Raw genomic sequence first — 230,686 nt, 5'->3', positions numbered from 1 at the left:
TTGCCCGGTTTCGAAGTACAGGCAGTTTTCCCCGGCGATACGGTTGAACTCAGCGCCCACTGCGCGCGCTTCATCCAGCATGGCCAGTTCAACGCCAAACTCTTTTAAGCCTTTTTCGCTACCGCAGATACTCTGGAAAATCAGCCCGCCCGGCGCGCCGCGACGAATCGCTTCGATCTGGGTAGTCACGTGTGCCAGTACGCAGCCCTGGGTCGGGATGTTGAATTTGTCGATAACGCCGTACACGGTATCCAGTACGCGGCTTAAGTTTTCCACGTCATCCGTTACCGGGTTAACACCAATCACCGCATCGCCCGCTCCGAAGGACAGCCCTTCGTAGATTTGTGCGGCAATACTCTGCACGTCATCACGGGTGTCGTTCGGCTGCAAACGGCAGCTGAAGGTGCCCGGCAGACCGATGGTGGTATTGGCCTTTTTGATCACCGGCATTTTCTTACCGCCGTAGATCAGGTCCGCGTTAGAGCAGATTTTTGCTACCGCAGCGACCACTTCCGACGTTAACCCTTTGCGCGTAAACGCAATGTCATCAACGGAGGTTTCATCGCTCAGCACGTACTCGCGCAGCTCGCTGATACTCCAGTTTTTGATACGGTTATAGGCCGTCTCGTTGACGTCATCCTGAATCAGACGAGTAACACAGTCCTCTTCATAGGAAATCACCGGGTTATTGCGGATATCCGCCACCGTCATTTCCGACAGTACCTGCTTGGCCGCCACGCGCTCCTGCGAACTGGTTGCGGCCACTCCTGCCAGCACATCCCCCGAACGCAGTTCGTTGGCTTTTGCCAGCACCTCTTTAACATCCTTAAACTGATAAACATTGCCGAACAATGTGGTCTTTAGTTTCATAAGTCGTTCCCTCAGGAAGGAAATGCGAGTGATTTCACCGTCACCGGCACAACCGATCCGCCAAAAAGAGGCGTACCAATGTCGATATAGTCCCCCGCCCGGACAACCACCTCATCGATGACTGCCAGCGGGTGTTGCTGTAACTGTGGGCGTAACAGCATGCCCAGGGCCTTACCAAAATCCTGCTCGGCTACCACCAACAGGGGATGCGGATTCGGATAGCGCGCGACAAAGGCCAGCAGCGCATCAATCACCGTTAACAGCGCGGCATAGCGCACCGGCAGCGAACCGGGCAGCGCCAGCACGTAGGCGTCCGTTTGCGGGTCCAGATCGAGCTGCATTAGCGCCTGTTGCCAGGCGGCCACCAAATCAGCCTCATTAACCGGAATCGCCACCGGCAGATTGCGCAGCGGAAGCGCCACGCCTTCCAGCCAGATGGTGCTGCCCGAAAGCGACAGCGTATGCGCACCGGCGCCAATCACCGTGGCGCGCACGGTTTGCGCCGGGAACTGCACGTTCATCTCACGCAGGCGCGGATGTTCATGCAGTGCCGTTGCTAACAGCGGGCCAATGTCGGAAAAACAGAACGGATCGGCTGGTTGGTTGCGGTAGCACTCGCCCACCCCGCCGGACAACGTAATCACTTCCGGTTTCACGCCCGCCGGTAACAGGCCGGTTTGCATCAGCGCCTGCGCCAGCGGTGATAACGTGCCGTCAATCACCTCCACAATCAGCGCCGCCATCCGTCGGGCTACCTGAACAAGCTGCGCCGCATTGAGGGTTCGGGCGTCGGTGCCCGGACCAAATACGTCATCAACAATCATCTGCCCCGGCTGATGCGCATGTACTACTCGCCCCTGGCCGTCCGTTTCCAGCAGTCGCCCGCCGACGTTGAGGCAAGCCGAACCGCTGACCTTTCCGGCATCAAACAGAACGTAGTTCGACGTGCCGCCACCGATGTCGATATTCAGTACGCGGCACAACTTCTGCTCGGACAGGGTTTGTGCCCCCGCACCGTGACCGGCAATCACCGATTCCAGATGCGGTCCGGCGCTGGCCACCACAAAATCCCCCAGCGACTGAGAGAGCGCCATCACCGCCGGACGCGCATTACGGGTTTTGGCACTTTCTCCGGTGATGATGATCGCGCCGGAATCGACAGTCTCAGGTGCAATACCCGCCGCCTGATACTGGGCGAGGATCAGCGCCTTAAGTTCGGCCTCTTTCAACCCGCCCTGCTTATCAACGGGGGTAAAGAACACCGGGCTTTGCCAGCTAATTTCGCGTTTGATGAATTCGTAGCGCGGCACCTGCGACACTGCCGCACGGTTGACTAACTCAAGGCGCGAGAAAATCACCTGAGTGGTAGTGGTGCCGATATCGATACCGACGCTCAATAGCTGGCGAGTATTCACGATTGCGCCTCCGGGTTGGTTTCTACTTCTGCTGGCACATCTTCATCTTTCGGTACCAACAGCATAGCCACACCAATCGCCGTCACGCCGCCAATCAACTTGCCGACAATCATCGGGAAGATCATCGCGTTCATGTTGGCAGCGGCGAAGCCTAAGTGGTCACCCAGTGCAAAGGCCGCGGAGACCGCAAAGGCGCAGTTGATCACTTTGCCGCGGGTATCCATATTCTTCATCATGCCGAACATTGGGATGTTGTTCGCCAGCGTCGCAACCATACCGGCAGCAGCAATATTATTGATTTTTAACAGGTTGCCGACGCTCATCAGCGGTTTTTCAAACCAGCGGGTCAGCAGCAGTACCATTGGGTACGCACCGAGCAGTACGCAGGAAATAGAACCGATAACTTCGATGGCGCGCATCACTTCACCCGGCTTGTCGCCCGGAGCCATGAAGATAGGATCAAGACCTGGGATTAGCTCCCAGCCGAGCAGGAATTTGACCACTGCTGCTGCCAGGCCGATGGTGATCAGCGCCACCAGGAATTTCGCGAAGATCTGGAAGCCGTTGATCATTTTTTCCGGGATGAATTTCAGTCCCAGCGCCACCAGCACGGCCACGATCAGCACCGGGATCATATTCATCAGGATCAGCGCGAAGGTGAATTCCACCGGCTGTCCGTTGATTTCGACGCCGGAGTACATCGCAATCAAACCGCCCGCAATACAACCAATCGGAATGGTGACAATACCCGCCAGCACGCCCAGCGCCAGATAACGACGGTCAGACGGTTCAATAATCCCCAGCGCAACCGGAATGGAGAAGACCAGCGTCGGCCCCATCATCGCCCCGAGGATCAGGCCAGAGTACAGCCACGCCGCAACGTCGCCGCCCGCCAGTTCTTTCGCAAGGAAGAAGCCGCCCATATCGCACGCCAGCAGCGTTCCGGCAAACATCGACGGGTTCGCGCCCAGCATTTCATACAGCGGAATAATTACTGGCCCGAGCACATGCGCCAGAACCGGTGCCAGCGCGGTCATACCGACCATCGCCAGACCCAGCGCGCCCATCGCCATAAAACCTTCTTCAAACTGGCCGCCCGATCCCTCAATACTCTTACCGAACTTACCGAGGAAGCGTGCCGAACCGCCGAACTGCGACAGGATCCTGTCCACGGCGGCAATCAGCATAAAGAACATCATGATGTACATGATGATTTCGTTAATTCCCATAGCCCCTACTCCCTGTCATTTGTGATTTGTAGGCCGGATAAGACGTTTACGTCGCCTCCGGCATTAACGCCGTGTTATTGCCGGATGGTGGTGCGAGCACCTTATCCGGCCTACAGGCATTACCCGGCAGCCGCGTACAGGTCGATGATCTGTGCCTGCGTGGCGGTGCGTGGGTTACTGCGAATACAAATATCCTCCAGCGCGGCGTGAGCCCATGCGCTGTACTGCTCGGGCTTTGCCCCAACGTCAGAGAGTCGTTTGGTCTGGCCCACTTCGCTAATCAACTCGCTGACCGCGTTGATAGCATCACGATCGTCCGATTTCTTGTTGGTTAACGCGCGTCCGATATGGCTAAAGCGCTCACGACACACCATGCGGTTGAACCCCATTACCGTGGGAAGCAGCATGGCGTTAGCCTGTCCGTGTGGAATGTGCAACGTCGCCCCCGGCTGGTGCGCCATCGCATGGCACAGGCCAAGCCCAGCGCTGGAAAACGCCATCCCGGCCATACAGGAAGCCAGCAGCATGCTTTCGCGCGCCGCCAGATCCTGACCGTAGCCGACGGCCTTCGGCAGCGATTTACCGATCATCGCTATCGCACCAATCGCCAGGCTGTCGGTAAACGGCGTCGCGTTCAGTGCGCTATACGCTTCAACGGCGTGCGTCAGTGCATCAATCCCGGTCATCGCCGTTACGTGCGCAGGCACACCTTCCGTCAATGCGGCGTCAAGGATCGCCACATCCGGCATCAGGGTTGCGTGGGCCAGTACTTTTTTGAGTCCGGTCGCGGCGTCGATAATCACCGTGACGTTCGTGGTTTCTGAGCCCGTTCCGGCGGTAGTCGGTACGGCAATCAGCGGCAGACGCGGGCGTAACACGCTACGCTCGTCCATGTCAGCCAGCGTCTGGGTAGGATTGGTCACCAGCAACGCCACTGCCTTGGCGGCATCCAGCACGGAACCGCCGCCGAAAGCCACGACACCGTCGCACTTTGATTCACGCAGTTGCGCGACTGCCGCGCAGACGTCCGTAATGCACGGTTCACCTACCGGACATGGCCACAGCGTCATTGCCACACCTTTCATCGCCAGGCTGCGCTCCAGTGCGGCGGTCATCCCCGCCTGATGCAGAAAGCTGTCAACCATGACGAACATATGCGTCAGTCCGCGCGTTTGTGCTTCCTGTCCGCAGGTACTAAGCGCTCCCAGTCCACATAACGTAACCGGGGGAACGCTAAACGTTTTTACGCGTTGCAGATTCAGGGTATCGAATGCCTGAAAGAGCGCGGTCTGCAATTCAGCTTGCATAGATTCCTTCCGCTTTTTCTTTTCCGCTGTTTGCAATCGCCAGCGGAGTCATAAACAGGCTGTGCTGGGGTAAATGCACCTGCAGTTCCGGGAAACGCTTACGGAACAGTTCATCAACGCCTGGCTGCATACAGGAGCCACCCGCCAGCCACAAATCAGCGACACCCTGTCCGGCAATATGGTGCGCCACGATTTCCGCCATCTTTTCGTAGACAGGCTTCACCACCGGCCAGATTTCTTTGCCATTGCTGCGCTTGTACTGCTCGGCTTCTTCCAACTGGATACGACGGTTCCCGGCCAGCGTCAGAGAGATATGGTGCCCGCCAGTCGCTTCATCAGCGGAGTAAGTCACTTTGCCCTGTTTAACAATCGCAATCCCGGTAGTGCCACCACCAATATCCACCACGCCGGCGTTATCAAGCTGCAACAGATCCGCCACCGCGGTTGGTTCGTCGAGGACATGGCTCACTTCAAGCCCGGCAGACTCCAGCACGTTAATAGAGATGCGTGGGTCAGTTCCCGGTGGAAACGAGGTTGCCGCATGGGTAAAACGGCAACCCAGTTGTTGTTCGAGCGTATCGAGATGGCGACGAACGATGGTCACCGCACCAAAGAAATCCCAAACGATGCCATCGCGCACGACATCGGCCCAGTCCAGGCAAACCGCGACCGGCTGTCCGTCACTGTCCACAACCATCGACACCACATCACACGTTCCCAAATCAATGCCCAACCACAGCGGTGAATCGCTCTTTGCGGGCGCCTGATTACATAGCGTTGCCGCTTTTAGCAGTCTGGGTGTCAACCAACGTTGTTCGTCGTGCGCCATCTCATTTACTCCTTATACAATTCTGAAGGCGTCTACCAACACACAGCGACGCAGACGCACAAACGTACGCGCACTGGTCACCCCTTCCCCGGTTGGTGTGGTAATAGTCATCGTGGTCCAGCCTTCACCGCCCAGTCCAAGACCGGCAATGCACGGTCCGTTCTTAACGAAGATGCTGGTATCAATGGCGTTTGCCATACGGTTCATATTTTCGATATTGCGTGAGTGCATCGCCGCCGTATGGTGGCAGCCGCCTTCCAGCTTGACCGCCAGTTCAATGGCTTCATCGACGTTGGCAACTCGCACGACCGGCAGCACCGGCATCATCAGTTCGGTAACGGCAAACGGATGCGTCGCGGAGGTTTCGACGAATAACAGACGGGTTTGCTCCGGTACGTTCAGACCAATCGCCGCAGCGATTTTTCCGGCATCGCGCCCGACCCAGTCACGACTGACTGTGCCTTTACCGCGCTCATCGATATTTTTCAGCAGCACCGGCTGCAGCTGTTCGGCCTGAGCCGCGGTCAGTTTCACCGCATGCTGGCTTTCCATCAGACGCATCAGTTCATCAGCGACGCTATCGACCACGATCAGCACTTTTTCGTCGGCGCAGATGATGTTGTTATCAAACGATGCACCTTTGACTATCGACTGCGCCGCACGTGCCAGGTCAGCCGTTTCATCAACCACCACTGGCGGATTACCCGCACCAGCGGCAATCAGACGTTTGTTGGTGTGCTTACGCGCGGCGTCTACTACGGCTTCACCACCGGTCACTACCAGCAGGCCGATACCTGGGTACTTGAACAGACGCTGGGCAGTCTCGATATCCGGGTTGGCAACGGTGACCAACAGGTTTGCCGGACCGCCTGCGGCAACTACCGCCTGATTAAGCAGAGTGATAGCGCGCTGAGAGACTTTTTTCGCCGCCGGATGCGGTGCGAAGACCACGCTGTTACCAGCGGCAATCAGGCTGATGGCGTTGTTAATGACGGTCGCGGCCGGGTTGGTGGATGGAGTTACCGAGGCCACCACGCCCCACGGTGCGTTTTCAATCAGCGTCAGACCGTTATCGCCGGTCAGAACCTGTGGAGACAGGCATTCCACACCCGGCGTGCCGCGCGCCTGCGCCACGTTTTTGGCAAATTTATCTTCGACGCGTCCCATGCCGGTTTCAGTGACGGCAAGTTCCGCTAATTCTCTGGCGTGCTTTTCGCCCGCCTCACGTAGGGCCGTGATAGCCAGTTGGCGCATGGCGACGCTTTTCAACCCCTGTTGGGCCAGTTTTGCTGCCGCCACTGCGTCATCCAGGGAGGCAAAAACGCCCATTTCTTGAACGGCACTGACGGGTTGGCTGCTGTCTTTCATTTTCAGCAGTACCGCTTTCACGACCTGTTCAATATCCTGTTGATTCATGATTTTCTGCCTTATTTATGGAAGATCACCTGACCACCTGTCACCACTTCATCGACAATGCCAATCACGCACAGATCGACAGGCGATGATTCATTCCGGTGCGCCTGACGGGCGGAGCTTCCGCTGACCAGCAGCACCCACTCTCCGGTTCCCGCCCCGATGCTGTCGATAGCAACAGCACATTGCCCGTCGGGATTTCCCTGGGCGTCAATCATTTCCACCATCAGCAACTTGTCGTGCGCGAGCCCCTGATGGCGTACGGTACAAACAATTTGTCCTGTAACGATTGCCAGTTTCATACGCGCCTCCGTGGCATATTTCAGGTAAAACCTCCCCCTACCCTCCGCAGAAGGTAATGTGAAAAGGAGAGAGGGTGACGCCAGCAATGAAGTCTGTGGCGTCACATGGACGACTTACATGTCGTTGCTGTCGCCTTTAAAGCTGATCGGGAACACTTCTTCCAGATCGCCGTGCGGACGTGGGATCACGTGTACTGAAACCAGCTCGCCAATACGCTGTGCAGCCGCAGCACCTGCGTCCGTTGCAGCTTTACATGCCGCTACGTCGCCACGGACCATGGCAGTGACCAGACCGCCACCGATCTGCTTCACGCCAACCAGTTTCACGCGTGCCGCTTTAACCATTGCGTCAGAAGCCTCAATCAGTGCAACCAGGCCCCGGGTTTCAATCATTCCTAATGCTTCCATTATGCTTTCCTCTTAAGTCAAAGGGGGTCCAGAACGGGACCTTATACAACCAGTGTGTGCGAGGCGTTTTCACGACTCATGTCAGTCTGGCGCGGCACTGCTGCCACCAACGCCAGTTCGATAATTTCCTGTACGCTACAGCCACGAGAGAGATCATGAAGCGGTGCGGCAAGCCCTTGAATCAACGGACCTACTGCGCGATACCCTCCCAGACGCTGAGCGATTTTGTAGCCAATATTGCCTGCCTCCAGCGATGGGAAGACCATCACATTGGCATTGCCCTTTAACGGACTGGCGGGCGCTTTTTGCGCTGCGACATCCGGAACAAAGGCGGCATCAAATTGCAGTTCTCCGTCCACGGTAAGCTGCGGGGCACGCTCACGAACGATCTCGGTCGCCTGCTGCACGTTAGCGACGTTAGGATGGCGAGCACTGCCATTGCTTGAAAACGACAGCATGGCGACGCGCGGCTCTTCACCAGTGATCACCTGCCATGTCTGCGCGCTGGCAATTGCAATATCCGCCAACTGTGCGGCGGTGGGCTGCGGCACGACGCTGCAATCGGCAAAACCTAATGACGGACCAAGGTACTGCGGCAGCATCAGGAAAATTGACGACAGCGTTTTACAGCCAGGCTGTAGCCCGATAATGCGTAATCCGGCACGCAGCACGTTCGCTGTTGATGAGAGATTGCCCGCAATACAGACGTCAGCTTTACCCGCGCTGACCATTGCAGCGGCGAACATCAGCGGATCGTTGAGTTTTTCCAGCGCATCCGCAGGCGTTTTATCTCCCGCGCGGGCCAGCCAGCGCAGCGCAAACTCTTCGCGCATTGGCTGATTGCTTTGCGGATCGATAACCTGAATGCCATCCATTGCCACCCGATGGCTGAGGGCAAACTGGCGCAGCGCAAACGGGCTGGCGACGAGAATGGGATGTGCCAGACCGTGCTGATGCAGGTAATTCGCCGCCTTCAGCACCCGGACATCCAGCGCATCCGGGAACACCACCCGTGCCGGTGAGCGTTGGGCGAGTTGACGAGCACGTTCAATGATCATTGCTTCTCCCCCAGTCGCTGTTGAATTTGGTTAACCGTCAGCGGATGCTTCGCAACGCTCAGAATCATCATCACGTAGACCGTACTGGAAAGGCGGTTGAGCGCCTGCATAATGTCCGGTCGCATAACCTCAAAACTGCGAGTGATGAACACCTGGGCCGCCACCGTCTCCGTTTCACGGACTTTGGTACGCAGCAGATTAAGCAGCGCGCAATCACGTCCGTGGCTGGCTTCAGGCACCAGATGGTCGTGGTCCAGATAGCGCAGCGGTTGATGCGAAAGACGGTGTAAATCTTCGTCACTTAAACCCACGACAGCTTGTGCTGCCAGCGGCTCATCCATGGCGTCAGCGCGCATAATATTGCCCAGGCGCGAGCGGATATCCGCCAGCCACGGCTGCCACGGTTCTGCCATCTCAATCTGCAACCACACAGCCAGGGCGATGGTGCTGTCCAGCGCGGCGCGAAATCCCAGCCGAGGGTCACTTTTGGCGACCATCTTGTCCGCCGTCAGATGCGTCAGGGTGTCCGGTTTCTTCGCCACCGGTTGATGGCACAGTTCGCAGCTGGCCTGTGGATGCGTATCGCTGCTGGTTAATCCATGCACCGGCTGCGGCTGCTGTTCTTCGTCATCAATAAACAGGCTGCCCTGCTCGTCGATAAACTTAATACGCAGATGTCGGCTTTCCAGTAATTCCCGGGCAGACGGCGTCAGGCGAGCGTCAGCGGGGAGATGAATTTCAGCCCCTTCGCTGAGCGTATGATTCGCTCTGAGCCATGCTTCGGTAATGAAATCCTTCATACATCCGCCTTAGCAGGACTGCCAGTTCGCAGGCCAGGCCACATACAGAAACTTCACCGTCGATGGCGTACCAAATTCGATGCTGGAACCTTTCGGGATAAACATGACGTCCCCGGCTTTTGCAATCATGGTTTCGCCTTCGTGGCGAACGTGCAGCTCGCCTTCCAGAATCATGTCGATTTCGTCGTAGTTCAGCGTCCATGGGAAAAAAGCGTTATCCCACTGCATGAACCCGGCGGCCATGCTGCTACCGTCCTGGTCGGTCACCAGATCGGTTAAGCCCACGCAGTGCGGCTGCGCGCCGTCAAAACGACCAAACTTCACGCTGCTGCCGTCGATGACTTTGACGCCGCCTTTGCCGGTTACCGAGCTAAAACTCGGCTGCATTCCGCCCTGCTCCAGCGACTGCTTCTCCTTCATAACTTTGTCCATCAGCTGGGCGACCAGGCTTTCGGTAAACAGCCCTTCCGGTAACTGCGCAATGATGGTTTCGCGAATGCGCTGGCTTTCCGTTTTGCCATCATCAACCGCCGCCGGTACAGCAGCAGTTGGCGCGGATTCATCGCATTCACTGATGGTAACGCCCAGCAGCTCCGCAACTTCGCGCGCCTCCGGGGTGATGATGCTGGCGCGCAGAACAACCGACATTTCCTGTTCGCCGCGTGCGTGGGCCGCACGAATATCGTTAGCTGTGATGAGTTTTTTCACCTGCCCTTTCCTCCTTTTGGCTGAGCTCAGTCAGATAATCCACCAGGTGCTGCACGCTGCGCGGGTCATGGCTATTGAGCTCAAAAATCGGCTCCTGAAACCCCATCCCGCGAAGTAGTTGTCGCGTTGCGGCGACGTCGGCATCCGGCATGTCCGTTTTACTGATAACGGCGATTTGTCGTTTACTGGCGCCGATATCCAACAGCCCGGCAGGTAAGCGACTTTCTTTATCATTTGCCGCGTGTATATAAATCAACGTATCGACATCCTGCAGCGTGGTAATTAAGGCGTGATACCAGCGCGGATGGCTAAAATATTCCCCTGGCGTATCGATATCGCCATTTTCATTAAACTCCACGGCCTGTGTTTTTCTGGCGAGGGAATAATTCCCCTGTAGCGCATTAAAGAGCGTTGTTTTCCCCGCCCCCACCGTACCGACAAATGCAATACGTTTCATCGCCGCCTCTGATTAACTTTTTGTCAGGTTGCACAAAGTGAAATTTAATAATCGACCCAGACCACTTACCGTCTGTAATAACGCTTCTTCTACTGCGCCTACCGAACCGTAGATCACCAGTGCGCCGCTGAATCTATCGAGAAAACCGATATGTACATCCGCCGCCTTCATGGCTAAGTCACCGGCAATCATCGCGGTTTCGCCTGGCGTCAGCGTCATGATGCCGATAGCGCCCGCTTCGGGTACGCCGATCTTTTTCGCTAATTCCTCGCCGGGGTGCGCAATGAGATGCGCCAGCGTGACCTGTTTCCCCGGCACAAATTCCTGAATAATGCGTTCTTTTTCCATTGCTCACCGCCTCCGCTAAAACTGCCCTCATCGTGGCAATTTTTTGTCAGAGTAAATAACAAAATTCGGCAACCAGGTTTAAAAGGTGAAGTAGATCACTAAGAAAGGGAAAATAAAAAGGCGCGGGAGAAACCCGCGCCGGAAATAAATTAAAGTGAAATTACAGCGGCTGCGTTTGGGCTTCTACAACCGCCAGCGCCACCATATTAACGATACGACGAACAGAGGCGATCGGCGTTAATACGTGAACCGGTTTCGCAACCCCCATCAGCACCGGGCCAACCGTTACGCCTTCAGAACTGGAAACGCGTAGTAAGTTGTAACTAATACGGGCAGCTTCCATATTCGGCATCACCAGAATATTCGCTGAGCCTTTCAACGGACTGTCCGGCATGCGGTCATTACGGATGCTTTCCACCAGCGCGGCGTCGCCGTGCATTTCGCCGTCAATCATCAACTCTGGCGCGCGCGCCTTAATCAGCTCCAGCGCGTCGCGCATTTTGCTGGCCGACGGACAGTTAGAGGAACCAAAGTTGGAGTGCGACAGCAACGCCACCTTCGGTTCGATACCAAAGCGACGCACGGTCTCTGCCGCCATCACGGCGATTTCCGCCAGTTGCTCAGGCGTAGGATCGTCGTTGACGTAGGTATCGGCGATAAAGGTGTTACCGCTTGGCAGCAGCAAGGCGTTCATCGCCCCGGCAGTATGCACGCCGTCGCGATGACCAAATACCTCTTTCACCACGCTGAAGTGCTCATGGTAGTCGCCAATCGTACCGCAGATCATCGCATCCGCTTCGCCGCGCTGTACCATGATTGCGCCGATCACCGTAGTGTTGGCGATCACCGCACGCTGCGCCTGCTCCTGGGTAATCCCACGACGCTTCATAATCTGGTAGTACTCGCTCCAGTACTCTTTAAAGCGCGGATCGGACTCATTGTTGACGATTTCAAAATCGACGCCCGCTTTGATCTGCAGACCCAGTTTCTGGATGCGCATCTCGATCACGCTCGGACGACCGATCAGGATCGGTTTTGCCAGCCCTAACGTGATCAGCTCCTGGGTAGCGTGCAGTACGCGCGCTTCTTCCCCTTCGGTCAGCACCACGCGCTTCGGCGCTTTGCGTGCCAGGGAGAAAATCGGCTTCATGAACAGGTTGGTTTTGTAGACGAATTCAGTCAGCTTATCGATGTAAGCGTCAAAGTCGGCAATCGGACGCGTTGCCACGCCGGAGTCCATCGCCGCTTTCGCCACAGCAGGGGCGATTTTGACGATCAGACGCGGGTCGAACGGTTTCGGAATGATGTATTCCGGGCCGAAGCTCAGGTCCTGATCGCCATAAGCAGAGGCCACCACTTCACTCTGCTCGGCATGCGCCAGCTCAGCAATGGCGTGCACCGCCGCCAGTTTCATCTCTTCGTTGATGGCCGTCGCACCAACGTCCAGCGCACCGCGGAAGATGAACGGGAAGCACAGGACGTTGTTAACCTGGTTCGGGTAGTCTGAACGACCGGTACAGATGATGGCGTCGGAACGCACCTCTTTTGCCAGCGGCGGCAGGATTTCCGGCTCCGGGTTGGCGAGTGCCAGAATCATTGGCGCACGCGCCATCTTCTTAACCATTTCCTGCGTCAGCACTTTCGGGCCCGAGCAGCCGAGGAAAATATCTGCGCCGTCAATGACATCATCCAGCGTACGCTTACCGTCATCCACCACCGCGTAAGCCGCTTTGGTTTCCGCCATGTTCGGTTCGCGGTCTTTGTAAATCACACCTTTGGAGTCACAGACCACAATATTGTGTTTCTGCATACCCAGCGCTACCAGCAGGTTCATACAGGCAATCGCCGCCGCACCTGCACCAGACACCACCATGCGCACGTCAGAGATATTTTTCTCAACCACCCGCAGACCGTTCAGAATAGCGGCTGTACTGATGATTGCCGTACCGTGCTGATCATCGTGGAAGACCGGAATATTCATGCGCTCGCGCAGTTTTTGCTCAATGTAGAAGCACTCCGGCGCTTTAATATCTTCGAGGTTGATACCGCCAAACGTGGGCTCCAGGGCCGCAACCACATTGATAAACTTATCCGGATCGAGTTCATCGACTTCAATGTCGAACACGTCGATCCCGGCGAATTTCTTAAACAGAACGCCTTTACCTTCCATCACCGGTTTGCCGGCCAACGCGCCAATGTTGCCGAGACCCAGCACCGCTGTGCCGTTGGAAATAACCGCAACCAGGTTGCCGCGCGCGGTGTATTTGTAGGCTGCCAGCGGGTCCTTTTCAATTTCAAGACACGGTGCAGCCACGCCCGGGGAGTAGGCCAGCGCCAGGTCGCGCTGCGTTGCCAGAGGCTTGGTCGGAGAAACCTGGATTTTACCGGGTACCGGAAATTCGTGGAAATCGAGGGCGCTTTGTTTTAACTGGTCATCCATCTTGTTGTTCCTTTCACGTATCTATCAAAAAAGTGGCGCGGGTAACCATTCTACTGAGCCGCACATTATCACCTCAGTCAACGGTACAAACTTTGAAGGTCCCCAAACTCTCACCATTCAAAGAAAGAATTTGTTATCAATTTATAACAACCATGTTACCTGCTTAATCCAGCAATACCATGCCTGTCTGCTATGCTTTTTGCTGACAACGCCCGCAATTTTCCCAAAAGTGTGAATCACAACACGCATCTAACACTTTACTTTTCAAGGAGTATTTCCTATGACCCGTAAAGAGCTTGCCAATGCCATTCGTGCGCTAAGTATGGATGCCGTCCAAAAAGCTAACTCCGGCCACCCTGGAGCACCAATGGGGATGGCCGATATCGCCGAAGTTCTGTGGAACGATTTTCTACGCCATAACCCGACCGATCCCACCTGGTACGATCGTGACCGGTTTATTCTGTCCAACGGCCACGCTTCAATGCTGCTTTACAGCCTGTTGCATCTTTCCGGTTACGACCTGCCAATCGAAGAATTAAAGAACTTCCGTCAGCTCCATTCGAAGACGCCAGGGCACCCGGAAATTGGCTACACGCCGGGCGTGGAAACCACGACAGGACCGCTGGGTCAGGGTTTAGCCAACGCCGTCGGCATGGCCATTGCCGAGCGTACGCTGGCAGCGCAGTTTAACCAGCCGGACCATGAGATTGTTAACCACTTTACCTGGGTCTTTATGGGCGACGGCTGTCTGATGGAGGGTATTTCACACGAGGCTTGTTCGCTGGCGGGCACGCTGGGGCTTGGCAAACTCATTGGCTTCTACGATCACAACGGCATCTCGATTGATGGTGAAACCGACGGCTGGTTTACCGACGATACTGCAAAACGCTTTGAGGCTTATCACTGGCATGTGGTACACGACATTGACGGTCATGACCCAGAGGCGGTGAAAAAAGCCATTCAGGAAGCGCAGGCTGTTACCGATAAACCATCGCTGATTATCTGCCGCACGGTGATTGGTTTTGGCTCACCAAATAAAGCAGGGAAAGAGGAAGCGCACGGCGCTGCGCTGGGCGAAGAAGAGGTGGCACTGACCCGGCAGAAGCTGGGGTGGCATCATCCTGCTTTTGAGATCCCCAAAGAGATTTACCGGGCGTGGGACGCACGCGAGAAAGGCGAAAAAGCGCAACAGGGCTGGAAGGAGAAATTCGCAGCTTACCAACAAGCCTACCCGGAACTGGCGGCAGAGTTTACTCGCCGGATGAGCGGTGGGCTGCCGGAAAAGTGGGAAGAAACAACCCAGAAATATATTACCGAGCTGCAGGCCAATCCGGCCAAAATCGCCACCCGTAAGGCCTCGCAAAATACCCTTAACGCCTACGGGCCTATACTGCCAGAGCTGCTTGGCGGTTCGGCGGATTTGGCCCCCAGCAACCTGACCATCTGGAAAGGCTCTTCCTCTCTTAAAGAGGATCATGCAGGAAACTACATCCACTACGGCGTGCGGGAATTTGGCATGACCGCGATTGCCAACGGTATCGCCCATCACGGGGGCTTCGTACCGTACACCGCTACGTTCCTGATGTTTGTCGAATATGCCCGAAATGCCGCGCGTATGGCGGCGCTGATGAAAGCCCGACAAATCATGGTTTATACCCACGACTCGATTGGCCTGGGGGAAGATGGTCCTACGCACCAGGCCGTTGAACAGCTCGCCAGCCTGCGCCTGACGCCTAATTTCAGTACCTGGCGACCGTGCGATCAGGTTGAGGCGGCGGTAGGCTGGAAGCTGGCAGTCGAACGTCATGACGGGCCAACGGCGCTGATCCTCTCGCGGCAGAATCTGGCACAGGTTGAGCGCACGCCTGAGCAGGTGCAGCAAATTGCCCGCGGCGGCTATGTGCTGAAGGATGGCGGCGGTAAGCCGGATGTTATTTTGATTGCTACCGGTTCAGAAATGGAAATCACGCTGCTGGCAGCGGAAAAACTGACCGGAGAAGGTCGTAACGTGCGAGTGGTTTCTCTGCCCTCAACCGATATCTTCGACGCCCAGGATGAGGCGTACCGGGAATCGGTCCTGCCAGCAAACGTCAGCGCTCGCGTGGCGGTAGAAGCAGGAATTGCTGACTACTGGTACAAATATGTCGGGCTGAAAGGGGCAATTGTTGGGATGACGGGTTATGGAGAGTCGGCTCCAGCGGACAAATTGTTCCCGTTCTTCGGCTTTACGGTAGATAACATCGTCGACAAAGCGCACAAGGTGCTTAACGCGTGATCCACAGTGTGGGCCAGGCATCTGGCCCATGCCAGTTATCGCAGCTTGGCTCCTGGGCATAGCGCACCAGGCGAAAACGTTGACCGTCGTAGCGCCAGCGGGTCTGGATACCGCAATCTGCCAACCCTCGTCCTTTAGCGAGGGTGACCAGCTCCCGCGACTTCTCGTCAAACGTAGCGTTGGTCAGCTCCATATCGCGACTTTCTGCATCCGTTTTAAACGGCAGGCTTAACCGTACCGCGCGTGAAGTCAACGGAGTCGTACGTGAAACCACCCACGCCAGATCGATGGTGTTATACGCCCCGGCCTCACAGCCAATCATCAGCAGCGCTTTATCATCCGTTAGGGCCGTGACGCGCATCTCGCGACGCAGCGGATCGATAGAGCAGCGAATACCGTTGATCCGCCAGTTACCATAGTCCAGCAGTTCACTGCGCTCCTGCTGCGTGAGAGGCGTTGGCGTTGGATTAATGACCGCTACACCTTTCAGCGCGGGGGCCGGAGGTACGCTGAGCGGAGGCTCGTCACCTTTTTCAATCCATGCGGTTTCGCTCCCCACCCGTTTTTGCTGGGCGTCGATAAACAACAATGCGGCTTTTAGCCCGACCAGCGAAAGGTTTTGCGCACCTTTTTGCAGGGTAATCGCCTTCGCGTCCTGTACGGTTTGTAAAAATGCGCTGATGGTGGCGGGATCATCGGTCGTCAGCTGCCAGGGAGTTATGCGCCAGTGCTCGCCGCTCAGCGAGAGTGGCGCACCATCCAACAGCAGACGCGGCGCAATATCGCTCTCTTTGACGCTGGACGATTCCAGCCCGCCCAGCTCAATACGCAACACGGCGTCGGTATGTGCCCCGGCGCTGCGGCTCAAGGTCATGACCAGGCCGTGGTGCTCTCCGGTATTACGCGCCACGCAAAAATTTTGGTTATTACACGTTACCTGCCAGTCAGAAAATGCCTGTTGCGCGGGCGCAGCCCACAGCAATCGGGCGGGTAGCAACCCGAGCAGGAAAAGGAGAATAACGCGATAGCGCATGGACGGTACAACCCCGAAGTCAAAACACACAGCCTAAGCGGTATCTTCCTTGCGCGACTGATGTGGCTCAATAAGAATCGTCGGATTGGCCGTAAATTTGTAAAGAAATATAAATCCCGCGCATTAGTCCATGAGATGCGATGACTGCAAATAGTTCAGCAATAGCACCGTTTTACCGTCACGGATCTCACCCGTTTTGATCATTTCCAGCGCCTGTGTGAACGGCAGTTCCAGAACTTCAATATCTTCATCTTCCACGCCGCCACCCGCGTTTGTCCGCTGACTGTCACGGTATTGCGCGATGAAGAAGTGGATTATTTCCGTCACACCGCCCGGCGACATGTATAGCTCAAACAGTTTACGTACTTCACCCACTTCAAAGCCGGTCTCTTCAATCGCCTCTTTTCGAATACATGCTTCCGGTTCGTCGTTATCCAGCAGCCCGGCGCAGGTTTCAATCAGTTGACCGTCTTCGTTACCGTTGACCCATGTCGCAACGCGAAACTGGCGGATGAGCACCACCGTTTTCTTCTCCGGGTTATACAGCAGAATTGTGGCGCCGTTGCCACGATCGTAAACCTCACGTTTGTGACGGATCACCTCTCCATTCTTACGGGTCAGGTCATAAGTGATATTGCGCAGGACGAAGTAGTTATCGGAAAGGACTTTATCTTTGATGAGGGTAATTTTTTGCGACATACCGGCTCCACAGCAAGAAGTGAAAAATAATACTACGCCGTGAAACCGGGTTTGTCTTGGAACAATGTAGGCCTGATAAGCAAAGCGCCATCAGGCATGCATGCGGCACATTGCCGGATGGCAACGCTAACGCGTTTTATCCGGCCTACTCGCCGATTAATGAGATTTGACTGATTTTACGCCCAGCCAGTCGACGATCCCCTGGGCGGCGTGCCGCCCTTCCGCCATAGCCGTCACCACCAGGTCTGCACCGCGTACCGCGTCACCACCAGCAAAGATTTTTGGGTTACTGGTTTGATAACGGTATGCACTTTCAACATCGGCGGCAATGCGCCCCCAGTTATCGACCTTAACGCCATGCGACTCCAGCCACGGCATGCCGTGTGGGTGAAAACCAAACGCCATAATCACCGCATCTGCGGGCATCACAAACTCACTCCCGGCAATGGGAACCGGGCGGCGACGGCCCTGCGCATCAGGTTCGCCAAGTTGAGTACGTAAGAAACGCACACCGCTGACTCGCCCATCGGCATGCAACACCAGCTCAACCGGCTGAACGTTAAACTCGAAATTTGCCCCCTCTTCCCGGGCGTTCTTCACCTCTTTTTTCGAGCCGGGCATGTTGGCTTCATCACGACGATAGGCGCAGGTCACCTGGCTTGCGCCATGACGCAGGGCGGTTCGCACACAGTCCATTGCCGTATCGCCTCCGCCCAGCACAACCACGTTTAGTCCGGCGGTGTCGATAAACGGTTCTTCAGGCAGTTCCTCCAGCCCCATCACCTGCTTGGTGTTGGCAATCAGGAACGGCAGCGCATCATACACGCCTGGCGCGTCTTCATTTGGCAGGTCCGCCTTCATGGAACGATAGGTTCCTACGCCCACGAACACGGCATCGTAATCCTCCAGCAGCTTTTCAAGCGCGACATCCTTACCCACTTCACAGTTAAGTTCAAAATGAATGCCCATGGCGCTGAAGATTTCACGGCGACGCGCCAGCAGCGATTTGTCCAGCTTGAAGGCCGGAATACCGAACGTCAGCAAACCGCCTATTTCAGGATGGCGATCGTAAACGGTGGCGCTGACGCCGCTGCGCGCCAGCACATCCGCACAGGCCAGACCCGCCGGACCCGCACCGATGATGGCAACACGCTTGTCCACTTTCTGCACATGGCTTAAGTCCGGTCGCCATCCTTTACTCAGCGCCCGATCGGAGATGTAACGCTCAATATTACCGATGGTAACTGCGCCATGCTCGCTACGCACCGTACATGCCCCTTCGCAGAGTCGATCCTGCGGGCATACGCGTCCGGTCACCTCCGGCAGGCAGTTGGTCTGGTGAGAAAGCTCAACCGCCGCGTCGATATTCCCGGCTTTGACCAGTTCAATCCACTGCGGAATGTGGTTATGCAGTGGACAGGTCCATTCGCAAATACTGTGGTCGCCGCATTTCAGGCAGCGAGAGGCTTCGCGCTCCGCCTGCGCCGTACGAAACGGCAGATAGATCTCTTCAAAGCTGGTTTTCCGGGCCTCAATCGCCAGTTTATCCGGCTCCCCGCGCGCAGGCGTCGCCTGCATTTGCTCACGTTTAGTGATGACATGTGGAACAAAATCGGTAGTGCTGGCATGCCATGGCTGGCTTTCCATACTTGCGGTACGCAGCCTGCGCGCTTTTGACAGACCGGTAAGCGAATTTTCCGTCACCAGCTGTAACGCCTGCGCCGGACAGTTCTCTACGCAGGCGGGTCCCTGTTCACGCCCCTGGCACAGATCGCATTTGTGCGCGGTAGCTTTCACCTTCCCTTTGGCGACGGGAGTGAGTACGATCTGCATCGTGCCGAAAGGACAGGCTACAACGCACGATTTACAGCCAATACACTTTTGCGGGTTCACCTGAACGCTGTCGTTATCATGGCTAATTGCCCCGTTTGGGCAACTTCTGGCGCAGGGTGCATCTTCGCAGTGGTGGCAGGTCACCGCGCTGCGCTGCTGCTGATGCTTAATGACGGTAATTCGGGGCTGAAAATGCCGTTGGCTCAGGACATGCTGTTCGCCATTGTGAGCCATGACGCAGGCGACCTCACAGGCATGGCATCCCAGGCACTGCTGGCTATTGACCATAATAAAACGATTCATGGCTTCCTTCTTTTTTGGTTGCAAAAACCTTATTCTTTATAAGAGTGTTATTAACCGACACGGAAGGAAGCGGCAATGTTCATTTGCCCAGGAAGCACAACTATTTATCCAGAACCTGTGGCAGATCAATTTATTTCATCGCATATGAAATTGTGTTTCAGTTACCATCCAGTTTCATGGCGTTTTATTAACATTTATCAAATACACCGCATCGTTCACGCTGTTTTCAGGCGCGATGTGTATTGTGTGAGGATGCACAAGTGACGGTAAAGCGTCCGGTCTCGGCCAGTCTGGCTAAAGCTTTTTTCTACATAGTGATGCTGTCGATTCTCTCAACGGGTATTGCGCTGCTCACGCTGACCAGCAGCTTGCGAGATGCCGAAGCCATCAACGTTGCTGGCTCATTGCGCATGCAAAGCTACCGTCTGGGTTACGATCTACAAAGCCAGAGCCCGCAGCTTAACGCCCACCGCCAGCTTTTCCAGCAGGCGCTAAACTCGCCAGCATTACAGAATCTGAACGCGTGGTATGTGCCACAAGCGGTAAAAAGCCGCTATGGACGTCTGCATGCTAACTGGCTGGAAATGAACGCCCGCCTGATCGACGGCGATTTAAAATGGTACCAGGCCAACATCAACAACTACGTCGATCAAATCGATCTCTTCGTGCTGGCGTTGCAGCATTATGCCGAGCGTAAAGTAATGCTGGTATTTGGCATCTCGCTGGCGGGCGGGATCGGCATATTCACCCTCGTCTTCTTTACCCTGCGGCGCATTCGTCAGCAGGTGGTGCGTCCGCTGAATAAACTGGTGATGGCCAGTCAGCAAATTGAACACGGTCAGTTTGATATCCCAACGCTGGATACCGGTTTGCCCAATGAACTGGGGTTGCTGGGCAAAACGTTTAGCCAAATGTCGAGTGAATTACACAAACTGTACCGCTCGCTGGAAGCGTCTGTGGCCGAGAAAACTCACGATCTCCACGAAGCCAATCGCCGTCTGGAGGTGTTGTATCAGTGCTCCCAGGCATTAAATACCAGCCAGATTGACGTGCACTGCTTCCGCCATATTTTACAGATCGTCCGCGAACATGACGCCGCGTATTTCCTTGAACTCACCGTCGGTGATAACTGGCGGATTAGCGAAGGGACTAAAAGCCTCGAGCTGCCAATGCAAATCCTGCCTGTCACCATGCAGGAAACCGTCTACGGCGAACTGCACTGGCAAAGTCCAAACGTCAATGCTTCTACTCCGCTGCTCAACAGCGTCTCCTCGATGCTGGGACGCGGGTTGTACTTCAACCAGGCGCAAAAACATTTTCAGCAGCTGTTGTTAATGGAGGAGCGAGCGACGATTGCACGCGAGCTGCACGACTCGCTGGCGCAGGTGCTCTCTTATTTACGCATTCAGCTCACGTTGCTTAAACGTTCAATCCCGGAGGATAACGCCCCGGCGCAAAGCATTATGGCGGATTTCTCCCAGGCGCTGAACGATGCCTACCGTCAGCTACGCGAACTGCTCACCACCTTCCGTCTGACCTTACAGCAGGCAGACTTACCCTCCGCCCTGCATGAAATGCTGGAAACGCTGCAAAATCAAACCTCAGCTAAACTCACACTCGACTGTCGGTTACCCACGCTGGCGTTGGATGCGCAAATGCAGGTGCACCTGTTGCAGATCATCCGCGAAGCGGTGCTGAACGCCATTAAGCATGCCAGTGCGAGCGAAATTGCCGTCAGCTGCGTAACGGCTCCGGACGGCAACCACACGGTTTATATCCGCGATAACGGCATCGGCATTGGCGAGCCGCATGAGCCTGCAGGGCACTATGGACTCAATATTATGCGTGAGCGGGCGGAAAGACTGAGCGGCACGTTGACCTTCTCTCAACCTTCCGGAGGGGGAACGTTGGTGAGCATCAGTTTCCGTTCGGCTGAATCAGACAGTGAGCTAACGTAAAGAACCGCAAAGCGCCGTCGGGTCTGGATCCAGGCCTGACGGCGTTGGCACGAAAGGTATGCTGTAAACGGGCATGATAATTTACATTATCTTCTTTTTTTCTCCACGTTTGACCCGTACCTTGCCGCTAAAGTGAAGCAAGCCATACCCATAACGATACGCAGAAACACGAGGTCCTCTTTTAATGGCGAATTTTTTCATCGATCGCCCCATTTTTGCCTGGGTGTTAGCTATCCTGTTGTGCCTGACAGGAGCCCTGGCTATTTTTTCACTGCCCGTTGAGCAATATCCCGATCTGGCACCGCCAAACGTGCGGGTCACCGCCAACTATCCTGGCGCTTCGGCTCAGACTCTGGAAAACACCGTCACCCAGGTTATCGAGCAGAACATGACCGGTCTCGATAACCTGATGTACATGTCATCGCAGAGCAGCGGGACAGGTCAGGCTACGGTTACGTTGAGCTTCGTTGCCGGAACCGATCCTGACGAGGCCGTCCAGCAGGTGCAAAACCAGCTGCAATCGGCAATGCGTAAACTGCCGCAGGCGGTACAGGATCAGGGGGTCACGGTGCGTAAGACCGGGGACACCAATATTCTGACTATCGCCTTTGTCTCCACCGATGGCTCAATGGATAAGCAGGACATCGCCGACTACGTCGCCAGTAACATTCAGGATCCACTCAGCCGTATTAACGGCGTAGGAGATATTGACGCTTACGGCTCACAGTACTCCATGCGTATCTGGCTTGACCCGGCCAAACTGAACAGTTTCCAGATGACCGCTAAAGATGTGACCGACGCTATCGAGTCACAGAATGCGCAGATTGCCGTTGGACAACTTGGCGGTACGCCTTCGGTGGACAAGCAGGCGCTGAACGCGACGATCAACGCCCAGTCGTTACTGCAGACTCCGGATCAATTCCGCGATATTACTCTGCGCGTTAACCAGGATGGTTCGGAAGTTAAACTGGGCGACGTGGCGACGGTCGAAATGGGGGCTGAAAAGTATGATTATCTCAGCCGCTTTAATGGTAATCCCGCCTCCGGTCTGGGCGTGAAGCTGGCCTCCGGCGCCAATGAAATGGCGACAGCAACGCTGGTCATTAACCGTTTGAACGAGCTGTCACAATATTTTCCGCATGGGCTGGAATATAAGGTGGCTTATGAAACCACCTCCTTTGTCAAAGCCTCAATCATCGACGTGGTAAAAACCCTGCTGGAAGCTATTGCACTGGTATTCCTCGTGATGTACCTGTTCCTGCAAAACTTCCGCGCCACGCTGATTCCCACCATCGCCGTTCCCGTCGTCCTGATGGGTACCTTCTCCGTGCTTTACGCCTTTGGCTATAGCGTTAACACCTTGACGATGTTTGCGATGGTGCTGGCGATCGGCCTGCTGGTCGATGACGCCATTGTGGTAGTGGAAAACGTCGAGCGTATTATGAGTGAGGAAGGACTCTCACCGCGGGAAGCCACGCGGAAATCGATGGGACAAATCCAGGGTGCGCTGGTCGGTATCGCCATGGTGCTGTCAGCGGTGTTTATCCCGATGGCCTTCTTCGGCGGCACTACCGGGGCTATTTACCGACAGTTCTCGATTACTATCGTCTCCGCCATGGTACTGTCTGTTCTGGTGGCGATGATCCTGACCCCCGCTCTGTGCGCCACCCTGCTCAAACCGCTGCATAAAGGCGAGCATCACGGACAAACCGGTTTCTTCGGCTGGTTTAACCGGATGTTTAATCGCAACGCCGAGCGCTACGAAAAAGGCGTTGCCAGAATTCTGCACCGCAGCCTGCGCTGGATACTGATCTACGGCCTGCTGCTCGGTGGAATGGTTTTCCTGTTCCTGCGCCTGCCAACCTCCTTCCTGCCGCTGGAAGACCGCGGCATGTTTACCACCTCGGTACAGCTGCCCAGCGGCTCCACACAGCAGCAAACATTGAAAGTGGTTGAGGAAGTGGAGAAGTATTACTTCACCCATGAGAAAGACAACATTATGTCAGTCTTTTCCACGGTCGGTTCTGGCCCTGGCGGGAACGGTCAAAACGTGGCACGTATGTTTGTCCGCTTAAAAGACTGGGATGAGCGCGACACCACTACCGGAACCTCTTTCGCCATCATCGAACGTGCGACCAAAGCCTTTAATAAGATTAAAGAAGCCCGCGTCTTCGCCAGCAGCCCTCCGGCTATCAGCGGCCTCGGAAGCTCTGCCGGTTTCGATATGGAGCTGCAGGATCACGCCGGTGCGGGCCATGATGCGTTAATGGCCGCGCGCGACAAACTCATTGAGCTGGCCGGGAAAGACACATCCCTGACCCGCGTTCGTCATAACGGTCTGGACGACAGCCCACAGTTGCAAATTGATATCGATCAGCGCAAAGCCCAGGCGCTGGGCGTTTCCATCGACGACATCAACGACACATTGCAAACGGCCTGGGGTTCCAGCTACGTCAATGACTTTATGGACCGGGGCCGCGTGAAGAAGGTTTACGTGCAGGCGGCAGCAAAATATCGCATGCTCCCGGACGACATTAACTTGTGGTACGTCCGCAATAACAACGGTGGCATGGTGCCTTTCTCGGCCTTTGCGACTTCACGCTGGGAAACGGGTTCTCCACGTCTGGAACGCTATAACGGCTACTCCGCAGTCGAGATTGTCGGCGAAGCTGCGCCCGGCGTCAGTACCGGTACGGCAATGGACGTGATGGAATCGCTGGTGCGCCAGTTGCCGACAGGGTTTGGCCTCGAATGGACTGCGATGTCTTATCAGGAACGGCTATCGGGCTCTCAGGCCCCTGCCCTGTACGCCATTTCTTTGCTGGTCGTGTTCCTGTGTCTGGCGGCACTGTACGAAAGCTGGTCGGTACCCTTCTCCGTCATGCTGGTCGTGCCGTTGGGGGTTATTGGCGCGCTACTGGCGACCTGGATGCGCGGCCTGGAAAACGATGTTTATTTCCAGGTCGGGTTACTTACCGTTATCGGGCTATCGGCGAAGAACGCAATATTGATTGTTGAATTCGCCAATGAGATGAACGAGAAAGGACACGATCTGCTCGACGCCACGCTCCATGCTTGTCGCCAACGTTTACGCCCAATTCTGATGACGTCACTGGCGTTTATCTTCGGGGTGCTGCCGATGACCATCAGCAGTGGCGCTGGTTCTGGCGGTCAACATGCGGTGGGGACAGGCGTAATGGGCGGGATGATTTCAGCCACTATCCTGGCGATTTACTTCGTTCCCCTGTTCTTTGTGCTGGTGCGCAGACGCTTCCCATTGAAGCCACGCCCAGAATAATCGGACACAAAAAAGGCGACTTACGTTGAGTCGCCTTTTTTTATCCTTTACAGGATATGAATTTCTTCCAGAAAATTATTTACGAAGCATCACTTCGATAAAGTCTTTCCAGTTCCCCAGTTCACGTTCAATCATAACAACCTCTCTTATTATTATGGGCATTCTACGAAATCATCATCATTAAAAGAAGGCAATTTAACCGATGGTTGCGATTGATTCCTCCAGTGTTTGGGGTTTATGTGATCACTATGCGCTATACCCATAAATTTTATGTGACTTACTGCAATATTTTGAAATATTCATACATCATCTACTACTTTTGCAATTCTGATGGAAAAACAGGCTGATGCAAACAGGCAGATTCTGATTTTTAGTTATACGGTATTTTTTGGAGCTTTCAGGAATCATTATTCACTGTTGTTCAACAATGTTATATTTTTCTATAACGATTGAATGACAATATGTATTATTCATTGCCACAGAATATAAGAATAAATATTCAAATTACGTCAATAAGGATTCAAATGATCACCCTTTACGGCATTAAGAATTGCGACACGATAAAAAAAGCCAGACGCTGGTTGGAGGCTCAAGGTATTGACTACCGCTTTCATGATTATCGCGTCGACGGTCTGGACAACACGCTATTACAGTCCTTTATCAGCGAATTAGGTTGGGAGGCGCTGCTCAATACACGTGGAACCACCTGGCGTAAACTCGATGAATCCACGCGCAGTCAAATCACCGATGCGGCTTCCGCCGCCGCGTTGATGATTGAAATGCCAGCAATTATCAAACGCCCATTGCTCTGCGCGCCGGGTAAGCCTATGCTGCTTGGTTTCAGTGAATCCAGTTATACTCTGTTTTTTAATGAGGTGTAGTCTATGTCGTGCCCGGTCATTGAGCTGACACAGCAGCTTATTCGCCGTCCTTCCCTGAGCCCGGATGATGCCGGGTGCCAGGCGTTAATGATTGAACGCCTGCGCGCGGTAGGTTTTACCGTTGAGCGAATGGACTTTGGTGACACACAGAATTTTTGGGCATGGCGCGGTAAAGGTGAGACCCTGGCATTTGCCGGTCACACCGACGTAGTGCCTGCCGGCGATGTCGATCGCTGGATCAATCCACCGTTCGAACCGACCATTCGCGATGGCATGTTGTTCGGGCGTGGCGCTGCCGATATGAAGGGTTCACTGGCGGCGATGGTCGTGGCCGCAGAACGTTTTGTCGCCCAGCATCCAAACCATCAGGGTCGTCTGGCCTTTTTGATAACGTCTGACGAAGAAGCCAGCGCCAAAAACGGCACCGTGAAGGTGGTTGAAGCGCTGATGGCGCGTAATGAACGACTGGATTATTGCCTGGTGGGTGAGCCATCCAGCACGGAAATCGTTGGCGACGTGGTGAAAAATGGACGTCGTGGTTCACTGACCTGCAACCTGACCATTCATGGCGTGCAGGGCCACGTAGCCTATCCGCATCTGGCAGATAACCCGGTACACCGCGCGGCCCCCATGCTCAACGAACTGGTGGCGATCGAGTGGGATCAGGGTAACGAATTCTTCCCGGCGACCAGCATGCAGATTGCCAATATCCAGGCTGGAACCGGCAGCAACAACGTTATCCCTGGAGAACTGTTTATCCAGTTCAACTTCCGTTTCAGCACTGAGCTGACCGATGAGATGATTAAAGCACGGGTTCACGCGCTGCTGGAGAAACATCAGCTGCGTTATACCGTCGACTGGTGGCTTTCCGGTCAGCCGTTCCTGACCGAACGCGGTAAACTGGTGGATGCAGTGGTGAACGCCATTGAGCACTATAATGAGATTAAACCGCAGTTACTGACTACAGGCGGGACGTCCGACGGGCGTTTTATTGCCCGCATGGGGGCGCAGGTAGTAGAACTTGGGCCGGTCAACGCCACTATTCATAAAATTAATGAATGTGTTAATGCCGCCGACCTGCAGCTGCTTGCCCGTATGTATCAACGTATCATGGAGCAACTCGTCGCCTGATGAGTGTTCCTGTAAGAGGAAATGAGCATGGACTGGCTGGCAAAATATTGGTGGATTCTGGTGTTGGTGTTTCTGGTAGGCGTGCTGCTGAACGTGATTAAAGATCTCAAGCGCGTCGATCACAAGAAATTTCTTGCCAACAAGCCGGAGCTTCCCCCGCATCGTGACTTTAACGATAAATGGGATGACGACGACGATTGGCCGAATAAGGACCAACCGAAGAAATAATTAGTAGGCCGATAAGTCCCGTAGGCCCGGTAAGCGTTAGCGCCACCGGGCATTACGTGCCGGATGGCAACGCTTCGCGTTTTATCCGGCCTACGGTGATCAATCAGATCATGGCAATCACATCATCATCGTGAGGCTTACTGCCGCTCAGCGCTTCATCAAAGTAGTGCTTCGGTACGGTAAAACGCAGATGATCGAGCGCAAACTGCATGCTGCGTTCATCAATGGCGTGCCCCAGATTTTCAACGATATCCAGCGTCACATCCCCACCGGCGCGAATTAACGCTTCCTGCGCGGCAACGGCATGAGATAACTCAATTACCCGGTCTTCACCACCGTGAATCAAATGCACCGTCGTCGCGGTGGTTGCAGCCTCTGGCAAGGTGGCATAGCGGCCATTGAAGGCGATAACCCGCGACGCCAGCCCCGGCTCAGCTTTGATGCTCTCAAGTGACATAATTGAACCTTGAGAAAAACCAATCAGCGCGGTTGCCTGCGGCGAAACGCCGCTGTGCTTCTGCCAGTAGCGCACGGTTTCGATAAACACCGGCATTATGGCGTCAACGCGTGCCTGACGATTCTCTTCTGTTACGCCCTGCACCGAAAACCACTGACGTCCGGACGTCGTTCCGTAAGGCTCTGCTCCACCAATGCTAACGATTAGCGCATCCGGAAACAGCGGCGCAAACCAGGAGCCGATTTCGCCCATGGCAACCGGGTTATCGCCGACGCCATGAAACAGCAGCAGTAGCTGTTGAGCGGGTTTATCGGGACTTTGAACAACAAAATGGTCATGTTTCATGGCGATCTCCTTAACTGATGAAAATCATTCTACGCCACTTAACCGCAATGACCATGCCAGGAAATTGAAGAAGTTAGTGAAAAAATTGCCATTGCATAATGCGATTATGTAGCCGCTGTTCACGCTCTGCATCCAGCTGATTTAATGCCTGCGCCGCTTCGGCGCGCTGAATGACCAGCAACGCTTTACGACCAGAAATCTTGAGCTGTTGGCACAATTCGGCGTCGCTACGTTTAGCCTGGATGCGTCCGCGCAAGGCCGGAAGAGGTAACTCACTGTGCTCAAGCAGACGACTCAGACAGCCTAGCGACGTCAATAATGGCCGATGCGCGAAGGCAAACCCGGCCAGCTCAGCCCAGTCATCCTCATTAAGCGTAGTCTCTTTCAGCGGGACCAGCGGAATGCTCTCACCGTTCCATCGAGCAAGGATTTCCGCATCACGGCGCAAATGCTGGTGCTCCCGCTCGGTAAGGCGTTTCCCCGCTTCGCTAATGGGAAGTAACGCCATGGCGGTATAACAGCCGCTGCTGGCTTCCCGATGATTTCCCATTCGCGCCAGCACAAAACCGCAACGTTGCCAGAAACGCCATAGTTCAGCCGTATACCCAAAACTGACCGACAGATAGTCACACGATGTGGAATAGCGGTAGGCCAGCATAATCAGCTGTTGCCCAATACCTTCTCTTTGGCGCGCAGGATGAACCGCAATTCGACTGACCCGTCTCCCGACGAGCGTCGCCGCCAACGGGTCACCACCGTGCGCCGCCAGCGACTGCGCAACCAGATTCCCTCTCGGTCGACGATATCCGGCCCAGACGGCCTGGCTTAATTCCGCGGATAGTCCCCCTTCATCGACCAACCAGACGGCTCCCGCTACGGAGTCAGCGGTTGATGCCTGAAGAAAATGCTGACCAGGCGCGTCCATCATTCGCCGCAGGTCCAATGGCGAGGTGCGATAATGCGCTCCGGAAAGCAGCTGGTATACCGCTAACGGCAGCGCCGGGTTAGCATGCCAGGACTGTTGCTCAAATGCCGAGAAGTGAAGCTCCCCCAATGGGGCATGCGTGAACGTTTCATCATCAAACACCAGCGCATCGCTGACGATTTGCTCCAGCGGACATCCCTGCGCCCAGCGTACCGGTTGCTGCAACTCATAGCGTTGAAGATTGGGGAAGCGAGCACAGAATTTCAGCAAGAAGCCTCTCCCCGTACCCTCGTAGCCTTGTACTGTAGTGGTTAACAGCGTACGAGGAAAACGCGCCACCAGTTGGTGCAGCAGCGGCGCGGGGATCGCGGCGGCTTCATCCACAATTAGCCAGTCTGCGATTGCAGAACTGCTTAACAGCGCATCCGGGGCCATAAAACGGTAACGCTCTCCGGCAAATTGCGCCAGCACATCGGTTGCCGCTTTGGCAGGCGCTGTCACAATCGCAGTGCCGTTAATCCGCGCTATGAGTTGCCCTGCCAGAGCGGACTTGCCCCGACCCCGTGCGGCCGTCACCGCAACCACACCGGGAGGCATAGCCAGCAAATGATTTAATATCATCGCCTGTTCTGGCTGGGGTTCGCCGGTTGCCGCATGCCAGGCTGCGCGAGCAGGAAAATGCGGACAGGCAACCGGCTGATGCTGTTGCCAGTGCAGAGCCTGTCTATCGCGGGAAATCACCCGTTTGACGTGTTCAATAAAGTGCGGTGTAGGGATAGGTTCAGCACAATCGCTCCAGCGTAGTGAATCCGCGTCCGGATGCGTGTGCCAGGAATTCCAGGGTGGGGTCAGCAAAACCAGCCAACTGCCAGCAAGCAGTGTGCCGCTTAAGGCGGCAAACGCCGCAGCGTCAAAACCTTGCCCTGCGTCAAAAATCGCATGACGAAACTCGCGCCCTAATAATGTTTTTAGCGCCTGCGGCGTACAGCACGGCTCGGTAGGGGCTTGCTCCCCTACCCACAGCCAGTCGCCGGGTAACGTGCTACGTAGCGCTAATGCCTGTTCCTGACACCAGTTATCCTCGCCGCTGATAATCAGCAGACGACGGATCCCTTCGTGGGTCATTTGTTCGGTTAACGCGCTCAGCGCCGTGTTATCGGACATCCCTGCCTCAGTATCTTAAATACCTTTACCAAAAGTATTACATTGCCCCGGATCGCCGCTGTCAAAGCCGCGTTTGAACCAGGTAAAACGCTGTTCAGAGGTTCCGTGAGTAAAGCTGTCCGGCACGACGCGTCCTTGTCCCTGCTGTTGCAGACGATCGTCACCAATGGCCTGTGCGGCGTTCAGTGCCTCTTCCAGGTCACCAGACTCCAGTACGCCCTGCTGCTGCATGCTGTGGCCCCAGACACCGGCAAAGCAGTCTGCCTGCAGTTCCATTCGAACGGAAAGACGGTTCACTTCTGCCTGTGAGGCATTCTGCTGCATCTGACGAACTTTAGGTTCAATGCCCAGCAGTTTCTGCACGTGGTGACCCACTTCATGGGCGATAACATAGCCCTGAGCAAAATCACCATCAGCGCCCAGCTTGTTTTTCATGTCGTCATAGAATGAAAGGTCGATGTAAACCGTACCATCTGCCGGGCAATAAAACGGTCCCATCACGGACTGACCCGCGCCGCAGCCGGTACGCGTCGCGCCCCGGTACATCACCAGCTTCGGCTGTTGGTAGGTGCGGCCCATTTTTTCAAACTGCTGTCCCCAGGTGTCTTCTGTTGTAGCCAGAATCACCGAGGTAAATTTTGCCGCTTCATCATCGTTTGGGCTGATGGAGCGTGATGATTGCTGTTGGGAGACCGGCTGGCCAGTCATTAGCCCGGTGAGATCCACGCCATAGTAACCCGCCACCAGCACCACAATCAGCAGGATGATGCCGCCTTTACCACTGGGCAGACGAAAACCAGGCCCACCCATAGAGGGGCCGCCAGAGCTGTTTCGTCTGTCTTCCACGTTGTCACTTTCACGACGCCCTTGCCAGCGCATAATCACCTCAACTTTTTATTCATTATGATGATGATCGTAGGCGGTTCGGAACAGGATTACCATAAGAAATAGTAATCAAATCAGGTGGGGTTAATGAGCCGGAGAGCGATCGCCGGCTCAGGGGAAGATTAGTCTAACTTCACACCCAGGCGATGCGCGACGGCTTCATAGGCTTCGATCAGGCCGCCCAGACTCTGGCGGAAGCGATCTTTGTCCATTTTATCCAGCGTTTCTTTGTCCCACAGGCGGCTACCATCCGGTGAGAATTCATCACCCAGAACCACTTCACCTTTATACAAACCAAACTCAAGTTTGAAGTCGACCAGAATCAGACCAGCATCATCAAACATCTTTTTCAGCACGTCGTTAGCTTTGTAGGTCAGCTCTTTCATACGTGCCAGATTCTCTTTGCTCACCCAACCAAAAGTTTCGCAATAGGAATCGTTAATCATTGGATCGTGCATAGCATCGTTTTTCAGGAACAGATCAAACAGCGGCGGATTCAGTTCAATACCTTCCTCAACGCCTAAACGCTTAACCAGAGAGCCTGCCGCGCGGTTACGTACCACACATTCAACCGGTACCATCTCCAGTTTTTTCACCAGACATTCGGTATCAGAAAGCAGTCGCTCCATCTGGGTAGGAATACCCGCTTCTTGCAGTTTAGTCATAATGAAATGGTTGAATTTGTTGTTCACCATGCCTTTACGGTCAAACTGTTCAATGCGCGCGCCATCCCCTGCTGACGTATCATTGCGGAATTCGAGCACCAACAGGTCCGGGTTTTCCGTGCTGTATACGGTCTTCGCTTTACCACGATACAACTCAGCTTGCTTTTGCATCTTTATTACTCCTGGGTGTGAATTAACGATAAATATTGCGTTTTTCTGCCGACGCACACGTTTGCGTATCATATCAGAAAAAAAGGGCTGGAGTTATCCAGCCCTTTATTTTTACTTACTGAACGCTGCCTGGAAGACGGCGACCAGCGCGTCGTTCTGGCTTTGCGTCAGGGTATGCCCCTTCGGATCGATAAACTGCAAGCTGCTGCGGTTGTCTAAATCACCGACCTGCAGTTTATAGTCGCCGGATACCAGACCCGGATCGCTTGCGCCCAACTCCTGCCAGTTGCTATCGGACAGTGGTTTGTAGGTCACCGCGATGCTGCCCTGAGAACGGGTGCTGTCGGTTACCTTCATCCCCACTTTCTCAAGCGCTGCCGGCAGACGCTGCCACACCACGTTGAACGGTCCACGTACAACCAGCATTGGTAAACCGGTGTCATCGGCGGCGCTCTGAACATCCATGGTGGCTGCAGAGCGGTTCTGCGCGGCATTCGCGGCGTCGGTGGCGTTCTTATCCAGACCAGCAGAGATAACGTTCATCATCTCAGCGCTGTAACGCTGCATTGATGCCGCATCGGCTACGGGTTTACCCGCCTGCTCGAGGTTAACCAGTTTCACCGTTACCGCTTGCTGATAGCCCTGCGGTTTAACCGAGATTTGATAACGTCCACGGTACTGCTCGTCTTCATCCAGACGGTTCCAGTCAACCCAGTCGGTGGTCAACGTCTGGCTGGCATCATCACGTTTGGTGATCGTGTAGTTTTTAGACTGAATGACGCTAACGACCTGCGGCCACAGTGTGTTGCCACGACCGTTTTCCACCAGTAATGTCGACGTATCACCCGCGATCTGTGTGCGAGCACCGGTGACTAATGCTAACGGCTGAGCCGGTGGACGAATATCCAGCGCTTTACCCACGGCACCACTGCCGTTGGTTACCGGGATATTATAGTCGCCCGACATAACCGGCAAAATCATCCCAGCTGGAGCATGAAGCTCAGCAAGCGGTGCGGCCTCCAGATAGGATTCATCACCGCTCACCTGGCGCTTATAGCGCGAGTCAGAGCTACAGGCCGCGAGCAACATAACAAGCGAAACACCCGCAACCTTGGCCAGGCGCGACTTTTGTACTGAGTAAGCCATCAAATCTCCCTAAACTTTACAGCAAACCGGCATGCTTAAGCGCCGCTTTGACGATTTCACGAGCATTGTCCGTGATTGGCGTCATCGGCAGACGTAGCGTATCGGTCGCCACAAGTCCCAACTCCTTACACGCCCATTTCACGGGGATAGGATTGGGTTCGACAAATAGTTTGTTGTGTAACGGCATCAGACGCTGGTTAATCACCCGCGCCTCGGCAAATTGCCCGGCTGCCGCCAGTTTGCACATTTCAGCCATATCACGTGCCGCAACGTTAGACGTTACGGAAATCACGCCATGACCACCGAGCTGCATAAAATCCAGTCCGGTCGCGTCATCACCGCTGAGCAGAATAAAGTCGTCCGAAACCAGCTCTTTGATCTGGTGAACGCGACTTAAGTTCCCCGTGGCCTCTTTAATAGCGATAATATTTTTAACTTTCGCCAGACGACCCACGGTTTCCGGCAGCATATCGCAGCCAGTACGGGACGGCACATTATACAGAATTTGCGGCAGGTCAGTATGCTCTGCGATGGCTTTGAAATGCTGGAACAAACCTTCCTGGGTTGGGCGGTTGTAGTAAGGCGTCACCGTCAGGCAGCCGACAATACCGCTGTCGTTGAAACGCTGCGTCAGACTAATGGCTTCCGCGGTCGCATTGGCGCCGGTTCCGGCAATCACCGGAATACGCCCGTCAGCCAGTTCCAGCGTCATCATCACCACATCGCCATGTTCATCATGACTCAGGGTGGCGGACTCACCGGTGGTGCCAACAGAAACGATCGCCGAGGTGCCGCTGGCGACATGATAATCAATCAGTTTTTTCAGGCTCGACCGGCAGACTTTACCTTTCTCATCCATCGGCGTAACAAGCGCGACAATACTTCCCGTGAACATGGGCCATCCTCTGTGCAAACAAGTGTCTCAATGGTACGTTTGGTACGACAATAAAAGCAAGCGACCAGAGCCGTTCTGATTGTTGTATGCATGTTTTTTTTATGCTTTCCTTATGATTACCTCACCGCTCAAAGGAAGAACAGGTTTGACATCGTCATCGCAACACTATCTGGTCATTACTGCGCTGGGTGCCGATCGCCCAGGAATTGTGAACACCATCACGCGTCATGTCAGCAGTTGCGGCTGTAATATCGAAGACAGCCGACTGGCCATGCTGGGTGATGAGTTCACGTTTATCATGTTGCTGTCGGGCACCTGGAATGCCATCACCCTGATTGAATCAACCCTGCCATTAAAAGGCGCAGAGCTGGATTTACTCATTGTGATGAAGCGCACGACCGCGCGCCCCCGTCCGGCAATGCCTGCTACGGTATGGGTGCAGGTCGATGTCCCTGATTCTCCCCATTTGATTGAACGCTTCACCGCTCTGTTTGACAGCCACCAAATGAATATTGCGGAACTGGTTTCACGCACGCAACCGGCTGAGAATGGAAAGGCGGCGCAGTTGTTTATTCAAATTACCGCACATAGTCCTGCGTCACATGATTCGGCAAATATTGAAGATGCGTTTAAAGCACTCTGTACAGAACTCAATGCGCAAGGCAGTATTAACGTCGTCAATTACTCACAGCATGATGAACAGGATGGAGTTAAGTAATGAACCCACTGAAAGCCGGTGATATCGCACCGAAATTTAGCTTGCCGGATCAAGACGGAGAACAAGTAAATTTAACCGACTTCCAGGGACAGCGTGTTCTGGTTTATTTTTACCCGAAAGCCATGACACCCGGCTGTACCGTACAGGCCTGCGGCCTGCGCGATAACATGGATGAGTTAAAAAAAGCGGGTGTTGAAGTGCTGGGGATCAGCACCGACAAACCAGAGAAGCTTTCCCGATTCGCGGAGAAAGAAGTCCTGAATTTCACGCTCCTGTCCGATGAAGATCATCAGGTTTGCGAGCAGTTCGGTGTCTGGGGTGAGAAGTCATTTATGGGCAAAACCTACGATGGCATCCACCGCATCAGCTTCCTGATTGATGCCGAAGGGAAAATTGAGCATGTGTTTGATGACTTCAAAACCAGCAACCACCACGACGTGGTAATGAATTGGCTGAAAGAGAACGCCTGACCGTGAAATGCCGGATGGCGGCGTGAACGCCTTATCCGGCCTACAAATGCACGCACGTAGGCCGGATAAGACGCGTTAGCGTCGACATCCGGCAGATGACCGCCCGGTTACTCAAACGTCCCTTTCACACACGCTTTCTGCTCCCTGACTACGGCTTTTCCCTTCGCCCACAGGTGATGAACTTCCAGCGCGTCGTTGAGCACCAGAATGTCCGCATCGCATCCCACCGCCAGACGCCCTTTATGCTCCAGTGCCAAAAATTCTGCGACCGTACGCGTCAGCGGACACAGCGCCTGTTCCAGCGGTATGGCATGAACCTTCACCAACTGGCGCACCGTCTCAGCCAGTGATTCAAACCCCGCGACACCGATGCCGGTGAGATTGCCAAGCTCATCAAATTCCGGCTGGCTGCCGTTGCCATCTGAGCTAAGGGTAATGCGCGACAGCGGCACGTTCTGGCGCAGCGCCGTGGCGATAGCCGTGGCCGGGTCGACGGGCTCATCAATGCTGCTGGTAATGTCGATATAACCGCCTTTACGGGCATACTCCAGCGCCGCCTGGAACAACGGTTCCGCACGGTTAACGTGTGTCGGCAACAGTTTAGTAATCGGCACATCGCAGCAGTCGAGGATCTGGTACAACGGTTCCAGCATGCGCGGGCTATCGCCCATATGGAAAACGCTGATCCCTGGTTTGCGCCCCAACAATCCGCCGACACGCGACTGCGCCGCCATATTTGCCAGCGCCGAAGTATCCGGGGCTGAAGAACGATGGTCCGAAACCGCACACTTCACGCCAATCACTTTATCGATCAGCGCCACGTCGCGATCGATGCTGCCGGTGATAGTCGGGGAAGGCAGAGAGTACGCCCCGGTCAGCATCCAGGCGCTGATACCTTCAAACTCCAGCGCGCGGGTTTTTGCCAGCAGCGATTCAGGGTGACGGGTAATGCCATCGGTACCCAGCAAACCCACCACCGACGTGACACCAGCTTCAACCAGCCGTGACAAGCGCACTTCCGGCGTGCGGGTATGCGGCCCCGCTTCCCCACCGCCGCCAATAAGATGGACGTGTTGATCGATAAATCCTGGGCACACAATCGCGCCGTCAAGATTGATACACTCGCAACCGGGAAAGTCTTCAGGAGAAATTGACGGGGCGATGGCAACAATTTTGCTGCCGGAGACCAGTATATCCTGTCGCCCTAAATCTTCCGGCGCATACACGTGTCCCTGCTGGAACAACGTCAAATCAAGAATTGAAAAGTTCATAACCTTCCTTGTCAGGCAATAACCTGCATAACCCAAATAGAGAGCAGCGCATTAATGACGCATACCGCAATAATTAGCGGATAATAACGAGGATGAACCCCCGCGGTCCCCAGACAACGGCCCACATTTTGCACCGGATTGCCCATCAGGTAGATAGCCGGTAACAACACCGTGGCATCATGTCCCGAAAGCGTACCGGCGACAACCAGGCTGGCGCACACGCCGACACCGCCTCCCATACTCATCACCGCTGCCAGCAGCACAGTGGCAGATTCCCCTGGCAGCCCCCACAGCGCCATTACCGGCTCGCATACCCGCCCGACAACCTCGAGCAGCCCTGTCACCTTCAGCGCCTGAATAATCACAAACGCCATCACCACGTTAGGCAACAGACTGGTTGTTGCAATGGTAAACCCGCGCCGTGCGCCATCGATAAACATATCCATGACGTTTTTACGTACCTGTGTTGTCATCTCACGCCTCCTGCTGCATACGGCGATTTTCCAGCTGCGCGATCCATACACGCAACAGGTTCGCGCCCACAAATTTGAAGACAAGGATCACAGCCAGCGGCGTAATCACCGGAACAGTCACCATCGTAAACAGCGCTGCGCCAGAAGAAAAATAGTTGGTAATGCACGCGCTGCCGCTGGTTTGCCAGCAGGCAAAAATAGCGCGTTCCTGCTCTGTGATAATGCCCTCTTCCGCCATTTCTTTGGTCATCCCTGCCGCGGCATCGGTATTTTGCAAATTCGCAATCAACGCCAGCGAACAAATACCCGGAATGCCCAGTAACGGACGCAGGACCGGCGTCATCAGCTGTTGTGCCGCGCGCAACCCACCCAACCCTTCGGTGACGGAAATAATCCCGAGCGAAAGAATGACGGAAGGCGCCAGTTCAAGCGCGAATAAGAAGCCGTCTTTTGCCCCCATCCCCCCAGTGCCACGAAAAGAGACCGCCGTGTCGCCCGCAGCATTAATCTGCCCAAACGCACCGTTGAGGACGGTGAAGTCAAAGACCCGCCACCATTCGGTACTTTTCGCAAACATGCCGGAAAAAAGAATAATCGTAATAAAAAAAGCGAGATAACCGCCCCATCCCACCTTTTGCTGCGTGTGTGTGCTGTGACCCATTTTGTTCTCCTGTTGGCCTTAATCCTTGTGTGACTAAAAGACATCACGATGGTCAAGTTAAATACAAACGCGGAGAAAAACGACAGCAGAAGAGATTATTCAGAAAGTGTGGATAGAGGTCAGACAAGTTCAGATCCGGCGACATGATATCGCCGGATCTTGCAGATTAGGGTTCGTCAACGACCTGACCATCCGGCCAGGCATGCATTACCGCTTTGATTAACGTCGCCAGAGGAATCGCAAAGAATACGCCCCAGAATCCCCACAAACCGCCGAAAATCACCACGGAGAGAATAATCACCAGTGGATGCAGATTGACCGCCTCGGAGAACAGCACGGGAACCAGCAAATTGCCGTCCAGTGCCTGGATTATCAGGTACACGGCAAAACAGCTCCAGAACTCGGTGCCAAGCCCGAACTGGAACAGCGCCACGCCAACCACCGGAATCGTCACCACAAAAGCGCCGATATACGGGATCAGCACCGAGAACCCGACCAACACCGCCAGCAGCAGCGAATAGTTGAGACCAAACAGCAGGAAGCCGAGCCAGGTTGCTACGCCGACCACCACCATTTCCAGCACCTTCCCGCGGATATAGTTGGTGATTTGCTGATTCATCTCTTTCCATACCTGCCCCGCCAGCCCGCGGTTACGCGGTAGCACCCGGCGCACGGCGTTCAGCATCTGGCCTTTATCTTTGATCAGGAAGAACACCATCAACGGGACAAGCACCAGATAAACCGCCAGCGTGAGTAATCCGACCAGGGAGGCTAACGAATATTTCACCACTGAATCCCCCATGGTGAGCATTCGTGAGCGCATATTTTCCGCCATCGCATCAATGATGCCCGCATCCATCAGCGCCGGGTAACGTCGTGGCAAGGTGGCGGCAAAATCAGACAATTTATTGAGCATGCCGGGCATGTCGCGGATCAGGTAAATTCCCTGCTGCCACGCAACAGGCATCACCACAAAGGCCATCAGCAGTAAAATACCGACAAATACCACCAGCACAATCGATGTCGCCCAACGCCGTGAACACCCAATATGTTCCAGCCGCACTGTCGGCCATTCAAGCAGGTACGCCAGCACAATGGCGACCAGCAGCGGCGCCAAAAGACCGCTAAAGAAAAACAGGATGCCAAAACCGGCAACAAGAATAATCAGCAGGGCGATGGCTTCGGGGTCGCTAAAGCGGCGACGATACCATTGCATCAACATTTCGAGCATAAAACCCTTCCATGAACCCAATAGCGGGATTGCGATCCCGAATTGTATCGAAATGTCACAAAAAAGACTTCGCTTTTTATGGCTGATTACGCAAAGTGAAAAGACATTTTTCCTGGGTGTTCATCGTCAGGTTTCGCAGTTACACTCCGTAAGCTTGCGGAGTGTGAACGATACTTCACAGCATCGGTCAAATGGCTATCTCAAAAAAGAATACAGGACAGAGGTTATGTTCAGGCAGTTGAAAAAAAACCTGGTTGCTACCCTCATTGCCGCACTGACTATCGGTCAGGTTGCGCCCGCATTTGCTGATACTGCGGACACCCTGCCTGATATGGGAACGTCGGCAGGCAGTACGCTTTCCATAGGACAGGAAATGCAGATGGGCGATTATTACGTACGCCAACTGCGCGGCAGTGCGCCATTAATTAACGATCCATTGCTCACCCAATACATTAATGCGCTGGGGATGCGTCTGGTCTCGCACGCCGACTCGGTAAAAACGCCCTTCACCTTCTTTTTGATTAACAACGATGAAATCAACGCCTTTGCTTTCTTTGGCGGCAACGTTGTCCTGCACTCCGCACTATTCCGCTATTCCGACAACGAAAGCCAGCTGGCATCGGTTATGGCGCACGAAATTTCCCACGTTACACAGCGTCACCTGGCGCGTGCCATGGAAGATCAGAAACGCAGCGCACCGCTAACGTGGGTTGGCGCATTAGGTTCAATTTTATTAGCAATGGCCAGCCCGCAGGCGGGTATGGCGGCGCTGACCGGTACGCTGGCGGGTACACGTCAGGGAATGATCAGCTTTACGCAGCAAAACGAACAGGAAGCAGACCGCATCGGTATTCAGGTGCTGCAACGCTCGGGATTCGATCCCCAGGCCATGCCAACGTTCCTGGAAAAACTGCTCGACCAGGCTCGTTACTCTTCGCGTCCGCCGGAAATTTTGCTGACTCACCCCCTGCCGGAAAGCCGTCTGTCTGATGCCCGTAACCGCGCCAACCAGATGCGCCCGGTGGTCGTCCAGTCGTCAGAAGATTTTTATCTGGCTAAGGCACGAACCTTAGGCATGTACAACTCTGGTCGTAACCAGTTGACCGATGACCTGCTGAGTAGCTGGTCGAAAGGCAACGTACGTGAGCAACGTGCGGCGCAGTATGGCCGGGCATTGCAGGCGATGGAAGCCAGTAAATACGACGAGGCGCGTAAAGCGCTGCAACCGCTGCTGGCGGCAGATCCTAACAATGCCTGGTATCTCGACCTGGCAACGGATATCGATCTCGGCCAGAAGAAAACCAGTGATGCCATTAACCGCCTGAAAAACGCCCGCGACCTGCGCACTAACCCGGTTCTGCAGCTCAACCTGGCGAATGCCTATTTACAGGGTGGACAAGCCAAAGAGGCGGCGACCATCCTGAATCGCTATACGTTTAACCATAAAGATGACCCTAACGGCTGGGATCTGTTAGCGCAAACGGAAGCCAACCTGAGCAACCGCGATCAGGAGCTGGCGGCGCGCGCGGAGGGGTATGCCCTCGCGGGACGTCTGGATCAGGCTATTTCGATGCTCAGCAGCGCAAGCTCTCAGGTGAAACTGGGTAGCCAGCAGCAGGCCAGATACGATGCCCGTATTGACCAGCTACGCCAGCTGCAAGAACGCTTTAAACCGTACACGAAGATGTAATTATCGAACCTTTGCCGGATGGCGACGCTGTAGCGTCTTATCCGGCCTACGTCAGACGCAATATGTAGGCCGGATAAGGTCTTTTGGCCGCCATCCGGCAGTATTGTTATGCAAGGAGAAGTCATGTCAGACGCGATTAAAATCTACCATAACCCACGCTGCTCCAAGAGCCGTGAAACGCTGGAATTACTGAAGTCCAACGGCGTGGACCCGGAAGTGGTGTTGTATCTGGAAACGCCGGCTGACGCAGCAACCCTGCGCGAACTGCTGCAAATGCTCGGTATGGTCAGCGCGCGTGAACTGATGCGCCAGAAAGAGGATCTCTATAAATCGCTTAACCTGGCGGACAAAAATCTGAGTGAAGATGCGCTGATTCAGGCAATGGTGGAAAACCCGAAACTGATGGAGCGCCCGATTGTGGTTGCCAAAGGTCAGGCTCGAATTGGACGCCCGCCTGAGCAGGTACTGGAAATCGTCGGTTAACCTGCAACCTGCCGCAGTCTTCTCGGCTGCGGCGCTTACAGCTTCAGAATTTCTTTTACGAACGGAATGGTCAGCTTACGCTGGGCGGTGATCGACGCATGATCTAACTGATCCAACGTCATAAACAGCGTTCGCATTTCACGATCCAGACGCTTTAGCAGAAAACGTCCCACATCTTCCGGCAGTTCAAATCCACGAAGTCTGGCGCGTAATTGCAACGCCTGCAGCTTATCTTCATCGGAAAGCGGTTGTAGCTTGTAGATTTGCCCCCAGTCCAGGCGTGAGGCGAGATCCGGCAACCCCAGATTCAGCTGTCTTGGCGGACGATCGCCGGTGATCAGCAAACGCGTTTTCCCCGACTCCAGGATACGGTTGTAGAGATCAAAGATCGCCATTTCCCACAGCGAATCACCGGCCACACATTCGATGTTATCAATGCAAACCAGCGATAAATGCTCCATCCCGTCGAGCACCTCGGGGACGAACCAGGTGCGTTTGTCGAGCGGCACGTAGCCTACCGCATCGCCGCGCGCGGAGAGTTCTGCACAGGCTGCATGCAGCAAATGACTACGGCCAGCGCCTTCACGCGACCAGAGATAAATATACCCGCTATGTTCCTGACGCAGCACGTTTTGCAGTGCAGCCAGTAAAGAGGAGTTATCCCCCGGCCAGAAACTTGCGAAAGTTTCGTCGTCAGGAAGATAAAGTGGCAAAGAGAGCTGTGCCGGTGTGTTCAGAGATACCTCAACCCAGGATTTCATAAAATCGCGTCGAGTTTAACACAGAAATACGTCGCGATAGAACCGGGCAGCGCTGCCGCCCGGTCAGAGATTTACTGTTGCGGACTGTCTGCATCTTTCGCGTCAAGCACGACTTCTTCCGGACGCAGCAGGCTGATAACTTTGAAAATCAGGCTCAGACAGACACCAACGATGGTCGCCAGCGCCATGCCTTTCAGCTCTGCGGCACCGATGTGAACTTTCGCGCCACTTACGCCGATGATCAAAATAACCGAGGTCAGGATCAGGTTCTGCGCCTTGTTATAGTCAACCTTCGACTCGATCAGTACGCGAATACCAGAAGCACCAATCACACCGTACAGCAGCAGTGATACGCCGCCCATAACCGGCAGTGGGATAATTTGGATCGCCGCCGCCAGTTTACCCACGCAGGAGAGCAGAATGGCGAAAATTGCCGCACCGCCGATAACCCAGGTACTGTAAACGCGGGTAATCGCCATTACGCCGATATTTTCGCCGTACGTGGTGTTCGGCGTAGAGCCGAAGAAACCAGAGATTACCGTAGACAGACCGTTGGCAAACATAGAACGATGCAGGCCAGGATCGCGAATCAAATCTTTTTTCACGATATTCGCCGTTACCACCAGGTGCCCGACGTGTTCAGCGATGACCACCAGCGCCGCTGGCAGGATGGTCAGAATGGCAACCCATTCAAAACGCGGCGTGTAGAACGTCGGCAGCGCGAACCAGTGGGCCTGCGCAATCGGCGTAGTGTCCACAACGCCCATCACGAAGGAGAGCGCATAACCGGCCAGCACCCCGATCAGAATCGGGATAATCGCCATAAAACCGCGGAACAATACGGAACCAAAGACCGTTACCGCCAGCGTCACCATAGAAATGATGATGGTTTTTGAATCCGGTAATTGCCCTTCAGCAGGCAGTAACCCCGCCATACCCGCAGCAACGCCAGCCAGCTCCAGACCGATGACGGCAACGATTGCGCCCATCGCCGCAGGCGGGAACATGACATCCAGCCAGCCGGTTCCTGCCTTCTTAACAATGAAAGAAACCAGGCAGAACAGGACGCCACACATAATGAAACCGCCCAGCGCCACTTCATACCCTAACGGCAGCAGCAGCAGTACCGGGGAAATAAATGCAAAGCTTGAACCCAGATATGCGGGAATTTTACCCTTACAAATAAAGAGATACAGCAACGTACCAATGCCGTTAAACAGCAGAACGGTAGCCGGGTTGATGTGGAACAGGACTGGCACCAGTACCGTTGCGCCAAACATGGCGAACAGGTGCTGCAAACTAAGCGGGATTGTCTGTAAAAGCGGCGGTCTTTCACTCACCCCGATAGCACGGCGCGTCATAGTGTTTTCCTCTGAGTGTTGTTTGTTATTAGCCATTGGGTTGTTTTATTCAAAAAAAAGCCGACTCTTAAAGTCGGCTTCTTTTCACTTATTCGTTTACTTAGTACCAAAAATCTTATCGCCGGCATCGCCGAGCCCCGGAATAATGTATCCGTGCTCGTTCAGTCCCTGATCGATGGAGGCGGTGTACAGCTCCACATCCGGGTGCGCTTTTTCCAGTGCCGCGATACCTTCCGGTGCCGCAACCAGGACCAGCACTTTAATGCTAGTGCAGCCTGCATTTTTCAGCAGATCGATAGTGGCGATAACAGAGCCGCCGGTTGCCAGCATTGGGTCAACGATCAGCGCCATACGCTCATCGATGTTAGAAACCAGCTTCTGGAAATACGGAACCGGCTCCAGCGTCTCTTCGTTACGGTACATACCAACAACGCTGATACGCGCGCTCGGAACGTTTTCCAGAACGCCTTCCATCATGCCCAGACCCGCACGCAGGATAGGCACAACGGTGATTTTTTTGCCTTTGATTTGGTCAACTTCAACTGGACCGTTCCAGCCTTCAATGGTCACCTTTTCGGTTTCCAGACCAGCGGTTGCTTCATAAGTCAGCAGACTGCCAACTTCCGAGGCGAGTTCACGAAAGCGTTTAGTGCTGATGTCGTTTTCACGCATCAGTCCCAGCTTGTGTTTGACGAGTGGGTGTTTGACTTCCACGATCTTCATACTCTTCTCCTTTCCTCAGACGAATGGCAACCACAAAAAAAATCGCCGGATTATACCGCTTTTCCTCTCTGGCGCAACACTGCATACGCTTGATATGGATCAACCAAAGTTATTTGCGTCTGAATGATGAGTATAAAACAAGCCCCGCACTGATGGCGGGGCTTGCTGTCAATGCAATGAATTTTAAAGATATTCAGCATTGGTCTGGATGACTTTTTGATACCACGAAAAAGATTTTTTAGGTGAGCGCGTTAATGTCCCGCTACCGTCATTATTTTTATCGACATAGATAAACCCGTAGCGTTTTTTCATCTCCCCTGTCCCGGCAGAGACTAAATCAATGCAGCCCCACGGGGTATATCCCATCAGATCCACGCCATCTTCCACCACCGCTTTTTTCATCTCACGTATGTGGGCGGCAAGGTAGTCGATACGGTACTGGTCGTTAACTGTACCATCGTCCTCGCGCACATCAATGGCGCCAAATCCATTCTCCACAATAAATAGTGGCAGTTGATAATGATCCCAGAACCAGTTCAGTGAATAACGTAGGCCAACCGGATCAATCTGCCAGCCCCAGTCCGATTTCTGCACGTACGGGTTGGAAACCAGGCTTTTCGACTCGTCGTAATCCAGCTGTGGGTTGTCCGCCGTTGCCTGGGTCGCGAAAGACATATAATAGCTAAAGCCGATGTAATCAACGCAGCCCTTGGCCAGCGCCTGACGGTCTTCCTCGGTGATATCCAGTTCAAAGCCACGACGGGCAAAGTAGTTGAGAAGATGCCGCGGGTATTTGCCGCGCACATGGACGTCAGTAAACCAGTAACGCCGGTGCATGGCATTCATCGCCATCATCATATCGTCTGGCGCGCAGGTCAGCGGATAGATAGGACACATGGCAATCATGCACCCTATTTGTAATTCCGGGTTAATCTCACGCGCGACCTTTACCGCCAGCGCGCTTGCCACCAGCTCATAGTGCGCCGCCTGGTACATGACCGGCTCGCGGTCTTCGCCAGGCTGGTATTTCAGACCTGAGTTAGTAAAGGGCGCGAAATCTTCGTGATAATTTGCCTGGTTGTTAATCTCATTAAACGTCATCCAGTACTTCACTTTGTGCTGGTAACGAGTGAATACCACCCTGGCAAAACGGACAAAGAAATCGATAAGCTTGCGGTTGCGCCAGCCGCCGTACTCCGTCACCAGATGGTAAGGCATCTCAAAATGCGACAGCGTAATCACCGGCTCAATGCCGTATTTCAGGCATTCGTCAAACAGGTCATCATAGAACTGTAGGCCAGCCTCATTGGGTTGTTCTTCATCGCCTAAGGGGAAAATACGTGTCCAGGCAATAGAGGTGCGAAAACATTTAAACCCCATTTCGGCAAACAGCTTTATGTCGTCTTTATAGCGATGATAAAAATCGATGGCCTCATGGTTAGGGTAATTTTTACCGGCAATCACACCGTCGGTAATTTCACGCGCCACACCATGCGCTCCCGCGGTCATGACATCGGCAACGCTGACGCCTTTTCCGCCCTCCTGCCAGCCACCTTCCAGTTGATGAGCAGCGACAGCACCACCCCACATGAAATCTGCTTTAAATCCTGACATACCCTTCCCCTATCGTGATGACTCTGCGCAAAACGCTGTTGATGAGGTCCGCAACAGAAAACAGAAACCGGTTTCAGTACGATACTGTGCATTCGGCTAACAGGATTCAAGCACAAGACTGTCCCCGGTTTCATTTTCGTGGCGCAGCTCAAACAAATAGATAAATGATTGTAAAATGCTGAAAAAACCAGCAGATAAAACTTGATGCAGAGCAGGCTCGCAAACGTTTGCTTTCCCTGTTAGAATTGCGCCGAATTTAACTTTTACTGCAAGTAAACATGTGGGGAAGCAGGCAGTGACCGATAAAACCTCTCTTAGCTACAAAGATGCCGGTGTTGATATTGATGCAGGTAATGCTCTGGTTGATCGAATCAAAGGCGTAGTAAAGAAAACTCGTCGTCCGGAAGTTATGGGTGGTCTGGGTGGCTTCGGTGCGCTGTGCGCATTGCCGCAAAAATATCGTGAACCGGTACTGGTTTCCGGCACTGATGGCGTTGGTACAAAACTGCGTCTGGCGATGGATCTGAAACGCCACGACACTATCGGCATTGACCTCGTCGCAATGTGCGTCAACGACCTCGTGGTTCAGGGCGCTGAGCCGCTGTTCTTCCTCGACTACTATGCAACCGGCAAACTGGATGTGGACACCGCAGCCAGCGTCATTAACGGGATTGCCGAAGGCTGCCTGCAGTCCGGCTGTGCGCTGGTCGGTGGGGAAACAGCTGAAATGCCGGGGATGTACCACGGCGAAGATTACGACGTGGCAGGTTTCTGCGTTGGCGTCGTCGAAAAATCAGAGATTATCGACGGTTCAAAAGTGGCTGACGGTGACGTACTGATTGCACTCGGCTCCAGCGGCCCGCACTCCAACGGCTACTCTCTGGTGCGTAAAATTGTAGAAGTCAGCGGTTGTGACCCAGAAACCACCGAGCTTGAAGGCAAGCCGCTGGCCGATCACTTACTGGCCCCTACCCGCATTTACGTGAAATCCATTCTGGAACTGATCGAGAAGGTTGATGTGCACGCCATTGCCCACCTGACCGGCGGCGGCTTCTGGGAAAATATTCCACGCGTTCTGCCAGACAACACGCAGGCAGTGATCGACGAATCTTCATGGCAGTGGCCAGCCGTCTTCAACTGGCTGCAAACGGCGGGTAACGTCAGCCAGCATGAGATGTATCGCACCTTTAACTGCGGTGTAGGTATGGTTATCGCCCTGCCAGCTCCGGAAGTGGACAAAGCCCTTGCTTTGCTCAATGAGAAAGGTGAAAACGCATGGAAAATCGGTATCATCAAAGCTTCTGATTCCGAACAGCGTGTGGTCATTGAATGAAAAACATTGTGGTGCTCATTTCCGGCAACGGAAGTAATTTGCAGGCGATAATCGACGCCTGCGAACAGAAAAAAATCAATGGCACCATACGTGCAGTATTCAGTAACAAGGCCGATGCGTTCGGCCTTGAGCGCGCACGCGAAGCGAATATTCCGGCACACTCGCTGGAAGCCGCCCAGTTTGCCAGTCGCGAAGCATTCGACCGCCAACTGATACAAGAGATTGACGCCTATGCACCCGATGTCGTGGTGCTGGCCGGTTATATGCGTATCCTCAGCCCGGCGTTTGTCGCTCACTATGCTGAACGATTGCTGAATATCCACCCGTCTTTATTGCCGAAGTATCCCGGCCTGCATACGCACCGCCAGGTACTGGAAAACGGCGATGAAGAACATGGTACCTCAGTCCATTTCGTGACGGATGAGTTGGACGGCGGACCGGTCATTCTCCAGGCCAAAGTTCCAGTATTTGAAGGCGACAGCGAAGATGACGTCACGGCACGGGTTCAGGCTCAGGAACATACCATTTACCCGCTGGTGGTAAGCTGGTTTATCGATGGTCGCCTGAAGATGCGTGATAACGCTGCATGGCTGGATGGCGTTCGTTTGCCTCCACAAGGCTACGCCGCCGACGAATAATAAAAAAACCAACCTGTAAGCCGAATGTCACCATCCGGCTTACAGGCATAACTACCTTTTCCGGTTAATACCACCGGTATTCATCTACGCTCCCCCTTTCTCTTTGCTATCAGACGGTTTATTGTCATATTTTTCTGGCACAGTTGGACATCTGAGAGCAATGCTCGCCATAATAAATCGGTAGTGTCCCGTGAATGAAACGGAGTAAAAGTGGTAATGGGTCAGGAAAAGCTATACATCGAGAAAGAACTCAGCTGGTTAGCGTTCAACGAACGTGTACTCCAGGAAGCTGCTGATAAGTCAAACCCGTTGATCGAACGGATGCGTTTCTTAGGTATCTATTCCAATAATCTCGACGAGTTTTATAAGGTTCGTTTTGCCGAACTGAAGCGCCGAATCATTATTAGCGAAGAACAGGGTTCAAACTCTCACTCCCGCCATTTGTTAGGCAAAATCCAGGCCCGCGTATTAAAAGCCGATCAGGAATTTGACGGCCTGTACAACGAGTTGCTGTTGGAAATGGCGCGCAATCAGATTTTCTTAATCAACGAACGCCAGTTGTCGGTCAATCAGCAAAGCTGGTTGCGTCATTACTTTAAGCAATATCTTCGCCAGCACATCACGCCGATCCTGATTAACCGCGAGACGGATTTAGTCCAGTTTTTGAAAGATGACTACACCTATCTGGCGGTAGAAATTATCCGTGGCGATACGATCCGCTACGCGCTGCTGGAAATTCCTTCCGACAAGGTTCCTCGTTTTGTGAATCTGCCGCCGGAAACCCCGCGCCGTCGCAAACCGATGATCCTGCTGGACAACATCTTACGTTACTGCCTTGACGACATTTTCAAAGGGTTCTTTGACTACGACGCACTGAACGCCTATTCGATGAAAATGACCCGTGACGCCGAATACGATTTGGTGCACGAGATGGAATCGAGCCTGATGGAGCTGATGTCATCCAGCCTGAAACAGCGTCTGACCGCAGAACCTGTACGTTTTGTCTATCAGCGTGACATGCCCAATGCACTGGTCGAAGTACTGCGTGAAAAACTGACGATTTCTCGCTACGACTCGATTGTTCCCGGCGGGCGTTACCATAACTTCAAAGACTTTATTAACTTCCCTAACGTTGGCAAAGCTAACCTGGTGAACAAACCGCTGCCGCGTCTGCGCCATATCTGGTTCGACAACGAGAAGTTTCGTAACGGCTTTGACGCCGTTCGCGAACGCGACGTGCTGCTGTATTACCCCTATCACACCTTTGAGCACGTTCTTGAACTGCTGCGCCAGGCCTCTTTCGACCCGAGCGTGCTGGCTATAAAGATCAACATCTACCGTGTGGCAAAAGATTCACGCATCATAGATTCAATGATCCATGCCGCGCACAACGGTAAGAAAGTCACCGTGGTGGTGGAATTGCAGGCCCGCTTCGATGAAGAAGCCAACATCCATTGGGCCAAGCGTCTTACCGAAGCAGGCGTTCACGTCATCTTCTCCGCGCCAGGCCTGAAAATTCACGCCAAACTGTTCCTTATCTCGCGTAAAGAAGGTGATGAAGTCGTGCGCTATGCGCATATCGGGACGGGGAACTTCAACGAAAAAACGGCACGCCTTTATACCGACTACTCGTTGCTAACTGCCGATTCGCGCATTACCAACGAAGTGCGTCGGGTGTTTAACTTCATCGAGAACCCGTATCGCCCGGTGACGTTCGATTATCTGCTGGTTTCCCCGCAGAACTCACGCCGTCTGCTGTACGCGATGATCGACAAAGAAATCGCCAACGCGCAGCAAGGACTGCCTTCCGGCATTACACTAAAACTGAATAACCTGGTCGATAAAGGTCTGGTTGACCGCCTCTATGCGGCCTCAAGCTCTGGTGTGCCGGTCAATTTGTTGATTCGTGGTATGTGTTCTTTGATTCCGAATCTGGAAGGTATCAGCGACAATATTCGCGTTATCAGCATCGTTGATCGCTATCTTGAACATGACCGGGTCTATATCTTCGAGAACGGAGGTGACAAGCAGGTGTATCTCTCCTCCGCTGACTGGATGACAAGAAACATCGACTATCGTATCGAAGTTGCCACACCGCTTCTTGACCCGCGCCTTAAGCAACGCGTGCTGGATATTATCGATATCCTGTTCAGCGACACGGTGAAAGCCCGCTTTATTGATAAAGAACTGAGTAATCGCTACGTACCGCGCGGAAACCGCCGTAAGGTTCAGTCACAATTGGCGATTTACGATTACATCAAATCACTCGAGCAACCTGACTAAAGATATGCCAATACACGACAAGACTCCACGACCGCAGGAATTTGCTGCGGTCGACCTTGGTTCAAACAGTTTCCATATGGTCATTGCCCGCGTGGTTGATGGCGCAATGCAAATTATTGGGCGACTGAAACAACGCGTACATCTGGCGGATGGCCTCGGCGAAGATAACAAGCTGAGCGAAGAGGCCATGGAGCGCGGGCTAAGCTGTTTATCACTGTTCGCCGAACGTTTGCAGGGGTTTCCTCCATCAAGCGTATGTATCGTGGGAACCCATACTTTGCGTCAGGCACTGAATGCGACTGATTTTCTCAAGCGAGCGGAAAAAGTCATCCCCTACCCAATTGAGATTATTTCCGGCAACGAAGAAGCCCGATTGATCTTTATGGGCGTTGAACATACGCAGCCGGAAAAAGGTCGCAAGCTGGTTATCGATATCGGCGGCGGCTCAACAGAACTGGTGATCGGAGAAGATTTCGAGCCTAAACTGGTCGAAAGCCGCCGTATGGGTTGCGTCAGCTTTGCCCAGATGTATTTCCCGCGCGGTGTAATTAACCGCGAAAACTTCCAGCGTGCCCGCATGGCGGCTGCGCAAAAGCTCGAAACCTTAACCTGGCAGTTTCGCATTCAGGGCTGGAACGTTGCGCTGGGCGCATCGGGCACCATTAAAGCAGCCCATGAAGTGCTGCTGGAGATGGGTGAAAAAGACGGTTTTATCACCCCCGAACGTCTGGACAAGCTGACATCTGAAGTGTTGAAGCACGCGTCATTTGATGCGCTCAGCTTGCCGGGGTTGTCAGAAGAAAGAAAAGCAGTGTTTGTACCCGGACTCGCGATTCTGTGCGGCGTTTTTGACGCGTTAGCTATTCGCGAACTTCGCCTTTCTGATGGTGCGTTACGTGAAGGCGTGCTGTACGAGATGGAAGGCCGTTTTCGCCACCAGGACGTTCGCAGCCGTACCGCCAGCAGCCTGGCGAACCAGTACAACATTGACAGCGAACAGGCCCGGCGCGTGCTGGAAACGACGATGCAAATGTACGACCAGTGGCATACGCAGCAGCCAAAGCTGGCCAATCCCCAACTGGAAGCGTTACTGCGTTGGGCAGCAATGCTGCATGAGGTTGGGCTGAACATCAACCACAGCGGTCTGCATCGCCACTCTGCATATATCTTACAAAACAGCGATCTACCTGGTTTCAATCAGGAACAACAGCTGATGATGGCAACATTAGTTCGTTATCATCGCAAAGCGATTAAGCTCGACGACTTGCCCCGCTTTACGCTGTTTAAGAAGAAACAGTTTCTGCCGTTAATTCAGCTGCTGCGCCTGGGCGTGCTGTTGAATAATCAGCGTCAGGCGACCACCACACCGCCGACTTTGACCCTGATTACCGACGACAGCCACTGGACCTTACGCTTCCCGCATGACTGGTTTAGCCAAAATGCGCTGGTGCTGCTCGATCTGGAGAAAGAGCAGCAATACTGGGAAGCCGTAACAGGCTGGCGACTCAAAATTGAAGAAGAGAGCTCACCCGATATCGCCGCATAAGATCTCAGCAGGTGTCAGTTCATCTGGCACCTGCTTTTCCAGAGTTTCACTCAACGGCAGTGGCTCACCAATCAGATACCCCTGCATGTAATCAATCCCCAGCGAAATCACCGCACTGCGTATTTCTTCGCTTTCGACGTACTCCGCAACCACCAGCATTCTTTTCATCCGCGCAAGATGGCAAATAGAGGCCACGATTTGGTAGTCGAGGCTGTTCGAAACAATATTGCGAATAAAGCTACCGTCAATTTTCAGGATATCGGCATTCACATTTTTCAGCCGCGCATAGCTGGCATACCCAGTACCAAAATCATCAATCGCAATCTGACAGCCCAGTGATTGCAGCTGCAGCAACGTTGCCTGTGCCTGTTCCGCATTGGTCAAGGCATTGCTTTCCGTCACTTCAAAGATAAGTTGCCATGCTTCAACCTTGTACTTATTCAGTAACTGATTGATGTCATTAGGAAGTCGCGCGCGACATACTGAGGTAGGTGATAAGTTGATAGCAAACCGGTGGGCGGGCATTTTTTCCCGATTCTGCGCCATAAATTTCAACGTATTTTCAATCACCCACAGATCGATACGGGATGACAAACCAAACTCATGGGCTACCGGCAAGAAGTTATCAGGGGCAATAGTTTCACCGTCATCCCCCTCAAGCCGCAGGAGGATTTCGTGATAAACGTCGCCACGCACGCCAAAAATCGGCTGCGCCTTCAGGAAAAAGCGATTGTTCTCCAGCGCCTGCTGAATACGGTTCATCATCGCAACTTTATCTTTCAGGTCGCGTTGCAGGTGCATCACACCACGCCGCTGCAAATTCTCTGGTGAATTGGTTGCCAGCGATAATTCGGCAATGGTACTTAACTCTCCCAGCAACAAATAGATATGGTTAACAGGAGAACGGACATAGCAAAAGCTGATCCCAACCTGCGGTTGCAAAGGCATTCCGTCCCAGACAAAACGAAACTGCTTGATATGCCTGTCCAGTGCTTCAATGCGTTCCTGGTGTAGCTCAGTGTTAAAACGCAGGATTAAATCATTACCTGACAATTGATAGACATGCTCATCCTGTTCAAGCAACGGTGTTATCCACTGAGCCAGTTTTTGCTTGTACTGGATACGCAGCATAATGCCGTAATTTTTCACCAGCAGCTCCATGCCCGGAACACCCAAAAAGCAAAGCACTGACCATGGCGCGTTTTTCAAATCCCGGTTCAAAGCGCGCAAATTCGGAATATGCACCATAGGGTCAAAGAAGGCCAGGCGATGGTTGCGCCGGGTAACAAAACGTTGACGCGTTGCCAGGACAGCAATGAAATTCACGATGAAGGAAAAAACCAGATAACTTGATGAGGTAATGGCAAGCTGCGTATCATAACCCGAATACCAGGGCATATAGCGCTGATAATAATGAATTGCGGTAATAAGTACGACCGCCCATATCAACGAAATAAATTTATAACCGTAACGCATTGCCCCCCACAGCATGACAGGCAGTAACAGTGACAGTGTATAATTCGTGCTGAATATTGAGCTTTGTTCATTGAGCGGCATACACAACATTGCCATTAGCACAGTCAATATAATCAACCAGACCGCAAACTCTGTTTTAGTCACTTTGGTATCAAACTGCTGCTTTAACTGAGAAAAATAGCCTCTCAGGTGCAAGGGGTTGCGAATTGTTCGAATGATGAAATAACACAGCGGCACACCTACAAGATTCCCCGCGAGTATGGACTGATAGTTGATCAATGTGCCTGTATTGAAGGGCATAACGCACACCATGCCGGATTTGCTTTCATAAACACCCACAAATGCAGCAAACTGGAAGAGTATCAGAAACAGCGTTGCCGGGCAGAAGACCTGCCAGAACATACGCTGAAACAACAGATGAGAGTCGCCGTGGGAAACGTTGTTTCGTCGGGGAGAAAATACTTTATATCCTCCCCAGCTAAGCACGATTGTAACTATAAAGTGCGAAATTATTGAAAGTGTTTCAAATAACCCGACCTGCGGATATTTGTACCAGATAATGGAAATGATAATACCTGGCAATGCCGCCCAGCCAAAAAAAAGCATCAGGCTAATCATCAGCGCTAACGGCAGGTAGAAAAGAATTACGGTCCCCGTACTAATATGGGCATAGGTGGTGGCAGTGCTCAATATAGGCAACAACAAAGAAGGTAAGATGAGAGGTAATGCCCACCATCTATCTCTAATACCAATATAATTTTTATTGAGTTTCATAGATGCTCAGTAGAATCCCACACATCCTGTAGGGGGTATTCAGACAGGCATCCCACCTGACCTTAAAACGATAAAGTAAAATACATCACAATGATTCATCGATTTTAGTTATCAGCAAAGTGTGATGCTTGATACATATCAAAAAACATCCCCCTCATTCATCAATTATTACTCTTTTCATTATTTTTTATCGTTAATACATTATTCATGCAAATAATAATATTAATTTCCATAACATAAGAAGATAAAACAACTGAAGCAATTTTACATAAGGAAGAATTGACCATTCCCTCACAGTGTGCCTTAATGTGAGTATCGCCCTCAGTTGGGTACACTACAAGGAACCTTTTGTGAGCCAGGTTACCAGCCTACGCAAACGACACCGATTTAACAGTCGCATGATCCGGATCGTACTGCTTATCAGCTTTCTCTTCTTCTTCGGACGCTTCGTCTACTCCGCCATTGGTGCGTGGCATCACCACCAGGACAAAAAAGAATCTCAGCAGACCACTCAGCCGCAACAGACAGCTCCTGCACAAACCGACGAACATTGATCGCTCGCGCCTGTGATACCCCCAGCATTAAGATTCCTTACCGGATGGCTAATCGCCTGACATTTAACCATCCGGTAAGGGATTTGAGTGATGAAACTTTACACACATCCCCCCTCTCTCGCTTAATTATCAGATAATCGGCCGTATTTTTCGCACAAATGCACAATCTTTTCATCCCACTTCACCGCACCATTCGCGCTGATTTTTACGTTCCGGTTTAGCGGACATAAAAAGACAAACAGTGCTCAAATAAACGCTAATTAATATCACCAGCAAATATCACTGACGCAAGCATTTATATTTCGCATGAAAATTAAATAGTTATTTGAATTGTTATCATTTTTAAATTCTACAGGGTAATACCATGAGTGGTTCTTTATTATTCCCGAAAATAAGAAGCGGCCTTGAGTGGATCGCCGGGCACAGCGATGCTGTCATTCAATTCGGCTGGAATATCGTTGCCGCCGTGATCTTATTGTTTATCGGTAAATTTATCGCTCGTCTGCTCTCTCGTGGGCTGGAAAAGTTACTGCTTAAACGTAAAGTCGACAGAACGATCATTCAGTTCTTCACCGCGCTGGTACGTTACATTACCCTCGCCTTTTCCGTCGTCGCCGCATTAGGTCGCATCGGTATTGAAACATCCTCCATTATTGCCGTCATCGGTGCCGCCGGACTAGCCATTGGCCTCGCGTTACAAAGCTCGCTTTCCAACTTTGCCGCTGGCGTGCTGTTGGTTTCCCTGCGGCCTTTTCGCGCCGGAGAAGTAGTGCAGATTGGTGCAGTCACCGGAACAGTAGAAAAGGTGCACATTTTCTCCACCACCCTGCTAACCGCAGACAGCAAAGAAGTGGTGATTCCAAACGGTAAGATCATCGCTGACAACATCATTAACTATTCCCGTCACCCTTTTCGTCGTATCGATCTGGTGATTGGTGTGGGTTATCAGAGTCGGATTGCAGAGGTTAAGCAAGTTATTAATCACATTATCGAGCAGGACAGCCGCATCGATAAGCAACGTGGGGTAACCGTTCGTCTGGGCGAACTGGGCGCTTCAGCGTTGAATTTTTACGTGCGCGTATGGGTGCCCAATATCGAATACTGGAATACCTATTACGATCTGCTGGAAAACATTAAAGAGGCGCTGGACGCCAACCACATCGACCTACCCTATCCACAGATGGATGTGCGTATTCAGAATGTCACACCTCAGCAGCAGCCCCAGCTGCAACTGGTCGATTAGCGTACTTTCCTACAGAACATGCGCCTGAAGTATTTGCTGAAGTATTTTCTGAAATGCGTGCAATAAAAAACCCTCTATAAACAGAGGGTTTTTTGCATATTACCGGTTCAAAAAACCGCTAACGGAAAGGGATATCATTCCCACTCAATGGTAGCTGGCGGCTTACCGCTGATGTCGTACACCACGCGGGAAATACCGTTCACTTCGTTGATAATGCGGTTAGAGACGCGGCCTAAGAAGTCATACGGCAGGTGTGCCCAGTGCGCGGTCATAAAGTCGATGGTTTCGACCGCACGCAGGGAAACAACCCAGTCGTACTTGCGGCCATCGCCCATCACACCAACGGAACGAACTGGCAGGAACACGGTGAACGCCTGGCTTACCTTGTTGTACAGGTCAGCTTTGTGCAGCTCTTCAATGAAGATAGCATCCGCGCGGCGCAGCAGGTCGCAGTACTCTTTCTTCACTTCGCCAAGCACACGCACGCCCAGACCCGGTCCCGGGAACGGGTGACGGTACAGCATGTCGTACGGCAGGCCCAGCTCCAGACCAATCTTACGCACTTCGTCTTTGAACAGCTCACGCAGCGGCTCAACCAGACCCATCTTCATCTCTTTCGGCAAACCGCCCACGTTGTGGTGAGATTTGATAACGTGCGCTTTACCGGTGGCAGATGCCGCGGATTCGATCACGTCCGGGTAGATGGTGCCCTGCGCCAGCCACTTCACGTCTTCCAGCTTCAGCGCTTCTTCATCGAATACTTCCACGAATACGCGGCCAATGATTTTACGTTTAGCTTCTGGGTCGTTCTCGCCTTTCAGCGCGTCCAGGAAACGCTGCTCGCCTTCCACGTGAACGATGTTCAGCCCAAAGTGGTCGCCGAACATATCCATCACCTGCTGAGCTTCGTTGAGACGCAGCAGACCATTGTCAACGAACACGCAGGTCAGGTTTTTGCCGATTGCACGGTGCAGCAGCATCGCGGTGACGGAGGAGTCAACGCCGCCGGACAGACCGAGGATAACTTTATCATTGCCAACCTGCTCACGAATGCGGGCAACGGCGTCATCGATAATTTTTGCCGGCGTCCACAGCGCTTCACACTGGCAGATGTCGCGCACAAAACGCTCCAGCATGCGCATGCCCTGACGGGTGTGGGTAACTTCCGGGTGGAACTGCACGCCGTAGAAGCGTTTTTCTTCGTGCGCCATGATAGCGAACGGGCAGCTGTCGGTGCTGGCAACGGTCACGAAACCTTCCGGAATGGCGGTCACTTTGTCGCCGTGGCTCATCCACACGTCCAGCAGCGGTTTGCCGTCTGCGGTCAGGGAGTCTTCAATACCACGGACAAGCGCGCTGTCGGTCTGAACTTCAACCTGCGCATAGCCGAATTCACGTTCGTTAGAACCTTCAACATGACCACCGAGCTGCATTGCCATGGTCTGCATGCCGTAGCACACGCCGAACACCGGCACGCCCGCATTGAAAACGTATTCCGGCGCACGCGGACTGTTTTCTTCGGTGGTACTTTCCGGACCACCGGAAAGAATGATACCGCTTGGGTTGAATTCGCGAATTTGTGCTTCCGTAACATCCCATGCCCACAGTTCACAGTAGACGCCCAGTTCACGTACGCGACGTGCAACCAGCTGAGTGTACTGCGAGCCGAAATCGAGGATGAGAATGCGATGTTTATGAATATTGTCTGTCATTGACGCTAATTCCGAGGCAAGTGAAACAAATTCGCCCGGCATATAGCCGGGCGCGGAAACTTATCAGGAGCCCATGCGGTAGTTAGGGGACTCTTTGGTGATGGTCACATCGTGAACGTGACTTTCCTGAATACCCGCACCGCTGATGCGTACAAACTCTGCTTTCGTTCGCAGCGCGTCGATAGTACCACAGCCGGTCAGACCCATACAGGAGCGCAGGCCGCCCATCTGCTGGTGAATGATCTCTTTCAGGCGACCTTTATAGGCAACGCGACCTTCGATACCTTCCGGGACCAGTTTGTCAGCAGCGTTATCGCTCTGGAAGTAACGGTCAGAAGACCCTTTGGACATCGCGCCCAGAGAACCCATACCGCGGTAAGATTTGTAAGAACGGCCCTGGTACAGTTCGATTTCGCCCGGGGATTCTTCAGTACCCGCCAGCATGGAGCCAACCATCACTGCGGCAGCACCAGCAGCAATCGCTTTAGCGATGTCGCCGGAGAAACGAATACCGCCGTCGGCGATAACCGGAATACCGGTGCCTTCCAGCGCTTCAACGGCATCAGAAACGGCAGTGATCTGCGGAACACCGACGCCGGTCACGATACGGGTAGTACAGATGGAGCCAGGGCCGATACCCACTTTAACTGCGCTGCAGCCAGCTTCAGCAAGCGCGCGAGCACCTGCGCCCGTAGCAACGTTACCGCCGATGATCTGCAGGTCAGGATATTTAGCGCGAGTTTCACGGATACGCTGCAGAACGCCTTCAGAGTGGCCGTGAGAGGAGTCAATCAGCAGAACGTCTACGCCAGCGGCAACCAGCGCGTCTACACGCTCTTCGTTACCTGCGCCAGCACCTACCGCTGCACCAACGCGCAGACGACCATGCTCGTCTTTACAGGCGTTAGGTTTACGTTCTGCTTTCTGGAAATCTTTTACGGTGATCATGCCGAGCAGGTGGAAGCTGTCATCAACAACCAGCGCTTTCTCAACGCGTTTTTCGTGCATTTTGGCAAAAACGACATCGCGCGCTTCGCCTTCACGAACGGTCACCAGACGCTCTTTTGGCGTCATATATACGCTAACCGGCTGGTTCAGGTCAGTCACAAAACGCACGTCACGGCCGGTGATGATGCCGACCAGTTCGTTATCTTCAGTCACTACCGGGTAGCCAGCAAAGCCGTTACGCTCGGTCAGTTCTTTCACTTCGCGCAGAGTAGTGGTTGGTAGTACGGTCTGTGGGTCAGTTACCACGCCAGATTCGTGTTTCTTCACGCGGCGAACTTCTTCAGCCTGGCGCTCGATGGACATGTTTTTGTGGATAAAACCGATGCCGCCTTCCTGGGCCAGGGCAATTGCCAGGCGCGCTTCCGTCACGGTGTCCATTGCTGCGGAGAGCATAGGAATGTTCAGGCGAATGGTTTTCGTCAACTGGGTGCTGAGGTCAGCAGTATTCGGCAGAACGGTAGAATGAGCGGGAACGAGGAGGACGTCGTCAAACGTCAGGGCTTCTTTTGCGATACGTAGCATGGGCAATATCTCACCTGGGAGGTTATTAAATATTGCCGCGGCATTATACAGAGCGTAACCGATTGCATCCACACTTTTTTGCAAAAAAACCTTGCGCTCCTCTGTGAGCATGTTACTTTCGACTGAATAACTTGCTGATTTAGAATTTGATCCCGCTCACATGTTATCCTCTCAGACCACCTCAATTTTTACCGTAAGCCGCCTAAATCAGACGGTTCGTTTGCTGCTTGAGCAGGAAATGGGACAAGTTTGGATCAGCGGTGAAATCTCGAATTTCACTCAGCCGTCCTCCGGTCACTGGTATTTCACGCTCAAAGATGACACAGCCCAGGTACGCTGCGCGATGTTTCGCAACAGCAATCGACGGGTAACGTTCCGCCCACAGCACGGTCAGCAGGTCCTGGTACGCGCTAACATTACGTTGTACGAACCGCGTGGCGACTACCAGATAATTGTTGAGAGCATGCAGCCAGCTGGCGAAGGCTTGTTGCAGCAAAAATATGAGCAACTCAAAGCCAAACTGCATGCTGAAGGGCTATTCGATCAGCAGTTCAAAAAATCACTACCCTCTCCGGCTCACTGCGTTGGGGTCATTACCTCGAAAACCGGGGCTGCGCTGCACGACATTCTCCACGTGCTGGAGCGTCGTGACCCATCCCTGCCCGTTATTATCTACCCGACCGCGGTCCAGGGCGACGATGCGCCAGGACAGATCGTTCGCGCCATTGAGCTGGCGAACGCGCGGGGCGAGTGTGATGTGCTTATCGTCGGGCGCGGCGGCGGTTCTCTGGAAGATTTGTGGAGTTTTAACGACGAACGCGTAGCACGGGCAATCTTTGCCAGCCGCATCCCGGTGGTAAGCGCCGTCGGCCACGAAACAGATGTCACTATTGCCGATTTTATTGCAGATTTACGGGCGCCTACGCCATCGGCAGCGGCGGAAATTGTCAGCCGCAATCAACTGGAACTACTGCGTCAAATTCAGCATGGCCAGCAGCGTCTGGAGATGGCGATGGACTACTACATCGCCAACCGTACTCGTCGCTTTACCCAGCTTCATCACCGTTTGCAACAGCAACATCCGCAACTGCGTCTGGCCCGTCAGCAGACCGTGCTGGAGCGGCTGCGTCAGCGGATGAATTTCGCTCTTGAGAATAAGATTAAGCAGGCCAATCAGCGCCAACAGCGCGTAAGTCAACGCCTGAGCCAGCAAAACCCACAGCCGCGCATTTATCGGGCGCAAACCCGTATTCAGCAACTGGAGTACCGTCTGGCAGAGAATATCCGCGCACGTTTAAGTGCACAGCGAGAACGCTTCGGTAATGTGGTGACGCATCTTGAAGCGGTGAGTCCTCTCTCGACGCTCGCTCGCGGCTATAGCGTCACTACCGCGACCGACGGCAAAGTGCTGAAGCAGACCAAACAGGTAAAAACCGGTGATGTGCTCACTACCCGCCTGTCAGACGGCTGGGTAGAGAGCGAAGTGAAAGGCGTAACGACGGCAAAGAAAACGCGTAAGAAAAAGCCAGATTAAACCGGCACAAACTCCACACGTTTCTTCGAAATCAGACCATGACCATTCTGACAGAAGTAATCCACCGCGCCGCAGGCTTTTAACACCTGGAGTGGCTGATGGCACTCCGGGCAGCGGGCTTCTAACGGAATATCTTTTTTACAGTTTTCACAGTGTGCCACACCGTTTTGTGGTTCCAGTTCTGCATGACAATCCGGGCAGGTCATCGACATGGTGACTCCTTTAAATGGCGTTCAATTCTGCGCTAATTTTACCATGATACGCTTAGTGTGAACCACGCAACTGTTGCTGTAGGATCAGTAATCGTTCTACCTCATCCAGCCTGCGCTGCGTCGTGCGGCTCACCTCCTGCGGGCTGCGTTCAAACAGACTTTGCGTCCCCAGAATATGTTCCGCCAGACAATGGGCATAAATCGTACCAGGCAGACACCAGCGTTGCACAACATCACCGTCAATCAATTCGAGCACATCGTCGGCACCCCGTCGGTCGTAGCTGATGATACGCCCATCACGCAGATAAAGGCGCAGACCTTTTTGTCCGCCAGCAGGCCCCGCGTATTTATTCAGCCAGATATCCAACGGTACACCGCTAATCAGTCCTTGCAGATGCGCCTCTCCTTCAGCCGTGGTCAGGTCACCCTGGATGATGTTACGTCCCAGACGGTCTTTAGCGCTCTTCACCTGCAGGGTCATGCTGTCATTACCGCCCAGGTAACGCACTGTTTCACGCAGCATGGCCAGTACGTGTGTGCCAATGTCCAGAATCACACCGTCCGGGTGGCGAAGCTCACGCGTATCTGGCTCACCAGTGGCAAAGTTGAGCGCGATCGGCTCTCCTGTAGCGTTATATCCGCTCGGCTCCTGCAAAAAACCGTCAATTTTAACAACGTCTGAAAAGTGAGAGACAAGTGCCTGTTGTGGGTTATCGCCCTGCCACTGCGCACCGAGTTTTCCCAATGCCAGCTGCATTGCGCCATTGCGCGCCATCCAGTGGTCGAGCGCCAGCACACGGTCGGCAGCGTCGGGTTGCTCCAGCAGTGTTTTCAGTTTTTTAATTTGGGAAAGCGTGGCAACAATCGGTTTTTCAACCACGATTCGTGCGATGGGAGCGGCCAGCGCCTGTTCAAGCACATCGAGATGATGCAGGGATGCGGTGGTGATAAACAGGGTATCAAGCGGTGTTGCAAGAAGTTCAGCGAGCGATGCACAGCGTGTCACACCAGCGGGCTGTTTTGCGGGTTGCAGGTCAAATCCCACACAGCACAGGGAATCACCGTAAAGTTTACGCAATGCGGGCAAGTATGCCGTTTCAACGACTGCGCCAAGCCCAACAAACCCTAACAGCATGTTCTCACCTCGTAAATGAATTGGCCGGGACATCACGTCTGCCCCGGCACAATCGAGGTGTTATCAGGCGCTAGTAGCCGGTTTAGTTTGCGTATTCTCCAGCATGCGACGGATCGGCACAATGAGGACGATCAGTACCGCGGCGCAGATAAGCAACGCAATCGAGCAGCGAGCGAAGAGATCCGGCAGCATATCCAGTTGGTCGGCCTTAACATGACCACCAATCAGACCTGCGGCCAGGTTACCCAGCGCACTGGCGCAGAACCACAGGCCCATCATCTGCCCGCGCATTCTTTCCGGAGCCAGCAGCGTCATGGTCGCCAGACCGATCGGGCTCAGGCACAACTCACCAAGCGTCAGCATCAGGATACTGCCCACCAGCCAGAATGGGGAGACGCCTGCGCCACCGTTACTGAGAACGTTTTGCGCTGCCAGCATCATCAGACCAAAGCCTGCAGCGGCACAGAGAATACCGATAACGAACTTGGTGATGCTGCTCGGGCGAATGTTCATGCTCGCCAGTTTCGGCCATGCCCAGCTGAATACCGGTGCCAACAGAATGATAAACAGTGCGTTTATCGACTGGAACCAGACCGCCGGGATTTCAAAATCGCCGATCATACGGTTAGTGTAGTCATTAGCGAACAGGTTGAACGAGGTTGGCTTCTGCTCAAACGCAGACCAAAAGAACGCGGCGGAAACCAGCAGGATAAAGCAGACCAGCAGTCTGGCGCGCTCTTTGCGGTTCAGACCAGCAAAGACAAACAGGTAGATAAAATAAAGCGCGACGGAGGCGGCAATCACATACACCAGCATACTGGCAACCGCGACCGGATTTATCACAATCACGCCCTGCGCAATCAGCGTAACGATAACAGCTACGCCGACGGCCAGCGCCAGCAGCCACGCGCCCACACCGTTACGTTTCACTACCGGGCTGTTCCAGGTTGAGTCCAGACCCACTTCGCTGTCATAACGTTTCATCGATGGAACGGCAAACACGCGGAAGATGATCAACGCCACCAGCATCCCGATACCACCGATGCCAAAGCCCCAGTGCCAACCGTGGGATTTAATCAGCCAGCCGGAGATCAGCGGCGCGATAAACGACCCCATATTGATGCCCATATAGAACAGCGAGAAACCGCCGTCGCGACGCGCATCGCCTTTTTTATACAGCGTGCCAACCATCACTGAGATACAGGTTTTAAACAGACCGGAACCGAGCACGATAAACATCAGGCCGATAAAGAACAGGTTGTTCCCCATAATGGCCGAGAGCGCGATCGACAAGTGACCGAGCGCAATCAAAATGGAACCGTACCACACCGCTTTCTGTTGGCCGAGCCAGTTATCCGCCAGCCAGCCACCTGGCAGCGCGGCGAGATACATCGTACCGGCAAAGATACCCACAATCGCCGAGGCATTTTCACGCGCCAGCCCCATGCCGCCGTCATAAACGGTAGCAGCCATAAACAGGATCAGTAACGGGCGAATGCCGTAAAACGAGAAGCGCTCCCACATCTCTGTGAAAAACAGCGAGCCGAGCGGATAAGGATGACCGAAGAAAGTTCGGCTTTCTTTTTGATTAACAGAGGATTGCATAATTCTCCCGAAAGTTATGTCGTCGTGCGTGTAAACACCGCGATGTACGCCAGCCAGTTACGTATCTGACCGATTTTTTACATGCGGCGAAAAGTTATTTAACCATTTGATAACCTAAGGCTAGTTTTGTCTAGTACCAGCCCCCGGACTTTAAGATGAAAACTCGACAAATGTCTACTTTCTTAGATTTAAACTTGGCAAAAAACGAATAGTGATTGACTTTACACAGGGGGAGATCAGCAATGGCAGACGAAAAAAAACCCGCGACAAGCGCGGGTTTTTATCAACATCAGCAACGATTATTTGCTTTTTTTAATGTGCTTAATCAAACGTTTACGTTTACGCATCTGGGTCGGCGTCAGTGTATTACGTTTATTCGCAAACGGGTTTTCCCCTTCTTTGAACTGAATACGGATCGGCGTCCCCATCACGTCCAAAGACTTGCGGAAATAGTTCATCAGATAGCGCTTGTAGGAATCCGGCAGGTCTTTGACCTGGTTGCCGTGAATCACCACGATTGGCGGGTTATAACCACCGGCATGGGCATATTTCAGCTTCACACGACGACCACGCACCAGCGGCGGCTGATGATCTTCTACTGCCATGGTCATGATGCGCGTCAGCATCGCGGTGCTCACGCGACGTGTAGAGCTATCGTATGCTTCACGGACCGATTCAAACAGGTTACCCACGCCGCTACCGTGCAGAGCTGAGATAAAGTGTACGCGCGCAAAATCAATAAAGCCCAGACGGAAGTCCAGCGTCTCTTTGACCTGCTCTTTTACTTCCTGCGTCAGGCCATCCCACTTGTTCACAACGATAACAAGTGAGCGCCCACTATTGAGAATAAAGCCCAGCAGCGACAGGTCCTGATCGGAAATCCCTTCACGCGCGTCAATCACCAGCATCACCACGTTGGCATCTTCAATTGCCTGCAGCGTTTTGATTACTGAGAATTTTTCTACCGCTTCGGTAATTTTGCCGCGCTTACGCACACCCGCGGTATCGATGAGCACATATTCGCGTTCATCGCGCTGCATCGGAATATAAATACTGTCACGCGTGGTTCCCGGCATGTCGTAAACCACCACGCGGTCTTCGCCGAGAATACGGTTAGTAAGCGTGGACTTACCTACGTTCGGACGGCCGACGATTGCCAGTTTAATCGGCAAATCCTGCGGGTTGAAATCGTCTTCAGGCTCTTCTTCGCCGTTTTCTTTGGCTTCAAGCTGCGCCCAGTATTCTGCGTCTTCATCCACTTCTTCCTGAGGAGCAACGTCATCCATCCACGGCAGCAGAACATGCTCCAGCAGGCTGAGAACACCACGACCATGGGACGCCGCAATCGGATAAATTTCACCCAGACCCAATGAGTAGAAATCAACAACCGCCTGGTCAGGATCGAGTCCGTCAGTTTTGTTGGCGACCAGGAACGTCGGTTTCTGGCGCGAACGCAGGTGTTTAGCAATAGCTTCATCCGCTGGCATCAGGCCAGCACGCGCATCCACCATGAACAGCACAACGTCTGCTTCTTCGATAGCCAACAGCGACTGTTCCGCCATACGGGTTTCAACACCGTCTTCGGTGCCATCAATACCGCCGGTATCAATGCAGATAAACTCACGGCCTTCAATTTCCGCACGACCGTACTTACGGTCACGAGTCAGACCCGGGAAATCCGCAACCAGCGCATCTCGGGTGCGAGTTAGACGGTTAAATAACGTGGATTTGCCAACGTTAGGGCGCCCGACAAGCGCGACCACAGGTACCATGTTTAAAGCCTCATTTAAAAAATCATCAGACAACGGGCACATTTTTTGCCCCGTTGTTAAAAACAGTAAAACGGCCCCTGCACCAGGAGCCGTTTTTCAAAGCGAGCGGCCGGGACGATTAACGCGTAATGGAGTACAGCGTACCGTCTTTCGCCTGGATCAGCAGTTTACCATCAGCAGAGACCGGCTCGGTCAGGAAACCTGAGCTGTCGACTTTCTGCTGGGCAACAAAACGACCATCGTCAACGTTAATCCAGTGCAGGTAGCCTTCGCTATCACCGACGACCAGATTGCCATTATACAATACCGGGGACGTCAGCAGACGGTGCAGCAGATCGCTTTGCGTCCACAGCGTCACGCCGCCATCGGTGGTCAGCGCCAGTACGCGGTCATTCTGGTCAACCAGGTAGATACGGTTACCGTCGACGATGAAATCATTCACCGAGCCCAGTTCGCGTTTCCACATAATCTGACCGCTGCGCAGATCCAGCGCCGTCAGGTTACCATTATAAGCCAGCGCGTAAACAACGCCATTGACGATAACCGGCGTGGTATCAACGTCGCTCAGACGATCGATTTCCGTTGGGCCTGTCGCCTGAGAGATACGCTGCTGCCAAATCATCTGGCCTTGCTGCATCAGCACGGCGCTCACGCGACCGTTATCACCGCCGACAATAGCTGCGCCAAAGGCGGTTGCCGGAGCGGATTCACCACGCAGAGACAGGGAAGGCATGTCGAGGTTAACGGTCCATTTGATGGCGCCATCAGCTTCGTTTAATGCCTGCAACTGGCCGTTGCTGGTGTGGATCAAAACTACGCCATCGCTCACAACAGGACGAGACAGCGCTTCACCGGCAACTTTCGTCTGCCACGCGGTGGTACCGTCGCTGGTATTCAACGCATAAACCTGTGCTTTTTCGCTGCCAATGTAAACATGTCCGCCGGACACGGTTACACCGCCAGAAAGCTGTGCAGATGCACGGGAGAACCAGCCGTCTTTCTCACCCAGATTAACAGACCAGACTTCTTTGCCGTCGTCCGCATTCAACGCCTTAACGACACCGGCGCGATCGGCTGCATAGACAACGTTATCCGCCAGCGCAGGGTGAAGATTGGAATAGAAATCACCAATACCGTTACCTACGGAGGTGCTCCATTCCGTAGATGGAGTAAACTGGTTTTCAACCACCGGTAATGGGGACATCTTAACGACATCTTCTTCGCCACTAAACAGTGAACAGCCGCTCAATAGGGTAACGGAAAGCAGCCCTGGCAGAAGTAATTTACGCAATTGCATCGGGTCCCTCTCAGATGGACAAATTATTGATTTTCATCTGCATCATTTCGCTCAGAGCAGGAGAGGCATCGCTTTTCACACCCGCTTCCCATGCGCTACGCGCACCTTGTTTGTCGCCTTTGCTCAGCAACGCTTCACCGCGCAGATCGGCAACAATGGCCGTCCACCCTTCACCTTTAATGGTGTCGAGTGTTTTCAGCGCGGTATCAGCCTGTTTAAGCTGAACCTGAACACGAGCCAGACGCAGGTTAATCACCGCTTTGAGATTTTCATCGCTGGTCGCAGCCAAGCCCTGTTGCAGCTGACTTGCGGCTTTCTCAAGTTCATTTTGGTCAACAAACTGCTGCGCAAGTTCCAGTGAAGCTAGCGCGCCGTAGGTATTTTTATTCTCTGCAGCAAATTTCTCAGCGGCAGGAATGCTGTCCGGTTTACCCGCGCTAACCGCAGTCACCGTATTTTGATATGCCAAAGAAGCAGAGCGTGCGGACTCCGTCTGATGGCTGGTCCAGTAACGCCAACCAACCAGCGCGCCAACCCCTAAAATGATCCCAACAGCCAGCGCCTTGCCGTTTTCAGCAAAGAAGCGTTTTACCGCATCAACCTGGTCGTGTTCGTTCTCGTAAATTTCCACGCTGTCCTTCTCCTTAGCCCAGTAAAGTGCGCAAATGCGCGGCAACGCTATCCTGCGCTACTGCCGTTTGCTCACCAGAGCGCAAATCCTTCACTACAACAGTACCGTCAGCCACTTCGGACTCGCCCAGTACCAGTGCAACGCGGGCGCCCCACTTATCGGCACGGGCAAACTGTTTCTTAAAGTTGCCGCCACCGTGGTTTGTCATCAGTTTCACACCAGGAACTTCATCGCGCAGACGTTCTGCAAGCGTCATTGCCGCCGACTGCGTGTTCGCCCCTGAAGCAACCAGGTATATATCGACAACAGGATCTGCGTTAAATTCCGGATTAACTGCCTGAACTAACAAAACAAGTCGTTCCAGCCCCATAGCAAAGCCCACGGCTGGCGTTGCACGACCGCCAAGTTGCTCTACCAGACCGTCGTAACGACCACCGGCACACACGGTGCCCTGAGAGCCAAGGCTGCTGGTGACCCACTCAAATACGGTGCGGTTGTAGTAATCAAGACCACGAACCAGACGCTGATTGACGGTGTAGGCAATGCCTGCGGATTCCAGCAGTTTGCACAAGCCCGCGAAGTGCTCGCGAGAGTCGTCATCAAGATAGTCGCCCAGTGCAGGCGCGTCGTTGAGCAGCGCCTGTACTTCCGGGTTTTTGGAGTCGAGAACGCGCAGCGGATTGGTGTACATACGACGCTTGCAGTCTTCGTCCAGTTTCTCTTTATGCAGTTCCAGGTAGGCGACCAACGCATCACGGTAGTTAGCGCGGGCTTCAAGCGAACCGATTGAGTTCAGCTCAAGGCTAACATGCTGAGAAATACCCAGCGCGCGCCACCAGCGAGCGGTCAGCATAATCAGCTCCGCATCGATGTCCGGGCCTTGCAGGCCAAATACTTCGACACCCAACTGATGGAATTGACGATAGCGTCCTTTCTGCGGACGTTCGTGGCGGAACATCGGCCCGATATACCACAGACGCTGTTCCTGATTGTACAGGAGACCATGTTCGATGCCGGCGCGTACGCAGCCCGCAGTCCCTTCAGGACGCAATGTCAGGCTGTCGCCATTACGGTCCTCAAAGGTATACATCTCTTTTTCAACCACGTCGGTGACTTCACCGATCGCGCGTTTGAATAACGGGGTCTGCTCTACAATCGGCAAGCGGATTTCACTGTAACCGTAGCTACCGAGCACGTTTTTGAGAGTGCCTTCAATGCGCTGCCAGATGGCGGTTTCGCCAGGCAGATAATCGTTCATGCCGCGAATGGCTTGAATGTTTTTTGCCACGTTTATTCTCTTTATGAATATAAAAATGAACCCTCAGCGCTAACCCGAACAATGCGGGCGCCATGCGGGTTCAATCATACACGGGAAGCACGCCGCTTCCCATCACGTTGTTATTTTTCAAGCTGCTGCACGTCGATACGACGCGCTTCGTCCAGAATACTCGCTTTAGCGCGGATGCGGGCTTCAAGCTGCGTAATCATATCGTCGTTATCGAGTCTGTCCTTACGCACGCCGTCTTCATACAGGCCGCTTTTCTTGTTACCGCCCGTCACGCCCAGCGTAGAAACCAGCGCTTCACCAGGACCGTTTACCACGCAACCGATGATCGAAACGTCCATTGGCGTAATGATATCTTCCAGGCGTTGCTCCAGCGCGTTAACCGTACCAATAACGTCAAACTCCTGACGCGAACAGGTTGGGCAAGCGATGAAGTTGATCCCGCGCGCGCGAATGCGCAGCGATTTCAGGATATCGAAACCCACTTTGATCTCTTCCACCGGATCGGCTGCCAGAGAAACACGCAGCGTATCGCCGATCCCTTCAGATAACAGCAGGCCAAGGCCGATCGCGGACTTCACCGAACCACTACGCAGGCCACCGGCTTCGGTGATCCCCAGATGCAGCGGTTGATCGATCTGTTTCGCCAGCAGGCGATAGGATTCTACGGCGAGGAAAACGTCAGACGCTTTAACACTGACTTTGAATTGATCGAAGTTCAGACGATCGAGGTGATCCACGTGGCGCATAGCGGATTCCAGCAGCGCCTGCGGCGTCGGTTCACCGTATTTTTCCTGCAGATCTTTTTCCAGCGATCCGGCGTTGACGCCGATACGGATAGGAATATTTTTATCACGAGCGCAATCCACCACCATGCGAATACGCTCTTCACTGCCGATATTACCTGGGTTAATACGCAGGCAATCAACACCGTATTCCGCTACCTTCAGCGCGATACGATAGTCGAAGTGAATATCGGCAACCAGCGGGACGTTAACCTGCTGTTTGATAAGCTTGAACGCTTCTGCGGCATCCATTGTCGGTACAGAGACACGAACAATGTCTGCGCCTACGCGTTCCAGCGCTTTAATCTGATTAACCGTCGCTTCCACATCCGTGGTACGCGTATTAGTCATAGACTGTACGGCGATGGGCGCACCATCGCCGATCGGCACGTTCCCAACGTAAATGCGTGTCGATTTTCTACGTTGAATTGGAGCCTGGTTATGCATTAAAAAATCTCCCGCATTGCCGTCTGTTACTGAGCCGGTGATTGTTCGGCATTAACGGTCAGACGCGCAACCTGGTTAGTTCTGATAAAACGACTCAGATCGACAGGTTTACCCTGGAACTGAATCTGCACTGCCGCCGGGGCGCCAATTTTCAGTTTGTACGGCGCTTGACCGGTCAGGTTTAGATTGCCGTCTTTACGCTGCATCCCGCTGAACAGTTTTTTACCGGTCGCATCGGTTACTTCCAGCCAGCAATCGGCGGTAAAGTTCATCACCAGCGCGTTAGGATCGGCTGCAGGTGTAGTCACACCTGCCTGATCGGTCGGCAGAGGAGCCGCTGTAGCTGGCGCTGTTGGCGCTGCGGTTGCGGTATCGATGTTAGCCTGAGATGGGGCAACAACGGCGTTCTGTTGCGCATCAGCGGCGGGTGCCGGGGTCGCAGCAACGTCTGGCGTTGGCGCTGCGTCCGCTACCGCACCATCGTCAGGAGCCGGAGGGGTATCCTGCCCTGCTGCTGCGCTGGTATCTAACGGTACGTTCTGCGCACCCTCTTTACCGGCATTCAGCTCAGCAGAGGATTGATCGGCCATAGTGGTGATCTCTTCCTGCTGCGCTTTATGGTTCTGCCACCACCAGGCACCAGTCAGTCCGACAACGACAAACAGTACCAGCCAGGTAAAGGTCATTAACCAGCCGTCACGTTTCTTACGACGCTTACCGAGCGAGAAGCTCTGCATCGGTGCGACCTTAGCTGGTCGAATCGGAGCCTGTTTTTCCAGCCCTGGCAACAGTTCTTCTTCAGGAATATGCACCAGACGCGCATAAGAACGGATATACCCGCGCAGGAATGTTGAAGCAAGATCGGCTGGCGCCTTATCCTCTTCAATATCGCGTACCGTGGAGACCTTCAGGCAAAGTCGCTCCGCGACTGCCTGCTGGCTGAATCCGAGTTGTTCACGGGCATTGCGCAGACGAACGCCGGTGGATAGTGTTTCATTTTTGTCGTGCGTGGCTTCAGTATTCATTCGCTACAGCTGCGTAAATTTGGGTTCTGATGCCGGCGAGCCACAATGCTCACCCACACCGCGAAACATCTGGTCAGTTAACCTTCGTCAGACAGTATAAAACGGTCAGACTATCAATGACAAAACGGCGTAAACCTGAGGGCTAAACACTTGTTACGCCGTTACATACTGCCTTAAAGTCGACAAAAACGCACCGTTATTATTGACCTGACGACGACAACAAAAAACCTCATATGGCTTACGTTGCACTACGGTACAGGAATTATACCGTAGTGCGCCAACATCAAACGGTCTTAATCTCGATAGCGTCGCCCTGCATGCGCTTACGCAGAGTACGCTTGGTACGGTCGATAACGTCGCCCGCCAGCTGACCGCAGGCTGCATCGATGTCATCACCACGTGTTTTACGCACGATGGTAGTGAAACCATAGCTCATCAACACTTTGGAGAAACGATCGATACGGCTGTTAGAACTACGGCCATACGGCGCGCCCGGGAACGGGTTCCACGGGATCAGGTTGATCTTACACGGCGTATCTTTCAGCAGTTCTGCCAGCTGATGCGCGTGTTCAGTGCCATCATTGATGTGATCTAACATCACATACTCAATGGTTACACGACCCTGGTTAGCGTTGGACTTCTCCAGATAACGACGAACCGCGCCAAGGAATGTTTCGATATTGTACTTTTTGTTGATAGGTACAATTTCGTCACGAATTTCATCGTTCGGCGCATGCAGAGAAATCGCCAGCGCGACGTCAATCATATCACCCAGCTTATCCAGCGCAGGGACAACACCTGAGGTGGAGAGCGTGACGCGACGCTTGGACAGCCCAAAACCGAAGTCATCGAGCATGATTTCCATCGCCGGAACCACGTTGGTCAGGTTGAGCAGCGGCTCGCCCATCCCCATCATCACCACGTTGGTAATAGGACGCACGCCCGTAGCCTTCACCGCACCGACGATCTTCGCCGCGCGCCAGACCTGACCAATGATCTCCGATACCCGTAGGTTACGGTTAAAGCCCTGTTGCGCCGTAGAGCAGAATTTACACTCTAATGCGCACCCGACCTGTGAAGAAACACACAGGGTCGCACGATCGTCTTCCGGGATATACACCGTTTCAACGCGCTGATCGCCAACCGCGATAGCCCATTTGATCGTACCGTCAGAAGAACGCTGCTCTTCCACCACTTCCGGGGCGCGAATTTCAGCCACTTCTTTCAGCTTGTTACGCAGCACCTTGTTGATGTCAGTCATGTCATCAAAGTTGTCGCTGCAATAGTGGTACATCCACTTCATGACCTGATCGGCACGAAACGGTTTTTCGCCCATCTCTTTGAAGAATTCGCGCATTTGCTGACGGTTCAGATCCAGCAGGTTAATTTTTCCATTTTTATTTGGAACCGCAGGAATGACGACTTCAGAGGTGTTAACTAATTCAGACATAATTTTTTCCGGCCTCGTTGTTACACGTTGTGGCCCGTGGAGGGTTAAAAAGAAACGCCCCGGCAAGCGATCTGCTCTTCCGGGGCGTTGCATTGTACAAAGTCTGGCGCAGGGATGCCACGTTTGCACGAAGCATTAGCGAAAATAATATGTAAAGGAAGATCGTAGGCCTGATAAGACGCATCAGCGTCGCCATCAGGCAAAACAGTGCCGGATGCGCAAATGCTTATCCGGCCTACCCCACGAGCTTATCAGCGAGTGCGCGGGCAAACCTCACCTTCACCAAAGAAATAGGCGATTTCGCGCGCCGCTGACTCAACGGAGTCGGAACCGTGAGTACCGTTCTCGGTGAAGCTGTCAGCATAGTCTGCACGCAGAGTACCGGCCAGCGCATTCGCCGGGTTGGTTGCGCCCAGCAGATCGCGATGACGCTGTACGGCATTTTCGCTTTCCAGAACAGAAACAACGATCGGACCGGAAGTCATGAATTCAACCAGACCGTCAAAGAACGGTTTGCCATCGTGCTCAGCATAGAAGCCACGTGCCTGCTCAACGGTCAGGTGCAGCATTTTAGTGCCGACAATTTTGAACCCTGCTGCTTCAAAGCGCGCAAAGATGCTCCCAATAACGTTTTTTGCCACCGCGTTTGGTTTGATGATGGAAAAAGTACGTTCAATAGCCATGATAACCTCTGTAATGTGTTCTGTTGTTGTCTATATAGATGTACGACCTGGCGCGGATTATAAAGAGCATCCCGGCAATTGACTATTGATGAAGGTAACATTTCTTTAAAATAAGATGAATTTTAGCAACAAACAGTCACCAACTGGTCTACTGCATCGAAAATCTCACCGTCGCTACCTGACCAGCGTCATCCATCACCAGCAGTTGATAATCCCCTTTAGTCGCCAGCCGTAGCGTAAGATGACGTCCTCGTTCTTCCAGCCTTTCACCGTTAAGAAACCACCAGCGTTCACCGCTCCCACCACTGGTTTGCACCGGCAATGAGGCTTGAGCAGAACCGGGTAAACGCTTCACAATCGCGCCATCACGAATACCTGTCAACTGCAATGGCTGCGAAGCGTCTTGTCCCAGCGGCGGACACGTGGCAGAAACTGGCGGTAATCTCGCCCCACGGCGTTCTGATTCCGGTAGCCATGGCTCCAGCGGCAACGGCCAGACGATTAATGTTTGCTCGTGCGCCTGCGGGCAATCCGCCGCCACACGTTTGCCTTCATCATCCAGCCAGACAGGAAAACGAATGCCATTAACCCCTTCCTGCTCGGGCAATAATAACGTTGGCGGCTGACTGCCATCCAGTAACCAGGTTGCCAGACGGCGACGGCAGTTGCTGTCTCCTGGGGCAAGGGATTGCCCGCCCGGCCAGCACACCACGCCGCGACTCACGGAATCAGGACGTGGATCTTCCGGCTGATTTGTCCCGCGAGAGAGCAAAAGATTGTTGACCTGATTGAGCAGCGGCACGGCGCTGGCAAATCCAAACTGGCCCACCACCGGCGTTCCGTCTGGTCTGCCAGTCCAGATACCGATCACATAACGGGCGTTAACGCCAATCGCCCAGGCATCGCGATAGCCATAGCTGGTGCCCGTTTTCCACGCCAGCGGAACCACTCTGCTCAGTGCGTTATCCGGCAGCGGTTGCGCTTCGTCGGCCATAATACGGCGAATAATCCACGCCGCGCCCGCCGACATCAACGGACGTTCAAGCAGTGGGTCACCCGGCTGCAGACGCAGTTTTCCCGCTTTTCCCTTACGGGCAAAGGCGCTGTACGCTGCGGCCATATCTTCCAGCCTTGCCCCCGCGCCACCTAAAATCAGCGACAGATTCGGCGCAGCCCCTGCAGGCAGATACAGCGGTAAGCCGACGTTACGTAACGATGCGGCAAAGCGCTTCGGACCATAGGCTTCGAGCACCTGTACGGCGGGTAAATTCAACGACCTTACCAGCGCTTCGCTCATGCTCACCGGGCCATGAAAACCGCTGTCAAAATTCCCCGGTCGATAATCTCCGGTTCGCCGCGGGACATCCTGCAACAACGAAGCGGGATGAATGAGTCCGTCATCCAGCGCCAGTCCATAGATAAACGGCTTCAATACCGAGCCAGGCGAACGGATAGCATTCACCATATCCACATGACCAAAGCGGGAGTCGTCATTCATATCTACCGACCCCACCCAACCACGCACGCTCATATCGGTGTGATCGACCACAATCATTGCCAGCGAACTGCGTGCAGGTAAGCGCCCCTTCCAGTTCTGCGCCAGCTCTTCCAGTTGACGCTGCAATCCGGCATCAAGGGTAGTCACGATTTTATCGCTCCGGCTTTTTCCCAGCATCATGCGCGAGAATAACGGCGCTAACTGCGGCATTTGCCGGGGCGACAGCCAGACTGGCTCTTCACGCGACTCCTGTACCTGTCTGGCAGGCCAAATACCCTGGCTCGCCATACGTTCGAGCACTTTATTACGCGCCGCTTCAGCACGGTCAGGCCAGCGATCCGGACGCAGGCGACTCGGTGCCTGTGGCAAAACAGCCAGCAGCGCGGCATCGGAGTAACTCAATTGCGCGGGTGAATTACCAAGATATGCCCAGCTTGCCGCCCCGACGCCCTGCAGCGTACCGCCAAACGGCGCACGGTTGAGATACAGTGTCAGGATGTCGCGTTTGGAGAGATGCCATTCCAGCTGCAATGCGCGCCAGAGCTGGCGAAACTTGCCGCCGAAGGTTCGCGGATGGGGATCGAGTAATCGTGCGACCTGCATGGTAAGCGTACTGCCGCCCGAAACCACACGCCCAGAGGAGAGGTCCTGCCATGCTGCGCGCAGTACTGAAAACGGATTGACGCCGGGATGCTTCCAGAACCAGCGGTCTTCATAGTTAATTAGCGCCTCAAGGTAGAGGGGCGACACCTCATCAATCGTTACCGGATACCGCCAGATACCTTCGGCATCGGCAAAGCGCCAGAGTGGCGTACCATCATGTGCCACCACGACCCGTGCCGGATCGACTTCGTGCAAGGGCAGCGGCCAGATTTTATCTGCCGCCCAAACTGCCGCCACAATCAATAGCGCAACGGCTGCCAACCAGAGCCAGCAGCCGCGTTTACCCAACCCGCGCATCATTTACGGTCTGACAATCAAAAGTCCCTCTGTCGCACCGGTCGCGCGCCACTGCGGAACATACATTGATTCCACCTGTGGGACGGGAACCTGGTAGGTCCCCGGCGTTACCGCTCGCGCCAGATACACCAGCGTAACCGGTTGTCCTTCATTGACCGCCACCGCAGCGACAAAGCGATCGTCACGGAACTCAACGTGCTGGATATCTGCCTGCTGCATCTGATTAAGCAGATTCGCCACTTCGCTACCGCTATCCTGCAGGCTGGCACTGCCGTTGGCCAGATTCTGGTTTTCCAGTTCCAGTCCTGCTGGCAGTAAGTCAACCACCAGCGCATCCGGCACGTTCTGGCTGGCTTTCACCTCCAGCCAGACCAGCACCAGCTCGCCGCTGCGCAGAGAATCCAGCGATTTACTGTTTCCGTCGAGCCCCAGGATTTGACGCTCAATATGCAGAACGTTGCTGGCAGGCGTCGGTGAGGTTTGCGGATAACCGCTCACATCCAGACGCAGCCACAGCGGTTGATTACCGGTATTGGTGACGCTCAGCGTAGACAGCGCATCGGCATCCAGATTACGCGTCTGTGATTTCTCCCCGGCTAACGGTTGCTCCGAGAGTGACGTTTGCGCCTGCCATGTGCCTGGCAAGTCTTGTAACGTACGGGCGGCAAGGAACAACGCATTATTTTCCTGAGTCGAGAGCCAGCGCTGCCCAAAGGCCTGTTCTGACAACGTGTTCAGCAGCGTATTTTGCACGTCAGGTTTGAGCTTGTTCTCTTCGAGCAAGGCCATCATCAACGCGTTATCCCGTAACGCACTGCCGTAATCCGCCATCCACTGTTGCGTATCGCGGCGCGGCGTATTCAGCGCCAGCGTCAACGCCTGTTCACTGCGGTTAGCATCGCCCATATTTTTCAGCGCGATCCCCAGTTGCAACAGCGGTAAACCAGAAGCCGCCTGAGCGCGTCGCTCCCAGATTTCACGCAGTGCGCCAAGCGGGGCTTTTTGCTGACGAGCCAGAACCAACGCGGCGTAGGCTTGTACGGCAAATCGGCTTGCTGAAGAGTCGTCGGTATAGCGAATCGACAACATTCCTGGATCCTGCAAATAGCGCAGCAGCCGCTCGTTGCCACGGTTAATCACCTCAACCGGGACGCTGTAGCCTTGTTCGTTCGCACGGACGAGGAAATCCATGACATACGCAGTCAGCCAGTACTCTTCTGATCCGTTTTTATCCCACAGCGCGAAACCACCGTTATCACGCTGCATCTGCACTAAACGAGAAATCCCAATATCGACTGCCGCGCGGCGTTTTTCATCGCTGTCGCCCACAATACCTAACGCCTTCAATTGCGCAGCATTGGTGTATAAGGATGGGAACAACCCGCTCGCCGTTTGCTCCAGGCAGCCGTAAGGGTAAGCCTTCAGTTCGCGGATATAACGCGCCAGATTTAGCGGCGGCTTACCGCTGAACAGCAGTTGTCCCTGCATCGTTGCAGGGGAAAAATTGGTCAGTTCTTCGCCCGGAAGCTGCCAGGTTGCGCCCGGTTGAAGTGCGACACCGTTATTAACGGTTTGCGCCGGGAACGCCGGACGCACGCCAATCTTCCACTGTTTATGCTGAACTGGCAGCGTTTCACCCGGTAAAGTCAGACCGCTAATTTCTGCCTGAATTTCGCCATCGCCAAACCCCTCCCGCGCACGCACCGGAATAAACAACGTAGTCCGTACGCCTGGTGCCAGATTCAATGGAGCAGGATCTTGTCCCATCAGCTCCAGTAAACCGCTAGCCGCGAGCTTAATATTCAGCGTTTGCGGTTTGTCAGTCAGGTTAGTCACGTCCAGCGTCAGTCGCGAGGTATCGCCTCCCGCCAGAAAACGCGGCATATTCAGTTCAGCAATTACCGGCGCGGCAACAATCACCTTGCTTTCACTGCTGCCAAAGTCATCCGCCGTCCAGGCCTGTGCCATTACCCGTAGCTCACCGTTGAAATCACCAATCGGTAGCGTCACCGTACCTTCGCCCTGCTCGTTGAGCGTGACCGGCAGCGCCTGTTGCGCCACGATATTGACGTGATTGACCGGGGGCTTACCGCCGCGTTTTAATTCATCGCCATCACCACCAAAACGCAGCGCCGCCAGCCGCCCTTGCCCTTCGATCACCTGGCCGTAAATATCATAAATATCCGCGCCATAGCGTTTTTGTCCGAAAAATGCCTGCCACGGATCTGGCGTGGCGTAATCGGTAATGTTCAACACCCCGCTATCAACGGCAGAGACCAGCACGTTGACCTGTTTTGGTATGTCGCCATTTTTGACGCTGGCTTTAATCTTGACGGTCAACGACTGGTTTGGACGTATTTTCGCCGGGTTTTCCAGCGCCAGCGCCAGACGACGGTTTTCATCACCTAACGGCAAATGCAGTAAACCAACCGCCCGTTTTGGCGTGGCCGAACGGGACTTGTCGCCAGGACGAACCACCAGCGCACTGAGATACAAATCGTGGCGATTCCAGGTTTTATCAATCGGGATGGAGATATCGAGACCATCCGCCGGTACGTCTATTTCTTGCCACCACAGCGGGCCTTCGCTGGATTCCACCATCGCATAACCTTTGCCAGCAGCAGGAGCGGCAACGTGCAGCTTCATGGTATCGCCAGGGCGATAGCTGGGTTTGTCCAGTTTCAGAGTCACGCGATCGGGACGCACAGCGCCACTGCCGTCGCTGTTATCCTGCCAGCTATAACCTGCCCAGAAGCGTACGCTGCTCACCGCATCATTCGGGGCTTTAACTTCCAGACGATAGGCACCCCACTCAACCGGGAAGCTGACTTTACCGGTTTCATCGGCCTTAAGATCCAGAGTCTGCTCACCTTCAACCAGATCCTTTTGATCGAACTGTGATTGCCAGCCCTCGCCTTCAGACCAGTTCCAGTAATAATCCCGGCGCTCGCGGATCAAACGCACCTGCAAACCGGACACCGCTTTTTTCTCGCCCTGCGCATCGGCATAAACAATGTCGAAAGCGGCGTTGCTGTTTTCATCAACGATAGGCTGATTCACAGTGGTATCAGTGCGGTAGTCATAGACGGCTTTTGCCGCAAACTGCGGACGAATACCCGGCAGCGTGTCCGCAGGCCAGATGGCTTGTTCAGCCCGACGCGTCACCGGGCGGCCACCTGACTCCAGCAGGCTGGCTTGCAGGATCACCTGTAACGGGGAATGCGTCTCCTGCCATTGGCTGTTGGTGGTCACTTCGCCGCGACCGTGTTCATCCAGCGTAAGCTGAACTTCATCGAGGCTGCGGGACAGGTTTTCTTCGGCAATATTACCAAACTGGAACCCCGGCAATGCCTGCACCGCTTCGCGCAGCGGGCGCAGGAAAAGCTGCCCTTGCAGAGCATTGCCGTTAGCAGGCGCGCCGTACAGGTAGTAGCCCACTACCGAGAACTTCACTTCATCAGCTGGAGCTACCGGAATCTTATTAGCGGAGAGATTGAGCGCCATCCGCTCAGGCATAAAATCTTCGACGTGGAAATCCCACATACGTGACTGGTTGTCGCCCGTATTAGCACGAATATGCCACATACCGGTTGGCGCGTTGGTGTCCAGCGGCCAGCTAAAACGGTACAGACCGTTCTCCGGCTGGCTAACCACCGAACGTAACACTTGCCCGTCGGGCTTCACGACCTCCAGCTTCACCGGCTGGTCGGGCAACGTTTTGCCGTCGCTGTCACGCAGTAATCCGTTGAGGATCACCGTTTCGCCAGGACGATAGAGGTCACGGGGACCAAACATAAAGAACTGTTTGCTGTATCCCGGTGCACCGGCAATATCAAATTCAGCCAGATCCAACGCCGGGAGTTTCAGATCCAGCAGCGTGGTTTGCCCGTCTTTGCGGGCCAGCAATAAAGCCGCGTCTTTATCAGTCTCCAGTTTGACATGACCCTGCGCGTCGCTGGTAGCCTGCGCCAACGTCTGTCCTTTTTCGTTGAGTAAGGTGACCTCTATACCCTGCTGCGCAGCGCCGTTTTCCAGACTCTGCGTAAAGACATCAAGTTGATTATGGTAACGGTGCGCAGACACACCAATATCGCTGAGCGTGAACAGCGTAGCGGCATTACTGTAGTTGTATTGTCCAGCCTGATTCATCACCGCGATGTAAACACCTGCTTGCTGCAACGGCTTGATATCGCTCAGCGGCAGCAGCAGCTTCTCACGGGTGTTACGCGCAGGATTGAGGTCAAAGCGTCCGGTATACACCAGTTCCGCCATTTTCAGTAAATTGTCAGATTCCCAGTTCGTCAACGAATTGCGGTATTCCCACTGGCTGACAAATGCGCCGAGCGATTCAGACTTCACACGAAAGAAGTTCACATCCACGCTGTTAACGTTGAGGGCCATTACCGGCAGGCCTTCAATTACTTTTCCCGGCAACAACGAGCCGCGACTGGCAAACCCAACGCTTGGCTGTACATCGCGGGTGGTAATGTTTTTTTCATAATCAATAGCGAACGTCGCTTTATTCAGCGCCAGCAAATCACGCTCAATGGTCACCACCAGTTCCCGGTTAGGTTCCAGATGGCGTAAGCGCAGCTCTTTCAGATTTGGCGCCAGCTCCCAGGCACCATCCACTTTGCCGCTTTTTTTATCAACAACGTGCACGACGCGGGAAAAATCTTGTTCTGGATCGAGGGGAATGGAGAAGGTCAAAACGAGCGTTGCCGCACCGTCGAGCTGGACCTCTGAGGCATCCAGCAGCGTCAGCGACTTGCCCTGGCTTTGCTGCATCAGCTTTTGTAATTGAGCTTTATCTTTTGCTGGCGCAGTCTGTGCCGCAGGCGCATCAGGTTTCGCAGCCGTCGGTGATTTTTCGTTATTATTATCGCACCCGACCAGTGCCAGCATCAGCATGCAGGCCGCTACGCGTAAATGTTTCATTTTTCATCCCTGGCCGTAGTGGCCCGTTAGCTACGTAGAACAACTATTATGCGTCAGATTTCCGGCTGTGGAAGTCAGTAACTGAACAACGTTGTCTTAATTTAAGTGATTAATGTGGATTCACCTGACAAATCAGCCTGTTTTACTTGTCGCTTTACGGTAAACATCCGACAATTTGCCAAAACCTGGTAAAAATGGAGATGCCTATGACCACCGCCTTCTTTGTCGCTGCCGACTGGCTTGCCGAACACATTGACGACCCGGAAATACAAATTCTTGATGCCCGGATGGCACCTCCAGGACAGGAAGATCGCGATGTTGGCGAGGAGTATCGTGCGGGCCATATTCCTGGCGCAGTCTTTTTTGATATTGAAGCGCTTTCCGATCATACCTCACCGCTACCGCATATGATGCCACGCCCCGAAGCCTTTGCCGTTGCGATGCGCGAGCTGGGCGTTGATCAGGATAAGCATCTGGTTATCTACGATGACGGTAATCTGTTTTCCGCGCCACGCGCATGGTGGATGCTGCGGACATTTGGCGTCGAAAATGTCTCCATTCTGGCGGGCGGTCTGGCAGGCTGGAAGCGCGATGAGTTAATGCTCAAGGAAGGCGATGAGGATTTACCTGAAGGTGAATTTAACGTGGCCTTTACGCCTGACGCAGTTGTGCGCGTTACCGATGTACTGCTGGCCAGTCATGAAAAAACGGCGCAGATCGTCGATGCCCGTCCGGCTGCGCGTTTTAATGGCGAAGTTGACGAGCCGCGTCCTGGTCTGAAACGTGGTCATGTGCCGGGTGCGCTTAACGTACCGTGGACAGAACTGGTTCGTGACGGCGAACTGAAAACCACCGATGAGCTGGATGCTATTTTCTTCAGCCACGGCGTGAGCTTTGACCGCCCTATTATCGCCAGCTGCGGCTCCGGCGTAACGGCTGCCGTCGTCGTGCTGGCACTTGCCACGCTGGGCGTTTCTGACGTCGCATTGTATGACGGCGCATGGAGCGAATGGGGAGCGCGCAACGATTTACCGGTAGAACCGCAATTATAAAGCTGGAAAAGCCGGATAGCGCTTCGCTTATCCGGCCTACAATTTAGATAATCCGGTTCTGTTTAAAGTCGCGCAGGAAACCGCCCCAGCGGCGTTCGTAGAACGGTGCGATATGCTCAGTGATAAAGTGGCTCACGCCCTTCTCACCCTTCTTCACCTGGCAGATATCAATAGGTTCATCGCCCGGCAGCGTATCGGTCGCGACGCTGCCAGCAGCGTGGATGATCTCTTCAATATCCCCTTCCGCTTCAATACCAATCAGCAGATTCGGCTGGGCTTCCGCGCTTTCTTTGATTGAGCAGAGAAACGCGCGTTTTACCGGCTTAATGGTTTTAAACAGCGTAGTCAGCGAGTCAATCATCTGCGCCGGAGGTTCAGCGACTTCAGAGAGGATCAGCGATTCACCGCCTTCCAGTACTTCCTGGGTGCTGAGCGGATTCCCCTCTTCCCCCATCAGCAGGCTGATTTCACGCGGCATAAATTCTTTGCCGGTCGGCAGTTTCGCGTTGAGAAAGAGCGTTTCGCCGAGCGTCATTTCAAACAACGTACGCACCGGCATAACGACAAATGCTTGCTCATCTTCCACCGCCTGCTGCAGGGCTTCCAGAGAAGTGAAGAACGGGATCACGGTCGTGCCGTCTTCTTTTTCCCAGTGCTGCAGGTCGAGAGCGCTGTCTTCAACCACCGCCTCGCCTTCTGCGGCAGTACCCGGCACCCAGACTGTGGATTCCAGTAAAGTACGGAAAAATGCCGGACGATGCGCAGGCTCTGTTGCCGCTTGTTCCAGCAATGTTTCTAATTCGTTTTTTGTTTCGGACATAAGTATCACAAATTGGATGAATACATGTAGGCCGGATAAGCGTAGCGCCATCCGGCAATACAGTAATAAATTATGCGGTCAGCAGATTCGCAATCGTGCGCACACCCAGACCGGTTGCGCCCGCAGACCACTGCTCAACCGGCGCTTTGCGATAGGTTGCAGAGCAGTCGATATGCAGCCAGCCCTGCTGGTAGTTTTCCACGAAATGGGACAGGAAGCCCGCCGCGGTGCTTGCGCCAGCCGGGTAAGCCGCGCTACCGGTGTTATTCAGTTCGGCAAAGTTCGACGGCAACTGGCTACGGTGAAACTCTGCCAGCGGCAGACGCCAGAACGATTCGTTTTCTTGCGCCGCACTTGCCAGCAGGCGAGCAGCCAGCTGATCATCAAAGCTAAACAGCGCGTGGTAATCGTTGCCCAGCGCGGTTTTCGCCGCGCCGGTCAGCGTGGCAGCATCAATGATCAGTTCCGGTTTCTGCGCACTGGCATCGATCAGGCCATCGGCCAGCACCAGACGTCCTTCGGCATCGGTATTCATCACTTCAACTTTTTTACCGTTGCGATAGTGAATAATGTCGCCGAGCTTAAAGGCGTTGCCGCTAATCAGATTATCCGCGCAGCACAGATACAGCTTCACGCGCTTGTTCAGACCACGGGTGATGGCAAATGCCAACGCACCGGTGACCGTTGCCGCACCGCCCATGTCGGACTTCATTGAGTCCATAAATGCGCTTTGCTTGATGCTGTAACCACCGGAATCAAAAGTAATTCCCTTACCAACCAGGCAGGCATAAACCGGGGCTTCTTTATCGCCTGTTGGGTTGTAGTCCAGCGCCAACAGCACTGGAGGACGTTCAGAGCCGCGACCCACGGTATGCAGACCCATGTAGTTCTGCTCGCGCAGATCTTCACCTTTGGTGATGCGGTAAGAGACGTTATCGCACGCGACGGAGCACAGCAGATCAACAGCGCGCTGCGCCAGCTGTTCCGGACCCAGCTCTTCTGCCGGGGCGTTAATAGTATCGCGCACCCAGTCAATAATCTTCAGACGGCTATCCAGCTCTTTGCGCTGCGCTTCGTCCAGAGCGGCCCACTCAACTTTGCGGGTGCCTTTTGGTCCCTTGTAGCCCTGCCAGAACGCCCAGCTACGTTCGGTATCCCAGCCTTCACCGTCCAGTTTAACGTGTTTAATACCCAGGCCGTCGATTTTACGCGCAGCACGCTGGATAAGGCCGAGGTCATCTTTTCCGTTCAGGTGCAGGGTAATGCCGTCATTATTAATGCTGTATGTCGCCTTTTCACCCCAGCGGGCATCGGCGGGTTGCGTGGAAAGCGTAATTTTCATGGCTTCTGTCATTTTATTTATCCTTATTTTCGCGCATACAGGAAAACGGGCCACCCGTGGGCAGCCCGTTGACTTATTCGGCTTCGTCCAGCCAGACCAGCAAAATGGCCTCAAGGATTTTTTCGTTCGATGCCTGAGGATCATCATCGAACTCTTCCAGGTCACAGATCCACTGGTGCAGATCGGTGAAACGAACGGTCTTGGGATCGAGATCGGGGAAAGCGTCATACAGCGCCTCGCCGATTTCGCGGCTATCGGTCCACTTCAGTCCCATACTACCCTCTGTTAATGCTCACGCGCATGATTGATTGTGTAACGTGGGATTTCGACCACTAAATCGTCCTCGGTTACCCGCGCCTGACAGCTTAAACGGCTCTCCGGCTCCAGTCCCCAGGCTTTATCCAGCATGTCGTCTTCTTCTTCTGTGCTTTCCGGCAAAGAATCAAAACCTTCACGCACGATGCAGTGGCAGGTAGTGCAGGCACAGGATTTTTCACAGGCGTGTTCAATCTCGATCCCGTTACGCAGGGCAACGTCGAGAATGGTTTCGCCGGTCTCAGCTTCCAGAACTGCGCCATCGGGACAGAGATCCTGATGAGGCAAAATAACAATCTTTGGCATATTAAACCTCGTCCACGGAATGGCCTTTCAGCGCGCTACGGACGGATTTGTCCATGCGGCGAGCGGCGAATTCCTGGGTTTGTTTGTCTACGTTTTTAATGGCTTGTTCTATCGCGTCAACATCGTCACCCTGTGCAACCTCGCTCAAGTGCGCGGCGGCGGTGTCGATAGCCTGACGTTCTGCGGCGCTTAACAGCGCGGCATCAGCGTTCAGCGCACCGGATAAACTCTCCAGTACGCGTGCCGCTTCGACTTTCTGTTCTGCCAGCATACGGGCTTTAACGTCCTGCTCGGCAAAACTCATCGAATCCTGAATCATGGAGGCGATTTCACTGTCGGTCAGACCGTAGGACGGTTTAACCTGGATTGAGGACTCAACGCCTGTGGATTTCTCCATGGCGGTGACGCTCAGCAGCCCATCGGCATCCACCTGGAAGGTCACGCGGATGTGCGCACCGCCTGCTGGCAATGCCGGGATGCCGCGCAGCGCAAAACGCGCCAGTGAACGGCAGTCCTGCACCAGCTCACGCTCGCCCTGCATCACGTGAATGGACATCGCGGTTTGGCCATCTTTAAAGGTGGTAAAGTCCTGCGCACGCGCCACTGGGATAGTGGTGTTACGCGGGATCACTTTCTCCACCAGACCGCCCATGGTTTCCAGTCCCAGAGACAGCGGGATAACGTCCAGCAGCAGCATTTCGCTGTCCGGTTTATTTCCGACCAGAATATCCGCCTGGATTGCCGCACCGATAGCGACCACTTTGTCCGGGTCAATAGAGGTCAGCGGCGTACGGCCAAAAAATTCACCGACGCGTTCACGTACCAGAGGCACGCGCGTTGAACCGCCAACCATCACCACTTCCAGCACATCTTGCGGCTCCACGCCCGCATCTTTCAGCGCGCGACGGCAGGCCAGCAGCGTACGCTTGACCAGTGCGGAAATGAGTTCATTAAAGGTTTCACGGGTGATTTCACCCTGCCATCCAGCCACGTTAACCGTTACAGAATCAGCGTCGCTAAGCGCGATTTTCGCTGCAATCGCGGCATCCAGCAGTTCGCGCTGTACGCGGTTATCGCTGCGATCGGCCACGCCCGCCTGCTCGCGAATGTAATCGGCCAGCAGATGGTCAAAATCGTCGCCGCCGAGCGCGGAATCACCGCCGGTCGCCAGCACTTCAAACACGCCACGGCTCAGGCGCAGAATAGAAATATCAAAAGTACCGCCGCCAAGATCGTAGACTGCGATCACGCCTTCCTGACCGGAGTCCAGACCATACGCGATCGCCGCTGCGGTCGGTTCGTTCAGCAGACGCAATACGTGCAGGCCCGCCAGACGCGCGGCGTCTTTGGTCCCCTGACGCTGTGCATCGTCAAAGTAAGCCGGAACGGTGATTACCACGCCGTCCAGTTCGCCGGACAGCGATTCGGTAGCCCGCGCGGCCAGCGCTTTCAGAATATCAGCGGAGACGCGCACCGGATTAAGCAAACCGGCAGCGGTTTCAATCATCGGCAGACCGTTTTCGCTCGCCTGGAACGTATATGGCAGATGCGGGTAACGCGCCTGGATATCCGCCAGAGAGCGGCCCATCATGCGTTTTACCGAGCTAACGGTGTTTGCCGTATCCAACGCTGCATTGGCGCGGGCATCGTAACCGACAGAGTAGCCCTGCTGCTGATAGTGAACCACTGACGGCAACAGGTGGCGACCTTCATGGTCTGCCAGCGTTTCGGCCTGGCCGCTGCGTACGGTAGCAACCAGGGAGTTGGTGGTGCCTAAATCGATACCTACCGCCAGACGACGCTGGTGCGGCGCGGCGCTCAAACCAGGCTCACTAATTTGTAATAAGGCCATTTTCGCTTCCGGAAATTAAAAATCGAGCAGTTTTTCTTCGAGTTGTTCTGCACTGCTTCGCAGTTTATCGAGAAAACGCAGCTTACGCACGGTATCTGCCGCTGCGTCCCACGTCTCGCTATCCAGCTGTTCCACCATCAGTTGATGGCGAACGTTATACATTTCGCTGACGCGTTTCATAAACGCATCTAAACGTTGACTGTCTTTTGCCTGTTCAATCTCGTCCAGCTCTTCACGCAGCTCAAGTTGCTCCATCAGGAACGCGGTATCGCGCACCGTGTGCTGCTCGCTGCGGATATCAAAACCGTGTAAAGACAATAAGTATTCGGCGCGCATCAAAGGATGACGCAGCGTTTGCCAGGCCTGGTTGATAGTGGCGGACTGCGAAACCGCAGCAAGTTGTTCCGCCTGGGAACCGCTGGCGAATTTATCAGGATGATACTGACGTTGTAGATCCTGAAAACGTAGGCTCAGCGCCTGAGTATCGAGCTGATAACGGGCCGGTAAGCCAAAGAGGGTGAAGTAGTCCATAACATTCTCAGGGCATCGATTCTCTGTTGTTCGATGAGGCAAAACCAGAGAGTCAGGTAAAACAAACCCCACGCGCAGGCGACCACGGTGGGGTTATCAGTAAGCGCGTTACACGTGGAAGCTTTCGCCGCATCCACATTCGTCTTTCACGTTCGGGTTAGTGAACTTAAACCCTTCGTTCAGACCTTCTTTGACGAAGTCTAACTGCGTACCGTCGAGGAATTGCAGGCTCTTACCGTCGATCACGACTTTTACGCCTTTGTCTTCAAACACGGTATCTTCAGCCGCCGGCTCGTCAACAAATTCCAGTACATAGGCCATACCTGAGCAGCCGGAGGTTCTCACGCCCAGACGCAGACCAAACCCTTTACCGCGGTTTGCCAGGAAGGTATTTACACGCGCTGCTGCACTGTCGCTTAAGGTAATCGACATAATAAAACCTCAACTCTTAATTATTTTGCTTCACGTTTGCTTTTGTAATCCGCAATCGCGGCTTTAATCGCGTCTTCAGCCAGAATAGAGCAGTGAATTTTCACCGGTGGCAGTTCAAGCTCGTCGGCGATATCGGTGTTTTTAATCGCCTGTGCTTCGTCCAGAGATTTCCCTTTTACCCATTCGGTAACCAGAGAGCTGGAAGCAATAGCGGAACCGCAGCCGTAAGTCTTGAAACGCGCGTCTTCAATGATACCCTCATTGTTGACTTTGATCTGCAACTTCATCACGTCGCCACAGGCCGGTGCACCCACCATGCCGCTGCCCACGTTCTCGTCGCTGTTGTCAAAAGAGCCCACGTTACGTGGATTCTCGTAATGATCGATTACTTTTTCGCTGTAAGCCATGCTGAATTCTCCTTATCGGTACCGATTAGTGATGTGACCATTCAATGCTGTTCAGATCCACGCCCTGTTTGAACATTTCCCACAGCGGAGAAAGGTCGCGCAGGCGGCCGATGGAGTTGCGAACCAGATTGATGGCGTAGTCAATCTCTTCTTCGGTAGTGAAACGACCTAAAGAGAAACGAATTGAGCTGTGTGCCAGCTCGTCGGTCATCCCCAGCGCGCGCAGCACATAGGATGGCTCCAGGCTTGCAGAAGTACATGCAGAACCGGAGGATACAGCCAGGTCTTTCAGCGCCATAATCAGCGACTCGCCTTCAACAAAGTTGAAGCTGACGTTGAGAATGTTCGGTGCGCCCTGCTCGAGGTCACCGTTGAGGTACACCTCTTCCATATCTTTCACGCCGTTCCACAGACGGTTACGCAGACTGCGCAGGCGCGCCATCTCGGTTTCCATCTCTTCTTTAGCGATACGGTATGCTTCACCCATGCCGACGATCTGGTGCACAGGCAGCGTACCGGAACGCATACCGCGCTCGTGACCGCCGCCGTGCATCTGCGCTTCAATACGAATACGCGGTTTACGACGAACGTACAGCGCGCCGATACCTTTCGGACCATAGATTTTGTGGCCGGAGAAGGACATCAGGTCAACTTTCAGTTGGCTCAGATCGATAGGCAGTTTGCCCACGCTCTGGGTCGCATCAACGTGATAGATGATGCCGCGAGCACGGCACATTTCGCCGATAGTCGCGATATCCTGCACCACGCCGATTTCGTTGTTCACGTGCATGATGGACACGAGAATGGTGTCGTCACGCATTGCCGCTTCAAGTTCTTTCAGGTCGATAATGCCGTTACGCTGCGGGGCGAGGTAGGTAACTTCGAACCCTTCGCGCTCCAACTGACGACAGGTATCCAGCACGGCTTTGTGTTCGGTTTTGCTGGTGATGATGTGCTTGCCTTTTTTCTGATAAAAGTTGGCTGCACCTTTAATCGCCAGGTTATCGGATTCAGTCGCACCGGAAGTAAATACGATTTCACGCGGGTCAGCGCCCACGAGGTCGGCAATCTGGTTACGGGCGATATCTACCGCCTCTTCAGCCTGCCAGCCGAAACGGTGTGAACGAGACGCTGGGTTACCAAAGTTTCCGTCCAGGGTCAGACACTGCATCATTTTCTCGGCAACACGCGGGTCCACCGGCGTGGTTGCGGAGTAGTCGAGATAGATCGGTAATTTCATTGCTCTATAAACTCCGTACATCGCTTCAATGCAAGGAATCAGGCAACCGGCTGGATGTACGACCGAGTTAACGGAGTGTGTAGCACCCCGGCCTGATTCTAAAATACTTTTATTATGCGCGTAACTTAACGTCGATCGCGTCTTGAGCACGATTAGTGCGTGGAGCGTCATGGGTATGCTGGCGACCAGACACATCCAGGACTTCCTGATTATTTACCAGTTCGCCCAACGTAATGTTGTTGAGGAAACCGGTCAGACGATCGCTCAGATCGCGCCACAGCGCGTGGGTCAGGCATTTATCGCCGCCCTGACAACCGCCTTTGCCCTGGCAACGGGTCGCATCTACAGACTCGTCAACAGCGCTAATCACTTCACCTACTGCGATGCTGCCGGCATCTTTACCCAGCAGATACCCGCCGCCTGGTCCACGTACGCTGGAAACCAGACCGTTTTTACGCAAACGGGAAAACAGCTGCTCCAGATATGACAGGGAAATTCCCTGACGTTCAGAAATATCAGCCAACGGTACCGGGCCCGTTTCGGAGTTGAGCGCAACGTCCAACATTGCGGTCACGGCATAACGCCCTTTTGATGTCAGTCTCATGTCTTACTTAGCCTCAAACTCGCCCCTGCCCGGGGTTTTTTATTGTAAAATGGGGGTATTGCATAGCAGGGGCAAGTCTGACATTCCCGACTAAATCAGTCAACTATTTACTTGACTAATTTAGTCAGGTATTTAACCTTCAGTGCCATTTTCACTTGCCGGATGCGCTTCGCTTATCTGGCCTACGAATCGTGCGGCCTGTAGGCCGGATAAGCGAAGCGCATCCGGCATTAGTACAGTTACTTGCTTTTATTCTGCTGCTCGATTGAAGCTAAAATCCCGCGCAGGATGTTCAGCTCCTGGCTCTCTGGACGCGCGCGCGTAAACAAACGACGCAGTTTATTCATCACCTGCCCCGGGTGCCCTTCGCGGATAAACCCGGTCGACAGCAGCGTTTGCTCCAGATGACCGTAAAAACGCTCTAAATCATCGACCAGCGGATACTCTGCTTCTTCGTAATCTACGGTCTTGTCGCTTTCCTGCGTCGCCAGCCAGGCCATGCGCACCTCATAAGAGATGACCTGCACTGCCATCGCCAGGTTGAGCGAACTGTATTCCGGGTTCGCAGCAATGGCGACGTGATAATGGCACTTTTGCAGTTCTTCGTTGGTCAGACCAACACGTTCACGACCAAAGACCAGCGCCACCGGCGAGTTCGTCGCTTCAGAGACACTTTTTAAACCGCATTCACGCGGATCCAGCATCGGCCACGGCAGCGTGCGGGAACGCGCACTGGTGCCTACCACCAGGCTACAGCCCGCCAGCGCTTCATCGAGCGTATCGACGATCTGCGCACTGCCGATCACATCACTGGCTCCCGCTGCCAGGGCGATTGCCTGGGAGTCCGGTTTAACCAGTGGATTTACCAGCCACAGATTGGTTAAACCCATGGTTTTCATTGCGCGGGCTACAGAGCCCATGTTGCCAGTGTGAGAGGTTTCCACCAGCACGATTCGAATATTTTGCAGCATTGTATTTCTTCGGCTAAAGATTATTCGGGCATATTATCATAAAACGAAGACATATTCCGAACTCGCTGCTATACTCTGCGCCGTTTTCCCGTTCTTTAACATCCAGTGAGAGAGACCGATGCATCCGATGCTGACCATCGCCGTGCGCGCAGCGCGCAAGGCGGGTAATGTAATTGCCAAACACTACGAAACCCCAGACTCTGTAGAAACCAGCCAGAAAGGCAGCAATGATTTCGTGACTAACGTCGATAAAGCCGCCGAAGCGATTATTATCGAAACGATTCGCAAATCTTACCCACAGCACACCATCATCACCGAAGAAAGCGGTGAACATGTTGGTGAAGATTTGGATGTTCAATGGGTTATCGATCCACTGGATGGCACCACCAACTTCGTAAAACGTCTGCCGCACTTCGCGGTATCCATCGCAGTACGCATCAAAGGCCGTACTGAAGTCGCCGTTGTTTACGATCCAATGCGTAACGAACTGTTCACCGCAACCCGTGGCCAGGGCGCACAGCTGAACGGCTACCGTCTGCGTGGCAGCACCGCCCGCGATCTGGATGGCACCATCATCGCCACCGGTTTCCCGTTCAAAGCCAAACAGCACGCCGCTTCTTACATGAAAATTCTGGGCAACATGTTTACCGAATGCGCGGACTTCCGCCGCACCGGTTCTGCTGCGCTGGATCTGGCCTACGTTGCCGCAGCCCGCGTTGACGGTTATTTCGAAATTGGCCTGCGCCCGTGGGATTTCGCCGCAGGTGAGCTGATTGCCCGTGAAGCTGGCGCACTGGTTTGCGACTTTACCGGTGGTCATAACTACATGGCGACCGGCAACATCGTTGCAGGTAACCCGCGCGTAGTGAAAGCCATGCTGGCTAACATGCGTGACGAACTGAGCGATGCGCTGAAGCGCTAATCGTTGATGCCGGATGGCGGCTAGCGCCTTATCCGGCCTACCAGGGAAGTTCCCCGTAGGCCTGATAAGCGAAGCGCCATCAGGCATTCATCCTACAACAGTGCTAAAACGGTCTTATCCCTCGCCCTACCGGCACCGCACTCATCCACATCACTACCGCAGCAGCGATCAGCACCGCACCACCGGCTAATGCCAGCGTCGTCCAGCCAATCTGTCGCCACAATACCGGCGCTTTATGCCCGCTAAGTTTCACCGCCAGCGAGCGGAAACTGTGTACCAACAGAGCCAGTGACGTAATCGTCAAAGAGGTTCCTGCCGCCATCGCCAGCGCCGACGCCATCCCCCAGCTAAACACGCCAACCACTTTGCTGAACAGTAAAACCATGATGGCCCCCGAGCACGGGCGCATCCCCATAGACAGCACGATCATCAACCGGGCACGCCAGTCATCACCACTTTGCAGCTGTTCAGGATCGGGCAAATGCTGATGCCCGCAGCCGCAACCCTCGTGATGCACATGATGCGGCGTGAAGGCAGTGAATTTTGGGCGGCGCAGCAGCTGGCGCAATTTCTTCAGCGCACGGACGCACAATAAAACGCCCAACACGCCAACCAGAGCATAACTCCCTTTCTCCAGCCAGAAACTACTCATATGTAGCTGTCGTGCGGGCAACTGCAAGATGGTAAGCACCACAACCACCAGTCCGATGGCGACCAGCCCCTGTAATAAAGATGAGGCTAGCGTCAGGCCAATACTCGACTTCAGCTTCGAGGGGTGCGTTGCCAGCCAGGTGGTAATGACGACTTTTCCATGTCCCGGCCCCAGCGCATGCAGAACGCCGTAGAGAAAACTAAACAGCAGCAGCGATCCCCCGGCCTGGGCCGGCCTGGCGGCAACTGCTTTCAGCAACCCGCTCATCTGTTGGTTAACGTCGCGCTGCCAGACGACACTTTTCATCATCACCTGCGGCCAGGCCTGCCATAGCCACAGTATGCCGCCTGCCGCCAACAGCAAAAAGACAGCCAGCGGCCATAGCGTCAGCCAGCGACGTCTGGCTGCGCGTTGTTGATAAACTACTGACATTGCAGCGTTACCGTCTGTGCAAACTGTTTACCCAACTCCATATCCTCCGGCGGTGCGTCTTCTTTATCCAGCGACTGCGCAAAGCTCAACGTTTGTTCATTCGGCGTCGGCGTATGTACTGAAATCCGGCATTTTTGGCTTATGGACTGCCCCAGCCTGGCGTCGCTATCTTTGTCATAGCTCATATCAACGTAGTAGGTCGGGTCGAAGGTTGAAATGGTATATTTTTGACCACTCAGCGGCTGAGCTTCGGCCAGCGGCAAAACGAACGTCAGCACTGCCTGGTGTTCCTCCCGCGCCATGCCATATTCCGTCGGCCTGTTTTTAAACTTTACCTTTTTCCCGTCGTGCCACACTTCGGTGAAATAGTGCTGCCCGAGAACGTTGGCCATCACTTCCGCCGCCAGTTTCTTCCAGATCTCATCACCAGGTTTGGCATTTCCCGCATCGTAAAGTAGATCCGCCGAGGTAATTTCATCCATCGTCCAGCGCATTTTCAGCGCGACGAACTGGTCATTCTCGCTCACTATCTCAGTTTTCAGATGGATAAAGCTGTGGGGATGCGCGCCTGCGCCAAAGGACAGGACAGCGAGAAACAACGTGATAATGATACGTTTAACGCCTTGCATGAGTTCTCCACGATGAAAATCTACACCGCCACAAATAATGATGCCGGGTTTGGCGAAAGTGTGCTGAGGATACCATTGAACGAAAAAATATTGAGTACCCTTTTCCGGTATCGATTCAGTTCTCAATTTCGATAATTTCTTCTTCGGGAAATTCCCCCCAAACACCTTTTAGGCGTCAAAACTTAAGTCAAATGATAACAAAATGTTAATTAATAGTTTCATTTTAATATTTAATTAACACTTAATTTGAAAACCTGAATGTAAAACTATGCAAATTTAACTAATTATTAACCATTTTATTTCTATAAATTCACAATAATGGGGGCATATCACATTTACCAAACTTATGATTCATTCCCTCTTCCATTCATTGTTAACTTCACGCCGTGACATGTCCTGCCCCCTACGAAAGGTACAACTATGAAATTCAAACTCGCATTACTCAGTGCAACCCTGGTTTCTGCATGCATGTTGTCCGGCACGTCCTTTGCGGCGGAAAAATATGAAATTGCTGTGGTTGCCAAAGTCACCGGGATCCCATGGTTTAACCGGATGGAAACCGGCGTAAATGAAGCAGCAAAAAAACTGGATGTGAATGCTTACCAGACCGGACCTTCAACGCCGGACCCGGCGCAGCAGGTGAAAGTGATTGAGGATCTGATCGCCAAAAACGTTAATGCGATCATCGTGGTGCCGAATGATGCCAAGGTCCTTGAGCCGGTACTGAAAAAAGCGCGCGATAAAGGCATCGTGGTGCTGACGCACGAATCCCCGGATGAGCAAATTGGCCAGTGGGATATCGAAACCATCGATAGTGAAAAATACGCACAGGCTAACGTCGATGAGTTAGCGAAAAATATGGGCGGCAAAGGCGGATATGCCATCTATGTTGGTTCGCTGACGGTCCCACTGCATAACGCGTGGGCGGATTATGCGATTAAGTACCAGAAAGAAAAATATCCGGAAATGTTCGAAGTCACTTCACGTCTGCCGGTCGCGGAAAGTATCGATAAATCCTACGCCACAACGCTGGATCTGATGAAAACCTACCCGCAGATGAAGGGCATTATCGGCTTCGGCTCGCTGGGTCCAATCGGTGCGGGTCAGGCTGTGCAGAAAAAACGCGCCAAAGATAAGATCGCCGTCGTCGGGATCGCTATGCCAGCGCAGGCAGCACCTTACCTGATGCGCGGTGATATCAAAAAAGCGCTGCTGTGGGATCCAAAAGACGCGGGCTACGCGCTGGTCACCGTTGCCGATCAGCTGTTGCAGGGCAAAGAAGTGAACGCCGATCTGAGTATCGATGGTTTAGGGAAAGCCGATATCGACACGGAGAAGAAAGTGATCCGCTTTAACAAGATCCTCGAAGTCACCAAAGACAACGCACAATCACTTGGTTTCTAAGGCTTTAGCCAACACCAGGGAACCTTAACGCCGACCGCCTGGTCGGCGCTATCAACCAAACTAACACTCAGCGTCCCCCCGGACGCGCGCAGGGGTATTGTCCATGGCAGACACCACCGCATTTATCACTCTTGAGAATATCAGCAAACAATTCCCGGGCGTGCTGGCGCTGGATAACGTGAATCTGACGCTGAGAAAAGGCGAAGTTCACTGTCTGGCGGGTCAAAACGGCTGTGGTAAAAGTACCATTATTAAAGTGATCTCCGGGGTTTATCATCCGGAAAAAGGCGCGCAGATTTTACTCGACGGAAAATTGTTCCATCATCTGACGCCGCAGCTCTCTTCCCATTATGGCATTCAGGTTATTTATCAGGACCTGTCGTTGTTCCCCAACTTTAGCGTCGCAGAAAATATCGCGGTCAACCGCTATCTGCCGGGTGGCGATATCTGGGTGCGTCGCGGCGCCATGAAGCAGCAGGCGCTGGCAGCCATGAAACGTATTGGGGTGAATATCGATCCCGATAAAAAAGTTGAAAAACTCTCAATTGCTGATCGACAGCTGGTCGCCATTTGCCGGGCGATTGCCGCCGATGCGCGTCTGGTGATTATGGACGAGCCCACCGCCTCGCTAACCCGCCAGGAGGTTAATGGCCTGCTGCGGGTAGTTAATGAACTGAAAGCGGCCGGAATTTGCGTCGTGTTTGTCAGCCATCGTCTGGATGAGGTGATGGAAGTGGCTGACCGCATCAGCGTAATGCGCGACGGCAAACTGGTGGGTACATACCCTGCCAGCGAACTCGACAGTCACGAACTGGCCTTCCTGATGACCGGACAACGCTTCCACTACAGCCCATTGCCGGAAAGACCTGCTATTGAGCAAGAGCCGCTGCTTGAGCTGCGCAATCTCAGCCGCAGAGGTAAATACCAGAACATCAATCTGTCGCTGCACGGCGGCGAGATCGTCTCCATTGTTGGTCTTCTGGGTGCCGGGCGCACCGAGCTTTGTCTGAGCCTGTTTGGTATGACGCACCCGGAAAGCGGCGAGATTCGCATTAACGGTCAGCCGGTTACTCTGCGCAATAACCATGACGCCATCCAACACGGGATCGGCTATGTCTCAGAAGATCGCCTGACGCAGGGGCTGATCATGGAGCAGTCGATCTACGACAACACCATCGTCACGGTGTTTGATCAACTGCACACCGGTAGCGGTCTGCTCGATCATCGTAAAGCGCAAAAGTTGGTCGCCGATTTAATCCGCGAACTGAATATCAAAGTGTCCGATCCGCACCTGCCGGTCAAAACCCTTTCCGGCGGTAATGCCCAGCGTATCGCCATTGCCAAATGGGTGGCGACCAATCCCCGCATCCTGATCCTCGACTCGCCTACCGTCGGCGTGGATATCGCCAACAAAGAGGGTATTTACCAGATAGCCCGCGATTTGGCTGAACAAGGTATGGCGGTGCTGATGATTTGCGATGAAATCCCGGAAGCGTATTACAACAGCCACCGTGTGCTGGTAATGCGTCGCGGCAAGCTGGTGGCGGAATTTAATCCTCATCAATGCCGTGAAGAGGAGATTGCTGAAGTGGTCGAGGTAATCAATGAATAAGATGCATCTCTCCCGTTTAATCGGGCAACATGAGTTCTGGCTGGGCCTGCTGGTTGTAGCCCTTGCCGTTGGGCTGAGCATCAGCACCGACGAGTTCTTGTCTTTGGGGAACCTGACGGATGTGGCCACCAGCTACGCGATTCTCGGCATCCTGGCCTGTGGGCTGTTTGTGGTGCTGATTTCCGGTGGGATCGACATCTCATTTCCGGCGATGACCGCGATAGCCCAGTATGCAATGGCCAGTTGGGTTATCGGTCACGGCGGCAACTTCGCGCTGGCGTTAATCATCGCTATTGCGGTAGGCCTGCTGCTTGGGCTGATCAACGGTTTTCTGGTCTATTGGCTACGCGTTCCGGCAATCATCATTACCATCGCCACGCTGAACGTCTACTACGGTCTGCTGGTTTACGCCACCAAAGGCACCTGGCTGTACGGCTTCCCGGACTGGTTTATGAACGGCATTAACTGGTTCTCATTCACCGCGGCGGATGGCTACGACTACGGTTTGACCCTCCCCCTGCTGTGCCTGGCGGCGGTGATCATTTTTACCGCCGTGCTGATGAACTATACCCGTCTTGGCCGTCAGGTTTACGCCATGGGCGGCAACCGCGACGCGGCCTCGCGCCTGGGGCTGAATCTGCTGAAGCTGCATTTTTACGTCTATGGCTACATGGGCATTCTGGCAGGCGTTGCCGCCGTGGTTCAGGCGCAAATCACCCAGTCAGTTGCGCCCAATTCGCTGCTCGGCTTTGAGCTGACGGTGCTGGCGGCGGTAGTACTCGGCGGAACCAGCATGAGCGGCGGGCGCGGTACGTTGACCGGAACCCTGCTCGGCGTGGTTCTGCTGGCCTTCTTACAAAATGGCCTGACGCTGCTTAGCGTCTCCTCTTACTGGCACACCGTGTTCAGCGGCGCCATTATCCTGGTCAGCATTAGCGCCACGGCCTGGAACGAAAAACGCAAACTGGCAAGGGAGCTTTGAGATGAAAACAATCGCCAGATTTTTACCCGGTGATGCCATCATTCGTCTGCAATGCGTGATTATTGTGGTCGTCGCCCTGGTCTTCTCGGCCCTGCTTGGCAGCCGTTTTTTCAGCGTCGCTAACTTCCAGTCGATTGGCTCACAGCTACCAATCCTCGGCATGCTGGCCCTCGGGATGGGCATGACCATGCTGACCGGCGGCATTAACCTGTCGATTATTGCCGGGGCGAACGCATGCTCGCTGGTGATGGCGGCGATTATCGTCACCCATCCGGATAACCCGCTGTTTCTGGTGCTGGCGCTGCTGGCAGGCGCTGCCGTGGCGGTGGCTATCGGCACGCTCAACGGTGCGCTGATTGCCTGGGTCGGGGTCTCGCCTATTCTCGCCACGCTCGGCACGATGACGCTTATCTCCGGGCTGAATATTCTGCTTTCCAACGGGACGGTGATTTCCGGTTTCCCGACCGCCATTCAGTACCTTGGTAACGCCACGATTGCCGGTATTCCGGTGGCGCTACTGCTCTTTTTCCTGGTGGCAATCCTGCTGTGGGTACTGCTGGAACACACCACGCTTGGGCGTAGCCTGTATCTCGTTGGTTCCAATGAACAGGCTACCCGCTACAGCGGCGTAAATACCGTACGGGTACAAATTTCGGTGTACGTGATTTCTGCCCTGCTCGGCTGGGTCGCCGCCATTTTGATGATGGCGAAATTCAACTCAGCTAAAGCCGGATACGGTGAATCCTACCTGCTGGTCACCATCCTTGCCTCCGTCCTCGGCGGTATCAACCCGGATGGCGGCTTCGGGCGCATTATCGGCCTGGTGCTGGCACTGATTGTGCTGCAAATGCTGGAAAGCGGCCTTAACTTGCTGGGGGTCAGCAGCTATCTGACGATGGCGCTGTGGGGCGCGGTGCTGATCCTCTTTATCGCATTACAGAATCGTAAAGCCTGATTTCAGGAGAAAAAATTATGGCAAGTTACTTTATTGGTGTGGATGTCGGAACCGGAAGCGCCCGTGCTGGCGTGTTTGATCTCAACGGCAGAATGGTCGGTCAGGCCAGTCGGGCCATCGAGATTTACCGCCCGCAGGCCGATTTTGTTGAGCAGTCTTCCGATAACATCTGGCAGGCGGTGTGTAACGCGGTTCGCGATGCGATTAACCAGTCGGATATCAACCCTATCCAGGTGAAAGGTCTGGGCTTTGACGCGACCTGTTCACTGGTGGTGCTGGACAAAGAAGGTAAACCGCTGACCATCAGCCCGTCCGGGCGCAGCGAACAGAACATCATTGTGTGGATGGATCACCGCGCCATTACTCAGGCCGAGCGCATCAACGCCCTGCATCATCGGGTGCTGGACTACGTTGGCGGCATTATCTCCCCGGAAATGCAGACGCCAAAACTGCTATGGCTGAAGCAACATATGCCCAACACCTGGGCCAATGCGGGATACTACTTTGACCTGCCCGATTTCCTGACCTGGCGCGCAACGGGCGATGACACGCGCTCATTGTGTTCGACGGTGTGTAAATGGACCTATATGGGCCATGAAGACAAATGGGATGCCAGCTATTTCCGCCAGATTGGGCTGGAAGATTTGCTGGAGCATGATGCTGCCAAAATTGGTCGCTACGTGAAAACCATGGGCGAACCGCTCGGTCACGGGCTATCCGCGCGCGCCGCCAGCGAAATGGGGCTGATTCCGGGGACCGCTGTCAGCGTCTCGATCATCGATGCCCACGCCGGTACCCTCGGCACGCTCGGGGCAAGCGGTGTTTCCGGCGAGGTGGCGGATTTTGACCGTCGAATCGCGCTGATTGGCGGCACTTCCACTGGACACATGGCGATTTCCAAAGAGCCGCGTTTTATCGGCGGCGTCTGGGGTCCTTACTACTCAGCCGTGCTGCCAGAATACTGGCTCAACGAAGGAGGACAGTCGGCAACCGGGGCGTTAATCGACCACGTTATTCAGTCGCATCCTTGCTACGAAACCCTGCTGGCGCAAGCTAAATCTCAGGGGCAGACCATTTACGAAGTGCTGAATGCGCTGTTGCGTAAAATGGCCGGTGAGCCGGAAGATATCGCATTTTTAACCCGCGATATGCACATCCTGCCCTATTTCCACGGCAACCGCTCGCCGCGCGCTAACCCAACGCTTACGGGCGCAATCACCGGACTGAAACTGTCACGTACGCCGGAAGATATGGCGCTACAGTACCTTGCGACCATCCAGGCTATTGCGCTGGGAACCCGCCATATCATTGAAACGATGAATCAAAGCGGCTACACCATCGATACGATAATGGCCAGCGGCGGCGGGACGAAAAACCCAATCTTCGTTCAGGAACATGCCAACGCCACCGGCTGCGCGATGCTGCTGCCTGAAGAGAGCGAAGCCATGCTGCTGGGTGGCGCCATGATGGGAACTATCGCCGCGGGCGTTTTCGAAACCTTCCCGGAAGCGATGTCGGCGATGAGCCGGATTGGTAAAACGGTTACCCCGCAAACAAATCGTATTAAGCAGTACTACGATCGCAAATATCGGGTATTCCACGAGATGTATCAGGATCATATGAAATACCGCCAGTTGATGCAGGAGGACGCATGAGCGACTCCTGGTCTCAGGCCACCGGCGTATTTCAGCTCTATAGCGATGCCCTGGCGGGTCTGGGGCAGCATCTGACTGAACCGCTCTGGCAGTCGCTGATGGCGGAGCTGCGCGGCTGTCGGGGGAAAATCGTCGTCACCGGCGTCGGCACCTCCGGCATTGCGGCGCGTAAAGTGGCGCATATGCTTGCGTGCGTGGAACGTCCGGCGATTTACCTCAACGCGACGGACGCGGCGCATGGCGATCTCGGTTTTTTACGCGCCAACGACCTGGTGATTATGCTGTCGCGTGGGGGGAATTCGGACGAACTCACCCGGCTGCTGCCCGGACTAAATGCGCGAAATGTGCCGATTCTGAGCGTGACTGAAAACGCCGATTCAGCCATTGCTAAAGCGTCGAGACTGGTGATTTCCACCGGCGTCCAGCGTGAGGCCGACCCGCTGAACATGTTGGCCACCACCTCAATTTTACTGGTGCTGGCTATCTTTGACGCCGCCTGCGCCTGCCTGATGAGCGAAAGCGGTTACTCAAAAGAGACGCTGTTGTCTGTGCATCCAGGTGGTGATGTGGGATTAACACTGAGCCGTGGTAAGTAACGCCAGACAGCGCTCTTGTTACCCACCTATTTGCAGGTGTAATGGCGGTCAGTTAAACATGTAGGGAGAACGTTTTACTCTGAATAAGTTTCCGTTCACCTTATGTGCATCGCTTCTCTGATATCGCTATACCCGTGAACGTGCAAGGGAGGCTCACCGCCGCCTCCCTTGCATCCCAGGCTCCCGGCGGGAAAATCGTCGCTGCGCGAGCTATTCGTCTTATTCCGTCTGCCTGTCGGGTCGGGGCCGAGCCTGCATCCATGCAGGCCGTCCTCTCTGCCCGCATCCCTGCGGGCAGACCCGGTCAGCCGTCAACGCCTCATCGATTTTCAGCCGGACCGGGGTCATCGCTTCAACGCTCTGACTTCCAGTTAAATCTGTTTTGCTGTTTTAACAAAAAACGCAGAAGGTGGGGTGTGAGCTGGTCCGGCTGAAAATTGCCGACGTGTTTCCGTAAGGCCGGGAGAGCCAGCATGGATGCTGGCTCAGGGCGCGCTTTACAGGGACGTTACATCGCGCCCGGCCCTGTAGCCTGGAGGAATAAGCTGAGGGAACCGCGGAGCGGCAATTTTCCCGCCGGGAGCCGGGATTGTTAAGGGTGCGGCGATAGCACCCTTAACACGTTCACTGCCGTTCAGTGTACAGAGAAGCGATGAACATAAGGTGAACGGAACCTTTTCTCGGAGAAAACATATTCATTATGCTCCGCCAACATATGTTGATACAGGAGCATTAACAGTACGTCATTGCGCAACCTGCCGGTTTATTTATATCTAAACAAAAGATAAAACAGTGAAAAAGCGGATTAACGCGCTGCGTTCCACTACCGCTATCTGTTCCGCACGTTAAAAATTCTGTGACGCTCTCCAGCATTCCTGGTGGAAAGCATTCCATTCTCAAAATCTATGAGCAAACTTTAGCTATTCTTATCAAACATACTCACGGGAGAATCTACAGATGATGTCAACGCTTGCCCCACCATCTGTACTTTCCGCTCCCCAGCGCCGTTGCCAGGTGCTGCTGACGCTTTTCCTGCCGGGGCAAATCGCTACTACACAAACCTTCAGCAGCCTCAACGGTGTCGATGATGCCACGGTTCAGGAAGATATTATTGGCGCAGGACTCGAAATCCAGCGCTATCACCGGCTCGCGATAGCCACCGCGCAGAATGGTGGCTATACGATCGAAGGAACCCCGCTAAATCAACGTCTGTGTCTGTTGCAGTGGCTGCGCCGTGGCCTGCGGATTTGCCCTGCCTTTATCGCCCAGCAGTTTACCCCGGCGTTAAAAGCAGAACTTAAACAACGGGGGATCGCACGTACGCTGTATGACGACACCAATCTGCACGCGCTCATTAATCTGTGTTCCCGGCGCTTGCAGAAACCGTTTGAGTGTCGTGACATCCAGTTCCTGCGCCTGTATTTACAGTACTGCCTGCTACAGCACCACGCGGGGATCACCCCGGAGTTTAACCCACTCCAGCAACGCTGGGCGCAATCCTGCGCGGAATATCCGCTCGCCGAGGAAATTGGCCGTCACTGGCAGCGCCACGTCATGCAGAGTGCACCGCTGGGCGAATCGCTGTTTATGGCGTTGCTGTTCTCAATGCTTCGTATCCCCGACCCGATTCGCGATAATCACCAGCAGGATCGCCGCCTGCGCCTTGCTATTGCGCGGCTGGTGCTGCGTTTTCGCGAGTATGGCAATGTGCGCTTCAGCGATGAGCAAGGGCTGAATGACCAGTTGTATATCCACCTGGCTCAGGCACTGAACCGCAGCGTGTTTGCCATCGGCATTGATAACACGCTGCCGGAGGAGTTCAGCCGCCTTTATCCCCGGCTGGTTCGTACTACCCGCGAGGCAATTCACGGCTTCGAGGCCGAATACGATGTGCAATTTTCCGAAGAAGAGATCGGGCTGGTGGCCGTTATTTTCGGCGCCTGGCTGATGCAGGAGAAGGATTTACACGAAAAGCAGATTATCCTGCTGACCGGTAGTAACGAACAACTTGAAGTACATATAGAGCAACAGCTGCGCGAACTGACGCTGCTGCCGCTCAACGTAAAACATATGCCGATGCAGGACTTTCAAAAAGAGGGTGCCCCGCGCGGCGTAACGCTGATTATTACGCCGTACACCACGCCGTTACCGCTATTTTCACCCCCGTTGATTCATGCGGATCTGGCGCTTACGCCGCATCAGCAGCAGCAGATCCGCAAAATCCTCGAATCATAACGTTGCAGGCTGCGCGACCACCTTCGGGCGCAGAACGATTGCCGGGAGCGCCACCAGCGCCATCACCCAGAACACGCCGCTGCCCAGATTCTGGTACAGATAGCCCGCGAATACGGTCATGATGGCGATACTGCCGCCCATCGCTATCGCGGAATACACCGCCTGCAAACGAATAACTTCGCTCCCCTGGCGTGCCGCGATATAACGCATTGCCGCCAGGTGGCAGACGGTAAAGGTTCCGCAATGGAGGATTTGCACCACGATCAGCCACGGCAGCTCGGTGCTCCAGCCCATCAATCCCCAACGCACCACCCCGCAAACGGCGGAAAGCAGCAGCAGATCGCGGGCGCTGAAGCGACGGAACAGCTTGTGGCTAAGTGCGAAAATAATCACCTCCGCCACCACACCTAGTGACCATAAATAGCCCACCGCCGAAGCGGAATATCCGGCAGACTGCCAATAGATGGCGCTGAAACCATAATACGCAGCATGCGCCCCCTGTAGCAGACTCACGCAAGCAAGAAAACGCCAGCTCTGGGTTATCAGCGCGCGCCAGGCGGGCCATCCCGCACTCTCCTGCTGACGGTTTTCACCCGCTGGCTGCACGCTCGGGCGAATCATCATGCCCAGCAGCATCGAGGCGACGCCAAGCGATAGCAGGACCAGGATCACCCGATAGTCAAACAGGCTCACCAGTTTGCCGGTTAGCGCGGAGCCGATCACAAAAGCCACGGATCCCCACAGTCGCACCCGACCGTAATCCATGGTTATCTGTTTCTGCCAGGTGTTGGCCAGCGCATCGGTCAGCGGTACCAGCGGTGAGAAAAACAGGTTGAAGCCGACCATCACCACCATCAGCCACGCCACGTTGGTTCCCGCCCAGAAGGCCAGCGCAAACACCAGCGTCAACAGGGCCAGAATACGTAACGCTGAGATCAGCCGAGAGGGATCGCTCACACGCGGCGCAATCAGCAAACTACCGAGAAAACGGGCAATCAGCCCCGCGCCTAGCAGTAAACCGATGGTTTCCGGCGTCAGCCCTAACCCTTCGAGCCAAACGCTCCAGAAAGGCAGAAAGATACCGTAGCTAAAGAAGTAGGTGAAATAACCGAGCGCCAGCCAGCGCGTGGAATGCAAAGCCATGGGTCCTCCCGTTTTGGAAGCCCTAGTCTAATGACTCAAACCACATTCTGAAGAGTACTACCGTTCACATTTACGAAATAATTGTGACAAACATCACCTTTAACCAACACGATTGGTCATCCGCATCCGCAATCGTTTACATCTGTATGATTTTGCAGCAGGGAACATGATGGGATGAATAAACAGTAATGCAAGGAATTGAATGGATTTTGCGAAAAATACTCAGCTGAATACCAAAATCCTTAATATCATCACAAGTATATCATTTAGCAGCCAATATTCGTGATTGCAATATTTTGACTCCGTACTAATTTAAAATTATTTAAATGTAATAGCAGTTAGCCCGTTCATTTTTAATAAATATAATCTGAAAATCTCACTTATTAATATGACTGCCAGCGCATATCGAATACCATTGCCCAGCAATTAATTTTGATCTTTGTCTTTTCATTAATTTAATTGCTAACAGGTTAATCAAATAAGAGGGACTTTAATGAACAAAATTGCAAAATCTATAGCGGTTAGCTTGCTGGCGCTTTCTGCGGGAAGCGCATGGGCGACGGACGGTAAAATTGAATTTACGGGTGAAATTCTAACCAGCACCTGTGAATTCGCCGATGGTGACGTCATCAACGTGGAACTGGGTCATTACGCCGCCGCACAGTTTAAAACTGTCGGTGATACCAGCCCGGCGATTCCGGTTAATATTCCGTTGGAAAACTGCCCAGCCTCCCCGTGGGAGCACGTTGATGGCACAACGGACAACTCGTTCCAGCTGTGGCTGGAAACGCGCGCTGGCGGCACTGTAGCCGATCACGACGATCTGGTCGCCGTTAGCAGCATGGATACCGCCGCAACCGGCGTGGGCATCCGTATCGCAAGAGCCAGCGACAACGCAACGATGGTGCTGAATAAGCTGCCCGCGGCTGATTCAAAAATCAGCTTTGCCCCGGAAGCCGATGGCACCACTATCGTAGGGCTACAAGCCTATTACGTCTCCACTGTTGATCCTAAAGAGATCTCCCCAGGCGAAGCCAACGCCAGCGTTGACGTCACCATCGACTACCGCTAATCCCGTATACCGTCTCTTTCCATCCCTTCTTCCCGCTGGGATGGAAAGAGACGTTTTTTGACATCAGGTTAAGGATAACAGCGATGAAAAAAAACACCGCGCTCGCTTTGGCATTGGTGCTGGGCAGTTGGGTCAGCCAAAGCCTCGCTGGCGGTATTGTGCTACAGAGAACCCGTGTCATCTACGATGCCGGGAAAAAAGAGGCCGCGCTGCCGGTGGCTAACCACAGTGAAGGTCTGCCTTATTTATTGCAGTCGTGGGTCGACAATGCACAGGGAACCGCACGAGGCCCCTTTATTATTACACCGCCGCTTTTTCGCCTCGATGCTGATAACGATTCATCATTACGAATTATAAAATCATCTGAAAACATTGCTAACGATAAAGAATCGTTGTTCTTTATTAATGTGCGCGCTATTCCTGCCAAAAGCCAAACCACCGATGCGAATAATAATACGCTAACGCTGGTATTTAAAACACGAATAAAACTATTTTATCGCCCGACAAATTTAGTCGGCAAGCCGTACGATGCTTATAAATCTCTTGAATATAAATATAGCAATAATGAGTTAGATATATATAACCCATCGGCTTATCACGTCGTATTCGCCGGTCTTGCGTTAGGGAAAACCGATCTCACGAATAAAATCGATTACATCGCTCCCGGCGAGCATAAACGGCTGGCGGTCCCCGCAGCCGCAGGGAAAACGGTGCGGTGGGCCGCGATCAACGACTATGGCGGTACCACCAAAACAGAAACCCAGACACTGCAATAAGCCACGCCTCACGATGATAGCTCTCAGGGAATGACAAGCGATATGACGCAAAGAACGCCGAATTTATCAACCGTGAAGCCACTTGCCTTCTGGTTGCACTGCGCAATCGCCAGCGGATGCCTGGCCTCCGGCCATGCCTGGGCCGGTGACTTCTACTTTGACCCAACCCTTCTGGAAACGGAGAAAAGCGGCCAGCAGGCGGTGGATCTGGCGGTATTTTCGCAGAATAACGCCCAGCTTCCCGGCGAATATATTGTTGATATTTATATTAACAACAAGAAAACCGGTCAGCGTAGGCTGCCGTTTGTCGCGGGTAAAGACCACCAGTTGATTCCTCAGTTCACCCTCGGGCAACTGCGTGAGCTGGGCTTTAAAATCGACAACTATCCACAGTTGGCGGAGCAGGACAACGCCACGATAGTAGCCGACCTGACGCAGGCGATTCCCGGCAGCATCTCACAGTTTGATATCAACCACAGCCGACTGAATCTCAGCGTGCCGCAGATTGCCCTTTACCGTGACGCCCGCGGCTATGTAGATCCTGCACGCTGGGACGACGGGATGCCGGTTTTGTTCACCAACTACAACTTTAGCGGTTCGCAAAACCAGTACGACAACGACAGCGATCGGCGTCAGTATCTGAATATGCAAAATGGTGCCAACATCGGCCCCTGGCGACTGCGCAATTACTCGACCTGGGCGCACAGCGATAATGACACGCGTTGGGATAGCATTAATAGCTGGCTACAACGGGATATCAAAAGCCTGAAATCGCAGTTGGTGATAGGCGAGAGCGCCACCGAAGGCACGGTGTTCTCCAGCTATCAGTTTACCGGCGTGCGGCTGTACTCTGATGAAACCATGCTGCCCAACAGCCAGCGCGGCTTTGCGCCGACCATTCGCGGCATCGCCAACTCCAGCGCTATCGTGACGGTACGGCAAAACGGCTACACCCTGTATCAAAGCAACGTTCCGGCTGGGGCTTTTGAAATCAACGATCTCTACCCTTCGGCGTTCAGCGGCGACTTAGACGTCACTATCGAAGAAGCCGACGGCAGCATACGTCATTTCGTCCAGCCGTTCTCCGCGCTGCCGCAGATGCAAAGACCGGGTTATCTAAAATACAGCGTCACCGCGGGGCGCTTTCGCGCTGCCAGCTCGCAGGACAGCCACGAGCCGGAGTTCCTTGAAAGCACCGCCAGCTATGGTCTGAACAACGCGTTCACGCTTTACGGCGGCCTGAACGCCTCGCAGGACTACCGAGCGCTGGCGCTGGGCCTCGGCTCTACGCTTGGCGTTCTGGGGGCAGTATCGATGGACGTCAGCCGTGCGGACACTCAGCTTGATAACGATGAAAGCTATCATGGCTACAGCTGGCGCACCCAGTACATCAAAGACCTACCGGAAAGCGGCACTAGCGTGTCGCTAAGCTACTACCGCTACACCAGCAGCGGTTATTTCAACTTCTCCGACGCCAACCAGAAGGGTATCAACGGCGGCGATCACCTGCGCGATGAAGCTCAGTTCACTGTCAGCCAGACGTTGTTTTCTGGTATCAGTTTCTACGCCTCTGGCTCGCAGCAGGAGTACTGGGATCGCGAGCAGCAGGATAAAAATCTGTCCATTGGCCTGAACGGCAATCTGTGGGGCGTGAGCTATAACCTCAGCGGCCAGTTTACCGACTCACATGACAGCGACAACGACCGTACGCTGTCGCTCAGCCTGAGCGTGCCGTTGGATCGCTGGCTGTCGCATGCGCAGGCAACCTGGCGCACCACCGACCAGCGCGATCGCGCTACTCAGCACGAAGTGGGCATCAATGGCTCGCTGCTGGAAGACTGTCGGCTGACCTATAACCTGAAACAACGGCAAAGCGAAGGCGGCGATCCGGGCAGCAGCAGTCTGTACGGCAGCTACCGTTCTGCCTACGGCACCGTGAATGCCGGTTACGACTACAGCAGCGATAACCGCCAACTGAGCTACGGCCTCTCTGGCGGTATTGTCGCCCATCGTCACGGCGTGACCCTGTCGCAGTCACTGGGCAATGCCTTTGCGCTGATTGACGCCAACGGCGCGGCAGGGATCCGGGTGAAAAATTACCCCGGCATCGCCACCGACTATTTTGGCTATGCCGTGATCCCCTATCTGACCGCGTATCAGGAAAACGCCATCTCTCTCGATACCACAATGATGCCGGATAACGTCGACGTCACCGAAACGGTGCGCACCGTAGTGCCTAATCGCGGTGCCGCCGTAACGGCACACTTTATTGCCCAGACCGGCTACCGCGTACTGCTGAAACTCACCGATGCGCGCGGAAAAGCACTGCCCTTCGGCGCCATCGCCAGCAGTCAGACGCAGCAGAGCATCGTCGATGAAGGTGGCGTGCTGTATATCACTGGTGTAAACAGCCAGCCGCAGATCTGGTCCGTGCGCTGGGGTAATCAGCCAGATCAACAATGCCAGTTTACCTTCAGCCTGCCGGAAGATGCTGCTCGCAACACCGCAATACAAAATGGGAACTCGCTATGTCAATAAAGAGTCCGTGGATGAAAAATGGGATTACCGCCGCGCTACTGGCGCTATCTATCACCCCGGTCTACGCGGTGACCGGGGCCTGCTCCGCGACGGGAAGCTTTAACGTCAATATAGCCAGCGACTGGACGCAAGCACAGAACGTCACGGGAACCTCGCTGGAACTGCCAACGCCGCTCTCAGGCAATGCTTATCAAATCGATTGCAGCTGTAGCGCGGGTAGCAAAGTGGCGTTGTACTATACGGTCACCAGCGCGCTATCTAAAAACGGTAAACTCAGCGGCTTTTACCAGTTAAATGATAATCTGGATATTAAAACTGAAGTTGATGACATTCCCGGGAAGACGGCGGTCACGCCGCAGAACACTAAACCTATCCAGGAAAGTGGCTCTTACAGCCCCAGCAGCAGCAAAGGTAGCGTGTGCACGGCTGACCCAGCGGAGATCCGCGCCGCGCCGGTAAACATTGGCGCGAGCACCCGTTTTACGCTGTACGTCACCAAACCCTTCCTGGGGGAACTGGTAATTCCAGACACCCTGGTCGGCTCAGTACAGGCCGGATGGACCAGTTCGGCCACCCCACCATCGGTGAGCAGCATGGAAGATATCGCCGAACTGCGCATCCAGGGGAGCATCACCGTGCCCCAGGATTGTAAAATCAACCAGGGCGACGTGATTCAGGTCGATCTCGGTTTTATCAACGCCAACCGTTTCACCACCAAGGACCAGATGCCGGACGGCTATACACCGGTCAATTTTGACATTCACTATGACTGCGGTGATACCTCAACCATCAAAAATAGCATGGAAATGAGGATTGATGCTGATGATGTGATTGAGCAGTACACGTTAGTCGCCCGCCGCCAGGAAGCCAATAATGTCCCGGACATCGGTGTGAGAATGGCCCGTATCGACGGCACCCATGTCAATGTCCCGTTCACAAATGGATTGATCAATATCGATCCTTCCGGCAAGGGAGTAATCAACCTGGAAGCCTGGCCGATTAATATGCTCGGCGGCACGCCCGCACCGGGGAAATTTAGCGGTACCGCGACCATCACCGTTCTCGTGAAATAATGGCTCACAACATCGGCTGGCGCTGAGCCAGTTCGATAAAATGCTGCAGGGCGGGCTTTAGCTCGCCTTTTTTCCACGCCATCAACAGCGCAATGGTCGGAACATCGCCAACAATAGGGCGGAAAACCACCTGTCCGGTATTAAAATTATTCATATAACCGGGTATCAAAGTCACCCCCAGCCCCATGCCGACCAGGTTCATGGTCACCAGAATGTTGGTTGCCACCTGCACAATGTTGGGCTGGCTTTTTTGCTGCTGAAACCAGTTTTTGACAATCATCGCTAACGCGCCAGAGTAGGCCGGATCGGTGCTGACAAAATTCACGCCGTGTAGTTGTTCTGCGGAGATTGCTTGCTCATTAGCTAACGGATGATTCACCGGTAAAACCACGACTAACGGCTCATGAATCAGCTCCAGATAATCGAGATCCGGGCTGTACACCGGGTGGCGCATTAAGCCCACATCCAGCTCTCCACTCAGGATCTTCTCTTCCTGTTCGGTGGTGATCAGACTCACCAGCTCAATGTGCGTATCAGGCTGTTTTAAACGAAACAAAGGCAGCACCTTCGGCAGCAGATTTACCTCTGCGGAAGGGACAAAACCGATGGCGAAATGATTATCTTCCTGCACCGTTTTACGGGCACGAGCTTTGGCGTTTTCCGCCTGTTCGAGGATCGCCTGCGCATCTTGTAAAAAGCACTCTCCCGCCGCCGTCAGCGCAACTTTTCGTTTATCCCGCACCAGCAACGGAACGCCCACGCACGTTTCCAGATCGCGGATCTGGCTGCTTAACGACGGCTGAGAGGTATGCAGCTTTTCTGCCGCTCGGGTGAAATTCAGCGCCTGCGCCACCGCTACGAAATAGCGTAAGTGCCTCAGTTCCATGCCCTTCTCCTTGTTATCGAAAAAATGTCTCAACTGGTAGAAATTTACTATTTCACAGATTGATAACTAATCAGCAACATCCTTAGGGTACAAAAAAAGAAGGTCAATACATCTTAGCTTTCAGGATTAAAAAATATGACCACACCCTCAAATTTAGACATCTACCAACTGATCGACACGCAAAACGGTCGCGTAACCCCACGAATTTATACCGACCCTGAAATTTACCAACTGGAGCTGGAACGCATCTTCGGACGCTGCTGGTTATTTCTAGCCCACGAAAGCCAAATCCCCAAACCCGGTGATTTTTTTAACACCTACATGGGCGAGGATGCAGTTGTGGTGGTTCGCCAGAAAGACGGCAGCATCAAAGCGTTTCTCAACCAGTGTCGCCACCGCGCAATGCGCGTCAGCTACGCCGACTGCGGCAATACCCGCGCCTTCACCTGCCCGTATCACGGCTGGTCGTACGGCATTAACGGCGAGCTGATCGACGTTCCGCTGGAACCGCGCGCCTACCCGCAAGGGCTGTGCAAATCGCACTGGGGGCTGAACGAAGTTCCTGGCGTAGAGAGCTACAAGGGACTGATTTTCGGCAACTGGGATACCTCCGCGCCTGCGTTGCGCGATTATCTCGGCGACATCGCCTGGTATCTCGACGGTGTGCTGGATCGTCGTGAAGGCGGCACCGAAATCGTCGGTGGCGTACAAAAGTGGACCATCGATTGTAACTGGAAATTCCCCGCCGAACAGTTTGCCAGCGACCAGTATCACGCGCTGTTCAGCCATGCCTCGGCCGTGCAGGTGCTGGGGGCAAAAGACGACGGCAGCGACAAACGCCTGGGCGACGGACAAACCGCCCGCCCGGTGTGGGAAACCGCCAAAGACGCGCTACAGTTCGGTCAGGATGGCCACGGTAGCGGATTTTTCTTTACCGAAAATCCCGATGCCAACGTCTGGGTCGACGGCGAAGTCTCCAGCTATTACCGCGACACCTACGCGGAAGCCGAGCAGCGTCTGGGTAAAGTTCGCGCCCTGCGTCTGGCCGGTCACAACAACATTTTCCCAACGCTTTCCTGGCTCAACGGTACTGCCACCTTAAGGGTCTGGCATCCGCGCGGACCGGATCAAGTTGAAGTATGGGCATTCTGTATTACCGATAAAGCCGCCTCTGATGAAGTGAAAGCCGCGTTTGAAAACAGCGCCACGCGCGCCTTTGGCCCCGCCGGATTCCTGGAGCAGGACGACTCGGAAAACTGGTGTGAAATTCAAAAACTGCTGAAGGGTCACCGCGCACGCAACACCAAGTTGTGTCTGGAAATGGGGCTTGGCCAGGAGAAACGTCGTGAAGACGGCATTCCGGGGATCACCAACTACATCTTTTCGGAAACCGCCGCGCGCGGCATGTATCAGCGCTGGGCCGATTTACTCAGCAGCGAAAGCTGGCAGGAAGTGCAGGAAAAAACCGCCGCTTACCAGCAGGAGGTGATGAAATGAGCACCTTAGTTTCTCAGGAACTACACCACCGCATTACACAGTTTCTCTACCATGAAGCCAGCCTGCTGGATGACTGGAAGTTTCGTGACTGGCTGGCACAACTGGATGAAGACATTCGCTACACCATGCGTACGACGGTCAATGCCCAGACGCGCGATCGTCGTAAAGGCGTGCAGCCGCCGACCACCTGGATTTTCAACGACAACAAGGACCAGCTCGAACGTCGTATCGCGCGGCTGGAAACAGGCATGGCCTGGGCGGAAGAGCCACCGTCGCGTACCCGGCACCTGATCAGCAACTGCCAGGTCAGTGAAACTGGGGTTCCCGACGTCTTTGCCGTGCGCCTTAATTATCTGCTGTATCGCGCGCAAAAAGAGCGCGATGAAACCTTTTACGTCGGCATGCGCATAGACAAAGTGCGCCGTTTGCCGGGCGATGAGTGGCGCTTACTGGAGCGTGAGATCGTGCTGGATCAAGCGGTGATCACCTCCCATAACCTGAGTGTACTGTTCTGATGAGTCGTGTTTATGCCTGCCCCGTAGGGGATTTGCCGGAGGGTGAAGCGCTCCGGCTTGATACCTCGCCCGTCATCGCGCTGTTCAACGTTGGCGGCGAGTTCTATGCCATTAACGATCGCTGTAGCCACGGTAACGCCTCGATGTCGGAAGGCTATCTGGAAGACGACGCTACGGTGGAATGCCCGCTGCATGCCGCCAGTTTTTGCCTGAAAACCGGCAAGGCGTTGTGTCTACCCGCCACCGACGCGCTCACCACCTACGCGGTATATGTAGACGGTAGCGATGTGTTTGTTGATATTCCAGAGGACGCAAGATGAGCGATTTACGCGATAACGTGGTCTTTATCACCGGCGGCGGCTCCGGTCTTGGTCTGGCACTGGTCGAGCGTTTCATCGAAGAAGGTGCGCGGGTCGCCACGCTGGAGCTGTCGCCAGCTAAAGTTGCCAGCCTGCGTCAGCGCTTTGGCAAACATGTGCTGGCAATCGAAGGCAACGTCACCTTCTACGCCGACTATCAGCGCGCGGTAGCTCAAATCCTGACGCATTACGGTACGCTGGACTGTTTTATCGGAAATGCGGGGATATGGGATCACAACGCCTCGTTGGTCAATACGCCTGCGGATGCGCTGGAGAGCGGCTTTCATGAGCTGTTTAACGTCAACGTGCTGGGCTATCTGCTGGGCGCGAAAGCCTGTGCCCCAGCACTTATCGCCAGCGAAGGCAGCATCATCTTTACCCTGTCCAATGCGTCGTGGTATCCCGGCGGCGGCGGCCCGCTGTATACCGCCAGCAAACATGCGGCTACCGGGCTGATTCGCCAGCTGGCATACGAGCTGGCACCAAAGATTCGTGTTAACGGTGTCGGTCCATGCGGTATGGCGACAGATCTACGCGGCCCGCAGGCGCTGGGACAAAACGATACATCGATTATGCAGTCGCTGACGCCGGAAAAAATCGCCGCTATTTTGCCACTACAATTTTTCCCGGAGCCTGCGGATTTTACCGGCCCGTATGTGATGCTGGCGTCAAAGCGCAACAACCGCACATTGAGCGGCGTGATGATCAATGCCGACGCCGGTCTGGGTATTCGCGGTATTCGTCACGTCGCCGCCGGACTGGATCTCTGAGGAGGCGTTATGAACCCAAAAACTATTGCTATCGTCGGCGGCGGTCAGGCGGCGGCTATGGCTACCGCTGCACTGCGCCAACAAGGTTTTGACGGCGAATTACACCTGTTTTCCGATGAGCAGCATCTACCCTATGAACGCCCACCGCTCTCCAAAGCGATGCTACTGGACGACAATCCGCAACTTCAGCCGATACTCCCCGCTGACTGGTGGCGGGAACACAACGTACAGCTGCATCTGGGGGTTACTGTGCAGACGCTCGGCCGCCAAACGCATCAGTTGGTGCTGGCTAATGGGCAGAGTTATCCATGGGATCGGCTACTGATTGCGACGGGCGCTGCGGCACGCCCCCTTCCGCAACTGGATAAGCTGGGCGATCGTTGCTTCACCCTACGCCACGCGGGCGATGCCGAGCGCCTGCGCGACAATTTATTGCCGGGCAAGTCGATTGTCATTGTCGGTGCGGGCACCATTGGTCTGGAACTGGCGGCCAGCGCGACTCAACGCGGCTGTCAGGTGACGGTGGTGGAGCTGGCGCCAACGGTCATGGGCCGCAACGCGCCTGCTCCGGTGCGCGACTACCTGCTAGCCCGCCACCAACTTGCGGGTGTGCGGGTATTGCTTAACAGCGCTATTGAGCATGCCGAAGCGGGAGAGTCTCTCTCGCTCAGGCTACAAAACGGCGAAACTCTCACCGCTGATGCGGTGATCTATGGCATCGGTATCGTGGCGAACGATATGCTGGCCCGCGAAGCGGGGCTGGAGACAGTGAACGGCATTATCGTTGATGCCGCCTGCACCACCTCCGATCCCGCGATTTTCGCCGCCGGTGACGTAGCGATAACGCGCCTGGCTGACGGTTCGTTAGTACGCGTGGAAAGCTGGGAAAACGCCAATTTTCAGGCACAGGTTGCCGCCGCCGCGATGCTCAATCAACCGCAGCCAGCAGCAACGCCGGGCTGGTTCTGGACCGATCAATATCGCGATAATTTGCAGTTTATTGGCGAAATGCAGGGAGACAGCTGGCTCATACGCGGCAATTCAGATGCGCAGAGAGCAATATGGTTTAACCTACAGGATGGCGTGATTGTTGGGGCAGTAACGTTGAATCAGGGCCGAGAAATACGTTTATTGAGAAAATGGATTCAGGCAAAGAAAAAGCCGCCAGTGGCGGCTTTAATCGATGAAACAATCTTGCTTAAGTCAATATAACTGCCGGATGGCACTTCGTTTTATCTGGCCTACATGTGAGTTACCTGTAGGCCAGAAAAGGTGTTTACACCACCATCAGGCAATCCGTATGACTTACGCGTAAACCGGGAAACGTGCACAGATATCCAGCACTTTACCTTTGACGCGCTCGATAACAGCTTCGTCATTGATGTTGTCCAGAACGTCACACATCCAGCCAGCCAGCTCTTTCACTTCAGCTTCTTTAAAGCCACGGCGAGTCACAGCCGGAGAACCGATACGGATACCGGAAGTCACAAACGGGCTCTTCGGATCGTTCGGTACGCTGTTTTTGTTAACGGTGATATTAGCACGGCCCAGCGCGGCGTCAGCTTCTTTACCGGTCAGGTTTTTATCAACCAGATCCAGCAGGAACAGGTGGTTTTCAGTACCGCCAGAAACCACTTTGTAGCCACGGTTCAGGAACACTTCCACCATCGCTTTGGCGTTTTTGGCAACCTGCTGTTGGTAAACCTTGAACTCAGGCTCCATCGCTTCTTTCAGCGCCACAGCTTTCGCCGCGATCACGTGCATCAGCGGGCCGCCCTGCGCGCTTGGGAACACAGCGGAGTTCAGTTTTTTGTACAGCTCTTCGTCACCGCCTTTCGCCAGGATCAGGCCACCGCGTGGACCCGCCAGGGTTTTGTGGGTGGTGGTGGTCACAACGTGTGCGTGTGGAACCGGGTTCGGATAAACGCCTGCGGCAATCAGACCTGCAACGTGCGCCATATCGACGAACAGATATGCACCGATGCTGTCGGCGATTTCGCGCATTTTTGCCCAGTCAACAACGCCGGAGTAAGCAGAGAAGCCACCGATGATCATCTTCGGTTTGTGCTCTTTGGCCTGCTTCGCCATGTCTTCGTAGTCAATTTTGCCGGACTCATCAATACCGTAAGGGATGATGTTGTACAGTTTGCCGGAGAAGTTAACCGGGGAGCCGTGAGTCAGGTGGCCGCCTTGTGCCAGGTTCATACCCAGAACGGTATCGCCCGGTTGCAGCAGAGCGGTGTAAACAGCAAAGTTAGCCTGAGAGCCGGAGTGCGGTTGTACGTTAGCGTAGTCAGCGCCAAACAGCTCTTTTGCGCGATCGATAGCCAGTTGCTCAACGATATCAACGTACTCGCAACCGCCGTAGTAGCGCTTGCCCGGATAACCTTCAGCATATTTGTTGGTCAGCTGAGAACCCTGCGCCTGCATAACACGCGGGCTGGTGTAGTTTTCGGAGGCGATCAGTTCGATGTGCTCTTCCTGACGTACTTTTTCCTGCTCCATAGCCTGCCACAGTTCGGCATCATAATCGGCAATGTTCATTTCACGCTTTAACATCCGCATCTCCTGACTCAGCTAACAATAAAATTTTCGGCCTTAAAAGGCGGTCCGTAGGACAACGGCGAACAGTATAACCGAATCATTCTTCGATAACAGGTCTTGACAAAGGATTTTACGCAAACGATTACCTTCAAGGTACGCAAGGCTTTGGAGAACAAAGGTCTGCTGAATTTCAACGGATTTCTTTTCAGGTTTGTGATGCAGATTTTTCACGATGTAACCTTTACAACGCAAAGTTACAAAGAACCATTTACAATGCAGGGGTATTTTTTATAAGATGCATTTGACATACATCATTAAAGTCTCAGATAAAGGAAGACCGTATGCTTGACGCACAAACCATCGCTACAGTGAAAGCCACCATTCCCCTGCTGGTTGAAACAGGCCCGAAGCTGACCGCCCATTTCTACGACCGCATGTTTACGCATAACCCAGAGCTGAAAGAAATCTTCAACATGAGTAATCAGCGTAATGGCGATCAGCGTGAAGCGCTGTTTAACGCTATTGCCGCGTATGCCAGCAATATCGAAAACCTGGCGGCACTGTTGCCGGCTGTTGAGAAAATCGCACAGAAGCATACCAGCTTCCAGATTAAACCCGAGCAGTACAACATCGTGGGTGGCCATTTACTGGCAACGCTGGACGAAATGTTCAGCCCAGGCCAGGAAGTTCTGGATGCGTGGGGCAAAGCATACGGTGTGCTGGCGAACGTTTTCATCAACCGTGAAGCGCAAATCTACAGCGAAAATGCCAATAAAAATGGCGGCTGGGAAGGTACCCGTCCTTTCCGCATCGTGGCAAAAACCCCACGCAGTGCACTTATCACCAGCTTTGAATTTGAACCTGTCGACGGTGGCGCAGTAGCTGAATATCATCCGGGGCAATATCTGGGCGTCTGGTTAAAGCCGGAAGGTTTCCCGCATCAGGAAATTCGTCAGTACTCACTGACCCGTAAACCCGATGGCAAAGGCTACCGTATTGCGGTTAAGCGTGAGGACGGTGGTCAGGTTTCAACCTGGCTGCACAACCATGCGAATGTTGGCGACGTTGTTCGCCTGGCCGCACCTGCGGGCGATTTCTTTATGGACGTTGCGACCGACACCCCGGTATCTCTGATCTCCGCGGGCGTGGGACAAACCCCAATGCTGGCGATGCTGGATACGCTGGCAAAAGCGCAGCATACGGCGCAGGTTAACTGGTTCCATGCGGCAGAAAATGGTGACGTGCATGCCTTCGCTGATGAAGTTAATGAACTCGGCAAAACGCTGCCACGCTTTAGCGCACACACCTGGTATCGTGAGCCAACCGAAGCCGATCGTGCGAAAGGTGCCTTTGATAGCGTAGGTCTGATGGATTTGAACAAACTGGAAAGCGCAATCAGCGATCCGGCGATGCAGTTTTATCTGTGCGGTCCGGTTGGTTTCATGCAGTTCGCCGCGAAGCAGCTGGTCGGTCTGGGCGTGAAAAACGAGAACATTCATTACGAGTGCTTTGGCCCGCACAAAGTCTTGTAATGTGTTACGCAAGTAGGCCGGATAAGGCGTTTACGCCGCCATCCGGCAATCACTCTGCCTGATGCGCTACGCTTATCAGGCCTACAAATTAACGGCGCGGCTTAGATTGCCGCGTCGTCTTCTTCACCGGTACGAATACGAATAACGCGTGCCACGTCGAAGACAAAAATCTTACCGTCACCGATCTTGCCGGTCTGGGCAGTACGGATAATGGTGTCGACGCAGGTATCGACGATGTCGTCGGTAACCACAATTTCAATTTTTACCTTCGGCAGAAAATCCACCATATATTCCGCACCACGGTACAGCTCGGTATGGCCTTTCTGACGGCCAAAACCTTTCACTTCTGTCACAGTCATACCGGTAATGCCGACTTCTGCCAGCGCTTCGCGGACGTCGTCCAGCTTGAAGGGTTTAATAATCGCATCAATCTTTTTCATGCTATTCCTTGAAAAGGTCGCCTGTCTTTTGATCGAATAAAGCTAACATAATCCGCAGATTTATTCTTTGAAATCGTTTGCATCCAGCTCGTGCCGAGAAAGCAATTTATAGAATTCGGTGCGGTTGCGCCCCGCCATTCTTGCCGCGTGGGTCACATTGCCCTTGGTGATTTGCAGCAGCTTACGCAGATAGTTGAGCTCAAACTGGTTACGCGCCTCAACAAAGGTCGGCAGCGCGGTGTTTTCCCCTTCCAGCGCCTGCTCCACCAGCGCGTCGCTGATCACCGGCGAAGAGGTCAACGCCACGCACTGCTCAATTACGTTGACCAGCTGACGCACGTTGCCCGGCCAGCTAGCGGTCATTAACCGCTTCATGGCATCGGTTGAAAAGGCGCGTACGAACGGTTTGTGCCGTTCAGCAGACTGGCGCAGCAGATGGTTCGCCAGCAGCGGAATATCTTCCGTACGCTCGGCCAGCGCAGGGATCTTCAGGCTCACCACATTGAGGCGATAGTACAAATCCTCGCGAAATTCGCCCCGTGCCATCGCTTTGGGTAAATCGCGGTGGGTCGCAGAAACGATCCGCACATCAATGTCGATATCGCGGTTACTGCCCAACGGTCTGACTTTTCGTTCCTGCAATACGCGCAGCAGTTTCACCTGTAACGGCGCAGGCATATCGCCAATCTCATCGAGAAACAGCGTGCCGCCTTCTGCGGCCTGAAACAGCCCTTCACGATTGCTCACCGCACCGGTAAAAGCACCGCGCGCATGACCAAACAGTTCTGATTCCAGCAGTTGTTCCGGCAACGCGCCGCAGTTAATGGCAATGAAAGGTTTTTGGCTGCGTGGGCTGGCGTTGTGAATAGCCTGAGCGAAAACTTCTTTCCCGGTTCCGCTTTGGCCGTTAATCAAAACGCTAACGTCCGATTGCGCCACCATCCGCGCCTGTTCCAGCAGGCGTAGCATCAGCGGGCTGCGGGTAACGATAGATTCGCGCCAGCTGTCATCGGTGGCGGGCGCAGACTGTTCCAGCGCCCCGTCAATCGCGTGATATAACGCGTCCTTGTCGACTGGTTTAGTGAGGAAACTGAACACCCCTTGCTGGGTCGCCGCAACAGCGTCCGGGATGGAGCCGTGAGCGGTTAGGATAATCACCGGCATCCCAGGCTGTACTTTCTGGATTTCAGTAAACAGCTGCATGCCGTCCATTTCATCCATGCGCAGATCGCTAATAACCAGATCCACTTTTTCACGGTTCAGCACCCGTAACCCTTCCTGCCCACTTTCCGCGGTCACGACGCTGTAGCCTTCGCTGGTCAGTCGCATTCCAAGTAATTTCAACAGTCCCGGATCGTCATCCACCAGCAGCAGATGCGCGGGCTTACGGCTTATCATGGCGTAACCTCATCGGCAGACGGCGCTGTGCCTTCTTCGTTATCAGGCGTAGTGAGTTTATCGTTCCCGTGCAGCGCATCAGGATTGTAGTTACCGCCAGGTTTGCGCGTGGAAAGCTGGCGCTCAATATCGGTCAGATTCTCCAGCTTGCGGGTCGTGAGATCGAGCTGGGACTGCAAATGCTGTTGCTGTTGGCGCAGCGTATCGAGATCGCTGTCGGACGCCTGCTGGAGTTTACTGTAGCGCATACGCTCTTCGGCAAGCTGCAACTGCAACGTTTGGCTACTGCGCCATACCTGATACAGCGGGCGTACCTGCGGCGGAATTTGCGGGCTTAACGCATCGAGGCGCGTAACAGCCTCCCGCCTTTCAGGCGGCGTAATGTTGGCGTTATCGAGCAGGATCCCACGCCTGAATGCGCCCTGCCAGGTATCTGTCATCAGGGTGCTGGCTTCACTACGCGCCTGCACCGGCATCAGGCGATTGGCACAATCCATCGCCCGCAGCCAGTACAACGGATTGGTTTCTGTAGACTGGCCAGACAGCGACCAGATATCCGTACAGTCGGTTGCAAGGTAGTCCGCCAGTTGATTAGGCGGAATTTTCTCCTGCGAGGGATCGCCGATAATATGATTCACCGCGTTCGGGACACAACCAACCAGCGCCAGGCACGGCAGGCTTGCGAGGATGACGCGACGAAGAAAATGTCGTTTAAGCATTCGGACAACAACGTATGGCATACTCACCAGACTTAGGTTTATTTTAGTGATTTTTCGCAGCAGCTGGCGGCAGTTCTATGCGAAAACAAACGTTTTGCGCATGGTCATCAACCAGATACAGCTTGCCCCGCATACGGCGGATACAATCTCTGGCAATGCTTAGCCCCAACCCGCTTCCTTTTACCGCCCCTTTTCGCTGATGACTCCCCTGGAAAAAAGGCTCGAAGATCATGGTCTGTTCTGCTTCTGGAATCGGTGTGCCGGTATTCATTACATCGATGTATACCGTTGAGCCATGCAAACTGCTGCGGATCCAAATGTTACCGGATTCAGCACCATAGTGCACCGCATTGGAATAAAGATTGTCCAGCACGCTCATCAACAGCATCGGTTCTGCCAGGCAGGTTTTCACCGCAAGCGCAACATCAGTATGTATCATTTTGGCGCGAGCGGGCAGGCTATGCGCAGAAACAACGCTTTCCACCAGCGGCGCGATTTCCACACTTTCAAGTTCCACCTCGTCATCAGCCAGCTTGCGGTTGTAATCGAGGAGTTGTTCAATCAGCTTTTGCAGGTTACGGCTGCTGTCATCCAGAATACCGACCACCTCTTTTTGCTCCGGTGTTAACGGGCCAACCACCTGATCGGCCAACAATTCGGTACCTTCGCGCATGCTCGCCAGCGGTGTTTTCAGCTCATGGGAAAGATGGCGTAAAAACTGATGCCGTTGCGACTCAAGCCAGGAGAGGCGTTCGCTTAACCAGATGATACGCTGCCCCACGGATCTCAATTCCCGTGGCCCGGTAAATAATACGCTATCCCCCAGCGAGCGCCCTTCCCCCAGACAGTTGATCATCCGTTCAATACCCTTCACCGGACCGATAATCATGCGGGTAAACAGCAAGACCATCGCCAGGCTGACGAGAAACAGCACCAGTGCCTGCCAGCCAAAAAACTGCCCGCGTTCGGCTATTTCCTGCTGTAACTGCTGCCCACGAGAAAAGACCACGGTACGCGTCGCTTGCACCATCTCGGTATTGGCATTGGCGAACGCTTCCAGCCGTGCAGCCGACACACTGTCAGGACCACTGTTTTTACACTGCAACTGCGCGAGATCGTTAAGATCCTGACGCAACGCCTGGTAGAGCTTGATATCCGGCAACACCCCCGCATGCGCATCCAGCATGTCGCTGTAGCGTTTACGCTGGCTTTGGTAGACCCTGGCCAATGTTGGGTCATCAAGCACGCAGTATTGCCGATAGCTGCGCTCCATCTCCAGCGCGACGTTGGTCATCGCCTCGCTGCGTCTGGCATCAATCAGCGTGGTGCGGTTTGTCAGCGCAGCCTGCGCGCTCAGGGCATTCAGACTTTGCCATGCCTGCCAGGCCAGAACTAACAACGGCAGCAGGATAAGCAAGAAGGCCAACGTCACCAATTGACGTAAAGATCGGGGAAAAACTGACCAGCGCTTCAAGGCGTTACTCTCAATGGACAGGAATAGATTGATGCTAACTGAGGGGAACGCCAGATACAACAAAGCCGGGATTAACCCGGCTTTGTTGTGGAATAAGGCGGTGCCTAACTCGACGTTTCGCCCGGAGGTTGATATGAGCAATGCTAATATCAGATGTTGGACGGCAGGCACCTTGTTGTGCGTCATTCGAAGTTTATGTAGCACGTCCCGAAGGGGCTGACATAAGAAGGTGAATGAGCCACTGGTTAATATTATGCAGCATCTGTGCCAATATTCAAAACACTTTATTAACACAATGATAAGTATGAAAAATATTATTATTTTCACAAATAACAATTCTGGCTGTTTTTTGTTCTCTCTGTCGCCAATCAGCAACACTTGCAGCACTTAAAAACAAATCCCTATTAAATCAAATAATTAAACGTCTCTTTTTGACGACACCACAACCCTGTCCATGTCGGCATTTCCCGACACTTTACTTTTAGGTGCAAGCGCTGAGTTTATTGCCGGATGGCGGCGTGAACGCCTTATCCGGCCTACAACCGCATTTTCCCTGTAGGCCTGATAAGCGTAGCGTCATCAGGCGGGTTTCATCCGGCAGACAAAAAAAAGCCCCTCGCGAAGAGGGGCTTGATGACTATTGAGCGAATTAACCGAGCTGTTTACGCGCGTTGCGGAAAATACGCATCCACGGGCTATCCTCGCCCCAGTTTTCCGGGTGCCAGGAGTTGCTCACGGTACGGAACACACGTTCCGGGTGCGGCATCATAATGGTGACGCGACCATTTTCAGTGGTCACTGCAGTAATACCGTTCGGCGAACCGTTCGGGTTAGCCGGATAGGTCTCGGTCACCTTACCGAAGTTATCAACGTAGCGCAGCGCCACCAGACCTTTGCTCTCAAGCTGAGCCAGATGCGCACCGTCACGCACTTCCACACGACCTTCACCGTGAGAAACGGCAATCGGCATCATCGAACCCACCATATCGGCAAGCAGTAAGGATGGGCTTTGCGTCACTTCGACCAGACTGAAGCGGGCTTCAAAGCGGTCGGAGTGGTTACGCACAAAGCGCGGCCACAGGTCGCTTCCTGGGATCAGCTCACGCAGGTTAGACATCATCTGACAACCGTTACACACGCCGAGTGCCAGCGTTTGCGGGCGATGGAAGAAGGTTTCGAACTCATCACGGACGCGGTTGTTGAACAGAATCGACTTCGCCCAACCTTCACCAGCGCCAAGCACATCGCCGTAAGAGAAGCCGCCGCAGGCCACCAGCGCCTGGAAGTTACCCAGGCCGATACGTCCGCCCAGCAGGTCACTCATGTGCACATCGATGGCGTCGAAACCCGCACGGTGGAAGGCTGCTGCCATTTCAACGTGGGAGTTCACGCCCTGCTCGCGCAGTACGGCCACTTTGGGACGCGCACCGGTGGCGATGTACGGAGCGGCAACATCTTCGTTGATATCAAACGACAGTTTAACGTTGAGACCAGGGTCCGCATCGTTGGTTTTAGCGTCGTGTTCTTGATCGGCGCATTCCGGATTGTCACGCAGACGCTGCATCTGCCAGGTGGTTTCCGCCCACCACATACGCAGGGTTGTACGGCTTTCGCTAAACACCGGCTGGCCGTTAGCGGTCAGGTTGAAGCGGTCACCTTCAACGGCTTTACCGAGGAAGTGTACGCAGTCTGCCAGGCCGTGGGCAGCCAGAATCGCTTCCACCGCCTCACGTTCAGCAGCACGAACCTGAATCACCGCACCCAGTTCTTCGTTAAACAGCGCCGCCAGACGATCTTCACCCAGAGAGTGGATATCAGCGTCAATACCGCAGTGACCGGCGAAGGCCATTTCCGCCAGCGTAACCAGCAGACCGCCGTCAGAACGGTCATGATAGGCCAGCAGCTTACGCGCAGCGACCAGCGCCTGAATCGCATCGTAGAAGCCTTTCAGTTGCTCAACGTTACGCACGTCGGCAGGCTTATCGCCCAGTTGACGGTAAACCTGCGCCAGCGACGTAGCGCCCAGCGCATTGTGACCAAGACCGAGGTCAATCAGCAGCAGGGCGTTGTCTTCAGTAGACAGCTGCGGGGTAATGGTGTGGCGCACATCTTCCACGCGGGCAAAGGCGGTAATCACCAGCGACAGTGGCGAGGTCATTTCACGCTGCTCGTTACCTTCCTGCCAGCGGGTTTTCATCGACATAGAGTCTTTGCCCACTGGAATGGTCAGGCCGAGCGCCGGGCATAGCTCTTCCCCGACGGCTTTTACTGCTTCGTACAGGCCAGCATCTTCACCAGGGTGACCCGCAGCCGCCATCCAGTTTGCCGACAGCTTAATACGTTTGATGTCGCCAATCTGCGTTGCCGCAATGTTGGTCAGCGCTTCACCGACCGCCAGACGCGCAGAGGCAGAGAAATCCAGTAGCGCAACCGGCGCGCGTTCGCCGATAGACATTGCTTCGCCGTAGTAGCTATCGAGGCTTGCGGTTGTGACCGCGCAGTTGGCGACCGGGATCTGCCACGGACCAACCATCTGGTCACGCGCCACCATGCCGGTAACGGTACGGTCACCGATGGTCACGAGGAACGTTTTCTCCGCGACAGTCGGCAGATGCAGCACGCGGTTAACCGCATCTGCAATCGAGATTTCACCACGATTCAGGGCATCGCCTTTGGCTTTCAGCGTCTGCACATCGCGGGTCATTTTCGGTGTTTTACCCAGCAGCACATCGAGCGGCATGTCGATCGGCTGGTTGTCGAAGTGGCTGTCGCTCAAGGTCAGATGCTGTTCTTCGGTAGCTTCACCAATCACCGCATACGGCGCGCGCTCGCGCTTACACAGTTCGTCAAACAGCGGTAATTGATCGGCAGCAACCGCCAGCACGTAGCGTTCCTGGGATTCGTTACACCAGATTTCCAGCGGGCTCATACCCGGCTCGTCGCTGAGGATATCGCGCAGCTGGAACTTACCACCGCGACCACCATCGCTTACCAGCTCCGGCATAGCGTTAGACAGTCCACCCGCACCAACGTCATGGATAAACAGAATCGGGTTCGCATCACCCATCTGCCAGCAACGGTCGATAACTTCCTGGCAACGACGTTCCATTTCCGGGTTGTCACGCTGTACGGAAGCGAAATCAAGATCTGCATCAGACTGGCCGGAAGCCATAGAGGAGGCTGCCCCACCGCCAAGGCCAATGTTCATCGCCGGGCCGCCGAGGACGATAAGCTTAGCGCCAACGACGATCTCGCCCTTCTGCACGTGATCGGCACGGATGTTACCGATCCCGCCTGCCAGCATGATCGGTTTATGGTAACCGCGCAGCTCTTCGCCGTTGTGGCTGTTGACCTTTTCTTCATAGGTACGGAAGTAGCCGGTCAGCGCCGGACGACCAAATTCGTTGTTAAACGCCGCGCCGCCCAGCGGGCCTTCGGTCATGATATCAAGCGCGGTAACAATACGGTCCGGCTTACCGAAGTCTTCTTCCCACGGCTGTTCAAAGCCAGGAATACGCAGGTTGGAAACGGAGAAACCCACCAGCCCGGCTTTCGGTTTTGCACCGCGACCTGTTGCGCCCTCGTCGCGGATTTCGCCACCGGAGCCGGTTGCAGCACCTGGCCACGGAGAGATAGCCGTCGGGTGGTTGTGAGTTTCAACCTTCATCAGGATGTGGGCTGGTTCCTGATGGAAATCGTAGCGGCCGGTTTTGTGGTCGGCAAAATAGCGGCCCACTTCAGAGCCTTCCATTACCGCAGCGTTGTCTTTATAGGCAGACAGCACGTGGTCCGGCGTGGTTTCGAAGGTATTCTTGATCATCTTGAACAGCGACTTCGGCTGCTGTTTACCATCGATAACCCAGTCGGCGTTAAAAATCTTGTGGCGGCAGTGCTCAGAGTTGGCCTGCGCAAACATGTATAGTTCAATATCGTTCGGGTTACGTCCCAGTTTGGTGAACGCATCCTGCAGATAGTCAATTTCGTCTTCCGCCAGCGCCAGACCCAGACGCAGGTTAGCGTCGATCAGCGCCTGACGCCCCTCACCCAGTAGATCAACGCTGGAGACCGGCGCCGGTTGGTGATGGGCAAACAGTTTTTCGGCATCGTTCAGCGAAGAGAAAACCGTTTCCATCATGCGATCGTGCAGTTCGTCGGCCACCATCTGCCATTGCTCAGCGGTCAGCGTGGAGGCTTCTACATACCAGGCAATGCCACGTTCCAGGCGGCTAATCTGGTGCAGGCCGCAGTTGTGGGCAATATCAGTCGCTTTAGAAGACCACGGGGAGATGGTGCCAGGGCGAGGCGTAACCAGCAGCAGTTTGCCTTCCGGGGCGTGGCTTTGCAGAGCAGGACCATATTTCAGCAGGCGTGCAAGCTGCGCGTGCTCATCTTCATTTAACGGTGCATTCAGATCGGCAAAATGGACGTACTCGGCGTAAATGTTGTGGACCTGGAGGTTGGCAGCCTGAAAACGTGCCAGCAGTTTGTTAATACGGAATGCAGACAGTGCAGGTGAACCACGCAGAATTTCCATCATAAGTCTCTCGTCTTCTAAGCTTTCGGTGTGCCCAAGTGGGGGAAACGGGCGTCATTATAAAGAATCTACCGCGCCGACGAAACCGTTTGCGTCGAAATAAAATCACGACCGTCACTTATCATCAAATGCGGTCAGATTTCTGAATAAGTTGCCAACTGACGCAAGTTTAAGCAAAATGCCGTTCATTAATGACGACTTCACTTCTTAATCAACACCACAGCAGACAGAGACAACGTACGGTTCAGAGAATTAACTAATTGAAAAAATTAAAGATTAATTATCTGTTCATCGGCATATTGACGCTGTTGTTGGCAGCGGCCCTTTGGCCATCTATCCCCTGGTTCGGTAAAGCCGAAAATCGTATCGCCGCCATTCAGTCGCGGGGAGAGCTGCGCGTCAGTACCATTGATTCGCCATTAACTTACGCGACCCTCAACGGCAAAAAATTCGGCCTGGATTATGAACTGGCCCAGGAATTTGCCGACTACTTAGGCGTGAAGTTAAAAGTTACCGTACGCCAGAACATCAGCCAGCTTTTTGACGACCTGGATAACGGCAATGCCGACCTGTTAGCCGCAGGTCTGGTCTATAACAGCGAGCGGGTGAAAAATTACCAGCCAGGCCCGACCTATTATTCGGTTTCACAACAGCTGGTGTACCGGGTTGGGCAATACCGCCCGCGCACGCTTGCCACCGTGAACGAAAACCAACTGACTATCGCCCCGGGGCACGTGGTGGTTAATGACCTCCAGCAGCTAAAAGAGAAAAAATTTCCCGATCTGAGCTGGAAAGTCGATGACAAAAAGGGCACCACCGAACTGCTTGATGATGTAATCGCCGGAAAGCTGGATTACACCATTGCCGATTCTGTTGCCATCAGCTTATATCAACGCGTGCATCCTGAGCTGGCCGTAGCGCTCGACGTCTCTGACGAACAACCGGTGACATGGTTTAGTCGGCTGGACGATGACAACACGCTGTCTGCCGCCCTACTGGATTTCTTCAACACCATGAATGAAGACGGTTCTCTGGCACGGCTGGAAGAGAAATATCTCGGACATGGCGATGATTTTGACTATGTCGATACCCGCTCCTTTTTACGCGCCGTAGACAGCGTGTTGCCGGACCTCAAGCCGCTGTTTGAGAAATATGCGCAAGAGATAGACTGGCGACTGCTGGCCGCTATCTCATATCAGGAATCACACTGGGACGCGCAGGCCACCTCTCCAACCGGCGTACGCGGGCTGATGATGTTGACTAAAAATACCGCTCAGAGTCTCGGGCTGACCGACCGTACCGATGCCGAACAGAGTATCAGCGGCGGGGCGCGATACTTGCAGGATATGATGAGTAAAGTACCGGATACCGTCCCCGAAGGAGAACGCATCTGGTTTGCCCTTGCAGCCTATAACATGGGTTATGCGCACATGCTGGATGCGCGGGCGCTGACGGTGAAAACCAAAGGCAATCCGAACAGTTGGTCCGACGTAAAACAGCGATTACCGCTTCTCAGCCAAAAACCGTATTATAACAAGTTGACCTATGGCTATGCGCGCGGCCACGAAGCTTACGCCTATGTGGAAAATATCCGTAAGTACCAAATTAGCCTGGTGGGATATCTGCAAGAGAAAGAAAAACAGGCGCTAGAAACGCAGCAACTGGCGCAGGATTACCCGACGGTGACGCCCGCAGAACTATTAGGTAAAGAGAAATTCCCGCTTTCGGCGTTTCTGTCTCAAACGTCGTCAAACTACCTGACGCACTCCCCTTCCCTGCTGTTTTCACCGCATAAAAAAGAGGAGAAGTAGTCTTGTACGCCTGATAAGCGCACTGCCGTCAGGCTGAGAGTTACTGATTAGCGGATTTTTTCAGGGCTTTGATTTCCTGCCGGCGCATGCGGAAGAAATCACTGAGCAACGTGGCACATTCATCCCGCAGTACCCCCTCTGTCACTTCAACCCGATGATTCATTCCAGGGTGATGCAGTACATCCATTAATGACCCGGCAGCGCCCGTTTTCGCATCGCGCGCGCCAAAAACGACCCGACCGATACGGCTGTGCACCATCGCGCCAGCGCACATCACGCACGGCTCCAGAGTGACATACAGCGTGGCATCTAACAGACGGTAGTTCTGCAGCACCAGGCCGCCCTGACGCAGCGCCATAATCTCAGCGTGGGCAGTCGGATCATGATGTCCAATCGGGCGGTTCCAGCCTTCGCCAATCACTCGGTTGTTATGTACCAATACCGCACCCACCGGGACTTCACGCTCATCCCAGGCGCGCTTAGCCAGCGTTAAAGCATGACGCATCCAGTATTCGTGGCTAAATTCAACATCTGACAAAGGGGTAACTCCAGTAATCAAAGCGGGCGCATTATACACGTCATACTTCAAATTGCATGTGCGTTAGCTATTCGAGTTGCTGAAGCTCTCCGCGCGGCGTGACGCGCCAGCGATGCTGGCAAAAAGAGAGCAGCGGATTGTCCTGATTACTGTCACTATAGCCACTATAAAGCTGTAGCGGCGCGCCAATGTGGCGTTCCAGTTGTGTCACTTTCTCATGGCCCAGACAGCGCAAAGTCAGTACCCAACCGCCGTATCCCCGCGCCATTTTGCTGGCAATCAGATTGACTCGCGGTAGCCATGGAGTATCAAAGTAAACCTGCTCGACCAGTGACTGCGGAGAGCCGGTAATAAGCCAGATATCAGCGTCAGAGCTTAACAGGTAGGTTGTCAGCCGCTGCTGCACGAGCGGAAACGCCGTCACGTTACGGCGAAACCAGCGCACAAAGTCGGCCTGATGCGCTTTCAGACGCGCCTCGCTGCGGCCAAAAGTGCATCCCCATAACAGCAGGCTCATTGGCCAGCGGGCGGCACGTCCTTTTATCAGCAACGCCAGCGCAATCACCGGTAACAAAGGCAGCACAAGCAACGCGTTCAGCGGCTGGCGACGCAGCAGATAACGAATAAAACTACCGAACATATCCTGCTGGTGTAACGTGCCATCCAAATCAAAAAAGACAACGCGGCGCTGGTGATTGGTCAAACTTTATTCCTCTGGATCAGTGAATCCCAATAGCCAGGTAAACAGGAACCCGGCGATAACTGCTACCAGATAGCCTAACAGATAGAACATCACTTTTCCGGCAACAATCGTCAGTGCCAGCGGTAATCCGGAGATGCCAAAGGTGATGACCGTCGCCACCTTCCAGTAGCTAATCAGCGCCCCACCTACCGCGCCGCCAAGACAGGCACCGATAAACGGCTTACCCAACGGCAGCGTTACGCCAAAAATCAGCGGCTCGCCAATCCCCAGTAGTCCGACCGGTAGCGCCCCTTTGATCACTTTCTTTAGCCGCGCATTACGAGTTTTCATCAGAACCGCGATCGCAGCACCTATTTGCCCAACGCCCGCCATCGCCAGGATCGGAAAAAGCGCGTTATAACCGTGTGCCTGAACCAGCTCAACGTGGATGGGCACCAATCCCTGATGAAGTCCGGTGAGCACCAACGGCAGAAAGGTACCTGCCAGCACGGCACCGACCAGAAAACCGCCGCGATCGATAGCCCATGATGCGCCGTGAGCGATAGATTCAGAAATCCATCCGCCAAGCGGTTGCAGCGCCACAATCGCGATTACGCCGGTAATGATGGTGGTTAGCAGCGGGTTAAGGATAAGCTCCAGTGATTCCGGCAACAGCGTGCGGAATTTACGTTCGATCCAGCACATCAGCGCAACCACCAGCAATACCGCAATAACCCCACCGCGCCCCGGCTGCAACGCTTCGCCAAACAGGGTAATTTGCGCCAGCTGAGGGCTGGAAAGGATCCCCGCCATCACCCCGCCCATTGCCAGGGAGCCACCGAAAACTTTGGCGGTATTCACCCCGACCAGAATATTCATAATGGCAAACACGGCGCTGCCAAATATGCCCATCAACCCCAGCATATTTGGATAGTGGGTCGCAAAATCCCCCACGATATCCGGGCGCTTAAGGATGTTAATAATGCCGGTAATCAAACCGGAGGCGATAAACGCCGGAATAAGAGGGATAAAGACGTTCGCCAGCTTGCGCAGCGCATCGCTCATCGGCGCTTTGTACTTCGCTTTGGCCTCTGACTTGGTGCGCTCAATATCATTGGCACCTGCTCGCTCGCCGCCATCGGCAATCAGGGAACGCATGGCATCCACCACTTTGGCAGCTTTACCGGGGCCGACAATAATCTGGTGCTGTGCGCCCTGCTTCACGTAGCCGCTAACGCCGGGCAGTTGCCTGAGGCGGGGAATATCGATCTGCCCGTCATCCTGAACTTCCACCCTGACACGGGTCATACAGTTTTCCAGACGCAGAATATTGTTCTCTCCGCCAACGCCCAGCAGGATGTCGCTGGCCAGCAACGCCGTCTTATCCATATACACCTCTTAGTGTTCTAACGCCGCGCGTAAAAAACCCTGGTGAGCGGCAAGCTTTTCGCGGGCGGCAGCGGCATCCAGGCCGGTGAGCGCCATTAAAATAGCTGGCTTAACATCATAATCCGTCTGCTTCAGCAGCGTTTCAGCTTGAGCCCGCGCAATACCGGTGGCTTCAACCACCATACGGCACGCCCGATCGACCAGTTTGACGTTGGTTGCCTGCATATCCACCATCAGGTTCTGGTACACCTTGCCAAATTTCACCATCGCGCCGGTGGAGATCATATTGAGCACCAGCTTTTGCGCGGTGCCGGATTTCAGTCGTGTTGACCCGGTCAGCGCCTCAGGCCCCACTACCGGAGAAATAGCAATATCCGCTTCATGCGCGATAGGGGAATCCGGATTGCAAGAAATAGCCGCCGTTGTACAGCCCACCGAACGCGCATATTTCAACCCGCCAATTACATACGGCGTGCGACCAGAAGCTGCCAGCCCCACCACCAGATCCTGTGCGGTAAGATTGAGCCCACGCAGATCGTCTTCGCCTAGCTGCGGGTTATCTTCTGCGCCTTCTACTGCCTTCAGCAAAGCGCCCGGTCCCCCGGCAATCAGCCCAACCACCAGACCGTGTGGGACGCCGAAGGTCGGTGGGCATTCAGACGCGTCCAGCACCCCAAGACGCCCGCTGGTACCTGCTCCCATGTAAATAATGCGTCCACCGGCTTTTAGCGCGTCAGCTGCCGCATCAACCGCGCGCGCAACTTCAGGAAGAGTTGCTTTTACTGCTTCAGCTACCAGCGTATCCTGTTGATTAAAACGATGAACCAACTCCAGAGTGGAGAGCGCATCCAGATCCATGGTCTGAGGATTACGGGTTTCTGAAACTAACGCACCGAGATTCATTTTTTGTTCCTTAGGAATTTTTAATTCATAATATTCTGTCATAATGGAATATTATATTCACTAAGGCGAGTGATATTTTGTTTTGTAATCGCCATCACATTTTCGCCAGGAGAAAGCATGAACTGTTTAATTCGCATTCGTCAGCGTTATCCGGATCTCGCGCAAAGCGATAAAAAACTTGCGGATTATCTTCTTGCTCAGCCGGATACTGCGCGTCATCTCAGTTCACAACAGCTGGCCTTTGAAGCGGGCGTCAGCCAGTCCAGCGTGGTGAAATTCGCGCAAAAGATGGGCTTTAAAGGATTCCCGGCACTCAAACTGGCGATTAGCGAAGCATTGGCCAGCAATCCCAACCCCCATTCCATTCCGGTACATAATCAGATTCGCGGTGACGACCCGATGCGAATGGTAGGCGAGAAACTGATTAAGGAGAACGTGGCGGCGATGCATGCGACGCTGGACGTCAACAGCGAAGAGAAACTGATGGAGAGCGTCACGATGCTGCGTTCAGCCCGCCGCATTATCGTGACAGGGATTGGCGCATCGGGTCTGGTAGCGCAGAATTTTGCCTGGAAGCTGCTGAAGATTGGTTTTAACGCGGTGGTGGAACGCGATATGCACGCCCTACTGGCGACGGTGCAGGCGCTTTCGCCCAACGATCTACTGCTGGCCATTTCGTATACCGGAGAGCGTCGCGAGCTCAACCTGGCTGCGGATGAAACGTTGCGCACCGGCGCGAAAATCCTCGCCATCACCGGATTTACACCGAACGCACTGCAGCAACGGGCAAGTCATTGTCTGTACACCATTGCCGAGGAGCAGGCCACGCGCAGCGCAGCGATTTCCTCCACCCATGCGCAAATGATGCTCACCGATTTACTGTTTATGGCGCTGGTGCAGCAGGATCTGGAGCATGCCCCGGAACGTATTCGCCACAGTGAGGCTCTGGTAAAAAAACTGGTCTGAGCAAAGAATGCGCGTATAATGCCCGCCCGATTTGTGATGTTTTGAGAGTTTCCTGATGGCCCTGTTAATCACTAAAAAGTGTATCAATTGCGATATGTGCGAGCCCGAATGCCCGAATGAGGCGATTTCGATGGGTGATAGCATTTACGAGATTAACAGCGACAAGTGTACGGAATGCGTAGGCCATTACGACACGCCAACCTGCCAGAAGGTGTGCCCGATCCCCAATACTATTTTGAAAGATCCGGCGCATGTCGAAACAGAAGAGCAGCTGTGGGATAAGTTTGTGCTGATGCACCACGCCGATAAACTTTAGCCACGTCGCCATCTGGCGATGAAGTCCCTACCCTGCCCCTGCAACAAACGCATAACCCGTAGGCCGGATAAGACGCTACGCGTCGCCATCCGGCATCGTCCTGAATCTAACTTTCGATAATCACCGTGGCGCAGGCGTAGTGACGCTCATCGGCCAGCGTCACATGCATGTGCGCAACGCCGAGTTTTTCCGCCAGTTTTAACGCCTCTCCCCATAATCGCAGACGCGGCTTACCGAGTTCGTCGTTAAAGACTTCAAACTGATTAAACGCCAGCCCATTGCGAATACCCGTGCCAAAGGCTTTTGCTGCCGCCTCTTTGACTGCAAAACGCTTCGCCAGAAAACGCACCGGCTGCTGATGCGTTTCCCAGATTGCCCATTCGTTGTCGCTGAGCACACGTCTTGCCAGGCGGTCGCCGGAACGGGAGATCACCGCTTCGATGCGGGCAATCTCCACGATATCCGTACCTAATCCCAGAATCGCCATTAGCCACGCGCTTCCAGCATCAGGCGCTTCATTTCGACTACGGCCTCTTTCAGGCCGCTCATCACCGCACGTCCAATAATGGCATGGCCAATGTTCAGCTCGTGCATTTCCGGGATCCGCGCGATAGCTTTAACGTTGTGATACGTCAGACCGTGACCCGCATTCACCTTCAGGCCAAGACTTGCAGCATAGGTTGCCGCTTTGGCGATACGCGCCAGTTCGCTGGCCTGTTCTGCGTCGGTTTTCGCATCGGCGTAACAGCCGGTGTGAATCTCAATAAACGGTGCGCCAACTTCCGCAGCGGCCTTAATCTGATCTTCATCGGCATCGATAAACAGCGAAACCAGAATGCCTGCGTCCGCCAGCCGTTTGCAGGCATCGCGCATCTTGTCACGCTGACCGGCGACGTCCAGCCCACCTTCAGTGGTAACTTCCTGACGTTTTTCCGGCACCAGGCAGCAAAAATGCGGCTTAGTCTCAACGGCAATCGACAGCATCTCTTCGGTGACTGCCATTTCCAGATTCATGCGCGTATCCAGCGTCTGGCGCAAAATACGTACGTCACGGTCGGTGATATGACGACGGTCTTCACGCAGGTGTACGGTAATACCGTCCGCGCCCGCCTGTTCAACGATAAACGCTGCCTGAACCGGGTCCGGATATGCGGTACCGCGTGCATTACGTAAAGTGGCAATGTGGTCAATGTTGACGCCTAACAGTAATTCGGCCATGACAATCCTCGTTTTTTATTTTCGCTTCGGCATAAACTGCCGGAATAATTCGCGGCTCTTTAAGGGCTTACCACCAAGATACGGCTTTAACGCCATGCGGGTAAAGCGTTTCGCGGCGCGAAGCGTATCAGCATCCGGAAATTCCCGCGATTCGAGTGCTTTCAGATGGCGTCCGGTAAAGGTGGCGTTATCAATCACTACGCTTGCGATAAACCCTTTTTCTTCCCTGTAGCGATAGGTCATGGTGTCGTCTACCGGCTCGCCGCTGCCCGCACAGTGGGTAAAATCGACGCCATACCCCAGATGACCAAGTAAGGCCAGCTCAAAGCGACGCAATGCAGGTTCTGGCGAACCCGTGGCGCCAGCCAGCGCCTGAATGCAGTTCAGGTAATCGAAAAATAGTGCAGAAAAACGGGTTTCGTATTCGAGTACGCGCGAGATAAGCTCGTTAATATACAAGCCGCTGTACAGCGTGATTCCGCTAAGGGGGAGTGCCAGAGAAACGGCTTCGGCGCTGCGCAAGGTTTTGACCTCGCCACGTCCACCAAAGCGAAGCAACAACGGGGTAAAAGGCTGGAGTGCGCCTTTAAGATTGGAGCGTTTGGAACGTGCGCCTTTAGCCACAAGGCGCACGCGACCCGACTCTTCCGTGAAGACGTCCAGCACGAGACTGGTTTCGCTCCAGGGGCGACTATGCAGGACAAAAGCGCGTTGCCATCCTTCCATATACTCGCCGTGTTTCAGAAGATGTGTTTAGACGTCGTCGCCGTAACCGAGGCTACGCAGCGCGCGTTCGTCATCGGCCCAGCCGGATTTCACTTTCACCCACAGTTCGAGGTGAACGGGCGCTTCGAACATCTCCTGCATGTCTTTACGCGCTTCGATGCCGATGGTTTTAATCTTGGCCCCTTTGTTGCCAATAACCATCTTCTTCTGCCCTTCACGTTCAACGAGGATCAGACCGTTGATGTCGTAGCCACCGCGCTCGTTAGAGATAAAACGCTCAATCTCCACGGTAACGGAGTACGGCAGTTCAGCACCCAGAAAACGCATCAGCTTTTCACGGATGATTTCAGAGGCCATAAAGCGCTGAGAACGGTCGGTGATGTAATCTTCCGGGAAGTGATGAATAGCTTCCGGCAAATGCTTACCCACGATGCCCGCAACGGTATCGACATTCAAGCCGGTTTCGGCAGAAATCGGTACGATATCAAGGAAGTTCATCTGGCTTGCCAGGAACTGCAGGTGCGGCAGCAGATCGGCTTTTTCCTGAACGTTGTCGACTTTGTTGACGGCCAGAATAACCGGGGCTTTGCCATCACGCAGCTTGTTGAGCACCATTTCGTCGTCCGGCGTCCAGCGGGTGCCTTCGACAACGAAAATAACCAGTTCAACATCACCGATCGAGCTGCTCGCCGCTTTGTTCATCAAGCGGTTAATAGCCCGTTTTTCTTCCATATGCAGACCCGGGGTATCAACATAAATCGCCTGATACGCGCCTTCGGTATGGATGCCAACAATACGGTGACGTGTTGTCTGAGCCTTACGTGAGGTAATAGAAATCTTCTGCCCAAGCAGATTATTCAACAGGGTGGATTTGCCGACGTTCGGGCGACCGACGATAGCAATAAATCCGCAGTAGGTTTTCTCTTCGCTCATTCCAGCTCCAGTTTTTTCAACGCCTGTTCGGCGGCAGCCTGCTCAGCCTTACGACGGCTCGAACCTGTGCCAACCACCGGTTCACTCAGGCCGCTGACCTGGCAGTGGATAGTAAATTCTTGATCGTGTGCTTCACCACGGACCTGTACCACCAAATAAGACGGCAGAGGCAGGTGGCGGCCCTGCAAATATTCCTGCAGGCGCGTTTTCGGATCTTTTTGTTTGTCGCCTGGGCTAATTTCATCCAGACGAGTTTGATACCAGTTCAGGATCAATTGCTCAACGGTTTGAATATCGCTGTCGAGGAAGACGCCGCCGATCAAAGCTTCAACGGTATCCGCCAGGATTGATTCACGACGGAAGCCGCCGCTTTTCAGCTCACCTGGCCCCAAACGTAAACATTCACCGAGGTCAAACTCACGGGCTAATTCAGCCAGCGTATTGCCGCGAACCAGCGTCGCGCGCATGCGGCTCATATCGCCTTCATCCACACGCGGGAAACGGTGATACAGCGCATTAGCGATAACAAAGCTCAAAATAGAGTCGCCTAAAAATTCTAAACGCTCGTTATGTTTGCTGCTGGCGCTCCGGTGAGTTAATGCCTGCTGCAACAGCTCCTGATGATTAAAAGTGTAGCCCAGCTTCCGTTGAAGCCGATTAATTACGATGGGGTTCATGCGATACCAATAAATGAATGCGTCAACAATTCAGCACACGAAACAGACCTGATATACGCACTTCGCTGAGCCATCTGGCTTCGCCTGCATGCATTTATATACAAACCAACGCTGTTTCGTGTGCCGTGGCAACCTGTCGGTGCCAACCTAAAACTTCGGGGGAATATTCTATACACAACGACAAGGGATGTCGTTAGTCTGCGGGAATTTATCCGAGAAATAATTCACGCTGCCGTCGTAATGACGACAACGTGAACGATTATCGGTGATTAGTGAATGCCACCAATACGGCTTAAACGCACACCGGTCGGCCATTCACCTTCTTGCTTATCGAAACTCATCCAGATAGCGGTCGCTTTACCAACCAGATTCGCTTCCGGTACAAATCCCCAGTAACGGCTGTCCGCGCTGTTATCACGGTTATCACCCATCATGAAGTAGTGTCCCGGCGGAACGATCCATGTTGCCAACGGCTGACCAGGTTGACGGTAATACATCCCCACCTGATCCTGCGCAATCGGCACGGTCAGAATGCGGTGCGTAACCTCACCCAGCGTTTCTTTACGCTCAGAGAGGCGAATACCGTTCTCTTTCGTTTCGTTCAGCGGAACTTCAAAGAAGCCGCTGGTCGCTTCACCGCCGTTACGACGAGCAAAGGTCTGTACAAAATCACTTGGCTGAACATCAGAGTACGTTACCGGCAGCGCGTTTTCACACGCCTGACCGGAACGGCATCCAGGCTGAATAGTCACCTCTTTCGCCACTGGATCGTACGTTACTTTGTCTCCCGGTAAACCGACAGCACGTTTAATGTAGTCCAGACGCGGATCTTCCGGGTATTTAAACACCACGATATCACCGCGTTTCGGATGACCGGTTTCGATCAACGTTTTCTGGTAAATCGGATCTTTAATCCCGTAGGCGAATTTCTCCACCAGGATAAAGTCACCGATAAGCAGCGTCGGCATCATCGAACCTGACGGGATCTGGAATGGTTCATAGATAAATGAACGCACCACCAGCACAATCGCCAGTACCGGGAAAACGGACGCCCCGGTTTCCAGCCAGCCTGGCTTAGGTGCCACTTTTTTCAGCGTAGCTTTATCCAGTGAATCACCTGCAGCAGCTTGCGCTGCTGCCTGACGCTCCCGGCGCTTTGGCGCGAAGATGAATTTATCTACGCACCATAAAATGCCCGTCACCAGTGTGGCAATCACCAGAATCAGGGCAAACATGTTCGCCATGCCAACTCCTTAAGATTATTTGCTGTCTTTACCGACATGCAGAATGGCGAGGAACGCTTCCTGCGGCAGTTCGACGTTACCGATCTGCTTCATGCGCTTTTTACCCTCTTTCTGTTTTTGCAGCAGCTTTTTCTTACGGCTGATATCGCCACCGTAGCATTTCGCCAGAACGTTTTTACGCAGCTGCTTAACCGTTGAACGCGCGATGATGTGCGTACCAATGGCCGCCTGGATCGCGATATCAAACTGCTGACGAGGGATCAGATCTTTCATCTTCTCAACCAGTTCACGGCCACGGCTCTGGGAGTTGTCGCGGTGGGTAATCAGCGCCAGCGCATCGACACGTTCGTTGTTGATAAGGACATCAACACGCACCATGTCAGACGCCTGGAAGCGTTTGAAGTTATAGTCCAGCGACGCGTAGCCGCGAGAGGTCGACTTCAGACGGTCGAAGAAATCGAGTACGACTTCCGCCATTGGAATCTCATACGTCAGCGCCACCTGGTTACCGTGGTAAACCATGTTGGTCTGGACGCCACGCTTCTCGATACACAGGGTGATGACGTTGCCAAGGTAAGCCTGCGGCAGCAGCATGTGACACTCAGCGATCGGCTCACGCAGTTCGTAGATGTTGTTCAGCGGCGGCAGCTTGGACGGGCTATCGACGTAGATAGTCTCTTTCGCCGTGGTTTCGACTTCGTAGACTACGGTCGGCGCGGTGGTGATCAGATCCAGATCGTATTCACGCTCCAGACGTTCCTGAATGATCTCCATGTGCAGCAGACCAAGGAAGCCACAACGGAAGCCGAAGCCCAGCGCGGTAGAGCTTTCCGGTTCGTAGAACAGGGAGGCGTCGTTCAGGCTCAGTTTGCCAAGCGCGTCACGGAAGTTTTCATAGTCGTCAGAGCTCACCGGGAACAGACCGGCGTAAACCTGCGGCTTCACTTTTTTAAAGCCTGGCAGCGGTTTGTCTGCCGGGTTACGCGCCTGCGTCAGGGTATCGCCAACCGGTGCGCCGAGGATGTCTTTAATCGCACAAACCAACCAACCTACCTCGCCGCATTTCAGCTCGGTACGGTCAACCTGTTTTGGCGTGAAGATGCCCAGACGGTCAGCGTTATAGACCTGACCGGTGCTCATTACTTTAATTTTGTCGCCTTTACGCATGGTGCCGTTTTTAATACGCACCAGTGACACCACGCCAAGATAGTTATCGAACCAGGAGTCGATGATCAGCGCCTGCAATGGGCCTTCCGGATCGCCTTCCGGCGGCGGAATGTCGCGTACCAGACGTTCAAGAACGTCAGTGACGCCAACGCCGGTTTTCGCCGAGCAGCGAACGGCATCTGTCGCATCGATACCGACGATATCTTCGATCTCTTCCGCTACGCGTTCAGGATCGGCGGCTGGCAGGTCAATTTTATTCAGTACCGGTACTACTTCCAGATCCATTTCCATGGCGGTATAGCAGTTAGCCAGGGTCTGCGCTTCTACGCCCTGTCCGGCATCAACAACCAGCAATGCGCCTTCACAGGCAGCAAGCGAGCGGGAAACTTCATACGAGAAGTCAACGTGGCCCGGGGTGTCGATAAAGTTAAGCTGATAGGTTTCACCATCAGATGCTTTGAAATCGAGCGTCACGCTCTGCGCTTTGATAGTAATACCGCGCTCACGCTCAAGATCCATCGAGTCGAGAACCTGCGCTTCCATTTCACGGTCAGACAGGCCACCGCAGATCTGGATAATACGGTCAGACAGCGTCGATTTACCGTGGTCGATGTGAGCTATGATTGAAAAGTTACGTATGTTCTTCATATAGTGTAATTATTGTGCCTTACGCCCGCCGGAGCAGGCTCTGAGAAGTCGCTGATCTGAGCTTAACGTCTGTTTAAGTGAAACGCCGCATTCTACACTACAACGCTGAGGCGAGGAAACGTTCATAGAGCAAGGATAGCGGGAACTGGAAACAACCTTGCAAAGTCGGTGAAACTTTTGCCGGATGGCGGCATAAACGCCTTATCCGGCCTACGCCTGCATCTGAGCACGCTGTAGACCTGATAAGCGCAACGCCATCAGGCAAAGATATCACTGCTGGGTTTCGACGCGAATAAGATCGGGTGGGAGAGCAACGTTCAGAATGACCGGCTGCCAGGCTTCGCGCTCAGCAAGCTTACGAGAGTATCCACGAGCAATCAGGAATCCGCCCACCCCCCCCAGCACTGCGCCGCTTAATGCCGCAAGATCGGAACCAAACAGCACCTGGAACAGCGCCGCGAAAAGAAACAGTCCCGCCAACGGAGACATGTAGACCAGCATCGCCGAACCCAGCAGGCTACCTTCGGCAATGCCCAGTTCAACTTTTTGACCAGGGGTCAAGGGTTCGTCGCAGGGCACCACGATAGTGTGTGTGGTCTGTGGTCCCAGTTTGTTCAGTACGCGGCTCCCGCATCCGGCCCGGGAAGCACAGCTGCTACATGATGCTTTAACATCACAGCTGACCGTCGCCAGACCATTTTGCCAGGAGACGACCGTCGCCCACTCTTTAATCATTGTGCTGCCCTGAACTTGATATTGTCCGCGATACGCTTCGCCGTTTGTGGTGGAAGCTCGCCCACAATCGTAATTTCCGCGTTATCACGCACGCTGGTGCTGACCGTTCTGCGGCCAGTACGCAGCAGTTGATCGGCGCTGTTCTGCGTCGCACGGTTTACGTTCACGGAGAAACTAAACAGGCCATCAGAATAAAGGCGTGATTCAATCGGCATGTTATCCATCGTCGGCAGCGGACGTCGACTGCTTGAGACCTCACTGAAACCTTGTGGCAACCACGACGGACTCCAGTTGAAGTTGGTTTTCTCGCCTGCAGGAACCGACAGCAACGGTGGTAAATTCGCTTTTGCTAACGTCTGCATGCTGTCGCTAACACCGTTATTCACGGTAAAGGAGATCACACGGAACTGTTCCAGCGTTTCGCCATCACGATCGAGGAGATCGACACGCATTGGCAGTTTGGTCTCCGTGTCCATCCAAACGATATAGCTGTAACGGGTGCCGTCACGCGCCACAACGCGGATCACTTCACAGAGCCGATCGGCAATACGGGTGCGGCCTACTGAGATAAAATCATAGTAGGGAGCAAGGCGTTTGAAATCGGTGTAAATCAGGGATGGCAGAGAGTCAACGATATAATCGCCGTTCAGCGTGAACGGTTCGAGACCAGGCTCAAAATAGCTAATTTCGTTGCCGCGTTGCACAACTTCCCGGCGCGGTCCATCCATTTGTAATAGTTGCGCGAGTGGACGGTTATCCTGGCGGGCATGACGATAACGTAGGGATTCAACACCCTGCTTATTAATGCTGACAAATGACAGCTCATAGGTTAGCGACTGGCTGGCCAGATTCATCTGCTGCAACAAAGCCCCGGACGCAGGATTGGCCGAGGCGTTTACAGAGAAGAACAGGCTACCAGCCACAAGTGACATGGCAAACCAAAGTTGCTTCATTACTGCGATTGCGTTCCTAAAGTTTGAATTCCTGGCACCTGCACAGCGGCTTGCTGTGTTTGGGCCTGCTCAAACTGAAGCTGTTCAGAGTGCAGTCGACGTTGCAATTCGTAATCCTGCAACATGGCATTAATACGACGACGCTGCTCCTGTACCTGCTGTTGTTGACCGCCGCTGGCCGTCGCGTCAGAAGGTACACCCAGGCTTACCGGACTGGCTTTACCCATCATCGGTAATGTATTAAATACCGGTGTTTCGGGCTGCTGGGACGTTTCAGATTGCCCATTATAGTGCTGGACGCCAACGATAACTGCAAGTGATACGCACGCGGCCACACCCATTTGGGTAAGCTGCGCGGCCCACGGACGCATTTTCTTCCAGAATGGCATTTTCTGCCACTGGTGCGGTGCTGGCTGGGCCTCAGGAATCAATGGCGCCGTCTGGCGTACTGGCTCATCCTGGATGGCGGCCATTACGCGGGCGGAAATATCGAAATGGAGAACGTCGGCGGTATCACCTCGCATGGAATCGCGAATCAGGTGATAACTCTCCCAGGTTTTTTGCATTTCCGGGTCGTGAGTTAGCTCTTTGAGTAACTCAGTATCCAGCGTTTCGCCATCCATTAAAGCGGAAAGTTTCTCTTTCTGCATGCCTAATACCTTTTCCAGTATCCCGCTATCGTCAACGCCTGATAAGCGGTTGAACTTTATTATCAATAGCTTCCCTCGCTCGGAAGATACGTGAACGCACCGTACCTACCGGACAATCCATGATAGCGGCTATCTCTTCATAGCTCAGGCCATCCAGCTCCCGCAAGGTTATTGCCATGCGTAAATCTTCCGGGAGGGACTCAATAGTTCGGAAAACTATCTGTCTCAGTTCTTCTGACAACATTAAGTTCTCAGGGTTCGAAATTTCTTTCAGCGCACCGCCACTTTCGTAATTTTCTGCTTCAATCGCATCAATATCACTGGAAGGTGGACGACGCCCCTGAGCGACCAGGTAATTCTTCGCTGTATTGACTGCAATACGATACAGCCAGGTATAAAAAGCACTATCTCCCCGGAACGAGTCCAGCGCACGATAGGCTTTGATAAATGCTTCTTGTACTACATCGGGTACATCACCCGACGGTACATAGCGAGAAACCAGACTCGCCACCTTATGCTGATAGCGCACTACCAGTAGGTTAAAGGCTTTCTGATCTCCCTTCTGGACCCGTTCTACCAGGACCTGGTCCGTTAACTGCTCGCTCATCCGAGGTAAAGTCTCCCCAAACCAAATTTCCACGCGCTTTCGAAACGCCACTCCATCAGCTTCACTATGAGCAAGCAAATGCTTAGAGTGCTCAAGTTTCGTAAAGTTCCGTTACGCATTGTTTTTTGTTTGTCATGTTGTAGACAGGTCTTATCTCTCATTATAAGTCTACATAACCCGATCAACGCACTATCTGTACAGAAATGCCCATTTCACCGCTTGCAGAGTAACCCAACGGGCACTTTATTTCATCACATAATCTGATGCTAACGGCCTGCTTCACAAAATATTTTTGCCTATTTCGCCCTCATCATGCTTTTCCTTCATGTTTAGTCATTGCAACACATTTAAAAATAAAACGTGCAGTATCGCGCAATGTGGTGCTATGGTGACCAAACACTGTTTAGTAAATTAAACAAACATCATGAATACGATTCCTGAATTATCCTGTGACGTGCTGATCATTGGCAGCGGGGCTGCCGGACTCTCACTGGCGCTGCGCCTGGCTGAAAAACATCAGGTTATTGTCCTGAGCAAAGGGCCGGTCAGCGAAGGCTCGACATTTTATGCCCAGGGGGGTATTGCCGCGGTTTTCGATGAAACCGACAGTATCGACTCCCACGTTGAAGATACGCTGATTGCCGGGGCCGGGCTGTGCGATCGCCATGCGGTTGAATTTGTCGCCAGCAATGCTCGCACCTGCGTTCAATGGCTTATCGATCAGGGCGTCTTATTCGATACACAGGTTCAGCCTAACGGCGAAGAGAGCTATCACCTGACCCGTGAAGGCGGTCACAGCCATCGACGCATCCTGCACGCTGCGGATGCTACCGGCAAAGAAGTCGAAACCACCCTCGTCAGCCAGGCACAAAATCACCCCAATATCCGGGTTCTTGAGCGTAGCAACGCCGTCGACCTGATTGTCTCCGATAAAATCGGTCTGCCAGGAACGCGTCGGGTAGTCGGCGCATGGATCTGGAATCGTAATAAAGAAGCCGTCGAAACCTGCCATGCGAAGTCGGTAGTGTTGGCCACCGGCGGCGCATCAAAGGTGTATCAATACACCACCAATCCGGATATTTCCTCGGGTGACGGGATTGCAATGGCCTGGCGCGCAGGATGCCGCGTCGCCAACCTGGAGTTTAACCAGTTTCACCCGACAGCGCTGTATCATCCGCAGGCGCGCAATTTTCTGCTGACCGAAGCGCTGCGCGGCGAAGGCGCGCACCTGAAGCGCCCGGACGGTTCACGCTTTATGCCCGATTTTGACGAACGTGGCGAACTGGCTCCCCGCGATATTGTCGCCCGCGCCATTGATCATGAAATGAAGCGCCTTGGTGCAGATTGCATGTTCCTCGATATCAGCCATAAGCCGGAAGAATTTGTTCGTCAGCATTTCCCGATGATTTATGAAAAGTTGCTGGGACTGGGCATTGATTTAACCAAAGAGCCAGTTCCCATCGTACCTGCCGCGCACTATACCTGCGGCGGTGTGATGGTGGATGACTTTGGCCGTACCGATGTCGACGGGCTGTATGCGATCGGCGAAGTGAGTTACACCGGCCTGCATGGCGCCAACCGGATGGCATCGAACTCATTGCTGGAGTGTCTGGTTTATGGCTGGTCCGCGGCTGAAGATATCGACAGGCGCATGCCTTATGCTCGCGGCGTTAGCACGCTCCCGGGCTGGGATGAAAGCCGGGTAGAAAACCCGGATGAGTTGGTTGTTATCCAGCATAACTGGCATGAGCTGCGGCTGTTTATGTGGGATTACGTCGGTATTGTGCGTACGACCAAGCGCCTGGAGCGCGCTCTGCGCCGTATCACCATGCTGCAACAGGAAATCGACGAGTATTACGCCCATTTCCGCGTGTCGAACAATTTGCTGGAACTGCGTAACCTGGTGCAGGTTGCCGAGCTGATTGTCCGCTGCGCAATGATGCGCAAAGAGAGTCGGGGCCTGCACTACACGTTGGATTACCCAGAGCAGCTTCCAGAAGCCGGCCCGTCCATTCTCTCGCCGCTAAGTCATCACATAAACAGGTAAAACGCCTGGGTCAGCGCCGTGTAACCTTCAGAGTAACGTTGGTCTGGCCCACGAATCACCAGCCTGTCGCTAAAGCACTCCCCGGCCTGCGGGGAGAATGCCAGCAATACCCGATGCGGTAGTCGGGCTTCCGTTTCTGCTACATCCGTACGTAATCGCAGATGCCAGCCCATACTTAATGCCTGCTGGGTAAACGCGTTCCCAATCTGTTCCGGCAGCACGACACAAAAAAAACCTTCTTCCGTAATGCTGTCCGCCGCCAGCGTAAGCAACATCTGGTGATCGAGCGTGGTGGTATAGCGCGCCTGCTCGCGCTGCGGTGTTGCACATTCCACGCCCTGTTCATAATAGGGAGGGTTGCTGATTATCAAATCAAAACGCACGGTCTGACGCGGTATCCACTGCTGCGCATCTTCTGTATGAACACTCACGCGATGCATCCACGGAGATTGCGCGATGTTCTCCTGCGCCTGCTGCGCGGCATCGACATCAAGCTCCACGGCGTCAATGATGACGTTTTCATCCGTGCGCTGGGCCAACATCAGCGCCAATAGGCCGCTCCCGGTACCAATATCCAGGATCCGCTTTACGCCCGCAACGGGGGCCCAGGCCCCCAATAAAATGCCGTCTGTTCCGACTTTCATTGCACAGCGATCGTGTGCCACAAAAAACTGCTTAAAAGTAAATCCATTACGTCTCAGTACGGATGTAGACTGGGGCATGAAGAACAACCTTCCTGGAAAAAAAACGATAACATAGGATAAAAACAATACCTGAGAAGGTATATCCATACAAACAGATGAAGATTGCAGCCGTAACGTCTATAATCAGCGCCCCACTCAGAGGTAGAACATGACTGTAACGACTTTTTCCGAACTTGAACTCGATGAAAGCCTTCTGGATGCCCTCCAGGAAAAAGGTTTCACTCGCCCGACCGCCATTCAGGCTGCCGCCATTCCGCCTGCGCTCGATGGCCGTGATGTACTCGGTTCTGCGCCGACAGGCACCGGTAAAACGGCGGCATATTTGCTGCCAGCGTTGCAGCACCTGCTCGACTTCCCGCGCAAGAAATCTGGTCCGCCGCGCATTTTAATCCTGACGCCAACGCGCGAACTGGCGATGCAGGTTGCCGAACACGCTCGTGAACTGGCGAAGAATACGCATCTGGATATCGCTACGATTACCGGCGGCGTGGCTTACATGAACCACATGGAAGTCTTTAGCGAAAACCAGGACATCGTGGTCGCCACCACGGGTCGTCTGCTGCAATACATTAAAGAAGAAAACTTCGACTGCCATGCGGTTGAAACGCTAATTCTCGATGAAGCAGACCGTATGCTGGACATGGGCTTTGCCCAGGACATCGAGCATATCGCCGGTGAAACACGCTGGCGTAAGCAAACCATGCTGTTTTCCGCCACGCTGGAAGGCGATGCGATTAAAGATTTTGCCGAGCGTCTGTTGGAAGACCCGGTCGAAGTCTCAGCGGATCCGTCCACCCGCGAACGCAAGAAGATCCATCAGTTTTACTACCGTGCCGATGACATCGAGCACAAAACTGCCATGCTGATCCACCTGTTAAAACAGCCGGAAGCGACTCGCTCGATTGTCTTCGTACGCAAACGTGAGCGTGTGCACGAACTGGCAGGCTGGCTGCGCCAGGCGGGCATTAATAACTGCTATCTCGAAGGCGAGATGGTGCAGAACAAACGTAACGAAGCGATCAAACGCCTGACCGATGGTCGTGTGAACGTGCTGGTAGCAACCGACGTTGCCGCTCGCGGGATCGATATTCCTGACGTCAGCCACGTGTTTAACTTCGACATGCCGCGCAGTGGCGATGCCTATTTGCACCGTATTGGCCGTACCGGTCGTGCTGGCCGTAAAGGCACTGCGATCTCTTTGGTTGAAGCGCACGACCACCTGCTGCTCGGCAAAGCGAGCCGCTATATTGACGAACCGCTGAAAGCTCGCGTCATTGACGAACTGCGTCCAACCACGCGCGCGCCAAGTGAGAAATCTAACGGTAAGCCATCCAAGAAAGTGCTGGCGAAGCGCGCTGAGAAAAAGGCGAAAGAGAAAGAGAAGCCGCGGGTGAAAAAACGTCACCGCGACGCCAAAAATATCGGCAAACGTCGTAAGCCGAGCGGCGCTGCTACCCAGCAGTCCGACAAAGAGTAAACCGAATGCCGGGCCATTTAGCCCGGCATTTTTTCACGTGATGCAAAACTCTCTTCAATGCACTCAAGAAACACCCGCATCGCCGGGCTAACGACTTTTCCGGCATGATAACCACACAATGCCGTAATTAACTCAGGTTGTTCACTGAACGGTAATTCAATCAACTCCCCTGAACGTAACTCTTTCTCGACGGCAAAATGCGGCAAAAAGCTGATCCCAAGATTTGCCGATACGCACTGCTTAATGCTTTCAATGCTCCATAACTCAATGGTATTTTCCAGCGTAATCTGTCGTTTACGCAGTAGCCCCTCGAAGCGTTGTCTGAAAATACATTGCTGCTCATTAATGATAAAACTGCAGGGAATGTGCTGGTTATGCTGAGTAAAATCAACGTGCTGAAGCAGTGGCGAAGCAACTAATGCCAGTGACTGATCGCCAAGCGGCATCAACTCCAGGGCATCGTCATTACCCACCCGATAAAAGACCCCCAGATCAACATCATCACTGAGCAATGCATCGCGAATGACATAACAGTTGAGCGACTGTAAAGACAGCCGCACATGGGGCGCACGTTGTTTAAATCGCTGTAGAACCTGCGGCATTTTATACGCCAGCAGCGTTTCGCCTGTTGCGACACGTAGATCGCCGCTCGGCTGCGCATCCTGATGTGCCGACTGTCGAATCGATGCCATCACGCGCGTCAGGTCATGGATATGCGGCATCAGCCGTTTTCCCTCACTGGTGAGACACATCCGGCGACCAATTTTTTCAAACAACTGCACCGAAAGCTCTTGCTCAAGCTGTTGAATATGAAAGGTAACCGTTGATTGCGTACAGCACAGTTTTTGTGATGCCCGCAGAAATGAACCCTCTTCCACCACCGTTTTTAGCGTAATAAACCGACGTAAATCCATCCGCACCAACCCATCGAAAATATCGAATTCAGAATGCAAAAACATTCATTTTTTTTAATGTTTTGCCTCGGGCACTGTCTACCAAAACAGAGGAGATAACAAGTGACCCCCACGCTTTTAAGTGCATTCTGGACCTATACATTGATTACCGCGCTAACCCCCGGACCAAACAACATCCTTGCGCTCAGCGCCGCGACGTCACACGGTTTTCGTCAGAGTACACGCGTACTGGCCGGAATGAGTCTGGGCTTTTTAATCGTCATGATGATGTGCGCCGGGATTTCATTTTCACTGGCGGTCATGGATCCAGCCATCATCCATTGGCTTAGTTGGGCTGGGGCCGCTTATATCCTGTGGCTGGCGCTGAAGATCGCCACCAGCCCGACCTCGAACGATAGATTGCAGTCAGAGCCGATTAGCTTCTGGGCAAGTTTTGGCTTGCAGTTTGTTAACGTGAAAATCATTTTGTACGGCATTACCGCGTTATCCACGTTCGTATTACCGTACACTCAGGACGCCCACTGGCTGATTGGGGTGAGTATTCTGTTAGCGCTGATCGGCACCTTCGGGAATGCCTGCTGGGCGCTGGCGGGCCATCTTTTTCAGCGCGTTTTTCGCCATTACGGTCGACAGTTGAATATCATTCTGGCGCTGCTTTTGGTGTATTGCGCGGTGAGGATCTTTTACTAACAGATGCAAAAAAGCGGAAGACGCACTGGCATCTTCCGCTTTTTGATTCTCTATTAAACGGGGTTATTCCCCGTGAGCCTTACAGGCTCTCAGTAAAGGTACGAGCAATAACGTCGCGCTGCTGTTCTGGGGTCAGAGAGTTGAAACGCACTGCATAACCAGAAACACGGATGGTCAGCTGCGGATATTTTTCCGGATGCTTAACTGCATCTTCCAGCGTTTCGCGACGCAGAACGTTCACGTTCAGGTGCTGACCACCTTCCACGCGGACTTCCGGCTGTACGTCTACCGGTACTTCACGGTATTCGATTTCGCCCAGTTTGCTGACTGCAACGACTTCATCAGCATTGAAACCTGCTTTCGCAACGATGCAGCGTGCTTCGCCTTTTTCGCTGTCCAGCAGCCAGAAAGAGTTCAGCAGGTCGTCGTTTGCAGCTTTAGTAATCTGGATACCTGTAATCATTTGATGCCTCCCCGGCAAAATTATTTGATCTCGGTTGGCCGTCATCCGGCCAATTGGTAAAACCATTGTTGCTTGAGTGTATATATACCCCTCACACACCCTTGAATCTTTGATTTAAATCAATAAAAACCACACATGAAAAGTGGTGATAGGTGGATTTTATTGTTTTACATCAACTTACGCCATGTGTGCAGATAAACTTTTTACATAAATTTTCAACTATCTTTAAGGGGTAGACCATTGAGTAACGTACAGAATTTTGCGACGTCGAAAGAAGCAGTTAAGCTAGGGGGATTGAAAATTCGCAGGAGAGCGAGATGGCCACCGAATTAACCTGGCACGATGTGCTGGCTGAAGAGAAACAGCAGCCTTATTTTGTTAACACACTGCATACTGTTGCCGGCGAGCGTCAATCGGGAATGACAATTTATCCGCCGCAAAAAGATGTGTTTAACGCTTTTCGCTTTACCGAGCTTGGTGATGTGAAAGTCGTCATCCTGGGTCAGGATCCTTACCACGGTCCAGGCCAGGCACACGGTCTCGCGTTCTCTGTTCGCCCCGGCATTGCCACTCCACCCTCGTTGCTGAATATGTACAAAGAGCTGGAGGCAACGATTCCAGGCTTCACGCGCCCAACGCACGGATATCTGGAAAGCTGGGCACGCCAGGGGGTACTGTTACTCAACACCGTACTCACCGTTCGCGCCGGACAGGCACATTCTCACGCCAGCCTTGGGTGGGAAACATTTACCGATAAAGTCATCAGTCTGATTAACCAACATCGGGAAGGCGTAGTTTTCCTGCTCTGGGGTTCTCACGCACAGAAGAAAGGCGCGATTATTGATACGCAGCGTCACCATGTGTTGAAAGCGCCCCACCCATCACCGCTCTCTGCGCATCGCGGTTTCTTTGGCTGCAATCACTTTGTACTGGCGAATGAATGGCTGGAACAACGAGGTGAAAAGCCAATTGACTGGATGCCGGTATTACCCGCAGAAAGCGAGTAAAAAAATGCCAGCGATTCGCTGGCATTTTTATTATCAGGCTTTGTTCTGACGCCACCACTCCGCGAGCAGCACGCCTGTTGCCACAGAAACGTTTAGCGTTTCTACCTTGCCAGTGCCGTCAATCGCTATGCACAAATCGTCGGCTGAGCATGCTGCTTCTGGCAGAGCTTCACGCTCACGCCCTAATACCAGCACCATTTTTTCCGGCAGCGTGGTAGTAAACAGCGGTTTGCCTTTCGCGCTTGAGGTCATCACAACCGTGTAACCCGCCTGGCGGAAGTCGTCCAGCACATCAACAATGCTGTCGCCGGTAATCGGCTGAACGTGCTCTGCACCACCTTCAGCGGTACGGATGGCCGCACCTGATTCCAGCAGCGCCGCATCCTGAACCACTACGCCTTTCACACCGAAGTGCGCGCAGCTACGCATCATGCCGCCCAGGTTATGCGGGTTAGCGATATCTTCCAGTGCCAGCACACAATCCTGCGCCCCTGCCTGACCGACCCACTGCTTAACGGTAGTACCGTTACGTTTTTTGATCAGGAAACAGACGCCACCGTGGTGTTCTGTGCCAGAGGCTTTCGCCAGCTCGGCTTCGTCAACCACGTGATAGGCTTTTCGGTTTGCCGCCATCCAGCGTAATGCTTCTTTAAAGCGCGGGGTTACGCTCTGAACAAACCAGGCGCGGACGATGGCGTCCGGACGACTCTGGAACAGAGCCTGACAGGCATTCTCACCGTAAACGCGGGTTTCTTCCGCACGCTGACGGCGTAATACTTCAGGATCGATAAAGCTCTTACCGCTAATACCGCCGTGATCGGCTTTATCCGCTGCGTCATCATTCGGTGCGCGGGACACGGTACGCCACGGTGAATCTTCACGTCTGCGGTCACGTTCTACATCGCGGTCACGACCACGTTCACGACCGCGTTCGCTGTTCGGACCCTTTCGGTCATCACGGGCAGGGCGACGACCGCCTTCGGCTCGGGAAGTACCGGGGCGACCGCCGCCTTTGCCAGTACGTGGATTTTGGGTGCGTTTATCCGAGTCATCGTCACTGCGGACGTACATCACTTTGACCTTGCCGTTTTTGTTCTTCAGTTCGTCGCTCATGTTTTTCTCCACCTGCTCTGCGCGAAGCGCGCAGATTACCCGATGTGCACGTCGTTAGCCATTATTTCATTTAAAAGCTAAGGACTATTGTACTCATTGAATAAAACGCATTGTTGTTTAGAACAGACTCCCCGATAATATGTAACATAATAGAAACATACTGGCGTTCCTGCCGTGAAGTCCACTCCACTCATCCAGAGGTTAGTTATGAATACCGTTTGTACCAGCTGCCAGGCTATCAACCGCATCCCCGACGATCGTGTCCAGGAAGCGGCTAAATGCGGACGCTGTGGTCACGACCTGTTTGATGGGGAGGTGATCAATGCGACCGGTGAGACACTGGATAAACTGTTAAAAGACGATCTCCCGGTGGTCGTTGACTTTTGGGCCCCCTGGTGTGGTCCATGTCGTAACTTCGCCCCGATTTTTGAAGATGTCGCGGAAGAGCGTAGCGGTAAAGTGCGTTTTGTTAAAGTGAATACGGAAGCCGAGCGTGAACTCAGCGCCCGTTTCGGTATCCGCAGCATTCCGACCATTATGATTTTCAAAAAAGGGGAAATCGTCGACATGCTTAACGGCGCTGTACCAAAAGCCCCATTTGATAGCTGGCTTAACGAATCATTATAATCTCTACGGGGCGCATCTTGTGCCCCGTTTTCACCTCTGCGACAATAGCGTTTTTCAACGTGTTTCCCCATGACCGATAACGCTGTTCTTCAGTTACGCGCTGAGCGCCTCGCGCGCGCCACGCGTCCTTTCCTTGCCCGAGGTAATCGCGTTCGCCGCTGTCAGCGCTGCCTGCTGCCGCAGAAACTCTGCTTGTGCGCAACGCTGGCACCCTCTGAGGCAAAAAGTCGCTTTTGTCTGGTGATGTTTGATACCGAGCCGATGAAGCCCAGCAACACGGGGCGTTTGATTGCTGATATTCTGCCCGATACCACGGCTTTTCAGTGGTCACGCACCGAGCCGCCGCAGGCGCTGCTGGAACTGGTGAAAAATCCGGATTACCAGCCGATGGTTGTATTCCCGGCCTCCTATGCGGGTGAAGAGCGTGAAGTGATTTTCACGCCACCAGCCGGTAAGCCACCATTGTTTATCATGCTCGACGGTACCTGGCCTGAGGCGCGTAAAATGTTCCGCAAAAGCCCGTACCTCGATAACCTACCGGTGATCTCCGTTGATTTATCACGCCTTTCTGCTTACCACCTGCGTGGCGTTCACGCTGAAGGGCAATATTGCACTGCTGAAGTGGCCATCGCCTTGTTGGATCTGGCGGGAGATACGCAAGCCGCAGAAGGGTTAAGCGATCATTTCACTCGCTTTAAAACCCGCTACCTGGCAGGAAAAACTCAACATCAGGGAAGCGTCACAGCAGATTCATCAGAAAACGTTTAAAATCATTCGGTCACTGGTGTCATTAAGGAAGCCGATATGAGTCAGCGTGGTCTGGAAGCACTACTGCGACCGAAATCCATTGCGGTGATTGGGGCGTCAATGAAGCCTAATCGCGCGGGTTACCTGATGATGCGTAACCTGCTTGCCGGCGGTTTCAATGGACCTGTTTTACCGGTGACGCCCGCATGGAAAGCGGTGCTGGGCGTACTGGCATGGCCCAATATCAACAGCCTGCCCTTTAGCCCGGATCTCGCCGTGTTGTGCACCAATGCCAGCCGTAACCTGGCGTTACTCGAAGCGCTTGGCGAGAAAGGCTGTAAAACCTGCATTATTCTCTCAGCTCCCGCGGCGCAGCACGCAGAGCTGCTGGCCTGCGCATCACGCTACAACATACGTTTGCTGGGCCCCAACAGCCTGGGACTTCTCGCGCCCTGGCAAGGGCTTAACGCCAGCTTTTCCCCCGTCCCGATTAAGCGCGGCAAGCTGGCTTTTATCTCTCAATCCGCTGCCGTATCCAATACCATACTCGACTGGGCACAGCAGAGAGAAATGGGCTTTTCTTACTTTATCGCGCTGGGTGATAGCCTGGATATCGACGTTGATGAGCTGCTGGATTACCTGGCGCGCGACAGCAAAACCAGCGCGATATTGCTGTATCTCGAGCATTTAAGTGATGCCCGACGCTTTGTTTCCGCCGCCCGCAGCGCCTCGCGCAATAAACCTATTTTGGTGATTAAGAGCGGTCGTAGTCCAGCGGCGCAGCGTTTACTGCATACCAGCGCCGGGATGGATCCTGCGTGGGATGCCGCTATTCAGCGTGCCGGTTTATTACGCGTGCAAGACACTCACGAGCTGTTTTCGGCGGTCGAAACCCTGAGCCACATGCGTCCACTACGTGGCGACAGGCTGATGATCATCAGCAATGGGGCCGCGCCTGCCGCACTGGCATTAGATGAACTGTGGTCAAAAAATGGCAAGTTGGCGACGTTGAGTGAAGACACCTGCCAGAAATTACGCGATGCATTGCCTGAACATGTTGATATCGCCAACCCGCTGGATCTGCGTGATGACGCCAGCAGCGAACACTACGTTAAGACGCTGGATATTTTGCTCGCCAGCCAAGATTTCGACGCGCTGATGGTGATTCATTCACCCAGCGCAGCCGCTCCCGGAACCGAAAGCGCACTGGCATTGATTGAAGCGGTAAAGCATCACCCCCGAGGAAAATTCGTCTCGTTGCTGACCAACTGGTGCGGAGAGTTTTCCTCTCAGGAAGCCCGCAGACTGTTTAGCGAAGCCGGACTGCCCACCTACCGCACGCCGGAAGGTACCATCACCGCATTTATGCATATGGTGGAGTATCGGCGAAACCAGAAGCAGCTACGAGAAACGCCTGCGCTGCCTGACAGCCTGACCTCCAACACCGCCGAAGCGCATAATCTGTTACAGCGGGCGATTGCTGAAGGAGCGACATCGCTTGATACCCATGAAGTGCAGCCGATTTTACAGGCTTATGGCTTACACACGCTGCCAACGTGGATCGCCAGCGACAGCGCGGAAGCCGTACACATCGCGGAGCAAATCGGCTACCCGGTGGCGCTCAAGCTGCGTTCTCCTGATATTCCGCATAAATCAGAAGTTCAGGGGGTGATGCTCTACCTGCGTACAGCCACTGAAGTGCAGCAGGCCGCCAATGCAATTTTCGATCGGGTAAAAATGGCCTGGCCGCAGGCACGCATTCACGGCTTATTAGTGCAAAGTATGGCGAATCGCGCCGGCGCTCAGGAGCTTCGCGTTGTCGTTGAACACGACCCGGTATTTGGCCCGTTGATTATGCTGGGTGAAGGTGGTGTTGAGTGGCGACCGGAAGAGCAAGCCGTGGTGGCATTGCCGCCATTGAACATGAATCTGGCGCGTTATCTGGTGATCCAGGGGATCAAAAATAAAAAGATCCGCGCGCGCAGCGCACTGCGCCCTTTGGATATCGCCGGGTTGAGCCAACTTCTGGTGCAGGTCTCCAACCTGATCGTCGATTGCCCGGAAATTCAGCGTCTGGATATTCATCCGCTGCTGGCCTCGGCCGGAGAATTTACCGCGCTGGACGTTACGCTGGATATTGCCCCTTTCACGGGAGATAACGAAAGCAGACTGGCTGTACGTCCCTACCCTCATCAGCTTGAAGAGTGGGTGGAGTTGAAGAACGGCGAGCGCTGTCTGTTCCGCCCCATTTTGCCGGAGGATGAACCTCATCTTCAGCAGTTCATTTCTCAGGTGACAAAAGAAGATCTTTATTATCGCTATTTCAGTGAGATCAACGAATTTACCCACGAAGATTTAGCCAATATGACGCAGATCGACTACGATCGGGAAATGGCCTTTGTTGCGGTGCGTTGTAAAGATAATCACGAAGAGATCCTCGGCGTAACGCGAGCAATCTCGGATCCTGATAACGTAGACGCTGAGTTTGCCGTACTGGTTCGTTCCGATCTCAAAGGGCTTGGACTGGGTCGCCGATTGATGGAAAAATTAATTGCCTATACTCGAGATCACGGACTTATACGTTTGAATGGTATTACGATGCCGAACAATCGTGGGATGGTCGCCCTGGCCCGAAAACTCGGGTTTGTTGTTGACGTCCAGCTCGAAGAGGGAATTGTTGGGCTAACGCTTAATCTGGCCCAATGTGAGGAATCGTGAGTAAGGTACTGGAAATGTTGACCACATTAATGGGTACTGGTGGTATCATTGCCCGCTTATGTCGTCTGCATAGCACAGAGGACCCTTCAATGAACAGAGAAGAAATGCACTGTGATGTTGTCAAAATTTAAGCGTAATAAACATCAACAACACCTTGCCCAACTACCCAAGATTTCTCAGTCAGTTGATGATGTAGATTTCTTTTATGCTCCCGCTAATTTCAGGGAGACTCTGCTGGAAAAAATAGCCAGCGCGACGCGACGGATCTGCATTATTGCGCTGTACCTGGAACAGGATGACGGTGGTAAAGGCATACTTGACGCTCTCTATGCGGCAAAACGGCAGCGTCCTGAACTGGATGTCCGGGTGCTTGTCGACTGGCACCGAGCCCAGCGCGGTCGTATTGGTGCTGCGGCATCCAATACCAATGCTGACTGGTATTGCCGAATGGCGCAAGAAAACCCTGGTATCGATATTCCTGTCTATGGCGTTCCGATTAACACCCGCGAAGCGCTTGGCGTCCTGCATTTCAAAGGCTTTATCATTGATGACAGCGTCCTGTACAGCGGGGCCAGTCTGAACGATGTTTACCTGCATCAGCATGATAAATATCGCTATGACCGTTATCAGTTGATTCGCAACGCGCAAATGGCCGATATCATGTTCGATTGGGTGACGCAAAACCTGATGAACGGTCGCGGCGTTAACCGTCTTGATGATATCAACCGCCCTAAAAGCCCAGAAATTAAAAACGACATCCGCCTGTACCGTCAGGAACTGCGCGATGCGTCATTCCATTTTCAGGGTGATGCTGATAACGAACAGCTTTCGGTTACGCCTCTGGTGGGCCTTGGGAAATCCAGTCTGTTAAATAAGACCATTTTCCATCTTATGCCCTGCGCGGAGCACAAGCTTACAATCTGTACCCCTTATTTCAACCTTCCCGCCATACTGGTGCGCAATATCATTCAACTGCTGCGTGAAGGGAAAAAGGTCGAAATCATTGTCGGTGATAAAACCGCCAACGACTTTTTCATCCCGGAAGATGAGCCATTCAAGATCATCGGTGCGCTGCCTTATCTGTATGAAATCAATCTGCGCCGTTTCTTGAGCAGATTGCAGTATTACGTGAATACCGACCAGCTGGTCGTACGCCTATGGAAAGATGATGACAACACCTATCATCTGAAAGGTATGTGGGTTGATGATAAATGGATGCTGCTCACCGGCAACAACCTTAACCCTCGTGCCTGGCGTCTGGATCTGGAAAACGCCATCCTTATCCACGATCCTAAGCAAGAGCTCACCCCTCAGCGCGATAAAGAGCTGGAGCTTATCCGTACGCATACTACCGTCGTTAAGCACTATCGCGACCTGCAAAGCATTGCTGACTATCCGGTCAAAGTGCGTAAGCTCATCCGTCGACTACGCCGTATTCGTATCGACAGATTAATTAGCCGTATTCTGTAATCAAGACCCCGTCCAGTGACGGGGTTTTTCATATGGAGGCAACGGTGCGCCTGTTCATTCTTACCAGTATCCTTGCCATTTCGGGCTGCAGCCATATGGCTAACGACCAGTGGAGCGGGCAAGACAAAGCTCAACACTTCATCGCCTCCGCCATGCTTGCCGCAGCCGGCAATGAATATGCCCAACATCAGGGCAACAGCCGCGATCGCAGTGCGGCTATCGGCCTGATGTTCTCAGTCGGCCTGGGCGCGTCAAAAGAGCTATGGGACAGCCGTCCCGCAGGGAGCGGCTGGAGCTGGAAGGACTTCGCCTGGGATGTTGCAGGCGCATCTACCGGCTATGCGGTCTGGCAACTGGCACATTACTAGAGGCGCAGACCTTTCCCTTTCCCATGCAGCATTAGCGATACTAAAAACGCAACTACTGCCAGCGCAGTGACGTACCAGAAGAATGTCGTTTCCATACCGACAGACTTCAGGGACAACGCGACATATTCGGCTGAACCGCCAAACAGCGCATTGGCCACCGCATAAGATAAGCCGACCCCAAGAGCGCGTACCTGTGCCGGGAACATTTCGGCCTTCAGAATACCGCTAATTGACGTATAGAAACTGACGATTAACAGAGCACACATCACCAGAGCAAACGCCATATACGGGGATGTTACGCTTTGCAATGCTGTCAGAATGGGAACGGTGAAAATCACGGCCAACGCGCCAAAACACAGCATTGAAGTACGCCGGCCAATTTTATCAGATAAGGCGCCAAACAACGGTTGTACCAGCATGAACACACACAGTGCCGCCGTCATAATCCCGCTGGCTACGTTGGCATGCATACCGGCTGTGTTAACCAGGTACTTCTGCATATAGGTTGTGAATGTGTAAAAACACAACGAACCCGCGGCGGTAAAACCAAGCACCATGACAAAAGCTTTGCGATTACGCCACAGACCTTTCAGGGAACCCGCTTCTTTCAGCGCGCGAACATCCTGTTTCGAGGTTTCATCCAGTTGGCGACGCAGCCATAGCGCAACAATAGCCAGCACGGCGCCCAACGCAAATGGAATACGCCAACCCCACTCTCTGAGCGCAGAGTCTTCTAACGTGTGCTGTAATATGACCACAACCAGTAATGCCAGTAACTGTCCGCCGATTAACGTTACGTACTGGAATGAAGCATAAAAACCTTTCTTACCTTCAACGGCGACTTCACTCATATAGGTCGCGCTGGTTCCGTATTCACCACCGACAGATAACCCCTGGAATAGCCTTGCCAGCAGTAATAGCGCTGGGGCCCAGGTACCGATAGTTTCATATCCCGGTAGACAAGCGATCACCAACGATCCCATGCACATCATACAAACGGACAGCAACATGGACTTTTTACGCCCGTGCTTATCCGCGATACGGCCAAACAGCCAGCCTCCAATTGGTCGCATCAAGAAGCCAGCGGCAAAAACGCCAGCGGTTTGTAAGAGTTGTGTGGTGGTATTTCCTGATGGAAAAAAGATATGAGCAAAATAAAGAGAGCAGAATGAATAGATATAGAAATCAAACCATTCGACCAGATTCCCTGATGATGCTCCGACAATCGCCCATATACGACGACGGGTATCGCCGTCTGCCAGCGCCCCGTTCTCAGTTACACTACTATCAGCCATTAGAATTGTACCCCTGCCAACGATCGCGTGAATTTATCAATGATGGTTGTGTGTTTTTTAGTGAATAGAATGTTATATAATTGTTATATCTTATTGTGCGGTAAAGATCACGATTTTAATTAGCAGAGAAAGGATTCAGATATGTTCGAGGGAGAGATCCGTGTAGTAGATCGAGACAGTGTGCTTTTGTTGGCCGGATAAGGCGGCACGCCGCATCCGGCAATGTACCACCGTGTTGCCTGATGCGATGCGCTTATCAGGCCTACAAAATACATTCAGCCCAGCCCCTGTAGGCCGGATAAGGCGGCACGCCGCATCCGGCAATGTACCGCCGCGTTGCCTGATGCGCTGCGCTTATCAGGCCTACAAAATACGTTCAGCCCAGCCCCTGTAGGCCGGATAAGGCGGCACGCCGCATCCGGCAATGTACCGCCGCGTTGCCTGATGCGCTGTGCTTATCAGGCCTACAAAATACATTCAGCCCTGCCTCTGCAGGCCGGATAAGGCGGCACGCCGCATCCGGCGGTTTTCATCCCGCACAGACGCAAAAAAGCCCATCCGTCAGGATGGGCTTCTTCACTAAATTAATGCCTGGCAGTTTATGGCGGGCGTCCTGCCCGCCACCCTCCGGGCCGTTGCTGCGCAACGTTCAAATCCGCTCCCGGCGGATTTGTCCTCCTAAGGAGAGCACTCACCGACAGACAACAGATAAAACAAAAGGCCCAGTCTTTCGACTGAGCCTTTCGCTTTTATTTGATGCCTGGCAGTTCCCTACTCTCGCATGGGGAGACCCCACACTACCATCGGCGCTACGGCGTTTCACTTCTGAGTTCGGCATGGGGTCAGGTGGGACCACCGCGCTACAGCCGCCAGGCAAATTCTGTTTATCAACACGCTTTTGCATGTCAATCTAATCTGTAATCAAGCTGAATCTTGTGTCTGTCTCTTCGCCAAAACATCTTCGGCGTTGTAAGGTTAAGCCTCACGGTTCATTAGTATCGGTTAGCTCAATGTATCGCTACACTTACACACCCGACCTATCAACGTCGTCGTCTTCAACGTTCCTTCAGGACTCTCAGGGAGTCAGGGAGAACTCATCTCGGGGCAAGTTTCGTGCTTAGATGCTTTCAGCACTTATCTCTTCCGCATTTAGCTACCGGGCAATGCCATTGGCATGACAACCCGAACACCAGTGATGCGTCCACTCCGGTCCTCTCGTACTAGGAGCAGCCCCCCTCAATTCTCCAGCGCCCACGGCAGATAGGGACCGAACTGTCTCACGACGTTCTAAACCCAGCTCGCGTACCACTTTAAATGGCGAACAGCCATACCCTTGGGACCTACTTCAGCCCCAGGATGTGATGAGCCGACATCGAGGTGCCAAACACCGCCGTCGATATGAACTCTTGGGCGGTATCAGCCTGTTATCCCCGGAGTACCTTTTATCCGTTGAGCGATGGCCCTTCCATTCAGAACCACCGGATCACTAAGACCTGCTTTCGCACCTGCTCGAGCCGTCACTCTCGCAGTCAAGCTAGCTTATGCCTTTGCACTAACCTCCTGATGTCCGACCAGGATTAGCTAACCTTCGTGCTCCTCCGTTACTCTTTAGGAGGAGACCGCCCCAGTCAAACTACCCACCAGACACTGTCCGCAACCCGGATTACGGGTCTACGTTAGAACACCAGCCATTAAAGGGTGGTATTTCAAGGATGGCTCCATGCAGACTGGCGTCCACACTTCAAAGCCTCCCACCTATCCTACACATCAAGGACCAGTGTTCAGTGTCAAGCTATAGTAAAGGTTCACGGGGTCTTTCCGTCTTGCCGCGGGTACACTGCATCTTCACAGCGAGTTCAATTTCACTGAGTCTCGGGTGGAGACAGCCTGGCCATCATTACGCCATTCGTGCAGGTCGGAACTTACCCGACAAGGAATTTCGCTACCTTAGGACCGTTATAGTTACGGCCGCCGTTTACCGGGGCTTCGATCAAGAGCTTCTCCTTACGGATAACCCCATCAATTAACCTTCCGGCACCGGGCAGGCGTCACACCGTATACGTCCACTTTCGTGTTTGCACAGTGCTGTGTTTTTAATAAACAGTTGCAGCCAGCTGGTATCTTCGACTGATTTCAGCTCCATGGGTAAACCACTTCACCTACATATCAGCGTGCCTTCTCCCGAAGTTACGGCACCATTTTGCCTAGTTCCTTCACCCGAGTTCTCTCAAGCGCCTTGGTATTCTCTACCTGACCACCTGTGTCGGTTTGGGGTACGATTTCGTGTTACCTGATGCTTAGAGGCTTTTCCTGGAAGCAGGGCATTTGTTACTTCAGCACCGTAGTGCCTCGTCATCACACCTCAGCGTTAATAAGGTACCGGATTTACCTGGAACCTCCGCCTACATGCTTAAACCGGGACAACCGTCGCCCGGCTAACATAGCCTTCTCCGTCCCCCCTTCGCAGTAACACCAAGTACAGGAATATTAACCTGTTTCCCATCGACTACGCCTTTCGGCCTCGCCTTAGGGGTCGACTCACCCTGCCCCGATTAACGTTGGACAGGAACCCTTGGTCTTCCGGCGTGCGGGTTTTTCACCCGCATTATCGTTACTTATGTCAGCATTCGCACTTCTGATACCTCCAGCATACCTCACGATACACCTTCAACGGCTTACAGAACGCTCCCCTACCCAACAACACATAGTGTCGCTGCCGCAGCTTCGGTGCATGGTTTAGCCCCGTTACATCTTCCGCGCAGGCCGACTCGACCAGTGAGCTATTACGCTTTCTTTAAATGATGGCTGCTTCTAAGCCAACATCCTGGCTGTCTGTGCCTTCCCACATCGTTTCCCACTTAACCATGACTTTGGGACCTTAGCTGGCGGTCTGGGTTGTTTCCCTCTTCACGACGGACGTTAGCACCCGCCGTGTGTCTCCCGTGATAACATTCTTCGGTATTCGCAGTTTGCATCGGGTTGGTAAGTCGGGATGACCCCCTAGCCGAAACAGTGCTCTACCCCCGAAGATGAGTTCACGAGGCGCTACCTAAATAGCTTTCGGGGAGAACCAGCTATCTCCCGGTTTGATTGGCCTTTCACCCCCAGCCACAAGTCATCCGCTAATTTTTCAACATTAGTCGGTTCGGTCCTCCAGTTAGTGTTACCCAACCTTCAACCTGCCCATGGCTAGATCACCGGGTTTCGGGTCTATACCCTGCAACTTAACGCCCAGTTAAGACTCGGTTTCCCTTCGGCTCCCCTATTCGGTTAACCTTGCTACAGAATATAAGTCGCTGACCCATTATACAAAAGGTACGCAGTCACACCCCAAAGGGTGCTCCCACTGCTTGTACGTACACGGTTTCAGGTTCTTTTTCACTCCCCTCGCCGGGGTTCTTTTCGCCTTTCCCTCACGGTACTGGTTCACTATCGGTCAGTCAGGAGTATTTAGCCTTGGAGGATGGTCCCCCCATATTCAGACAGGATACCACGTGTCCCGCCCTACTCTTCGAGTTCACAACACATGCACTTTTGTGTACGGGACTTTCACCCTGTATCGTGCGACTTTCCAGACGCTTCCACTAACACACATGCTGATTCAGACTCTGGGCTGCTCCCCGTTCGCTCGCCGCTACTGGGGGAATCTCGGTTGATTTCTTTTCCTCGGGGTACTTAGATGTTTCAGTTCCCCCGGTTCGCTTCATTACGCTATGTATTCACGTAATGATAGTGTGACGAATCACACTGGGTTTCCCCATTCGGAAATCGCCGGTTATAACGGTTCATATCACCTTACCGACGCTTATCGCAGATTAGCACGTCCTTCATCGCCTCTGACTGCCAGGGCATCCACCGTGTACGCTTAGTCGCTTAACCTCACAACCCGAAGATGTTTCTTTCGATTCATCATCGACTTGCAAAAATTTGAGAGACTCGAACACACCGCTTTTCATTTCTTATTACGGAGAAATGAAACAGTGTGTCGTTTCAATTTTCAGCTTGATCCAGATTTTTAAAGAGCAAATATCTCAAACGTGACTTGTAAGTCAGTTTTGAGATACTTCGGTCGGCGACTTTCACTCACACATACCAGCAAGTGGCGTCCCCTAGGGGATTCGAACCCCTGTTACCGCCGTGAAAGGGCGGTGTCCTGGGCCTCTAGACGAAGGGGACACTGAAGTCTCAATCGCAAGACGCCTTGCTATTTACTTTTCATCAGACAATCTGTGTGAGCACTACAAAGAACGTTTCTTTAAGGTAAGGAGGTGATCCAACCGCAGGTTCCCCTACGGTTACCTTGTTACGACTTCACCCCAGTCATGAATCACAAAGTGGTAAGCGCCCTCCCGAAGGTTAAGCTACCTACTTCTTTTGCAACCCACTCCCATGGTGTGACGGGCGGTGTGTACAAGGCCCGGGAACGTATTCACCGTGGCATTCTGATCCACGATTACTAGCGATTCCGACTTCATGGAGTCGAGTTGCAGACTCCAATCCGGACTACGACATACTTTATGAGGTCCGCTTGCTCTCGCGAGGTCGCTTCTCTTTGTATATGCCATTGTAGCACGTGTGTAGCCCTACTCGTAAGGGCCATGATGACTTGACGTCATCCCCACCTTCCTCCAGTTTATCACTGGCAGTCTCCTTTGAGTTCCCGGCCGAACCGCTGGCAACAAAGGATAAGGGTTGCGCTCGTTGCGGGACTTAACCCAACATTTCACAACACGAGCTGACGACAGCCATGCAGCACCTGTCTCAGAGTTCCCGAAGGCACCAAAGCATCTCTGCTAAGTTCTCTGGATGTCAAGAGTAGGTAAGGTTCTTCGCGTTGCATCGAATTAAACCACATGCTCCACCGCTTGTGCGGGCCCCCGTCAATTCATTTGAGTTTTAACCTTGCGGCCGTACTCCCCAGGCGGTCGACTTAACGCGTTAGCTCCGGAAGCCACGCCTCAAGGGCACAACCTCCAAGTCGACATCGTTTACGGCGTGGACTACCAGGGTATCTAATCCTGTTTGCTCCCCACGCTTTCGCACCTGAGCGTCAGTCTTTGTCCAGGGGGCCGCCTTCGCCACCGGTATTCCTCCAGATCTCTACGCATTTCACCGCTACACCTGGAATTCTACCCCCCTCTACAAGACTCTAGCCTGCCAGTTTCGGATGCAGTTCCCAGGTTGAGCCCGGGGATTTCACATCCGACTTGACAGACCGCCTGCGTGCGCTTTACGCCCAGTAATTCCGATTAACGCTTGCACCCTCCGTATTACCGCGGCTGCTGGCACGGAGTTAGCCGGTGCTTCTTCTGCGAGTAACGTCAATTGCTGCGGTTATTAACCACAACACCTTCCTCCTCGCTGAAAGTACTTTACAACCCGAAGGCCTTCTTCATACACGCGGCATGGCTGCATCAGGCTTGCGCCCATTGTGCAATATTCCCCACTGCTGCCTCCCGTAGGAGTCTGGACCGTGTCTCAGTTCCAGTGTGGCTGGTCATCCTCTCAGACCAGCTAGGGATCGTCGCCTAGGTGAGCCGTTACCCCACCTACTAGCTAATCCCATCTGGGCACATCCGATGGCAAGAGGCCCGAAGGTCCCCCTCTTTGGTCTTGCGACGTTATGCGGTATTAGCTACCGTTTCCAGTAGTTATCCCCCTCCATCGGGCAGTTTCCCAGACATTACTCACCCGTCCGCCACTCGTCACCCAAGGAGCAAGCTCCTCTGTGCTACCGTTCGACTTGCATGTGTTAGGCCTGCCGCCAGCGTTCAATCTGAGCCATGATCAAACTCTTCAATTTAAAAGTTTGATGCTCAATGAATTAAACTTCGTAATGAATTACGTGTTCACTCGTTGAGACTTGGTATTCATTTTTCGTCTTGCGACGTTAAGAATCCGTATCTTCGAGTGCCCACACAGATTGTCTGATAAATTGTTAAAGAGCAGTGCCGCTTCGCTTTTTCTCAGCGGCGCGGGGTGTGCATATTACGCCATCCCGCTACGAAGTCAAGCATTTAATTTCGCTTTCTTCGCCGGAGTTCTTAGTGGAACCCCGCTGACCCGGCGGCTTGTAATCCGTTGTTCCGTGTCAGTGGAGGCGCATTATAGGGAGTTATTTCAGGCTGACAAGTTAAAAATATAAAAAACTTATCAAGCGATTACTTTTCAATCGATACGTTCATTTATGCCTGGATTTTATACAAAAACGAGCCCCGCAGGGCCCGTTTATTGTTGTTTTGTGACTTACTGCACTGCCACTATGCGATCGTCATTCACTTCCAGACGAATCGTTTTGCCCGGAATCAGTTCACCAGACAGAATTTGCTGCGCCAGCGGGTTTTCGATCTGCTGCTGGATAGCACGTTTCAATGGACGCGCGCCATACACCGGATCGTAACCATTTGCGCTCAGCAGTTTAAGCGCCTCGTCAGAAATATGGATTTCATAGCCACGCTCTTCCAGACGTTTGTACAGACGCTGCAACTGGATCTGAGCAATAGAAGCAATGTGCTGCTCACCCAGCGGATGGAATACAACAACCTCATCTATACGGTTGATGAATTCCGGGCGGAAGTTGTGGCTCACGACGCCCAGCACCATATCTTTCATGTGACCGTAATCCAACTCGCCGAAGCGTTCCTGGATCAGATCGGACCCCAGGTTCGAGGTCATGATGACAACCGTATTACGGAAGTCGACCGTTCTCCCCTGTCCGTCAGTCAAACGACCATCATCAAGCACCTGCAGCAGAATGTTGAACACATCCGGGTGTGCTTTCTCCACTTCATCCAACAAGATGACAGAGTAGGGACGACGACGTACTGCTTCCGTCAGGTAACCACCCTCTTCATAACCGACATATCCCGGAGGTGCCCCAACCAGACGAGACACCGAGTGTTTCTCCATAAACTCGGACATATCGATACGCACCATTGCATCGTCACTGTCGAACATAAAGTTTGCCAGCGCTTTGCACAGTTCGGTTTTACCGACACCAGTTGGACCAAGGAACAGGAATGAACCAATCGGACGATTCGGATCGGACAAGCCCGCACGGCTACGACGGATGGCGTTAGAAACGGCTTCCACCGCTTCGTTCTGACCAATCACGCGGCTGTGCAGCTCCTGCTCCATACGCAACAGTTTTTCTCGTTCGCCTTCCAGCATGCGAGCAACTGGGATCCCGGTCCAGCGCGCCAGCACCTCAGCAATTTCTGCATCCGTAACTTTATTACGCAGCAGACGCATGGTTTTGCCTTCAGACTGGGTGGCTGCTTCCAGTTGTTTTTCCAGTTCAGGAATTTTGCCGTACTGCAGTTCAGACATCCGCGCCAGGTCGCCAACGCGGCGCGCCTGTTCGATGGCGATTTTTGCCTGCTCCAGCTCAGCCTTGATAGTTTGCGTTCCCGAGAGGGAAGCTTTTTCAGCTTTCCACTCTTCCTCTAACTCAGAATACTGGCGTTCTTTGTCGTCCAGCTCTTCGTTGAGCATATCGAGACGTTTTTTACTTGCCTCATCAGACTCTTTCATTAATGCCTGCTGTTCCAGTTTGAGCTGGATAATACGGCGGTCGAGTCTGTCGAGTTCCTCCGGCTTGGAGTCAATCTGCATACGAATGCTGGATGCCGCTTCGTCAATAAGGTCGATAGCTTTATCCGGCAACTGACGATCGGCAATATAGCGATGAGACAGCGTAGCAGCCGCAACAATCGCCGGGTCAGTAATCTGCACATGATGGTGCAGTTCATAACGTTCTTTCAGGCCACGCAAGATTGCGATGGTGTCTTCCACTGAAGGTTCAGCCACAAACACTTTCTGGAAACGACGTTCCAGCGCCGCATCTTTTTCGATGTACTGGCGATATTCATCAAGCGTTGTTGCGCCTACGCAGTGCAGTTCCCCGCGAGCCAGTGCTGGTTTCAGCATGTTCCCGGCGTCCATTGCGCCATCGGCTTTACCCGCCCCAACCATGGTATGCAATTCGTCGATAAACAGAATGACGTTGCCTTCCTGTTTCGAGAGATCGTTCAGCACACCTTTTAAACGTTCTTCGAACTCACCACGATATTTGGCCCCAGCAACCAGCGCGCCCATATCCAGCGCCAGTACACGACGGCCTTTTAAGCCTTCCGGCACTTCACCATTGATGATGCGTTGGGCCAGCCCTTCAACGATGGCGGTTTTACCGACACCGGGTTCACCGATTAACACCGGGTTATTTTTAGTACGACGTTGCAGCACCTGAATGGTACGGCGAATTTCTTCATCACGGCCGATGACCGGATCGAGTTTGCCCTGTTCGGCACGTTCGGTCAGATCGACGGTATATTTTTTCAAGGCCTGACGTTGGTCTTCAGCCCCCTGGTCATTCACGCTTTCACCTCCACGCATTTGTTCAATTGCCTGAGTGATATTGGCGGTCGTCGCGCCTGCTGATTTTAATAAGTCGGTCAGCGTACCGCGTGACTCAAGCGCCGCCAGAACGAACAGTTCTGACGAAATAAAGTTGTCCCCACGTTTTTGCGCCAGCTTGTCGCAAAGATTCAGTACACGCACCAGTTCCTGAGAAGGCTGCACATCGCCACCGGTACCTTCTACCTGTGGCAAACGGCTCAACGCCTGGTCAATGGCTGTACGTAACTGGCCAGCATTAATGCCAGCAGATGTTAATAAAGGACGTACCGATCCCCCTTCCTGATTCAGCAAGGCGCTCATTAGATGAAGTGGTTCGATGAATTGATTGTCGTGCCCCAATGCGAGTGACTGGGCATCGGCAAGAGCAAGCTGGAATTTATTAGTAAGACGATCCAGACGCATAACTCCTCCCATAACAGGTCAAAATTGCTACTGGAGATTAAATGAGGTCATCCCTCAATTATTCAAGGTGAATGACCTGAATTATGTGAAAAGAAAATTACACGTACCGGATCGTCTTGATTCTTTAGGTTATATCAGCCAAATAAAACTTGCCATACGACCCGTGGTATTGTCGCGACGATAAGAGAAGAACGTCTCACTTTCGCTGAAGGTGCAACGGTCGCCGCCGTGGATGTTCTCTACCCCGACACTGGACAGACGCTGGCGCGCAAGCTGGTAGATATCCGCCAGATACTTGTCGCCACGCGGTACAAATGCGAGGTCCGCTTGCGGATCTTTCGTCATGAACGCCTCGCGGACTTCTGGTCCAACTTCAAACGCGTTTGGACCTATCGCCGGGCCTAGCCAGGCAATAATGTTTTCAGGTTTGTCGGTAAAACACGCCACCGTCTCTTCCAGCACGCCGGCGCATAATCCGCGCCACCCCGCATGGGCCGCAGCAACTTCGGTTCCGGCACGGTTGCATAACAACACCGGCAAACAATCAGCGGTCATCACCGCACACACGGTACCCGGCGTGTTGGTGTACGACGCATCTGCGCGTTTGCAGGCGTAAGGCTCGCCGGTCAGTTTCAGGACATCCTTACCGTGGACCTGCTCCAGCCAGACTGGCTTTGACGGCAGATTGCCCGCAGCAAACAGTCGTTTGCGGTTCTCTTCAACATGTTCCGGGTTATCGCCGCAATGGGCGCCCAGATTCAGCGAATCGTAAGGCGGCATACTAACTCCGCCAATACGGGTAGAACTACACGCCGCGACACCTTGCGGTATCGGCCACTGCGGGACAATTAGCTTACTCATAGCCAGGCAATATCATCCTTATGTTCTTCGAAATCAGCGCGCATCACTTCAATCAACTGCACCATATCTTGTGGGATCGGCGCATGCCATTCCATTTCGATACCGGAAATCGGGTGATACAAACGCAGCATGGTCGCGTGCAGCGCTTGACGGTCGAACTTACGCAGTACGGAGATAAATTCGTCAGAAGCGCCTTTCGGTGGACGTGGACGACCGCCGTAAACCTGATCGCCCACCAGCGGATGAGTGATATGTGCCATGTGCACGCGGATCTGGTGCGTACGTCCGGTTTCCAGACGCAACCGCAGACGCGTGTGCACACGGAAGTGTTCCATAATGCGATAGTGCGTTACCGCCGGTTTCCCCATTGGGTGTACCGCCATGTGCGTACGCTTGGTCGGGTGACGGCTAATCGGTTCCTCAACGGTTCCGCCAGCAGTCATGTGACCAATTGCCACGGCTTCGTACTCACGGGTAATTTCGCGCAGCTGCAACGACTCCACCAAACGTGTTTGCGCCGGAACCGTTTTTGCCACCACCATTAATCCGGTCGTGTCTTTATCCAGACGGTGCACGATACCTGCACGAGGAACATCCGCGATTGGCGGGTAGTAATGCAGTAACGCATTCAATACCGTACCATCGGGATTCCCGGCGCCCGGATGCACTACAAGGTCACGGGGTTTGTTGATGACAAGAATGTCGTCATCTTCATAAACGATATCCAGTGGGATATCCTGAGGTTCAAAACGAACCTCTTCATCAATTTCCGCATTGATGGAGACACGCTCTCCACCCAACACTTTTTCTTTCGGTTTATCGCAAAGTTGGTCATTTACCAGTACGCGCTGGTCGAGGATCCATTCTTTTATGCGCGATCGCGAATAATCAGGGAACAATTCGGCCAAAGCCTGATCTAAGCGTTGACCGAGCTGATTTTCGGAGACTGTTGCGGTGAGTTCTACTCGTTGTGCCATAAACTGCTTCTTCGTTTAACGTTGGGTTTTACGGCTTTGCCGTTTAATATAGTGTGCTATTGTAGCTGGTCTTAACCGGGAGCAGGAACAGAGAATCTCCCGTAAAACATTTTGAGGAAAGTCAAAACGTCATGACGCGCATGAAATATCTGGTGGCAGCAGCCACGTTGAGCCTGTTTTTGGCGGGTTGCTCTGGTTCAAAGGAAGAGGTGCCCGATAATCCGCCAAATGAAATCTACGCGACTGCTCAGCAAAAGCTGCAGGACGGTAACTGGAAACAGGCAATAACGCAATTGGAAGCGTTGGATAACCGTTATCCATTTGGACCGTATTCTCAGCAGGTGCAATTAGATCTCATCTACGCCTACTACAAAAACGCCGATCTGCCACTTGCTCAGGCTGCCATCGATCGTTTTATTCGTCTTAACCCGACACACCCTAACATTGATTATGTCATGTATATGCGTGGCCTGACCAATATGGCGTTGGATGATAGCGCACTGCAAGGATTCTTTGGTGTTGATCGTAGCGATCGCGATCCGCAACATGCCCGAGCTGCGTTTAATGACTTTTCCAAACTGGTGCGTGGGTATCCGAATAGCCAGTACACCACTGACGCCACCAAACGTCTGGTGTTCCTGAAAGACCGCCTGGCGAAGTATGAATACTCCGTTGCAGAATACTACACTGCCCGCGGCGCATGGGTTGCCGTGGTAAACCGTGTGGAAGGCATGCTGCGCGACTACCCGGATACTCAGGCAACACGTAATGCCCTGCCGTTGATGGAAAACGCTTATCGCCAGATGCAGATGAATGCGCAGGCTGAAAAAGTCGCGAAAATCATTGCCGCCAACAGCAGCAATACCTGATTTGCCTCAGAATGCAAAACGGCAGCCCAAGGGCTGCCGTTTTTTTATCCGTTAACGCCACAACTGAAGCGGTTTAGCTTCGACGCATCCCATCAAATATGGCCTGCTTTCAGGTATTCCTCAAGTAAAAAATCGCCTGTTCCTGCGGTGCCTCACAAAAAGGTTTTCTTGACAAAAAGCGACAAAATAATGTGATTCGGATCACACATTTTGACATTAGGAACGGTATGCTGGAATCACCAAGACGGGAAAGACAAGAGGTAAAATTTATGACAATGAACATTACCAGTAAACAAATGGAAATTACTCCGGCAATTCGCCAGCATGTCGCAGACCGTCTCGCCAAACTAGAAAAATGGCAAACTCATCTGATTAATCCACATATCATTCTGTCTAAGGAGCCACAGGGTTTCATTGCTGATGCCACCATCAATACACCGAACGGACATCTGGTCGCCAGCGCAAAACACGAGGATATGTACACAGCAATTAACGATTTGATCAACAAGCTGGAACGGCAGCTCAATAAAGTGCAGCACAAAGGCGAAGCCCGTCGTGCAACAACTTCAGTCAAAGACGCCAACTTCGTCGAAGCAGAAGAAGAGTAGTCCCTTACATTGAGTGTATCGCCAACGCGCCTTCGGGCGCGTTTTTTGTTGACAGGGTGAAAACAGTACGGGTACTTTACTGACGTAGCCAAAGGAAAATTACATGAAACTTGTCCCGTTCTTCTTCGCATTCTTTTTTACCTTCCCCTGAATGGGAGGCGTTTCGTCGTGTGATAAAGAATGCGAAGACGAACAATAAGGCCTCCCACAACGGGAGGCCTTTTTTATTGATAACAAGAAAGGCAACACTATGACATCGGAAAACCCATTGCTGGCGCTGCGCGATAAGATCAGCATGCTGGATGAAAAATTACTGGCCCTGCTGGCTGAGCGACGTGGACTGGCCGTAGAAGTTGGTAAAGCCAAACTGCTTTCGCATCGTCCGGTTCGTGATATCGACCGTGAACGTGACCTTTTGGACCGACTCATTCAGCTTGGCAAAGCACATCATCTTGATGCTCACTACATTACTCGCCTGTTCCAGCTCATAATCGAAGACTCCGTCCTGACTCAACAGGCACTGCTCCAGCAGCACCTGAACAAAATTAACCCACACTCCGCGCGCGTGGCCTTCCTTGGGCCAAAAGGGTCATATTCCCATCTCGCCGCACGTCAGTACGCTGCCCGCCATTTTGAACAATTTATTGAAAGCGGCTGCGCAAAATTTGCCGATATCTTTAATCAGGTCGAAACCGGACAGGCTGACTATGCTGTGGTACCGATTGAAAACACCAGCTCCGGTGGGATTAACGACGTTTACGACCTGCTGCAGCACACCAGCCTGTCTATCGTTGGCGAGATGACCATTACGATAGACCACTGTGTACTGGTGTCTGGCACGACGGATCTTGAGACTATTGAAACGGTATATAGCCATCCGCAGCCGTTCCAGCAGTGCAGCAAATTCCTGAATCGCTACCCGCACTGGAAGATTGAGTACACTGAAAGCACCTCTGCGGCGATGGAAAAAGTTGCGCAGGCTAACTCACCGCGCGTGGCGGCCCTGGGGAGCGAAGCCGGAGGCGTACTGTATGGATTACAGGTTCTCGAGCATATTGAGGCTAACCAGTCGCAAAACATCACCCGCTTCGTGGTGCTGGCACGCAAAGCAATTAATGTTTCCGATCAGGTTCCGGCAAAAACAACCCTGTTGATGGCGACGGGGCAACAAGCCGGTGCGCTGGTTGAGGCGCTGCTGGTGCTGCGTAACCATAATCTGATTATGACTAAACTGGAGTCACGCCCGATTCACGGCAATCCGTGGGAAGAGATGTTTTATCTTGATATCCAGGCCAACCTGGAATCGCCCCAGATGCAAAAAGCATTGAAAGAGCTGGGTGAGATTACGCGTTCGATGAAAGTACTGGGATGCTATCCAAGTGAGAACGTGGTGCCAGTCGATCCGAGCTAACGTTTGACAATGCCGGATGGCGCTACGCTTATCCGGCCTAAGGTTCATACGATTTTTGAAGGCCGGATAAGGCGAACCCGCCATCCGGCATCTTAATTAAGGACGGCTGTCATTCGCCTGGCGTAACAAAGTACGGCTTTCACTCTGGAAGCGTTTCGCATAATCGCCAAACCAATGCTCCACCTTACGGAAACTGTCGATAAACGCTTGCTTATCGCCCTGCTCCAGTAAACCGATCGCCTCGCCAAAACGTTGGTAGTAGCGTTTAATCAGCGCAAGGTTGCTCTCAGACGACATAATAATATCGGCATAGAGCTGCGGATCCTGGGCAAACAGACGGCCAACCATCGCCAGTTCAAGGCGGTAAATCGGCGAAGAGAGCGCCAGCAGCTGCTCCAGTTGAACGTTCTCTTCCGCTAAATGCAGACCGTAAGCAAAGGTCGCAAAGTGACGCAGTGCCTGAATAAACGCCATGTTCTGGTCATGTTCAACGGCGCTGATCCGATGCAGTCGCGCACCCCATACCTGAATCTGTTCCAGAAACCACTGATAAGCTTCCGGCTGACGTCCGTCACACCAAACGACGACCTGCTTGGCCAGACTGCCGCTGTCCGGACCAAACATTGGGTGTAACCCCACCACCGGGCCATCATGTGCAGCCAGCATCGCCTGTAAAGGACCATTTTTCACCGAAGCCAGATCCACCAGAATGCAGTCAGACGGCAGACGCGGTAGTTTGGCGATCACCTGCTCGGTGACGTGGATCGGCACGCTGACGATCACCATGCCGGCATCAGAGACGATCTCCGGCGCGCGATCCCAGTCCTGCTGTTCCAGGATCCGCACCTGGTAACCTGACAGGGTGAGCATTTTTTCGAACAGACGCCCCATCTGACCGCCGCCGCCGACAATCACCACCGGCCGCAGAGAAGGACAAAGCGTTTTAAACCCTTTGTCGTTCTCACTGGAGTAGGACTCACGCATAACGCGGCGTAGCACATCTTCAATCAGGTCCGGCGGCACACCCAGGGCTTCCGCTTCCGCCCGGCGAGAGGCCAGCATAGAGGCTTCCCGTTCCGGCACGTAGATCGGCAGCCCAAAGCGGCTTTTTACTTCACCTACTTCGGCAACCAGCTCCAGGCGGCGTGCCAGTAAATCCAGCAGCGCCTTATCGACTTCATCAATTTGATCGCGTAATGCGGTCAATTCAGCAACCATAACCAACCTCTTATGCTACACGCGCCGACAGCTGGCCGTTTAAATCCTGGCTAATTTCACGCAGCAGCGCATCCGTCATTTCCCAGCTAATGCAGGCGTCAGTTACGGATACGCCGTATTTCATTTCGCTGCGCGGCTGTTCGGAAGACTGGTTGCCTTCGTGAATATTACTTTCAATCATCAAGCCAATGATCGAGCGATTGCCATCTTTGATTTGTGCAATCACGGATTCAGCCACGGCAGGCTGACGGCGGTAATCTTTATTGGAATTACCATGACTGCAATCTACCATCAGAGAAGGTCGTAGTCCCGCCTGCCCCATCTCTTTTTCGCACTGGGCGACATCTGCCGGGCTGTAGTTCGGCGCTTTACCTCCGCGCAAGATCACGTGACCGTCCGGATTCCCCTGTGTTTGCAGCAGTGCAACCTGCCCGGCCTGGTTAATACCGACAAAGCGGTGCGACTGCGCGGCCGCGCGCATGGCGTTAATGGCGGTCGCCAGGCTACCGTCGGTACCATTCTTAAAGCCAACCGGCATCGAAAGACCGGAAGCCATTTCACGGTGAGTCTGCGATTCCGTAGTACGGGCACCGATTGCGGACCAGCTAAACAGATCGCCCAGGTATTGCGGGCTATTTGGATCCAGCGCTTCAGTTGCCAGCGGCAGTCCCATATTTACCAGTTCAAGCAGCAGCTGACGCGCAATTTTCAGACCTGCTTCAACATCAAAAGAGCCATCCATATGAGGATCGTTAATTAACCCTTTCCAGCCGACAGTGGTACGGGGTTTTTCAAAATAGACGCGCATCACCAGGTAGAGGCTATCGCTGACCTCTGCGGCAAGGGCTTTAAATCGACGAGCATACTCAATCGCCATTTCAGGATCATGAATGGAGCATGGGCCACATACGACCAGCAGGCGCGGATCGCGACCGGAGATAATATCTGAGATGGTTTTACGCGACTGGGCGATTTGCGCCTCTTGCTCCTGGCTCAGCGGAAATTCAGCTTTCAGCTGCTCCGGAGTCATCAGAACCTGTTCGTCGGTAATATGTACGTTGTTCAGCGCGTCTTTTTGCATGATGGTGATCCTGTTTAGCTCGTTTGCGATAGTTGATCCTCAGCGAGGAGGAAATAACGATATCACAACAGGTAAAGATTTCAATCCACAATCCGTAAATTTTAATTTACATGGTGTTATTTTAAGGCAAAAACAGCCCTTATGAATGTACATTTAAATTTACACCACCGAGTTTTCAGATCCACTATGCTTAAAAAAACGAAGGAGCACAGGCAATGAAGCAACTCATCAGCATCTTGTTTCTATTACTTCTTAGCGGATGTCAGATAGACCCCTACACCCATGCCCCTACCTGGACTGGTACCGACTGGTACGACGCCGGGATACAAGATGCCATTTCGGGTTATGCCGTTAAAGATAATGAAACGCTTGCCGACAACTACAATGACCCCGACGTCGATCGTACGGAATACCTTAAGGGTTACGCCGAGGGGCAACGTAAAACCTGCCAGCAGGATTTTGTTTATGCCAGAGGCCTGACCGGGAAAACTTTTCCGCCCAGTTGCGATACTGTCGAAAATGTTGACCAGTTACACAGCGCCTGGCAGCAAGGGGCAAACGAGGGCGCTGCCTCGATAAGGTTAAATTAAACAATGGTTTATATTTTATAAACCATTAAGATTTAACTTAAATCACCAATAGCATTATCCCAGGAATAATGACGGCTTAGGAAAATAATGTTATTTTGTTGCAAACAATCTTGAATGTATTTCGACGTTTTACAGCAAACGCTGGTAGGTAACTATTCATGAGCTATTCTTACCGACTCATACTTCTACTGGCACTGCTCCTGACCGGATTACCGCTGTATGCCCAAAGCGTTACGGAAGAAGCAAAATCGGTACGCGCTATGGTTTCCGGCATCGTCAGTTATACACGCTGGCCTGCACTTTCCGGGCCCCCAAAACTGTGTATTTTCTCTTCATCGCGTTTTTCCAGTGTCCTGAAAGATACCAGTGCAGGCGCATTACCCTATCTTCCCGTCATCATCCGTACGGAACAAGAAATATTAGTTTCGCAGTGTGACGGTTTTTATTTTGGAAAAGAATCCCCTACTTATCAGGTGGAATTAAAGAATAAATATCCGACTAAGGCATTGTTATTAATTGCTGAACAGAACCCTGAATGCGTTATTGGCAGCGCCTTTTGCCTCATAATTAAAGACGAAGATGTGAGATTTTCCGTAAATATGGATTCCCTTTCACGCAGCGGCGTAAGGGTCAGTCCAGACGTATTGATGCTTGCACGGAATAATAAGCATGGATAAGGGCCATTCTCCCATAGCACGCCCGACGTTTAAGCGAACATTACGGCGTATCAGCATAATCAGCGTTCTGGTAACCATGATGCTGATCTGGCTGCTGCTCAGCATTTCTTCCGTGCTGGCATTAAGACAGTATGCGCAAAAGAATCTGGATCTGACTGCCGCTACCATGACCCGTACGCTCGAAGCTGCATTAGTCTTTTCTGATAGTGTTGCAGCAACTGAAACGCTGGCGGCACTGGGTCAGCAGGGGCAATTTTCCGTTGCAGAAGTTCGTAATAAAAACCAGAAGGTGATCGCCACCTGGCGCTATAACGCGCAGGATACCACTGAAAAGATCAGCGGGATGATCAGCCACTGGCTGTTCCCACAACCGGTCACTCAGCCGATTTTGCATAATGGCAACGTCATCGGCGAAGTACGATTGACTGCGCGCGATAGCGTTATCAGTCATTTCATCTATTTGTCGCTGGCCGTCCTTACCGGGTGCATTCTGTTGGCATCCGGTATTGCATTAATGCTCACTCGCTATTTACACAATGGCGTTGTGGATGCACTGCAAAACATTACCGAGGTGGTACATGATGTTCGTACCAACCGTAACTTTTCACGGCGCGTATCAGAGGAACGCATTGAAGAGTTTCATCTCTTTGCCCTGGACTTTAATAGTCTGCTGGACGAGATGGAGGAGTGGCAACTTAAACTGCAGGCAAAAAACGCTCAGCTGTTGCGTACTGCACTACATGATCCTCTGACGGGTCTGGCAAATCGCGCCGCATTTCGCAGCAGCATTAATGCCTTAATGAATGATGATGCCGCCCACAGCAGCTCGGCATTGTTATTCCTTGATGGCGACAATTTTAAATTTATTAATGATACCTGGGGCCACGCAGCGGGGGATCGGGTCCTGATTGAAGTCGCAAAAAGGTTATCCGAGTTTGGGGGGAGTCGCCATTACCCATACAGACTTGGCGGCGATGAGTTCGCTATGGTGCTGTACAGCGTTCATTCTGAATATGAGGTTCAGCGGATCTGCGCGGCACTGTCACAAGAGTTTAACCGACCTTTTGACCTGCATAATGGTCATCTGGCAAGCATGACGCTCAGCATTGGGTTTGCGCTGACGTGGGAACATGCCTCTGCCGAAAAATTACAAGAACTTGCCGATCAAAATATGTATCAGGCTAAACATTTGCGTTCTGAACGCATTATTAAAAAATAAGGAATTACACACATGCTAAAACGTTTATTATCCCCGTTTCTTCTGCTTTTACTGATTCTGGCTGGCTGTCAGGCACCTCAGGGAAAATTTACCCCAGAGCAAATTGCAGCCATGAAATCATACGGATTTACTGAAGCATCAGGAGACTGGTCTCTCGGCCTGTCTGACACTATCCTGTTTGACAAAAATGACTATAAACTCCGTCCTGAAAGTGAAAAACAGATCAAGGAAATGGCATCCAAACTGGCAGCTACCGGGCTAAATCATGCTCGCCTGGATGGTCATACTGATAACTACGGTGAAGACAGCTATAACGAAGCTCTGTCACTCAAACGCGCTAATGTCGTTGCCGATGCCTGGGCGCAGGGCGCTAATATTCCCCGCACCAACCTGACTACTCAGGGACTCGGGAAGAAATATCCCATTGCCAGCAACCAGACATCAAAAGGTCGCGCTGAAAACCGCCGCGTGGCGGTCGTGATCACGACACCATAATCATCCCCCAACTGGCTGCGCGCCGCGCAGTCCTTCCATTGCCATAAAGAACAAAAGAGTAAACGTCTGGATAAAAAAAGGGCCAGCCTTTCGGCCAGCCCTTTTCTAACAGGATGTCGCTTGCGCGAATCTTAGTTAAGACGCTCTTTGATACGAGCAGACTTACCAGTGCGCTCACGCAGGTAGTACAGTTTAGCTTTACGAACAGCACCACGACGTTTAACAGCAATGCTGTCAACTACCGGAGAGTGAGTCTGGAAGACACGCTCAACGCCTTCGCCGTTGGAAATTTTACGAACAGTGAATGCAGAGTGCAGACCGCGGTTACGAATAGCGATAACCACGCCCTCGAATGCCTGCAGACGTTTTTTGGAACCTTCAACAACCCATACTTTCACTTCCACGGTATCACCCGGACGGAAGGAAGGTACGTCCTGCTTCATCTGTTCTTGTTCAAGTTGCTTAATAATGTTGCTCATAATTTAATCTCTTATCCTGGGTAAACTGATATTGGGGGCTTACGCCTGCCCATCATGTTTATGTTGCTGTTGTGCGTGTTCCTTTTTGAACTCCGCCAGCAACCTTGCTTGCTCTTCAGTCAGAGCCAGGTTTTCCAGAAGTTCAGGTCTTCTAAGCCAGGTCCGGCCCAGCGACTGCTTCAAACGCCAGCGACGTATCTCAGCGTGGTTCCCCGACAGTAACACCGCCGGTACTTCCATCTGCTCTAACACTTCAGGTCGGGTATAGTGCGGGCAATCCAGCAACCCATCAGCAAACGAATCTTCGATTGCCGAAGCCTCATGACCCAGAACTCCCGGAATAAACCGGGACACGGAGTCGATCAGCGTCATTGCCGGTAACTCACCACCGCTGAGTACGTAATCGCCGATTGACCATTCTTCGTCAATTTCGGTTTGAATCACGCGCTCATCTATTCCTTCATAGCGACCACATACCAGAATCAGCTTTTGATTCGTGGCCAGTTCGCTGACGCCCGCTTGATCAAGCTTGCGTCCCTGAGGTGACAGATAAATCACCTTTGCGCCTTCACCAGCCGCAGCTTTTGCTGCATGAATGGCGTCCCGTAAAGGTTGCACCATCATTAACATCCCCGGTCCGCCGCCGTAAGGACGATCGTCCACGGTACGGTGCCGGTCATGAGTAAAGTCACGAGGACTCCAGCTCTGGATGTTCAGCAGGCCATTTTTTACTGCCCGGCCAGTTACCCCGTAATCGGTAATTGCGCGGAACATTTCTGGAAACAGGCTAACGATACCTATAAACACAAGCCAATCCCCATAACGCCGACTTTTACCGTTTATCCGGTGGTTTAAAAACCAGGATCCCAATCTACTTCGATAGTACGAGTAGCGAGATCGACTTTCTTGATAACCTGCCCATCGAGGAACGGCACAAGACGTTCCTTGATACCAAACGCATCTTTCAGGTTTGCCTTGATGACGATGACGTCATTCGAACCGGTTTCCATCATATCGACGACTTTACCGAGATCGTAGCCTTCAGTAGTCACTACCTGGCAGCCCATAAGGTCTTTCCAGTAGTAGGAACCATCTTCCAGCGCTGGCAACTGCGAGGAATCCACGACAATTTCGCAATTAGTCAGTAGATTCGCCGAATCACGATCGTCAACGCCTTTCAGCTTGATGATCAGATCCTGATTGTGGTGCTTCCAGCTTTCCAGCTGTACTTGCTGCCACTGACCCGCCTTCTGGATAAACCAGGGCTGATAGTCAAAAATGCTTTCGGCGTCTTCAGTGGAAGAAAACACTCTGAGCCAACCACGGATACCGTAAGAAGACCCCATTTTCCCCAAAACGATGGGTTCCACAGGAGCCTGTGCGGCGAGTTGCTTGCTCATCATGACCACCGTGACAGATTAAGCTGCTTTGTTTGCTGCTTTGATCAGCGTAGCTACGCGATCAGAAATAGTCGCGCCCTGGCCAACCCAGTGAGCGATGCGATCCAGATCCAGGCGAGTGCCTTCTTCTTTTTCGCTAGCGATTGGGTTAAAGAAGCCAACGCGCTCGATGAAGCGACCGTTGCGTGCATTACGGCTGTCGGTAACAACAACCTGGTAGAACGGACGCTTTTTAGCGCCGTGACGAGCTAAACGAATAGTAACCATAACATCCTCTTGTGTGAATAAAACACCCAGGCCCCATCGAGGAACGGAGCCCGGGTGTCATATTAAAAGCCCGAAAATTTTACTGATTTCTGGGGAAAATGCAATCAGCAGTTGATAACTCTGCTATAAAAGGCCGCTGGCGGTGCCGTCAGTTCGGTGCCGGCGTGCGCGCAGCCACCGGAGCGTACACGCAGTACGTGAGGATGGCGAGCACACCCCGGTGCCGAAATGGCAAACAAGCCAGGCCGATTAGCGGCCTGGGAATCCTGGGGGCATCATCCCCTTCATACCACGCATCATCTTCGCCATTCCGCCCTTCTTCATTTTCTTCATCATGCGCTGCATGTCGTCGAACTGTTTCAGAAGGCGGTTTACGTCCTGTACCTGCATACCGCAACCGGCAGCGATACGGCGTTTACGGGAACCTTTAATAATTTCCGGCTTAGCCCGTTCTTTCATCGTCATCGAGTTGATGATGGCTTCCATACGCACCAGCACTTTATCGTCCATCTGCGATTTCACATTGTCAGGTATCTGACCCATGCCCGGCAGCTTGCCCATCAGGCTTGCCATACCGCCCATGTTTTTCATCTGGTTGAGCTGTTCAAGGAAATCGTTGAGATCGAAGCCATCGCCTTTTTTCAGCTTGCTGGCTAATTTTTCTGCCTGCGCACGGTCAACCTTGCTTTCGATATCTTCGATCAGCGACAGCACGTCACCCATGCCGAGAATGCGCGAAGCAATCCTGTCCGGATGGAACGGCTCCAGTGCTTCGGTTTTCTCGCCGACGCCGAGGAATTTAATCGGCTTACCGGTAATATGACGAATAGAGAGCGCCGCACCGCCACGGGCATCACCATCAACTTTTGTCAGCACTACGCCGGTTAACGGCAGCGCTTCGTTAAAGGCTTTTGCGGTATTCGCGGCATCCTGACCGGTCATGGCGTCGACCACAAACAGCGTTTCTACCGGCTTGATAGAAGCGTGGACCTGTTTGATTTCGTCCATCATCGCTTCGTCAACGTGCAGACGACCGGCGGTATCCACCAGCAGCACGTCGTAGAATTTGAGTTTGGCTTCTTTCAGCGCGGCGTTAACGATATCGACCGGCTTCTGGCCGACATCCGACGGGAAGAAGTCGACACCGACCTGCTCGGCCAGCGTTTCCAGCTGTTTGATCGCCGCCGGGCGATAAACGTCCGCAGAGACCACCAGCACTTTCTTCTTGTGCTTCTCGCGCAGGAATTTACCCAACTTACCGACGCTGGTCGTTTTACCCGCACCCTGCAGGCCCGCCATCAGCACCACGGCTGGCGGCTGTGCAGCCAGATTCAGGGTCTGGTTTTCTTCGCCCATTGCCGCAACCAGTTCGTTACGGACAATCTTGACGAACTCCTGACCCGGCGTCAGGCTTTTGTTAACTTCATGACCAACCGCTTTCTCTTTTACGCGATTGATAAACTCACGCACTACCGGCAGCGCTACGTCAGCCTCCAGCAGCGCCATGCGCACTTCGCGCAGCGTCTCTTTAACGTTGTCTTCAGTAAGGCGTCCACGGCCACTGATATTGCGCAGCGTGCGCGACAAACGATCGGTTAAATTATCAAACATTGTCTCTCGCCTGGGGTGGAAACGGTCGGTCGCGACAGCGACACATCAACAGAAATTTGTCGCAGTATAACATGAAGCCGCCTTTGTTGTTATGCAACGGTTGGAGCAGCGGTCACGTAACGCTATACTGCTTTTCTTTATCACTGGCCAACTGTCGACACCTATATGCCCGTTTTTGCTCTGCTCGCCCTTGTCGCCTACTCAGTCAGCCTCGCGCTGATTATTCCCGCTCTGCTGCAAAAAAACAGCGGCTGGCGGCGTATGGCTATTCTCTCTGCGGTCGTTGCGCTGGTAAGCCATGCTATCGCCCTGGAAGCGCGTATCCTACCCGGCGGTGAAAGCGGACAAAACCTGAGTCTGTTGAACGTCGGCTCGCTGGTAAGCCTGATGATCTGTACGGTAATGACCATCGTCGCGTCCCGCAATCGTGGCTGGCTATTGCTGCCCATTGTCTACGCCTTTGCGCTGATAAACCTGGCCTTCGCCACGTTTATGCCTAACGAGTTCATCACCCATCTCGAAGCTACGCCAGGCATGATGATTCACATCGGGCTATCACTGTTCGCTTACGCCACGCTGATTATCGCCGCGCTCTACGCGCTACAGTTGGCATGGATCGATTACCAACTGAAAAACAAAAAACTGGCCTTCAGCAATGAGATGCCACCACTGATGAGTATTGAGCGGAAGATGTTTCATATCACCCAAATTGGCGTGGTTCTGCTGACGCTCACCCTGTGCACTGGCCTGTTTTACATGCATAACCTGTTCAGTACCGAGAACATTGATAAAGCCGTTCTCTCTATCGTGGCATGGTTTGTCTATATCGTTCTGTTGTGGGGGCATTACCATGAAGGTTGGCGCGGACGTCGCGTCGTATGGTTTAACGTCGCAGGCGCTGGCATTCTGACGCTGGCCTATTTCGGCAGCCGTATCCTGCAGCAGTTCGTGAGTTAAATCTTTAAGGAACCCTACGTGGAACACATCTCCACCACCACGCTCATTATCACGCTCCTCATCATGGTGGTCATTTCCGCCTATTTTTCCGGTTCTGAAACCGGAATGATGACCCTGAATCGCTACCGCCTACGCCATCGGGCCAAACAGGGAAATCGCCAGGCAAAACGCGTTGAAAAGTTACTTCGCAAGCCGGATCGCCTGATAAGCCTGGTGCTCATCGGTAATAATCTGGTGAATATTCTGGCCTCCGCACTCGGCACCATTGTCGGTATGCGCCTGTATGGCGATGCTGGCGTCGCCATTGCCACCGGGGTACTGACGTTTGTTGTACTGGTTTTTGCCGAAGTGCTGCCAAAGACGATTGCCGCGCTATATCCGGAAAAAGTTGCCTATCCGAGCAGCGTCCTGCTGGCTCCGCTGCAGATTCTGATGATGCCGTTAGTATGGCTACTCAACACCATTACTCGGCTTCTGATGCGCATGATGGGCATCAAAACGGATATCGTAGTGAGCGGTTCGCTGAGTAAAGATGAACTGCGAACGCTGGTGAATGAATCGCGCTCGCAAATCTCACGCCGTAACCAGGATATGCTGTTGTCAGTGCTGGACCTGGAAAAAGTCAGCGTCGATGACATCATGATCCCGCGTAATGAAATCATCGGCATTGATATTAACGATGACTGGAAATCAATCGTGCGTCAGCTTTCGCACTCCCCGCACGGTCGTATTGTGCTGTATCGCGACTCGCTCGACGATGCCATCAGTATGCTGCGCGTACGTGAAGCCTGGCGATTGATGGCCGAGAAAAAAGAGTTCACCAAAGAGACCATGTTACGCGCCGCCGACGAAATTTATTACGTTCCGGAAGGCACACCACTCAGCACCCAGCTCATTAAGTTTCAGCGCAATAAGAAGAAAGTGGGCCTGGTCGTTAATGAATATGGCGATATTCAAGGACTGGTTACGGTCGAGGATATTCTGGAAGAGATTGTTGGTGACTTCACGACCTCAATGTCACCGACGCTTGCCGAAGAAGTCACGCCGCAGAATGACGGTTCGGTGATCATTGACGGTAGCGCCAACGTTCGTGAAATCAATAAGGCGTTTAACTGGCACCTGCCGGAAGATGACGCTCGTACCGTGAACGGTATTATTCTTGAAGCGCTGGAAGAGATCCCGGTTGCTGGCACACGTGTGCGTATTGGGCAGTACGATATCGATATTCTCGACGTGCAGGATAATATGATTAAACAGGTGCAGGTGTTGCCCGTCAAACCGCTGCGGGAAAGCGTATCGGACCAGTGAGAGTAATCCAGACCGGGTAGCGCATCAGCATTACCCGGTCTGAGGCTGATTAGCCTTTGGCTTTCGCCACAGAGACCATCGCCGCACGGATGGTACGTCCGTTCAGGGTATAGCCTTTCTGCATAACCATCAGCACATTACCGGCAGCAACGTCGTCAGACTCTACCATTGCAATCGCCTGGTGCACGTTCGGGTCCATCGGCACGTCGATATCCGCAACTACCTGTACGCCGAACTTCGCCACAACATCCAGCATTGACTTACGAGTCAGCTCAATACCTTCGACCATAGCCGCCATAGCGTCATTGTCTTTGTCCGCAACTTCCAGCGCACGGTCCAGGCTATCCAGCACCGGCAGCAGTTCGTTGACGAATTTTTCCAGTGCAAACTTATGCGCTTTTTCTACGTCCAGTTCGGTACGACGACGCAGGTTTTCCATTTCCGCTTTGATACGCAACACGCTGTCGCGCTCGCGCGTTTCGGCTTCAGCAAGCTGAGCTTCCAGATTCGCAATTTTTTCATCGCGCGGATCCACCTGCTCAGCAGAAGCGTCTGGTTCAACCGCCTCAACTTCTTCGTGCTGATCCATGATAATTTCTTCCGGGGCTTGCCCCTCAGGCGTTTTCTGTTCTTTACTACTCATGAATTTCTCCGCGTTTTTTTCGCATTCATCTCGCTAACTTGGCTTATTATGGGGATCAGATTCAGGGATTCAAGGGAAGTACTCACATTGTCACTAATCTTCGTTACAAGGACCTCGAGAAAATGAACAAACATTTCAAGTGTATTGGCATTGTGGGGCATCCACGTCACCCCACTGCACTGACCACACATGAAATGCTCTACCGTTGGCTGTGCGCCAAAGGTTATGAGGTTATCGTTGAGCAACAAATCGCCCACGAGCTGCAGCTGAAAAATGTGAAAACCGGTACGCTCGCAGAGATTGGCCAGCAGGCAGACCTCGCCGTAGTAGTCGGCGGCGACGGCAATATGCTGGGCGCCGCACGCACCCTGGCACGTTATGACATCAAGGTTATTGGCATTAACCGCGGTAATCTTGGTTTTCTGACCGACCTTGACCCAGACAATGCCCACCAACAGTTAGCTGACGTGCTGGAAGGCCACTACATCAGCGAAAAGCGCTTTTTACTTGAAGCCCAGGTGTGCCAACAGGATTGCCAAAAGCGTATTAGCACTGCGATCAATGAAGTTGTGCTGCACCCCGGAAAAGTGGCGCACATGATTGAATTTGAAGTCTATATCGATGAAATTTTTGCCTTCTCCCAGCGTTCGGACGGCTTGATTATTTCCACACCGACCGGCTCTACCGCCTACTCGCTCTCTGCCGGAGGTCCGATCCTGACGCCTTCGCTGGATGCTATTACGCTGGTCCCGATGTTCCCGCATACACTTTCCGCACGACCGCTGGTGATCAACAGTAGCAGCACCATTCGCCTGCGCTTCTCTCATCGCCGTAACGATCTGGAAATCAGTTGCGACAGCCAGATCGCCCTGCCTATACAGGAAGGTGAAGACGTATTAATTCGCCGCTGTGATTATCATCTGAACCTGATACACCCAAAAGATTACAGCTATTTCAACACATTAAGCACTAAACTAGGCTGGTCAAAAAAATTATTTTAATTTAACGCCAACCTCTTTACTGTATAAAAAACCAGTTTATACTGTATGTAATTACAGTCATGGTTTTTCATACAGGAAAACAGCTATGTTGGCACAACTGACCATCAGCAATTTTGCTATCGTTCGTGAACTTGAGATCGATTTCCAGAACGGAATGACCGTTATTACCGGTGAAACCGGTGCGGGTAAGTCCATTGCCATTGATGCTCTCGGTTTGTGCCTGGGCGGACGCGCAGACGCCGACATGGTACGTGCAGGCGCTACGCGAGCCGACCTCTGCGCGCGATTCGCCTTAAAAGACACCCCCGCGGCTCTGCGCTGGCTGGAAGAAAACCAGCTTGAGGAAGGCCGTGAATGTTTGCTGCGTCGTGTTATCAGCAGCGATGGACGTTCACGCGGCTTCATTAACGGCACTGCCGTACCGTTGTCACAGCTGCGCGAGCTGGGCCAGTTGCTTATTCAAATCCACGGTCAGCATGCGCATCAGCTCCTGACAAAATCAGAACACCAAAAGTCTCTGCTGGATGGTTACGCCAATGAAGCGCCCCTGACTCAGGAAATGGCTGCGCGCTACCAGCTGTGGCACCAAAGCTGCCGTGACCTGGCGCATCATCAACAACAGAGTCAGGAACGCGCAGCCCGGGCGGAACTGTTGCAATACCAGTTAAAAGAACTGAACGAATTCAACCCGCAGCCGGGTGAATTTGAGCAAATTGATGAAGAGTACAAACGTCTGGCTAACAGCGGGCAATTGCTCACCACCAGCCAACAGGCGCTGGCTATCCTGGCGGATGGCGAAGACATCAACCTGCAAAGCCAGCTGTACACTGCAAAGCAGCTGGTCACTGAACTGGCAGGCATGGACGGCAAACTTTCCGGTATCCTGGATATGCTGGAAGAGGCCACGATTCAACTCAGCGAAGCCAGCGACGAGCTGCGCCACTATTGCGATCGTCTGGATTTGGACCCTAACCGTTTGTTCGAACTTGAACAGCGTATTTCCAAACAAATCTCATTGGCCCGCAAGCATCATGTTGCCCCTGAAGCGCTGCCACAGTTCTATCAGTCATTGCTGGATGAACAACAGCAGTTAGACGATCAGGCCGACTCGCTCGAAACCTTAACCCTGGCGGTGAACAATCACCACCAGCTGGCTCTGGAAACGGCAAAAATGCTGCACAAACAGCGCCAGCATTATGCTCAGGAGCTGGGACAACTGATTACAGAGAGCATGCATACTCTCTCAATGCCGCACGGTGTCTTTTGCATTGATGTGAAATTTGAGGAACATCATTTGAGCGCAGACGGTGCCGATCGCGTAGAGTTTAAAGTGACCACTAACCCAGGCCAGCCGTTGCAGCCGATTGCGAAAGTGGCTTCAGGTGGTGAACTGTCGCGCATTGCGCTGGCTATTCAGGTTATTACCGCACGCAAAATGGAAACACCGGCGCTGATTTTCGATGAAGTGGATGTCGGTATCAGCGGCCCGACTGCTGCGGTAGTGGGAAAAATGCTGCGTCAGTTGGGCGAGTCAACTCAGGTAATGTGCGTTACTCACTTGCCGCAGGTTGCTGGCTGTGGTCATCAACACTTCTACGTCTGCAAAGAAACGGATGGCGCGATGACCGAAACACACATGCAGCCGCTTGATAAACGCGCTCGCCTGCAGGAATTAGCCCGCCTGCTTGGCGGTAGCGAAGTGACGCGCAATACCCTCGCAAATGCAAAAGAACTGCTGGCGGCATAAACTTTTTTACCTTGTTAAGGTCTGAGTTCAACATAAAATCGCCGACCGACCCGACAGCAAAAGGTTTTAAAGTGGTGAAAGGTCTATTATCATCGGCATATTACATATGAGCCGCGTACTGCTCGGGCCCGAAAAGGAATCAAATCACTATGCGCTGTAAAACGCTGACTGCTGCTGCAGCAGTACTACTGATGTTGACTGCAGGCTGTTCCACTCTGGAGCGAGTGGTTTACCGCCCTGACATCAACCAGGGAAATTATCTGACACCTACCGATGTCGCCAAAGTGCGCACGGGTATGACGCAACAGCAGGTTGCTTATGCTCTGGGTACACCAATGATGTCCGATCCTTTTGGCACTAACACCTGGTTTTATGTGTTCCGTCAGCAACCTGGTCATGAAGGCGTAACCCAGCAAACACTGACGCTGACCTTTAACAGCAGCGGCATTTTGACGAACATTGATAACAAACCTGCTTTGACCGACAACAAGTAGGATTAACAGATCAAAAAAAGGTGCTCAATGAGCACCTTTTTTATTGTCTGCTATTTTTTAGCGGATTTCTCTGCTCGCTGTCTGCGCAGCTCTTTCGGATCGGCAATCAGTGGCCGGTAAATTTCCACCCTATCACCGTCCTGGAGAACATCAGCAAGCTTTACCGGACGGCTGTAAATGCCCACTTTATTTTTGCTGAGATCGATATCGGTACGCAATTCCAGCAGCCCGGAAGCGCGGATAGCCTCTTCCACCGTAGCGCCCTGTTGCAGCGTCACACGCTGTAGATACTGTTTCTCGGGTAGCGCATACGCCACTTCAACGACAATTTTAGCTGACGCTGACACTGTAAACCTCTTTCGCGCGAACCGTGAAGGCCTGCACCATGTTTGAAGCCAGCTCTTTAAAGATACGACCAAAAGCCAGCTCGATTAACTTATTGGTAAACTCAAAATCGAGATGAAATTCAATGCGGCACGCTTCATGACTCAGTGGCGTAAACTTCCATCCGCCAATGAGTTTTTTGAACGGTCCGTCGACCAGATGCATCAGGATGCTCTGGTTACTGGTCAATTGATTGCGCGTGGTGAACGTTTTGCTAATCCCTGCTTTCGAGACATCCACCGCCGCGGTCATCTGTCCCGGAGTCGACTCCAGCACACGGCTACCGGTGCATCCCGGTAAAAACTGGGGATAGGATTTAACATCATTCACTAGCTGATACATCTGTTCCGCACTGTAAGGTACTAAAGCGGTCCGGCTAATCTGAGGCATAACAATTTCCATCAATATCAATCACACAAATAATACCATTTATCCCCCGCTAAAAAAAACGCTATAGCCTAACTCGTGCTAAGATAGCGCCTTGCGCCCCGCTGGATGAAATGGGGTGTTTTTCGATTCCAGATTACCTATACTGAGCGGCATTATGACGAAGAAAAAAGCACACAAACCTGGCTCAGCCACAATCGCGCTTAACAAGCGCGCACGACACGAATACTTTATTGAAGAAGAGTTCGAAGCAGGACTCGCTCTGCAAGGTTGGGAAGTCAAATCCCTGCGGGCGGGTAAAGCTAACATCGGCGACAGCTACGTCATCCTTAAAGACGGCGAAGCGTTCCTGTTTGGCGCCAACTTCACGCCAATGGCTGTTGCCTCAACGCATGTGGTATGTGATCCCACCCGTACCCGTAAGCTGTTGTTAAACCAACGTGAGCTCGACTCCCTGTATGGTCGAATGAATCGTGACGGTTATACTGTTGTTGCGCTTTCACTGTACTGGAAAAATGCCTGGTGCAAAGTGAAAATTGGCGTCGCGAAAGGTAAGAAACAACACGACAAGCGCTCCGATGTGAAAGAACGCGAATGGCAGTTAGATAAAGCGCGTATTATGAAAAATGCTGGTCGCTAAACGCTATTCTCCTGTGACCAGTCTCTCATCCTGAGACTGGTTCTTATTTTTAGTTATTCCCCCGCAATTTAGCTCATTTTTTACCGTATCATCCAAATCTTAAAACAACGTCCTGCGATTACTCAATTACGCACAGGCCAGCGTCGACAATTTAATCAAACCGTTTAATCGCGCAAAAGAAGCGCTGCGCGAGCGCTAAATCCTTGAGGATTAGGGGTTGCGGGGGCTGGTCACGCGTGTCACAAGTCTGTTATACTTGCTCTAACACATTGGGGCTGATTCTGGATTCGACGGGATTCGCGAAACCCAAGGTGCATGCCGAGGGGCGGTTGGCCTCGTAAAAAGCCGCAAAAAAATAGTCGCAAACGACGAAAACTACGCTTTAGCAGCTTAATAACCTGCTCTGAGCCCTCTCTCCCTAGCTTCCGCTCTTAAGACGGGGATCAAAGAGAGGTCAAACCCAAAAGAGATCGCGTGGAGGCCCTGCCTGGGGTTGAAGCGTTAAAACTAATCAGGCTAGTCTGGTAGTGGCGTGTCTGTCCGCAGGTGCCAGGCGAATGTAAAGACTGACTAAGCATGTAGTGCCGAGGATGTAGGAATTTCGGACGCGGGTTCAACTCCCGCCAGCTCCACCAAATCATGATCCGGATACGTCCGGTGAAGTACAGAAAGCCCGCATGGCACAAGCCCTGCGGGCTTTTTTGTGTCTGTCATTGTCCGAGAACATCCGGCTAAATCCGGTGATTATTGGTATACGTTTAGGTATACGGTAGGATGTATACCTAAAAGCGTATACCAATTCATGAAGGAGCGGCCACAGTGGCACGGACAACACGCCCCCTGACCAACACCGAAGTTCTGCGCGCTAAAGCGTTAGAGAAGGATCTAACGCTGCATGATGGCGATGGCCTTTTCCTGATAGTGAAAACCAGCGGGAAAAAGCTCTGGCGCTTCCGTTATCAACGTCCGGCGACAAAACAGCGGACAATGATGGGGCTAGGTGCTTTCCCCGCTCTTTCACTTGCTGACGCCCGAGGGTTAAGAGCGGATTACCTTGCCTTGTTAGCCAACGGAATTGACCCACAAATTCAGGCCGAAGTTGCAGAGGAACAGCAGCAAATCGCTCTGGACAGTATTTTTTCAACGGTCGCCGCTAACTGGTTCCAGCTCAAAAGCAAAAGCGTTACCCCTGATTACGCAAAAGACATTTGGCGCTCACTGGAGAAAGATGTATTCCCTGCCATTGGTGAGATCCCCGTTCAGCAAATTAAAGCCCGAACTTTGGTTGAAGCCCTTGAGCCAATCAAGGCTCGTGGAGCGCTTGAGACTGTTCGTCGACTGGTGCAGCGCATAAACGAGATAATGATTTATGCCGTAAACACTGGCCTGATTGATGCCAATCCAGCATCCGGTGTAGGGATGGCCTTTGAGAAGCCCAAAAAGCAAAACATGCCGACACTGAGGCCAGAAGAATTACCGAAGCTGATGCGTTCTTTGGTCATGTCAAATCTGTCTGTTTCGACTCGCTGTCTCATTGAATGGCAGCTCCTGACGCTTGTGCGCCCTTCTGAGGCCTCCGGTGCTCGTTGGGCAGAGATCGATCTCGACTCAAAGCTCTGGACGATTCCAGCCGAACGGATGAAGGCTAAGCGAGAGCACATTGTCCCTTTATCTCCTCAGGCATTAGAGATTCTGGAAGTGATGAAGCCAATCAGTGCTCACCGTGAACATGTTTTTCCTAGCAGGAATGATCCAAAACAGCCAATGAATAGCCAAACTGCAAATGCGGCTTTAAAAAGAATAGGCTACGGTGGTAAGTTAGTTGCTCATGGTCTTAGGTCAATTGCCAGTACTGCATTAAATGAAGCTGGATTTAATGCAGACGTTATTGAGGCTAGCCTTGCTCATTCTGATAAAAATGAGGTTAGAAGGGCTTACAACCGAACTACCTATTTAAATAAAAGAATTGAGCTTATGCAATGGTGGGGTGACTATGTTGAAGGGAAAAATTACAAATGAAAAATAATATAAATCACCACATTAAAAATACACTGACATCTATTAACTGGTTGAATTTCACTTTTCTTTTTCTGAGTTTTTCATATTCAATTTATTTACTATTAATTTTTGGCGCTCTTGCTCAAGGCTATATAAGCTCATTCGGAATTTATTCATGTGAAAACTGCTTTACTGAAGTTGAGGATTTCACAAAGATTATTAGTAATAAACCTGACATTTATTACCTCACTATGTCGATGATTATTTTCATATTTTCACTGTCATTCAAACAAAGGATTAAAATACTTATTACCACTTGGCTGGCGGCAGCATTTACTATTACAGTATTTGACGTCGCCTTAGCAAAGGAAAATATAAGTTTAATTCCTTATGCCATTGAAAATTTGATATTTAATAGTTTTGGTGGATTTTTTCTTTCCCTATTCATTTTATTAAACCTTGCGAGTGTTAATTATTTATTGAAAAATACCAAAGCTAGCATTGGTATTGCTACGATCATTCCACTATCCTCCGCCTTCGTACTTAGCTTTATGATTTATGGGTTTTTATATCTAATTTATGAAAGAAGTCCTGTTCATATAGATGCGCTTTTCAATGACAAATTATTAGGTTCGATACATACTGCGGATGATGAGGGTTTTGGTTTCCTCACTGCCTCAAAAACGATAAATGATGAGATAACCGTACAGTCCTATTTAAATAACAATTTTACATGGAGGTCTGGCGATCAAAGTTATGATGTCGAAGCTTATCTATTCTCTGATTGTATTTTAAACTCAACATCGCTCAATAAGTACAAACAAAAACCAGTGAAATTAACTGATGTAAAAACATTAGAGTTTTCATCTGACAGACCAGTGATCTATTTCATCAAGGGAGAAAAACTTTCAACATCAATTCAAAACTCAAAAGAAGTCAACTATAGCAACAAAGACAAAATAAGAAGTCAAATTGAAAATGGTTCAGCTAAATTTAAAAGTACTTATTTGCCATTTACGTTAATGGTTAACATAGCACCATTTGATGAAAAATCATTTTTAGAAAAAACAGAATACAAAATAACCATCAACAAGCAAGAAAATTCAATCACAAATACAGTACAACAGTACAATATAATGAATAAAAAAGAATTAAAATGTCGTCAAATAGTTACACCCGATAATAGAATCCCTACTAAAAATAACATTACTGGTGTTGCATCAATTGCTTTTAGATTCATTCCTAAAGGTCATCTCACTTTATCGAACGACCCACTATTGACAATTAATATAGAAAACGGTGATTTCACGAAAACAAAGGATAGTAAAGCCCCTCTTTCGGACATTAGTAATGGCTACCTAAAACACATTAATTTGATCGGGCTTGAAGAACTAAAGGTTAACAATAAGAAGATAGATGTTTCTGACTCCGATCTCCTATATGCAACCGGAAATAACCTTGTTGGATTTGTCACCAAAAATAACAAAATTAAAATCTTTGGCACTGCGGATAAACTAGCCCTCAACACTAAGATCATGAATTTAAAGCCCATATCCACTTTAAACAGCAAACTATCTTATTTTAACACCTCTTTAATAGATGTTTTAAAAGTGATATTTGGAATGGGGGTTGTTATATTCATTTTCAACTATTTTGTTAAGTTCATAAAAAGAAAGGAAGAAATTAGAGTATTACGAAAGTAGCATTCCATTACAGCTAGGGTTCTCCTATGAGGATCCTGGCTAAGTTTCAGCCAAATGTATATCGGAACGCTAGCAGTAATAGTACTGCTTCACAGCATAAATAACATTGTGGGAGTACTTCATTATATACTCACCATCCAATCTGCATTAGAGAGTGTTATTAGCTATAGATAGAAAGCTTTATAAAAACTTTATGTTACTCCGCGCGCAATGCTCTCCCCGCCACGCCTGCCCGCTGAAGGGACCGCTTTTAATGCAGGTGCAAAGGTGGCCTCAGGCCGCGCCGCAACTGGCGCTGGCAGGGAGTGCCGGGTCGGGAAAACGCATGCAAAACCATGCACCTTAGGGATGCATGGCTAAATTCGGGAAAAATGACGGGATTTACAGGGATTTTTTGACAGACTACTGCGCGGCCAGTCCGGCGCGTCGACGGGCGTAAATCATGTTCTGTGCAGGGGTGAATTTTTCACGATTATCATCCCGCGAAGGTGCGTCAGGCCTGTATCCGATAGCTGTTAAAATATCGCTGTCCTGTGCAGAATAATTAATGTCATTTCCAGCGGTCAGCCAGACGGAAAGAGCTTCTCTCAGGTAAGAGACTGAACGGTCAATCGCGCGATTTTTTATCATCGCGGGCTGGTTTTTAATCCCCATTAGCTCCGGTGCCAGTGCGGCGGTCAGCTCTGCGCCGTTCTGCTGCATAAAATCATGCAGCCGGTTACGGATGCTGATGCGCTGCACTTCCTCATGCGAGAAGATGTAGCGACCGGCAGCCTGATTAACCTCCCATTTTTTTACGTCAATCAGGTCACGCAGCGACTGTAATCTGCGGGAACCTGATGCATTATCACCCAGCAATAATTCCTGATATTCCTGCTCTGCGGCGGCCAGTTCGGTTTTACGGTTCAGCCACGCGGTTTTGTTCGTCTGGCAGGCTTCAAAAGCCTGCTGTAATGTCAGAGTGGTCACGGGTTGTCTCTCCTGATTAATGGCGGAACGGCGAGCTGTAGCAGCCTTTTACCCGACGGGGTGCCACGGGGGCTGTCGGCACCGGCGCGGGTTTCTCATCGACGACCGGCGAGCGTATCACTTCAAAAATCGACTCATGCGTTTTAAATGTCGCCGAGCAGTGTACATTCTGGCACTGCAGGTAACTCTCTTTGACGCTTTCAGACATATAGCGGCTGGTGCGAACGTGTGCCGCTGTGCGGCAGAAAGGGCAGCGCATCATGACAGTAACCCCCGAGCCTTAAGGTCAGACTCACGTTTTTTCATTTTCTCAAACCATACCTGACGCTGGCCGGGCGTGACCGCAACATCATGCTCCATATGTGGCAGCGTGGAGGATGAGAGCCCTGTTTTAAACAGCACCGGTTCATCGGACAGACGGATATTGCAGCCTTTCACGGCTTGTTCAAGCCACGCTTTCACCTGCTGCATAACGGCCTGCTCTGGCTGGATATATCCCTGATGCCCGGTGGTATTGGCAAGCGGGTTATTCAGAACCAGTATGTTAAGTTTCATTGCCCTGACCAGCGCGCTACAGGTATCACGCAGGGCAGCATTTAGCTCATGCTCTGCGTACTGGCTGAGGACGCTGTGATGTGCCTGACGATACGCTCTGGCCGTCCGGCCACACACTCCTTTAAGGCTGTCCAGTTCAAAAGACAGAACCTCAGCCATATTGTCACATTCCTGCGCCAGTTCCCGCCGTGCCACGCGTGCCAGATGGCGTTGTTTCAGCTCGTCAGTAATGACAGCACCACCGGCACGAAAGGCGGTGCGCCATGCACCGCAATCATTGTCATTTTCCTGCTCCAGTTCCTTTTTTTGTGCTTTCACCTGGCTGATGGCCGCCGTGGTTTCATCCATGCGTCGGGCACTGGTGAGATGCGCTTCTCTGGCCGTCTCAAGACTTTCTATTGCGGGTTTAAGGTAGTCGGGAATAACAGCGGTCTGAGTCATGTCGGGTCTCCTCTTCGTTTCAATCTGAGGAGATTCTGCCGCGCCGGACACAACAACACGATTCATTGCCGTTGTGGCAAAAATGGCACAAACAGACCTTAAAACCCGGCTGGCCAGAGAAAGGTCTCAGGAAAACCTTACTCACCGTTTGTTTTTTTACTTATAACTATTCACTACTGTTCACTGAAAAGAAAAAGATAAGTAATACAGAAAGATAAAGGGTGAACAGTTGAGGGTATAACTGTTCACCGACTGTTCACTACTGTTCACCTTTTGCTTTTTACCTAGGTTGCCGGATTTAGTTTTTTTTCCGATTAATTATGAGGAAATATATAAGTGAAAGTACTTAAAATTACTGCAATGTAATGCATTGATTTGCATCTGTTTGCCAGCGTTTGCCATTGTTCAAAAATCGCTCTGTTGTGTGGCAAGGAGCTATAAAAAGACTTGTTGCCCTGAGGGAAAATATTCACAAAATAGAGAGCTACCCGAAGCCGGACGGACACGACCGGCACTGTATGGACTTTGTGAGGTAGCCCGATGCACACTGCTTTTTCTTCCCCGTCTTCTGCCCCTGCCGCGCCGCTGATGCCGGTCTCTGATGCCGTTCACGAGCGCTTTATCCGTCTGCCCGAAGTGATGCATCTGTGCGGCCTGTCCCGCTCGACCATTTACGACCTCATAAGCCGGGAAGCTTTCCCGAAACAAATCTCCCTCGGTGGGAAAAACGTGGCGTGGGCGCAGTCTGAAATCACCGCATGGATGGCAGATCGCATTGCCGAACGCAACCGGGGCTATGACGCATGATGATGACCGTTCAGCAAACAGCCCCTTTTTCTGGCTTGCTTCTTTTCACCATTTCCAGGTATAGTTTTCCCGCTGTCGCAAAATCGGCAGCCGGAATTGGCGTTCCGAATAACTTCAAGGCGACACGACACGCGCCATGCGTGTTTTTTTATGTCGTTGCTCAGGCACACCCATTTTCAGGGCTGTGGTGTTTATTCGTGCACCAGAGTCCTTTTCTGATAATGGTAGTCCGGGCGGGGCAGCCTTCGGGCTGGCCGGTTTCCTTGAAGGCCGGTTACGCCAACCCCGTTCGGGCTGCCACCAGTGAAATTGGCGTTTCCGGTGGTAGTTTTTCAAACTACTTCAAGGAGGCTGCCATCATGGCTACTACCCTCACCCAGTCACACCCGCAGTTTGTCTTTGTGTTTGCCGCTGTTCGTCGCGCAGACCGTAAACCCCGTATCTGTATGCTTCGCACCGTTGCCGATGATGAACACGCCGCACGTCGTTCCCTCGTTCGCGATTACGTCCTCTCGTTTGCTGGCCGTCTTCCGGTTGCGGAGGTGCGCGCATGAGACACACCACCATTACCGCCCGTGACCTCGAATGTCTGGAGCATATGCGCAATGTCGGCCAGCTCGTCGGCGACCTGATGCAGGTACAGGACTGCGCCACCGTTCGTCGTGACCCGGCGCAGCACTTACAGCTCACCTCCGTGATTTACCTCATGACCGCCCAGCTCGATGGCGTTGTCGAACGCTGCAATCAGCAGTGGCTGACCGGGGAGGGTAACGTATGAAAAAGCCATTACCACCCGTATTACGCGCCGCGCTGTATCGTCGCGCCGTGGCCTGTGCCTGGCTGACCCTGTGCGAACGTCAGCACCGCTACCCGCACCTCACCCTCGACACACTGGAAAGCGCCATTGCCGCCGAGCTGGAGGGCTTCTACCTGCGCCAGCACGGCGAGGAAAAAGGCCGCCAGATTGCCTGTGCCCTGCTGGAAGATTTAATGGAAGCCGGACCACTCAAAGCCGCGCCGTCGCTGTCCTTTCTTGGGCTCGCCGTAATGGATGAACTCTGCGCCCGTCATATCACCGCACCGGTACTGCACTGAGGGAGAAAATAACAATGAAAATGAATGTAACGGAAACCGTAAAACAGGCGTGCGGCCACTGGCCGAACATTCTCTCGGCACTGGGTGTGAAGGTGATTAAAAACCGCCATCAGTCCTGTCCGGTGTGCGGCGGCTCTGACCGTTTCCGCTTTGACGACAAAGAGGGGCGCGGGACGTGGTTCTGTAACCAGTGCGGCGCGGGTGACGGGCTTAAGCTGGTAGAGAAAGTGTTCGGCGTAACCGCATCAGAGGCCGCCCAAAAGGTGAATGCTGTCACCGGCAACCTGCCGCCGGTTGCCCCGGAGGTGATTGCGGCCGCAGAGGCTGAAACCGATGCCGACCGCAAAGCGGCGGCCGAGCTGGCCGCGAAACTGATGGAGAAAACCCGACCGGCCACCGGCAACGCCTACCTCACCCGAAAGGGCTTCCCCGCTCTGGAATGTCTGACGCTCACCGCCATGCATAAAACCGGCGGCGTGACGTTCCGCGCCGGGGATGTGGTTGTCCCGCTGTATGACGATACCGGCGCACTGATTAACCTTCAGCTTATTAATTCTGACGGTCTCAAACGCACCCTGAAAGGCGGAGCGGTAAAAGGTACATGCCATATCATCGAGGGGCAGAAACAGGCAGGAAAACGTCTGTGGATAGCGGAGGGCTATGCGACCGCGCTCACCGTGCATCATCTGACCGGGGAAACCGTCATGGTGGCGCTGTCCTCCGTGAACCTCCTTTCTCTGGCGAGCCTTGCCCGTCAGAAATATCCGGCCTGTCAGATTGTGCTCGCTGCCGACCGTGACCTTAACGGCGACGGCCAGAGTAAAGCCGCTGCGGCCGCAGATGCCTGTGAGGGCATTGTTGCCCTGCCGCCGGTGTTCGGTGACTGGAATGATGCGTTTATGCAGTACGGCGAGGAAGCCACGCGCAAGACTATTTATGACGCTATCCGGCCACCGGCGCAAAGTCCGTTTGATACCATGAGCGAGGCGGAATTTACCGCCATGAGCGCCAGCGACAAGGCCTTGCGGGTGCATGAGCATTACGGCGAAGCGCTGGCTGTGGATGCGAACGGCCAGCTCCTGTCCCGCTATGAAAACGGCATCTGGAAAAATATCCCTGCCGCCACTTTTTCACGGAATGTGGCTGATTTATTCCAGCGCTTACGCGCCCCGTTCTCGTCAGGGAAAATTGCCTCGGTGGTGGAGACCCTGAAACTGATTATTCCGCAGCAGGATACACCGGCGCGCCGTCTGATTGGCTTTCGCAACGGGGTACTCGATACCCAAAGTGGCCTGTTCAGCCCGCACAGTAAATCGCACTGGCTGCGTACGTTGTGCGACGTGGATTTCACCCCGCCGGTGGACGGAGAAACGCTGGAGACTCACGCGCCGAACTTCTGGCGCTGGCTCGACCGTGCGGCCGGTAAAAATCCACAAAAACGCGACGTGATTCTGGCTGCGTTGTTTATGGTGCTGGCGAACCGTTACGACTGGCAGCTCTTTCTCGAAGTCACCGGTCCCGGCGGGAGCGGCAAAAGTATTCTCGCCGAAATCGCGACCCTGCTCGCCGGGGAAGATAACGCCACGTCAGCCGATATCGACACACTGGAAGACCCGCGCAAGCGTGCCTCCCTGATTGGCTTCTCGCTGATACGTCTGCCTGACCAGGAAAAATGGAGCGGTGACGGTGCAGGGCTTAAGGCCATCACCGGCGGCGATGCGGTCTCGGTTGACCCGAAATACCAGAATCCGTACTCAACGCATATTCCGGCGGTGATTCTGGCCGTGAACAATAACCCGATGCGCTTCACCGACCGCAGCGGCGGCGTCTCCCGTCGCCGGGTGATTATTCATTTCCCGGAGCAGATTGCCCCGGAGGAACGCGACCCGCAGCTTAAAAACAAAATCGCCCGTGAGCTGGCCGTGATTGTACGCCAGTTAATGCAGAAGTTCAGCGACCCGATCACCGCGCGCGCACTGCTCCAGTCACAGCAGAACTCCGACGAGGCTCTCAGCATCAAGCGCGATGCCGACCCGACATTTGATTTTTGCGGCTATCTGGAGGCCCTGCCGGAGCCTGAGGGGATGTATATTGGCAATGCCAACATCATTCCGCGTCAGCCGCGCCTGTATCTGTATCATGCCTATCTGGCGTATATGGAAGCCCACGGCTACAGGAATACACTCAGCCTCACCATGTTCGGTAAGGGATTGCCAGCCATGTTGAAAGAGTACGGGCTGAGTTATGAGAAGCGCCGAAAAAATCAGGGCATACAAACCAATCTCGCGCTAAGAGAGGAAAGCAACGCCGACTGGCTGCCGAAATGTGATGAACCCATAGCGAAATAACCTACCCTGACCGGCAATCGCCGGTCTTTTTTTACCTGCAAAATGGCAAAAGTGAACAGTAAAGTGTTCACTGTTCACCAACCATTCACCGCATAACTTAATGAATATTATAAACAAAAACCATTAGTGAACAGTGTGAACAGTTTTTCTAAAAAAAAGTTTTTTTTCTTGATGTGATCTATTCAAAAACAGGTTTACTTAACCACAGGAAGCGCTGCAACAAATCACCATTGGTATACGCTTAGGTATACCAATGAAAGTTGAATTGGTTAAAATTGATTTATAACAGATAGTTATGGGAACTATTCAGACTCCGCCAGCTCATGATTGGATAGTGCCAGGACAGCACTAGCAATAACAGGAAGTTAGCAATCTCAGCAGGACACCGACCAGACGGTGAGGAGACAAAAAAGATACGCAAAGGAGCCGCGGCTCCCGAGTGACATAAAAGCCCGCTTATGCGGGCTTTTTTATGCTCTTTGCCCCGTCCTGAAAGTGTTGACACGTTCCAGACTTAGATCCGGAGAACGTGATGATAGCTGAATACGAACAGGCAGATTAATTTCCTGATAACTCTTTTTATTTAACAGTGAACGACCATGGTTAAATAATATTCCTACAAGCTTAAAATCGTCACGATAAAAAGAAACGTATTTTTTAAATACATTCATCATTTAAACGTTCGACATCGTTAGACAGCCCACAACGCCGCATAGTGTAAAAATATCCAGTTAACTTCTCCATGAACAACTCTTGAATTTTCCTACTAAATACATATATTACGCATCCCGTTCAGTACATGGAATAACCTTTGATTTTTTTAATTGATATTGGAGTTACAAATGTCAAATAAGAAAATTTCGCGGAGCAATGGGGCAACAGGCCCCGTTAATAAGGTTGTCGCATGGTCAACAATCGCTTTGCAGGCTCTGTATCCTGCCCTTCTTAGCTTCACGCCAACCATCAGCCATGCGTCAGCCGTTAAGGCATCGCAGGCCGCCGCAGAACAGCAAGAACTGCGCGGCCTGTCTTCTCTCGCCGCGCAGGCTGGCAGAAGTATTGAAAACGGCCATGCGGGCAGTTTTGCTGCCAATACCGTCTCAGCACAGGCAACGAAGGAGGTGGTAGAGTGGCTACAGAAGTACGGTAATGCGCGTATTCAACTCAACGTCGATGACGCTTTCTCGTTAAAAGATTCGGCGTTCGATTTCCTTTATCCGTGGATTGATACAAAGCAGCATGTTTTATTTAGCCAGACATCGCTTCACCGTACCGATGACAGAACCCAAACTAATATCGGTATGGGTTATCGCTATTTCACGGCGGATAATTCAATGCTGGGCGCAAACTTATTTTATGACTACGATTTAAGTCGTCATCACGCACGTATGGGTGCAGGCGTTGAGTATTGGCAAGATTATTTACGCGCAGGCGCAAATGCTTATTTAAGATTATCAAAATGGAAGGATTCCCACGATCTGGATGATTATCAGGAACGTCCGGCGGATGGCTGGGATATCTATACCCAAGGTTGGTTGCCATCGTATCCGCAACTGGGCGCATCGCTTAAATATGAAAAGTATTACGGTAAGAATGTCGGCCTCTTCGGCAGCGAACAACTTCAGGAAAATCCGTACGCCTTTACAGGCGGGATCAGCTATACGCCGGTTCCGCTAGTTACGCTTTCCGCTGAACACAAGCAGGGGCGGAGCAATACTCATGATTCACGCTTCGGCATAGAGATTAACTATCGCCCCGGCATCCCGCTGGCGAAGCAGTTGGACAGCGACAATGTTGCGTTAATGCGCGAAGTTCAGCACGGACGCTACGATTTTGTCGAACGAAATAACAATATTGTTCTGGAATACCGCAAAAAATCGGTTCTGAAAATCCGCCTGCCTGAAAGCGTACAGGGGGAAGGTGGCGCCGTTATTCCGGTGACTATTTCGCTGGATAAATCCCACTGGGGCATTCAGTCGGTAGAGTGGAACGATAGCGCATTTACCGCCGCTGGCGGACGCATTTCCGGTAGCGGCACATCATGGCAACTGACGTTACCCGCTTATACACCAGGCGGCACTAATCATTGGCAAATCGGTGCAACGGCGCGAGATGTTAAAGGAAATGTCTCTAACTATGCGGTGATGAACGTGACGGTGACGGGGAGTTCAGCCTCTGTCGGCACAATGGATTTTACATTGAACGGCGAGCAGCAACCGATCATCGCTGCTGACGGGAAGTCACAGCATCCGGTTACGCTGGTGCTTAAAGATACCAATGGTAATCCGTTAACAGGACTTGCACATGACATTGAGTTGTCTTTAGCGTTTACACCTGACGCACAGAGAAATCGTGAGCGTTCGGCACAGGCTCCAAAGCTTGGTGAAGTGCAGGAAACCCGCTCCGGGGTGTATACCGCCACGCTGACGCCGGGTTTAACGGCGGGGACGGCACGCATAACCGCTAAAGTCCTGGGTAAAACAGAAACCCTGACGGTGACACTAAAAGCGGTTTCCGCAGAGGCGGCAAAATCGACATTCACGGTAATGCCCATGGAGCAGGTCGTTGGACATCCGATTAGCCTGGCGTTAGAAGCAAAAGATAAAGACGGGAATGCCATCACCGGCGACGACAGCTTACGTTTTTATGCAGTTTCAGCCAGCGGCGAAGTCCGTTTTACTGCCGTAGAAGAGAAAGACGGCGTGTACAGCGCTAAGGCAACGTCTGAACTGGCTCAGGCGACACGCATTGGTGTGACGTCACAAAAACATGATTTCTCTGGGCTGGAAAAACAAGCCAACTGGATTGCCGACAAAACGCAACCGGTGGTGCAGGCTTTTAACCTGACCAGGGACAATGCGCTGGCGGATGGCAAACAGAGTAATGTCGCGGTCGTTACCCTGACCGACCGTTATGGGAACCCGCTGTCCGGATACACGGTCACCCTGGCGTTACCGCCACAGGTTAAGATCGCGAATGGGGAGAACGTTGTGAAGACCGATGCCAAAGGTGAAGCAAGATTCTCACTGACCAGTTCAACTCCGGGAACTTATGATATTACACTAAGCGCGGGGAACATCAGCTCATCGCTAAGCGTAACATTTGCCTCTGCAATGGAGGGGGCAACATTGTCTCTGACGGCCAAAGACAATGGCGCAATCACCAATATTGCAGCAAACGGTCGCGATGGTGCCACGCTTGAAATCATGCTCAACAATACCGCCGCGTCGGTTGAAGGACAGAAAGTGGAGCTTATCGTAACGCCACAAGGGCTCGTGTACCCGGAGAAAATCACCACCAATAAAGACGGTTACGCGACGGTAACGTTAACTACGGTTAAGGCAGGTCATTACACCGTTAATGCCAGGGTTACAGATGGGCAGCACAGCGTTGAGTCCTCAAGCGTTGACCTGGAATTCGTACCTGATATTAACAGCGCAGTGCTGAATTTGACCGCACCGTCTGAGAGCATTGTGGCAAACGCATCAGCGGCACATGAAATTCAGGTACAGGTTGTCGACGGTGAAAACAACCCATTTAGTGGTGACGTGCACCTGACCAGTTCCCCTACCAGTGGATTAAAACTGGGCCAGTCCGAACTGACATTGGATGAGAAAGGAATGGCATCAACAACCTTTATTGCCGCAGAAGCCGGGCACTATCAATTGCAGGCAACCTTCATCAAAGAGGGTAAACGCGTTACGGCGAGTAAGGCGATTGAGGTGGTATCGGATCTGCAAAATGCCGCGTTGACGATCGAACCGTCAACGACATCCGCCGTAGTCAGTGATGTGGATAACGTGGCGTTTACCCTGCATCTGACCGATACATCAGGGAACAGCGTCAGCAACCGTAAGCTGAAAATTACGGCTACAGGCCCATCGCCACGCGATCCTCTGGTGATTGACAATACGCTTGTCACCACCAATGGTTCCGGTACTGCGACTGTAAATGTCCACGGTAATAAGGCGGGTCGTTACACGCTGACCGCCACATTGGCTGAACACGGTAGCAATGTCTCGGCAAATGCTTCGCTAACGCTGAATGCCGATGCCCAGAATCCAGTACTCACTCTGGAGCAGGATCCTGGCTATGCCGTTGCCAACCTTGAGCCGGTAGGCTTTATGGCCCGGTTGCAGGATAAATTCGGTAACCCGTTAAACGGCAGTGTCGAATTTAGCGCAGGCAGCAAAGCCAAACCCGGCAGCGGAACCTTTACGATGACGCCGGATAAAACCAACTTTAAGTTAGGGAATGCTTACTCTGAACTGAGAACGGATACGGCCGGTGTAAGTTGGGTGAGAGCGAAGGCGACGACGGGAGATAAAACATTGGAAAAAGTACTCACCGTCTGGGTAGTTGAGAACCATCAACCAAATTCCTGATCGGGATATAAACAAAAGATAGCCGGGGTGTTTTCGAGAGCACCCCGGCTACTGCCATAACCTCAAATATATCGACGCTTGCATTATTCTCATGGCCAGGCGAGCTATGAGAATAATGAGCACTTAAATAGCGCCAACCGTCATCCCATTCCTCCCCCTTTTACTCATCAAAAGGAGGGAAAAAAACGACTCACTTTTAACAAAGCCATTCATGACCTTACTTATCAACCGGATAATCCCTGTTAATCCACGCATGTTCATCTTCCCAGGTAAACATCCATTTGCGAACCGGGCCGGCCATCACGTTAAGGTAGTAACTGTCATATCCCGCCAGGGTTGCCACCGGGTGATACCCTTTCGGCACCATCACCACGTCGCGGTTATAGACTGCCATACACTCGTCAAGCGACCGGTCGTCGGTGTACACCCGTTGCATACAGAATCCCTGCGGCGGGTTGAGGCGATGGTAGTAAGTCTCCTCCAGATAGGTTTCCTGCGGGGGATTATCGGTGTCATGCTTATGGCTTGGGTAAGAACTGGTACAACCTTCGTTGGTCCACACCTCCACCACCAGCAGGCTATCTGCGGGTTTATCTTCCGGTAAGATGTTGTGCACGTAGCGCTGGTTGTGACCTTTGCCGCGCGCTTCCCCGTCGATATCCTTAGGTGCGATCAGCCGTGTTGGGTGCGTGCCTTTCCCCGGTGCAGCGCAGACCGCCAGCTCCAGTCTGGTCACCGCCTGAACCTGTATGGTTTCACCAGCAGTGACATAAACCGCCCACGGTTTGATGCGTTCAAACGGGCTCATCCGCTCACCGATATCCGTAAAAGTTGCGCCCGGCGTGGTGACGGTCGCGCGTCCGGCAACCAATACCAGACAACGTTCTTCGCTGACGGCGGGCAGCGTAAGCTGCTGCCCTTCCTCCAGTTCATACGCTCTAAAGCCAACATATCCCCAACCGGCGCTTTCCGGCGTTACTGACTGCGTACACCCTTGCTCGTCCGGCTGCTGCCAGCGTGATAATAAACGTGACATATCACCTCCTCAGATAAGCCCGGCATCCCGCGCCAGACGGCTAAGGTTGTTATAGCCCAGACGCGCATACGTCAGCGGATGCGCGATGGCTGGATCCTGCTCCGCCTCCACCACCAGCCACCCCTGATACTGGTTCGCCTTCAGCAATGCCATGATTGGCGGATAGTCAACGCAGCCATCTCCCGGCACGGTAAAGACGCCGCTCAGCACCGCATCAAGGAAGCTGGTTTTGCGGTTTTTGACATCCGCCAGCACGTCGGCACGTACGTCTTTGCAGTGAACATGGTTGATACGTGATGCCCAGCGCTGCGCCACAGCCAACGGATCGGCACCCGCAAAGGTCAAATGCCCGGTGTCGAGCAACAAGCCAACTTCATCACCGGTATTCGTCATCAGATTATCCACATCTTCAGCAGATTCAATCACCGTTCCCATGTGGTGGTGATAGGCAATCTGTACCCCCTGCTGCTGGGTGTAGCGCGCAAACTCGGTGAGTTTTTCACCGTACTCTTGCCAGCGCTCTTGCGGGAAGCGCGGACGCAGATGTACCGGCGTCTGCTGCTCGCCGTGAATGCAGCCACTGACTTCGGCAAAGACCAGCACCTTCGCTCCCAGTTCGCGCAGTAACGTCAGGTGCGATTGCACAGCGGCAATCTCCTCCTCCACGCTGCGTTCCAGCAGACGTCCGGAGTACCAGCCGGAAACCAGTTGCAGGTCGTGGCGCTGCAAAATGGGGCCGAGCAGTCGCGCCTCACGCGGGAATTTGTTGCCCAGTTCGAAACCAGCAAATCCAGCCTCTTTGCCCTCGCTCAGACACGTATCAAGCGACGTCTCAGCGCCCAGTGAAGGAAGATCGTCATTCGTCCATGTCAGTGGATTAATACCTAATTGTACCGTCATCATCTTCTCCTGAATTATGCTTGTCCGCGCTCGCGCCACCAGGCGATAAGCTGCAGGTAGTTATCTTTAATGCGCGCCACCAGCTGCGCATCGTCAATATCGTGTTTCAACCACGCGCGGGAAGCGTCGCCGAACAGCGTGCGTCCCACGGCAAAACCTTTCACCACCCCATGACCCGCAGCCGCTTTAAAATCAGCACGCAGTTGCTCTGCCGGAGCGTCCAGGCCCAGGATCACCACGCCACGGCAGTGCGGATCGCGCCGCTCGATAATGTCACTCAACGCCGTCCAGCCAGCAGAAGTCAGCGGTGGGAGTTTCCACCAGTCGGGGTAGATCCCTAAGTTGTAGAAACGGGAAATGGCGCGCAAATACAGTTCATCACTGCGCGGCATACTGGCCGGTAAAATCACCTCCAGCAGCAGCTCATGACCGGACTGGCAACAGGCGCGGTACACCTCAGCGATTTTTTGTTCTTGTTCCAGACGCAACGCGTGGGCATCTTCCGGATGGAAAAAGACCAGACACTTCACCACATGTTCCTGCGGCCAACTAATGAGCTGCGAGCCTATATTGCCGTGTTCCATCTCCAGCGGGCGCGACCCCGGCAGTTCGATAGGGCGACCTATCCACCAGCCCTCTCCGGTTATCGCATTCAGCGCATCCTGACCAAACGTACCATCGCACAGCAGCCCGGCCTTGCCCTCCAGCCCGGCGCTGTTGGCCGCTTCACGACTGGCCTGCAAAATAAGCTGTTTCAATGCCGGAATACGCTTCAAAGACGCGCCGCACTGCAACGCCATATCTTCCAGTTGGCTACGGTGATCGAAGGCCATCACGCACAGTTCCGGCCATGTGCGGCGGCGAGTCGTCACGCGATGCAAATGGTTGAGATGCAGATCGAGATCCGGACGCGGAACCTCTGCAGCGCGAGAAAGATAATCATCAAGCTCAACTTTACTCGGCATCGCCGGCGCACAGCCGTGACGTGATACCACCAGTGCGCCGCAGGCATTTGCATAGCGGCACGCCTGCTCCCACCCCTCATCGTTAAGATAGCCGCGCAGCAGGCCAGACATAAACGCATCCCCCGCCCCCAGCACGTTCAGCACCTCTACGCGCACGCCGGTGACCGTCAGGCCATCGTCCAGCCGGGCCGGGATCGCGTCGGTATACACCGAACTGCCAAGCGCACCGCGCTTGCAGACCAGCGTCGCGTGACTCACGCCGCGAACCTGCGACAGCGCCTGCAGCGTATCGGTACTGCCGCCCGCGATATGAAATTCCTCCTCAGTGCCGACAATTACATCAAAAAGATGCAGCACCTCCTGCAACTGGCGGGTGACCTGATCGGCGGCGATAAAGCGTGTTTCGCCGTCGCCTAAGGAAGTAAGCCCCCACAGCACCGGGCGATAGTCGATATCCAGCGCCGTACGCACGCCGTGACGCCGGGCGTAAGCGAGCGCCGTCAACACCGCCTCGCGGGTTTGCGGATGAGAAAGATGCGTCCCGGTGATGGCAAGACAACGAGCAGAAGCGATGTACTGTTCATCAACATCGCTGGCGGTAATCGCCATATCCGCGCAGTTATCACGGTAAAAAATCAGTGGGAAGGTGTCCCGGTCTTTAATGCCGAGTAGCACCAGCGCCGTCAGGCGGTCTTTATCAGTGATCAGATGGCTGGTATCGCAGCCTACCTGGTTTAATTCTTCACGCAGGAAACGCCCCATATGTTCGTCGCCAACCCGCGCCAGCATTGAGGAGCGCAGCCCCTGGCGTGCCGTGCCGTAAGCCACGTTGCCGGACGAACCACCAAGATATTTGGCAAAGCTCGACACATCTTCCAGGCGTGCGCCAATCTGCTGACTGTAGAGGTCAACCGCCACGCGGCCCATGCATATCACATCAAACTGCTTTTCCACGTTGATACCTCTTCAGACAATGTCGTTCACGTTCAGCCAGCGGCCTTCCTGGTGCGAGAGTGCGATAGCGTCAAGCACGCGCGAAACCTTCCAGCCCTCTTCAAAGTCCGGCCACATCGGTGCATCGGCGGCAATGCCGTCCACCAGGTCACGTACTTCTACTGTTTTCTGGTCGTTAAAGCCGATACCATGCCCGGCTCCCATGCAAAACGCGCCGTAGTCCGGGTGCGCCGGGCCAACCAGTAAAGTGCGAAACCCCTGGCGGTTGACCGGATCGTCATGCAGATAGAGCTTCAGCTCAGCCATACGCTCCTGAGTAAAACTGATGGTTCCTTTGGTCCCGGTAATCACATACGACAACCCCATCTTGCGGCCACAGGCAACGCGCGAGGTTTCAATCACCCCTTGCGCACCGCCTGCAAAGCGCACCATCGCGTGGGCCTGATCTTCGTTCTCTACCGTCACCATTTGCGAGGAACCGACTTTCGCCGGACGCTGTGGCACCACGATCTTCAGGTCGCCGCAGACCTGATGAATATCCCCAACCAGGTACTGCGCCATATTGACGATATGCGCCGCCAGATCGCCAAGCGCACCAAGTCCGGCGGTCTCTTTAAAGCAATGCCAGTGGATCGGCGCAAGCGGATCGGCCATGTAGTCTTCGTTGTGGGTGCCGTAGAAATGGATCACCTCACCAATTTCTCCGCGCTCAATGATCTCTTTCGCCAGCTGCGCCGTCGGGTTCTTCATATAGTTGAACCCCACCAGCGTTTTCACTCCTGCCCGCTGTGCAGCCTCAACCATTTCACGTGCGTCGTGGGCATTCAGCGCCAACGGCTTTTCTGAGTACACATGCTTGCCATGGCGAATCGCTTCCAGCGCCATCTCTTTGTGTAGATGATTAGGAGAACAGATATCCACGACATCAATGGCCGGGTCAGCCACCAGCGCACGCCAGTCTCCGGTTGAGCGATTGAAGCCAAACGCCTGCGCCCGCTCGGCGGCAAGCTCTGGAGAGACTTCCGCCACCATTTCGCGCACCAGCTTGCCGCGCAGGTTAAACACCGTCGGGGCCTGGGCATAGGCGATAGCATGCGCCTTGCCGATATACCCGGTGCCAATCAATCCAATACGAACTTCTTTCATCATGATCCTCACAATGCGCCGCGACGGCTCTTGGCGTAGGTATCGAACGCCACCGCCAGAACGATAATTAAGCCGGTAATAATTTGTTGGTAGTAAGCCGAGACGTTCATCAGCACCAGACCGTTAATCAGGATGCCCATGATGATCGAGCCGATAATGGTGCCGCCAATACGCCCGTAGCCGCCCATCAGTGAGGTACCGCCAATGACCACCGAGGCGATAACGCGCAGCTCAAACGAGATCCCGGCGACCGCTTCTGCACTGCCCAACCGCGCGCTGAGAATGAAGCCCGCCAGCCCTGCCAGACAGCCAATTAACACGTAGACGCTCACCAGCACGCGCTTCACGTTAACCCCTGCCAGACGCGCCGCCTCCGGGTTGCCGCCGATGGCGTACACGAAGCGCCCCCAGCGGGTTTTATGTAGCGCCAGATAACCGCCTACCGCCACCAGCGCGAATATCCAGATTGGAATGGAGATACCAAGCAGTTCGCCGCGTCCCCACCAGCGGTATCCCGCGTCGAAACCGGCAATTGGTGCGCCGTCGTTAATCACCAGCGTCAGGCCGCGCCAGATCGTCATCCCGCCGAGGGTGACGATAAACGGCGGCAGACGCAGGCGGGTCACGCCGAGGCCATGCAGAAAACCAATCGCGGTGCCCATCGCCATACAGATACCAAGGCCAATCAGCCAGCTCATGCCGCCCCAGGCGTTCGGGTCGACGGTGGTGAAGTTGTCGCCCTTAATCACATACGCGGCGGTCATGGCGCAGACCGCCAGGATGGAGCCCACCGACAGATCGATCCCGGCGGTCAGAATGACAAACGTCATCCCCACCGCCATGATCCCGTAGATGGAGACTTCGGTCAGAATGTTGAAAATATTGCGTTCAGAAAGAAAATTGCTGTTCTGCAACTGAAAGAAAATCAGCAGCAGGATCATGAAAATCAGTACCCCAAAGCGCTCAAAAAAGGCAATGGGATCAAGACGTCCGCCGCGTTTGGCAGGAACCTGCGTTTTAGAAATAATCTGCGTCATGAATCACTCCGTTATGCCGCATTCAGGGCGTTGTGGTTGATGGCCATCATCGTCATTAGCCGCTCTTCATTAGCGTCGTCACCGTGGATCTCGCCAGTCACCCGGCCTTCACTCAACGTGATGATCCGATCGGAAACCGCCATGACTTCCGGCAGATCGGAGGAGATCACGATCACCGCCACGCCCTTTTTCGCCATATCAAACAGCACCTGATGGACTTCTGATTTGGTGCCAACATCGATGCCGCGCGTTGGTTCATCCACGATCAACACCCGAGGATTAAGCGCCATGCAGCGCGCGAGGATTACTTTCTGCTGGTTCCCGCCGGAGAGCTTGCGCACCTCCTGCGCGCTGTTGACCATTTTGATCTGCAGCGCCTGGCGGTATGACTCGATCAGGGCATCCTCTTTGCGGGTATTCACGAACCAGCGCCAGTGCAGCAGTGACGAGAGGCTGGAGAGCGACAGGTTGTCGCGGATCGACAGCCCAAGCACCGCGCCCTCTTTTTTACGATCTTCCGGTACCAGCGCCAGCCCCTGATCCAGCGCAAACAGCGGATCGCGCGGCTGATATGGCACGCCATCAAGTTCAAAGCTGCCGGAAGTAAAACCGTCGGCGCCAAACAGGCAGCGGGCCACTTCGGTGCGCCCGGCACCCACCAGTCCGGCAATGCCTAACACTTCGCCAGCATGCACGTGGAAGCTAATGTCGTGCAGCGCGATACCATGCGGATCCAGCGGCGGTTTTTCGCGGCTAAGCCCCTTCACCGCCAGACGCACAGGTTTATCTTCATGGTGAGTTTCGCTGGCCGGACGGCGATTAAAGGCCACATCGCGCCCCACCATCAGGCGGATCAGCTGTTCTACGGTGGTCTGTGCAACCGCGCCATTCCCGGTGAATCGTCCATCCTGGAAAACAGTGAACTGGTCGCAGAGTTGAAAAACTTCATGCAGGCGATGGGTGACGTAGATAATGCTCACGCCACGCCCTTTAAGTTCCCGCACCACACGGTGTAGGCTTTCTACTTCGCTGTCGCTCAGCGCGGCGGAAGGTTCATCCATAATGATCAGCTTTGCGTTCAGCGTCAGCGCTCGCGCAATTTCCACCATTTGCTGCTGCGCCACGCTCAGTCGGGCCACGGCCGTGGTTGGCGCAACGTTCAGTTGCAGGTAATCCAGAATCACCTGCGCTTCCTGATTTACCGCCTTTTCGTCAACAATCAGATTGCGTTTGCGCGGTTCGCGATCGAGAAACATATTCTCGGCGACGGTCATATTGGGCAGCAGATTAAATTCCTGATAAATCGTGATAATGCCCTTGTTCTGCCGCTCAACCGGAGAGTCTTCTACCGGCAATGTTTCGCCGTTGAACCAAATATCCCCGCGTGTTTGCGGCTGCGCGCCCGCCAGCGCTTTCAGCAGGGTCGATTTTCCGGCACCGTTCTCACCTAACAGCGCATGAATTTCGCCTGCTCCGACGGTCAGCTGTGCGCTGCTCAGCGCCCAAACGCCGGAAAAGCTTTTCGCCAGGTCGGTCACTTTCAGTAAGGGTTGCGACATCGGTCTGCTCCTCCTTTAGAGTGAGCCGCCGTAACGGCGGCTCCAGATATACACAAAATCATTCAAGTTGCATCAAGGCGGCAAGTCTGAGAATCCCCAGGAGCTTACTCAAGTAAGTGACTGGGGTGAGCAGATGCAGCCAACACAGAGGCAGCTTGAAGGATGACGTGTATAAATCAGTTACCGGCTTCGTTAATACGCTCGGCCTGCTGCAGGTTCTCTTTGGTGATAAGCGTTGGCGGGTAGTCAGCCCCGGTGATCGCAGTCTTCTCACGGACGTTATTCACCAACTGGCTCATGGCCGTTTTCACCGCAAAGCCAGGACGCTGATCCGCCGTCACTGCCAGCCAGCCGTCGCGCACACGCGCCAGTGCTTCCGGCACGGCATCGAAGCCCGTGACCAGAACTTCACCCGGTTTCAGTCCTTGTCCCTGTAACGCTTCAATCGCGCCCAAGGCCATATCGTCGTTAGCGGAGAGGATCACCTGCGGACGCTTCGGCAACGAAGGCAGAACGCTTTCGACAATGCGCATCCCTTCAGAACGCATCCAGTTACCGGTCTGATCGGCAACGATCTTGTACTTTTCACCACCCGCCTTCAGGCTGTCGCGAATGCCTTTAGTACGTTCAATGTTGGAGGAGGAGCCTGGCTGGCCGGTCAGCAGAATAATGTCTGCCCCGTCAGGGAATTTGGTTTTGACAAAGTCGCCAATCGCCTGACCGCCCTTGTAGTTGTTCGCGCCGAAGTGCGGCACTTTTTTCTGGCTGTCAACGGAGCGGTCGAGGGTAACAACGGGCAGTTTCGCATCCTGAATTTCATCTACCGCGCTGGACACCGCGTTGACATCGTTCGGTGAAACAATAAAGCCCTGTGCGCCACGAGTTATGGCGTTTTCCAGGTCAGCGACCTGTTTTGGCGAGCTACCCTGCCCGTCCAGGACCTGTAAATTCACGCCCATCTCTTTTGCGGCTTTCACCGCCGTGCGCTGCATGTGAACTTCAAATGGCATCGCCAGGTTTGGCGTGCTGAAAACAATTTGCTCATTTTCAGCAATGGCTGCCCCGGATGTCATGGCGATGAGGACAGCTAAGATCAGTTTTTTCATTATTATGTCTCTCTGTGTAGGGTAGGTTGTGGTGACAATCAGAGGAGAACTTCACGTTGGCTATGCAGTGACTCCAGCGCTTTATCCGCCAGATACAGCGCACGCTCGCCATCGTCCCCGCTGCAATCAGGGACCGCTTCGCCGCGCAGTACCGCAACAAAGTGTTCCCATTCCGCGGCATAGGCCGATTTATAACGCTGCAGGAAGAAATGTTCAGGTAACGCGCTGGTGCAGCCGGTCTTCGCGTAGTGCTGCACCTGATTTTCGAGAATGTTGCCCGCGCACAGCAGCCCTTCAGAGCCGTGCAGCTCAAGGCGCTGATCGTATCCGTAAGAAGAACGGCGGCTGTTGACGATGGTCGCCATCGCACCGGAGGCATATTTCAGTACGATGAACGCGGTATCGATATCGCCCGCTTCGCCAATCGCCGGATCCACCAGATTGCTGCCCTGGGCATACACCGAAACCGGCTCCTCGCCCATAATAAAGCGCGCCATATCAAAATCGTGGATGGTCATATCACGGAACATACCGCCGGACACACGCACGTATTCCGCAGGCGGCGGCGACGGGTCGCGGGAGATGATCAGCAGCGATTCCGGCTTTCCGATACGCCCGGCCAGTGCGTCAGTTTTCACACGGCGAAACTGTGGATCGAAGCGGCGGTTGAAACCGATAAACAACGGTACGTCGTACTCTTTGACCACTTTCAGGCAGTCGCGTACACGGGCCAGATCCAGGTGGACCGGCTTTTCACAGAAGATGGCTTTGCCGTGGCGGGCGGCCATTTCAATCAGATCCGCATGGGTATCGGTCGCGGAGGCAATCAGCACGGCGTGAACGTTAGGGTCCGTCATCGCCTCATCCAGGCTTTGCAAACGAGCCTGGTACTGTGTGGCAAGACGGGTGGCAAATTCCTGATTCGGGTCGACGACGGACCAGAGGGTAGTGGCACTGTGACTGGCAATGTTAGCTGCATGTACCTGGCCAATTCGGCCAGCGCCCAGTAAAGCAATGTTAAACATAACGGCTCCCGGTGTTGGTGAATGCGATGAACTAACGACCCTTTAAATAAAACATTTATTTCATTTTTATAAATAGTGAAAATTATGTTTTTGGGTTCAAGTTAACACTTTTGAGATGATCGAGATAAAATCTGTTATCAATATCACAACATAACAACAGGGAAGATGCAGGAATTGGCCCCCTTCCGTTCAGGAAGGAGGCGATGGATGAAGAGAAAGGAAAAATGAAATGAAAATTTCGTTGTCGCAGGTTACCGGATGACAGCGCTAACGACTTATCCGGCCTGGGGTAGAATCCGCTGTAGGCCGGATAAGCGCGGCGCCATCCGACATTAATCGTTTAGTACTGACGTGCGTTTTTCACCTGCTCAAACGTCTGCTCAGCCGCTTTTCGCACCGACGGAGATTCTGCCACCTGCGCATCGCCAGTGCGCCACCAGGAGGCATAGTCGTGGGTCATGGTTTTCGGCAGGACTTTGATATCCAGCAGCACAGGTCCCGAATGCGCACGCGAGGCTTCCAGCGCCGCCAGTAGGCTTTGCTCGTCATGTACACGCCATGCCCGACAGCCGTAGCTTTCCGCGTTTTTAGCAAAATCGACCTTCACCAATGGCCCATCCAACCGTCCGGTTTGCGGATTACGGTGACGGTTTTCCGTACCGAAGCTCCCCATCCCATGCCCCATCTGCAGGTTGTTAATACACCCGAAGCTGGCGTTATCAAACAGCAGGATAGTGACTTTTATCCCCTCCTGGACGGCGGTTTGTAGCTCGGAATGCAGCATCATGTACGAGCCATCCCCCACCATGGCATATACCGGCTGCTGCGGCTTCGCCAGCCTGGCTCCAATAGCAGCCGCAATCTCATAGCCCATACAGGAGTAACCGTATTCCAGGTGATAGCTGTCCGGGGTTTTGACCCGCCAGATACGCTGTAAATCGCCAGGCAGCGATCCGGCGGCCCCTACGACGATAGCGTTATCTTCAATGTGCTGATTGATAAGCCCCAGCACCTTCGTCTGGGTCAACCGGGTGTTTAGCGTGTCGCCATATTCCGCCAGCTGAGCGTCAAGATGCCCAGCCACTTCGGGTTCGTCATCGGGACGCCAGTCGCGCTCCCATAAACGTTGGCACTCATCGCGCCAGGCCTCTTGCGCCTGCGCGACCTCCTTCCCCCAATCGCTGCGGTAGTCTTTCAGTGTTTCAGTTAATGCCGTAAGCCCGGTACGGGCGTCGGCGATAAGCGCAGTGGCATCAAGCTTCAGTGCGTCAAACTCCGCCACGTTAAGCAGCAGGAACTCAACCTCCGGATGAGAAAACAGCGCTTTCGAACCGGTGGTAAAGTCGGTGAGGCGCGTACCAATGCCGATCACCAGATCGGCTTGCGGTGCGAGCTGATTCGCTGCCATCCCTCCAGTTACCCCAATGCCTCCGAGGTTAAGTGGGTGGTCACTAACCAGCGCTCCCTTTCCGGCCTGAGTTTCGGCAAACGGCAGTTGCAGCGTTTCAACAAACGTACGAAACGCCTCATGCGCGCCGGAATATCGTACCCCGCCGCCGCATACCACCAGCGGACGGCGTTTGCGGGCAATCAGCGCCCGCGCCATCGCCAGACGCTGCGGGTCGGGTGGTCGACGTTCGATCAAATGAACGCGGCGCGCAAAGAAGCTCTGCGGATAGTCCCAGGCTTCCCCCTGCACATCCTGTGGCAGGCAAATAGTTACGGCACCAGTATCTGCGGGGTCAGTAAGCGTTCGCATCGCGTTTAGCATCGCGCTCATTAACTGCTCCGGGCGGTTAATCCGGTCCCAGTAACGCGAGACCGGGCGGAAGCAGTCGTTGGTACTGATGCCAAGGTCATGGTATTGCTCAATTTGCTGCAATACCGGGTCCGGCTGACGACTGGCGTAGACATCGCCAGGCAACAGCAGCAGCGGAATACGATTCGCCGTCGCGGTTGCCGCTGCGGTCACCATGTTTGCCGCTCCCGGCCCAACAGATGACGTCACGGCAAAAATACGCTGGCGCCGATGCTGTTTGGCGAATCCGGTCGCCATGTGCGCAATTCCCTGCTCATTACATCCCTGCATCACCTGCAAATGACCGGGTGCCTGCTCCAGCGCCTGGCCAATGCCAAGCACGTTACCGTGACCAAAGATGGTGGCGACGCCCTCGACAAAGGGCGTTTCCACGCCATCGACACAGATATATTGTTGATTAAGGAATTTGACCAGCGCCTGAGCCATGGTCATACGTTCGGTTTGCATAAACCCTCCTGTCAGCCCAGCGTTGGCATGGAGAACGCGGCCCCTGTGTCCTGCAGCATCTCCGGCCAGCGTGCGGTGACGGTTTTCATCCGGGTGTAGAAGCGCACGCCATCGTTACCATGAACGTTCAGCGCACCAAAAATAGACCGCTTCCAGCCGCCAAAACTGTGGAACGCCATCGGCACCGGAATTGGAACGTTTACGCCCACCATGCCCGCCTGCACTTCTTCGCAGAAGCGACGCGCACAGCCGCCGTCACGTGTGAAAATTGCCGTGCCATTACCATATTCATGACGGTTAATCAGTTCCACCGCGCTGCTGTAATCTGCTACGCGCACCACAGAAAGCACCGGTCCAAAAATCTCTTCTTTATAGATGGTCATCTCCGGCGTGACGTTATCAAACAGGGTCGGCCCGACAAAATAACCCTGCTCATGGCCTTTAACGCTAAAACGTCGACCATCCACGCGCAGGCTGGCCCCCTGCGATTCCCCACTGTCGATATAACCGAGCACTTTATTACGATGTACAGAGGAGATAAGCGGCCCCATTTCATTTTCCGGTGTCTGGTCAAGACCAGGCCCGACACGCAGCGCCGCAATCTGTTTTTCCAGTCTCGAGCACAGCTCGTCTGCCGTTTTGTCCCCTACCGCCAGCACGACCGAAAGCGCCATGCAGCGTTCACCCGCCGCGCCGTAAGCGGCCCCCATAATGGCGTTGGTCGCCATATCCATGTCGGCATCCGGCATTAAAATGCAGTGATTTTTAGCGCCACCTAACGCCTGGCAACGCTTACCGTGGGCCGATGCCGTCTGATAAATGTATTCCGCAATCGGCGTAGAGCCGACAAAGCTCACGGCCTGCACACGCGGGTCAGTTAACAGCACGTCAACGGACTCTTTGTCCCCCTGCACGACGTTGAACACGCCGTCCGGCAATCCGGCGTCTTGCAGTAGTTTGGCCAGAGCCAGGGCGAGAGAAGGGTCTTTTTCTGAGGGTTTCAGCACGAAGGTATTCCCGGTTGCCAGCGCGATGGGGAACATCCACATCGGTACCATTGCCGGAAAGTTAAACGGCGTGATCCCGACGCAAACCCCGAGCGGTTGCATCAGCGAATGGCTATCGACGCCGGTCCCTACGTTGGCTGAGTGTTCGCCCTTTTGCAGATGTGGGATGCCACAGGCAAACTCCACCACTTCCAGGCCGCGGGTCAGCTCACCAACTGCGTCAGAGAATACCTTGCCATGCTCTTCGCTGATGATGCGAGCCAGCCTCTCCATGTTTTCTTCCAACAGCGCCTTAAAGCGGAACATCACTCGCGCACGTTTTAACGGAGAATGGCGCGCCCAACCGGGGAATGCGTCGTGCGCTGCCGCAATGGCCTGCTCGGTTTCCTGTGTCGTACTCATCACCACCTGGCGGATCTGCTCGCCGGTGGCCGGGTTGAAGATTGCCTGAACGCGCTGGCCTGAACCGGTGACACATTCGCCGTGGATAAAATTCGCTACTGTCTCCATCCTTAACCTCTCGCTGTTGATACGTGACTGTTACCTGAACACTGTTATCTGTGTACTATATATGAAACAAACATTCCATTTTAAGTTGAAATAAAACAAATAATGATTAATGTGATCAAGGATAGGTTTTTATGTTAACAAGCGGAATCGCATGATTAGCGTGCACTGGCATAACGTTTCAGCGGACGACAAGCCTGAAGCTTTTGTTTCGTTTTTACAGCCAGATGAATGAGTGACATTTCAAAGACGCGGTTTTGCGTTTAGAATCATAAAACTATGTACCAGGAGGTAAAATGACAACAGCAACCAGCCTGAACGAGCTGCAGCAGCAAATCCGCGATCGCTACGATAGCCTGAGTAAGAGGCTGCAGCAGGTGTCCCGCTATGTGCTGGATAATACCAATAGCGTGGCCTTTGATACGGTTGCCGTCATTGCTGAACGTGCCGGAGTGCCACCCTCAACGCTTATCCGCTTCGCCAATGCTTTTGACTTCACCGGCTTCAACGAAATGAAACAGCTGTTTCGTATGAACCTGGTAGAGGAAACCGCCAGTTACAGCGACCGCGCGCGCATGTTCCGTGAGATGGAAAGCGAAGCCGTACCGGAAACCCCGCTCGATATCCTGCAGGAGTTCGCCCGTTCGAATACCCAGGCGCTCCAGCAGCTGGCAGCCCGTGCCGAACCTGAAATGCTGGAACGCGCCGTACAATTGCTGGCAGAAGCCGACACCATTTACATTGCAGGTCTGCGTCGTTCGTTTAGCGTAGCAGCCTATCTTACCTACGCGCTGAGCCATCTTGAATGTCGCCCTATTTTGCTCGACGGAATGGGCGGAATGCTGCGCGAGCAGATTAACCGCATCAAAGCGCAGGATATCGTGGTGTCGATTAGCTTCTCGCCTTATGCGGAAGAAACGCTGATGGTCAGCGAAACTGCGGCCAATGCCGGCGCGCGCCAGATCGTGATTACCGACAGCCAGATAAGCCCGCTGGCCACGTTCAGCGATCTCTGCTTTGTGGTGAAAGAGGCGCAGGTTGACGCGTTTCGATCCCAGTCTGCGACGCTGTGCCTGGTGCAGTCGCTAGTGGTGGCGCTGGCTTACCGTCTGGGTGACGGGAGTAATGAAAACGGTCATTCTGTCGGGTGATGAGCACTGCAAAAATTGACGATCCGCTTTATTACATTCCCGCCAGCGTGACGTGAAACCGTGATGCCAGCCGTTACTTTTATGGTCGTTGAAAATATCGCCCTCATTCAGCGACCAGATAAAATACAATCCGTTATTACCATAAGCTACAATTATATTAATATTAGATAATCAACAATGCGCATGCTGACAATAATACGCAAAGGTTTACTATAGACCTGTCTTTTTTAAGCAGGAAAGTAAAATGAAAAATACAAAAGGGTTGATGATTATTGCCCTTGCTTTCACCCTGGCATCATGTGCTTCCATTCCTGAGAATATCAAAGGTAATAATCAACCCGATATCCAAAAAAACTTTATCTCCGTGCATAACCAGCCCGGTTTATATACCGGTCAACAGGCTCGCTTTGGTGGTAAAGTCATCAATGTGATTAACACCAAAAATGATACGTTGCTGGAAATCGCCGTTTTGCCACTGAACGACTCTGCTAAGCCACAAATAGACGCGAGCTATCAGGGACGTATTCTTGCCCAGCAGAAAGGTTTCCTCGATCCGGTAAACTACAGAAACCATTTCGTGACCATTTTGGGAACAATTCAAGGAGATGAGTCAGGATTCATCAACAAAGTCCCGTACAACTTTGTTAAAGTTGATTTACAAGGAATCCAGGTTTGGCATTTAACTGAGTCTGTCAACACCACCTATAACATGTGGGATTATGGTTACGGCGCATTCTGGCCTGAGCCGATGTGGGGAGCGCCTTACTACGCCAATACAGTCACTCAGGTAACTCCGGAGCTAGTGAAATAATCCCAGAGGTAAGATGGCGCGACTATATTCCGGAGTCAGGTGTTGGCAAACAACCCTTCTCATCACCCCGCGTTTATCTTATTGCGCCATCCTGCTTCATGAGATCCTTCGCTTAACATGCATTCTTCCTGTTACATATAATTTTTAACCGCTAATTTGTTAGCGAAGAAATGGGCTTTACCCTTCTCATGCCTGACCATCTTTTGTTATTTACCGACAACTCCCCCACCCTGCATGCAATAAAAGAACATTTGTGTTTACACATTATTCAGGGATTACTATGAACAGAAAATACTTACTGTTGATACCATTATTCTTTAGCAGCGTCATCATCACCGCCTGCGATAATAAACCTGCAGTAAAAACCGCCATGGAGCCCGAGGTCGGCGTTGTTACCTTAGCGCCCTCCTCAGTAAATATTAAAAGTGAACTTCCGGGTCGCGCGCTCGCGTTCGAGATCGCCGAAATCCGTCCTCAGGTTGGAGGGATCATCATAAAACGCAACTTTGTTGAAGGCGATAAAGTCAGCAAAGGAGAATCACTGTATCAAATTGATCCTGCCCCGCTGCAGGCACGACTGGACTCAGCCAAAGGCGCGTTGGCAAAGGCACAGGCTACCGCCAATAATGTTCGTCTGACACTCAATCGGCAGTCAGCGTTAATAAAATCTAATTACGTCAGCCGCCAGGACTATGACACGACGCGTTCACAGCTTAATGAAGCGCAAGCCAATGTTGCCGTCGCTAAAGCGGATCTTGAACAAGCCACCATCAATCTTCGATACGCCAATGTTACCTCGCCCATTGATGGCATTAGCGGCAAATCTTCCGTGACCGTGGGTGCCCTGGTTACTGCCAATCAGGAAAACGCGCTGGTCACCGTTCAGAGATTAGATCCGATTTATGTTGATTTAACCCAGTCAGTACAGGACTTCTTACGCCTGAAAGAAGAGAAAGCCAACGGCCAAATCGCCCAGCAACAATGCAAAATTCCGGTTGAGCTAATGCTGGAAAACGGCAAGCCCTATCGCCATACCGGTACGCTTGAGTTTTCCGATCCCGCTGTTGATGAGACCACCGGTTCGGTAACCCTGCGCGCCGTATTTCCCAATCCTGAAGGTGAAATTTTACCCGGTATGTATGTCACGGCGTTGCTGGATGAAGGTAGTCAACAAAACGTGTTGATGGTCCCCCAGCAAGGAATTACGCATAACGAGCAAGGAAAAGCCACCGCGCTGATCCTTGACCAGGAAAACGTAGTGCAACTGCGTGAAATAAACGCAGTGAAGGCCGTTGGTAATCAATGGTTAGTGACCGCGGGATTACATCCTGGCGATCGGGTCATTGTGTCCGGATTACAAAGAATTCGTCCGGGAATCAAAGCCCGGGTCCTCCCTTCAAAACTGAACACACCTGACACGGTAGCTGAACAGTAATATTTCAGGCATTAAGGACACTTTCTTCATGGCCAACTTTTTTATTGAGCGCCCGGTTTTCGCCTGGGTGCTCGCTATTATCATGATGTTTACGGGCGGTATCGCGATAATGAACCTGCCTGTCGCCCAATATCCACAAATTGCGCCCCCAACCATTACCATCAGCGCTGCCTACCCAGGGGCTGACGCAAAGACCGTTGAAGACTCCGTCACCCAGGTGATTGAACAGAATATGAATGGTCTTGATGGCCTGATGTATATGTCATCCACCAGCGATGCGGCAGGTAATGCCTCGATTATCCTGACCTTCAAAACGGGTACGTCACCCGATATTGCGCAGGTTCAGGTACAGAATAAACTGCAGCTGGCGATGCCTTCCTTGCCACAGGAAGTACAACAGCAAGGGATCAGCGTTGATAAATCCAGCAGCAATATCTTAATGGTTGCCGGTTTTATCTCTGATAATAACAGCCTGAGCCAATATGATATTGCCGACTATGTAGCCTCGAACATTAAAGATCCGCTAAGCCGCACTGCCGGGGTGGGGAGCGTACAGTTATTCGGTTCGCAATACGCCATGCGCATCTGGTTGGATCCACAAAAGCTCGACAAGTATAACCTCACTCCCGAGGACGTCATTACCCAGCTCAAAGTGCAGAATAATCAGATATCTGGCGGGCAGTTGGGGGGTATGCCTCAGTCAGCCGATCAGCAGTTAAATGCGTCGATAATCGTCCAGACGCGTCTGCAAACGACCGATGAATTTGGCAAGATCTTCCTTAAAGTTCAGCAAGATGGTTCTCAGGTTCTGCTGCGCGATGTCGCGCGCATTGAGCTGGGTGCGGAAAATTATGCAACGGTTGCACGTTACAACGGCAAACCCGCCGCCGGGATTGCGATTAAACTTGCCGCTGGTGCCAATGCCCTGGCAACGTCCCAGGCGGTCAAACAAGAGCTGAACAGATTATCGGCCTGGTTTCCGGCCAGTATGAAAACCGTTTATCCCTATGACACCACGCCGTTTATCGAGATTTCGATTCAGGGTGTTTTTCATACTTTGATCGAGGCAATCATTCTGGTATTCCTCGTCATGTATCTGTTTTTGCAGAGTTTCCGTGCGACGCTTATCCCCACTATCGCCGTTCCGGTGGTTATCCTCGGAACCTTTGCAATACTCGACGTCGCCGGTTTTTCAATTAACACGCTCACGATGTTTGGCATGGTGCTGGCGATAGGGCTGTTGGTCGATGATGCCATCGTGGTGGTTGAGAACGTAGAACGTATTATTGCTGAAGAGCACTTGTCTCCAAAAGCGGCAACGCATAAAGCAATGGGCCAGCTCCAGAGGGCGCTGGTTGGTATTGCCGTCGTGTTATCCGCCGTATTTATGCCGATGGCGTTTATGAGCGGGGCAACGGGTGAAATTTTCCGTCAGTTTTCCATCACCTTAATCTCCTCCATGCTGCTGTCGGTATTTGTGGCAATGAGCCTGACACCTGCACTTTGCGCTATGTTGTTGAAATCCCACGAAGGAGAAAAGGAAAACACACATTTTCTGTTTACCCGTTTCAATCACTTCATGGAGAAATGCACTCAGCACTACACGGACAGCACCCGTAGACTGCTACGTCGCACAGGCCGTTATATGGTCGTCTATTTAGTCATTGGCGCGGGCATGATTATGCTGTTTTTACGCACTCCGACCTCGTTTCTGCCTGAAGAAGATCAGGGGGTATTCATGACCACGGCACAATTGCCTTCGGGTTCAACGATGGTGAACACCAGTAAAGTGCTCGGGGAAATAACCGACTACTACCTGACGAAAGAGCAGAAAAACGTTGCTTCTGTTTTCACCGTCGGCGGATTTGGTTTCAGCGGCCAGGGACAAAACAACGGTCTGGCGTTTATCAGCCTGAAGCCCTGGTCAGAACGTGTTGGCGAAGAAAACTCGGTTACCGCCATCATTCGCCGGGCAATGATGGCTTTAAGCACCATTAATAATGCCGTCGTTTATCCGTTCAATTTACCGGCGGTCGCAGAATTGGGCACCGCATCAGGGTTTGATATGGAGCTGCTGGATAACGGTAATCTTGGGCATGAAAAAATGATGCAGGCGCGCAACCAGCTTCTGGCTTTGGCCAACCAGTCCTCCGGTGAGGTCGACGGGGTGCGTCCGAACGGTCTGGAAGATACACCGATGTTCCGCATTCACGTCAACGCCAAAAAGGCTGAAGCTATGGGCGTTGCGTTATCGGATATTAATCAGACCATCTCCACCGCGTTTGGTAGTCGCTATGTCAATGATTTCCTGAACCAGGGGCGCGTAAAAAAAGTGTATGTCCAGGCCGATACGCCGTTCCGTATGTTGCCGGACAATATCAACCACTGGTACGTACGTAACGCCTCCGGTTCCATGACGCCGCTCTCCGCCTACTCATCCACCGAGTGGACCTACGGTTCTCCTCGCCTTGAACGCTACAACGGTCAACCCGCAATGGAAATTCTGGGCCAGCCGGTTGAAGGGAAAAGCAGCGGTGATGCGATGAAATTTATGGCATCGCTGATTAATAAACTGCCCGCAGGCGTCGGCTATGCCTGGACCGGTCTGTCTTATCAGGAGGCGCTATCCACAAACCAGGCACCAATGCTGTACGGCATTTCGCTGATCGTCGTGTTTCTGGCGCTGGCGGCACTGTATGAAAGCTGGTCGATCCCGTTCTCGGTGATGCTGGTTGTGCCAATCGGGGTGGTCGGCGCTTTACTGGCTACCGATCTGCGTGGCCTGAGCAATGATGTTTATTTCCAGGTCGGCCTGCTCACCACCATGGGGCTGTCGGCTAAAAACGCCATTCTGATCGTCGAGTTTGCCGTCGAGATTATGCAGAAAGAAGGGAAAACGCCGCTTGAGGCTGCGGTGGAAGCCGCGCAAATGCGCTTACGTCCAATTCTGATGACCTCACTGGCCTTCATCCTGGGGGTTATTCCACTGGCAATAAGCAACGGCGCGGGCTCTGGTGCGCAAAATGCCGTCGGTACGGGGGTTATCGGTGGGATGCTGGCCGCGACGGTACTGGCAATCTATTTTGTTCCAGTGTTCTTTGTCCTCGTTGAAAATACGTTAGCGCGATTTAAAGCTCGACGTTGATCCCCTGCCCTATCCCTGGGTTTAGATTATTAAATTCCCAGGGATGGGGCTTCGTTTGTCAGGTCTACGGTTATTAGCGGGCACGGCTATCCAGCGAGTTTCTCGTGGATAGCAGGGTAAGCATTACGCGGATTTTTTATAAGGAACGACTGAGGGTAGGAACAGAGGTTGTCAATTCTAACTAAAGCCAGGCTATCAAAACGGTTAATCAATAGTGCAGACCGGAACCTTTCAGATTTACAGCCAGTTCACCCAGTTTTGTATTCGGATGCTGATGGCACATTTTAACCATTTTCGGTACAGCTTCCGTTTCCACCTCATGCAGGGGAACATAATCATCGCCTTTAAAGTCAGAATTTTTATTAACAATCACAAAGGCAATTGCCGTCTTGTATTGCTGACTCATATCAACAAATTCTTTACAGGTCATATCTTGTGGCGCAGCTTCCGTTGCCTGAGTAGCCAAAGCACGGGTCATTGGTGCCATAACAGAGGTCACAAGAATAGCCGCAGAAACCATCATTTTAATATTCACTATGCGCTCCAGAGTTAGCATTAATTTTTATCGGCGAGCTTATCAGTTTTAACCAGCGTCGCATTTCTACGCAGACTGATAAAAGCTAAAGAACTAAAGATCATCTCGACACCAATAAAAATTGAGGTAAATACATACGATCTGTCGGGATCCATATTCAGCCATACGCCGGCAATAAGCAGGTCAAAAATACCAATAAAAATGTTCCATCCATAACCCGGACTACGGAACAGTTTGACCCCAGAGGCGATACGAAAAATCCCCCCCAGAATAAACAGGCAGCAAAATACCATTGCCAGTGAATTCATGCCTATCACAGGATTCACGAGGAAACAGTAACCCAGCAGTAACCACGCGATAGCAAAAAAGGCATAGGTAAATTTGGCTTTCAATTGCTTTTTACCTGAACTAAACAGGCTATAAATAGAATAGAAACCACATACCAGGAACATAAAACCGGTTGCATAGCTTAAATAAACACCTGCAGCAATCGGATAAATCAAGCAGCAGATGCCACAAATCAACATCAACACCGCCATAATCGTCGCGTGCTTTTTATAATGAACGAGTGTTTTTTCATTAAACGCTCTCAGGCTACGCTGATTAAAAACAAACATACATCCTCCGTTATATATAAACGCAATGTAACCTGTTGACACAAGAATTATTACTCACTCAACATATGTTACTTACAGTGGAATAATAAGACTTCCACTAAGGAAGCGTATATAAGAACAAGAGAATGTCGCTATGCGTATATTCCTACACATGTCAGACATCTGACACTTGTAGGATTAAACGGTCATTATTCTATCTTGGCTCTGATTCCTCTCTTTAACATTATTTAATATGCTTATTGCGTTTGGTGACATATACCAAATTTATTCAGGAGAAAGTAATGAAAAAGATTATTCTTGCGGGTGTGCTTGCAACCATGATGGGTTCAGCACCAGTGATGGCTGCTACTGCTACCACAACCACTCCGGCGCAAGCTGCTACCGCAAATGTACAAAAAGAAGCAGCCGATGTTATGCAGGTCGCAGTGCAAGGCGCAAATGCGATGCGTGATATTCAGCTTGCTCGTCTGGCCCTGTTTCATGGACAGCCTGACAGCGCTAAAAAATTAACCGATGACGCGGCTTCCCTGCTGGCAGGCGACAGCAAAGATTGGGCGAAATTTGTAAAAGCTGCGCCTAAAGCCAAGATGATTGACGATCAGTACGTGGTTATTAACGCTACGGTCGCGCTGTCAGAAGACTATATTGCGACTCCGGCCAAAGAATCCGCTATCAAAACAGCGAATGGCAAAATGGCCAAAGGCGACTGGAAAGGTGCAGTGGATACTCTGCAACTGGCTGGTATCAGCGTGCTTCAGACCCAATACCTGATGCCTCTGAATCAGACTCGTAAAGCCGTTGCCAGCGCGCAAAAACTGCTGACTTCCGGTAAATACTATGAAGCAAACCTTGTGTTAAAAGGCGCTGAAGATGGCATTGTGGTCGATAGCGAGATGATCGGCGCAGGCCAGTAGTACTCAGCACTACGGAGTGTTGAACCAGGACTTTCTCTCCTGATCGGGCAGCTACAGCTACCCGATCAGGGGGATTAATGGCTAATCAGACTGTCTATCTCAATCTCAATTTCCCGCATAACAGCAATAATTTTCTGCAATGCCTCCTCGCGTTCTGACAGAGAAAGATCGTCATGTCGTCTGGATTCGAAAGGTTCGCACAGGTTCTGTAGCGCAGTGATACCCAGAATTTGCGCCGAGCCATGCAACCGGTGAAGGGCTCGCAAAAACAGCTGAGGTTCATCTTGCAGAACGGCTTTCTCAGCCGCTTGTATATCATTCAGCGTTGCCTCGCGAAATGTCTCGAGAATCTCGTTCATCAGTGCGCGATCGCCGCCGGTATTTTCCGTCAACACATTGAATTTCAAATGCCGGATTGTACAAGGAGACGCATAACCGGTTTCGATTTTACTCAATTCATGGGTCAGTGTCTGAATCGACACAGGCTTGAACAGGCACAAGTTCATACCATTTTGCAGGCATCGATCGCGTGACTGTGGAAGTGCGCTGGCCGTCAGTCCCCATATTTGTAAATTCGGCTGTTGACGACGTAGCGAAGCCGCGAGATCAAACCCGTCTTTTTTCGGCATATTTACATCAGTTATCAGCAGATCGTACGATTTCTTCGCCAGTTTGGCTTCTGCTTCCTCCCCATCACACGCTTCATCCACGCTGTAGCCAATGGCATTCAACTGTCGCTTGAGCAGCAGGCGATTGGTTGGATTATCGTCAGCTATCAAAATAGACAGACACGGAAGCGGTAACAGAGTACCGGGCGCATCGCCATCCGATACAATCGACTGACGAGCCGTTTCAACCGGCAGCGTTATGGTAAACGTGGTTCCTTGCAACGGGACGCTCATCAACTCCAGCGTCCCACCCATCAACGTCACCAGTTCTTTGCAGATAAATAACCCCAGTCCAGAACCGGTTTGTTGACGCCCACAGCGCCCCTGAGCGTAACGCTGAAACAGCCCCGCCTGCTCATCTTCACTAATCCCGCAACCGGTGTCGCTAATGGCGATGGTCAGGGTACCGTGATTCTCCCCGTCAGGCGTCAAACGGGCCGTTACATGAATGCTGCCCTGCTCGGTAAACTTCAACGCATTACCCACCAGGTTGGTGAGAATTTGCCGCAAAGCCTGCTGATCGACAAATACCCGCTCGTTCGCCGGCAACTGGCTAACGCAGGCAAGCGTAATGCCTTTCTGTCTGGCTAAGGCATCGAAAGAGTGACACTGCAATTCAATGAGCTGCGAGAGATCCGTCCATTGAGGAACAACCTGGTATTTACCAGACTCAATCTTATCCACATCCAGAATCTTACCGATCAGTCCAAGCAATGACTGGGCCGTCGCCCCGGTAAGGGCAATCGCCTCTTTTCGCTGTGCCGGGCTGAGTTCTGAACTCGACAGTAATTCCACAAAGCCAACAATCGAACTTACCGGAGTACGTAATTCATGGCTCATACTCGCCAGAAAGCGACTTTTGGCCTTGGTTGCTTCAATCGCTTTATTCTTTTCGTTTTCCAGTTCTTGAGATAATGCTTCTTTGAGATGAAGCTGCTCTTCCAGTAGCCGCTGCGATTGTTTCCTTTTATTTACCTCACGGGAGAGTGAGATCCCCCAGATCAGGCTAATTGCTATCAGCAGCAGCGCGAATATCCCCAGTTGATAGAACTGTTTGCTATATCGACTCCAGAAATCGACCTGCGTATTGGAAATTTTCGACCACCTCTCCGTCATCTGCAAAATTTCACGTGGCGGTATGGCCTGTAGCGCTTTATCCATAACAGACTTCAACATCGGCTCGCGGGGAGAGATTGCAAAACTTACCGACGCACCAGGCATATCTGGAAGCCTAAAAAAGTGCATATTTTTCTGGTAGTAATGATCGACCATAAATCTTGCCGACAATTCGGTAGCGATTGCCGCATCAACGCTGCCCTCCTTGACCATGGCCATCGCAACACTGCCAGTATCCGCATTCACCCAGGTGGCCTGCGGATAGCGTTGCTTCAGCTCGCTTTCCAGCACATGCCCGGCAGGCAAAGCAATGCGTATCGGCTTCTCCAGTAGCGATTCGGCGGTTTCCTCACGGGAAGTGATCATCACAAATGCCACATTCATCAGCGGATCGCTAAAGGCCGAGTTGCTCGGGTTTTGATGAGTTAGCGTGATAGTGGGATACATATCCCACTGTTCGCCGCTTATTTGCTTTGTCTGCTCACTTTTGGAGCTAGCTAAAATGGGTTCAAAATCGAGCCCCGTTTGCAGATGAATAATATTCAGCAAATCACCAATAATACCGCGTAACTCACCACTGCGATCGACCAGCGTATAGGGCGAGTAATCTGGGTTGATTAAAATGCGGATAACATGCTTTTTCTTCAACCACGCTTTTTCCTGATCGGTGAAAGGAATAGGCGCATTCAGATAGGCAAGGTTGCCGCGGTTCAGCCAGTTCTGCATGACTTGCATATGAATTTCATTACTGATTGACGTAATGAAACCATCAAGAATATTTCTTAATACAGGCTGATCTTCGTTAACGACAAAATAATTATATTGTTCTTGCTTATCAAAGTAGTGCGTAATAACCAGTGATTGTGAGAAGTATCGAGAGATACAATGACTGCTGGTGATATTGTTACCAATATAATATTGGTTATCGCCATTCACTACCGACGCCATAGCCTGATACTCATCGTCATAAAATGAGACTTTAGCCTCAGGAAAAGCCCCCTGGATAACATCGAGAAAAGGGCAATCCCGCACACACGCGACGCTAACCTGATGGTTCGTGGTCAGCGGCAGCAGAGTGTTTTTTAGCGATGTTACAAGCGTCGGCCACGTGGTCAACAATGCCGAAGTACGCAACAAATTCCCGCCAACATCCTGGCGTCGGGACAGTTGGGTTATCAGCGTATCAACATCGTTATTGGCGAGCGCGGCCAGCGCCTCTTGCTCATTATCATACTGCTTTATAATGATTTTTAGATTGAGGTTCTTTTGCATTAACGCAAGGTAATCCGCGTTGACACCCCGATAATATTCACCGCTATTTTGATAAACAATGGGGGAGACTTCCGGTAACCAGGTGCCAACAACCAAGGTTTTTTTATGCGCTAACCAGTTTGTTTCTTCCCTGTTCAAGCCGATATTTTGCACTGAGGTATTATAGTTACTTTTTAGCTCAACTTGCCGAGCTGAGCTTACACCCGTAGACAACCCGATGGTAAAGATGACCATCAAAAAAATAAAAAAGCGTTCCAGCATTACTCTATCCTATTTTATTTCTCTGCGCATAATCATAAATTTCCATTAATGATGAACAATCTAATTTTTCCATCAACCGGCTTTTATAGGTACTTACCGTTTTATTACTGATATTCATTTTGCTGGCAATTGTGCTGTAATCCATGCCATTAAGGATATAACGCAATACTCTCATTTCCTGGTTCGACAACGTATCAAGCTTATCCTGCTCGCTGACGGATGAACCAGTAAAGTGCTCAAGGGAAAAGGGAAAATAGCTATAGCCATTTTTTGCTGCTTCAATTGCGGCAAGAATATTATTCATACCTTCTTTTTTACTCACAAATCCGTTAGCACCGTATTCGGCGCTACGTTTGCCGTAAAAAAATTCATTTTTGGCTGAAATGATAATGATTACACCAGCATAGTGCCGCTTTCTCAGCTGCTCCAGCACTTCGATGCCACTGATACCCGGAATATCCACATCGATAATCAACAGCTCCGGTTTGGTTTTTTCAACGGTTTGAACCACTTGATCTCCACTGTCGAGTTCGGTGGTCACAGCGATACCATTGGTATCGAGTAAGTTGCGGATGGCAATGCGAGCCAATGGGTGATCGTCAACGATTATCGCGTTCATTGCGTATAAGAATCCCGATAAATAAAGAGAGGCGATGGCTATAGAGCAGATGAGTACCGCTCGATGCCTTGGCTTTGTCATCGCGTCCTATTTCATCATTAAGACGAAACAGATCAACAAGTTAAATCTATATCCATCCATAAATGAAAGAACCACCTTGTTGCTGAGTTATATATTATCGCCATCTTTAACGCGGAGTGAACGGGAGGGATTACTGCTAAAATATGAAGCCAGTGGAATAATGGATGCTTATATCCGGCGAGGAAAGCTAGGATTTAATATTGGCAATAATGATTCCCTCACCTCGACTGAATATTCTGCATATCGTTGTAATTGCAGCAAATGCAGCGCATTCGCCAACGAGATATGTAACAAGGCCAAACCATTGAACAGCGAAGTATTAAACCATATGAGCATTTATACAGAATGCTTCCCTAAAAATAAGGTTTTTTACCCCTTTCCTGTTATAGATAAAAGAGATAACAAAACATCTCATTTTTGTAGTTTACAAAATCCTATACTGTTTTCCTTAGAGAAAACGATTAAAAGATCCTCTGCATTTCTATCAAACCGATTCCTGAGTTTCCACTAAGAGCCTAATGGGATAGGCTCTTAATCACTTATTTCCGTCATCCTTAATGTGGCTCTGGAACAACAGAGCCACAAGAGAGACATTAATCAGGCTTTACTGGGCAACGCTCCCACTGCGTGCGAGCTTTTGACTGTCAGCGTAACGACAGCTGAGCACAACAGTGCAGCAATCATAAAGATAAAGGCGCTGTTATAGCTTCCGCCACTACTTTGGATAAGCCAGCCGATGATAGGCGCTGATACAACCCCCGCCATCTGGCCGCCAAAGTTAACAATACCGGATGCCCGCCCCATGATGTTGCTCGGGATCGTATCCATCAGAATGCCCCAGAACGTCGCCATGGCAAAGAACATGAACAGGGCTGAGACACACTGATAAACCACCGCCATATCTGCACTGCTCACGCTGAAAGTCAGATACAGGAATCCCGCGGCAATAACAGAGGTTACAACATACAGCGTTTTACGCTGGGGTTTGAATTTGTCTGAGCAATAACCGCCTAATAATGTTCCGCCTGCCCCGAACAGGAAGGGAATGGATGCCATGACACCGGTCTTTGCCAGAGAAAACTCTCGTACGGTAATCAGATAGCTTGGTAGCCAGGTTGAAAAACCCCAGAAGGTGATATCAAACAAAAACCAGATGCTGGCCATTTGCCAGAGCACCGGCATTTTGAGTACGTCTTTAAACGCGATAGCACTGGTGTTTTGCAGGCTCCCCTGATCGTCAGCAGCCAGCTCAGCCAGGTCTTGCTGCGTAATGGCAGGGTGATCTTTCGGGTTGTCACGTGTAAATAAGTAGATACCTGCCGCGATAAACAGACCGGGAATACCCAGCACGATAAAAACCATGTGCCAGCCAAATGCCCCGATGATACTTGCCGCCACAACTACCGCCAGCGCTGGGCCTAAGGTGTTAACCGTTGACTGAATCGCCGTGGCGCGACCACGCTCTTTCGACGGGAAATAGGTTGATATCATCTTCCATGAGGCCGACGGGAAACATCCCTCACCGATACCAAAGAAGAATCGTACTGCTAACATCAGCGGCAGCGTCAGCACAGCGCCGGTTAAGCTGGTGAACACAGACCACCATGCAATACCAATGGCCATGATTTTGCGCGAGCCAAATTTATCCGCCAGTAATCCACCGGGAATTTGAAACGCAGCATAACCAATAAAAAAGGCGCTAATAATTAAACCTTGTTGAGTCGTATCAAGATTTAAATCTTTGCCAATATAAGGGAGCGAAACGCTCATCACCATTCTGTCGAGAAAAGAGAGCAGCCACGCCAGCCAGATCAGGGTCAGGACGGTATATCTTGCTTTCCAGGTCTTGGGTTTACCTGAAGGTAAAGACGTTTGTAGGTTCATTGTGATGTCCTTAGGGTGTAGTGATCTACCGCGGCCATAAATAGTCGCGATAGATCCATGCGTGTTTAGCGTTATTTATTAATATTGTTTTCTAATAACCGTACCGCTACAGGCATAACTTTCCGTGCCATTGATTAAGGCAATGCGCCCATTAACCATGACAATTTCAATCCCTTCCGGGTACTGATTGGGTTCCACAAAAGTGCCTTTATCCGTAATTGTGTTCGGATCGAACATCACAATATCCGCTGCATAACCCACCTTCAGCAGTCCGCGATCCTGCAAACCCAATACTTCAGCAGGTTTCCCCGTCATCTTGCGGATTGCCGCTTCCCAGCTCAGACATCCCTCTTCACGGACATATTTACCGAGTACGCGAGGGAATGCGCCAAACACGCGCGGGTGCGGTTTGCCAGCCCCCATTAAGCCGTCGGTACAGACGTTTTGCTCAGGTCGACAGAGAAACTTAATCACGTGCTCTTCGGTACCGTAGAAGTCGACCATCCCCACGGCGTTTTCCTCTTCAAAGAGCAGATCGAAGGTGGCGTTGTACGGATCTTTTCCGCGCAGCTCGCCCAACTGGACGAGGTTCAAACCGACAGCATCCTGATTTTTTGCCGTTTTCACGCTGGTGACAAAAATCTGGTCCAAGCCGGCAAAATCGATAAAGTTATCCCAGCCAGGAATACCCTGCTGAATATCATCAATCATTTTGGCGCGCAGTTCGGGCGAGGCGAGACGCTCAAGTAATTTGTCCGTACCGCCGGAGTGAACCCAGGGCGGCAGGATCACGCCAAGCATCGTACTGCCCGCCACATACGGATACTGGTCGAAAGAGATACGAATTCCCTCTTCCTGCGCCTGTTCCAGCATGCCCAGCATCTGGTCGATCAGCCCCCAGTTTTTCTTGCCGCAAACCTTCATATGCGAAATATGTAGCCAGACGCCAGTGGCTTTGGCGATATCAATCAGTTCCTGGGTTGAGTTGATAATATCGTCAGCTTCACTGCGCTGATGCACCACAAAGATCCCGTCATATTTCGCCGTGACCTTACACAGTTCAATCATTTCGGCAGTATCACCAAAGGCGCAAGGCATATAGATAAGTCCTGTGGAAAGTCCAAATGCCCCAGCCTTTAGCTCTCGCTCAAGGACTTCACACATCTTCGCCACATCTTCACGGGTCGAAGGACGCCCATCCAGACCCATCGCTTCCATGCGCACGTTGCCATGAGGAACTAAATACGCGAGGTTTGTCGCCGGATGACGTGATGCCAGCAGATTGAGATAACCGTCTGTATTTTTATACTTCCAGTCAATTTTGTCGGTGTCACCGTCCAGCCCGGCGATATTTTTACGCCAGGCTGGAATATATTCTTCAGGTAGCGGTGCTAAGGCGACGCCATCCTGGCCCAACAGTTCGGTGGTGATACCCTGACGAATTTTTGCCGACAGCGCGGGGTTAATAATGGCCGACAGGTCAGAGTGCGTATGGGTATCAATAAAGCCAGGGCAAATAATTTTTCC

Annotated in this window: 197 protein-coding genes, 1 tRNA gene, 3 rRNA genes, 1 other RNA gene and 1 other annotated feature (2 of these 203 cut by a window edge); of the genes, 76 read left to right on the top strand and 126 right to left on the bottom strand. The window is 53.0% G+C overall.

The genetic code is table 11. The annotated features are described in order from the left end of the window. The 14 genes from eutB to maeB all read right to left on the bottom strand — a co-directional run. Positions 1-870, bottom strand: partial view of an ethanolamine ammonia-lyase subunit alpha gene (eutB, locus tag GHC22_RS06780; RefSeq protein WP_003038029.1) — the 5' portion only. 492 nt of this gene lie to the left of the window's left edge; 870 of the gene's 1,362 nt are visible here — the first part of the coding sequence; the start codon lies at positions 868-870; its stop codon lies beyond the left edge, outside the window. Positions 871-881: 11 nt separating this feature from the next. Continuing rightward, positions 882-2,285, bottom strand: coding sequence for an ethanolamine ammonia-lyase reactivating factor EutA (eutA, locus tag GHC22_RS06775; protein WP_153752511.1), 1,404 nt, complete (start codon positions 2,283-2,285; stop codon positions 882-884). After that, positions 2,282-3,514 (bottom strand): ethanolamine utilization protein EutH, encoded by a 1,233-nt coding sequence (gene eutH, locus GHC22_RS06770; RefSeq protein WP_003835043.1) that lies wholly within the window; start codon positions 3,512-3,514, stop codon positions 2,282-2,284. Before eutH ends, eutA begins: the two co-directional genes overlap by 4 nt. Before the next feature lie 119 nt (positions 3,515-3,633). Then, entirely contained in the window at positions 3,634-4,821 is a 1,188-nt protein-coding gene (gene eutG, locus GHC22_RS06765) for an ethanolamine utilization ethanol dehydrogenase EutG (protein ID WP_008785420.1), read from the bottom strand. After that, on the bottom strand, positions 4,811-5,650 hold the full coding sequence (gene eutJ / locus GHC22_RS06760) for an ethanolamine utilization protein EutJ (protein ID WP_153752509.1): 840 nt from the start codon (positions 5,648-5,650) through the stop codon (positions 4,811-4,813). Before eutJ ends, eutG begins: the two co-directional genes overlap by 11 nt. A gap of 12 nt (positions 5,651-5,662) precedes the next feature. Beyond that, on the bottom strand, positions 5,663-7,066 hold the full coding sequence (locus tag GHC22_RS06755) for an aldehyde dehydrogenase family protein (RefSeq protein WP_003835050.1): 1,404 nt from the start codon (positions 7,064-7,066) through the stop codon (positions 5,663-5,665). Positions 7,067-7,077: 11 nt separating this feature from the next. Beyond that, positions 7,078-7,365 (bottom strand): ethanolamine utilization microcompartment protein EutN, encoded by a 288-nt coding sequence (gene eutN, locus GHC22_RS06750; RefSeq protein ID WP_153752507.1) that lies wholly within the window; start codon positions 7,363-7,365, stop codon positions 7,078-7,080. Positions 7,366-7,479: 114 nt separating this feature from the next. Beyond that, the gene (eutM, locus tag GHC22_RS06745) at positions 7,480-7,773 is read right to left on the bottom strand and encodes an ethanolamine utilization microcompartment protein EutM (protein ID WP_003835054.1); all 294 of its coding nucleotides are present in this window, start codon (positions 7,771-7,773) and stop codon (positions 7,480-7,482) included. A 41-nt stretch (positions 7,774-7,814) separates the two neighbouring features. Beyond that, on the bottom strand, positions 7,815-8,831 hold the full coding sequence (gene pta / locus GHC22_RS06740) for a phosphate acetyltransferase (RefSeq protein WP_153752506.1): 1,017 nt from the start codon (positions 8,829-8,831) through the stop codon (positions 7,815-7,817). Continuing rightward, positions 8,828-9,631 carry an ethanolamine utilization cob(I)yrinic acid a,c-diamide adenosyltransferase EutT gene (gene eutT, locus GHC22_RS06735; RefSeq protein WP_003835057.1) on the bottom strand — a complete coding sequence of 268 codons (804 nt, stop codon included), beginning with the start codon at positions 9,629-9,631 and terminating at the stop codon, positions 8,828-8,830. The genes pta and eutT overlap by 4 nt, the downstream gene beginning before the upstream one ends. 9 nt (positions 9,632-9,640) lie before the next feature. Next, positions 9,641-10,339, bottom strand: coding sequence for an ethanolamine utilization acetate kinase EutQ (gene eutQ, locus GHC22_RS06730; protein ID WP_153752504.1), 699 nt, complete (start codon positions 10,337-10,339; stop codon positions 9,641-9,643). After that, the gene (eutP, locus tag GHC22_RS06725) at positions 10,317-10,796 is read right to left on the bottom strand and encodes an ethanolamine utilization acetate kinase EutP (RefSeq protein WP_003037998.1); all 480 of its coding nucleotides are present in this window, start codon (positions 10,794-10,796) and stop codon (positions 10,317-10,319) included. The genes eutQ and eutP overlap by 23 nt, the downstream gene beginning before the upstream one ends. 12 nt (positions 10,797-10,808) lie before the next feature. Next, the gene (gene eutS, locus GHC22_RS06720; protein ID WP_003037995.1) at positions 10,809-11,144 is read right to left on the bottom strand and encodes an ethanolamine utilization microcompartment protein EutS; all 336 of its coding nucleotides are present in this window, start codon (positions 11,142-11,144) and stop codon (positions 10,809-10,811) included. 160 nt (positions 11,145-11,304) lie between these two features. Next, complete coding sequence (gene maeB, locus GHC22_RS06715) at positions 11,305-13,584, bottom strand: NADP-dependent oxaloacetate-decarboxylating malate dehydrogenase (RefSeq protein WP_003835063.1); 2,280 nt, start codon at positions 13,582-13,584, stop codon at positions 11,305-11,307. A gap of 280 nt (positions 13,585-13,864) precedes the next feature. On the opposite strand from maeB, the gene tkt reads away from it, so the two are divergent. Further along, a complete protein-coding gene (gene tkt, locus GHC22_RS06710; RefSeq protein ID WP_128316383.1) occupies positions 13,865-15,859 on the top strand; it encodes a transketolase in 1,995 nt (664 codons plus the stop codon). Here tkt and GHC22_RS06705 read toward each other — a convergent pair. The 3 genes from GHC22_RS06705 to aegA form a co-directional block, all read right to left on the bottom strand. Beyond that, positions 15,849-16,892, bottom strand: coding sequence for a DUF1176 domain-containing protein (locus tag GHC22_RS06705; protein WP_008785425.1), 1,044 nt, complete (start codon positions 16,890-16,892; stop codon positions 15,849-15,851). The two genes, tkt and GHC22_RS06705, sit on opposite strands and share 11 nt — an antisense overlap. Positions 16,893-17,015: 123 nt before the next feature. After that, positions 17,016-17,591 carry a GDP-mannose pyrophosphatase NudK gene (nudK, locus tag GHC22_RS06700; protein WP_008785426.1) on the bottom strand — a complete coding sequence of 192 codons (576 nt, stop codon included), beginning with the start codon at positions 17,589-17,591 and terminating at the stop codon, positions 17,016-17,018. A gap of 156 nt (positions 17,592-17,747) precedes the next feature. Then, the gene (aegA, locus tag GHC22_RS06695; RefSeq protein ID WP_153752503.1) at positions 17,748-19,727 is read right to left on the bottom strand and encodes a formate-dependent uric acid utilization protein AegA; all 1,980 of its coding nucleotides are present in this window, start codon (positions 19,725-19,727) and stop codon (positions 17,748-17,750) included. 260 nt (positions 19,728-19,987) lie between these two features. Between aegA and narQ the strand changes: the two genes are divergently transcribed. Then, positions 19,988-21,685 carry a nitrate/nitrite two-component system sensor histidine kinase NarQ gene (narQ, locus tag GHC22_RS06690; protein WP_153752502.1) on the top strand — a complete coding sequence of 566 codons (1,698 nt, stop codon included), beginning with the start codon at positions 19,988-19,990 and terminating at the stop codon, positions 21,683-21,685. 184 nt (positions 21,686-21,869) lie between these two features. Beyond that, positions 21,870-24,983: a multidrug efflux RND transporter permease AcrD gene (gene acrD, locus GHC22_RS06685; RefSeq protein ID WP_153752501.1), complete on the top strand. Its 3,114-nt coding sequence runs from the start codon at positions 21,870-21,872 to the stop codon at positions 24,981-24,983. A gap of 75 nt (positions 24,984-25,058) precedes the next feature. Here the strand turns inward: acrD and ypfM are convergent, their stop codons facing one another. After that, positions 25,059-25,118, bottom strand: a complete 60-nt coding sequence (ypfM, locus tag GHC22_RS06680; protein WP_001386977.1) for a protein YpfM — start codon at positions 25,116-25,118, stop codon at positions 25,059-25,061. Between the two features lie 389 nt (positions 25,119-25,507). Between ypfM and GHC22_RS06675 the strand changes: the two genes are divergently transcribed. Genes GHC22_RS06675 through GHC22_RS06665 form a run of 3 tightly spaced genes read left to right on the top strand, consistent with a single transcriptional unit; the run spans position 25,508 to position 27,223 of the window. Further along, positions 25,508-25,864, top strand: coding sequence for an ArsC family reductase (locus GHC22_RS06675; RefSeq protein WP_003835078.1), 357 nt, complete (start codon positions 25,508-25,510; stop codon positions 25,862-25,864). A gap of 3 nt (positions 25,865-25,867) precedes the next feature. Further along, entirely contained in the window at positions 25,868-26,995 is a 1,128-nt protein-coding gene (gene dapE / locus GHC22_RS06670; protein WP_003037976.1) for a succinyl-diaminopimelate desuccinylase, read from the top strand. 27 nt (positions 26,996-27,022) lie between these two features. Beyond that, positions 27,023-27,223: a YpfN family protein gene (locus GHC22_RS06665; RefSeq protein WP_003835080.1), complete on the top strand. Its 201-nt coding sequence runs from the start codon at positions 27,023-27,025 to the stop codon at positions 27,221-27,223. Between the two features lie 103 nt (positions 27,224-27,326). Here GHC22_RS06665 and ypfH read toward each other — a convergent pair whose 3' ends face one another. From ypfH to dapA, 6 genes are all read right to left on the bottom strand, one after another. Further along, on the bottom strand, positions 27,327-28,025 hold the full coding sequence (gene ypfH / locus GHC22_RS06660) for an esterase (RefSeq protein WP_153752500.1): 699 nt from the start codon (positions 28,023-28,025) through the stop codon (positions 27,327-27,329). Between the two features lie 73 nt (positions 28,026-28,098). Further along, positions 28,099-30,114: a tRNA(Met) cytidine acetyltransferase TmcA gene (locus tag GHC22_RS06655; protein ID WP_153752499.1), complete on the bottom strand. Its 2,016-nt coding sequence runs from the start codon at positions 30,112-30,114 to the stop codon at positions 28,099-28,101. Between the two features lie 15 nt (positions 30,115-30,129). Further along, positions 30,130-30,993, bottom strand: coding sequence for a neutral zinc metallopeptidase (locus tag GHC22_RS06650; RefSeq protein WP_032944186.1), 864 nt, complete (start codon positions 30,991-30,993; stop codon positions 30,130-30,132). 128 nt (positions 30,994-31,121) lie between these two features. Then, positions 31,122-31,835, bottom strand: coding sequence for a phosphoribosylaminoimidazolesuccinocarboxamide synthase (purC, locus tag GHC22_RS06645; protein ID WP_003835086.1), 714 nt, complete (start codon positions 31,833-31,835; stop codon positions 31,122-31,124). Positions 31,836-31,946: 111 nt separating this feature from the next. Next, positions 31,947-32,981 (bottom strand): outer membrane protein assembly factor BamC, encoded by a 1,035-nt coding sequence (gene bamC / locus GHC22_RS06640; protein WP_003835088.1) that lies wholly within the window; start codon positions 32,979-32,981, stop codon positions 31,947-31,949. 16 nt (positions 32,982-32,997) lie between these two features. After that, the gene (gene dapA / locus GHC22_RS06635; RefSeq protein ID WP_071446830.1) at positions 32,998-33,876 is read right to left on the bottom strand and encodes a 4-hydroxy-tetrahydrodipicolinate synthase; all 879 of its coding nucleotides are present in this window, start codon (positions 33,874-33,876) and stop codon (positions 32,998-33,000) included. A gap of 145 nt (positions 33,877-34,021) precedes the next feature. On the opposite strand from dapA, the gene GHC22_RS06630 reads away from it, so the two are divergent. Together GHC22_RS06630 and bcp are read left to right on the top strand one after the other, a co-directional pair. After that, positions 34,022-34,594 carry a glycine cleavage system transcriptional repressor gene (locus GHC22_RS06630; RefSeq protein ID WP_003037954.1) on the top strand — a complete coding sequence of 191 codons (573 nt, stop codon included), beginning with the start codon at positions 34,022-34,024 and terminating at the stop codon, positions 34,592-34,594. Next, entirely contained in the window at positions 34,594-35,064 is a 471-nt protein-coding gene (gene bcp / locus GHC22_RS06625; protein WP_003835095.1) for a thioredoxin-dependent thiol peroxidase, read from the top strand. The genes GHC22_RS06630 and bcp overlap by 1 nt, the downstream gene beginning before the upstream one ends. A gap of 107 nt (positions 35,065-35,171) precedes the next feature. Here bcp and iadA read toward each other — a convergent pair whose 3' ends face one another. The 4 genes from iadA to GHC22_RS06605 all read right to left on the bottom strand — a co-directional run bounded on the left by iadA (position 35,172) and on the right by GHC22_RS06605 (position 38,700). Beyond that, the gene (gene iadA / locus GHC22_RS06620) at positions 35,172-36,335 is read right to left on the bottom strand and encodes a beta-aspartyl-peptidase (protein WP_153752497.1); all 1,164 of its coding nucleotides are present in this window, start codon (positions 36,333-36,335) and stop codon (positions 35,172-35,174) included. 11 nt (positions 36,336-36,346) lie between these two features. Next, on the bottom strand, positions 36,347-36,808 hold the full coding sequence (locus GHC22_RS06615) for a YjiG family protein (RefSeq protein WP_003835099.1): 462 nt from the start codon (positions 36,806-36,808) through the stop codon (positions 36,347-36,349). A gap of 1 nt (position 36,809) precedes the next feature. Continuing rightward, on the bottom strand, positions 36,810-37,469 hold the full coding sequence (locus GHC22_RS06610) for a nucleoside recognition domain-containing protein (protein ID WP_032944189.1): 660 nt from the start codon (positions 37,467-37,469) through the stop codon (positions 36,810-36,812). Positions 37,470-37,635: 166 nt separating this feature from the next. Then, entirely contained in the window at positions 37,636-38,700 is a 1,065-nt protein-coding gene (locus GHC22_RS06605; RefSeq protein ID WP_003037941.1) for an AI-2E family transporter, read from the bottom strand. Between the two features lie 226 nt (positions 38,701-38,926). On the opposite strand from GHC22_RS06605, the gene bepA reads away from it, so the two are divergent. Both bepA and arsC read left to right on the top strand, forming a co-directional pair. Further along, complete coding sequence (gene bepA, locus GHC22_RS06600) at positions 38,927-40,390, top strand: beta-barrel assembly-enhancing protease (RefSeq protein ID WP_008785438.1); 1,464 nt, start codon at positions 38,927-38,929, stop codon at positions 40,388-40,390. Between the two features lie 123 nt (positions 40,391-40,513). Further along, positions 40,514-40,873 carry an arsenate reductase (glutaredoxin) gene (gene arsC / locus GHC22_RS06595; RefSeq protein ID WP_153752495.1) on the top strand — a complete coding sequence of 120 codons (360 nt, stop codon included), beginning with the start codon at positions 40,514-40,516 and terminating at the stop codon, positions 40,871-40,873. Positions 40,874-40,908: 35 nt separating this feature from the next. Here the strand turns inward: arsC and GHC22_RS06590 are convergent, their stop codons facing one another. The 4 genes from GHC22_RS06590 to GHC22_RS06575 form a co-directional block, all read right to left on the bottom strand. Beyond that, entirely contained in the window at positions 40,909-41,610 is a 702-nt protein-coding gene (locus tag GHC22_RS06590; RefSeq protein ID WP_211924219.1) for a DnaA inactivator Hda, read from the bottom strand. Between the two features lie 95 nt (positions 41,611-41,705). Further along, the gene (gene uraA, locus GHC22_RS06585) at positions 41,706-42,995 is read right to left on the bottom strand and encodes a uracil permease (RefSeq protein ID WP_003835107.1); all 1,290 of its coding nucleotides are present in this window, start codon (positions 42,993-42,995) and stop codon (positions 41,706-41,708) included. A 96-nt stretch (positions 42,996-43,091) separates the two neighbouring features. Continuing rightward, positions 43,092-43,718 carry a uracil phosphoribosyltransferase gene (gene upp / locus GHC22_RS06580; RefSeq protein WP_003835110.1) on the bottom strand — a complete coding sequence of 209 codons (627 nt, stop codon included), beginning with the start codon at positions 43,716-43,718 and terminating at the stop codon, positions 43,092-43,094. Between the two features lie 183 nt (positions 43,719-43,901). Continuing rightward, positions 43,902-45,332 carry a 6-phospho-beta-glucosidase gene (locus GHC22_RS06575; RefSeq protein WP_071446833.1) on the bottom strand — a complete coding sequence of 477 codons (1,431 nt, stop codon included), beginning with the start codon at positions 45,330-45,332 and terminating at the stop codon, positions 43,902-43,904. 295 nt (positions 45,333-45,627) lie between these two features. On the opposite strand from GHC22_RS06575, the gene purM reads away from it, so the two are divergent. The 4 genes from purM (at position 45,628) to ppx (ending at position 51,132) form a co-directional block, all read left to right on the top strand. Then, a complete protein-coding gene (gene purM / locus GHC22_RS06570; RefSeq protein ID WP_020996702.1) occupies positions 45,628-46,665 on the top strand; it encodes a phosphoribosylformylglycinamidine cyclo-ligase in 1,038 nt (345 codons plus the stop codon). After that, on the top strand, positions 46,662-47,303 hold the full coding sequence (gene purN / locus GHC22_RS06565) for a phosphoribosylglycinamide formyltransferase (RefSeq protein ID WP_008785442.1): 642 nt from the start codon (positions 46,662-46,664) through the stop codon (positions 47,301-47,303). The genes purM and purN overlap by 4 nt, the downstream gene beginning before the upstream one ends. 216 nt (positions 47,304-47,519) lie before the next feature. After that, a complete protein-coding gene (gene ppk1, locus GHC22_RS06560; RefSeq protein WP_032944192.1) occupies positions 47,520-49,586 on the top strand; it encodes a polyphosphate kinase 1 in 2,067 nt (688 codons plus the stop codon). A 4-nt stretch (positions 49,587-49,590) separates the two neighbouring features. Beyond that, positions 49,591-51,132 (top strand): exopolyphosphatase, encoded by a 1,542-nt coding sequence (gene ppx / locus GHC22_RS06555; protein WP_032944195.1) that lies wholly within the window; start codon positions 49,591-49,593, stop codon positions 51,130-51,132. Here the strand turns inward: ppx and GHC22_RS06550 are convergent. Next, positions 51,112-53,382 carry a sensor domain-containing phosphodiesterase gene (locus tag GHC22_RS06550; protein WP_153752493.1) on the bottom strand — a complete coding sequence of 757 codons (2,271 nt, stop codon included), beginning with the start codon at positions 53,380-53,382 and terminating at the stop codon, positions 51,112-51,114. The genes ppx and GHC22_RS06550 overlap by 21 nt on opposite strands. 350 nt (positions 53,383-53,732) lie before the next feature. Between GHC22_RS06550 and GHC22_RS06545 the strand changes: the two genes are divergently transcribed. Together GHC22_RS06545 and mscS are read left to right on the top strand one after the other, a co-directional pair. Beyond that, positions 53,733-53,936, top strand: coding sequence for a YfgG family protein (locus GHC22_RS06545; RefSeq protein ID WP_008785446.1), 204 nt, complete (start codon positions 53,733-53,735; stop codon positions 53,934-53,936). Positions 53,937-54,300: 364 nt separating this feature from the next. Further along, the gene (gene mscS, locus GHC22_RS06540) at positions 54,301-55,179 is read left to right on the top strand and encodes a small-conductance mechanosensitive channel MscS (RefSeq protein WP_153752491.1); all 879 of its coding nucleotides are present in this window, start codon (positions 54,301-54,303) and stop codon (positions 55,177-55,179) included. A gap of 134 nt (positions 55,180-55,313) precedes the next feature. On the opposite strand, the gene guaA is transcribed toward mscS, so the two are convergent. Together guaA and guaB are read right to left on the bottom strand one after the other, a co-directional pair. Further along, positions 55,314-56,891, bottom strand: coding sequence for a glutamine-hydrolyzing GMP synthase (guaA, locus tag GHC22_RS06535; RefSeq protein WP_003037760.1), 1,578 nt, complete (start codon positions 56,889-56,891; stop codon positions 55,314-55,316). A 63-nt stretch (positions 56,892-56,954) separates the two neighbouring features. Beyond that, positions 56,955-58,421, bottom strand: coding sequence for an IMP dehydrogenase (gene guaB, locus GHC22_RS06530; RefSeq protein WP_003037756.1), 1,467 nt, complete (start codon positions 58,419-58,421; stop codon positions 56,955-56,957). 160 nt (positions 58,422-58,581) lie between these two features. Between guaB and xseA the strand changes: the two genes are divergently transcribed. Further along, positions 58,582-59,955, top strand: coding sequence for an exodeoxyribonuclease VII large subunit (gene xseA / locus GHC22_RS06525; RefSeq protein ID WP_153752490.1), 1,374 nt, complete (start codon positions 58,582-58,584; stop codon positions 59,953-59,955). Here xseA and GHC22_RS06520 read toward each other — a convergent pair. The 13 genes from GHC22_RS06520 to GHC22_RS06460 form a co-directional block, all read right to left on the bottom strand. Next, positions 59,952-60,167 carry a zinc ribbon domain-containing protein gene (locus tag GHC22_RS06520; RefSeq protein WP_003835160.1) on the bottom strand — a complete coding sequence of 72 codons (216 nt, stop codon included), beginning with the start codon at positions 60,165-60,167 and terminating at the stop codon, positions 59,952-59,954. The two genes, xseA and GHC22_RS06520, sit on opposite strands and share 4 nt — an antisense overlap. A gap of 52 nt (positions 60,168-60,219) precedes the next feature. Further along, entirely contained in the window at positions 60,220-61,302 is a 1,083-nt protein-coding gene (locus tag GHC22_RS06515) for a Gfo/Idh/MocA family oxidoreductase (protein ID WP_153753962.1), read from the bottom strand. Positions 61,303-61,365: 63 nt separating this feature from the next. Continuing rightward, a complete protein-coding gene (locus GHC22_RS06510; RefSeq protein WP_003835166.1) occupies positions 61,366-62,907 on the bottom strand; it encodes a peptide MFS transporter in 1,542 nt (513 codons plus the stop codon). A 299-nt stretch (positions 62,908-63,206) separates the two neighbouring features. Beyond that, positions 63,207-64,679, bottom strand: a complete 1,473-nt coding sequence (gene der, locus GHC22_RS06505) for a ribosome biogenesis GTPase Der (RefSeq protein ID WP_003835168.1) — start codon at positions 64,677-64,679, stop codon at positions 63,207-63,209. 118 nt (positions 64,680-64,797) lie between these two features. Further along, positions 64,798-65,976 (bottom strand): outer membrane protein assembly factor BamB, encoded by a 1,179-nt coding sequence (gene bamB, locus GHC22_RS06500; protein WP_153752488.1) that lies wholly within the window; start codon positions 65,974-65,976, stop codon positions 64,798-64,800. A 10-nt stretch (positions 65,977-65,986) separates the two neighbouring features. Continuing rightward, positions 65,987-66,607 carry a YfgM family protein gene (locus GHC22_RS06495; RefSeq protein WP_003835172.1) on the bottom strand — a complete coding sequence of 207 codons (621 nt, stop codon included), beginning with the start codon at positions 66,605-66,607 and terminating at the stop codon, positions 65,987-65,989. A 13-nt stretch (positions 66,608-66,620) separates the two neighbouring features. Further along, entirely contained in the window at positions 66,621-67,895 is a 1,275-nt protein-coding gene (gene hisS / locus GHC22_RS06490; RefSeq protein ID WP_103285636.1) for a histidine--tRNA ligase, read from the bottom strand. A gap of 110 nt (positions 67,896-68,005) precedes the next feature. Then, on the bottom strand, positions 68,006-69,124 hold the full coding sequence (gene ispG / locus GHC22_RS06485) for a flavodoxin-dependent (E)-4-hydroxy-3-methylbut-2-enyl-diphosphate synthase (protein WP_003037720.1): 1,119 nt from the start codon (positions 69,122-69,124) through the stop codon (positions 68,006-68,008). A 26-nt stretch (positions 69,125-69,150) separates the two neighbouring features. Next, a complete protein-coding gene (gene rodZ, locus GHC22_RS06480) occupies positions 69,151-70,149 on the bottom strand; it encodes a cytoskeleton protein RodZ (protein WP_153752486.1) in 999 nt (332 codons plus the stop codon). Between the two features lie 283 nt (positions 70,150-70,432). Continuing rightward, positions 70,433-71,599, bottom strand: coding sequence for a bifunctional tRNA (adenosine(37)-C2)-methyltransferase TrmG/ribosomal RNA large subunit methyltransferase RlmN (locus GHC22_RS06475; protein WP_008785455.1), 1,167 nt, complete (start codon positions 71,597-71,599; stop codon positions 70,433-70,435). Positions 71,600-71,850: 251 nt separating this feature from the next. Beyond that, on the bottom strand, positions 71,851-72,282 hold the full coding sequence (gene ndk / locus GHC22_RS06470) for a nucleoside-diphosphate kinase (protein ID WP_003037710.1): 432 nt from the start codon (positions 72,280-72,282) through the stop codon (positions 71,851-71,853). Between the two features lie 148 nt (positions 72,283-72,430). Beyond that, positions 72,431-74,743, bottom strand: coding sequence for a peptidoglycan glycosyltransferase PbpC (gene pbpC, locus GHC22_RS06465; RefSeq protein WP_153752484.1), 2,313 nt, complete (start codon positions 74,741-74,743; stop codon positions 72,431-72,433). Next, the gene (locus GHC22_RS06460) at positions 74,744-79,678 is read right to left on the bottom strand and encodes an alpha-2-macroglobulin (RefSeq protein ID WP_153752483.1); all 4,935 of its coding nucleotides are present in this window, start codon (positions 79,676-79,678) and stop codon (positions 74,744-74,746) included. A gap of 206 nt (positions 79,679-79,884) precedes the next feature. Here GHC22_RS06460 and sseA point away from each other — a divergent pair, with 206 nt between their 5' ends. Continuing rightward, on the top strand, positions 79,885-80,730 hold the full coding sequence (gene sseA, locus GHC22_RS06455) for a 3-mercaptopyruvate sulfurtransferase (RefSeq protein WP_048225027.1): 846 nt from the start codon (positions 79,885-79,887) through the stop codon (positions 80,728-80,730). A 43-nt stretch (positions 80,731-80,773) separates the two neighbouring features. On the opposite strand, the gene sseB is transcribed toward sseA, so the two are convergent. The 11 genes from sseB to trmJ form a co-directional block, all read right to left on the bottom strand. Continuing rightward, positions 80,774-81,550 (bottom strand): enhanced serine sensitivity protein SseB, encoded by a 777-nt coding sequence (gene sseB / locus GHC22_RS06450; protein WP_016157136.1) that lies wholly within the window; start codon positions 81,548-81,550, stop codon positions 80,774-80,776. Between the two features lie 70 nt (positions 81,551-81,620). Further along, positions 81,621-82,904 carry an aminopeptidase PepB gene (gene pepB / locus GHC22_RS06445; protein ID WP_153752481.1) on the bottom strand — a complete coding sequence of 428 codons (1,284 nt, stop codon included), beginning with the start codon at positions 82,902-82,904 and terminating at the stop codon, positions 81,621-81,623. 61 nt (positions 82,905-82,965) lie between these two features. After that, positions 82,966-83,166 carry a Fe-S cluster assembly protein IscX gene (gene iscX, locus GHC22_RS06440; protein ID WP_003037694.1) on the bottom strand — a complete coding sequence of 67 codons (201 nt, stop codon included), beginning with the start codon at positions 83,164-83,166 and terminating at the stop codon, positions 82,966-82,968. A gap of 11 nt (positions 83,167-83,177) precedes the next feature. After that, positions 83,178-83,513, bottom strand: coding sequence for an ISC system 2Fe-2S type ferredoxin (gene fdx, locus GHC22_RS06435; protein ID WP_003037690.1), 336 nt, complete (start codon positions 83,511-83,513; stop codon positions 83,178-83,180). Between the two features lies 1 nt (position 83,514). Then, positions 83,515-85,365, bottom strand: a complete 1,851-nt coding sequence (hscA, locus tag GHC22_RS06430) for a Fe-S protein assembly chaperone HscA (protein ID WP_003838439.1) — start codon at positions 85,363-85,365, stop codon at positions 83,515-83,517. Between the two features lie 15 nt (positions 85,366-85,380). Then, positions 85,381-85,896, bottom strand: coding sequence for a co-chaperone HscB (gene hscB, locus GHC22_RS06425; protein ID WP_003835201.1), 516 nt, complete (start codon positions 85,894-85,896; stop codon positions 85,381-85,383). A gap of 108 nt (positions 85,897-86,004) precedes the next feature. Beyond that, positions 86,005-86,328: an iron-sulfur cluster assembly protein IscA gene (gene iscA, locus GHC22_RS06420; RefSeq protein ID WP_003835203.1), complete on the bottom strand. Its 324-nt coding sequence runs from the start codon at positions 86,326-86,328 to the stop codon at positions 86,005-86,007. 20 nt (positions 86,329-86,348) lie between these two features. Then, entirely contained in the window at positions 86,349-86,735 is a 387-nt protein-coding gene (iscU, locus tag GHC22_RS06415; RefSeq protein ID WP_002913991.1) for a Fe-S cluster assembly scaffold IscU, read from the bottom strand. Between the two features lie 25 nt (positions 86,736-86,760). Continuing rightward, positions 86,761-87,975 carry a cysteine desulfurase gene (iscS, locus tag GHC22_RS06410; protein ID WP_003835233.1) on the bottom strand — a complete coding sequence of 405 codons (1,215 nt, stop codon included), beginning with the start codon at positions 87,973-87,975 and terminating at the stop codon, positions 86,761-86,763. A gap of 112 nt (positions 87,976-88,087) precedes the next feature. Continuing rightward, entirely contained in the window at positions 88,088-88,579 is a 492-nt protein-coding gene (iscR, locus tag GHC22_RS06405) for a Fe-S cluster assembly transcriptional regulator IscR (RefSeq protein WP_003037674.1), read from the bottom strand. A gap of 239 nt (positions 88,580-88,818) precedes the next feature. Then, complete coding sequence (gene trmJ, locus GHC22_RS06400; RefSeq protein ID WP_003835235.1) at positions 88,819-89,550, bottom strand: tRNA (cytosine(32)/uridine(32)-2'-O)-methyltransferase TrmJ; 732 nt, start codon at positions 89,548-89,550, stop codon at positions 88,819-88,821. Between the two features lie 118 nt (positions 89,551-89,668). On the opposite strand from trmJ, the gene suhB reads away from it, so the two are divergent. After that, a complete protein-coding gene (gene suhB / locus GHC22_RS06395) occupies positions 89,669-90,472 on the top strand; it encodes an inositol-1-monophosphatase (protein ID WP_003835237.1) in 804 nt (267 codons plus the stop codon). A gap of 103 nt (positions 90,473-90,575) precedes the next feature. Here the strand turns inward: suhB and GHC22_RS06390 are convergent, their stop codons facing one another. Both GHC22_RS06390 and GHC22_RS06385 read right to left on the bottom strand, forming a co-directional pair. After that, on the bottom strand, positions 90,576-91,556 hold the full coding sequence (locus tag GHC22_RS06390) for a nickel/cobalt transporter (RefSeq protein WP_149607866.1): 981 nt from the start codon (positions 91,554-91,556) through the stop codon (positions 90,576-90,578). Continuing rightward, positions 91,547-92,185: a DUF1007 family protein gene (locus GHC22_RS06385; RefSeq protein WP_048225041.1), complete on the bottom strand. Its 639-nt coding sequence runs from the start codon at positions 92,183-92,185 to the stop codon at positions 91,547-91,549. Before GHC22_RS06385 ends, GHC22_RS06390 begins: the two co-directional genes overlap by 10 nt. A 420-nt stretch (positions 92,186-92,605) precedes the next feature. Here GHC22_RS06385 and GHC22_RS06380 point away from each other — a divergent pair, with 420 nt between their 5' ends. The 7 genes from GHC22_RS06380 (at position 92,606) to csiE (ending at position 101,624) form a co-directional block, all read left to right on the top strand. Beyond that, the gene (locus GHC22_RS06380; protein WP_003037665.1) at positions 92,606-93,589 is read left to right on the top strand and encodes an autoinducer 2 ABC transporter substrate-binding protein; all 984 of its coding nucleotides are present in this window, start codon (positions 92,606-92,608) and stop codon (positions 93,587-93,589) included. A 103-nt stretch (positions 93,590-93,692) separates the two neighbouring features. Further along, complete coding sequence (locus GHC22_RS06375) at positions 93,693-95,201, top strand: sugar ABC transporter ATP-binding protein (protein WP_008785466.1); 1,509 nt, start codon at positions 93,693-93,695, stop codon at positions 95,199-95,201. Then, complete coding sequence (locus tag GHC22_RS06370) at positions 95,194-96,183, top strand: ABC transporter permease (protein WP_008785467.1); 990 nt, start codon at positions 95,194-95,196, stop codon at positions 96,181-96,183. The genes GHC22_RS06375 and GHC22_RS06370 overlap by 8 nt, the downstream gene beginning before the upstream one ends. A gap of 1 nt (position 96,184) precedes the next feature. Beyond that, positions 96,185-97,138 (top strand): ABC transporter permease, encoded by a 954-nt coding sequence (locus tag GHC22_RS06365; RefSeq protein ID WP_003037658.1) that lies wholly within the window; start codon positions 96,185-96,187, stop codon positions 97,136-97,138. 17 nt (positions 97,139-97,155) lie between these two features. Further along, complete coding sequence (locus GHC22_RS06360; RefSeq protein WP_008785469.1) at positions 97,156-98,793, top strand: FGGY-family carbohydrate kinase; 1,638 nt, start codon at positions 97,156-97,158, stop codon at positions 98,791-98,793. Next, complete coding sequence (locus GHC22_RS06355) at positions 98,790-99,389, top strand: SIS domain-containing protein (RefSeq protein ID WP_153752480.1); 600 nt, start codon at positions 98,790-98,792, stop codon at positions 99,387-99,389. Before GHC22_RS06360 ends, GHC22_RS06355 begins: the two co-directional genes overlap by 4 nt. A 957-nt stretch (positions 99,390-100,346) precedes the next feature. Further along, entirely contained in the window at positions 100,347-101,624 is a 1,278-nt protein-coding gene (csiE, locus tag GHC22_RS06350) for a stationary phase inducible protein CsiE (protein WP_032944230.1), read from the top strand. On the opposite strand, the gene GHC22_RS06345 is transcribed toward csiE, so the two are convergent. Then, complete coding sequence (locus GHC22_RS06345; protein ID WP_008785472.1) at positions 101,619-102,767, bottom strand: 3-phenylpropionate MFS transporter; 1,149 nt, start codon at positions 102,765-102,767, stop codon at positions 101,619-101,621. The two genes, csiE and GHC22_RS06345, sit on opposite strands and share 6 nt — an antisense overlap. Positions 102,768-103,260: 493 nt before the next feature. On the opposite strand from GHC22_RS06345, the gene GHC22_RS06340 reads away from it, so the two are divergent. From GHC22_RS06340 to GHC22_RS06325, 4 genes are all read left to right on the top strand, one after another. After that, on the top strand, positions 103,261-103,839 hold the full coding sequence (locus tag GHC22_RS06340) for a fimbrial protein (protein WP_008785473.1): 579 nt from the start codon (positions 103,261-103,263) through the stop codon (positions 103,837-103,839). An 83-nt stretch (positions 103,840-103,922) separates the two neighbouring features. Further along, entirely contained in the window at positions 103,923-104,615 is a 693-nt protein-coding gene (locus GHC22_RS06335; protein WP_032944234.1) for a molecular chaperone, read from the top strand. Between the two features lie 42 nt (positions 104,616-104,657). Next, on the top strand, positions 104,658-107,153 hold the full coding sequence (locus GHC22_RS06330) for a fimbria/pilus outer membrane usher protein (protein ID WP_153752478.1): 2,496 nt from the start codon (positions 104,658-104,660) through the stop codon (positions 107,151-107,153). After that, positions 107,144-108,226, top strand: coding sequence for a fimbrial protein (locus tag GHC22_RS06325; RefSeq protein WP_153752476.1), 1,083 nt, complete (start codon positions 107,144-107,146; stop codon positions 108,224-108,226). Before GHC22_RS06330 ends, GHC22_RS06325 begins: the two co-directional genes overlap by 10 nt. Positions 108,227-108,230: 4 nt before the next feature. Here GHC22_RS06325 and hcaR read toward each other — a convergent pair whose 3' ends face one another. After that, the gene (hcaR, locus tag GHC22_RS06320) at positions 108,231-109,112 is read right to left on the bottom strand and encodes a DNA-binding transcriptional regulator HcaR (RefSeq protein WP_153752474.1); all 882 of its coding nucleotides are present in this window, start codon (positions 109,110-109,112) and stop codon (positions 108,231-108,233) included. Between the two features lie 135 nt (positions 109,113-109,247). On the opposite strand from hcaR, the gene hcaE reads away from it, so the two are divergent. Genes hcaE through hcaD form a run of 5 tightly spaced genes read left to right on the top strand, consistent with a single transcriptional unit; the run spans position 109,248 to position 113,465 of the window. Then, a complete protein-coding gene (gene hcaE, locus GHC22_RS06315) occupies positions 109,248-110,609 on the top strand; it encodes a 3-phenylpropionate/cinnamic acid dioxygenase subunit alpha (protein WP_032944240.1) in 1,362 nt (453 codons plus the stop codon). Continuing rightward, positions 110,606-111,124 (top strand): 3-phenylpropionate/cinnamic acid dioxygenase subunit beta, encoded by a 519-nt coding sequence (hcaF, locus tag GHC22_RS06310; RefSeq protein WP_032944241.1) that lies wholly within the window; start codon positions 110,606-110,608, stop codon positions 111,122-111,124. Before hcaE ends, hcaF begins: the two co-directional genes overlap by 4 nt. Continuing rightward, a complete protein-coding gene (hcaC, locus tag GHC22_RS06305; RefSeq protein ID WP_032944244.1) occupies positions 111,124-111,444 on the top strand; it encodes a 3-phenylpropionate/cinnamic acid dioxygenase ferredoxin subunit in 321 nt (106 codons plus the stop codon). Before hcaF ends, hcaC begins: the two co-directional genes overlap by 1 nt. Continuing rightward, positions 111,441-112,253, top strand: a complete 813-nt coding sequence (gene hcaB, locus GHC22_RS06300; protein WP_153752473.1) for a 3-phenylpropionate-dihydrodiol/cinnamic acid-dihydrodiol dehydrogenase — start codon at positions 111,441-111,443, stop codon at positions 112,251-112,253. The genes hcaC and hcaB overlap by 4 nt, the downstream gene beginning before the upstream one ends. A 9-nt stretch (positions 112,254-112,262) precedes the next feature. Beyond that, complete coding sequence (gene hcaD, locus GHC22_RS06295) at positions 112,263-113,465, top strand: phenylpropionate dioxygenase ferredoxin reductase subunit (protein ID WP_153752471.1); 1,203 nt, start codon at positions 112,263-112,265, stop codon at positions 113,463-113,465. Between the two features lie 93 nt (positions 113,466-113,558). Here hcaD and glyA read toward each other — a convergent pair whose 3' ends face one another. Further along, positions 113,559-114,812 (bottom strand): serine hydroxymethyltransferase, encoded by a 1,254-nt coding sequence (glyA, locus tag GHC22_RS06290; RefSeq protein WP_003835277.1) that lies wholly within the window; start codon positions 114,810-114,812, stop codon positions 113,559-113,561. Between the two features lie 326 nt (positions 114,813-115,138). On the opposite strand from glyA, the gene hmpA reads away from it, so the two are divergent. Next, entirely contained in the window at positions 115,139-116,329 is a 1,191-nt protein-coding gene (hmpA, locus tag GHC22_RS06285) for an NO-inducible flavohemoprotein (RefSeq protein WP_153752469.1), read from the top strand. A gap of 101 nt (positions 116,330-116,430) precedes the next feature. Here the strand turns inward: hmpA and glnB are convergent, their stop codons facing one another. The 5 genes from glnB to purL form a co-directional block, all read right to left on the bottom strand. Continuing rightward, complete coding sequence (gene glnB / locus GHC22_RS06280; protein WP_002914032.1) at positions 116,431-116,769, bottom strand: nitrogen regulatory protein P-II; 339 nt, start codon at positions 116,767-116,769, stop codon at positions 116,431-116,433. Between the two features lie 60 nt (positions 116,770-116,829). After that, complete coding sequence (gene glrR, locus GHC22_RS06275) at positions 116,830-118,164, bottom strand: two-component system response regulator GlrR (RefSeq protein ID WP_304502732.1); 1,335 nt, start codon at positions 118,162-118,164, stop codon at positions 116,830-116,832. Continuing rightward, positions 118,164-118,907: a two-component system QseEF-associated lipoprotein QseG gene (gene qseG / locus GHC22_RS06270; RefSeq protein ID WP_153752467.1), complete on the bottom strand. Its 744-nt coding sequence runs from the start codon at positions 118,905-118,907 to the stop codon at positions 118,164-118,166. Before qseG ends, glrR begins: the two co-directional genes overlap by 1 nt. A gap of 22 nt (positions 118,908-118,929) precedes the next feature. After that, entirely contained in the window at positions 118,930-120,360 is a 1,431-nt protein-coding gene (gene qseE, locus GHC22_RS06265) for a two component system sensor histidine kinase QseE/GlrK (protein ID WP_153753961.1), read from the bottom strand. 649 nt (positions 120,361-121,009) lie between these two features. Continuing rightward, positions 121,010-124,897, bottom strand: coding sequence for a phosphoribosylformylglycinamidine synthase (purL, locus tag GHC22_RS06260; protein WP_153752465.1), 3,888 nt, complete (start codon positions 124,895-124,897; stop codon positions 121,010-121,012). Positions 124,898-125,154: 257 nt separating this feature from the next. On the opposite strand from purL, the gene mltF reads away from it, so the two are divergent. Then, complete coding sequence (gene mltF, locus GHC22_RS06255; RefSeq protein WP_008785489.1) at positions 125,155-126,705, top strand: membrane-bound lytic murein transglycosylase MltF; 1,551 nt, start codon at positions 125,155-125,157, stop codon at positions 126,703-126,705. Positions 126,706-126,745: 40 nt separating this feature from the next. Here the strand turns inward: mltF and tadA are convergent, their stop codons facing one another. The 4 genes from tadA to murQ all read right to left on the bottom strand — a co-directional run bounded on the left by tadA (position 126,746) and on the right by murQ (position 130,217). Further along, positions 126,746-127,210, bottom strand: a complete 465-nt coding sequence (tadA, locus tag GHC22_RS06250; RefSeq protein ID WP_229235875.1) for a tRNA adenosine(34) deaminase TadA — start codon at positions 127,208-127,210, stop codon at positions 126,746-126,748. 100 nt (positions 127,211-127,310) lie between these two features. Then, on the bottom strand, positions 127,311-127,946 hold the full coding sequence (gene yfhb, locus GHC22_RS06245; RefSeq protein ID WP_008785491.1) for a phosphatidylglycerophosphatase C: 636 nt from the start codon (positions 127,944-127,946) through the stop codon (positions 127,311-127,313). 3 nt (positions 127,947-127,949) lie between these two features. After that, the gene (locus GHC22_RS06240) at positions 127,950-129,314 is read right to left on the bottom strand and encodes a PTS transporter subunit EIIC (RefSeq protein ID WP_008785492.1); all 1,365 of its coding nucleotides are present in this window, start codon (positions 129,312-129,314) and stop codon (positions 127,950-127,952) included. A gap of 9 nt (positions 129,315-129,323) precedes the next feature. After that, entirely contained in the window at positions 129,324-130,217 is an 894-nt protein-coding gene (gene murQ, locus GHC22_RS06235) for an N-acetylmuramic acid 6-phosphate etherase (protein WP_032944255.1), read from the bottom strand. Positions 130,218-130,334: 117 nt separating this feature from the next. Between murQ and GHC22_RS06230 the strand changes: the two genes are divergently transcribed. After that, a complete protein-coding gene (locus tag GHC22_RS06230; RefSeq protein WP_032944256.1) occupies positions 130,335-131,183 on the top strand; it encodes a MurR/RpiR family transcriptional regulator in 849 nt (282 codons plus the stop codon). A gap of 55 nt (positions 131,184-131,238) precedes the next feature. Beyond that, a complete protein-coding gene (locus tag GHC22_RS06225; RefSeq protein WP_003037590.1) occupies positions 131,239-131,499 on the top strand; it encodes a YfhL family 4Fe-4S dicluster ferredoxin in 261 nt (86 codons plus the stop codon). Between the two features lie 106 nt (positions 131,500-131,605). Here the strand turns inward: GHC22_RS06225 and acpS are convergent, their stop codons facing one another. From acpS to rseD, 12 genes are all read right to left on the bottom strand, one after another. After that, positions 131,606-131,986 carry a holo-ACP synthase gene (gene acpS, locus GHC22_RS06220; RefSeq protein WP_003037588.1) on the bottom strand — a complete coding sequence of 127 codons (381 nt, stop codon included), beginning with the start codon at positions 131,984-131,986 and terminating at the stop codon, positions 131,606-131,608. Then, entirely contained in the window at positions 131,986-132,717 is a 732-nt protein-coding gene (pdxJ, locus tag GHC22_RS06215; protein WP_153752463.1) for a pyridoxine 5'-phosphate synthase, read from the bottom strand. The genes acpS and pdxJ overlap by 1 nt, the downstream gene beginning before the upstream one ends. A 15-nt stretch (positions 132,718-132,732) precedes the next feature. Further along, complete coding sequence (gene recO, locus GHC22_RS06210) at positions 132,733-133,443, bottom strand: DNA repair protein RecO (protein WP_008785495.1); 711 nt, start codon at positions 133,441-133,443, stop codon at positions 132,733-132,735. 27 nt (positions 133,444-133,470) lie between these two features. Further along, positions 133,471-134,376: a GTPase Era gene (gene era, locus GHC22_RS06205; protein WP_153752461.1), complete on the bottom strand. Its 906-nt coding sequence runs from the start codon at positions 134,374-134,376 to the stop codon at positions 133,471-133,473. Continuing rightward, positions 134,373-135,053 (bottom strand): ribonuclease III, encoded by a 681-nt coding sequence (gene rnc, locus GHC22_RS06200; RefSeq protein ID WP_003037579.1) that lies wholly within the window; start codon positions 135,051-135,053, stop codon positions 134,373-134,375. The genes era and rnc overlap by 4 nt, the downstream gene beginning before the upstream one ends. A 269-nt stretch (positions 135,054-135,322) precedes the next feature. Then, positions 135,323-136,297 (bottom strand): signal peptidase I, encoded by a 975-nt coding sequence (gene lepB, locus GHC22_RS06195; protein WP_003835329.1) that lies wholly within the window; start codon positions 136,295-136,297, stop codon positions 135,323-135,325. Between the two features lie 15 nt (positions 136,298-136,312). Next, positions 136,313-138,112, bottom strand: a complete 1,800-nt coding sequence (lepA, locus tag GHC22_RS06190) for a translation elongation factor 4 (RefSeq protein WP_003037577.1) — start codon at positions 138,110-138,112, stop codon at positions 136,313-136,315. A gap of 270 nt (positions 138,113-138,382) precedes the next feature. Continuing rightward, a complete protein-coding gene (gene rseC / locus GHC22_RS06185) occupies positions 138,383-138,847 on the bottom strand; it encodes a SoxR-reducing system protein RseC (RefSeq protein WP_003037576.1) in 465 nt (154 codons plus the stop codon). Beyond that, positions 138,844-139,800: a sigma-E factor regulatory protein RseB gene (gene rseB, locus GHC22_RS06180; RefSeq protein WP_003835334.1), complete on the bottom strand. Its 957-nt coding sequence runs from the start codon at positions 139,798-139,800 to the stop codon at positions 138,844-138,846. Before rseB ends, rseC begins: the two co-directional genes overlap by 4 nt. Next, entirely contained in the window at positions 139,800-140,450 is a 651-nt protein-coding gene (rseA, locus tag GHC22_RS06175) for an anti-sigma-E factor RseA (protein WP_008785497.1), read from the bottom strand. The genes rseB and rseA overlap by 1 nt, the downstream gene beginning before the upstream one ends. Positions 140,451-140,481: 31 nt before the next feature. Beyond that, positions 140,482-141,057 carry an RNA polymerase sigma factor RpoE gene (rpoE, locus tag GHC22_RS06170; protein WP_003037573.1) on the bottom strand — a complete coding sequence of 192 codons (576 nt, stop codon included), beginning with the start codon at positions 141,055-141,057 and terminating at the stop codon, positions 140,482-140,484. After that, positions 141,054-141,218 carry a rpoE leader peptide RseD gene (gene rseD, locus GHC22_RS06165; RefSeq protein WP_122973798.1) on the bottom strand — a complete coding sequence of 55 codons (165 nt, stop codon included), beginning with the start codon at positions 141,216-141,218 and terminating at the stop codon, positions 141,054-141,056. Before rseD ends, rpoE begins: the two co-directional genes overlap by 4 nt. A 263-nt stretch (positions 141,219-141,481) precedes the next feature. Between rseD and nadB the strand changes: the two genes are divergently transcribed. Continuing rightward, positions 141,482-143,104 carry an L-aspartate oxidase gene (gene nadB / locus GHC22_RS06160; RefSeq protein WP_153752459.1) on the top strand — a complete coding sequence of 541 codons (1,623 nt, stop codon included), beginning with the start codon at positions 141,482-141,484 and terminating at the stop codon, positions 143,102-143,104. On the opposite strand, the gene trmN is transcribed toward nadB, so the two are convergent. Continuing rightward, positions 143,089-143,826, bottom strand: a complete 738-nt coding sequence (gene trmN / locus GHC22_RS06155) for a tRNA(1)(Val) (adenine(37)-N(6))-methyltransferase TrmN (RefSeq protein ID WP_020996709.1) — start codon at positions 143,824-143,826, stop codon at positions 143,089-143,091. The genes nadB and trmN overlap by 16 nt on opposite strands. A 130-nt stretch (positions 143,827-143,956) precedes the next feature. On the opposite strand from trmN, the gene srmB reads away from it, so the two are divergent. Next, positions 143,957-145,285 carry an ATP-dependent RNA helicase SrmB gene (gene srmB, locus GHC22_RS06150; protein WP_003835340.1) on the top strand — a complete coding sequence of 443 codons (1,329 nt, stop codon included), beginning with the start codon at positions 143,957-143,959 and terminating at the stop codon, positions 145,283-145,285. 17 nt (positions 145,286-145,302) lie between these two features. Here srmB and GHC22_RS06145 read toward each other — a convergent pair whose 3' ends face one another. Next, entirely contained in the window at positions 145,303-146,199 is an 897-nt protein-coding gene (locus tag GHC22_RS06145) for a LysR family transcriptional regulator (RefSeq protein ID WP_153753960.1), read from the bottom strand. A 102-nt stretch (positions 146,200-146,301) separates the two neighbouring features. Here GHC22_RS06145 and eamB point away from each other — a divergent pair, with 102 nt between their 5' ends. Continuing rightward, the gene (eamB, locus tag GHC22_RS06140) at positions 146,302-146,889 is read left to right on the top strand and encodes a cysteine/O-acetylserine transporter (RefSeq protein ID WP_111465240.1); all 588 of its coding nucleotides are present in this window, start codon (positions 146,302-146,304) and stop codon (positions 146,887-146,889) included. A 79-nt stretch (positions 146,890-146,968) separates the two neighbouring features. Here eamB and grcA read toward each other — a convergent pair whose 3' ends face one another. Next, positions 146,969-147,352, bottom strand: a complete 384-nt coding sequence (grcA, locus tag GHC22_RS06135) for an autonomous glycyl radical cofactor GrcA (RefSeq protein WP_003037563.1) — start codon at positions 147,350-147,352, stop codon at positions 146,969-146,971. A 317-nt stretch (positions 147,353-147,669) separates the two neighbouring features. On the opposite strand from grcA, the gene ung reads away from it, so the two are divergent. Continuing rightward, entirely contained in the window at positions 147,670-148,359 is a 690-nt protein-coding gene (ung, locus tag GHC22_RS06130) for a uracil-DNA glycosylase (RefSeq protein WP_008785504.1), read from the top strand. A 33-nt stretch (positions 148,360-148,392) separates the two neighbouring features. Here the strand turns inward: ung and GHC22_RS06125 are convergent, their stop codons facing one another. Then, the gene (locus GHC22_RS06125) at positions 148,393-149,472 is read right to left on the bottom strand and encodes a tRNA/rRNA methyltransferase (protein ID WP_020996710.1); all 1,080 of its coding nucleotides are present in this window, start codon (positions 149,470-149,472) and stop codon (positions 148,393-148,395) included. 207 nt (positions 149,473-149,679) lie between these two features. Here GHC22_RS06125 and trxC point away from each other — a divergent pair, with 207 nt between their 5' ends. From trxC to GHC22_RS06100, 5 genes are all read left to right on the top strand, one after another. Beyond that, positions 149,680-150,099: a thioredoxin TrxC gene (gene trxC / locus GHC22_RS06120; protein ID WP_008785506.1), complete on the top strand. Its 420-nt coding sequence runs from the start codon at positions 149,680-149,682 to the stop codon at positions 150,097-150,099. Positions 150,100-150,168: 69 nt separating this feature from the next. After that, positions 150,169-150,867 carry a tRNA-uridine aminocarboxypropyltransferase gene (gene tapT / locus GHC22_RS06115; protein WP_003835347.1) on the top strand — a complete coding sequence of 233 codons (699 nt, stop codon included), beginning with the start codon at positions 150,169-150,171 and terminating at the stop codon, positions 150,865-150,867. 36 nt (positions 150,868-150,903) lie between these two features. Then, positions 150,904-153,564: a protein lysine acetyltransferase gene (gene pat, locus GHC22_RS06110; protein ID WP_032944266.1), complete on the top strand. Its 2,661-nt coding sequence runs from the start codon at positions 150,904-150,906 to the stop codon at positions 153,562-153,564. A 114-nt stretch (positions 153,565-153,678) separates the two neighbouring features. Continuing rightward, positions 153,679-155,034: a CDP-diacylglycerol--serine O-phosphatidyltransferase gene (gene pssA, locus GHC22_RS06105; RefSeq protein ID WP_003835350.1), complete on the top strand. Its 1,356-nt coding sequence runs from the start codon at positions 153,679-153,681 to the stop codon at positions 155,032-155,034. 32 nt (positions 155,035-155,066) lie between these two features. Beyond that, positions 155,067-155,402, top strand: a complete 336-nt coding sequence (locus GHC22_RS06100; protein WP_370458816.1) for a YfiM family lipoprotein — start codon at positions 155,067-155,069, stop codon at positions 155,400-155,402. Here the strand turns inward: GHC22_RS06100 and GHC22_RS06095 are convergent. From GHC22_RS06095 to rluD, 8 genes are all read right to left on the bottom strand, one after another. Then, positions 155,399-156,697: an MFS transporter gene (locus tag GHC22_RS06095; protein WP_153752457.1), complete on the bottom strand. Its 1,299-nt coding sequence runs from the start codon at positions 156,695-156,697 to the stop codon at positions 155,399-155,401. The two genes, GHC22_RS06100 and GHC22_RS06095, sit on opposite strands and share 4 nt — an antisense overlap. Positions 156,698-157,455: 758 nt before the next feature. Next, positions 157,456-157,571: ribosomal RNA gene (rrf, locus tag GHC22_RS06090) — 5S ribosomal RNA — on the bottom strand. 97 nt (positions 157,572-157,668) lie between these two features. Beyond that, a 23S ribosomal RNA gene (locus tag GHC22_RS06085) occupies positions 157,669-160,576 on the bottom strand. A gap of 221 nt (positions 160,577-160,797) precedes the next feature. Then, positions 160,798-160,873 (bottom strand) — tRNA-Glu (locus GHC22_RS06080). A gap of 85 nt (positions 160,874-160,958) precedes the next feature. After that, a 16S ribosomal RNA gene (locus tag GHC22_RS06075) occupies positions 160,959-162,500 on the bottom strand. The 16S, 23S and 5S rRNA genes sit together here with 1 tRNA gene alongside, the layout of an rRNA operon. A gap of 443 nt (positions 162,501-162,943) precedes the next feature. Further along, positions 162,944-165,517 (bottom strand): ATP-dependent chaperone ClpB, encoded by a 2,574-nt coding sequence (gene clpB / locus GHC22_RS06070; protein WP_020996274.1) that lies wholly within the window; start codon positions 165,515-165,517, stop codon positions 162,944-162,946. 129 nt (positions 165,518-165,646) lie between these two features. Next, positions 165,647-166,378 (bottom strand): purine nucleoside phosphorylase YfiH, encoded by a 732-nt coding sequence (gene yfiH / locus GHC22_RS06065; protein WP_153752455.1) that lies wholly within the window; start codon positions 166,376-166,378, stop codon positions 165,647-165,649. Next, on the bottom strand, positions 166,375-167,355 hold the full coding sequence (gene rluD / locus GHC22_RS06060; RefSeq protein WP_003826464.1) for a 23S rRNA pseudouridine(1911/1915/1917) synthase RluD: 981 nt from the start codon (positions 167,353-167,355) through the stop codon (positions 166,375-166,377). Before rluD ends, yfiH begins: the two co-directional genes overlap by 4 nt. Before the next feature lie 131 nt (positions 167,356-167,486). Between rluD and bamD the strand changes: the two genes are divergently transcribed. The 4 genes from bamD (at position 167,487) to pheA (ending at position 170,243) form a co-directional block, all read left to right on the top strand. Beyond that, positions 167,487-168,224 carry an outer membrane protein assembly factor BamD gene (bamD, locus tag GHC22_RS06055; protein WP_003826460.1) on the top strand — a complete coding sequence of 246 codons (738 nt, stop codon included), beginning with the start codon at positions 167,487-167,489 and terminating at the stop codon, positions 168,222-168,224. Between the two features lie 269 nt (positions 168,225-168,493). Further along, positions 168,494-168,832: a ribosome-associated translation inhibitor RaiA gene (raiA, locus tag GHC22_RS06050; RefSeq protein WP_003031244.1), complete on the top strand. Its 339-nt coding sequence runs from the start codon at positions 168,494-168,496 to the stop codon at positions 168,830-168,832. 102 nt (positions 168,833-168,934) lie between these two features. Further along, positions 168,935-169,060 (top strand) — a sequence feature (Phe leader region). Continuing rightward, positions 168,936-168,983, top strand: a complete 48-nt coding sequence (gene pheL / locus GHC22_RS06045) for a pheA operon leader peptide PheL (protein WP_100250063.1) — start codon at positions 168,936-168,938, stop codon at positions 168,981-168,983. It overlaps the preceding feature by 48 nt. A gap of 22 nt (positions 169,061-169,082) precedes the next feature. Further along, entirely contained in the window at positions 169,083-170,243 is a 1,161-nt protein-coding gene (pheA, locus tag GHC22_RS06040; protein WP_153752454.1) for a bifunctional chorismate mutase/prephenate dehydratase, read from the top strand. 96 nt (positions 170,244-170,339) lie between these two features. On the opposite strand, the gene tyrA is transcribed toward pheA, so the two are convergent. After that, the gene (gene tyrA / locus GHC22_RS06035) at positions 170,340-171,461 is read right to left on the bottom strand and encodes a bifunctional chorismate mutase/prephenate dehydrogenase (RefSeq protein ID WP_003826456.1); all 1,122 of its coding nucleotides are present in this window, start codon (positions 171,459-171,461) and stop codon (positions 170,340-170,342) included. Between the two features lie 10 nt (positions 171,462-171,471). Then, positions 171,472-172,542: a 3-deoxy-7-phosphoheptulonate synthase AroF gene (gene aroF, locus GHC22_RS06030; RefSeq protein ID WP_153752452.1), complete on the bottom strand. Its 1,071-nt coding sequence runs from the start codon at positions 172,540-172,542 to the stop codon at positions 171,472-171,474. A gap of 215 nt (positions 172,543-172,757) precedes the next feature. Between aroF and GHC22_RS06025 the strand changes: the two genes are divergently transcribed. The 4 genes from GHC22_RS06025 (at position 172,758) to GHC22_RS06010 (ending at position 175,523) form a co-directional block, all read left to right on the top strand. Next, positions 172,758-173,132 carry a DUF2799 domain-containing protein gene (locus tag GHC22_RS06025; protein WP_008785516.1) on the top strand — a complete coding sequence of 125 codons (375 nt, stop codon included), beginning with the start codon at positions 172,758-172,760 and terminating at the stop codon, positions 173,130-173,132. A 158-nt stretch (positions 173,133-173,290) separates the two neighbouring features. Continuing rightward, positions 173,291-173,809, top strand: a complete 519-nt coding sequence (locus GHC22_RS06020) for a YfiR family protein (protein ID WP_003826451.1) — start codon at positions 173,291-173,293, stop codon at positions 173,807-173,809. Further along, entirely contained in the window at positions 173,802-175,028 is a 1,227-nt protein-coding gene (gene dgcN, locus GHC22_RS06015) for a diguanylate cyclase DgcN (RefSeq protein ID WP_003826449.1), read from the top strand. Before GHC22_RS06020 ends, dgcN begins: the two co-directional genes overlap by 8 nt. Before the next feature lie 12 nt (positions 175,029-175,040). Continuing rightward, positions 175,041-175,523, top strand: coding sequence for an OmpA family protein (locus GHC22_RS06010; RefSeq protein WP_003826447.1), 483 nt, complete (start codon positions 175,041-175,043; stop codon positions 175,521-175,523). Between the two features lie 131 nt (positions 175,524-175,654). Here GHC22_RS06010 and rplS read toward each other — a convergent pair whose 3' ends face one another. From rplS to ffh, 5 genes are all read right to left on the bottom strand, one after another. Next, positions 175,655-176,002, bottom strand: coding sequence for a 50S ribosomal protein L19 (rplS, locus tag GHC22_RS06005; RefSeq protein WP_002914145.1), 348 nt, complete (start codon positions 176,000-176,002; stop codon positions 175,655-175,657). Between the two features lie 39 nt (positions 176,003-176,041). After that, complete coding sequence (gene trmD, locus GHC22_RS06000; protein ID WP_003031232.1) at positions 176,042-176,809, bottom strand: tRNA (guanosine(37)-N1)-methyltransferase TrmD; 768 nt, start codon at positions 176,807-176,809, stop codon at positions 176,042-176,044. A 44-nt stretch (positions 176,810-176,853) separates the two neighbouring features. Further along, on the bottom strand, positions 176,854-177,402 hold the full coding sequence (gene rimM, locus GHC22_RS05995; RefSeq protein WP_003031230.1) for a ribosome maturation factor RimM: 549 nt from the start codon (positions 177,400-177,402) through the stop codon (positions 176,854-176,856). A gap of 18 nt (positions 177,403-177,420) precedes the next feature. Further along, positions 177,421-177,669 (bottom strand): 30S ribosomal protein S16, encoded by a 249-nt coding sequence (gene rpsP / locus GHC22_RS05990; protein ID WP_003031228.1) that lies wholly within the window; start codon positions 177,667-177,669, stop codon positions 177,421-177,423. 249 nt (positions 177,670-177,918) lie between these two features. Then, a complete protein-coding gene (gene ffh / locus GHC22_RS05985; protein ID WP_003031226.1) occupies positions 177,919-179,280 on the bottom strand; it encodes a signal recognition particle protein in 1,362 nt (453 codons plus the stop codon). A gap of 165 nt (positions 179,281-179,445) precedes the next feature. Here ffh and GHC22_RS05980 point away from each other — a divergent pair, with 165 nt between their 5' ends. Both GHC22_RS05980 and GHC22_RS05975 read left to right on the top strand, forming a co-directional pair. Next, the gene (locus GHC22_RS05980; protein WP_003031224.1) at positions 179,446-180,237 is read left to right on the top strand and encodes an inner membrane protein YpjD; all 792 of its coding nucleotides are present in this window, start codon (positions 179,446-179,448) and stop codon (positions 180,235-180,237) included. An 18-nt stretch (positions 180,238-180,255) separates the two neighbouring features. Next, complete coding sequence (locus tag GHC22_RS05975) at positions 180,256-181,545, top strand: HlyC/CorC family transporter (RefSeq protein WP_008785520.1); 1,290 nt, start codon at positions 180,256-180,258, stop codon at positions 181,543-181,545. 49 nt (positions 181,546-181,594) lie between these two features. On the opposite strand, the gene grpE is transcribed toward GHC22_RS05975, so the two are convergent. After that, positions 181,595-182,188: a nucleotide exchange factor GrpE gene (gene grpE / locus GHC22_RS05970; protein WP_003826408.1), complete on the bottom strand. Its 594-nt coding sequence runs from the start codon at positions 182,186-182,188 to the stop codon at positions 181,595-181,597. A 122-nt stretch (positions 182,189-182,310) separates the two neighbouring features. Here grpE and nadK point away from each other — a divergent pair, with 122 nt between their 5' ends. From nadK to bamE, 3 genes are all read left to right on the top strand, one after another. After that, on the top strand, positions 182,311-183,189 hold the full coding sequence (gene nadK, locus GHC22_RS05965) for an NAD(+) kinase (RefSeq protein ID WP_003826406.1): 879 nt from the start codon (positions 182,311-182,313) through the stop codon (positions 183,187-183,189). An 85-nt stretch (positions 183,190-183,274) separates the two neighbouring features. Beyond that, complete coding sequence (recN, locus tag GHC22_RS05960) at positions 183,275-184,936, top strand: DNA repair protein RecN (RefSeq protein WP_153752450.1); 1,662 nt, start codon at positions 183,275-183,277, stop codon at positions 184,934-184,936. A gap of 149 nt (positions 184,937-185,085) precedes the next feature. Next, positions 185,086-185,430, top strand: coding sequence for an outer membrane protein assembly factor BamE (gene bamE, locus GHC22_RS05955; RefSeq protein ID WP_008785524.1), 345 nt, complete (start codon positions 185,086-185,088; stop codon positions 185,428-185,430). A gap of 50 nt (positions 185,431-185,480) precedes the next feature. Here bamE and GHC22_RS05950 read toward each other — a convergent pair whose 3' ends face one another. Together GHC22_RS05950 and ratA are read right to left on the bottom strand one after the other, a co-directional pair. Beyond that, on the bottom strand, positions 185,481-185,777 hold the full coding sequence (locus tag GHC22_RS05950; protein WP_008785525.1) for an RnfH family protein: 297 nt from the start codon (positions 185,775-185,777) through the stop codon (positions 185,481-185,483). Continuing rightward, on the bottom strand, positions 185,761-186,204 hold the full coding sequence (gene ratA / locus GHC22_RS05945) for a type II toxin-antitoxin system toxin RatA (protein ID WP_003826396.1): 444 nt from the start codon (positions 186,202-186,204) through the stop codon (positions 185,761-185,763). Before ratA ends, GHC22_RS05950 begins: the two co-directional genes overlap by 17 nt. A 154-nt stretch (positions 186,205-186,358) precedes the next feature. Between ratA and smpB the strand changes: the two genes are divergently transcribed. The 4 genes from smpB to GHC22_RS05925 all read left to right on the top strand — a co-directional run bounded on the left by smpB (position 186,359) and on the right by GHC22_RS05925 (position 190,542). Further along, positions 186,359-186,841, top strand: a complete 483-nt coding sequence (smpB, locus tag GHC22_RS05940) for an SsrA-binding protein SmpB (RefSeq protein WP_003031211.1) — start codon at positions 186,359-186,361, stop codon at positions 186,839-186,841. A 271-nt stretch (positions 186,842-187,112) separates the two neighbouring features. Beyond that, positions 187,113-187,476, top strand: a transfer-messenger RNA (tmRNA) gene (gene ssrA, locus GHC22_RS05935). A 184-nt stretch (positions 187,477-187,660) separates the two neighbouring features. Continuing rightward, the gene (locus GHC22_RS05930; RefSeq protein ID WP_153752448.1) at positions 187,661-188,860 is read left to right on the top strand and encodes an integrase domain-containing protein; all 1,200 of its coding nucleotides are present in this window, start codon (positions 187,661-187,663) and stop codon (positions 188,858-188,860) included. Next, positions 188,857-190,542: a hypothetical protein gene (locus GHC22_RS05925; protein ID WP_153752446.1), complete on the top strand. Its 1,686-nt coding sequence runs from the start codon at positions 188,857-188,859 to the stop codon at positions 190,540-190,542. Before GHC22_RS05930 ends, GHC22_RS05925 begins: the two co-directional genes overlap by 4 nt. A gap of 402 nt (positions 190,543-190,944) precedes the next feature. Here GHC22_RS05925 and GHC22_RS05920 read toward each other — a convergent pair whose 3' ends face one another. From GHC22_RS05920 to GHC22_RS05910, 3 genes are read right to left on the bottom strand one after another with little or no spacing between them, the layout of a single operon-like run. Beyond that, positions 190,945-191,511, bottom strand: coding sequence for a phage polarity suppression protein (locus GHC22_RS05920; protein WP_153752444.1), 567 nt, complete (start codon positions 191,509-191,511; stop codon positions 190,945-190,947). Between the two features lie 16 nt (positions 191,512-191,527). Continuing rightward, positions 191,528-191,773, bottom strand: coding sequence for an ogr/Delta-like zinc finger family protein (locus GHC22_RS05915; RefSeq protein ID WP_000984211.1), 246 nt, complete (start codon positions 191,771-191,773; stop codon positions 191,528-191,530). Further along, positions 191,770-192,507, bottom strand: coding sequence for a glycoprotein 3 (locus tag GHC22_RS05910; protein ID WP_119917220.1), 738 nt, complete (start codon positions 192,505-192,507; stop codon positions 191,770-191,772). Before GHC22_RS05910 ends, GHC22_RS05915 begins: the two co-directional genes overlap by 4 nt. A 540-nt stretch (positions 192,508-193,047) precedes the next feature. On the opposite strand from GHC22_RS05910, the gene GHC22_RS05905 reads away from it, so the two are divergent. From GHC22_RS05905 to GHC22_RS05880, 6 genes are all read left to right on the top strand, one after another. Then, complete coding sequence (locus tag GHC22_RS05905; protein WP_000556585.1) at positions 193,048-193,314, top strand: AlpA family transcriptional regulator; 267 nt, start codon at positions 193,048-193,050, stop codon at positions 193,312-193,314. Then, entirely contained in the window at positions 193,311-193,868 is a 558-nt protein-coding gene (locus tag GHC22_RS05900; RefSeq protein ID WP_153752442.1) for a host cell division inhibitor Icd-like protein, read from the top strand. Before GHC22_RS05905 ends, GHC22_RS05900 begins: the two co-directional genes overlap by 4 nt. Next, positions 193,865-194,092 (top strand): hypothetical protein, encoded by a 228-nt coding sequence (locus GHC22_RS05895; protein WP_001216597.1) that lies wholly within the window; start codon positions 193,865-193,867, stop codon positions 194,090-194,092. Before GHC22_RS05900 ends, GHC22_RS05895 begins: the two co-directional genes overlap by 4 nt. Then, the gene (locus GHC22_RS05890) at positions 194,089-194,409 is read left to right on the top strand and encodes a DUF5375 domain-containing protein (protein WP_000743149.1); all 321 of its coding nucleotides are present in this window, start codon (positions 194,089-194,091) and stop codon (positions 194,407-194,409) included. The genes GHC22_RS05895 and GHC22_RS05890 overlap by 4 nt, the downstream gene beginning before the upstream one ends. Before the next feature lie 14 nt (positions 194,410-194,423). Continuing rightward, entirely contained in the window at positions 194,424-196,757 is a 2,334-nt protein-coding gene (locus GHC22_RS05885; protein WP_153752440.1) for a primase-helicase zinc-binding domain-containing protein, read from the top strand. A gap of 842 nt (positions 196,758-197,599) precedes the next feature. Next, positions 197,600-201,142: an inverse autotransporter beta domain-containing protein gene (locus GHC22_RS05880; RefSeq protein ID WP_153752439.1), complete on the top strand. Its 3,543-nt coding sequence runs from the start codon at positions 197,600-197,602 to the stop codon at positions 201,140-201,142. 217 nt (positions 201,143-201,359) lie between these two features. Here the strand turns inward: GHC22_RS05880 and iolB are convergent, their stop codons facing one another. The 10 genes from iolB to GHC22_RS05830 all read right to left on the bottom strand — a co-directional run bounded on the left by iolB (position 201,360) and on the right by GHC22_RS05830 (position 214,653). Next, complete coding sequence (iolB, locus tag GHC22_RS05875; RefSeq protein WP_153752437.1) at positions 201,360-202,178, bottom strand: 5-deoxy-glucuronate isomerase; 819 nt, start codon at positions 202,176-202,178, stop codon at positions 201,360-201,362. 9 nt (positions 202,179-202,187) lie between these two features. Then, the gene (gene iolE / locus GHC22_RS05870; RefSeq protein WP_060683363.1) at positions 202,188-203,078 is read right to left on the bottom strand and encodes a myo-inosose-2 dehydratase; all 891 of its coding nucleotides are present in this window, start codon (positions 203,076-203,078) and stop codon (positions 202,188-202,190) included. A 14-nt stretch (positions 203,079-203,092) separates the two neighbouring features. Further along, on the bottom strand, positions 203,093-204,997 hold the full coding sequence (gene iolC, locus GHC22_RS05865) for a 5-dehydro-2-deoxygluconokinase (protein WP_153752436.1): 1,905 nt from the start codon (positions 204,995-204,997) through the stop codon (positions 203,093-203,095). Between the two features lie 12 nt (positions 204,998-205,009). Then, a complete protein-coding gene (locus GHC22_RS05860) occupies positions 205,010-206,143 on the bottom strand; it encodes a Gfo/Idh/MocA family protein (protein ID WP_153753958.1) in 1,134 nt (377 codons plus the stop codon). 8 nt (positions 206,144-206,151) lie between these two features. Then, positions 206,152-207,180, bottom strand: a complete 1,029-nt coding sequence (locus tag GHC22_RS05855) for an ABC transporter permease (RefSeq protein ID WP_003826102.1) — start codon at positions 207,178-207,180, stop codon at positions 206,152-206,154. Positions 207,181-207,191: 11 nt separating this feature from the next. After that, positions 207,192-208,739 (bottom strand): sugar ABC transporter ATP-binding protein, encoded by a 1,548-nt coding sequence (locus tag GHC22_RS05850; RefSeq protein ID WP_153752434.1) that lies wholly within the window; start codon positions 208,737-208,739, stop codon positions 207,192-207,194. A 176-nt stretch (positions 208,740-208,915) separates the two neighbouring features. Further along, positions 208,916-209,845 carry a sugar ABC transporter substrate-binding protein gene (locus tag GHC22_RS05845; RefSeq protein WP_003826099.1) on the bottom strand — a complete coding sequence of 310 codons (930 nt, stop codon included), beginning with the start codon at positions 209,843-209,845 and terminating at the stop codon, positions 208,916-208,918. A 38-nt stretch (positions 209,846-209,883) separates the two neighbouring features. Then, positions 209,884-210,870, bottom strand: coding sequence for an inositol 2-dehydrogenase (iolG, locus tag GHC22_RS05840; protein WP_003826096.1), 987 nt, complete (start codon positions 210,868-210,870; stop codon positions 209,884-209,886). 340 nt (positions 210,871-211,210) lie between these two features. Next, positions 211,211-213,136, bottom strand: coding sequence for a 3D-(3,5/4)-trihydroxycyclohexane-1,2-dione acylhydrolase (decyclizing) (gene iolD / locus GHC22_RS05835; RefSeq protein WP_079934253.1), 1,926 nt, complete (start codon positions 213,134-213,136; stop codon positions 211,211-211,213). Positions 213,137-213,147: 11 nt separating this feature from the next. Beyond that, positions 213,148-214,653: a CoA-acylating methylmalonate-semialdehyde dehydrogenase gene (locus GHC22_RS05830; RefSeq protein WP_137377541.1), complete on the bottom strand. Its 1,506-nt coding sequence runs from the start codon at positions 214,651-214,653 to the stop codon at positions 213,148-213,150. A 293-nt stretch (positions 214,654-214,946) separates the two neighbouring features. Between GHC22_RS05830 and GHC22_RS05825 the strand changes: the two genes are divergently transcribed. The 4 genes from GHC22_RS05825 to GHC22_RS05810 all read left to right on the top strand — a co-directional run bounded on the left by GHC22_RS05825 (position 214,947) and on the right by GHC22_RS05810 (position 221,192). Next, positions 214,947-215,801 (top strand): MurR/RpiR family transcriptional regulator, encoded by an 855-nt coding sequence (locus tag GHC22_RS05825; protein WP_137377542.1) that lies wholly within the window; start codon positions 214,947-214,949, stop codon positions 215,799-215,801. A gap of 244 nt (positions 215,802-216,045) precedes the next feature. Continuing rightward, positions 216,046-216,612 carry a Slp family lipoprotein gene (locus tag GHC22_RS05820; RefSeq protein WP_003826090.1) on the top strand — a complete coding sequence of 189 codons (567 nt, stop codon included), beginning with the start codon at positions 216,046-216,048 and terminating at the stop codon, positions 216,610-216,612. Between the two features lie 280 nt (positions 216,613-216,892). After that, positions 216,893-218,047, top strand: a complete 1,155-nt coding sequence (locus GHC22_RS05815) for an efflux RND transporter periplasmic adaptor subunit (protein ID WP_153752432.1) — start codon at positions 216,893-216,895, stop codon at positions 218,045-218,047. Between the two features lie 28 nt (positions 218,048-218,075). After that, positions 218,076-221,192, top strand: a complete 3,117-nt coding sequence (locus GHC22_RS05810) for an efflux RND transporter permease subunit (protein ID WP_079934250.1) — start codon at positions 218,076-218,078, stop codon at positions 221,190-221,192. 208 nt (positions 221,193-221,400) lie between these two features. Here the strand turns inward: GHC22_RS05810 and GHC22_RS05805 are convergent, their stop codons facing one another. Together GHC22_RS05805 and GHC22_RS05800 are read right to left on the bottom strand one after the other, a co-directional pair. Beyond that, positions 221,401-221,748, bottom strand: a complete 348-nt coding sequence (locus GHC22_RS05805; RefSeq protein WP_020996283.1) for an HdeA/HdeB family chaperone — start codon at positions 221,746-221,748, stop codon at positions 221,401-221,403. Next, the gene (locus tag GHC22_RS05800) at positions 221,748-222,344 is read right to left on the bottom strand and encodes a DUF308 domain-containing protein (protein WP_003826082.1); all 597 of its coding nucleotides are present in this window, start codon (positions 222,342-222,344) and stop codon (positions 221,748-221,750) included. The genes GHC22_RS05805 and GHC22_RS05800 overlap by 1 nt, the downstream gene beginning before the upstream one ends. A 281-nt stretch (positions 222,345-222,625) precedes the next feature. On the opposite strand from GHC22_RS05800, the gene GHC22_RS05795 reads away from it, so the two are divergent. Next, positions 222,626-223,258: a YfdX family protein gene (locus tag GHC22_RS05795; RefSeq protein WP_003826081.1), complete on the top strand. Its 633-nt coding sequence runs from the start codon at positions 222,626-222,628 to the stop codon at positions 223,256-223,258. A gap of 74 nt (positions 223,259-223,332) precedes the next feature. Here GHC22_RS05795 and GHC22_RS05790 read toward each other — a convergent pair whose 3' ends face one another. The 4 genes from GHC22_RS05790 to GHC22_RS05775 form a co-directional block, all read right to left on the bottom strand. After that, entirely contained in the window at positions 223,333-226,575 is a 3,243-nt protein-coding gene (locus tag GHC22_RS05790) for a transporter substrate-binding domain-containing protein (RefSeq protein WP_153752430.1), read from the bottom strand. 4 nt (positions 226,576-226,579) lie between these two features. Then, entirely contained in the window at positions 226,580-227,194 is a 615-nt protein-coding gene (gene evgA / locus GHC22_RS05785) for an acid-sensing system DNA-binding response regulator EvgA (RefSeq protein ID WP_008785570.1), read from the bottom strand. A gap of 678 nt (positions 227,195-227,872) precedes the next feature. Next, the gene (locus GHC22_RS05780; protein ID WP_153752428.1) at positions 227,873-229,159 is read right to left on the bottom strand and encodes an MFS transporter; all 1,287 of its coding nucleotides are present in this window, start codon (positions 229,157-229,159) and stop codon (positions 227,873-227,875) included. A gap of 78 nt (positions 229,160-229,237) precedes the next feature. Continuing rightward, positions 229,238-230,686 carry the 3' portion of an amidohydrolase family protein gene (locus GHC22_RS05775; protein ID WP_008785573.1) on the bottom strand. 144 nt of this gene lie beyond the right edge of the window, so only the last 1,449 of its 1,593 coding nucleotides appear in the window; its start codon lies beyond the right edge, outside the window; the stop codon is at positions 229,238-229,240.

Source organism: Citrobacter sp. H12-3-2 (assembly GCF_009649895.1).
GTDB lineage: Bacteria > Pseudomonadota > Gammaproteobacteria > Enterobacterales > Enterobacteriaceae > Citrobacter > Citrobacter portucalensis.
The sequence above is the reverse complement of the archived record's forward strand: the minus strand, read 5'-3'. Positions and strand labels throughout refer to the sequence as shown.

What these genes read in the sequence shown, in the direction of transcription:
- rodZ (WP_153752486.1), bottom strand. Translation starts at nt 70,149, where the DNA reads ATGAATACTGAAGCCACGCACGACAAAAATGAAACACTATCCACCGGC.
- ffh (WP_003031226.1), bottom strand. Translation starts at nt 179,280, where the DNA reads ATGTTTGATAATTTAACCGATCGTTTGTCGCGCACGCTGCGCAATATC.
- GHC22_RS06340 (WP_008785473.1), top strand. Translation starts at nt 103,261, where the DNA reads ATGAACAAAATTGCAAAATCTATAGCGGTTAGCTTGCTGGCGCTTTCT.
- GHC22_RS06390 (WP_149607866.1), bottom strand. Translation starts at nt 91,556, where the DNA reads ATGTCAGTAGTTTATCAACAACGCGCAGCCAGACGTCGCTGGCTGACG.
- iscX (WP_003037694.1), bottom strand. Translation starts at nt 83,166, where the DNA reads ATGGGACTGAAGTGGACCGATAGCCGCGAAATCGGCGAGGCGCTGTAT.
- tadA (WP_229235875.1), bottom strand. Translation starts at nt 127,210, where the DNA reads ATGCGTCATGCTTTAACGCTGGCTAAGCGCGCCTGGGATGAGCGTGAA.
- bepA (WP_008785438.1), top strand. Translation starts at nt 38,927, where the DNA reads ATGTTCAGGCAGTTGAAAAAAAACCTGGTTGCTACCCTCATTGCCGCA.
- der (WP_003835168.1), bottom strand. Translation starts at nt 64,679, where the DNA reads ATGGTACCTGTGGTCGCGCTTGTCGGGCGCCCTAACGTTGGCAAATCC.
- rnc (WP_003037579.1), bottom strand. Translation starts at nt 135,053, where the DNA reads ATGAACCCCATCGTAATTAATCGGCTTCAACGGAAGCTGGGCTACACT.
- hmpA (WP_153752469.1), top strand. Translation starts at nt 115,139, where the DNA reads ATGCTTGACGCACAAACCATCGCTACAGTGAAAGCCACCATTCCCCTG.
- eutG (WP_008785420.1), bottom strand. Translation starts at nt 4,821, where the DNA reads ATGCAAGCTGAATTGCAGACCGCGCTCTTTCAGGCATTCGATACCCTG.
- GHC22_RS05900 (WP_153752442.1), top strand. Translation starts at nt 193,311, where the DNA reads ATGATGATGACCGTTCAGCAAACAGCCCCTTTTTCTGGCTTGCTTCTT.
- fdx (WP_003037690.1), bottom strand. Translation starts at nt 83,513, where the DNA reads ATGCCAAAGATTGTTATTTTGCCTCATCAGGATCTCTGTCCCGATGGC.
- GHC22_RS05885 (WP_153752440.1), top strand. Translation starts at nt 194,424, where the DNA reads ATGAAAATGAATGTAACGGAAACCGTAAAACAGGCGTGCGGCCACTGG.
- nadB (WP_153752459.1), top strand. Translation starts at nt 141,482, where the DNA reads ATGAATACGATTCCTGAATTATCCTGTGACGTGCTGATCATTGGCAGC.
- GHC22_RS05890 (WP_000743149.1), top strand. Translation starts at nt 194,089, where the DNA reads ATGAAAAAGCCATTACCACCCGTATTACGCGCCGCGCTGTATCGTCGC.
- GHC22_RS06325 (WP_153752476.1), top strand. Translation starts at nt 107,144, where the DNA reads ATGTCAATAAAGAGTCCGTGGATGAAAAATGGGATTACCGCCGCGCTA.
- GHC22_RS05780 (WP_153752428.1), bottom strand. Translation starts at nt 229,159, where the DNA reads ATGAACCTACAAACGTCTTTACCTTCAGGTAAACCCAAGACCTGGAAA.
- rseC (WP_003037576.1), bottom strand. Translation starts at nt 138,847, where the DNA reads ATGATTAAAGAGTGGGCGACGGTCGTCTCCTGGCAAAATGGTCTGGCG.
- csiE (WP_032944230.1), top strand. Translation starts at nt 100,347, where the DNA reads ATGATGTCAACGCTTGCCCCACCATCTGTACTTTCCGCTCCCCAGCGC.
- purC (WP_003835086.1), bottom strand. Translation starts at nt 31,835, where the DNA reads ATGCAAAAGCAAGCTGAGTTGTATCGTGGTAAAGCGAAGACCGTATAC.
- iscR (WP_003037674.1), bottom strand. Translation starts at nt 88,579, where the DNA reads ATGAGACTGACATCAAAAGGGCGTTATGCCGTGACCGCAATGTTGGAC.
- GHC22_RS06020 (WP_003826451.1), top strand. Translation starts at nt 173,291, where the DNA reads ATGAGCTATTCTTACCGACTCATACTTCTACTGGCACTGCTCCTGACC.
- mscS (WP_153752491.1), top strand. Translation starts at nt 54,301, where the DNA reads ATGAGTGGTTCTTTATTATTCCCGAAAATAAGAAGCGGCCTTGAGTGG.
- bcp (WP_003835095.1), top strand. Translation starts at nt 34,594, where the DNA reads ATGAACCCACTGAAAGCCGGTGATATCGCACCGAAATTTAGCTTGCCG.
- iolG (WP_003826096.1), bottom strand. Translation starts at nt 210,870, where the DNA reads ATGTTTAACATTGCTTTACTGGGCGCTGGCCGAATTGGCCAGGTACAT.
- uraA (WP_003835107.1), bottom strand. Translation starts at nt 42,995, where the DNA reads ATGACGCGCCGTGCTATCGGGGTGAGTGAAAGACCGCCGCTTTTACAG.
- GHC22_RS06605 (WP_003037941.1), bottom strand. Translation starts at nt 38,700, where the DNA reads ATGCTCGAAATGTTGATGCAATGGTATCGTCGCCGCTTTAGCGACCCC.
- dapA (WP_071446830.1), bottom strand. Translation starts at nt 33,876, where the DNA reads ATGTTCACGGGAAGTATTGTCGCGCTTGTTACGCCGATGGATGAGAAA.
- tyrA (WP_003826456.1), bottom strand. Translation starts at nt 171,461, where the DNA reads ATGGTTGCTGAATTGACCGCATTACGCGATCAAATTGATGAAGTCGAT.
- GHC22_RS06550 (WP_153752493.1), bottom strand. Translation starts at nt 53,382, where the DNA reads ATGAAACTCAATAAAAATTATATTGGTATTAGAGATAGATGGTGGGCA.
- pat (WP_032944266.1), top strand. Translation starts at nt 150,904, where the DNA reads ATGAGTCAGCGTGGTCTGGAAGCACTACTGCGACCGAAATCCATTGCG.
- trmJ (WP_003835235.1), bottom strand. Translation starts at nt 89,550, where the DNA reads ATGCTGCAAAATATTCGAATCGTGCTGGTGGAAACCTCTCACACTGGC.
- sseA (WP_048225027.1), top strand. Translation starts at nt 79,885, where the DNA reads ATGACCACCGCCTTCTTTGTCGCTGCCGACTGGCTTGCCGAACACATT.
- GHC22_RS06335 (WP_032944234.1), top strand. Translation starts at nt 103,923, where the DNA reads ATGAAAAAAAACACCGCGCTCGCTTTGGCATTGGTGCTGGGCAGTTGG.
- GHC22_RS05925 (WP_153752446.1), top strand. Translation starts at nt 188,857, where the DNA reads ATGAAAAATAATATAAATCACCACATTAAAAATACACTGACATCTATT.
- glnB (WP_002914032.1), bottom strand. Translation starts at nt 116,769, where the DNA reads ATGAAAAAGATTGATGCGATTATTAAACCCTTCAAGCTGGACGACGTC.
- glyA (WP_003835277.1), bottom strand. Translation starts at nt 114,812, where the DNA reads ATGTTAAAGCGTGAAATGAACATTGCCGATTATGATGCCGAACTGTGG.
- murQ (WP_032944255.1), bottom strand. Translation starts at nt 130,217, where the DNA reads ATGAATCTCGGTGCGTTAGTTTCAGAAACCCGTAATCCTCAGACCATG.
- nudK (WP_008785426.1), bottom strand. Translation starts at nt 17,591, where the DNA reads ATGTCGCAAAAAATTACCCTCATCAAAGATAAAGTCCTTTCCGATAAC.
- acpS (WP_003037588.1), bottom strand. Translation starts at nt 131,986, where the DNA reads ATGGCGATTCTGGGATTAGGTACGGATATCGTGGAGATTGCCCGCATC.
- pdxJ (WP_153752463.1), bottom strand. Translation starts at nt 132,717, where the DNA reads ATGGCCGAATTACTGTTAGGCGTCAACATTGACCACATTGCCACTTTA.
- hcaB (WP_153752473.1), top strand. Translation starts at nt 111,441, where the DNA reads ATGAGCGATTTACGCGATAACGTGGTCTTTATCACCGGCGGCGGCTCC.
- clpB (WP_020996274.1), bottom strand. Translation starts at nt 165,517, where the DNA reads ATGCGTCTGGATCGTCTTACTAATAAATTCCAGCTTGCTCTTGCCGAT.
- GHC22_RS05910 (WP_119917220.1), bottom strand. Translation starts at nt 192,507, where the DNA reads ATGACTCAGACCGCTGTTATTCCCGACTACCTTAAACCCGCAATAGAA.
- acrD (WP_153752501.1), top strand. Translation starts at nt 21,870, where the DNA reads ATGGCGAATTTTTTCATCGATCGCCCCATTTTTGCCTGGGTGTTAGCT.
- tkt (WP_128316383.1), top strand. Translation starts at nt 13,865, where the DNA reads ATGACCCGTAAAGAGCTTGCCAATGCCATTCGTGCGCTAAGTATGGAT.
- recN (WP_153752450.1), top strand. Translation starts at nt 183,275, where the DNA reads ATGTTGGCACAACTGACCATCAGCAATTTTGCTATCGTTCGTGAACTT.
- GHC22_RS06125 (WP_020996710.1), bottom strand. Translation starts at nt 149,472, where the DNA reads ATGAGCGACGAACTGAAGAACAAAAACGGCAAGGTCAAAGTGATGTAC.
- GHC22_RS06705 (WP_008785425.1), bottom strand. Translation starts at nt 16,892, where the DNA reads ATGCGCTATCGCGTTATTCTCCTTTTCCTGCTCGGGTTGCTACCCGCC.
- grpE (WP_003826408.1), bottom strand. Translation starts at nt 182,188, where the DNA reads ATGAGTAGTAAAGAACAGAAAACGCCTGAGGGGCAAGCCCCGGAAGAA.
- qseG (WP_153752467.1), bottom strand. Translation starts at nt 118,907, where the DNA reads ATGCCATACGTTGTTGTCCGAATGCTTAAACGACATTTTCTTCGTCGC.
- era (WP_153752461.1), bottom strand. Translation starts at nt 134,376, where the DNA reads ATGAGCGAAGAGAAAACCTACTGCGGATTTATTGCTATCGTCGGTCGC.
- rpoE (WP_003037573.1), bottom strand. Translation starts at nt 141,057, where the DNA reads ATGAGCGAGCAGTTAACGGACCAGGTCCTGGTAGAACGGGTCCAGAAG.
- GHC22_RS05825 (WP_137377542.1), top strand. Translation starts at nt 214,947, where the DNA reads ATGACAACAGCAACCAGCCTGAACGAGCTGCAGCAGCAAATCCGCGAT.
- purL (WP_153752465.1), bottom strand. Translation starts at nt 124,897, where the DNA reads ATGATGGAAATTCTGCGTGGTTCACCTGCACTGTCTGCATTCCGTATT.
- ndk (WP_003037710.1), bottom strand. Translation starts at nt 72,282, where the DNA reads ATGGCTATTGAACGTACTTTTTCCATCATCAAACCAAACGCGGTGGCA.
- iscA (WP_003835203.1), bottom strand. Translation starts at nt 86,328, where the DNA reads ATGTCGATTACCTTAAGCGACAGTGCAGCAGCGCGTGTAAATACCTTC.
- ispG (WP_003037720.1), bottom strand. Translation starts at nt 69,124, where the DNA reads ATGCATAACCAGGCTCCAATTCAACGTAGAAAATCGACACGCATTTAC.
- GHC22_RS06665 (WP_003835080.1), top strand. Translation starts at nt 27,023, where the DNA reads ATGGACTGGCTGGCAAAATATTGGTGGATTCTGGTGTTGGTGTTTCTG.
- GHC22_RS06225 (WP_003037590.1), top strand. Translation starts at nt 131,239, where the DNA reads ATGGCCCTGTTAATCACTAAAAAGTGTATCAATTGCGATATGTGCGAG.
- eutN (WP_153752507.1), bottom strand. Translation starts at nt 7,365, where the DNA reads ATGAAACTGGCAATCGTTACAGGACAAATTGTTTGTACCGTACGCCAT.
- GHC22_RS05905 (WP_000556585.1), top strand. Translation starts at nt 193,048, where the DNA reads ATGCACACTGCTTTTTCTTCCCCGTCTTCTGCCCCTGCCGCGCCGCTG.
- ypfH (WP_153752500.1), bottom strand. Translation starts at nt 28,025, where the DNA reads ATGAAACATGACCATTTTGTTGTTCAAAGTCCCGATAAACCCGCTCAA.
- GHC22_RS05880 (WP_153752439.1), top strand. Translation starts at nt 197,600, where the DNA reads ATGTCAAATAAGAAAATTTCGCGGAGCAATGGGGCAACAGGCCCCGTT.
- iadA (WP_153752497.1), bottom strand. Translation starts at nt 36,335, where the DNA reads ATGAACTTTTCAATTCTTGATTTGACGTTGTTCCAGCAGGGACACGTG.
- GHC22_RS06510 (WP_003835166.1), bottom strand. Translation starts at nt 62,907, where the DNA reads ATGCAATCCTCTGTTAATCAAAAAGAAAGCCGAACTTTCTTCGGTCAT.
- GHC22_RS05830 (WP_137377541.1), bottom strand. Translation starts at nt 214,653, where the DNA reads ATGGAGACAGTAGCGAATTTTATCCACGGCGAATGTGTCACCGGTTCA.
- sseB (WP_016157136.1), bottom strand. Translation starts at nt 81,550, where the DNA reads ATGTCCGAAACAAAAAACGAATTAGAAACATTGCTGGAACAAGCGGCA.
- GHC22_RS06010 (WP_003826447.1), top strand. Translation starts at nt 175,041, where the DNA reads ATGCTAAAACGTTTATTATCCCCGTTTCTTCTGCTTTTACTGATTCTG.
- GHC22_RS05815 (WP_153752432.1), top strand. Translation starts at nt 216,893, where the DNA reads ATGAACAGAAAATACTTACTGTTGATACCATTATTCTTTAGCAGCGTC.
- rpsP (WP_003031228.1), bottom strand. Translation starts at nt 177,669, where the DNA reads ATGGTTACTATTCGTTTAGCTCGTCACGGCGCTAAAAAGCGTCCGTTC.
- GHC22_RS06385 (WP_048225041.1), bottom strand. Translation starts at nt 92,185, where the DNA reads ATGCAAGGCGTTAAACGTATCATTATCACGTTGTTTCTCGCTGTCCTG.
- grcA (WP_003037563.1), bottom strand. Translation starts at nt 147,352, where the DNA reads ATGATTACAGGTATCCAGATTACTAAAGCTGCAAACGACGACCTGCTG.
- iolD (WP_079934253.1), bottom strand. Translation starts at nt 213,136, where the DNA reads ATGCAAACCGAACGTATGACCATGGCTCAGGCGCTGGTCAAATTCCTT.
- trxC (WP_008785506.1), top strand. Translation starts at nt 149,680, where the DNA reads ATGAATACCGTTTGTACCAGCTGCCAGGCTATCAACCGCATCCCCGAC.
- GHC22_RS06460 (WP_153752483.1), bottom strand. Translation starts at nt 79,678, where the DNA reads ATGAAACATTTACGCGTAGCGGCCTGCATGCTGATGCTGGCACTGGTC.
- GHC22_RS05845 (WP_003826099.1), bottom strand. Translation starts at nt 209,845, where the DNA reads ATGAAAAAACTGATCTTAGCTGTCCTCATCGCCATGACATCCGGGGCA.
- bamB (WP_153752488.1), bottom strand. Translation starts at nt 65,976, where the DNA reads ATGCAATTGCGTAAATTACTTCTGCCAGGGCTGCTTTCCGTTACCCTA.
- hcaC (WP_032944244.1), top strand. Translation starts at nt 111,124, where the DNA reads ATGAGTCGTGTTTATGCCTGCCCCGTAGGGGATTTGCCGGAGGGTGAA.
- arsC (WP_153752495.1), top strand. Translation starts at nt 40,514, where the DNA reads ATGTCAGACGCGATTAAAATCTACCATAACCCACGCTGCTCCAAGAGC.
- tapT (WP_003835347.1), top strand. Translation starts at nt 150,169, where the DNA reads ATGACCGATAACGCTGTTCTTCAGTTACGCGCTGAGCGCCTCGCGCGC.
- hcaR (WP_153752474.1), bottom strand. Translation starts at nt 109,112, where the DNA reads ATGGAACTGAGGCACTTACGCTATTTCGTAGCGGTGGCGCAGGCGCTG.
- GHC22_RS05790 (WP_153752430.1), bottom strand. Translation starts at nt 226,575, where the DNA reads ATGCTGGAACGCTTTTTTATTTTTTTGATGGTCATCTTTACCATCGGG.
- ppx (WP_032944195.1), top strand. Translation starts at nt 49,591, where the DNA reads ATGCCAATACACGACAAGACTCCACGACCGCAGGAATTTGCTGCGGTC.
- GHC22_RS06675 (WP_003835078.1), top strand. Translation starts at nt 25,508, where the DNA reads ATGATCACCCTTTACGGCATTAAGAATTGCGACACGATAAAAAAAGCC.
- hscB (WP_003835201.1), bottom strand. Translation starts at nt 85,896, where the DNA reads ATGGACTACTTCACCCTCTTTGGCTTACCGGCCCGTTATCAGCTCGAT.
- bamC (WP_003835088.1), bottom strand. Translation starts at nt 32,981, where the DNA reads ATGGCTTACTCAGTACAAAAGTCGCGCCTGGCCAAGGTTGCGGGTGTT.
- srmB (WP_003835340.1), top strand. Translation starts at nt 143,957, where the DNA reads ATGACTGTAACGACTTTTTCCGAACTTGAACTCGATGAAAGCCTTCTG.
- GHC22_RS06025 (WP_008785516.1), top strand. Translation starts at nt 172,758, where the DNA reads ATGAAGCAACTCATCAGCATCTTGTTTCTATTACTTCTTAGCGGATGT.
- pepB (WP_153752481.1), bottom strand. Translation starts at nt 82,904, where the DNA reads ATGACAGAAGCCATGAAAATTACGCTTTCCACGCAACCCGCCGATGCC.
- guaA (WP_003037760.1), bottom strand. Translation starts at nt 56,891, where the DNA reads ATGACAGACAATATTCATAAACATCGCATTCTCATCCTCGATTTCGGC.
- ratA (WP_003826396.1), bottom strand. Translation starts at nt 186,204, where the DNA reads ATGCCTCAGATTAGCCGGACCGCTTTAGTACCTTACAGTGCGGAACAG.
- ung (WP_008785504.1), top strand. Translation starts at nt 147,670, where the DNA reads ATGGCCACCGAATTAACCTGGCACGATGTGCTGGCTGAAGAGAAACAG.
- rseD (WP_122973798.1), bottom strand. Translation starts at nt 141,218, where the DNA reads ATGAGAGATAAGACCTGTCTACAACATGACAAACAAAAAACAATGCGT.
- trmN (WP_020996709.1), bottom strand. Translation starts at nt 143,826, where the DNA reads ATGCCCCAGTCTACATCCGTACTGAGACGTAATGGATTTACTTTTAAG.
- rluD (WP_003826464.1), bottom strand. Translation starts at nt 167,355, where the DNA reads ATGGCACAACGAGTAGAACTCACCGCAACAGTCTCCGAAAATCAGCTC.
- GHC22_RS05850 (WP_153752434.1), bottom strand. Translation starts at nt 208,739, where the DNA reads ATGTCGCAACCCTTACTGAAAGTGACCGACCTGGCGAAAAGCTTTTCC.
- GHC22_RS06240 (WP_008785492.1), bottom strand. Translation starts at nt 129,314, where the DNA reads ATGGATAAGACGGCGTTGCTGGCCAGCGACATCCTGCTGGGCGTTGGC.
- GHC22_RS06345 (WP_008785472.1), bottom strand. Translation starts at nt 102,767, where the DNA reads ATGGCTTTGCATTCCACGCGCTGGCTGGCGCTCGGTTATTTCACCTAC.
- yfiH (WP_153752455.1), bottom strand. Translation starts at nt 166,378, where the DNA reads ATGAGTAAGCTAATTGTCCCGCAGTGGCCGATACCGCAAGGTGTCGCG.
- bamE (WP_008785524.1), top strand. Translation starts at nt 185,086, where the DNA reads ATGCGCTGTAAAACGCTGACTGCTGCTGCAGCAGTACTACTGATGTTG.
- eutP (WP_003037998.1), bottom strand. Translation starts at nt 10,796, where the DNA reads ATGAAACGTATTGCATTTGTCGGTACGGTGGGGGCGGGGAAAACAACG.
- pssA (WP_003835350.1), top strand. Translation starts at nt 153,679, where the DNA reads ATGTTGTCAAAATTTAAGCGTAATAAACATCAACAACACCTTGCCCAA.
- GHC22_RS06515 (WP_153753962.1), bottom strand. Translation starts at nt 61,302, where the DNA reads ATGCTGTTAGGGTTTGTTGGGCTTGGCGCAGTCGTTGAAACGGCATAC.
- suhB (WP_003835237.1), top strand. Translation starts at nt 89,669, where the DNA reads ATGCATCCGATGCTGACCATCGCCGTGCGCGCAGCGCGCAAGGCGGGT.
- GHC22_RS06360 (WP_008785469.1), top strand. Translation starts at nt 97,156, where the DNA reads ATGGCAAGTTACTTTATTGGTGTGGATGTCGGAACCGGAAGCGCCCGT.
- eutH (WP_003835043.1), bottom strand. Translation starts at nt 3,514, where the DNA reads ATGGGAATTAACGAAATCATCATGTACATCATGATGTTCTTTATGCTG.
- eutJ (WP_153752509.1), bottom strand. Translation starts at nt 5,650, where the DNA reads ATGGCGCACGACGAACAACGTTGGTTGACACCCAGACTGCTAAAAGCG.
- guaB (WP_003037756.1), bottom strand. Translation starts at nt 58,421, where the DNA reads ATGCTACGTATCGCAAAAGAAGCCCTGACGTTTGACGACGTCCTCCTC.
- GHC22_RS05800 (WP_003826082.1), bottom strand. Translation starts at nt 222,344, where the DNA reads ATGTTTGTTTTTAATCAGCGTAGCCTGAGAGCGTTTAATGAAAAAACA.
- GHC22_RS05915 (WP_000984211.1), bottom strand. Translation starts at nt 191,773, where the DNA reads ATGATGCGCTGCCCTTTCTGCCGCACAGCGGCACACGTTCGCACCAGC.
- rimM (WP_003031230.1), bottom strand. Translation starts at nt 177,402, where the DNA reads ATGAGCAAGCAACTCGCCGCACAGGCTCCTGTGGAACCCATCGTTTTG.
- eutM (WP_003835054.1), bottom strand. Translation starts at nt 7,773, where the DNA reads ATGGAAGCATTAGGAATGATTGAAACCCGGGGCCTGGTTGCACTGATT.
- dgcN (WP_003826449.1), top strand. Translation starts at nt 173,802, where the DNA reads ATGGATAAGGGCCATTCTCCCATAGCACGCCCGACGTTTAAGCGAACA.
- GHC22_RS05820 (WP_003826090.1), top strand. Translation starts at nt 216,046, where the DNA reads ATGAAAAATACAAAAGGGTTGATGATTATTGCCCTTGCTTTCACCCTG.
- eutT (WP_003835057.1), bottom strand. Translation starts at nt 9,631, where the DNA reads ATGAAGGATTTCATTACCGAAGCATGGCTCAGAGCGAATCATACGCTC.
- GHC22_RS06655 (WP_153752499.1), bottom strand. Translation starts at nt 30,114, where the DNA reads ATGTCCGATAACACGGCGCTGAGCGCGTTAACCGAACAAATGACCCAC.
- iolB (WP_153752437.1), bottom strand. Translation starts at nt 202,178, where the DNA reads ATGTCACGTTTATTATCACGCTGGCAGCAGCCGGACGAGCAAGGGTGT.
- GHC22_RS05860 (WP_153753958.1), bottom strand. Translation starts at nt 206,143, where the DNA reads ATGAAAGAAGTTCGTATTGGATTGATTGGCACCGGGTATATCGGCAAG.
- evgA (WP_008785570.1), bottom strand. Translation starts at nt 227,194, where the DNA reads ATGAACGCGATAATCGTTGACGATCACCCATTGGCTCGCATTGCCATC.
- rplS (WP_002914145.1), bottom strand. Translation starts at nt 176,002, where the DNA reads ATGAGCAACATTATTAAGCAACTTGAACAAGAACAGATGAAGCAGGAC.
- GHC22_RS05805 (WP_020996283.1), bottom strand. Translation starts at nt 221,748, where the DNA reads ATGCTAACTCTGGAGCGCATAGTGAATATTAAAATGATGGTTTCTGCG.
- pbpC (WP_153752484.1), bottom strand. Translation starts at nt 74,743, where the DNA reads ATGATGCGCGGGTTGGGTAAACGCGGCTGCTGGCTCTGGTTGGCAGCC.
- GHC22_RS06100 (WP_370458816.1), top strand. Translation starts at nt 155,067, where the DNA reads ATGGAGGCAACGGTGCGCCTGTTCATTCTTACCAGTATCCTTGCCATT.
- GHC22_RS06650 (WP_032944186.1), bottom strand. Translation starts at nt 30,993, where the DNA reads ATGCGCTGGCAAGGGCGTCGTGAAAGTGACAACGTGGAAGACAGACGA.
- GHC22_RS05895 (WP_001216597.1), top strand. Translation starts at nt 193,865, where the DNA reads ATGAGACACACCACCATTACCGCCCGTGACCTCGAATGTCTGGAGCAT.
- recO (WP_008785495.1), bottom strand. Translation starts at nt 133,443, where the DNA reads ATGGAAGGATGGCAACGCGCTTTTGTCCTGCATAGTCGCCCCTGGAGC.
- hcaD (WP_153752471.1), top strand. Translation starts at nt 112,263, where the DNA reads ATGAACCCAAAAACTATTGCTATCGTCGGCGGCGGTCAGGCGGCGGCT.
- GHC22_RS05980 (WP_003031224.1), top strand. Translation starts at nt 179,446, where the DNA reads ATGCCCGTTTTTGCTCTGCTCGCCCTTGTCGCCTACTCAGTCAGCCTC.
- hscA (WP_003838439.1), bottom strand. Translation starts at nt 85,365, where the DNA reads ATGGCCTTATTACAAATTAGTGAGCCTGGTTTGAGCGCCGCGCCGCAC.
- iscU (WP_002913991.1), bottom strand. Translation starts at nt 86,735, where the DNA reads ATGGCTTACAGCGAAAAAGTAATCGATCATTACGAGAATCCACGTAAC.
- GHC22_RS05810 (WP_079934250.1), top strand. Translation starts at nt 218,076, where the DNA reads ATGGCCAACTTTTTTATTGAGCGCCCGGTTTTCGCCTGGGTGCTCGCT.
- iscS (WP_003835233.1), bottom strand. Translation starts at nt 87,975, where the DNA reads ATGAAATTACCGATCTATCTCGACTACTCCGCAACCACGCCGGTGGAC.
- xseA (WP_153752490.1), top strand. Translation starts at nt 58,582, where the DNA reads ATGTTATCCTCTCAGACCACCTCAATTTTTACCGTAAGCCGCCTAAAT.
- purN (WP_008785442.1), top strand. Translation starts at nt 46,662, where the DNA reads ATGAAAAACATTGTGGTGCTCATTTCCGGCAACGGAAGTAATTTGCAG.
- aegA (WP_153752503.1), bottom strand. Translation starts at nt 19,727, where the DNA reads ATGAATCGTTTTATTATGGTCAATAGCCAGCAGTGCCTGGGATGCCAT.
- GHC22_RS06520 (WP_003835160.1), bottom strand. Translation starts at nt 60,167, where the DNA reads ATGTCGATGACCTGCCCGGATTGTCATGCAGAACTGGAACCACAAAAC.
- GHC22_RS06230 (WP_032944256.1), top strand. Translation starts at nt 130,335, where the DNA reads ATGAACTGTTTAATTCGCATTCGTCAGCGTTATCCGGATCTCGCGCAA.
- iolE (WP_060683363.1), bottom strand. Translation starts at nt 203,078, where the DNA reads ATGACGGTACAATTAGGTATTAATCCACTGACATGGACGAATGACGAT.
- GHC22_RS05855 (WP_003826102.1), bottom strand. Translation starts at nt 207,180, where the DNA reads ATGACGCAGATTATTTCTAAAACGCAGGTTCCTGCCAAACGCGGCGGA.
- GHC22_RS06145 (WP_153753960.1), bottom strand. Translation starts at nt 146,199, where the DNA reads ATGGATTTACGTCGGTTTATTACGCTAAAAACGGTGGTGGAAGAGGGT.
- bamD (WP_003826460.1), top strand. Translation starts at nt 167,487, where the DNA reads ATGACGCGCATGAAATATCTGGTGGCAGCAGCCACGTTGAGCCTGTTT.
- aroF (WP_153752452.1), bottom strand. Translation starts at nt 172,542, where the DNA reads ATGCAAAAAGACGCGCTGAACAACGTACATATTACCGACGAACAGGTT.
- raiA (WP_003031244.1), top strand. Translation starts at nt 168,494, where the DNA reads ATGACAATGAACATTACCAGTAAACAAATGGAAATTACTCCGGCAATT.
- eutS (WP_003037995.1), bottom strand. Translation starts at nt 11,144, where the DNA reads ATGGAAAAAGAACGCATTATTCAGGAATTTGTGCCGGGGAAACAGGTC.
- dapE (WP_003037976.1), top strand. Translation starts at nt 25,868, where the DNA reads ATGTCGTGCCCGGTCATTGAGCTGACACAGCAGCTTATTCGCCGTCCT.
- rseB (WP_003835334.1), bottom strand. Translation starts at nt 139,800, where the DNA reads ATGAAGCAACTTTGGTTTGCCATGTCACTTGTGGCTGGTAGCCTGTTC.
- GHC22_RS06755 (WP_003835050.1), bottom strand. Translation starts at nt 7,066, where the DNA reads ATGAATCAACAGGATATTGAACAGGTCGTGAAAGCGGTACTGCTGAAA.
- pta (WP_153752506.1), bottom strand. Translation starts at nt 8,831, where the DNA reads ATGATCATTGAACGTGCTCGTCAACTCGCCCAACGCTCACCGGCACGG.
- GHC22_RS06365 (WP_003037658.1), top strand. Translation starts at nt 96,185, where the DNA reads ATGAAAACAATCGCCAGATTTTTACCCGGTGATGCCATCATTCGTCTG.
- ppk1 (WP_032944192.1), top strand. Translation starts at nt 47,520, where the DNA reads ATGGGTCAGGAAAAGCTATACATCGAGAAAGAACTCAGCTGGTTAGCG.
- smpB (WP_003031211.1), top strand. Translation starts at nt 186,359, where the DNA reads ATGACGAAGAAAAAAGCACACAAACCTGGCTCAGCCACAATCGCGCTT.
- GHC22_RS06330 (WP_153752478.1), top strand. Translation starts at nt 104,658, where the DNA reads ATGACGCAAAGAACGCCGAATTTATCAACCGTGAAGCCACTTGCCTTC.
- GHC22_RS06370 (WP_008785467.1), top strand. Translation starts at nt 95,194, where the DNA reads ATGAATAAGATGCATCTCTCCCGTTTAATCGGGCAACATGAGTTCTGG.
- GHC22_RS05795 (WP_003826081.1), top strand. Translation starts at nt 222,626, where the DNA reads ATGAAAAAGATTATTCTTGCGGGTGTGCTTGCAACCATGATGGGTTCA.
- pheA (WP_153752454.1), top strand. Translation starts at nt 169,083, where the DNA reads ATGACATCGGAAAACCCATTGCTGGCGCTGCGCGATAAGATCAGCATG.
- maeB (WP_003835063.1), bottom strand. Translation starts at nt 13,584, where the DNA reads ATGGATGACCAGTTAAAACAAAGCGCCCTCGATTTCCACGAATTTCCG.
- GHC22_RS06575 (WP_071446833.1), bottom strand. Translation starts at nt 45,332, where the DNA reads ATGTCAGGATTTAAAGCAGATTTCATGTGGGGTGGTGCTGTCGCTGCT.
- GHC22_RS06375 (WP_008785466.1), top strand. Translation starts at nt 93,693, where the DNA reads ATGGCAGACACCACCGCATTTATCACTCTTGAGAATATCAGCAAACAA.
- rseA (WP_008785497.1), bottom strand. Translation starts at nt 140,450, where the DNA reads ATGCAGAAAGAGAAACTTTCCGCTTTAATGGATGGCGAAACGCTGGAT.
- GHC22_RS06095 (WP_153752457.1), bottom strand. Translation starts at nt 156,697, where the DNA reads ATGGCTGATAGTAGTGTAACTGAGAACGGGGCGCTGGCAGACGGCGAT.
- GHC22_RS06610 (WP_032944189.1), bottom strand. Translation starts at nt 37,469, where the DNA reads ATGGGTCACAGCACACACACGCAGCAAAAGGTGGGATGGGGCGGTTAT.
- lepB (WP_003835329.1), bottom strand. Translation starts at nt 136,297, where the DNA reads ATGGCGAACATGTTTGCCCTGATTCTGGTGATTGCCACACTGGTGACG.
- GHC22_RS06475 (WP_008785455.1), bottom strand. Translation starts at nt 71,599, where the DNA reads ATGTCTGAATTAGTTAACACCTCTGAAGTCGTCATTCCTGCGGTTCCA.
- lepA (WP_003037577.1), bottom strand. Translation starts at nt 138,112, where the DNA reads ATGAAGAACATACGTAACTTTTCAATCATAGCTCACATCGACCACGGT.
- nadK (WP_003826406.1), top strand. Translation starts at nt 182,311, where the DNA reads ATGAACAAACATTTCAAGTGTATTGGCATTGTGGGGCATCCACGTCAC.
- GHC22_RS06615 (WP_003835099.1), bottom strand. Translation starts at nt 36,808, where the DNA reads ATGACAACACAGGTACGTAAAAACGTCATGGATATGTTTATCGATGGC.
- GHC22_RS06355 (WP_153752480.1), top strand. Translation starts at nt 98,790, where the DNA reads ATGAGCGACTCCTGGTCTCAGGCCACCGGCGTATTTCAGCTCTATAGC.
- hcaF (WP_032944241.1), top strand. Translation starts at nt 110,606, where the DNA reads ATGAGCACCTTAGTTTCTCAGGAACTACACCACCGCATTACACAGTTT.
- upp (WP_003835110.1), bottom strand. Translation starts at nt 43,718, where the DNA reads ATGAAGATCGTGGAAGTCAAACACCCACTCGTCAAACACAAGCTGGGA.
- GHC22_RS06380 (WP_003037665.1), top strand. Translation starts at nt 92,606, where the DNA reads ATGAAATTCAAACTCGCATTACTCAGTGCAACCCTGGTTTCTGCATGC.
- hcaE (WP_032944240.1), top strand. Translation starts at nt 109,248, where the DNA reads ATGACCACACCCTCAAATTTAGACATCTACCAACTGATCGACACGCAA.